Here is a 228,592-nt window from a genome sequence, read left to right as displayed (position 1 = left end):
TTCCTCTTCATCTGTTACGGGTTCTTCCTGCTCTTCCTCTTCATCTGTTTCTTGTTCCTGTCCTCCTTTAGCATCATCAAAAAAATCATCCATCCTGTCACTTATCTTTTCGTTATGGGCGGTTATTCTGCCAAGACGGTTTTCAATGTTTTCTAATCGTTTACTTATCGCTTTTTCCTGAGCTATTTTCTTCTTCTCCTTAGAATCTTGCTTAAAACTTCCTCTACTATTAGCATCCTTTTGTTGTTCTTTGGAGATCGCACCATTTGATGCCTTCATTTGAGGTTCAGCACTTGTAACGACTGGCATTGTACTTAGTAAAGCAGCTGTAGTTAGAGTAGCAAAAACTTTCCTAACATGACGGTTCATATTAAAATTCCTCCCATTAAAAGCTTAGTTTCTTTTTATTTCGGATTAAAATCCATAAAATAAAAGCCCTTTATCAATAACGGGAAAAATGAACTACTTTTAAACCTAATATTGGTCGGAATTTAACATTCTACCGAGATATATTCCACTTGCAGCAGCTTGAGAAAGAGAATGGGTCTCCCCTGAACAATCACCAACTAAATATAACCCCCTCACATCTGTCCCAAAATATATATTTGTGTGTAATTTAGCTTCATAAAACTTTGCATCTATTCCATATAGAAGTGTATCAGGATGAAGCTCCTCTCCAATAAGTCCCTCCAAGGAGTCAAACATTTCTAGCAGACCTCGCCAGTATAAAGAAGGAACTTCCTCTTTTACATTCCCAGGTACAGCATCAAGTGAAGGAACAATCAAATTGGTTTCCAATGAATTAGTTTGTCTATTTGCTTTTAAGTCTTCCAATCGTTGTATCACAATACGCCCTCGGTCTTGATTAATACCACCAATGACTTTTTTCGCATCTTCCATAGCGGAATCGTGATCTTCATAATACCTTGGTATAAATAATGTGAAGTTCAGGTTAGCTCCTGGGCGTTCGCGTTCCCTCGCATTTTGGCCATAAGGCATCACTAAACCATGTTGGTGCTTGCGAATAATCCTCCCTTTAGGATTCATGCAGTAAGTCGTAGCAGAATAGCCTTCCCCATAATAGGTTAACTTCGTTTCAAAAGTATCTTGTAAAAGGTTTCGTAATTGATCCCCCTTCATTTCAACACGTAAACCTAAATCGAGCCTTGTTTCTCCTGCGTCAATGCCTAATGATGCAGCTTGTCCTTCCAACCATTCACTTATCCCAGTACCTATGCCAACACGATTCGATAAAACTATCCCTTTGTTCGTATGGATCTCAAATCCTTCATCTAAGTCCTTTATCTCAGATATATCTGCTTCAAATTGGAAATCCATTGCCCCTTCGATCTCATCAAACAAGGATTGAAAAACGCTTTCAGCCAAGGTTGTACCTAAGTGGCGCACTTCAGTAGATAATACGTTAAAAAGCCAAAACCAGATGCTTTAGAAGCTAATTCCTCATTTTTGTAGTATACTTTTCAACGGCGTCCCCGCTGAAGTCGTTTGTGTAATTAAATTTACCTTCTGATTTCCCAAGTCCAGCAACCCCTGTGTATTTATGGCATCCATTCTTACAGGTACATAAAGCCACATAACCTCTCAACTACCGGTTTCCCTTTATCTATGACAATCACCGATACATCTGGATTCTTACGCTGTATTGTATAAGCTAAAAAAACATTACTAACTCCTGCACCAATAATCGTTAAATCATACATGTCACTCCTCCTCTCGAACCATCTATTCTATGAATAACGAAAAGACGCTTCTATTGTAGAAAAAAAGCGCCTCTTAGGAAATGCCCTCTTATTGTGTAGCCAGAAAACGATCAAGCTCAAGCACCCGATACCCATCCTTTTCATAAAACGAAGTAAGACGAAGAAGGAAACGTGCATCATCATTTGTCATATGGGGCTGGATTTCTTTGAAATAAGCAAGCATACCTGATACTGAGCCCGCAGCAAAACTCGTTCCCGTTTTTCTAACTACCTCCCCGCCAAGGCTAGCACCTTCTATCAGCACTCCCGGAGCCAGAAATTCTACATCACCACTCCGGTTTCCGTTCTCATACAGATGCTCACGATAGGTGTTATATCCCCCGATGGCAATGACTTCACCCAGGCTAGCAGGAAAGCTAATTCGATCGGTCCTTCCATCATTTCCACTAGCTCCAACGAAAACGACTCCTTTACGTTCCCCCCAGCGTATGACCCAAGAAGTAAAAGGGTTCGAGACTTCGGACATACTCAAATTCACAATATCTGCCCCTTTTACTACACTATAAAAAATACCTATAAACGACGTACCAATCCCCGACCCATCTTGACCTAAAGTTTTCACAGGCAATAACTTTGCATTCGGTGCCACAGAGTGAATGATACTTGCAACATGTGTTCCATGACCATGATCATCCATAGCATCTCCATCCCAGTTAAAGAAGTCATATCCCTTTTCAACATGTCCTTCAAGTATGGGATGTGTAGGGTCAATCCCAGTATCAACTATAGCTACAATCGTCTCTTTCGTATCAAACTCAGCTAGTTCTATATAAATAAAAAAACCAGTTAATAGAATGACATAAAACAAAAAGACTTGTTTCATGCAAACCCCTCCATATTTATATATATGAAGAAATCGTTACGTTGATATGTTTAATTTTACAAAATATTTAGAATATTTACCATACCTTAATGTTTTAATTTTCCATGTATGCTCCTTATAGGAATTCTTAAAGTTGAGAGAATGTTTCCGTTAACTTTAATAGAGCGTAAGGCAGGCCTGGAAACCAATCGCTTTCCTATGGGGAACTGGTGAGCCTCCTGCGGGAAAAAGAGGTCTTAAATAAAGGTGGAGGATGGTAACGGCACTACGTATAAAAAAGTGTCCTAACTTCGAGCATTCAGGATTACACCTTCTTAAACCTTATTAAAGAATAGCTTCACCAACTTAAAAAACCAAAAATGTGCTCCCTACAGGAGCACATTTTTGGTTTTATTGACTATTCTTCCAAGCAGTGTAGCTGTGTATGGCAATGCCCTTAAAACCTGGTTGGGGTTCTTCCATAAAGTATGTTCTTACTTTGGCAATTTCTCCTTCTGTGTAATTTAGAGATTTCCCATCAAAAGAAACATAATCAATCTTATATGGATTCAGCTCTACTCCTACTTCAACTTTTGGAGACTTGGCATGCAATACTTCATTTTGTGCTAATGAGGTAATACTGTTTGATCCAAGTGCTGTATTGCGGTACGACATGATCGAGACATAGTCTTGCAAATCGATCATTTCCTTATAGAAATCTGTATCATAATCATCCACTGAACTGTTATCAGTCCAGAATGGCAAAGCGCTGCCGACGATGAAACCGTAGTCTTTAGCATACTTCACGTAAGATTCTGCTGATCTTTTCCATTCATCTACAGCCTGTTGTCTATGATCATCCCACATTTGGAGAGAGTAAGGTTCTACGTCAAAGTGGATCCCAATAAATTGTTGGTTCTGTTCCACTTTTTGATTATACGCATGAATTAGATCGACTCGTTTAAGAGCATCATTTGTATATGCCTCTTGTCCCCACAAAGGACTTCCAATTAGAGCGTGGACCTCAATGCCTTGTTCTGTAGCATATTTAATGAAATATTGATACGTTTTTGTATCCACCTTTGGATAAAAACGCATATAGAGTTGATCTACTTGTTGATTCACCAAGAACTCTACGGTCTCATCAGGTGTGTCTACAAAGGGTTCAGACTTCCACATCCACACGCTTTTCTGAGTATTGTATTCATTTATTGCATCTTGTATGGCTGTAACATACTGAAAATAAGTGTCTGATTTAGACGCTTCAGCATTAAATGTAGAGCTTGTATAATCTCCATCAAAAAATGCTGACCACTGTGCATCTGTAATGAGAAGGTTTACCCCAGTTGAGGACGTCTCAATGACCGACGATTCTTCTGAGGTTGCCAACCCATCGCGTACGGTAAATCCAAGTCGATTTAAATGCTTTTTTAAGGAGCTTTTCAGTTCTTCATCAAGACCTGACAAAGTTGTCATCGGAATCGTTCCTGAACTGCCCTGGATGGAAATTCGTGCTGAAGGAGTTTGGTCGAGTTCAAATATGTTGGAAGTGTCAGATTGAATAAATAAATCAGATCGAGCATCCAACTCTCGAGTCATGGAGTAATAATTATGTGTGGAACCTGCTATATCTTCTACTAACAGAGACGTTGCCTGAAGATATTCTTCACCTGGTAAGTCAATGTTCACTAGCGTGTTGGAGTTTGTTTCATTTAAAAGTAATTCCCAGCAACTCACCTCACAGTAAGTAGTCGTCTGAGTCCCTTCCCCGTCAACCACTTTACTAGGCAGAAGTACAAGGGCAAAAATAAGTGCAAATGCTACTTTCATCATTATTTTCATTGATTTCATGACCTATTCTCCTATATTCCAATGTGATTTTATACCCATTTCTCTATTAATATCGTACGAACTCTAAAAAGGTTAAGCTTTTTTTACTATTTAATAAGATAAAAATACTAGTCATTTCGACACAAACCGATTCTAAGGACACTGATCTTATGTCATAGTCCATCATATACTACCTGACGTTTACTCTTTCCCAAAAGAAGGAACTTAGATCTATACGACAAGCCAGAAAGGATGATGATTTCACATGGAGAAAAAAGTAGAATACTTAACAAATTGGATTAAAGAAAAAGTAGAGGAAGCAGGTGCCAATGGTGCACTTGTTGGAATAAGCGGGGGTATTGACTCTGCAGTTGTGTCTTGTTTAATAAAACGCGCTTTTCCTGATCAATCTTTAGGTGTCATACTACCTATTGATCAAGAAGTGCAAGACCAAGAGGATGCGGTAACTCTTGTAGAGGAAATCGGATTAAATTATATAGGGATTAATTTAACAGATCCCTATCAAACCACACATGCTACTATAAGAGAAAAACTTAAGGAGAAAGGGGATTGGCAAGAAGAACGTTCTCAATTAGGCGGAGCAAATTTACAAGCTCGACTACGTATGAGCACTCTTTATGCTGTGGCCAACCATTATGGATATTTAGTAATAGGTACTGATAATGCCGCAGAAGATTATACTGGCTATTTCACAAAATACGGAGATGGTGGAGTAGATTTAGTCCCCCTCATAAACCTTCGTAAAGAAGAAGTAAGAGAACTTGCTGAGTATTTAGAAGTGCCTGGTTCAATCATTAATAAGAAGCCAAGCGCCGAACTATGGGAAGGACAATCCGATGAAGATGAACTCGGGGTTTCTTACGACTCTATTGACGCCTACCTTCGCGGAGAGTCTATATCTCAAAAAGATAAAGAACGTGTTCAACAACTTCATAAGCAAACTCAGCATAAGAGACAAATACCAGCTGGTCCTGAACCATTTAAAGGAGAGTAATTCATGAAGCAACACCAAACTGCCTTAATCCTTATAGATATGGTAAACAAAATGGACTTTGAAGGTGGAGAGGACTTACTAGAAAATACTTTAAGTATCGTAGAACCTCTTAAGAGTTTAAAAAGACAAGCTAAAGAACAAGGTCTACCAATAATTTATGTAAATGATAACTTCGGATTGTGGCAAGAAAATGTTTCCGACGTGATCGAAGAGTGCAAGGAAGGAAGGGGAGAATCAGTTATTAAACACATCTCCCCGGAAGATGATGATTATTTTATTATTAAACCAAAACATTCTGGTTTCTTCGGAACTCAACTCAGCATCTTACTCAACAAACTAGGGGTAAGTAACCTAATCTTAACAGGTATTGCAGGAGATATATGCGTTCTCTTTACAGCGAATGATGCCTATATGAGAGAGTATAACATCTGGATTCCAAGAGATTGTGTCGCTTCTGAGCAGTGGGAAGATAATCAAAATGCTTTAAGAATTATGGAACGCTCTCTTTCAGCCAACACGACAAAATCGAGCCAATCCAACATTCAAGAAGCATTTCTGCCATAACCATTGCAGGAGATAGATTCGAGCTTTTTATAGAGTAGGAGGAATTGCTATGAGTGAAGCCAAAAGGCGTCCCGTCGTAGCTTTAACAGGAGCAAGCGGGTATATTGGCCAGAATTTATTAAAGAAGTTGACGAAATATGCAGATGTTATTGCTCTTTCAAGGAATGGAGACGATAAACAAGATACAGAGCACATCACTTGGCGTTCATGTGATCTATATTCAATGGCTGATGCGGAGAAAGGGTTAGAAGGGGCAGACTTCGCGGTCTACCTGGTTCATTCTATGCTACCTTCAGCTAAACTCACACAAGGATCTTTCGAAGATATGGATGTTATTCTAGCAGATAATTTCGCTCAAGCAGCTAGGAAGCAAGGTATACATCAAATTGTTTATTTAAGCGGCATTATCCCAGAGTCAGAGCAGTTATCGAGACATTTAAGAAGTCGTTTAGAAGTAGAAGAAATTTTAGGGGCTTATGGGGTTCCTGTCACTACAATTCGAGCTGGTTTAATTGTGGGACCTAAAGGCTCATCCTTCCCCATTCTTAAAAAGCTCGTTAAACGGCTCCCTTTTATGGCTCTACCTAAATGGACAAGAACGAAGACTCATCCCATCGCTCTAAAAGAAGTGTTACACGCTTTGAATAAAAGCATTGGGAATGAACGATTATCAAATAAAGCAATCGATGTTGGCGGACCTGAAATTATGACTTATCAAGACATGATGATTCAAACAGCGGAATCGTTAGGGAAAAAGCCTCGCATTTTTCCTGTTCCATTTATGACGGTCAATTTATCAAGGCTATGGGTCAGCCTTACGACCGGAACGCCAAAAGAAATGGTCTATCCACTTGTAGAAAGTCTTGTTCACCCTATGACCGCCAAGCCTGAGAATATGGATCCTGAAGTCAGCTATGGTCAAATGAGCTTTAAAGACGCTGTCGAAACTGCGATTGAAGATGAGAAACAAGAAGAAAAAAATCAAAAACCATCCAAAAACACTCAGGGAATAAAGATGCCGGTTGTTCAGCATGATGTTCGATCAGTTCAGCGAATTCTATTACCTGAAGGTAAAAACGCAGACTGGGCGGCTCAATATTATGTTCATTGGTTATCTACTATCCTAGATCCTTTCGTCCATACAGAGACAGATCATGAAGACAATACTCAGATATGCCTTCGCTTAAGTCGAACACCTTTATTAGAACTCAGTTATTCACATGAGAGAAGCACATCAGACCGAGCGCTTTTCTATATTACGGGCGGATCTTTCCAAAACACTAAACGAAATGTCCGAGGGCGCCTCGAGTTTCGAAAGATTCCTGAAAAACAAGAATGTATCGTAGCGATACATGATTATATGCCATCACTACCTTGGTTCATTTATAAATATACGCAAGCTAAAGCGCATCTAATCGTCATGTTCTTGTTCCGTAAACACATTGAGAGAATGATTGAACAATCGAGCGTGCCCGATTCAGTTTAACGAAAAAAGCCGTTTACCTTTATGAAGGTAAACGGCTTTTCTTCTTGCTTTTTGACTTCCTTTTTAAAGTTCGTACTACAAAAACCCATTATGCTGTCATTTTCCATTCCTCTAATCAGGAACTTTAAAGCTGCTTAAAAACTTACACAAGCACTTCTTTTTCGATTTGTTTCATACGATAAAAATACCCTTCAAGATTCAGTAATTCTTGATAAGATCCTGACTCTACAATTTCACCTTGATCAAAAACAATAATTTGGTCCATATACTCAAGTCCGGTAAGTCTGTGGCTAATGAGGATAAGAGTATCGTCCTTGGCTTGGTGAAAAACATGCTCGTAAACTGCTTGTTCGGTTACTGCATCAAGCGAAGAAGTTGGCTCATCAAGCAACCACAACCTCTCCTTCTTCAATAGAGCTCTAGCGATTGCTAACCGCTGTTTCTCCCCTCCGGATAAATTGTCACCCTTCTCTAAGATCGTCTGATTCAAATCAAAGTCTTGCATGTGTACTTGCTCAAGGACTTCGTGAAGTTCTTCATCTGTAGCCCTTTCTTTAGCTAATAGAAGATTATCTCGTAGCGAGCCATAGAAGTAGTGATTCTCCTGTTGAACCACATTTGTACGAGCCCAGATATCTTCTTGGCTATAGGCATCTTGTGAAATTTCATCATACAATATGGTCCCGCTTGTAGGGTTGTAAAATTTTAAAAGCAACTGAAACAACGTAGACTTCCCCGAACCACTAGCCCCTATAATCGCAGTCTTTGACCCCGCCGGTATATGAAGATCTACATTTTCAAGAGAAGTCCTTTCTTCTCCAGGAAAAGCAAAAGATACACTTTTCATGGTCAAAGAAAATGGTTTGTTAACAGGCAGACTTTTCGTGGGTTCCACTTTTACCGGTTCATCCTGAACGACTTCATGAAGTCGCTTAGCTGCTCTACGACTATCTTCAAAGTGAGCAGGTACTAATGCCATCGGTACGGCATTTTCGAACACTGTCAAAGAAATCATAATCAGCATAGCTAAGAACACACCGTCTAATTCATTGTTTGAAACTAGATAAGCGCCAAATGCAATGACAAGCCATGATACAAGCAGTGTGACCATACTATTCATTGATTGATGATAAGTAGCCATCTTACCTTCTTTCTCTTGCTCATCAATATAACGAGCGGATGCTTGTTCTAATTCCTTCTTTTTGGTTCCTAGTTGTTGATATAACTTCAAATCCATGAAACCATATAAGAATTCGGTAACTTCACTAGATAAAGACCCTCGTTCTTCTCGCAAACGCGTTTCGATCCTTCTTTGTTTATAAGCAAACCATGCCGGTAATAAGAATCCTGTTACAAAAAGACCGACCAGCAACAAGATTGCAACCGTAACCGAATAAAATACTGTAAAGAAGATCGTAGCAAGAAAAATAAACCCAAGAACGATAGGGGGATAATAAACTCTCAGAAAGAAATTTTGTAACCGATCAATATCTCCGACGATTCTAGATAACAAGTCTCCGGATTTGTACTTCTGGAAAATTGTTGGCGCCAATGGCTCTAACTTCTCATAGAAATTAACACGTAGTTCGCTAAGCATTGTAAACGTTGCTCGGTGTGAATATAAACGTTCTAGATAACGCCCAAAAGCACGGGCAAACCCCATGATTTTTAAAAAAGCAATCATAAGAGAAAGGGTATAGATAGGAGGTAGCAGAGCTGCTTTTGAAATAAGGTATCCACTTGATGCAAACAGCGCAACTGCTGTAATTCCAGCCAAAAAACCAAATAAAACAGATAAATAGATATCCCTCTTCTCAACCATCATATCCTTCATTACCGCTCTAAGTTCATTCATTTCGCCATACCTCCCTGCTGCGTCTTCACCATCGCACGATAGAAAGGATTATTCTCTTCGAGCTCTAAGTGAGTTCCCTTTTGCACAATCTCTCCATGATCCATATATAATATCTGATCTGCATGCTTAATCGTATGGAGGCGGTGGGCAACAGTAATGATGGTTGCGCTTTGGCTGAGTTCTTGAATTGAGGACTGCAAGATTTGTTCTGTTTGCAAATCTAGTCCTGTAGTCGGTTCATCAAATAGGATAATGGAGGGTTGTTTTAAGAAAGCACGAGCTATTGCAACACGTTGTTTTTCTCCACCTGAAAGACCACGACCTCCTTCTCCGACAATTGTATCGTACCCATTTTCTAAGGACTCTACCAGAGGCGCAATTCCCGCTTTTATAGCAGCTTGTTCTACAGATTCCCTCGAAACCTCTCCTTTCTTACCTACTGCAATATTTTCAGCAATCGTACCAGAGAATAGAAAAGGATTCTGAGATATATAACTGACTGTGTCAAACCACTGTTCTTCTTTTAGATCACAACGCGCTAAACCATCTACGTAGACAGAACCTTGTGACAAGGGAAGAAGACCAGCTAATACATGAAGAAGTGTTGTCTTCCCTGAACCACTCTTCCCCACTATAGCTGTTTGGCTGTACGGTGGAATTTCTGCTTGAATTCCATTTAAGGCAAATCCTTCGGCGTCATACGCAAAGTGAACATTTTGCAATTGAATATGAGGAGGAACGTCCATTCGTCCAAGAGAAGTATCTCCCCATTCCACTTCTCGGTCCTCTGTATTTAAAGCCTCGGCGATTTTTTGAGCTGCCCCCATACTTCCCCGCCCAGTGTGGAAAGCCTGACCTAGATTTTTTAGAAACAAATAAAATTCGGGTGCTAATATAAGTACAAAAAAGGCCGTGGAAAACGTTATTGATTGAAATAACACAAGTCTTAAACCAACCTCTAATGCTATTAAGCCGATACTTAACATAGAAATTAGCTCTAACATAAGAGAAGAAACAAACGCGATCTTTAAAACTTCCATAGTTGAATCTCTGAAGTCCAAGCTACTCTTCTCAATTAGTTCTTTTTGCTGACGGGAGCGACCAAATAGTTTCAGAGTCGATAATCCTTGAAGGGTATCAAGGAAACGACCCGAGAAAACAGCCATTTTATCTAATTGTTCTTCAGACTTTTTCTTTGTCATAATACCAATAATGATATAAAAAAGTGGTATAAATGGGGCCGTAATCATCATGATGATCCCTGAATAGATGTGCTCCATGGAAACCACAACAAGAATCATAACGGGTACAATTGATGTCTGAATAACTTGTGGAATGTATTGACTGAAGTAACCGTCAATTTCATCAACAGCATCTAGCACGGTACTGACTTTCTGTCCTGATTGTCCTTCCATAGACGTTTGAAGTGGATTTTTAGAAAACTTATAGACAAGTTGTGATCTGAAATACTCCTTTACTCGGGATGCCATCTTCACACCAGCCCGGCCGTTCCAATAAGTTAATGCCGAACGAGCAACTAAAACGAACAACAAACCAATAAGATCAGGAATAATACTCTCGAAGCTTGCACCCTTAAGGAAAATTTGATCGACAATGGACACAAAGAATAATGCTTGAGCAATAACCGTTATCCCTAACAGAAGAGAAGAAACAATAAGCAAAGATCTGGTAGCCTTTTGTTTCTTAGCATGTTGTTTTAATACATTCATAGTAATTCCGTCTCCTTGCATCTCTCGTTTAGCTCACCATGTGAATCTTTTCACATATCTTCTTTTTGTATTATAAAAGAAATATCCTCTATATGCATGATTTCTGCCTATATTTATTGTAAAAGTAGGATTATTACTCCATTAGTGTTTATTAAGACCTCGTGAACTATTCACCAAACAAAAAAAAGCCATCTAAGTTAATTTACTACACTTTAACTAACTAAAGGGTGCCAGACACCCTTTAGTACTTTATCACATTAAGATGTGAGGTTAGCGATTATAATATCTTCCATTAAGACACAACAACAATCCTAGGCTTGTTATCTTGTTTTTAGTAGGCCATGCGAGAGTTATTTTATATTCTCATCACCCTCAAAAATAAAGAGGTCTTCAATAGCACAGTCAAATACTTGCGCTAATTTATGAGCTAGCACAAGTGAAGGCTTATATTTTCCCTTCTCGAGTGATATTATGGTCTGCCTGGATACTTGAAGCTGTACTGAAAGATATTCTTGTGTAATCTTGTTAGCTGTTCTTTTTTCCCTGATCAAATTTTTCATTCCATCACCTTTACGGTTAACTTTCTTTACGTAAAGTTTACGTGAGAACTTTCCTCTACGTCAAACTTACTTTACCTTTTTCTTCTTATTTATCCCTTCTTATGTAAAAGTAAAAAGGTACATAAAAAATGAGCATTATTTGAATGCCCATTCTTTAAAATCACTTCTATTCATGAACTATTAACCATTAAAATTCCGTGAAAGGTCGTAATCCTAATACGATTTCCCTTGTCCTTTTCAACCTATTGTAAAGCCAATTTTACCGAAGTTTTTCGAGTCTCTTATATATGCAAAAGCTTCTTTATAGTCAGATAGAGCAAACATCTTATCTACTTCTGGCGTTATGCTATGATTGGTAATAAAGGCTAGCATATCTTGAAATTCCTCACGACTCCCCATTGTTGAGCCAAGTAAGTTATATTGGCCGTAGAAGAATTTGCGAATATCTATCTCGACTTTGTCTTCTGTTGTTGCACCAAAAGTGACCACCGTACCGCCTCTCTTAACAACTCCAAGAGACTTCTCAAACGTTGCTTGGCCGATACTTTCAACGACCACATCCACCTGTTCCTCAGCTAATTCTTCTTCCCAATCGGAAAGTGTTGGAATGGCTATGTCGGCTCCTAATTCTTTAGCTGTCTCTAGCTTTTCTTCGCTTCGTGACGTGACGATTACTTTAGCCCCTACTGCATTGGCAAACTTTAAAGCAAACGTTAAAACACCACTCCCAATACCAGGAAGCAGGACCGTGTCTCCTTCTTTGACTTTAGCTCTTGTAAATAAAACACGGTATGCTGTTAATGCTGCAAGCGGAAGAACACCCGCTTCCTCCCAAGATAAATGTTGAGGTTTCTTTTCAATATTCTCTTCTGGAACGACAATATATTCAGCAAATGTACCATCATCAGGTAATCCTAAAATTTCAAAACCTTGAGGCGGGGCATCGCTGTTATGTTTCCACCCTAACCCTGGGTTAATAACAACCTCATCTCCAATGTTCCATCCCGTTACATCTTCACCAAGCTCTTCAACCAAACCGGCCCCGTCAGAACCTAATATAAGTGGAGGCTGTTCGATCTTGTGACGAATCGTTACGGCAAGATCCCGTCGATTCAAGCCTGCTGTTTTAAGTCGCACCTTCACTTTGCCTTTTCCTACTTGTGGCGCATCACACTCTTCATAATGTAATCCATCTAAACCTTCTATTTCTTTATGTATAATCGCTTTCATTAACCGTTCACTCCTTTACGAATATGAATTATCTTCTTAATCATAACAACTTTTCTGATTTCTAGAAAAACATTTCCCTTCATACTTTTCGTAAAACGACAAAATCTATCCCTATACTGGAGGTGACACTATGAGTAAGGATAAAGAAACTAAGAAACCTGACCGTAAAGAGCATCCAGCCTCTCTTCATGAACAATTTATCCAGAAAGCTGAAAAAACGAATCGCAAAACGTTTGACCGTGAAGGATTTTTAGGAAAAGGATATTAACTAAAATAGCAGCTCACCTCTCTTTGAAAGCGTAATACTGTTCAATAATCTGAATGTTTTGTAAAATAGAGGTACTATTCAGAGAGAGGTGACTTTTATGGAAGAAAAAGCTCCCATCTATCTTGGGCACCGCACTTACGTAATTGATGGTTTTGACCTAGGTATGCCTGGGCGCACAGGGATATACGTTATTGATGATAAAGACCTTACCCTCGTAGAAACCGGTCCTTCCCCTTCTGTACCTTACATAAAGAAAGGACTCGCAGATCTTGGATTTAAGCTAACGGATGTTAAGAATATTATCCTGACCCACATTCATCTTGATCATGCTGGTGGTTCTGGTTTATTACTGCAAGAATGTCCGCAGGCCACTGTTTATGTTCATCCAAAAGGGAAACGCCATCTAATTAACCCTTCTAAGTTAATTGCAGGGGCGAAGCAAGTATACGGAGACCAATTCGAGCCTTTATTCGCTCCAATACTACCTATCCCAGAAAATCGTATTGAGGTTGTTAACGAACAAGACGAGCTTCAAATCGGCCCTTCTGCAACTTTAACCTTTTACCATACACCAGGGCATGCAAATCACCACATCTCAATATATGATTCAGAAAGTCAGGGGCTTTTCACTGGAGACGCCTGTGGTATTCGTTACCAACATACCGAAGAGCACGATGTTTCTTTATATTTGCCCTCTACATCACCGAACCAGTTTGATCCCTTTGTCATGCTAGAAACGATTAAAAAATTAAGCCTTCTACCCATAACTCGTATCTACTTTGGTCATTTTAGTATGTCAGACCAACCTAATGAAGTGTTCAAATCGGTGGCAAAATGGTTACCAATTTTTATGGAAGCAGGCCACGAGTCAGCACGTGAAGGGGAGGATCTGACACAATTGAAGAAACGTCTTCACGAGAAAGTCGCAGTTTATCTAGATTCTAATGAAATTCCAAGAGATCATGAAATATATAGTGTTCTCGAGCTTGATTTTGAAGTATCAGCTATGGGAATTGCCGATTATTTAGAAAAGCAAAGGGCTCTGCCCACTCAATGAAAACAGCGGACTAAATCATTTCCTTACCTTAAGCATGAACAGGCATACTAGCCTATTCATGCTTTTTAATTTGCCTATATACAATTTATTCAAAAATAGCGCAGTAAACATGGGAGTAGAAGCTGACATTTAAATTTGTATCTTAACTCTCAGTCCGATCAATAAAATACAGAAGAATGGGACATAGTAAAACAGAAAATTTAAAACATCAGGAGGTTTACTATGCTCAGTATTATTATTGGTCTTATCCTCTTAATGGCTCTAGCATACTTAGGCTGGTCGATTATATGGATCGCCCCTCTTGTGTCAGGAATCGTAGCCTTATTAAGTGGAATGAACATACTCGATGCCTACACAGGAACGTATATGGAAGGCTTTGTTGGGTTTGCAAAGGACTACTTCCCTATCTTCTTATTTGGAGCGATATTTGGGAAACTTATGGAAGATACAGGAGCAGCCCAATCTGTTGCCTATAAGATTTCAAGTGTTATCGGAAAAAAACGTGCCATTTTAGGAATGCTTCTTTCAGCAGCTATCCTAACATATGGTGGCGTAAGTTTATTTGTTGTAGTATTCGCTGTATATCCATTAGCTGTTGCGATGTTCAGGGAAGCCAATGTCTCCCGTAAATTAATACCTTCTACCTTTGTGTTAGGGGCATTTACATTTACGATGACGGCTATCCCAGGGACACCGCAAATTCAAAACATCATCCCTATTAACACCTTTGAGACGGATACAATGGCAGCCCCCATTCTCGGGATTGTTGCCGGATTAATTATGGCGGTAGGTGGGTATGCATACTTAAAATTCCGCCAGAAACAGCTTGATGCAAAAGACGACAAATTCACAGAACCTGAAGGTGACAATCAGGTTAAAGAAATCAACGAAGATGAACTTCCAAATTGGATTTTATCTGTTATCCCGCTTATAGCTGTAGTTGTAACATTAAATGTATTTAAAGAACTCAGTATTTTAGTGGCTCTATTATTCGGGATTATCCTTATCATGCTCTTTAACTTTAAAGACTATAAAGACTTCATCCCTGCTATTAATGGGGGAGCATCCGGATCAGTAATGGCCACTATTAATACAAGTGCTGCCGTCGGATTCGGATCTGTCGTTACAGCTTCTCCAGGATTTGAAACAGTAAAAGAGTTAATCTTTGATATTCCTTTAAGTCCATATTTCTCTGAAGCGTTCGCAGTGCAATTGCTCGCCATGATTACAGGTTCAGCTTCTGGTGGTATGGGAATTGCTCTTGAAGCACTGGGTGAAGAGTATTATGACATTGCGGTTGAACAAGGCCTAAGCCTTGAAGCGTTCCACCGTATCACCTCAGTCGCATCAGGTGCTTCGATCCTGCCACATAACGGAGCGCTGCTAACCTTATTTACCGTTACAGGCTTAACCCACAAAGACTCTTATAAAGATGTCTTCGTGGTCGGTCTCCTCATTCCAATGATCGCGACAATTGCGATTATTTTCTTAGCTATGATGGGGATCAATTAATTCCTAATATATAAACAAGAGCTTGGAATCCAAGCTCTTGTTTTTTGGTGTGTGGGGCCGTTACGGTTATTGAGAGCTCGGGTTGTCTGGGGAACGACTCGCTTTCCCTGGGCGGCCCCGAACGAGGTAGGGACGTTCGAAGTTGGCTATTGACGTGACGGTTTTAGTCGAACTTCCTCTTTCTTTTTAGAGCCGTGGTCTCGTCGACCTCTTTCTCCCGCAGGAGTTTCCCCGTTCCCCATACACCCCCTTGCCATATAAAGTACTAACAACCCGCTGCATGGGCGTTGCTGATTACCCATTGTCGCTTGTTCCCGTATCTCCCAATATGGAAAAGGTGGGCCTGGAAACTGCGAGACTCCCGTGGGCAGAAGAGCCTAGGTGAGACCCCGGAGCCCGGCTTTGCCGGGTGAGGAGGCTCACCAGCTCCCCACAGGAAAGCGAGTGGTTTCCAGGCTCGCCTTACACCACACTAACGTTAACGGAAACATTCTCTCAATTTCGAGCGATCCAAATAAGAGAGGATATAGAGGATATTCATAAATAAAAATGCCCTTAGAGTATTATACTCTAAAGGCATTAGTACTTATTGTACGGTGTAACCGCCATCAATAACAGCAGCTTGACCGGTGATACTTTTGGCTTTTTCACTTACTAAGAAAATCGAGTAATCTGCAATTTCTTGTACCTGAAGTAAACGCTTCTGTGGAACAAGAGGATAAATCACTTCTTCTAATGCTTTTTCTTTATCAATGTTTCTTGTCTTTGCAAGGTCTTCTAACTGATTTTGAACAAGTGGTGTGTCAACATAGCCTGGGCAAATGGCATTGACCGTAATCCCGTGATCTGCGCCTTCTAAAGCCGTAACTTTTGTTAACCCAATGACACCATGTTTTGCACTATTATATCCGGCTTTACCTGCAAAACCAATTAATCCATTAATGGAAGCCATATTTAGTATGCGACCATACCCCTGTTCCTTCATGTGAGGGAACGCGTATTTAATTCCAAAGAAAGGTCCCTTCAACATAATATCCAAGATTAATTCAAATTTCTCACTTGGAAATTCTTCAACTGGAGCTACATGTTGAATTCCAGCATTGTTTACAAGGATATCAATAGAACCAAACTTCTCAACCGTTTTTTCGATTGCGTTCTTAACGTCTTCTTCTTTAGCTACATTGGCGACTACACCTTCAACAGTATGGCCTTGAGATCTTAATTCCTCTACGGATTTATTAAGTGTTTCTTCGTTAATATCATTTAACATAACCTTTGCACCAGCTTTTGCGAACTCCGTCGCAATTTCAAAGCCGATCCCTTGACCAGAGCCAGTAATAAGAGCAGATTTTCCTTCAAGCATTCATGCTTCCTCCTTTAAATGTACTCTAGATTACTTTGCCCAAATTTCTCAATTCAAATAGAACAATCACAAAAAAATGTATTTTAGTGTAGTAAAGGGTGTCAGGCACCCTTTATCTCTTTACCGCACTAAAAAAGAGCAGACGATTGTCTGCTCTTCTTTTATTCCCCTTTAAACAGTTCAGCTACAATTTCATAAGAACGACGACGTGCGTCATGATCGTATATCTGCGAAATCACCATCACTTCATCTGCACCCGTTTTTTCAATAAATGAACCGAGCTGATGTTTGACTGTTTCCTTACTACCTATAATGGAAGAACCTAATTGTTGCTTTAATGCTTGCTTCTCCCACTCCGTCCAAATATCTTCCATTGAATCAACAGGTGGAGGTAGTGGAGACTCATTCTTACGTATTAGATTTAAGAATTGCTGTTGAAGCGTTGTAGCTAATCTCTTTGCTTCTTCATCCGTTTCAGCAGCAATTATATTTACGCCTACCATAGCATGTGGCTCTGCTAAAGAACCTGAGGGTTTGAATGTTCGTTTATATAAATCCAGAGCCGGAACTGTGTCACGAGGAGAGAAATGACTCGCAAAAGCGAATGGCAATCCTTCTTCGCCGGCTAATTGTGCACTGTAGCCACTTGAACCAAGTAACCAAATTGGAATATCTAATCCCTCACCAGGGTATGCACGAACGTGAGGATTAGCTGGTCCACGAGAAGGATCAAAGTAACTTCGGAGCTCTTCTAATTGGTCCGGAAAATCATGAGGACCACTTTGTCCTCCACGTCGCAAAGCATGAGCCGTTAATTGATCTGTACCTGGGGCTCGCCCTAATCCTAAATCAATTCGACCAGGGAATAAAGACTCAAGTGTCCCAAACTGTTCAGCAATGACAAGAGGAGCATGATTTGGAAGCATAACCCCACCTGATCCAACCTTAATTGAGGATGTTTGAGATGCTACATGGCCAATTAAAACTGAAGTCGCAGAGCTTGCAATAAACGGCATATTATGATGTTCTGCAAGCCAGTAACGATTATAACCTAAGCTTTCCGTATGTTGAGCTAAATCTACGGTTCTTTTGAAAGAATCAGCTGGACCACCATCCTCACGTATTGGCGCTAAATCCAATACGGAAAAAGGAATAGACTGCAACCGACTCGTTTGGTTTTGTTCGCTCATTATTTCATCTTCTTTCTTTAAAGTATGATGATGGTAAGCACTTTTCCCTTACCCAGTATGAGACAGTGTAACAAGATTTCTTTCGTGTGCCTAACGACTTGCTCACTTACCTATATGAATCCATTTACAAGGAAGGATGAATGACAGCCCATAAAAAAAGCTTGCATGATAAACTAAAAAGTGTATAATCAAATTTAGACAAAATGACTAAATTGTTCAAATGGTCAGGCGGTGAAAATATGTCCAACGAAAGAAAACAACAAATTATGAAAGCGGCCAATCAATCGTTCGCTACATTTGGGTACAAGGCAACGACTATGGATCACGTAGCTAAAGCGGCCAATGTAGGGAAAGGAACGATTTATAACTTCTTCAAAAACAAAGAGCAACTCTTCCAAGAAATTATATCAAACCTTTTGGCAGAGATGAAAACACAAGCTGAATCAGTTATTGATGATCAGAAACCCCTAAAGGAGAACGTTCATCTAGCTTTATACGAGTTACTTCAGTACCGACGTAGCCATCAGCTTACAATCCAAATGGTACAAGAGGCAAAGGAAATGGGAACAGCTGCGGTTCAAGAAGCACTTGCAAATGTAGAAGGTTTAATTACAGCCTACCTCAGAGAAAAGATTGAGCACGCTATTGAACGAGGCGATATACGTCCCTGCCATCCAGAAATGACAGCCTTTATGATGTTCAAGCTCTATACAGCATTTATTATTGACTGGGAAGAGCGTCATCAACCGCTTGAAAAAGAAGAGATTATGCATTTATTTGATGAATACGTGTTTAAAGGGTTATCACCATCTTGATGATCCTTTTCTTTTTTGTCGCAAAATGACCAAATGAACAATTTAGTCATTTATTATTTAGGAGGAATTTAAATGAATGGTTTTAAACTATGGCTATCTGAGTTAAAGCATATTGGTAGCAATAAGAAAGTACTCATTCCATTTATAGCGGTATTAATGATTCCGCTAATTTATAGCGGCATGTTCTTATGGGCATTTTGGAATCCCTATGGAAACATGGATCAACTTCCGGTTGCCATTGTTAACTCAGATGAAGGTGCAGAATTTAATGAAGAACCTCTGACGGTAGGGAAGGAATTTGTTAAGAATTTAGAGGACAGTGGAGATTTTAAATACGATGTCGTGTCCAAGGAAGAAGGTTATGATGGATTAAGCGACCATGAGTACTACATGCTTGTTGAAATTCCAAAGAACTTTTCCGCTTCTGCTACAACCATCTTAGACGAGAATCCTGAAAAACTTCAGTTAAAATATGTGCCAAATGAAGGGTTTAATTTCCTTTCTGCGCAAATCGGGGAATCAGCAACGGAACAAATGAAAGGTAAGTTAGCGGACGAAATGTCTGAAACATATGCTAATGCTATGTTTGCTCAATTTAATGAATTGAAGACCGGCCTAGCTGATGCTAGTTCAAAAGCAGGTGAATTGAACACCGGAGTAAAGGACCTTGATTCAGGAGCACAAGAATTAAAAGATAAACTCAAAACGTTTACTGATAAGCAGCTCCAGTTCACTGATGGAACAAAAGAATTGCGTCAGGGTGCTGCTCAAGTAGCCACGGGGGCTACAGACCTCAATCAAGGCCTAACTGCTCTCCAGGATGGATATGGTCAAATCATAAATGGGGCGAATGCTTCTAAAAATGGTGCCGTTCAGTTACGAGATGGGCTCTCCCAATCAAAAGATGGTGCTAATCAACTTGAGCAAGGACTAACTCAACTTGTTCAACAATCTGGTGGACTAGAACAATCTACCAAAGACCTTACTGCTTCTTTACAAACTCTTAAGAATGGCGCACAACAAGTAGACCAATCTGCTGCAACCCTCTCTGAAAGAGTGAGCGGATTGAAAGAAGGATTGGCGCCTGTTATTGAACAAATGCCTAAAGAGGAACAGGAAAAAATTCTAGCTCAGCTTGAACAACTAAACCAAGGAGCACAACAACTAGCAGGAGCTACAGGACAATTATCATCCGGTTCACAAAAAATCGTAGACAAAACAGCTGGTCTTCCAAGTCAAATGGCTTCTCTTTCAGAAGCTCACGCAAAACTAAAGCAAGGAGCTACAGCTCTATCAGCTGGCCAGACAGATTTGTTTAACGGTGCTTCTGATCTAGTTCAAGGTGAAGAGAAACTTGTCGCTGGTATCCAAACTTTCAACGATAAATTAGCTAATGCAAACGCTGGTGCTTCTGAATTAGCAACTGGTGCGAACCAGGTCAATCAAGGGGCTAATGAACTCTTTAATGGTTCTTCTCAATTAGCAGACGGATCTCAAAGATTAGCAAAAGGTGCGAACGATCTCTCAAGCGGTACCAATGAATTAACGGCTGGAACAAATGAATTTGAAAGCAACCTTTCTGAAGCGAGCTCAAAAGCACAAGACGTACAAACGAGCATGAAGACAGAAGAAATGCTCGCTAACCCAGTCGGTCTTGATAAAAATAGTGTCAATGAAGTACCTAACTACGGAACTGGTTTCACTCCTTATTTCTTATCGCTTGGTTTATTTGTTGGAGCTTTAATTATTACCATTGTTTATCCCGTGAAAGAACCTTCAGCTGCACCACGGAACGCATTCAGTTGGTTCTTTGCAAAATTCGGAGTTCTAGTAAGTGCAGGTCTGATCCAAGCTGTTATCGCAGCTAGTGTGATCCTTTACGGACTAGGCTTAGAAGTAGCAAGCGTTCCTTACTTCTATCTGTTTAGTATTCTTACGAGCCTTACCTTTATGGCAATGATTCAAGTACTTGTCACGACACTTGGAGATCCAGGACGATTTCTAGCCATATTAATCCTAATCATGCAATTAACAACAAGTGCAGGAACATTCCCACTAGAACTAATCCCAGAACCATTACAAATTTTCAATCCTATCTTACCTATGACGTATTCTGTTGAGGGATTAAAAGCTGTGATATCCGAAGGAGACTATACCCTAATGTGGCAAGATAGTGGTATCTTAGCCATCTTCTTACTCGGATCAGTAACAATAACAATCAGTTACTTTATAGTAGCTATGAGAAGAAAACGACTCACTTCTGTAGAGAAAGCTGCCTAATTTAGCAATAATAGAGGATCACCCTGAAAATGGGTGATCCTTTTTTATTGCTGTAGAGTTGACTGATAATCCTTTAATTTTTGAGTTGTCTCAAGAATTAATTTTTCGATTTTTTTCAAGTCTGGGGACGGCTTTTGCGCTTCTCCTATTAAAGGATAAAGACTCTCTTCTATATTTTTATAATCTTCCGGGTTCTTTTCTTCAACTTGTTCCTCAATTAAATCCCATGCTTCATCGATCTTTTTACCAGCTTCATTGATCGTAATAAGATCCCCATTTCCTTGCATAGCTTTTTGTAACATTTCAATTTCCGCTAACACCTTGTCTATGCCTTCTTCTACTGATACCTCTTGTTCTGTGTCCTCTGCTGAAACTTGATTCATAACAGGCGTGATCAGTACGCTAAAAGCTAGCACCAAACTCGGGATAATCCAATACAACCTCTTCATGACATCGTCTCCTTTTCATAGTCTCGTGGCTTACCTTTTCCACATTTATACTTGTTTATGCAAAAGGGTTACATGAATTCATAATTAGATAGAGGAAAAGTTTAAAACATTCTTCACTTCAAATATCCTCTAAATCACAAGTTATATATACAACAGCAACACAAAAAAAGCCACCGTCTTTTTAGACGGTGGCTATCTACTTATTTAGAACGTTACCTCTTTACCATAATAAGCTGCCTCAAATAGCTCCTTCATTTCTTCTTCGGAAGTTTCACGCGGATTCGTACCCGTACAAGGGTCATCCATTGCGTTCTTAGCCATTTGGTCAACGTGTTTCTTGAATAAGTCTTCAGAAACGCCAAACTCTTTAAGGGTATTTGGTACCCCCATTTCATGATTCAGCTCACGAACCCACTCAATTAGAGAGTCCACTAGCTGCTCTTGTGTATCGCCTTTAAGTTCAAGGCGCTTCGCCATTTTAGCAAAACGATCACCGACTACACTGCGATTAAATTGCATTACATACGTAAGGTAAATACCGTTTGCACAGCCGTGAGGAACTTCAAATGTCGGTCCACTCTTGTGAGCCATGCTGTGAACGTTACCAAGTACAGCATTTGCAAATGCCATACCTGCCATCGCTTGAGCATAATGAACTTTCTCTCTAGATTCTTGATTCCCTTTATAGGAACTAAGCAAATGCTCATCTAGAGTTTCTAGAGCTTCGATAGCTAGAGAATCTGTAAACGTCGTGCGTGGTTTAGCCACATAAGCTTCAATACTATGAGTTACAGCATCCATACCACTATAAGCAATAACTTTTTGTGGCATAGACTCTACCATAACCGGGTCAATGACAGCCAAGTCTGGAGTAAGTTCAAAATCAGCTAAAGGATGCTTCACCCCTGTCTCAGAATCCGTTATAACAGATAAGTTTGAGATCTCAGATGCTGTACCGCTAGTTGTTGGGATTCCAATGAATTTGGCCTTCGTACGAAGTCCTGGAAGATTAAATGGTTGCATAGCATCTTCGAATGAAAGGTTTGGACGTTCATAGAAGATCCACATTGCTTTGGCCGCGTCCATTGGAGAGCCACCACCAATACCGATGATCCAATCTGGTTCAAATTCATTTAATGTACCCAGATGATCCTGGATCAACTGAGTAGAAGGCTCTTCCGTAATGCCTTCAATGACTTTTGTTTCTATATTAGCTTTCGCTAAATGGCTTTGAATTTTATCTAAATTTCCATTCTCTTTAACGGAACCACCGCCAATGACAAGAACGGCTTTTTTACCATCTAAGGATTCTAGTGTCTCTAACGCATCTTCTCCGAAATAAATATCTCTTGGAATAGTAAAACGATTCATTTCTTATAGCCTCCAATACGATCAGATAATGGAGAAATAGCCGTTTTACAATGAACATAAACTAAAATCTAGAGGAATGATCTTTTTTGCTCATGCTACAAAATGAATATATCGCTTACAGAATATACCTTTAGAACTAGATCAGAGCTAATAAGAAAAAAAGAGCATCCAATATGCTGGGTGCTCTTATAACGGATAGGTGAACGTTTCTTGTGTCACCCTACTCACTCGTTCACGATTGACCTCAAATCCAATACCTGCTATATGCCATGGTACCTCTACCTGACCGCCTTGCAATTCGACTTCCGGAATAATCACGTCTTCATGCCAATAACGCTTAGAAGCCGATATATCGCCAGGAATCGTCATGGTTGGCAGGGATGCAAACGCAATATTGTGTGCCCTTGATATGCCAGTTTCAAGCATACCCCCACACCACACACTCACACCAGAAGCTTCACATAAGTCGTTAATGCGTAGTGCTTCAGTTAATCCACCTACACGGCTTATTTTGATATTCATGGTCTTACAGCTTCCTAACTGAATTGCCTGATACGCATCATGATAGCTACCAATACTTTCATCGAGGCATATAGGTGTGTCCATGCGTCTTTGCAGTTCTCTATGCAAATAGAAATCACCAGCTTTAAACGGCTGTTCAATCATAAGAAGGCCTAGGTCATCTAATGACGCAAGGTTCTCTAGGTCCTCTTCATCATAAGCTCCATTTCCATCAAACATAATGGAAATGTCAGATGATAAACGTTTAACCGCTTCTATATCCGCTCTTTCATATCCTTTACGAACCTTCACTTTTATACGTTTGTATCCTTGTTTTTCATAAAAAGGGACAAGGTCATGAAGATTCTCTGACAAACTTACGACAACACCGACAGGGATAGCAGACTTTACTCCCCCAATAAGGGAAGCCAAGGATTGATTCTGTTGCTTAGCATACAAATCCCACAAAGCTCCTTCAAGAGCCGCTTTCGTCATTTGGTGTCCTTGCTCTTTCTCTACTATCTTAGGTAAATCAGAGGGATGGTGAATCACGCTTCCTTTAATCATAGGTAGAAAATGATCTTTCATCATAATCCAAGACGTATCCACCGTTTCAGGTGTATAAAAAGGGGTAGAAAAGGCTACCCCTTCGCCCCAACCAGCCCCGCCATTTGAATCAATCGCTTCTACAAGAATGCCCTCTCGCTGTTCAACCGTACCTGCATGTGTCGTAAAGGGTGTAACAAGATCCATCTTATATCGATGTAGCTTCACAGAAGTTAGGTTCATTGTACATTTCTCCTCTGTTTCAGCCAGTTCGCCAGCTCTCTGCGAAGAAGCTTGTTTGTCGCATTACGAGGCAAGTGATCAACAAAATAAATCTCTTTCGGCTGTTTGTATGAGGCTAAACGTTCTTTCGAGAAAGCTAATATATCTTCCCTAGTAAGCGTCATGCCTTTTCTTACTACAATAAAGGCTACGGGGACACTTCCCCATTTCTCGTCTTTCTTCCCAACAACACCCAGTTCTTTCACTTGGTCGAGTCCGCTTAAAACTCCTTCGATTTCAGCAGGATAGATATTCTCTCCTCCTGATATAATCAAATCCTTACGACGATCAACAACATATAAGAAGCCATCCTCATCCTTATAGCCAAGATCACCAGTACGAAGCCATCCTTGTTGGATCGTTTCTTCATTTGTTTCAGGCCTTCTGTAATAACCTGTCGTTACCATAGGACCTTTCACCACAATTTCTCCTACTTCATGGGCATTTGTTGGTTTACCATCTAATTCGATTGAAAGTTGAGCAGGAAATAAAGGTTTCCCAGCCGATCCAATCTTGTCTAAGGCGTAATCAGGACTAAGCGTAACAATTTGAGAAGCTGTTTCAGTCATGCCATACGTTTGGAAAACAGGGACGGACTTTTTCTTCGCTTTATGTAGTAACGCTTCTGATGCAGGACCGCCCCCTAACAACATGCCTCTAAAATTAGTGGGATAGTGATCTGAACCAAGCCGATCTAAGAGACTATCAAGCATGACGGATACCACAGAAACCGTCGTAACTCCCTTATTCATGATGGCATCATGGACCGCTTCAGTATCAAAAGAAGTGTGTAGATGGACCGGCATGCCATATATCACGCTTTTCATAAGAATGGACAACCCGCCTACATGGAAGAGGGGAAGGGCAGCCAACCATTGGTCTTTTTCTGTAATACCAAGATTTAAAGCCGAGCTAACTGCACTCCACCAGTGGTTACTATAAGAAAGCATAACTCCTTTTGGAGAACCTGTAGTCCCAGACGTATAAAGGATCGTGTATGGGGCCTCCATCTTGACTTCTTCAAGCATCGGGATCGAACTATCTTGACAATCTTTCAACTCTTCAAATGATAAAGATTGGACTTCAGTTTGCTTTTCTATTTCTTCTATTGTGCCCTTATAGGAGTCCTCTCCTATAATATAAGAACAACTTGAGTCTGTTACTTGAAAAACAAGCTCTTCAATCGTTAAACGTGTGTTCAGCATAACCCCAACAGCCCCCAAGTAGGAAAGAGCATGTATCATTTGGACCATTTCAACAGAACTCTTAGCATAAACAGCAATATGCTCTCCCCTTTGAATTCCAATAGAGGATAGGCGAGCTGCCATCTCTTTTGTTCGTTGTTGGAGCTCAGAGAAAGTCAGGGTCTCATCTTCGGTAACAAGAGCTATACGCTCCGGTGTTAAAAAAGCTCTTTGTTCTAACCAATTCGGCATTGTTTGTTCGCTCATCTTTATCACCCTTTCCACCATTAACATCACCAAAAATTATGATTTTCCTTACATAAAATCAATTTTTATCTCAATGTTTGTTGTTATTTTCTATAACAAGTTTGTTACGACAATGTTCCCGTTAGCTCTAGTTGAGAGTAAGGTGGGCCTGGAATATACCGGGGAGAGATAAGATCACCTAATCTCACGCGGGTCCGTTCGCCTCCTAAACTCCAGGGCTTGCTTGGGGACTGCGAGACTTCCGCGGGATAAGGAGCCTAGGGTAGACCCCACAGTGAGCAAAGCGAACGAGGAGGCTTCCCAGCTCCCCGCAGGAAAGCGAGTTGTCCCAAAGCAAGCCCAACCACTCATCAAACATAACGGTCCCTTACTGCTACTATAGCTAATAAAAAAAGGCTGCCTGTGGAGCTCCCCTATAGGAAGGGGAACTCTTCACAGGCACCCTCTAAACATCAATCGGTTTATGGGAAACGTGGGAACTGTTTGAAGTTCGGTTTGCGTTTTTCTTTAAAAGCATCGCGACCTTCTTTTGCTTCCTCTGTAGTGTAATAAAGAAGTGTTGCGTCGCCACCCATTTGCTGAAGACCCGCAAGACCATCTGTATCAGCGTTAAAGGACGCTTTCAGGAAGCGTAGAGCCGTAGGTGATTTCTCAAGCATTTCTTGACACCACTGTACGGTTTCTTCTTCAAGCTTCTCTAAAGGCACTACCGTATTTACCATACCCATATCTTCCGCTTCTTTAGCAGAATATTGACGGCACAAGTACCAAATTTCGCGGGCTTTCTTATGACCAACCATACGAGCTAATAATCCAGCTCCGTACCCAGCATCGAAGCTTCCGACTTTTGGTCCTGTTTGTCCAAAGATTGCGTTGTCTGCCGCAATTGTAAGATCACATACTACGTGAAGAACGTGGCCTCCGCCAATCGCATATCCAGAAACCATCGCTACAACCGGCTTTGGAATAACGCGAATTAAACGTTGTAAGTCTAATACATTAAGACGTGGCACTTCGTCCTCTCCTACATAACCGCCGTGACCGCGAACTTTCTGGTCTCCTCCTGCACAGAATGCATCGTCTCCTGCACCAGCAAGAACAATTACACCGATTTTAGAATCATCACGCGCGTATGAGAACGCATCTAATAATTCTTTAACCGTATGAGGGCGAAAAGCGTTTCGTACTTCTGGACGATTGATCGTAATCTTCGCAATCCCATCGTGTGTTTGATAAAGGATGTCATCATAATGACGTTCATTAATCCATTCTACTGCTGACATATGTATATTCCTCCTTTTAATTATAGCGCTTTCATCTAGTTTCACTTGAAACGATGAATTCATATACTATTTTAGCAAAAGTTTGCGCTTGTTCCACGTGAATTGCATGACCAGTTTGTGGGATATTTTCATGAGTAGCATTCAAAAAGTGATCCTCCATTTGTTTGGCAATGGATGTGAATTTCTCATCCCATTCTCCCGTAACCAGTAAAACAGGCTTCGTAAATGTGGATAAGCGGTCCCACCATGAAGGTTGTACACCTGTCCCCATACCACGTAAAGAAGCAGCTAACCCTTTTGGCGTTTGACTCAAACGCTCTCTACGAATTCTGTTCTGGATATCTTCTGATAAACCTTTCTGGCTTTCAAACATAGGGAGATTCTCCCATTTTTCCACAAAAGCTTCAATTCCATCTTGCTCTAGAGATTCTGCTAACCCTTCATCTTTCGTTTGACGAGCAAGTTGATCTTGGGTGGAGTGAAGTCCAGGACTTGCACTTTCAAGCGTTAAACTTTTCACCATTTCAGGATATGACATTGCAAATGAAAGAGCGGTTCTTCCTCCCATAGAATAGCCTATTATATGGACAGATGACAAGGACATTTGTGCTAGAAGTTCACGAATATCCTTGCAAACAGACTCCATCGTAAAATCTTCTGTAACCTCTGTCTTTCCATGTCCAGGGAGATCTAGTCTAATCCATTGTATTTGTGCTTGATGAGTACTTACTAGTTCGTCCCAAGTGGAGTGAGACCCTGTAAAACCATGCAGAAGCAATACAGGCTCCCCTTCTCCAATTGTATCAATCCAATAATTTCGTCCTTGTACCCCTATAAACATCGCCACTCCTCACCTTTCTAATAAGGCACGTTCAATTTGTTTCCACTTTTGACGATGCCAAGCAGCATTTTCTTCCCGATTTGTTTTTACTTCAATGACCGATAACCCTCTAGCTTCATAAGATCTACTTAAGGAATTCCTCAATTGCTCCCAGGTGCCTACTTCTTCATACTGTCCACCATACATCTCAATCACTTTACTATAGTCAAGGGCTAAAGGTGTTCCAAACAAAGGCTCAAAGTGTTTTTTATGTTCAGCTTGAGGCAAGAAAGAGAATATGCCTCCCCCTTCATTATTGATAACTACAATGCGGAGATCTAAGCCAAACTGCTTCGCGGCGAATAAACCATTAAGATCATGAAAGAACGATAGATCACCTAACACAAGAGTAACCTTCTCACCGTGGGCCGCTGCTCCAAATGCGCTTGAAACAACTCCATCTATGCCATTAGCACCTCGATTAGCTAGTGTTCGAATCGACTTTGGCGTTGTCAGCATGAAAGTATCCAAATCGCGGATAGGCATACTGTTCCCTACAAAAAGAGATCCTTCTTCAGGGAAGCTCTTTAAGATCTCTGAAAAGACATGACCTTCTGATAAGGTCGTTCCTTCATTTTCTATTAGAGTTGCTTTAGCTAGCTGGTTGGCTTCCTGCCATTTCTTCAACCATTCCACATCAAAGAAAGATGACTCAAAGTGGTTAACCCAAGTGTCACAGAAGTGTTTTCCATCAGCAAAAATAAGAGAAGCTGCGTTACCACTTGGTTCTCGGAATCCTTCATATGACTCTACAACATACTGCTCAATTTCAGGGTGGTCCTGAAGCATAAGCCAATATGGCTTTGAAATAGGCATAGCTCCAAATCGGATAATAAAATCAGGAACAAACTGCTCTCTTACAGTCGGACTTTTTAATATTGCATCATAGCTTTCAATGACATGGTCCTTCTCATGTTGACCGGAGCGAACCTGAGATAGGGGGTCTGCTAGAACCGGAAGTTGCAAATATCGAGCTAGCTGAGTAACCGCAACTGGTAAGTCCTGATCGGTTTGAGGCCCACAAACAATCAACCCTTTTTGGTGCTTATCGACCCTTGATTTTATTTCCTCAATAACTTCCGGCTGCACTGTTCTCTCCCCATGATAAGCGTGATGAAACGACTGTTCAGAACTTCCCCCCCACAAATGATCCAGTGAGAAATCAGGAATCAAAGGGGAACGAAAAGGGAAGTTCAGATGAACAGGACCAGGATTATGATCAAGCGACGTGTAAAAAGCTCTGGCTGCCTTGCTGCGTACATACCGTAGCATTTCTTCACTACTCTCAGGTAACGCCATCTCCTCAAACCACTTTACGTACTGGCCAAACATATGAATCTGGTCAATAGCCTGTGGGGCTCCTACATCCCGAAGTTCATGAGGACGGTCCGCCGTTAACACCAACAAAGGAACACGGCTGTAATAGGCCTCAACAATCGCCGGATAATAATTGGCAGCCGCTGTTCCAGATGTACATACAATTGCAACTGGCTTCTGCTGTTCTTTCGCCATACCCAAAGCAAAAAAAGCTGCAGAACGTTCATCTACATGAATCCAATGGTTCACCGCTTCGTGTTCAGCGAATGTCATGGACAACGGTGTGGACCTCGAGCCAGGAGAAAGGACTACATCGGTTAATCCTGTCTGCACGAGCTCATCCACAAAGTTTGCCACATATCTAGTGAGGGTTTCTGTATGTGTCATTCTCTTCCTCCTAAAGCATGAATCATAGGTAAGAATTTAACAGCGGTTTCTTTGTATTCTTCATCTGGGTCAGAGTCTTCTACGACCCCACATCCTGAGAAAAGAATGGCCTGATCTTTTTTTAATAACGCCGAACGTATAGCAACAGCAAATTCACCATTTTGATAACTGTCAAACCAACCTACAGGCGATGCGTACCACCCTCTGTGGAAGGGCTCATAATCTCTTATAAACTGAAGAGAGTCCTCCCTTGGATACCCACCTAGAGCAGGCGTCGGATGGAGCTTCTCAACAACTTCTAATAACGATACACCTTCCTTAAGCGTTCCGCTCACAGGTGTATAAAGATGTTGCAAGTTACGAAGCGGATATAAAACAGGCGAATTTGGTACGTGAACATTTTCACAACAACCTGTTACAGCTTTTTTAATCATTTGAACAACAAAGTCGTGTTCTTGCAAATTCTTCTCATCGTGAATCAGGGCTTCACCTAAAGCTACATCCTCTTTTGGAGTATTGCCCCGTGGCACCGTTCCTGCCAAGCATGTTGATAGCAATTCATTATCTTCAACTTTGACAAGTCGTTCAGGTGTCGCTCCTACGAAACAAGAGTCTCCACTTTCAAATGCAAATATATAACTTTGAGTCTGCTCTTCTTTCAATTGACGGATCACTGAAGAAGCCTTACGATCATCTGAAAATGAGACAATCATTTCTCTGGCCAATACAACTTTTCCTAATCGATTGCTTTTTATATGATCCGTCGCTTTAGCTACAATTTCTTTGAACTCTTCAGGACGAACTTCTTCTTGATTCGTAACCGTCACATCATCATCATGGATGAATGTTCCAGCAAGTAAACTTTGATATTCTTCTGTAACATGACCAAATAGTTCATCCTCGTTATCGTCTGGATGAATCATCATATTAATCGTTAAATAAGTCTCATCTCTCCACTCAGTCAATAAATACATAGGAATCAGGACTTTACTGTTAGGGAAATCTTTCCACGTTCCGTTCTCTTCCTTTAAAGGATCAAACGAAAACCCACCTAAAGCAACAGGACCTGTTCCCGGAATTCTGTATGGGTTGTCAATTATAGCTTCTGCTAGAACATCATTCCACATTTGCCTAGTCGAGAAAAAACGATCTTGCTCAGCCTCAAAAGTATAAGCCGACCCTACACCAACAAGAGTGAACATCGTATCAGCACTTGTCCAATATACACGTTCCCCCTGATAAACCTTTCCTGCCTGGAAAAACCCTAGAGAATCAACTGAATCCAATTTAGTCGTCACACTTATAAGCTGAGGCGTGTCTATATGCTTTCTATTTGAAAGAGCTTTATAAAGCTTTTCATGATAAAACGAAGTTGTTTCAATCAAATGAATGCCCTCCAATCATCAGGGACTTTGTTACTATATATTTTGGCACAACAGTACTATTATATCGAAAAATCATTATAAATCATAAAATCCCATCTTTATTTTATTCCCTTTTTCAACATAGCTCAAGTAAAAAGAAAAGCACAGGCGACTGTTCAGCCCCGTATGCATAAGCAAGATAACGGAAGTTCGCGGAGCGGACTGCAGTTATCTTGCTTATGACACTAGGGGCTAGGAGCCGGAGCTAGATCAAAGAAAAGCACAGGCGACTGTTCAGCCCGTCAAAAGCCAATGAAAGTATCAACAATCATTACCATCCACCAAAAGCACAAATACGGTAGCTCCTAAAGGCTCTTTCCGTATTGACAGTGTCATACAGTTTGCCTAAACTGAAATAGGACTATTATAAAATAGTCATAATTAAGGGGAGAAAAAGATGCAAAGCATGAATAAAAAAGATATACAAACAGCCTTGAATGAACGTAAAGGTTGGCAAGTTTGGTGGCGATTGTTACGACCACATACGTTAACTGCAGCGTTTGTGCCTGTATTCATTGGTACAATGTTGGCAGGACTTGATGGTTCGTTTCATTTAGGTTTATTTCTCGCTATGCTTCTGGCTTCAATCCTCATCCAGGCAGCTACAAACATGTTCAATGAGTATTATGACTATGTTCGTGGTTTAGATACAGAGCAATCTGTCGGAATCGGCGGAGCGATTGTTCGTGATGGCATACCTCCCAAAAAGGTATTAGCACTTGCGCTCAGCTTCTTTGGTGTAGCAATGATTTTAGGTGTTTATATCTGTATCTTAACGACTTGGTGGATTGCTGCAATTGGCATTGCTTCTATGTTATGTGGCTATTTATACACAGGAGGCCCTTATCCAATAGCTTATACACCTTTTGGTGAGATTGTATCCGGATTCTTTATGGGGACAGTCATTATAGGAATTAGTTATTACATTCAAACGAATATGGTAACAGCTCAAGTGATTCTTATTTCCATTCCTGTTGCCATTTTAATCGGCGCAATTCTTCTTGCTAACAACATACGTGATCTAGAAGGAGATCAAGAGAACGGACGTAAAACACTCGCCATTCTCTTCGGACGTAAAGGAGCCATTCGCTTCCTTGCCACGTTGTTTGGATTAGCTTACGTATTAACAATTATTTATATTGCAATGGGCTTACTTCCTTTATGGTCTCTAATCGTATTGATCAGTTTAGCCAAACCCAAAGGAGCTGTTCAAACATTCTCCAAAAACTCTACTCCTTTGGCAATGATGCCAGCTATGAAATATACAGCTCAGACCAATACAATCTTTGGCTTTTTACTTGGCCTTTCGCTATTATTTCAATTTATTATACCCGTATCATGGTAAAGAAAAGCAGGTTAGTGAAACATTTTAAACTACGAAGCACATCTATCACTTTGTATAGATGAGATAGGGAACCCGGTTTTCCACAACACTAAATATCTCCTAACATATGCTCCCCTTTAAGTTGACAGTTTTAACAAAAAACTGTTGTCTTGGAGGGGAGCATTTTTATTACAAGGCAGGATTGTACACATCATAAGAGGAATACACATAGAAGAACGTTATGTTTGATTCTAGAATGAAAAGGAAATAAAAAAGAAAGGAACGATGATATGAATTTAACTGCTAAAAATACATTATTGGGAGCTTTAGGAATTGAAGAGGTAGAGATGAAGAAGGAACGTGTCGTTTTATCTATGCCTGTAGATGAACGCACCCACCAGCCTCTTGGTTTTTTACACGGAGGGGCGAGCGTCGCTCTTGCGGAAACAGCAGCAAGTATTGGTTCTATTCTCCACGTTGATATGGAAGAATATAATGTATTCGGCATTGAAATTAACGCCAACCATATTAAAGCGAAGCGAAGCGGTACTGTTTACGGCATTGCGACTCCAACACACATTGGGAAAAGTACAATGGTGTGGGAAATCAAAGTAGTGGACGAAGAAGATGAACTGATTTGTCTCTCGCGCTGTACCGTCGGTGTTGTTCCAAAGAAGAAATAACCTCTCCTCCTCCCTCATTTGAAAGGAGTATTCATGATGTTAACCGATCAGCAATTACAAGAGCTAAAAAAGCAGCTACACGTTATGAAAGAAGAAGCGGAGAAGGAACATCATAATCATGATGGTTATGTAAATGAAGATGAGGATCAAGGAAACTCTGTAGGGGAATTATCAAATGTCAACAGCCACCCTGGGGACCTTGGCACAGAGAAATTCGAACGAGAAAAAGCATACACACTAAGTGAACATGCGGAAGAACAGCTGGATGAAATTAACGCAGCGCTTGAACGGATGGAAAAAGGAACATATGGTTATTCCGAACATTCCGGGAAACCCATTCCATTTGAGCGACTGCAGGCTATGCCGACCGCTCGATACTTAGTTGAGGAACAAGAAGAATCCTCTTAATGGAATAGGCCTATATGAGGCAAGCTATATAACAACCTGTGTTGTGTAGCTTGCCTTCCTCTTTGTCTACTTCATGTGAAAGGAGCAAAAGAGAATGAACAAAGTCATAAAAGGGATTCTACTCTTCTTACTTATTTACGGGTTATTTAGTATAGCAGGGTTTTTGTTTCCCATCGACCAAGAATGGTATAACAGCTTAGACAAACCTTCCTGGACCCCACCAGGATCTGTAATTGGAATTGTATGGGCTGTACTTTTTGCCTTTATCTCACTATCTATTGTGTTGGCGTGGAGTTCTAAAGGAGAAGAGTCATTCCCCCCCTTGTTTTGGATCGTCCTCATTATTAATTATGTAACGAACCAACTATTTAGCTTTTTCCAGTTCGAGATGAAAGACTTACTACTTGCGACGGTAGATACTTTTTTAGTCGCCGTTACAACCGGCATTCTAATCATTTTAATCCGGAAGTACAATAAGGTTAGCCCATGGCTCCTTGTGCCATACCTCCTTTGGACAACGTTTGCTACGTATTTAGCATTTACTTTTTACAGGTTAAACCCAACCGAAACATTCCTGATGTAGACGACAAAATCCGCGTTACCTTTGTAAACGGTTAACAAATCCATTAAAATGTATGAAGAAGTTATTGATTCTATTTAAACTTCTTGTTTAAATAGAAAAAAGAATCATGTTAGAGTAATACTCTAGGGAGAATGATGGCCCTTGAATAAGGGTATAGATAAGAAAACCCTTGGCCTGAATCTTGACACAAAACGAATACAAAACTCCATTACATTTCACTAGGAAGGGGAACTTCTCATGGCTGATGAAAATATGAGCAAAGATTTAGTTAATGCTGCATTTGAAAAGAAAAATGCAGAAGAAGAACAGCAACAACAAGAAGAGGTTAAAGTAAAAGAAGAAGATAAAGCAACCGAAGGCGACATCATCACCTTCCAAAGAGGCGGCCAACAGTTAGAAGCTGTCGTAACGTCTTCTAAATTAGAAAATTCCGTTGTTTGCGACATGACAATTATGGATGATTTTCATGAGCGTAATTTGGACTTCGAGAAAACCGTTGTCGCTCATACAAACTACAGCATTAAAAAACGCCGCGACGTTTAGGATTCGACTATAAAGAGCATCACACTTCTAAAGTGTGATGCTCTTTTTATCAAATACCGTATTTGATACGGTCCGTTACAGAAAAGGTGGGCTTGAAACTTCGTGTCTCAGCTTCGAGTATTCAAAAACACAAAAAAAGTCCCCTGCATCAATGTGCAGGGGGCTTCTTTATATATCTATTGCTATGCAGCTTTTATTGATTTCGTTTGTTTCTGTTCAAGCCATGGCCTCATTTTAACGAATAATGGAACAAAGAGCATTCCAACGATTATGCCTTTTATGGCGTTAAATGGCATAATAAACGCTGTTACATAGGCCATTTTTGATCCTGCTACTTCAAAGCCCATCAACCATGTGTAGGCTGGTAGGATTACGAGGTAGTTTAATACCGACATGCCTAGCGTCATTACAATTGTACCTGTCACAAGGCCTGATACAACACCTTTCACACTCTTGAAGCGGTGATATAGTAAGGAAACTGGCAAGATAAACATGACTCCGGCTAAGAAGTTAGCACTCGCTCCAATTGGGTCTCCGCTTCCAAGCATGAAGTGAAGGCCATTTTTCATAGCCTCTACAATAATACCGGCTACCGGTGAGAATATTAATGCTGCAAATAAAGCTGGAACATCGCTAAAGTCCACTTTTAGAAAGCCTGGCAAAAATGGAAGCGGAAAGTCCAACAGCATTAATAATAGTGATATGGTGCTCATTAACGAGAGCGTAATGAGCTTGAACAATTTGGATGACTGACCTCTTGGTTTCATCATCGATCTCCTCCTTCATCTTTACTCTCGATTCACATCCCAGATGAAGGTGAGCGAATCATCCACTATAGTGCATTCCATCAAAAAATCCCTCAAGCATATAATTGCTTCAGGGTTGATAAAAGACCATAGAGAAATAAAGGTATCATATATACCTATTTTCGCTCTACATCTTCTCCCATCCAGACTGTAACTGTCGGTCCCGGATTCTCACCAGGTCCACCGATCGGTACAAACGTACCAAGCGGGTCACGGACTTAGAACACCAAGTGGGTCCCTTACCGTCGGTCGGGAATTTCACCCTGCCCCGAAGATGGAATCGTATTTAGTTGAGTACAATTCTCATTATAACTGCTAATTGAAAAATTGAACAGAAAAATGTTTCACAAAATGAACATCCATTCATTTTTTCTCCTTCATACCCCCCAAGCACACATGACCAGCATTATAGTATGGACGATCGCGCATTATGGTGAATATATAATACAGAAAATAAATTTCATAGTATTTCAATATCTGTAATAGCATGAATGTCTACCATGCATTCATACTTATATGTTAACTCTATAACTTTTATTTTCTTATCCGTTGCGTCTACAGCAGTAACCTTTACACTTTCTTCACGCAGTGAGTCTCCAATAAAATAACAAACTCGAACTGGAAGAGAATCGTTTAAAGCTCTTCGTATTAAAAAGTCAATCTCAACAGCCTTATCCTCTGCTATTAATCCTTTCTTCACCCGTTCATCCTCTTTCCAGACTTCTTTCAACATTTCTATATGTTCTGACAACATCAAACTAGTCCACTTAATCGTACCCCGTTTTTTTATATTTCTTTCTTTTTCCACAACTACCCCTCCAACATTTAGAACGTATGTTCCCATTATACACGTACCCCTCTTAAAAGAACACCCGATTATAAATTATTAGATATAGTAAAAAGGCAGTTAAGAGAAAAAAAGCCCCGAATCACGACGAAAGTAATTCGGGGCCTTATTTTCTCTATTCATCTTTTATTAGTCTTCTAACGGATTGAGACTTTCCTGACCTGTCATATTTTCAATCATCGTAACGAGAAGATCAATTTCTTCATCAATGTCCTGAAGACTCGCTGTTTCTACTGGTGAATGCATGTATCGTAAGGGCAAAGATACGAGGCTAATTGGTACACCTTTCCCTGTCAGGCGCATCTTATCAGCATCGGTCCCCGTCATACGAGGAGTGAGTTCATATTGAACGCTCATCCCTTTAGAACGTGCGGCTTCTTCTAGTAAACGATTCATCTTAATATTGATCGGCGCACCTTTGGCTAAAACGGGGCCGCCTTCTAGTTTAATATCTCCGTGCTTGTTCTTATTCACATGTGGGTAATCTGTTGCAAAGGTTACGTCAACAGCAATCGCCATGGTCGGTTCAAGGCCAGCTGCTGCGAAATATGCACCACCCATATTCGTTTCTTCGTTTACAGTGCTCGCTGCATACACACCTACATTAAGATCCTTCTCAGACAGTTTCCTCAATACTTCTGCTACGATAAAAGCGCCTGTACGGTTATCCAAACCGCGCCCTGATATGTACCTATCCATCAAAATCTCTGGTTCACGCTTATACACAGCAAGATCACCAATCTGAACGAACTTCTCCATTTCCTCTTTGGATTTAGCTCCACAGTCAATAAATAAGTCATCAAGGCCAAAATCACCTTTTAACCCACCATGGTGCTGCGCATTTACTCCGATTACGCCCGTAATCGTTCCTCCTTGTCCAAGAACGGTCACTTTCATACCAACAGCCGCTTTTGGATTAATGCCCCCCATTTTGTCAAAATGCAAGAAGCCATGATCATCAACTCGGTTCACGACGAGAGCAATCTCATCACTGTGACCCGCCAATAGAATTTTAAAGTCGGCCTCTGGATTTAATACACCGATGACATTCCCTGCATTGTCTGTACGAATCTCATCCGCATAAGGCTTCACATATTCTATCCACCTCTTTTGAATCTCCATCTCCATACTCGACGGAGACGGAGTTTGTAGCAATTCTAGTAAGAATTTTTGTTCTGATTGTTCCATCCACTATTCCTCCCTATTTGTTTCCTTCATCTTACCAATTTCCTTGCGCTTACACCAATGCTAGGACGCTCTAACCTTTTTATTCTTCCAAAACATATAGAAAGAAGCCCCAAAGATAATCGCATAACCAAGGAAACTTAATGCATCAGGTACTTGATTAAATACCACGATACTAATTACCGCTGAAAATAAAATATTCGTATAGAAAAAGATCGAAATTTCTTTCGCCGGCGCAAATTTATATGCAAGCGTGATTCCGAACTGTCCTACTGTCGCAAAGACACCAGCCAATAATAAATATAAGGTCTGTTCTAGAGACATCGGCTCATAAAATAATGCCACAAATGGCAATAACACGACGGTCGAAAAGAATGAAAAATAGAAAACTATTGTGTAATACTCTTCTTTATCACCTAAAAAACGAAGCACCGTATAGGCAAGAGCTGCAAATATAGCCGATGACACCCCTGCCATATAAGGAATCGTTTCCACTGAGAACTGCGGCTTTATTATAAGTAATGTGCCTAAAAAAGCAATCATAATTGCGACAATCTGAAACTTCCTTGCCTTTTCATTTAGAAAGAGTGCCGAAAAGATAATAAGTAGAAAAGGGCTTAGCTTATTCAACATATCAGCATCTGACAATACAAGATGATCAATAGAATAGAAATAGAGCACCATTCCAAGTGTCCCAAGTGAAGACCTTAAAATTAAGTACTTCTGATTCTCCTTTTTACCAAAGAATCGTTCTTTGTGATATAAAACAAAGCCAAATGCTATAAATGCAGAAACAATGTTACGAAACATCGTCTTTTGTACCGCTGGTAAGTCTCCCGAAAGTTTAACGAACGTAGACATCATCGCAAATCCGAAAGCCGCGCTTAATAATAGTAGTATTCCTTTATTTGTATTGCTCATAGTATTCCTCCAACGTATGTGCTTCTTGATGATTTCAAACGTTCGTATCTTATCCTCAACACGTTCCACTGTCAACTATCTTGCCCCTCACCAAGCCCTTTTCATGCAAATGAACACGGTTTATCCTCTGAACCATTCCACATAGGCTGAAATATTTTAGCCGTAAGGGACCGCTGGCACATCAGATAGCTTGTTTCCCTTCCCTCTAATAATGAAAAGGTGGGCCTGGAAACTGCGAGACTCCCGTGGGGTGAAGAGCCTAGGTGAGACCCCGGAGACCGGCATCGCCGGTTGAGGAGGCTCACCAGCTCCCCACACGAAAGCGAGTGGTTTCCAGGCCCACCTTACTCTCAACTAAAGCTAACGGGAACATTCTCTCAGTTTCGAGTCTCCATAATTACAGACCTTTCTTGAACAAATGAAAACAAACAAGTTTGTTAGACCATAAAAAAGACCAAATCAAGGGATTTGGTCTTTTCCTATTTTAGGATGCTATTGATTGTGATCTTTCTGGTTGTTCGCGTTTCATTTTGTGAGGGACAACATTTAAAAAGAGATTTAACAGAATAGCGGTTAAACTACCTGCTACAATTCCATTATCCGTTAGAATCTGGAGTTGTTCAGGGAGTTTGCCGAACAAGTCAGGGGCGACTGTTACACCTAGTCCCATGCCGACAGCACAAGCGATAATTAATAGGTTTTCCTGCTCCTTTAAATCAACCTGACTTAACATTTTAATTCCATAAGCAATGACCATACCAAACATCGGGATCATCGCTCCTCCTAGAACAGGTTTAGGAATTAATGTAGTTATAGCTCCTATAATAGGGAATAGTCCGATCGCAATTAACATAGCGCCTGCAATGTAAATGACGTTTCTTGATTTTACGCCAGAGAGCTGAACAAGCCCCACATTTTGTGAATACGTAGTATAAGGGAAAGCGTTCATGAAACCACCGAACAGTATCGCTAACCCTTCTGCACGGTATCCTTTTGTAATGTCTTTCTCTGTAATCTTTCTGTTTGTTATGTCACTTAAAGCAAAATAAACTCCTGTGGATTCTACAAGACTCACAATGGCTACTAGAATCATAGTTAAGATTGGAGCCACCTCAAATGTTGGGGCACCAAAATAAAAAGGTGTTGGAATTTTAAATAAAGCAGCATCAGCCAAGGAAGAAGTATCAATTTTGCCCATAAAGACAGCTACAAAACTCCCCACTACCAACCCAATTAAGATTGAGACAGATCTGACAAATCCTGTGAACGCTCTTTGTAGCACAATGATCAAGAGAAGCACACCGAACGCAAGGAGAAGGTTCGAGATACTTCCGAAGTCTTCACTCCCTGCACCCCCAGCTACATTATCCATTGCAACAGGAATTAGTGTAATTCCTATAATTGTCACCACAGACCCCGTTACTACTGAAGGGAAGAAAGACACGAGCTTCCCAAAGACCGGCGCACTCAACAACACGAATAAGCCTGCTGCAATAATTGCCCCATAAATAGCTGTTATCCCCGAGCTGCTCCCAATAGAGATCATTGGGGCTACCGCGGTAAACGTACACCCTAAGACTACTGGTAAGCCTATACCAAAGAACCGATTGCTGACAGCTTGCAGGATGGTCGCTACACCACACATAAGTAAGTCAATCGATACAAGGTAAGCCAGATCTTCTGCATTTAACCCTAAAGAGCTCCCTACAATTAAAGGAACGATGACAGCTCCTGCGTACATAGCCAATACGTGCTGAAGTCCAATCGTTATATTCTTCATGCGTGAACCCCCGTTTCTTTATAAAATGTGACACGTCCATTTTGAAGCGATTGAACCCGAGCTAACGATTCAACTCTTACTCCTTTCGATTGTAAGATCTCTCTCCCTGATTGGAACCCCTTTTCTATTACAATACCAATCCCAGCAACCTGAGCACCTGTCTGTTCAACGATATCTATTAATCCAAGACCTGCTTGCCCATTTGCTAAGAAGTCATCAATAATGAGTACACGATCATCAGGCGATAAAAATTCAGAAGATAAACTGATTTCGCTCCACTCTTCTTTGGTAAAGGAATATACTTTAGAGGTAGCAAGCCCATCTGTAAGCGTTAATGATTTTCTTTTTCTAGCAAAAATCACCTTTACCCCCATAGCTAATCCCGCCGTTACAGATGGAGAAATCCCAGAAGATTCAAGCGTCACAATCTTAGTAATCCCTTCATGTTTAAAACGTTCTCTGAATGCTTCTCCAATTTCCATCATCAAAAGCGGATCTACCTGATGGTTCAAGAATGAATCAACTTTAAGCACTTGATCATTTAAAACTTTACCTTCTTCCTGAATTCTTTGCTTTAACAGTTCCATGATGTATTCTCCTAACACAGACGCACCCTGAATAAAAAAACCTCACAAAAGGCACGAGTATCGCGCCATTTGTGAGGTTTCATTCTACAAGCAGTGAGAAATGGAGCTAGCTTTAAGCTAACTTCCACAAATGTATGCAATACTCATAGTCAGACCATTTACGGTAGTCTGGTAGAAACTTGCGAGCCATATCCTCGCCTTTATATGAGTACGTCCGAAATATTTTGTTGAGGTTAATTATAGGGGAATAATCCAAAGAATTCAACCCACTTTTTACCCTCACACGAATATAATTAATAGAAACTAATAAATTGTTCGTGTTTTCAAGAGGAGTTTTGATTTTGCCATAAAGGGAAGTCTATTAAATATACATCAAGAACTATTCTATTCAATCATCTACTAATCAAACTACATTCAGGAGGCGAATTATTTTGAATATATGTGCAATTAATATTTACGTAAGCGATCTGGACTTCGCCATACAATGGTACAATGAAGTGCTAGATTTAAAGAAATCGAGTGAACATGATAACTATCCTACTTGTATAGACCTATTACACGATCAAAACATTCGGTTAACACTTCACAAAACAGAACGCGACACAGATATTGAGATCTGGAAAGAAGCATCTACCATTATTACGTTTGAAGTTGAAAACATTCGCGCTACCATGAAGGATTTGAAAGAACGTGGTGTGCGCTTTTATAACGAAGAGCCTGTATGGTTCCCGGATGGAGAACGCATTGCGTTTAGTGACCCTTTTGGTAATGTTCATGAGTTAGCTGAAGTGAAGGAAAATGCAAATGAAGAAAAAACGTGTTAAAAGAACCTATTTATATAGGTTCTTTTTTTTATTTCGCGTACCATTCTAATGTTGAACATCTCTTATAAAATAAATAATTTCTGGGCATACTGGTAGAAAAAAGCGGAGGTTTCGTATGAAGGTCCATTTACACCAAGCCATTCAATGGTATTTCAGAACACCAGTCTTCCTTAGGTTGCTTCTGACGGTCGCCTTTTTTATGATTTTCTTCGGAGCTGTCGTCCATTGGGTGGAACCTGATGCCTTCCCAACCGTTTTTGACGGGATTTGGTGGGCAGTCATTACAGGCTCTACCGTAGGGTACGGGGATTACGTTCCATTATCGATCTTCGGCAGAGTAATAGGCATCTTTCTTATAATTGCCGGAGGTGGCCTTGTTACCTTTTATATGGCAACAGTATCTGCATCTACTGTCAAATATGAACGAAACCTCTCAGAGGGAAAAGTAGATTATAGAGGAAGCAATCATATTATTATCGTTGGCTGGAATGAAAGAACGAAACAATTACTCAATATGATTACAGATTATATAGATGAGGAGAATATCGTACTCATTGATAAATCATTAGATCAATTAGGGTATCAGGAATATAAGCTGCATTATGTTAATGGGGATGCTTCTGAAGACAAAACACTGAAGAAAGCACGTATATCCGATGCACGTTGCATGATTATCACGTCAGACCCATCTAAAGAAGAGCACCAGGCCGACCAAATCAGCATTCTTACAACCGTAGCAGCAAGGGGCATGAACCCTGATTTATTTATCATCACTGAGATCTTGTTAAAGAATCAAGTCACCAACGCAAGAAGAGCTGGAGCTGACACGGTCATACGTTCAAATGATTTCATGAGTACATTGTTTTTCCATGAATTATATCGTGAAGCACACATTAAACCATTTGATACACTTGTAGCTCAACTTTCCTCCCAGCAATATAAACAAATAATTGTTCCAGATCAAATGGTAGGAGAAACCTTTAAGTACTGTGCGTTATCCTTTTTAGAACAAGAAGAACTGTTGTTGGGAATGGAACAAAACGGAGAGCTTTTCATTAACCCTCCGTCTCAATCCATTTTAAAAAAGGATGATCACCTTATCGTCCTCTCGAATTTAAGTGAGTAAAATCCGTTCTAGTTCTTCGACAAGCTCTTTCCCAGTATCGATATATTCTTCAGGGAACTCTGCATCAGGGTCTTGAGGTTCAGAGAATTGATCAAAGGATGCACTGAAGTTACCAACGTGCACATTGTCGTCCAGACCTCTTTGGTATTTATGAGACAGTAAATATGGCTCACCAAGCCTTACTGTAACCTCCTTATCGTCTAGCTGACCATTTACAACGGAAAAGGGAACTCTCAAGAACTGATACCCCACCTCATCAGAGATCTTATAATCAAACGAGCCATGGTCATAATCCCAGTTACCACCAATATCGTATCCACGGGGTTTTAGTTTCTGCTCAAGATCAAATAACGAAAAAACTTGCCCTTGTATCTCAGAAGGAATCGGAATCATTTTATCTCCCGCCTTTCTTTTTCCTTAGCTTACCCCAACCCAATCAGCCGATATGCACAGAAGAGATGAATAAAAAACGGCCCCCTATTGAATAGGGGGCCGTTTCACCTTTTCCACAATTTATACAAGGCCTACGTAAGACATAAGAATACCTACTACGGTTGCGATAAATGGAATGAGTAGCCCTACAAAGAATATATCCTTGTATGAATCCTTGTGAGTCATTCCCGTAATGGCAAAGACAGTCAAAAGGGCACCATTATGAGGCAAAATAGACGCCCCAGAAGCTAATGCTGTAACACGGTGTAAAATCTCAGGATTTAACCCCATCTCTAATGCTTGCTGGTAGTATTCTGACCCAAGTGCATTTAATGTGATGTTCATACCACCTGAAGCTGACCCTGTAATCATGGCCAGAACTTGTGTGGACAATGCATCAGAAATGGTAAGACCACCTTTGATATTTAATAAAGCCTCTTTAATAGCTGGAAACGCAGGAGCATTCTTCACTACAGCACCGAACCCAACAGCCGCACCGGTATTTACAACGGCTGTAACCGCTCCTTTAGCGCCATCATTCATAGCACCCGTGAACTTCTTGAAAGCTTTAAAGTTCAGTATAAATGTGAGTACAATTCCGATTAAAAGTGCGCTAAGCATTTCTAAATTCATTACGTTTATAGAGATCACAACAGCTAGAAGGGGTAAGAAAGAAAGGAAAACGTTTGGATCCTTGCCCTCCTCTTCTTCTTTCTTTTCTTCACCACCTGGCTCCGTAAATCCTTCGCCTGCTTTAGTTAACTTATTAGCACGGTAAGACAGATAGAAGTATCCCCCTACAGCCATAATAAGACCTGTTACAATTCCCATAATCGGAGCTGCCATCATAGTCGTATTAAAGAACTGTGTTGGGATATAGTTTTGCACTTGTGCTGTTCCCGGTAATGCCGTCATCGTAAATGTGAAAGCTCCAAGAACAATCGTTCCGGGTATTACTTTACGGCTAATGTTAGCCTCCCTAAATAAATTCAATGCTAAAGGATACATAACAAAAACAACAACGAAAAGACTAACTCCTCCGTATGTAAGAATCGCAGCACCTAAAAGCACCCCTAAAATAGCTCTCTCTTTTCCGACGATCTTAGAGAGAAAAGAAGCTACCGTTCTCGCGCTTCCAGTAACCTCCATCAATTTCCCGAATACAGCACCAAATAGGAACACCGGGAAGAAATCTCTTGCAAATGACGCAAATCCAGACATAAAGTCAGATGTAAAAGCTGTGTAAATATCCATGCCAGAAAGTAATGCGACTATAGCTGCTGCCACAGGAGCGATCCACAAAATGGACCAACCTAAGTACGCCATCACCATTAAGGCAATTAAACCTACAATAATTGCAAACACGCTTTTCGACCTCCTCTTTCATTTTTTGTTAATTTTTTTAGATATAATTCCATAAAAAATCAATACAGAGAATTACCCTATATTACTCCAAGATAATCCTAAATCCTATCAAACCCTTATTTCCAGCGATATGCTTTGATCTCAAAAATTCTTTTTGTTGCTAAAATAAAGAAAATTATGCGTATTTTCATCTTAATCAAAATTTTTGAGTTGATTGTGCAACTAACTTATAATTTCTTTAGATCGTAAAAGGACGATCATTCTAATTGAATTGAAAAATACATTGAATTGGGGAGGAAACAATCATGGTTGAAAACCAAGTAGTATTTATTACAGGAGCTGCACGAGGTATTGGTTACGAAATCGGGGAAACATTTGCTGAAAATGGAGCAAAAGTTGTACTTTCCGATGTAAATGATGAAGGTGTACAAGAAGCAGCAAATTCTCTTACAGAAAAAGGTTTAAACGCGATTGGCGTAAAAGCTGACGTAACAAGTGAAGAAGAAATCGAAGCTGCTATTGATAAGGCTGTTGAAACTTACGGCCGTCTTGACGTTCTTATTAACAACGCAGGGCTTCAACACGTATCTCCAATCGAAGAATTCCCAACAGACAAATTCCGCTTAATGCAAGATATTATGCTTACAGCACCATTTATCGCTACGAAAAAAGCATTTCCAATCATGAAGGAACAAGGATACGGCCGTATTCTTAATATGGCTTCCATCAATGGATTAATTGGCTTTAGTGGTAAAGCTGCATATAACAGTGCTAAACACGGTGTAATTGGCTTATCTAAAGTCTCTGCCCTAGAAGGCGCAGAACACGGCATCACAGTTAACGCCATTGCTCCAGGCTATGTAGACACACCATTAGTAAGAGGTCAAATGGAAGACCTTGCAAAATCACGCGGTGTCGAATTAGAAAAAGTACTAGAAGAAGTGATCTATCCGCTCGTTCCACAAAAACGCCTACTTCAGGTAGAAGAAATTGCAGACTACGCAATGTTCCTATCTAGTGAAAAAGCGAAAAGTGTAACAGGACAAGCGATTGTCATTGACGGCGGGTATACAGCTCAGTAACTCACTGATATATATAGAAAAGGAGGACCCTAATCGGATCCTCCTTTTTTTATAGGCTCCGTTATTGTTTAGTGTTGATTTGTTCCATATAAGGCTCCTTACACTTGAGCCGCTTTTGATGAATCTTGAGGCGGCATCACCTAACTTGAGTCACTCCCTGATAACCTGAGCTGGAATTCGAACGACTTGAGTCAATTTTGCCGAATGTTGAGTCATTTCACCACCTGCTTGAGCCAGTTCCTACTAACTTGAGCCACTTCATCCTCTAGACGAGCCGCTCCCCCCCCCCAACTTGAGTCAATTCCCAGCTACGCGCCCTTCTTTCCAAGACTTGAGCCAATAAGCACCACCCACCCCCTGCACTATTTCCACCAAAAAAAAAAACGAGCACCTCAATCGGTGCTCGTTCACAACTTCATCATTTAATCTTATTTGTTCAAACGTTGTTCTAGTTCTGCTTTTTGAGCTTCAAATCCTGGCTTACCAAGTAAAGCGAACATATTCTTCTTATACGCTTCTACACCAGGCTGGTCAAATGGATTGACCCCTAGAAGGTAGCCACTAATAGCACATGCTTTTTCGAAGAAGTAAACCATATAACCGAATGTATATGCATCTAATTTTGGAACATGAACAATTAGATTTGGAACCTCTCCGTCTGTATGAGCAAGCATAGTTCCCTCATAAGCTTTCTCGTTCACAAAATCAATTGTCTCTCCTGCAAGGTAGTTCAATCCATCCAGGTTCTGCTCGTCTTCTTTAATCGTCACATCACTCTTAGGTTCTTCAACATGAAGAACGGTTTCAAACAAATCACGACGACCATCCTGAACATATTGACCCATTGAGTGAAGATCAGTCGAGAAGTTAGCGGAAGATGGGAAAATTCCTTTTTGATCTTTTCCTTCACTTTCTCCGAATAACTGCTTCCACCACTCAGCAAAGTATTGAAGAGCTGGCTCATAGTTTACAAGCATCTCAATGGTTTTACCTTTACTATATAGAGCATTACGTACTGCTGCATATTGATAAGCCGGGTTCTTCTCAAGATCCTCTTCACTTAACTGTTGTTGAGCAAGCTGAGCGCCTTCCATCATTTCTTGAATGTTAATGCCACTTGCAGCAATAGGAAGAAGTCCAACAGCAGTAAGTACAGAGAAACGGCCACCAACATCATCTGGGATAACGAAACTTTCATAACCCTCTTCCGATGCTAACGTTTTAAGTGCACCTTTTTGCTTATCTGTTGTCGCATAAATACGCTTACGCGCTTCTTCTTTACCGTACTTGTTCTCCAAGAACTCACGGAAAATTCGGAAAGCAATAGCAGGTTCAGTTGTTGTACCACTCTTTGAAATAACGTTTATAGAAACGTCCTTGTCCTTGATTGCGTCAAATAGGTCGTTAACGTATGGAGCACTGATGCTATTCCCTACGAAAAAGACTTGTGGTGTTTCACGCTGATCTTTAGACAGTTCATTATAAAACGAATGGTTTAACATTTCCAACGCCGCACGAGCACCTAGATAGGATCCTCCAATACCGACAACAAGTAAAACATCAGAGTCTGATTTAATCTTTTCTGCCGCCTTTTGAATACGAGAGAACTCTTCTTTGTCATATTGTTCAGGAAGGTCTAACCAACCTAAGAAATCGTTCCCAGCACCTGTTTTATTGTGTAAAGAATGGTGCGCTAGCTTTACAGTTTCTTTTATATTCGTTAATTCATGTTCACCAAAGAATGGTAATGCTTTTTCATAATCAAAACGAATGTGAGTCATTATGTATCCCTCCAACTTATCTTTCTAAACTTCACTTTATCGAAACGCTTACAGCAAATCAAGCGATCTTAAACATGTAAGCGAATACAGACTGTAATTTCCGTTAAAAATCGTTCAAAAGAAATAGAAAGCAGGCTGAGAACAGCCTGCTTCTTGATTCATGCTTATAGAGACATTTCTAAAATCGTTTTTACATCTTCGTCATGAAGTTGTTTAAAGTTGCCGAATGGACCACGCTTCATTGCACGATCTACAATAAGATCTAGCTGATCATTACCAATGTCGTAGTCGGCAAGACGTTCAGGAGCACCTAGAGATGTCCAGAACTCACGTAATTTATCTATACCTTCTAACGCCACGGTACGATCGTCTTTGCCTTCTGGGTCTACTTCAAATACGCGCACAGCTAGTTGCTTAAAGCGATCTACATTATGATCCACGTTATGCTTCATCCAGTTAGGGAAAAGAATCGCAAGTCCTCCTGCGTGCGGAATATCATAAACCGCAGAAACCGCATGCTCAATATTGTGAGTTGCCCAATCGCCACGGTAACCCATTTGTAGCATTCCGTTTAGAGCGATTGTCCCAGCATAAAGGATTGTTTCACGGTGCTCATAAGACTCAAGGTCCTCTAGCATCTTCGGCGCTGTTTCAATAACCGTTTTTAACACTCCCTCAGCCATACGATCTTGTACAGGAGCGTTTGTTGGCTGGTGGAAGTACTGTTCGAAAATGTGACTCATCATATCTACCATACCGTAAATCGTTTGATCGCGTGGAACGGTTAAGGTGTTAGTTGGATCTAAAATAGAGAACTTAGGGTTAGTGAAAGGTGGTGCACCCCAGCCATACTTTTCGTTTGTTTCCCAGTTCGTAATAACAGAACCAGCGTTCATCTCAGAACCTGTTGCTGCTAATGTAAGGACGGTACCAAATTCAATCGCATCTTCAGGTGTCGCTTTACGCGTAACAAGATCCCATGGATCACCGTCGTATTTTGCTCCTGTTGCAATCGTTTTTGTAGCGTCAATTACACTACCGCCTCCAACTGCAAGTAAGAAGTCAATATTATTTTCCTTAGCAAGCTCCACACCTTTTTTAACCGTAGCTAAACGAGGGTTGGGTTCAACGCCAGCCAATTCTGTAATAGTTACATTCATATCATTTAATTTATTAACAACCTGATCATATAAACCATTCTTTTTGATGCTTCCGCCACCATAAACAAGTAGCACATTCTTTGCATCGGAAGGGATTTCCTCTGATAATTTCTCTAACTGATCTTTACCAAAGATTAATTTTGTCGGATTGTGAAATACAAACTGTTCCATGTTGGTAAATTCCCCTTTCAGAATTAAGTCCAGTGTCTATTATGTCCAACATAATATCAAAGATCAAAAAATTAGCTTAGGCAATGCTACAGTTCATCCCCTATCCTTCGTCAAACCTTGAGTTCTTTCTATACATAATATTTTTGTATACTTCATCAAAAACTACAAAAGCTACTACAGAATCATATTCAAATTATGAAGGAGGAATAGATCATGAGTACTCTACAACGTATTGCTTTGTTGTTAGTAATCATTGGAGCTGTAAACTGGGGACTTATTGGATTGTTTCAGTTCGATTTAGTGGCAGCCCTATTTGGAGGCGGCGAACAGAGCGGCGCATTTGCACGTGTGATCTATACACTTGTAGGAATTAGTGGTCTTATTAGCCTGAGCATGCTATTCAAACCAAGTGAAGAAATGGCTGATCGCACTGAACCAGAGACTGAATAATTACTTTGTTTAAAGTCACACAGAATAGTGACGCTGTGTGACAACATAAAAAAGAGGCTGCCCTATAAAGGACAGCCTCTTTTCGTTATTACTTACGGAAAGTATTTTCGCGCTCTTTAGACTGGTTGATCCACTCGTCAAGCTTATCTTTAAGCGTGTTGAAGCCAGCTGGTGTACCTTCTTCTTGTTGAACAGCAGCTTGTTGCTTTTGCTGTTGAGGCTTACGCTGAGGTTGCTTCTCTTGCTTTGGAGCTTCTTGAGTCGCACGGATTGATAAAGAATATTTACCTTTTTCTTCATCGATGTTTAGGATTTTAACATTTACTTTGTCACCAACGTTTAGGTGCTCGTTAATGTCTTTAACGAAACCATGAGTAACCTCAGAAATGTGTACTAAACCTTGTACTTCTTCGTCTAAAGCAACGAATGCACCATATGGTTGAATGCCTGTTACTTTACCTTCCAATACTTGACCTGTTTCGAACTTTGCCATTGCTATACAACTCCCGATCTGTTTATATTCGTTTTATTTTCACGCAATAAATGATTATATCACAAGACCTTAATTTTCGCAAAAGGAAGTCGCACTTAAATCCTATTAAATCCCCTTGTACGAGCTCCCCCTATACAAGGGAATCAACACATGCAATTCATCCCCACACAGTTTTCCTGAATTCAAAAAATATTAAGTATCATGTTTCAAAATGTTGTTACATATAAACATTATTTTCCGAGTTTATGTATGATAAGATAAATGTATCATACTACATTTTGGAAAGGGATTAGGAGGCGTTCTGATGAGTTTAGGTAAACAAATTCGTACCCAACGGGAACAATTAGGCTTGTCTTTAGAAGACTTTGCCTTTCGCGTTCGAACCGGACAACAAACAATGGAAAGAATTGAAAATGACGAACACACCCCTGAATTACAAACGATCCTGAGAATATCCACTGTTCTTGATATGCCTGCATCTGAATTGTTAGAGAGTACAAACACGGCAAACGAATCAGAAATCGATGATGAATTAAACAATTTAATTATGGAAGTCGGCGTGAAACGAACGAAACTGTTTCTTCGCCATGTAAAAGAATTTACAGAAGACGATGTGTTAAAAGTTATGGAGATGCTAAAAGAAATTAAATATAAAAAATAAAAAAATCAGGTTTAACATTAGTTAAAAGCGGTAATATTGAGTAACGTAAGACTTTCTCGTATTCCCCCTGTGAGGCAAAGCGTACTCGGCGCTTTGCTTTTTTTTTGCCTTTTGAATGAAACCTTCCATTTCGCACACCCTAACGTCATGTAAGTTTTTAACCGATTCAAACGTTTAATACATGCATTTAAAAGGAAAAGCCTACTACTACTCATTTCCTTATACAAACTAGTTATGGAGGTTAATGGACAGTGAACGGTTCGTACATCCACGTAGAAGATGAATGGCTAAAGCATAACGGAGTCAATGTCGCCTACCAGCGTTACACTTCCCCTTCCTCTGGCAAAAAACCTGCCCTTGTCTTTGTACACGGTTTTCTATCTTCTAAGTTTTGCTACCGATTTATGATTCCAGAATTACTTGAACACTTTGATGTCTTTTCCTTCGACTATCCACCATTCGGGAATAGTGACAAAAATTGGTCTTACAAATTTTCCTACTCAAACTTTGCACACATCATCATTGAGTTGATGGACCAACACCATATTCAGAAAGCATCTATTGCCGGACATTCAATGGGAGGACAAGTCGCTCTCACATGCAGCCATCTCTTCCCTGAACGAATCGATAAGCTTATCCTGATGGCCCCTTCTACTTATATGAAGAAGTTAGGCTTCTGGTTACAGCACGCCAGTCGATTACCAGTATTCCCTTTTATATTAAAACGGCATCTGTATAAGAAAGGGGTATATCACTCACTCCTTGATTGTGTACACGATCCACACATGATCAACAAGGAGATGATTCAAGGCTATATGAAGCCTTTCTTTCAGGAAGAGATCTTCAGGTGCCTTTCCAAAATGATCCGAGATCGTGAAGGGGACTTGGCATCTCAGCATTTAAGAGAGATCGAAGCAAGTTGTTTGGTCTTTTGGGGGAAAGAAGATAAAGTATTACCGGTGTCACTAGGGCATAGATTGGTAAAAGATTTGCCTTCAGCGGAATTAGAAATATTTGAACAAAGCGGTCATTTACTTCCAGAAGAAGTTCCATCTGTGTTGAATGAAAAGATTAAACAATTCTGTTTACCAACAAAGCAAGCGACCTCCTAAAGGGTCGCTTCTTCTTTTTCTCTCTTTTTTCTCATACGGATTGTTTCGTTTTTACGGAAGTTTTTTGTATCATACTAATAGAAATGGACTTATTTTAGGAGGGAAACGATATGTCATTCAATGAAGTTGTGGATAGACGTAACACGCGCTCTGTTAAATGGGATCTTACAGAGCAACTTTTTAAAGATAAAGAAATCCTGCCAATGTGGGTCGCTGACATGGACTTTCAAACACCCAAACCTGTAGTTGATGCACTTGTGGACCGTGCTAGCCACGGAATATTTGGTTATACAGTGACGGATGATGCAATCCATTCTATTATAAAAAATTGGCTATCTAAAAAACATCATTGGGAAATTAACACGGATTGGCTTTCTTATAGCCCAGGTGTTGTTCCTTCTCTACATACAAGTGTAGAGGCACTAACGGAACCAGGAGATTCAATCTTAATTCAGACACCTGTTTATCCCCCATTCTATGATGTAATAAAAAAACATGATCGAAATATAGTTACGAGTTCACTTCAACTACAGAACGGACGATATGAGATTGACTTCGAGGATTTTGAAGAGAAGATTCAAAACGTGAAGGCTTTTATTCTGTGCAATCCTCATAATCCAGTTGGACGAGTATGGACAAAAGATGAATTACAACGAATGGCTGATCTTTGTGTCAAACACGATGTCCTCATTTTATCTGATGAAATTCACGCTGATCTGGTATATGCTGGGCATAAACATATACCAATTGCTTCTTTATCAGATGAGGTAGCTCATAGAACGACAACGTACTTCTCGCCAACGAAAACCTTTAATATTGCTGGACTTCAAGCTTCCTATATCGTAACGCCTGATCAAGATATGAAGAAGAAGATTGATGCTCAGTTTGGCCTTCAAGGACTTAACATGCTAAACACCATGGGAGTAACAGCGATCGAAGCTTCCTACGAGCATGGAGAAGAATGGCTGAATGAACTAATTGAAGTGTTAGATGCAAATAAAGAATTGCTGATGAAACGAGTTCATGAAGAAACAAATCAGATTCAAATTATTGAGCCTGAGGGAACTTATCTTGTTTGGATGGATTGTCGAGATCTTGGCCTTTCCCATAATGAGTTAAAAGAGTTTATGAGAACAAAAGCTAAAGTCGGCCTCAATGATGGAGCTTCGTTTGGAAAAGAAGGTGAAGGGTTTATGCGTATAAACATCGCTACACCTCCCCAAACCTTGAATGAAGGAATCGACCGAATTGTTCAAGCAGTGAAAAACCAAAACGATACCGATTCGAATTAAATTGCAATCCATGGTATCGTTAAGGGTAGGTCTCATAAGATAATAGCAAGACCCTTTTTAGTTCTAGAAGGTAAGGTGAGAAACATGATTAATCGTAAAAGTAAGCGAGAAATTGAGTTGATGCACGAAGCTGGAAAACTGCTGGCATCTGCACACAGAGAAATCGCTAAAATGATCAAACCTGGTGTGACAACGATGGAGATTGAGAACTTCGTTGATAACTATTTAGCTAAACACGGCGCTACACCAGAACAAAAAGGCTACCAGGGCTATGAGTTTGCCACATGTGCATCCATTAATGACGAGATTTGTCACGGCTTCCCTCGTAAAGAAGCTCTAAAAAATGGTGATATTGTAACAATTGATATGGTCGTGAACTTGAACGGCGCACTTGCTGACTCTGCTTGGACATATACAGTCGGAGATGTTTCAGAAGAAACACAACGTCTTGTAGATGTTACGAAAACAGCCCTTTATAAATCAATTGAGCAGTGTCAGGTCGGTAAACGCTTAGGCGATATTGGTCACGCCATCCAATCTTACGTAGAAGATGAAGGCTATTCAGTTGTACGCGACTTTACTGGACACGGTATTGGGAATTCCATTCACGAAGAACCAAACATTCTTCACTACGGAGAAGCAGGAAAAGGTCAACGCCTCAAAGAAGGCATGGTGATTACTGTTGAACCAATGGTAAACACAGGTACTTGGCACTCTCAGATGGATGAGAATGGATGGACAGCTCGAACTACAGATAAAGGATTATCCGCTCAATTTGAGCATACAATCGCCATCACAAAAGAAGGCCCCCTTGTACTAACAGAACAAGATGTCTAACTAAAAAGGCTGTCTCATTAAGTTGAGGCAGCCTTTTTCTTATGATCGATCTTTACTCTTTCTCCTCCTCTCCCCCATCTTCTGAAGGATCAGATGGAGGATTCTTCTCAGCTGCTTCTTCTAGTTGAATCACACCACATGCAATCCTATCCCCTGCATCACCAGCAGGCTGAGTTAATCCGTCATCCACACCTTCATGGATGACTAATGAGGTCCCTTCATCTTTAAGTAAAGACATTTTCCCATCCATTAGCGTTGCCCCTTGGACTGCAAGTTCTGCATTTACTTTTCCGGATGAATCCGCCTCCACATTGGGCATATCTCCCAAATGAGTTCCCTTTGGATTCATTGCCCCATGTTCTTTATTGTCAGGATTCAAATGATTACCCGCTGATTTAAAGTCAGGACCTTCACATACAGGGTACTCATGAACATGTATGCCATGAAGTCCCGGAGATAGTCCCGTTAACGATAACTTAATAGCTACCGAATCATTTTCTTCTGATAACTTAGCTGTCCCTAAAGCATCTCCAGCTGGATTGTACATTTCTATTTCAATGGATGATCGATTCTGACTAGAGCATCCTGCTACAAATAAAGTAAGCGCGAAAATGACGCTCAGTTTCCTTACTCTCATGTTACCTCTTCCTTTCAAGCATACTTACTATACAGTGTTGACCAGTTCTAATCGTTTTAACCCTCTCCACCCTAGTCTTACTGTTATCATGTCTATTCTGTGAAGTGAATTGAACTCCCTATATGAAAGCGTTAAACTAGAAGAACATGAAGGATTAAAAAAGGAGCAAATTGGATGCGGAAAATGGCTATGGTCTTAATTGGACTTTTGTTATTGAGTATAGGCTTAACAGGATGCGGAAATGAGGAAAGCAAACATGATGGCGGCAATCACGACGTTGTTATGGGAGACATTCAGGAAACCACAGCTAGTAAAGAAGCTTTACCTTCTTTCCTAGATGAAAAACACGAAGACATCAAGACCATTTATCAAGGGGCAGCTCAACATCAAGACTTACTGGAACAAATGCCTTGTTATTGTGGATGCGGAGATAGCGTAGGACATATGAATAACTACGATTGCTTCATTCATGACCAAGATGACCAATCTATCGTATGGGACGATCATGGGACGAAATGTAACGTATGCCTTGAAATCGCAGCTAAAGCGATGATCGAGTATAGTAAGGGAGAGTCTGTTAAAGATATTCGCACCATGATTGATGAGACCTATAAAGAAGGCTATGCGAAGCCAACCCCAACCCCTCCCGTTTCCTAGCTGTGGGACGACGAGACTCCCGCGGGGTAAGGGAATAAAAAATGAGCAGGCCCCCTTTGGGGCCTGCTCATTTTGATGCTAACTATCTTTTCACCTTTACACAAAATCGCTTGTTATTTGCTGTCCTCATGCTCTCTGCCTTGATGATCCTTGGCAGGTGAGTACTCTACAGATTCACCAAATTCGTCCTTAGCTCTCTGCTCTTGCTTTTTATTTACATTTATGATCCATCTCATAACCAATACTGCACCAACAGCAAAGATTAAAAGCGAGATGACAGCTGGGATATATTCTGTTTTATCCTCAGGGAAATACAGAAATTCCATCATGATGCATGCACGTCCTTTATCATGTCATAAGTCCATTCATTACCTACGATGATAACGATTTCCTAATCCAATGGCAATAGATAATCTGTGACAATTCCTTTTCTTAGTTTGATTTGATACGATAAAAGAAAGTGAATTTTTTGAACTAGGAGGGAAGGAAGATGGCCGAATTTGAAGCCGGAACAGTTGTTAAAGCTCATTATAAAACAGGTGTATACGCTGGGGAGGTCGTTGAAGACCGGGGATCGATGTACTTGGTAAAAGTACTAGCTGTGTTAAAGCACCCTCAACAAGGTGACTTACACAATCCTGGAGAAACGGAAAATGTCTTTTTCCACCAGCGAAAAGCCTTAAGCCAATATGAAAAAGCGAATGTATCTAAATCAGCCGTTCACCTATATGAAGGTGAGGTACCAGCATACAAGGATTCACTAAAACAAGCGCTAGATCGCTTAAAGGAAAAACTCAATAAGAAAGATAATGATTTTTCGAAGCTTGCTTTACAACGAGTGGATGAGTTGGAGCACCAGTATTTCTCATAAGTACCCTCTATAAAAAACGGCTCTTTATGAAGAGCCGTTTTCTATTATCCTGGTACTTTTAAATTCTTTTTCTTTTTCTTTGGTTTTCCGTAAATTAAATTTGTAATTTGCGGAGCTCTCTCAAATAGCAACATACCGATGAAAGCGGCAATGACAATGTAAATCCCACTAAATACTTTAATTACACCCGTTGCTAAAGCAGCAATTACTACAGAGAACTCTCCCCTTGAACAAATCGACAAACCAGCCCGAAAAGATACCCTTTTTGAGAGACCATAGAGCCTTCCTCCAATCATACCCACAAGAATTTTGGCCACTAGTGACCATCCAATTAACGTAATGAGCAGACCTACTTTCGGAACTCCATCGCCAAATTCAATTGTCGTTCCAAAATATACAAAGAATAACGGGAGCATCAAATCTTTTACAGGAAGTACCGTCTGTTCAACACGCTCAATCTTACCGATTTCAGCAAGCATCATACCTGCTAGAAAGGCTCCTAATACCTCTGAAAGACCTAGGTATAGAGCAAGTCCTCCATAAGATAGGGAAATTCCGATTAATAGCGCAATTTTAAAGTCCTCATCATCAATCTTCTCAAGCAGCTCTTCAAATCGTTTGAAGAGCGTCTTTCCTAAAATAATAGCCCCTACTGTCAAACCAATGATCTTCCCAACAAGTATGAGTAGGTCCACAGTTTGGAATTCCCCACCACTTGTAACACCCATTAGAACAGCAACAATAACCGGCGCTACTAAATCTTCAAAAATGAGAAGTGCAAGTATAAACTCTGTTTCCGAGTTGGCCATTCGGCTTGTATCATCGAGTAATTTAGCCGTAATGGAGGAGCTTGTCGCATATGTAACGCCCCCAATTAGAAAGGATGTCAGAAGATCCAGTCCGAATCCTAAACAGATTAGTAAAGAGATGCCTAGACTAAAAGCAACGTCTAACAAACCTGCCGGCCAGATCTTCTTAGCGATCCCACCTAACCGTTTGATGTTGAATTCGAGCCCCAGAAGAAAGAACAGCAACACAATCCCAATCTCACTCGCAAAATGTAATATTTCATTACCATGAATGGCGTCTGCAAGGACAATACCTAACAAAATGTATAAAATCACATTTGGAAATTTGATCTTGATACTTAAAAAGCCAAGCCAAAAAATGAGCAAAAGAACGAGCCCGGCTCCAAGCAAAGTGGGCACTTCAACATGCACGGGAATCATCCCTCCCCTTTACACAGAGCTGTAAGTGAAGAAATTTGATCTTTCTTTCCAATGGCCATCAACACATCTCCAGCCTGCAACGTCGTGTACGCTTCAGGTATAGCGATGATATCGTCTCCTTTTACTAATCCAATAATAGTTGCCCCCGTCTTGTTACGGATTTCTGATTCTTCAATTGTTTTTTGAGTTAACGAGGAAGCAGCTTTAATTTCAATCCAATCCATCACAATTTGATTATTAAACATTTTCAGTTTATCTGCATCAACAGGCTGATACGTTGCACCTAGAAGTTGTGCACCAAGTTCCCTTGTTTCATCAGCTGTTAAATCCATTCCAAAATCGGCTTCATCACTATCCGCTTCTTCAAAAAAGTAGAGCTCTCGTTTTCCAGTATGGTGCACAATTAACACAAGTTGACTATCCTCTGCTGTTGTAAGTGATATTTTTTGACCAATACCCGGTAGTTTAGAAATAGATATATTCATTGCCGTAAAGCCCCTTTCCTTCCTTCGCATCATTTCTATGGCGGATGAGAAGTATAAGCATAGTGTATTAGAACCCTTTCTCTTTCGTGATAAAGAGGGCTCACTATTAGTTTTTCCATTTATCCTTTATTGTACCAAGAGATGATTGGAAAACCTAGCCACTATACAACTTCTTATTGAAATCGTTGCCATTTGTTTTGTAACCACTCTTGTGGTACCTTTGAAACGTAAGATTCGAGAAACTAAGGAGGCATGATCCGATGAGTGTACATATTGGTGCAAACAAAGGAGATATAGCAGATAAAATTTTATTACCTGGGGATCCACTTCGCGCGAAGTATATCGCAGAGAACTTTTTAGAAGACGTTACTTGCTACAATGAGGTACGTGGCATGTATGGTTACACAGGTACCTATAAAGGAGAGCGTATCTCTGTACAAGGTACAGGCATGGGTGTTCCATCCATTTCTATTTATGTGAATGAGCTAATCCAAGAATATGATGTTCAGAAATTAATTCGCGTCGGTTCGTGCGGTGCCCTTCAAAAGGATGTAAAAGTACGCGACGTTATTTTAGCATCTACTTCTTCTACAGATTCTCAAATGAACCGTATGACGTTTGGCGGCATTGATTATGCACCTACCGCTGACTTTGGTTTGCTGAAAGCTGCCTACGATGCCGGCGAGAAACAAGGCCTTGAGCTTCGTGTTGGTAACGTCTTCACAAGTGACAGTTTCTACCGTGATAACGCCATGCAATTATTCGATCAACTAGCTAATTACAACGTTTTAGCCGTGGAAATGGAAACGACAGCCCTATATACCCTTGCAGCGAAATATGATCGCCAAGCTCTGTCTGTTCTAACAGTGAGTGATCATATTATTACAGGCGAAGAAACGACTTCAGAAGAGCGTCAAACTACTTTCAATGAAATGATTGAAGTGGCTCTAGAAGCTGCTATCCAGTAATACCTTACAGAACCTGAATCCTAAATGGATTCAGGTTTTTTATTTTATTGGCTCTGTTACATTTTAATGTTGTTATTCCTTATAACAAGCTTGTTCAAGAATAGTGCAGAATTGTTGAAGACTCGAAGCTGAGACACTAGGGTAAGAGTGTGGCCGTTACCTTATGAGGCCTAGGGCGTGCTGTGGGACAACTCGCTTTCCTGCGGGGAGCTGGTAAGCCTCCTCCTTCGCTAACGCTCTGTCCGGGGTCTTACCTAGGCTCCTCACCCCGCGGGAGTCTCGTCGTCCCACAGCACGCCCTTAGCTAATTAGATGAACGGCCCAACAGCTTTAAACAACCGGAGATCCACCTCCTTCTACTGATATGATCACGTTTGTTAACCCAATTAACGCAAAGAAGGGCCGGGGAAAATGCGAGACTCCCGTGGAAAAACGGGCTTCCAAGATCCCGCAGAGAGCGAAGCGAACGAGGAAGCTTGGGAGTTCGTCCACAGGAAAGCGAGTGTTTTCCCCGGCCCTTCTTTCTCTCAACCCAATAAAAAACGTTATCCTTAACCCACGATTAGCGGCAATGAGCTCAGTTTAGAGTCTTCCATATATCGGGGCTTTTACCGTTAAAGGAGAACCACTCTACGAACAATTTATATAGAGAAAGCACACAGAACCTCCTTCTTCTTCATATAGTGTTTGTGTGAAGAAGGAGGGTTTTTTATGTATCGTTATTCATATCCCTTTTGGATAGCCTACGCTCCCCCTGCGTATGGTCCATACCCTATGCCACAATTTCGCCCCACTTACCCAGAAATAGATCCATCAACATTAACTGACTCGGCTAAGGCTTTTCAGTCACTCATGTCTGACGCCCATATTATCATCGAAAAATTCGCCACCTCTCCAAGCTTTTCTCAGAAGGTGATGAAAGCTGCGCAACAGTCTAATAAGGAGAAAGTAAAACAATTAATCCAAGGAACTGGCATTCAACATCCGATAGAAATACGCTATAACCCAGACGGCATTCACCTCACACTAACTGCTCAATCTCAAAGTCAAGACTGCTGCAAAATGGAGCTCGCTTTTCATTGGTAGAAGCGAGTTTCTATTTTTATAATCCCTCCACCTAAGAAAAAAAGTGCCACCCTCCTATAATGGAGAACTGGCACTTCTAATTTTCTCATGTTTTAGACATAACGCTACAATAAACGAGATCTTAGCTTAGAACAGAATACTCAATTGCTTCGAACTTCTTACAAGTTCATGATATAGGTAGCCAATGTACGAGCCATAACACCTGTCGGCCCTTTTGGACCAAGATCGTAAGCTGTCTCAGCCTGTGACGTACCCGCTATATCAAGGTGTACCCATGGCGTGGATTCTGCGAATTCAGCAAGGAAAGACCCAGCCATAATAGCATGACCTTTTCGACCAGGTGAATTATTTAAATCGGCAAGCTCACTTGAACGAACGCGCTGCTTATACATTTCGTTATAAGGAAGCTGCCAAATAAGTTCATCCACTTGTTTAGAAGCACGATCAACCTTTTCATATAAATCGTCGTTATTGGTCATAGCTCCTGTCATTGAGTCTCCGAGCGCTACTACAACTCCGCCTGTAAGGGTTGCTACGTCAATAATTCGATTCGCTTTATGGTGCTTTGCGTACGTAATACCATCAGCTAAAGCTAAACGTCCTTCTGCATCGGTGTTTAAGACTTCGATCGTTTTGCCACTTAATGAAGTAATAACATCATCAGGCTTAAAGGCATTTCCACTAATCATATTGTCTGTAGAAGGGATTACGGCGACAACATTTTGTTTAGGCTTTAATCGACCGACAATTTCCATCGCACCTAATACCGCTGCAGCTCCACCCATATCCCCTTTCATACCTACGATCCCGTCTTTAGGCTTAATGGAGTATCCACCTGTGTCAAACGTAATTCCTTTTCCTACAAGACCTACTACATCTTCCCATTTGTCTTTACCTTGATACTTCAAGACAATCATTTTCGGAGGTTCAGTTGAGCCTTGGTTCACAGCTAAGAGTGCCCCCATACCAAGACGCTCCATATCCTCTTTTTCTAGTATTTCTTTTTCAAATCCATAATCTTCAGCCAACGATACAGCGTACTCAGCAAGATCTGTTGCGGTCAATAAGTTTCCAGGCAACTGAACAAGATGACGTGCTGTGTTAACACCATGGCCAAGGGCATACCCTTTTCCAAGACTCTCTTTTAATCCTGTTTCTTGTTGATCTGATAAAAGCGTCACATTCTCCATTTTCGTAACAGGTTTCTTATTGTTTGTTTTATAATTCTCGAATTGATAAGGAGCCATAACCATAGCTTCAGATAGTACCTCAGCTGCAGTTTCCTCTGAAACTTGGTCTGTCTGAAAACTGTTTAATACAAATGTAGAATTGGACTGGCCGTCGGCTTGTAATTGTTTGAAGAGCCGACCAAACGTTTTCTTAAGTTTCTGGGACGTTAATTCTTTCTTCTTTCCAAGCCCTACAACGTAAATGCGTTTAGCTGTTGTTTGGTTTAACGTATACACTTTAGATATTTCATTATAATCATTGGATAAATCCCCGTCTTTTATGTACTGGTCTAATGCTCCCCCAAGAGCTTCATTTAACTGTCCATACACGGGTTGGTGCTGTTTGTTCTCGTGGTAAAGTCCAAGTATAAGTGCGTCCGTTTCTCTAAATAATGCTGTTGTTGGTTGTATTGTAAACATTCATTCCACCTCCAGTTCCATTATACAAAAAATATCGACTATTGAGTAAATTCTCGTTTATACCATTACCTTGTCTTGTGTACGGTATAACATGCATCCTTTCGTACAAGACTTAAGACAATGAATATGTTATAATATTGAAACATTCAATTTAGAAGATAAGATAATTTTTTCTCTTTTCCACCTTCTTAACAACCTTTTACACAAAATTTACAACCCACTTCACCTGTATTCAACTGCCTACTATAGATTCATGTTAAAATATAAAGTACTAATAGGACTAATACACCAATGTTTCATATGCAGAAAGGAAGGACTACACACATGGAGATCTTCAGCAACTTTCCTCTATGGGCATCGCTATTTGCAATTGTCTTCGCCCAACTCGTTAAAATTCCAATACAATTCATCGCAATGAGAGAATTCAATCCAGGTCTCGCCTTTGCAACTGGAGGAATGCCAAGTAGTCACTCAGCTGCTGTAACAGCCCTAGCAACAGGGATCGGTTTACAAGAAGGCCTTGGCTCTAATATATTTGCATTGTCCTGCGTCTTCGCTATCATTGTGATGTTTGACTCTACAGGGGTTAGACGTCAAGCTGGTGAACAAGCGATCATGTTAAACCAGCTTTTAAAAGACTTTTCTCATTTTGTTGAAGAAGCTCGCCTTTGGAATTCAAAAGCAGAATACCAAAAACGCGAAGAACTGAAAGAATTGTTAGGCCATCAGCCAATAGAAGTCTTTTTTGGAGGACTTACGGGGATTTTACTGACAATCGTCCTACATACTTTGCTTTTCTAAAAAGGTGACTTAAGATCGCTCACTTAAACTTACTATTTCTTATGTACTCTATCGCCCTGATTCTCCACAGGACGATAGAGTTTTTTTAAGAGGCAAACTTAATAGGGCTGCCTTCTTTTGCATCACTTAGCAATCGACATTTCAATATGATAATGACAGAAAAGGGCATAGAGTAATGACTCTATGCCCTTTGTTTGGTTTGATCTGTTAACCCTTTTACCCTTTATAATCTTGTCTAAAAACTTGTAAGGCTTCATTATCGTTTAGCATCGCTAACGTTTCCTCACTCACTTGCCCCTCACCACGTTTAATTACGTACACGTCGACATGCTTTTTGCCCCACTCTTCGTAGACATCTTTTACTGTTTCATAGTAGAGATCAATCTTGTTTCCTTTAATGGCAGAACCTTTATCAGCTACGACCCCAAATCCATACCCAGGTATATAAAGAATAGTCCCTAGCGGGTATACAGTTAAATCAGCCGCAATTGTTGAATACAAGTCACGTTTTACTTTTACACCTGAATAAGTAATCCCATACATAGGATGGGATGCATCTTTACCGGTCGACTCTACTCCAGCTGTGTATCCAGTAGCTAAAACCGTTTCCTTTGGATATTGAGATAAATCAATCGCCTCTTCTAAACTAGTCGGTCCATCAACCTGCTGACTAGAAATATATCTCGTTTTTGCAGCGAAGGAATTTACTTGCTTTTTAGCCAAACTAATATCACGAAAGTGTCCTTGCTCATAATCAGATTGATAATGGAATAACGAGTTCGTTTGATCTTGAATCCAGTTGGATATTTCTTTTGCTGACACATTCGTAATGGTCATAAAAGTTGTACTTAAAGCACCAAAAAATAAGACTACCATCAGTATTCGTTTCATTGTTTTTTTCATTGTTTGTAAACACCTCTCTAGATGTCATCTTTTCCAAACAATTCAGTGATTATTCACAACAAACGAGCTTTCCGGTTTCTTGATAATTGGAGAGTGTTTCCGTTAGCTTTAGTTGAAGGTAAGGTGCAAGGACGAAAACTAGCCATATATGGGGTGTGGTGAGAGAGCACCTACAATAAGCGGTCCGTTCACCTAATTAACACCAGGGCAAGCTTGGGGACTGCGAGACTCCCGCGGGATAAGGAGCCTAGGCAAGACCCCACAGAGAGCGATAGCGAACGAGGAGGCTTGCCAGCTCCCCGCAGGAAAGCGAGTTGTCCCCAAGCTTGCCCTTCCACCACATAAGGTAAAGGACGCACCCTTACCTAAATGCCTCAGTTGTAAATCTTCAAAATTACTCCATAAAAAAACAAACAGGTATTAACCTGTTTGCTTAGAACATTTGATATCCTCTTACGCGTAGCATCCGTATTACAACCCCTGAGCAAATAGCACCTGCTAAGCCAGATGATAGGATGACCATGTCGATCACTTGCAGATTAACAAGATGGCTCATAGCAGTTGAAAGCGATTCATTAAAGGCTGTGAAATAATTAAATGTTGAGATATTATCAACAATAAACACAATAATAATTGGATATAAAAAGGCGATCAGCCATGTTTTTCTTAACAACATATTTACCAGAAACGAAATTCCAAAAAACAACACAAAGAATAACAAAACAGATACAATAGCCTGAAAAATAAACACCGATGCTTCCTCCTGTCTGATCAATCTACTCATTTACCCTATTGACCACGTAGTAAAACGGTTTCTTACCATATTTTATTATGTTCTATGCAGAAAAACAAGCTATATCAGCAGAAAGAAGATCATAAAAAAGCAAGGAAGAAAACTCTTCCTTGCTTTTTACATTCATTTATTTCGTGAAGATGTTAAATTTACCTTTTTTAAGAAGTAATCCAACTCCACCTAATTTAAGAAGGTAACGGTTATCGATAATCTTCTTCATAACAGAAGCTGTCCAACCGAATAGTTTCTTGTCGCCAAATACCACACCGATTGCTTGTCCTTCACCAAGAGAAGCAACTGTACCTTTTAGGTCTGGTTTAAACGTTTCAAGATTGTCTTCTCCGTGCACAATCTTTTTCACGTTACGAGCTGTTGTTTCAGCTTCCTGAATGGCAATCTGAGCTGTTGGAGGATAAGGACGATCATTTTCAGGGTTCATAATTAAAGCACAGTCCCCTACGATGAAGACATCATCATGTCCGTTTGGACGAAGATCGTCACGAACAGGAACACGGCCACGGTTTGTTTCGAATCCAGCTTCTTCAACTAGAGAGTTACCGCGAACGCCAGCTGCCCAAACGACCGTATTCGTTGGGATTTCTTCTTGCTGCTCGTCTTTCTCAACAAGAATTTTATGTTCTTCTACTTGCTTAATCATTGTTCCTACCTTGAATTCAACACCTTTTCCTTCAAGAAGGTTCATTGCGTACTCGACAAGTTCTTCGTCGAATCCAGGAAGAACTGTTGGAGCAGCCTCCACGTTAATAATACGAACTTTTTCACGAGGAATATCGTATTCTTTACATAGTTCAGGTACTTTGTTAGCAATTTCTCCGACAAATTCAATACCTGTGAAACCAGCACCACCAACAACAATGTTAAGCAAATCTTGGCGCTCTTCTTTTTCATTGTTGTATCGAGCAAAATTATACTCGATGTGCTCACGAATTAAACGAGCTGAGTTAATGTTATTAATTGTAAATGCGTGTTCTTTCAAACCTTCGATCCCGAATGTCGCAGCTTCGAAGCCAAGTCCAATTACAAGATAGTCGTAAGTTAATTCGCCATTCTCAAGTTGAACCTTTTTACTTGATGGATCAAGACTTACTACTGTATCTTGAACGAAATTAACACGGTTAAAATTAATCACGTCGCTGATTTTAATGCGTGTACGATCGTGGTGAAGCGTACCTGCAGCATTTTCGTGAAGCCAAGTTGTTTGGTAATGGTAATTATGTTTGTTCACTAACGTAATGTTCGCCTCATTAGAGCCCAACATCTTTTGCAGTTTAGCAGTCGTGATCATTCCGCCATACCCAGCACCAAGTACAACAATGTTTGGTCTGTTCATACATATCACTTCCATTTACATAAATTTTTCAAAATACGCTGTACATCTTTCTAACCCTAATTGTGACTTCCTTCACGAATTACGGCATAAAAAAAGACACCTATGATAATAGAATTGTCATAATTTCGTAAAATATTTTCTAAAAATCATCATAGTCTTTTTTTCTACAATTTTCAACCCTAAAATCACAAATCATCGACATTCAGACATTTCAAATATTTTTCCCCGCGAAAGGATTTTTGATATGATAAGGAGAAGGCAATCATAAGTATGATAAAATAGAATCCGGAATGAAACTCTTAGAATGGGGGAATTTATTGTGTCAGAAAAAGTGTATGACATTACCATCATTGGTGGTGGCCCAGTCGGTCTGTTCACCGCTTTCTACGGTGGAATGAGACAAGCTAGTGTAAAAATTATCGAAAGTCTTCCTCAACTTGGCGGACAACTTTCCGCTCTTTACCCTGAAAAATATATCTACGATGTAGCAGGCTTTCCAAAAGTACGTGCCCAGGAACTAGTGGACAATTTACTTGAACAAGCTAACCAGTTTGACCCTGCTATCGCACTTAATGAAGCCGTACAGGAAGTTGAGAAGCTGGAGGATGAAACCTTTAAACTCACCACAAATAAAGGCATACACTACACAAAAACCATCATTATAACAGCTGGAAATGGTGCCTTCTCACCACGTCGTTTAAAAATCGATAGTTGCGAGCAATTCGAAGAATCAAACTTGTTCTACCATGTAGATAATATGGAACGATTCGCAGGACAAAAAGTTATGGTCTGTGGTGGTGGAGATTCAGCTGTCGATTGGGCGCTTATGCTTGAGCCGATCGCCGAGCAGGTTACACTTGTACACCGCAGAGATAAATTCCGTGCTCACGAGCACAGTGTAGAACAACTTCATAATTCTAGTGTGAACATAATGACTCCATATAATCCAGAAGAATTAATTGGATCTGGCTCGATTGATCAAGTTGTCCTTAAAGAAGCAAAAGGCGAAGGGGTTAAGACCCTTGATATCGATTCCTTACTTGTTAACTACGGGTTTATTTCTTCACTTGGTCCTATTAAAGACTGGAGCTTAGACATCGAGAAAAACAATATTGTTGTAAATTCTCGTATGGAAACAAACATTAAAGGCATTTACGCAGCTGGTGATATTTGTACATATCCTGGTAAAGTCAAACTGATCGCTTCAGGATTTGGTGAAGGTCCAACCGCTGTAAATAATGCTAAAGCATACATGGATCCAAAGGCGAAGGTACAACCAATGCACTCTACAAGCCTTTTCGGTTCCTAAACCTTTTAAGATAGCCTCCTTCCATGAGGCTATCTTTTTATATCTCTGTCTCCATAAATATTTCTCTTCTCAATACGCTTAACGTAAACTTAGCCTGAGAAGAATATATCGTTCTTGATTTCACTATCCTCAAAAGCGAAGCCTTGATTTACCTTCTCAGCAGTTAATAGCTCTACACCTGAGTAATCTTCTGTTTGTCCACATGCATTAAGTATAAGCCCTAAAATACCAAGCACCATCAAAAAGCTTTTACAATACTTCAAGAATGAGCCTCCCATATGGTTTCCTTATAAATTCTTTAACCCATTCTCCAACACTTAAACATACAAAACACACCCTTTAGTACATTACCGAAATGATGCATTAAACGGTGTCTGGCACGCATTATTGCGCTAAAGCACAAAAGGGTGTCAGACACCCTTCATTGCTGCAAAGCATAAAAAACCCGCAAGCCTTTTAAGGCTTGCGGGTTTATAAATGGTATTAACAATCTTTATCTGGTGTACCAGCGTTCGTTGCAGTCTTAAATGATGAGCCACAGCCACAATTAGCGATGGCATTTGGGTTATCAATCGTAAATCCTCCACCCATCATGTTCTGCTTAAAATCAATTGTTGTTCCTTCTACTACAGCCATGTCTTGTTTATTCATTACTACAGGGATGTCATTCGCTTCAAATGTTGTATCTAGTTCTTCGTTAATTTCACTCTCAAAACCCATTGCATAAGATAGACCACTACACCCGCCGCCTTTTACGCCAAAACGAAGGCGAACATTCTGATTCTCTTCATCCTTCATCATTTCCTGGATCTGTTGGCTGGCACTATCGGTAATGTTAATTGTCATACATGTACCTCCTTACGTCTTTCTTACCCTCAGTATACTAACAAATGACATACTCTTCAATTTTTCAAACCAGAATAGGTTAAAAACCTTTTCTTATCATGAGCAAAATGAGGGGGATGGTTCGAACATAGAGATGATCAAAAGAAAACGACGAACAAATGTTTAAATACATGAATTGAAAAGAAAAAGACCTGCAGCATAGTTCTGCAGGTCTTTAAAATAAATTAGAAGTTTAATGTGTCCAATTTCTCGTTTGAGGTCTCTTCATAACCCTTCATGTACTTAATACGACGTTGAAGAGAAGTTTCATTTACTTGTTCATCCGCATGATAAGAAGAACGAACCAATGGTCCTGCCTGACAGTGCTGGAATCCTTTTTCCATAGCAATCTGACGAAGCTCTTCAAACTCGTCTGGATGGTAATATCTTTCTACTTTCAAGTGTTTCTTCGTAGGTTGTAGATACTGACCAATTGTCATGATATCAACGTCATGAGCAAGTAAATCATCCATTGCTTGAATAATTTCTTCTTTTGTTTCACCAAGGCCGACCATAATACTTGACTTTGTTGGCGTGTTTGGCGCTACTTCTTTTACGCGTTGAAGAAGTTCTAGAGAACGATCATACGTAGCTTTAGAACGAACTCTTGGCGTCAAACGGCGAACGGTTTCAATGTTATGGTTGAAGATATCAGGGCCTGCATCCATAAGCATACGAAGGCTGTCATAGTCCCCGGCCATGTCAGATGGTAGTACTTCAACAGTACAACCTGGCTGACGACGGTGAATCGCTTTAACGGTCTCGGCAAATACAAATGCACCGCCATCTTTTAAATCGTCACGCGCAACAGCTGTAACAACGGCGTGCTTAAGGTCCATAAGTTCTACCGACTCTGCAACTTTCTCTGGTTCTTGCATATCAAGTTCATTCGGAAGGCCCGTTTTAACGGCACAGAAACGACAACCACGTGTACATGTATCACCTAGAATCATAAAGGTCGCTGTTTTACGTTCGCTCCAGCACTCGTGAATGTTTGGACATCTTGCCTCTTCACAAACTGTATGTAGGCCGCGCTCACGCATAATTTTCTTTAAGCGATTATAAGATTTGTTTGTCTTGATGTTAATTTTTAGCCATTCCGGCTTACGTACGTGTTCTTCTTTCTTCGCCATGTTTACACATCCTTATACTTATTATTTCAAGCAAAACATTTAACGAGAGTAAGTCCATTCATCTGTCTGGTACCTGGTACGAACAAGTTCTTCTACTTCTTCTCGTTGCTCTTCTGTGAGGTTATATGGTATTAATTCTACATCTAGCCCTTGTTCAAAGCCAGCTTTAAAAGCACTCTTCACTTCTTCCATTGGTACATCACGATCAGCCACCTCATTGATTGCTACCGCTTTCCCACCAAAGGCTTTACGAGCTCTCTCTTTCACACGTTCATTTGGATAGATGAACATATCAAACAACGTCACATCATCCATAGCGATAGGGATTGAACCGTGTTGAAGAATAACACCCTTTTGTCTTGTCTGAGCGCTTCCTGCAACTTTTCGACCTTCAACAATTAATTCATACCAAGAAGGTTCATCAAAACAAACAGCAGATCCCGTTTGTTTGATCTTTCCTTCTGGAATTGAAAATTCCGCGGCAACTCCCAAATTTCTGAATCCTTTTAATAAACCTTCAGAAATAACCCGGTAAGCTTCTGTTACCGTGGGAGGCATGGAATTATGTTTCTCAGAAACAATGACACTATAGGTCAATTCATTATCATGGAGGACAGCTCTGCCACCTGTGGGGCGACGAACAATTTCAAATCCATGTGCCTTAACAGAATTAAGATCAATCTTTCCATCTATCTTTTGAAAATATCCTACTGACACAGCAGCCGGTTCCCATCCATAAAAGCGAATTACAGGAGGGATTTCACCCTTACTATGCCATTTTAAAAGCGCTTCGTCGAGCGCCATATTATAAGCAGGGGAGGCATAACCCGAATCTACATAACACCATTTTTCTTTCATGCCTGAGCCTCTTTTCTATACATAAGAAATCCTTTATCTAGGTAAATGAACAAAGTATATTTTAACAATCTACCTAATACTTGTAAAACCCCCTGCATATTCTATGTATGGAAATAATAGAAAAACGCAGGTAAATTGGCCCGCGCTTTTCTATTGATCGTGAAGTTAGAACAGGGGATTCTCTTCGATGTGTTGATACACATTCTTCACTAATTCTTCTGGAGTTTCGCCTGTAACTCGATCACCGTTAACGAGTGCAAACAGGCTTTGAGCACATAAGCCACAATGGCTAAGGCAACCATATTCTATGACATCAAGTTCAAGATCTTTTTCGAGCTCTTCTTTGGCTTTTTGAGATCCGCTTGCTAAGTTATTAATACAAAATTCGATAATTGGGTTCACAAGATCCACCTCTGCTTTTCTATTATGGTGAATCCCCTCTTCAAAGATACATGCTACCATATTCTAGTCCAAGACGACAACGGACTTAACTCATGGTTTTTCCAGACAGGAAACACCTCCCCATTTGTCTTCTGTTATAAGACAGACAAAAGCTAACACCCTTTTTATCCAGTTGGCTGAATTCCCTTCTCCTCAATTGCTTTGAAAACGACTTTCAATCGAGGGGCACCTTCATCTACGACCTCTCCGTCTATAACGATCAACGGGTAAAAAAATTCTTCATCTAATATGCGTTGTGTAATGTCTCTGTATTCCTCTTCAACATGAGGATTCATAATATCGACATATTGATATTGAAAATGTTCATTAGGATACTTACGTCCAATCGCTGCTTGTAACCATTCAAACGTCTCTTTAGAGCCTGGAGCATTTACGCAACTTGCACAGCGCTCTTCTGCTCCATATACCGTAATTACAACTTCACTCAAATTTATCCACCCCCACAGGAAACTTCTACTACCTTTCATTTTACAAAATGTTTCAATAAATATAAAATTATTTTTGAGATCGACTAATGAATTGTAAAATAAAAATCCGATTGCAAAATCAAGTTTCACAAAGATAAATTCAGTTTGCACAATAGATTTTTTTGCTTACACGCATTATAATGGATGTATAGGAAAGGAGAAGATGGATGATGGAAAATGAAGTACAAGAAGTATTGAATAAACTTCGTCCCTTCTTACTACGTGATGGTGGAGACGTTGAATTAGTCGATGTAGATGAAGGAATTGTTCGCCTTCGTCTAATGGGGGCTTGCGGTAGTTGCCCAAGTTCAACAATCACCCTTAAAGCCGGGATCGAACGTGCACTCGTAGAAGAGGTACCTGGAATTCGCGAAGTAGAACAAGTCTTTTAATTTGTAGCAAGTATTTGGCTATTCACTATATGAAACAGCTTGTAGATCATTCTACAAGCTTTTTTTATGCCTTCCTTTTCGAGCAGGATTATTGAAGACTCGAAGTTTGAGAGAATGTTTCCGTTAACGTTAGTGTTGAGTAAGGTGGTCCGGGAAACTACTCGCTTTCCGCGGGCGAGCTGTCGAGCCTCCTCACTCACTTCGTTCGCTCCGGGGTCTCGTCTACCTCTTTCTCCCGCAGGAGTCTCGCAGTTTCCCGGCCCACCTTTGCCAAATACGAAGGAACGGAAACATGCCATTTAGAAAGAAGTGACCTTTCCTTATCCCATATGCGGGCTGTTCACCTCTTTAAAGCCAGGGCTTGCTCGGGGACTGCGAGACTCCCGCGGGAAAAGGAGCCTAGGGAAGACCCCACAGAGAGCGAAAAGCGAACGAGGAGGCTTCCCAGCTCCCCGCAGGAAAGCGAGTTGTCCCCGAGCAAGACCAAGCACTCATCAAACGTAACGGTCCCTTCCAATTAAAATATATTAGCTTCAAGCGTTCCATATCAGTAAGCTTATATGGATCAAACAAAATACAGTTAAACAATATGACATAAAAAAAGCAGTTCTTCCTGATCGGAAGAACTGCTTTTTATTAAGCATGTTTTTGCTCTTGTACAACTGGAATTTCGTCTTCGCGTCCTGCTTCAGAGCGGGCAATAATGACTGCTGCTGTAGCGTCTCCTGTAACGTTTACCGCTGTACGACACATGTCGATCAGGCGGTCAACGGCAAGGACAAGAGAAATTGCTTCTACAGGAAGTCCAACGGATGTTAGAACCATCGAAAGCATGATGAGCCCTACTCCAGGTGCTCCTGCGGTTCCGATACTTGCAAGTGTTGCTGTTAGAACAACTGTTACAAGGTCGCTAAATGCAAGGTCAACCCCGTACATTTGTGCGATGAACATCGTTGCGACACCTTGCATAATAGCTGTACCGTCCATGTTAATCGTTGCACCGAGTGGTTGCACGAAGCTACTAATTGGTTTTGGCACGTTTAACTTATTTTGCACTGTTTTCATAGAGACAGGCAATGTACCTGAACTACTTGATGTACTAAACGCAACAACCATCGCTGGAGAGAAATTCTTGAAGAATTGAATCGGGTTCATCTTTCCTAATAAAGCAATAGCTGAACCGTAGGTGACAACAAGGTGTATAAATAGTGCAAGTAGTACAACGGCCAAGTATTTCACCATTTTCAACAGAGAATCACTACCTTGTGATCCAATGGCGTCTGCGATTAAAGCGAATGCACCATACGGGGCAAACTTCATAACTAGCTGAACAAGGTACATCAAGACATCATTAGCTTGTTCGACTAATCGGTATAAGTCTTTACCGCGCGTCCCAATGCGTGAAAGTCCAATTCCGATAAAGATAGAAAAGGCTATAACTTGAAGCATATCCCCCTTCACCATGGCATCAAGTGGATTAGAAGGAATAATATTGATAAGCGTATCCACAACTGGTGGAGCCTCACTCGCTTCAAAATCTCCACCTTGAACAGCCGATCCACCAGCGCCTGGTTGGAAGAGCGAACCTAAACCTAAAGCTAGGGTTAGGGCAATCGCTGTTGAAACAAGGAAGAACAGAACCGTTTTAATTCCAATTCTCCCTAGCTTTTTCGGATCACTAATTCCTGAGGTCCCAAGAATTAATGAAACAACTACGATCGGTACAACGAGCATCTTAATCAGGCTCACAAACAATTGCCCGACTGGATACAGAACGTATTTTTGTGCATTATCATAAATGGAAGGGTCCAAGCTATTTAGTAATAGTCCAACTAACACACCTAGTCCCATTCCAAGTAAGATTTTTTTCGTTAATGACATCTCTTTCCTCCCCCTCATGCTGGTATACTATTGTATATATAAACACCATTATAAAAGAGGAAGTTAGGGTAATTCAATAATAGTTCGAAAAATCTAATACAGACATTATTCACCATCCGCATAACTATGCGCCAAATCAATCTTGTTAAACCTAAATTTTTTATTACGCCTTCCTCTAAAACATAGCACCTCTTCTTGTATAAACACTAAGTTCCGCTAAAAAAGGCAAGTAGATTCTTTATCAGAATCTACTTGCCTTTTTTAAACTTTCCTATTATATTGATTTCACACTCGAGTTACTGGTGTCTTAGCCTCATCCTTATTCATCACTTGCTGGATATTTTCAAGGCAAAGTGTCATCATTCTTTTCCTTGTTTCTTCAGATGCAGAGCCAATATGAGGGGTAGCCACAACTTGATCAAAACTTAGAAGTGGGTGGTCGGCTGAAATTGGCTCATTCTGAAATACATCTAAACCCGCTCCTGCTATTACATTCTGCTCGATTGCTTCGTAGAGTGCCCCTTCGTCTACCAGTGCCCCGCGAGAGGCATTAACAAATATAGCTGTATCCTTCATTCTTTCAAACGCATCTTTATTAAACATACCGCGTGTTTCTTCTGTAAGAGGTGTTAAGCAAACCACAAAGTCAGACCGTTCTAAAAGCTCTTCAAACCCTACATAGGTGGCACCTAGTTTTTCTTCAGCTTCAACCTTACGACTGCGATTGTGATAAAGGAGCTCCATTTCAAAGCCAGTCGCTCGTTTAGCAACAGCTTCTCCTATACGCCCCATCCCAATTATGCCGATCGTTTTATGATGAACATCTTGTCCAGCCATCAATAAAGGAGCCCAGTTCTTCCAATCATTATTTTTTACATACCGCTCAGCTTCCATTAAACGCCTTGCCGTAGATAATAGCAATCCGAAAGTTAAATCAGCCGTTGTATCCGTTAAAACATCAGGCGTATTTGTGACAATTACATTTGCATCTTCTGCAGCACCCAGCTCAATGTTGTCATATCCTACGGCTAAGTTCGCAATCACTTTAAGATTCGTTTGTTGTTCAAAGACCTCACTATCAATTTGATCACTAAGCATTGTTACTAATGCATCAGCTTGTTGAGCCTTCTCAAGCAGTACTTCTCTTTCAACCGGCTTTTCTTCTTCTGGCCACATTTCAATCGTATAGTTAGACTCAAATGGTTCAACTACTGATTGAGGTAGTTTTCGTGTGATATAGATCAATGGTTTTGACATCAGGATCCTCCTCTATAGCTATAATTATTGCCCATCATAGCATGAAGTTTCCCTTATTTTGGTTTTACCAATCTAATATTGGAATACTGAGTCTCTTATAGTCAATATGAACAGCATCAAAGAATTCTTTTAGCTGCTTTTCATACTGACCTTGCTGTTGAAGCAGGGATCGATATTCTTGTTCCAGCGTATTTTGTTCCCCCTCTCCAGCTTGTAGAGTCCGCTCTAAGACATCATATAGATGAACTGGGTATACGAGCCGGGCATAAATTAAGCGCCAACTAAAAACGGAAAGAGGTCGATTTCGTTCATATTCATCAAGCATTGTACGAATAGCAGGGTATGCATTAGTGCCGTGACTCAATAATGAATACCGGATCCATTCTGCCAAATCCCGTGCAGGATGATCGTACACCAATGTATGAGGCCAAATAATTTGGGACATCATGGATGGATGTAGGCGCTTTAAAGTAAATGTGCCCTGGTCGTTTTGTTCATATCTCCAATCTTGCTCACTTTCTTGTAAATATTGAATTGCATTTTCAGATATACCCTCAAGATAAGGGAACGTCTCAATAAATAGCCTTCTCATAGAAGAAGACGGTCGCTCATTCCACTGGACTTTATACTGTTCAAACCAAGCGTCCACCTTAGATTCCCAAAGAGATTTCCATTGACCGTACCTAGAAATCTGTTGTGGTTGATAAGGGTAACGATTTCCAATGTCATGAAGGTTCGTAAGCCACTCTCCCTCAGAAACATCTGAAGAAGCCCAGGGGACATGGACCAACATGTAAGATTGATTGTCTTTTTGTGTATATAATGTACCTTCTTTCGTAAAAAGAGGCACCCCAATCTGCACAGCACCTTGATTCCTTATATATTCGCAAATTGTACGTTGTTCATAGACCTCATCATCCTGTCCTTCTTCGTAAGGGATTAAGAAATAGCGCCCATCATTTCCTTCGAAACCATACAACCCATTATCATGAATCTCTTTACCTAAGTACACCTGATATTCTTGTTGAAGTTGGTCTCTCATATAACCTACCACCCTTTTAGTTGCTCTTATCTATATAGATATGTATGATAACGATAAGCATGATTGGTTCTCATGCACGTTTTTCATTTAGTTTCATACTATACGATATAGGTAATAGTATGGATATACTCGATACTTAAGAAATAGGTGATAATCATGGCAAAAGAAAAAATGACAGAGTTAGAACAAAAAGCACGAGAACTGTTAAAAGAACGTGGCGTAACACTAAACGATATCGCAGATCTTGTACACTATCTTCAATCTAAGTATCATGACAACCTTGAGATGGAAGAGTGCTTACACAATGTAAACCGAGTAATTGCAAAGAGAGAAGTACAAAATGCGATCTTAACTGGGATCGAATTAGATATAATGGCTGAGAAGAAAATGCTTCAATCTCCTCTTCAGGAAACGATTGAAACTGATGAAAGTTTATATGGCATTGACGAGGTCATTGCTTTATCAATAGTCAACGTATACGGGTCTATTGGATTCACAAATTACGGATACATTGATAAGCAAAAACCTGGAATCCTGGAGAAGTTAAATGACAAATCTAATGGGTGCCATACTTTCTTAGATGACATCGTGGGTGCTATTGCAGCTGCAGCATCAAGTCGTTTAGCTCACAGTGACGCAAATGCAGAGGCCTAATTTGGCCTCCGCCCCCCTACATAGAATAGGACAAAAAAGGCAGCTTTCCCTAATCGGTAAGCTGCCTTTTTGTATCCATCTGAATTATAAATAAGGAATCCATTGATGTAATGTTGAGATCGTATAAGTTGGTTGCTGGCTGTATTGAGACAACTGTTCTTTTGTCGTAACACCTGTCTGAACATGCAAGGTATCCATCTCGGCGTTCATCCCCGCTAAGATATCCGTGTTGTAGTTGTCCCCCACCATTAACATATCTTCTCTATTTAAACCAATTGCACCCATAGCTTGCTCCATGATAATAGACTCTGGCTTTCCAATAAATGTGGGCTCAACCCCGGTTGATACAGTTACAACAGAAGTGATAGAACCATTACCTGGTAACATGCCTCTCTCAGTCGGGATAGCTACATCTCCGTTTGTTGACAAGAAGGTTGCACCTGCTCGTACATTTAAGCAAGCTTTTGTGAGCTTCTCATAGTTCAACTCGTGATCCAAGCCCACCACAACATAATCACAATTTTCCTCTGCAAGTGTAAGTCCAGCTTCTTCTAAAGCGTGCATCAACCCTTCTTCTCCCATTGCATATACTCTTGCTCCTGGCTTTTGCGCTTTGATATAGGAGGCCGTCGCCATACTTGTTGTATAAATTTGTTCAGGTTGAGCGGGAATATCAAACGTGTTTAATTTGTCTGCCACCTGACTTGGACGACGTGATGAATTATTCGTTACAAACAGATGGGGGATCTCTTTCTCTCGGAGTGTCTTGACGAAGTCAGATGCAGCTTCAACTCGTTCTGTTCCTCTGTACATTGTTCCATCGAGATCGATTAAATAACCTTTATATGTCTTATTCATTGCTGTGTCACCTCTTTAATGATTAGGAGTTTGAAAACGCTGATACAGGGCCCAATTCATGATGTAAATAATAGCGAACATGTTCACTGTAATGAATGATTGCTGGCATACTCTTTTCAAGCGTTTCATGAATCGTGGCCGGTTTAATATTGACATAATCTTGAACAAGAGGCTTCCTTAAAGAAATAAGTGTTTTATAACAGTCTTCATCTTCTTTAGGAATTACTTTCTCGTCGACTAAAATATCAATGATATCATGATAACTTCCCGGATCTCTCATTATAAAACCGTCAATCATCATATTCCCCACATCTATAACCGATTCTATACTCATCTGCGCAAGACGCTCAAGCGCTAATGCTCCCAAATCACCCTCAAAGGTTTGTGTTTCATATACTCTCATTAAGCCATCCAAATGCTTGAGAGTAGCTTCAATTTTACTTCGATCCACAAAATACATAAGTATGTCCTCCTCATTTCTTACTACAAGAACCAAATGATCTTATTTCATGATATCACAAAACGCTAAAATACAAATTTCATTTAAATTATGTTGGTATTTTGCTATGATATAAAAGGAATTTAAAGTATCGGAGGAAATGAAATGGATCGCGAATTAGCTCTAGAACTTGTACGTGTAACCGAAGCCGCAGCAGTGAGCTCAGCTCAATGGATGGGAAGAGGTAAGAAAGATGAAGCAGATGATGCAGCCACTTCCGCCATGAGAAGCATGTTTGATTCCATTACGATGCAAGGTACAGTCGTAATTGGAGAAGGAGAACTAGATGAAGCCCCAATGTTGTATATCGGGGAAGAACTAGGGAATGGACAAGGACCTGCCGTGGACATCGCTGTTGATCCTTTGGAAGGAACGAATATCGTAGCAAAAGGACACAACAACGCTATGGCTGTTATCGCAGCTGCTGATCGCGGTGCCCTTCTTCACGCTCCGGATATGTATATGGAAAAAATTGCAGTCGGAAAAAATGCAAAAGGAAAAATTAGTTTAGATGATCCAATCGAAAAAACGATTGATATTGTGGCAGAAGCTAATAATAAACGTATCCGCGACCTTACTGTCATTATCCAAGAACGTCCAAGACACGAAGAGCTTGTCGAACGTGTTCGTGCCAAAGGTGCTCGCGTTAAACTGTTTGGTGATGGTGATGTAGAAGCATCTATAGCAAGCTGCATACCTCACACTGGTGTTGATATCTTTGTCGGCACAGGTGGAGCGCCAGAAGGTGTTATTTCAGCGGCTGCCGTTAAATGTCTTGATGGCGACATGCAAGCTCGTTTAGTTCCCCAAAATGAAGAAGAAGCAAATCGCTGCATGGAAATGGGTCTAGCAGATCCTCGTCAACTTTTGACACTCGATGATTTGGTGAAGAGTGATGACGCAATCTTCGCTGCTACAGGAGTAACAGAAGGCGAATTGCTACACGGTGTGAAATTCTTAGGCAATGACCTTACAGAGACAGATTCAATTGTTATGCGCGCTAAAACAGGTACGGTTCGTTTCATAAAAGCGAATCACCACTTAGATCGTAAGCCACACTTATTAGTGAACGAATAATAAGACTTGTTAAGAAGGAAGGAGTACAAGCATGAAAGAAGATCGACTTTTTCTTACTGATGAAGAAGAAAGCACTTCTACACGCTTTGTAAGCTTTATGGGAGAGAGCCATCGCTACGACTTGGCTATTACAACCTCTAAGAAATACGAAGACAAGAAAATGGTCATGAATTTACAAAGCAACCATTACGCTCTTTTGAACCAATCGCAAGTAGAGGAAGATGGACACCTTGAGCATGCCTTCAATTTAACAGAAGTGGAAGCAGAAGAACTAAGAGCATTCCTACGTAAAGTTGTATAATGAATGAAACCCCCCTCCTATTGGAACACTACGTAGCAATAGGAGGGGGATTTTTATGTCTGAACAAGACAAAGAGAAATACTCTGACTTTGCAAATGTTGAAGCCATGAGAAATTACGTAACACCAGAGCAAATGCCTGAAGGCCCTTACGGGGCTCCTCGTAATAAAGATAAGCCAGTAGAAAATAAAAGCACACCTTGGAAACCAGGCCAACGGTACTATAGTGCTTTTAACTATGAGAACAAATCGCTTCATAAAGACTTACAACGCTTAGACCCAGCTTCTCATCCAACACACGATCATCCAGACAAAGAAGTAAAACCATCTCAAGAACAATAAATAGAGCAGGGCAAACCGTATTAGGTTTTGCCCTGCTCTCTTAATGTGCTCATATGCTTACTTGTCTGTTTTCTTCAAAACGAAATGAGCGCAACCAAAGTTACAGTATTCGTACATATAATCATCTAGCGTGCTGATCTTAGTATCAAATGTAGATTTAGGATTCTGGTCGTCATAAAAACCTTTCAAACGAAGCTGTCCGTATCCCCAATCCCCAACGATAAAATCATACTTACTTAAAATATCGCTAAATCGTTCCTTAACTGCTTCTTCTTGGAAGCCCTCTTTTTCGTCTAGAACAACCTGATAATTCTTTCCTTGAATTTCTACCACGTCGATCACCTCTTAATAGTGCTTTTAGTGTATCATATTTTGGATATTTTGACTTTTACTTTTCTTGTTTGATCAATATTTTCTAGCATGAACTTTCCATATTGACTAAAGCTATAGGTGAGGGAGAAACAATATCATGCTAGAGGAGGGTTTCCATTGAACTACAAATCATGGATCGCAGCATCTGCTCTTGCAACAACTTTAGTTGTAACGGGCTGTGGTGCTGAAAACACAGACCAGGGCGCAATGGATATGAATAACGATGGGTATGGCACCAATGTAAGTTACGATGATGCCGACCGCAATAAGAACAAGAACTACAATTACCAATCTGTTGAGGATATGAATACCAATAACAATTCATCTCAACGTCTTGGTTATAATCGCTACTCACGCGGAGAAGTTGACAAGCTTGATGAAGTCCGCTACGGGATTATGGACCGAGAAGCTGTAAGTGACTTGATCACTCGTTACATGCTACAAGCTAACGCATTTAAAGATGCGGCTACACTTGTAACAGATTCAGAAGTTCTCGTTGCCTATACGAAAGAAGACGATGTAGATCGAGATCGCGCTGCTGACATTGCGAAGAAAACAGCAATTTCTACCGTCCCTCGTTACTTCGAGGTATATGTGACAGACCAGAAAGACATGTATAAAGACTTAGCATCTTTAAGCAATATGAAAACAAGCGATAAAAACTACCGCAACATGCTTGAATCAACCATTGAAGAAATGCGTAAATCTCCACAGGGAGAAGCTATGTACAATGATGAAACAAAGTCTAAAAAAGACAAACGTGACGTTCAAGACCAAAGCATGAACCAGTAGTTAAACCATTGCTAAGACGGGACTGTTTGCCATAAACAGTCCCTTTTTTTCATACTAGATCAAATGCCTTCTTATTATTAACATTTACCACTTATGTTTCATTTAATGCTTTCACACACTATTGTTATAATCCATCACTCGGAGGTGAAATTATATGAAACGTTTAGTAGCATTTATCATGCTGCTAGCCCTCCTTCCACAACATACATGGGCAGAAGAGAAAACAGATGAAACAGAACAACGTATGAATCTATATAAAACAATGCAATCACTCACTCAAATTCCATGGTACTACCTTGCAGCTGTCGATCAATATGAGCGTAATATTCAAAAAGAGCCCGCATCTGAAGGTGTCATTTCAATTACCATTCCTAAAGAGATGTGGAACGGCGCAACGAATCCAAGTCAAAAAGATATTCTTCCTGTATCAGAAATTGCACTATTTGAAGGCATAGGCCAAGACGGAGATGGAGACCAGTTGGCTGATCGCACCAATGATGCCGATATTCTTGTATCCTTTTCCCAATGGATGAGTGGATTTGGTACATCTAAACAAGATATTAAAATTGCTCTTTGGAATTATTACGAAAGAGATTTATCCGTTCAAACAATCGTTAATACAGCAGAAGTTTTTAAGCAAGAAAAAACAATTGATTTAGATCAACATATATTCCCTGTCCCCCTTCACCATAACTATAGCTATAAAAACACTTGGGGAGACCCGCGTGGATTTGGTGGACGACGAATTCATGAAGGAACCGATATTTTTGCTAATTATGGAGTTCCTGTACGTGCTACATCTTATGGAGTAATTGAGATGAAAGGATGGAACAAGTATGGCGGATGGAGAGTTGGTGTAAGAGACATCCATAATATTTACCATTATTTCGCTCATTTAAACGGATTTGAGAAAAATGTTAACGTAGGGCAAGTGGTGAAACCAGGAGATGTTATCGGATATGTTGGTGCATCTGGTTATGGCCCGCCTGGCACATCAGGAAAATTCCCGCCACACTTGCATTATGGAATGTATAAAGATAACGGTCACTCAGAGTGGTCTTTTGATCCGTATCCTCACTTAAAACTTTGGGAACGACAAACACGTCAAATGAAAAAATAAAAAATCCCTCTCGCGCTATTGCGTAGAGGGATTTTTTAATAATTTTATGATTTAGATGCTTTAACAGCCCGCACAATGCTGGCTATTAAACCACCCCAAATGACAGTAGCTCCAATTACAAACATTACAATCCAACTCATGTTTAGCCAACCTCCTTCTCATCCTTGGAATCTATTGGCATTTCTAATTCGTTATTTGGCCACTTTCTGACCGTCATTAAGGCACCTACGAACATGGCTCCAATGGCAACGACCCATCCGAAGTAGAATAAGAATTCAATTGGGTATCCCTCATAGTTTTCCATAAGTTCAACACGCAGGTTTTGTAATAACATATAACCCAATACGACCGGAGTAATCCAAGCCAGACAAACTCTCCACCAGGCCCCTAACATTATATCTGACAGACTGTTTGCATGAGCCTGAAGATTCTTAAGCTCTTTCGCAAACCAAGCAACAGCTACAACTTCAAACAGACCAGCAAGAGCAACACCGTAACTATTAATGAAGTGGTCTACAGTATCTAAGAAGAAAAGCCCTCCGTTTGAAGCGTAAAGAAGGGAAATGATTGCTGAGAGTCCCCCACCGATTGCAACCGCCGTTACACGGGATAGATTAAACTTCTCTGCCACACCAGCTACATATGTCTCGGTAATGGAAATTAACGAAGACAAACCAGCCAACACTAGAGAAGCAAAGAATAAGAAGCCGAAGACTCCTGATAAGACAGGCATCTCATTAATAATTTGCGGGAAGACCATAAAGGCTAGACCAATTCCCCCATCTACTACATCTGTTACACCCTGATTTGTTTGCAATGCCATAAAGCCAAGAGCAGCAAACACACCAATACCAGCTAATAATTCAAAAGATGAGTTTGCAAAACCTGTGATAAAAGCGTTATTTGTGATGTCAGATTTCTTTGGTAAATAAGAAGAATACGTAATCATAATCGCAAAAGCGATGGATAAACTGAAGAAGATCTGTCCATAAGCAGCAACCCAAACTCCAGGGTCTCCTATTGCATCCCAATTTGGCTGGAAGAATGCTTGAAGACCATCAACTGCTCCGTCAAGCGTCAAAGCACGTACAACTATAATTAAGAATAATACAACAAGCGTTGGGATAAAGATTTTATTCGCTACTTCGATCCCCTTCTTAACACCAATTCCAAGAACTGTTAATGTAATCAACCAGACAATCGCCAGCGGAATAAGAATCTTCATGTTCATTCCACCAACAACCCCAGGCTCTGTAACGTTTAGGAAATCTCCTACAAAGAATGAAGTGGTGTCATCTCCCCAAGCTCCATTTAAAGCATACCCTGCGTAAAGAATCGCCCAGGCAATGATAACAGCATAATAAGTAGAAATAATAAATGAGATCGCAACTTGCCACCAACCAATCCATTCAAAGCCTTTTCGCATTCTGCCAAGTGACTTAGGCGCAGATCCGCGATACTTATGACCGATGGTGTACTCCATAATTAAAAGTGGGATTCCGGCAGTTAGAAGTGCAAATAAATAAGGTAAGAAAAAAGCACCTCCGCCGTTTTCATAAGCTGTCGCCGGGAATCGCCAAATATTCCCCAATCCAATAGCTGAACCCATTGCTGCAAGCAAAAAGCCAACCCGTGTTCCCCATTGAGAACGTTTTTCCATAAATAGCCCTCCCCTTCTCCAGTCTTCTCCTGCGTTACAAGCATATGCTTATGATCCCAGGAGAATGTGTGGTTCTTTTTCTTTTTTCAGACTTTTCTTACTAATAAGCTGTCTTTATTCTAACCAGTCCGCCTCAGCTTGTAAAGCAATATTTAAAATTTTCAGATATTTACAATTAGTCTTTTTCTCCTACGCCTATTTTTCTAAACAAAGTTCCCTAATAGCGGATTTCCATATAAGCTCCCTTACATGGAAGACTTGAAGTTGAGTCATTTTATGTAGATGGAGGCCGTTACGTTTGTTGAGTGGTTGGGATGTCTTGGGAACGACTCGCTTTCCGCGGGCGGCCCCACACGATGTGGGGTCGTTCGACGTTGTCACAGGACGTGACGGTTTTAGTCGAACTTCCTCTATCTTTTAGAGCCTCCTCCCTCACTTCGTTCAGTCCGGGGTCTCGTCGAACTCTTTCTCCCGCAGGAGTCTCCCCGTTCCCAAGACATCCCTGGCTAAAGGTTGAAAGAACGGCCCCTCAGCTTAATTGTGGGAGGAATAAAGCTCTCTACTTGTTGCATGTTTTCGTTCACCTTTATATGGCAAAGGTGGGCCTGGTAACTGCGAGACTCCCGTGGGCAGAAGAGCCAGTCTAGTTCCGGCGTGGAGGACCTAGCGTGATAAGTCATCTTTTTTACAAAGGCTTAACGCCTTTTCCAAAAAGCTGTCTTATCCGTACGGTCCTAGCACCACGCCTGCACTTTTTAATCTAGGTGAGACCCCGGAGCCCGGCTTTGCCGGGTGAGGAGGCTCACCAGCTCCCCACAGGAAAGCGAGTGGTTTCCAGGCCCACCTTACACTCAACTATAGCAAACGAAAACATTCTCTAAACTTCGGATCTTCAACATTCCTTCCCATATATGGATCTAACGCAGGTCTTAGCTGCGCAAAAAATCCCGTTATGTACATTACATAACGGGAATTCACACAACTATGCAGTTTTGGATTCGTTCGCTTTTGAATGATTGCTTTTTGGGTTAATCGCAAATACAACAAGTACTACAATCAACAGGGTAATAATAAGAGAGAGCATTGCACTAGATGTCATGCCATAAACTACATAACCAACAGAAGTGGCCGCAGCGCTGATTAAGGCATAAGGCAACTGTGTCATGACGTGATCAATGTGATTTGATCCTGCACCTGTAGAAGATAGAATTGATGTGTCTGAAATCGGTGAACAGTGATCTCCAAACACACTTCCGGCTAATACGGCTGCTAAAGCAGGTAAGAACATGCTTACGTCTGTGTTTGCTGCGATATTACCTGCAATCGGAAGCATAATTCCAAATGTTCCCCATGATGTTCCTGTCGCGAAGGCCATTCCTCCTGATACTAAGAAAACGAGTAATGGTAAATATGACGGCTGAATGTTTAGAGATTCGAATTGAGCTGCTAGAAACTTACCTGTCTCAAGCTCACCAATAATGGCACCAATCATCCATGCAAATACTAAAATATAAATAGCTGGCATCATTGCTTTAGAACCTTCAAGGCTAACTTTACTGAGCGATGACTTTTCACCTGATTGGGTTACATAAAGAATAAATCCACTAAGTGCGGCAAATAAGCCACCAGCGAATAATGAGCGGTTTACATTTGTATTCTTGAAGATCTCAAGGATGGTAACGTTTCCTTCTGTTCCTTGAATTCCCGTAACCACCATAGCAATGACAGTAGCAGCAATTAATACAATAATAGGAACAATCAAGTGATAGACGCGGCCGTTACGGACATCTTTAAATTCATTATTCAAATCCCCTGGAACGTCTTTCGTCTTGTCAACAAGCTCCCCTTCTAATTCAGCTTTTTGCTCATGTTTCTTCATGGCCCCAATATCAAACTTGCGATAAATGGTTAAGAACACAAGTAAAATAGCTGCGAACACATATAAGTTCATTGGAATCATTTTTACGAAGGCTTCTAAACCACTGAACTGAGTTAATTCATTTGTTGCAATAATGGTTCCAATTGTACCAATAATATAAGCGCCCCAGCTTGAAATAGGTGAAATAACCGTAATTGGTGCTGATGTGGAATCAATCAGGTACGCTAACTTTGCTCTAGAAACTTTATAACGATCTGTTAAAGGGCGAGCTACTTGTCCTATGGCCAGACTATTAAAGTAATCGTCAATGAAAATAATAATACCTAATACAGCTGGCATAGATTGAGCACCCTTACGTGTTTTAACACGTTGAATCGCCCACTCTCCAAATGCACGACTTCCACCGGAAGCGGTCATAAAGGCTGTTGTAATTCCTAACAAGATTAAGAAACTGAGTAAGAATAAGTTCCCTAAATTAAGCGCGCCATCTACATAGAAAATCGTATAGAATTGTGTCCATACTTCAGATAATGTCGCCGTTATTGAAAAATCATGGAGCATAAAAGCACCAAGTAATATTCCTACTCCTAATGAGATAAGCACTCGTCTTGTAACTAAGACTAAGACAAGCATAACAAGTGGTGGTATAAGTGAGTAAATCGTTCCTTCCATCTTTTCGTTCCCTCCGTATCTTAAATAATGGTCTCCTTCGTGTCTCAGGCCTGATGTCTTTTGAAGGAAAGGAACGATGGACATGACGATGCAAGTACTGTCGAGCGCAGATTGGTGTGGTAATCTGGCTTTAAATGCAGAAGAGTAAGAGGAAAATAAAAAACAGCAAATAATGATAGAGAAAATAACCTATCATTACTTGCTGTTTATCGCAAATAATATTGTTATCCTCCATCTCGATCAGTAGCGCATCATGCAATCCAACGTTCGGTTTGCATGACAGTACATTCTCTATTTGGGAATGCACCAGCGTAAGGAAGGGGACCCTTCGTTACACTTCGGCAAGTAGCCCTTTCACCAGTTCTCATTGTTGTCATCCTCAAACTGGGTACTAATGCTAAATGCGCCTCTACCTCATCGATATGATAAGGGTAGATGAAATTCAATTTTTGTGTAAGACAAGTATTATCTTAACAAGATTTTATGGTCCTGGCAAGGGGTTTGTTGGAACTTCAATAGATGGATTCATTCCACCGCCACCACCATTGTAGAAATCCGGTACTTTCCCAATAATCACATTATGTGCAATAGGAACTTCTGTATTCACTGTGATCATTTTTGTAGAAAAAGGGAGAAGAACCTGTAAGTTTACTTCAACTCTCAGATCAATATCGACAACTAACATATTAATGCCGTACTCTTTTTCTTCTTTTATAGCATCTGCTTTTACATTTCCAATGTAAGTGAAATGCACAGGAATCTCCGGTCCTAGGTTTGATAATAATGTATTCCCAGTAGCTTGCCCTAAAGGAATTCGGGCAATGGTTCGTTTGTCTTGTACAATATCAGTATTCGTCTCCTCAGATTTGTCGATATCAACATCATAGGATATACCAGGGTCAGGGTCCTCGCCTTCACCTAATCTTGTTAAGTATTGATTTACGCGAAATAACGTATCGCGGGTAACTTTATTGATCGCTGCTGAGTTGAAGCCAGCAGACACTACATTACCCTGATCATCGTAAGTATACTGGACTAAATCATTCACATTCAGGTCTTCTGCCATCTTCTTACTGACCGTTTCTGCAATAGCTTCTTTCGCAAATTGTTCGGTTCTCGCCTCTGCGATTTCCATAATCTTCGGCTCGATTCCTTTATTTATAATCCATAAGCTTACAAAAGTGCTTATGAGAAAAAACATGAACGTTATAATAAATATCTGTCTGGCTGGAGGTGGTGCCATTGAACCTTTTCTTCTATTTCTCCCCATAATTAAAAACCCCCTCTCCTCAATCTTATGCAAGATGAGGACAGGGTTTGACTGTTTTATTACGTTTTTCCGACCAACGTAGTATCGCATTCCGTAATGACGATATTCAGGGCTTTACTTAGATCTAATTCGTAATATGAGTGAACGGGTTGCCCGTTTTCTTCCAAAATCCTCACCTGAGGGCGATCACTAATGTTTGAATTTTGCTCAGAGACAATTCCCTTCCGTCCGTCACTTAAAATGACGCTCAATCCGTTTGGATACACAGCAACACTTCTCCTGAATGCTTCAACCATATGTAAGTCAAACTTCGTCCCTGCACCTGAATATAGAATCTCAAGACCTTCATGAGGAAGCATAGCCCTTCTGTACACTCTGTTACTTGTAACGGCATCAAACACATCCGCTATCGCTAAGATCTTAGCATAGTAATGTATATCTTGATCACATAAACCTCTTGGATAACCAGACCCATCAAGGCGCTCATGGTGTTGAAAAGCACAGTGTGCTGCCACTAGAGGAACGCTAGGTGCTGAACGAAGCATATTAAAACCAGCTTCAGAGTGCTCTTTAATAAGGTTAAATTCCTCTTCATTTAACCTCCCTGGTTTAAGAAGGACTTCTTTTGGAACCTGTACTTTCCCTACATCGTGCAAAATAGCGCCAAACCCTAGCTCTTCTAGCTTTCTTGAGGGTAGCCCAAGCTCGGTACCTAGCGCTAGTGTATAGATCGTCACATTTAATGAATGTGTAAAGATATAATCATCATAAGCAAACACATCTGAAAGTAAAGAGACGGCTTTATGATGGCTTTGAATATCCGATAATATCTTTCTAACGACTTCATTCATCTTCTCTCCCGTACGATCAAATATAAAGGAATCCTTTATGCTAGAAGAAGATTTTATTTTATTAAATGTTTCCGTAATACGGTCAAGAGCCTGAGTACGAACTGAATCATGAATTGGAAATTCAGTCACAATGTCTTCTGTTGACTCGTCTTCTATATAAACGTATGTAATTCCAAACCCATTTAATCTTTCTATCATTTTTTCTGTTAGCAGAACACCTGAATGGATTAAGACCTTTCCCTTTGCATTATAAATCGGTTTGGCCAATTCATAACCTGGTTCTAGGGAAAGCGTTGATAGTAATCGCATAACACCCCAACCTTACTTATATCAAACTTAACTCCCATACTTAACACAGCTATGTATAGCCGAGAGAATTTGAAACACAAACTCCCTCGCCTTACCATGGTTAAGCGTCTTACCTTACTAATTTTAGCATAGCTTCTTTACCAGTTATTCCTTCTTCCCAACCATACACCTTTGATCCCACCGTAACCTTTTCTAAAGGCGCATCTAATAGATCCTGAATACTTCGTACCCCTACTGCTCTTCCTGCTACAATGTTTCGATCTGCTAATTTCTCATTTAAAAGGTCTACATCTAATGCACCGCACATGATATAACCCTTTTCGTGGGTAACGACTAACAAGTTCGTTTTTGGCAAAACAACAGAAACAGCTGTAAACGGAACTCCCTCAATCCATACAGGCTCCACCGTAACCATCGTGATCCACTCCCTTCTGCTACAATTTATGAAAAAGGCAGAAGAAAGTGCATTATTTATGGCATTTGCTTAAGAGTTTCAAGCAATAGATCACGAAGCAATTCTGGCATGAAATATTCTTTTTTTGGACTATTTGCAATTTCAGGGAGCAAACGACCAAAAGTAAAGGTATCAGCTGTAGCGACAGTGTACGTACGATTTGGATCTATTTGTTCTCCATCAATGGTAACTTTTGTAACGTATTCCTGACCATCTTGAGCTTTTCTGCTTTGCACATCAACCCCATCAAACACCATGCGTCCTATCACTTCACCCCTAAACCCAAATCCTTTGAGCTTTAGCTCCATGAAACGCTTCGCATGAGATTGACGAATGACTTCCATGAGCTGATCTCCTCTAAGTTCCACCTTACAAGGGTTCATGGGATGAGGACATTTTCGGTGGATATCTCTTCTAGTAACAGGGCCTTCAGGAAACCCTTCCAACAATACTCCTGCATTTAACATAGCTACATCAGCACCTGTCCAGTCCTTGAGCGTCCTAACGAACTCTTTCATGACCACAGACGTTTCGAACCATGTTGCATTCTGATTATGGCTTAATTCTGCTACCGTTTCATGCAACATACGGGAAGCTTGCTTAGAATAACTTTCTACAAGCTGCTCTGTCTCCTTATCCTCATCCTGCTTCTCGAGCGAATAGGCGCTAGCAGACTTATGGGTTAGCTTTCGATTGGCCATATCCCACTTAAAGGCAACCTGTCCAACATACATCCCATGCTTACCAGCCGCCGAGAGTAAAGTTCCATTAATATACTCACCATCTTTAAATAAATGGTGAGTATGACCACCTATAATGACATCAACCGAATTATAGCGATTGGCAATTGCTTCGTCATCGTTAATCCCAAGATGGGATAATAACACAATGATATCAGCTTTCTTTTCGATCTCTTCTAATAATTCATCAAGCTTATCAAAAGGGGAAACGACTTCCCACCCCATTTGCTTGTAGAATGTATAGAAAGGTGCAGTAAGTCCGATTACTGCAATCTTTGTTCCATTAGATGTTGTCTGAATAGAATAAGAATCTAACCATGATGGGTTAGGAGAATGTATCGTTGATAGATTTGCACATATTACATCAAATGTTGCTTCATCGTATAGCGTATACAAATCTTCTTGCGTTAAAGTAATCCCTTCGTTATTCCCCAAAGTTACCCAATTATAACCTGCTTTATTTAGTAAATCTATATTAGCTTTTCCCATCATCGCTTCTGAAATTGGATGAAAGCGATCTACGTGATCTCCTACATCCAACAAAAACATATCTTCTTTCATCTTTTCATGATGATGCCGCCGTTCTTTCCAGTGACCTACAATCCGAGGCCAGTTTTCAAAATGGCTATGTAAATCATTTGTGTAGTAAAGATAAATATTTTCCGTCATCTAATCGACTCCTTACCCAATTCCATCCCAAATTAAGCGAACACCGATTAAAATGAGAATAATTCGTAATATCCATTCAACCGTTTTCCCGTTCATTCGTTGATTAACCTTTGCTCCAATCGTACCACCAACCCAAGCACCAGGTATGAAACATAGGGTGTAAAGCCACGGAACATGTCCCAATAAAACATGAGTGCTAGAGCTTGAAATACTTAGGAAGAATATTATAAACATTGAAGTTGCAGTAGCCACATGAGGCGGTAATCCGAATAATAGAATCATGGCGGGTACCATTAATGAACCCCCACCAATGCCGAATAAGCCAGAGAGAGTCCCAACAAAGAAAGCCAGGAAAAAGCCACCCACAATGTGTATTTGATAGTTATACGTTTTCTGATCCAGCGTGAAAGATCGATTAATATGTAGCCACTTATTGGATTTAGGACTTTTAGAACGATCTAATCTCGGCAAAAAGAACAATAAGGATATGACGATCATTATAGCTCCAAACGCAATAGAGAACGTTTTAGTATCCACGAACTGATTAAACCACGACCCAAACACCCCACCTGGCAGACAACCAATCAAAAAAATGAGTCCGGTCTTATAGTCAATTCTCTTACTTTTCCAATACGCAATCGTCGAAGACAACCCAGTAAAAATCATCACAACTACTGAAATACCTACGATTTTCTGAGGAGTTGCCCACTCAAAAGATTCCGAAACAGTGTGTAAAAAAAGCATAGAAGGTACTAAAATGGTTCCCCCACCAATGCCAGCGATGCTGCCAACAAACGCTGTAAAAAAACCTATAATTAACATAATAAGAGCAACCAAAATACACAATTCCTTTCCATATACAATTCCTCAATCTAACATTATCTTACCATCTTTTTCAGTTTAAAAACATGAAGAAAGCCCTGGCTGCCATATAAGCCTTCTTATATGGCAGCGCGAAACTGATAGATTTTTTACGGGTGGGACCGTTACGTTTATTGAGTGCTAGGGGTGTCTGGGGAACGACTCGCTTTCCGAGGGCGAGCTGTCGAGCCTCCTCGTTCGCTAACGCTCACTGTGGGGTCTCGTCGACCTCTTTCTCCCGCAGGAGTCTCCCCGTTCCCCAGCCCCCCCTTGCTATGTGAAGTAAGAACGGCCCCGCTGCTTGAGCGTCCCTGATGGCTATTTGAATCTACATGTGGCATGTTTCCGTATCTCCCGATATGGCAAAGGTGGGCCTGGAAACTGCGAGACTCCCGTGGGCAGAAGAGCCTAGGTGAGACCCCGGAGCCCGGCTTTGCCGGGTGAGGAGGCTCACCAGATCCCCACAAGAAAGCGAGTGGTTTCCAGGCCCACCTTACGCTCATTTACAGCAAACGGAAACATTCTCAACTCTTGTGCATACAAAAAGAGGACGAAATCGGGTGGATTTCGTCCTCTTACTATGCGCTATTCGTTTATAACGAATGCAAATTAACCGATTGAACCTTCCATTTCGAATTTGATCAGACGGTTCATTTCGACTGCATATTCCATTGGAAGTTCTTTCGTGAATGGCTCGATGAAGCCCATTACGATCATTTCTGTAGCTTCTTCTTCAGAAAGTCCGCGGCTCATAAGATAGAACAGCTGCTCCTCAGAAACTTTAGAAACTTTCGCTTCGTGCTCAAGAGAGATGTTTTCGTTCATGATCTCGTTGTATGGGATTGTGTCTGATTTTGATTTGTTATCCATAATCAGCGTGTCACATTCAACGTTAGAACGAGCACCTTCCGCTTTACGACCGAATTGAACGATTCCGCGATACGTTACGTTACCACCTTGTTTAGAGATGGATTTTGAAACGATTGTAGAAGACGTATTCGGTGCTAGGTGGATCATTTTCGCACCAGCATCTTGGTGTTGTCCCTTACCAGCAAGTGCAATAGAAAGAGTCATACCACGTGCGCCTTCGCCTTTAAGAACCACAGAAGGATATTTCATCGTTAGCTTAGAACCTAAGTTACCGTCAATCCATTCCATTGTTGCATTCTCTTCAGCAACCGCACGTTTTGTAACCAAGTTATAAACGTTGTTTGCCCAGTTCTGAATTGTCGTATAACGGCAGTAACCGCCTTTTTTGACATTAATCTCAACAACTGCACTGTGAAGAGAGTTAGTTGTATAAACAGGTGCTGTACAACCTTCTACATAGTGTACAGAAGCGTCTTCGTCAACAATAATTAACGTACGCTCAAACTGACCCATGTTTTCTGAGTTAATACGGAAGTAGGCTTGTAGTGGTGTGTCAACTTTTACGCCTTTTGGTACGTAAATGAAAGAACCACCAGACCATACTGCAGAGTTTAGTGCAGAGAACTTGTTATCTGCAGGCGGGATCACTTTACCAAAGTGCTCACGGAAGAGTTCTTCATCTTCTTTAAGAGCTGTATCCGTGTCTTTGAATATGATTCCTTGTTCTTCTAAGTCTTCTTGCATGTTGTGGTATACAACTTCAGATTCATACTGAGCGGATACACCTGCAAGATATTTTTGTTCTGCTTCAGGGATTCCTAATTTATCAAACGTTTGCTTGATTTCATCAGGTACTTCATCCCAAGAACGCTCAGACTTTTCAGATGGTTTTACGTAATACGTAATCTCATCAAAGTCAAGTTCATTTAAGTCGCCGCCCCATTGTGGCATTGGCATCTTATAGAATTGTTTAAGAGCTTTCAAGCGGAAGTCAAGCATCCACTCTGGCTCATCTTTCTGTCTAGAGATCTCACGTACAATTTCTTCAGTCAGTCCACGCTCTGTGCGGAAAATCGAAACGTCTTTGTCATGAAACCCGTACTTATACTCGCCGACCTCAGGTGCTTTTTTAGCCATCGGTCAAAACCTCCTTTAGGTGGTATATCACAAAAACTTTATTCCTTTTCGTCTACACCTTTTTCCATCGCTTTCCAAGATAATGTTGCACATTTAATACGTGCAGGAAACTTAGAAACGCCTTGTAAAGCTTGAATGTCACCTAATTCTTCTTCCATCTCTTCACTTATTTCTTTCCCTTGCATGATATCAGAGAAAACGTGAGACATTTTCACAGCCTCTTCAACGCTTTTACCTTTAATGGCTTGCGTCATCATAGAAGCTGAAGACATAGAAATAGAGCAACCTTCACCATCAAATTTTGCATCTTGAACAATGCCATCTTCTACTTGCAACTGAAGCTGAATGCGGTCGCCACAAGTAGGGTTATTCATATCTACAGTTAAATGGTCCCCTTCAAGAGCCCCTTTATTACGAGGATTCTTGTAGTGATCCATAATGACTTGTCTGTATAGCTGGTCGAGATTATTAAAAGACATCTCCGAAAAACTCCTTTGTCTTTTTTAATCCATCGACAAATGCATCGATGTCTTCTTCTGTATTGTATACATAAAAGCTGGCGCGAGCCGTAGCTGATACATTTAGCCATTTCATTAATGGTTGAGCACAATGGTGCCCAGCACGTACAGCAATACCTTCTGCATCTAATACAGTAGCAACATCATGTGGGTGAACATCATCTAAGTTAAACGTGATCAGCCCAGCACGATCCTTTGGTCCATAAATGGTAACACCTTCGATCGTTTGCAGTCGATCCATTGCGTATTGAGCTAGACGTTTCTCATGAGCCTCAATTTCATCAAGTCCCACTTCTTCTAAGAAATCAATCGCAGCTCCCATTCCAATAGCGCCTGCAATAATAGGTGTTCCGCCTTCAAATTTCCAAGGTAGCTCTTTCCACGTAGACTCATACAATCCTACGAAATCAATCATCTCACCGCCAAATTCAACAGGTTCCATGTCTTTAAGAAGAGATTTCTTCCCATAAAGCACACCAATGCCTGTTGGGCCTCCCATTTTATGACCAGAAAAGGCGAAGAAATCGCAATTTAAATCTTGCACATCGATACGCATATGCGGTGCACTCTGCGCACCATCCACTAGCATTACTGCACCATTGGCATGTGCAATTTCCCCGATTTCTTTAGTCGGATTGATTGAACCAAGTACATTAGAAACGTGCATCATTGCTACAATTTTTGTTTTGTCCGTAATGGTTTCTTTAGCATCCTCTAAAGATATTGTTCCATCTTCCTGAAGAGGAATGTACTTAAGCGTAGCTCCAGTAGCTTTTGCCGTTTGTTGCCAAGGAATAATATTACTATGATGCTCCATTGGGGTAATGACGATCTCATCACCTTCTTGGAGATTGTTTCGTCCGTAACTATAAGCAACAGTATTAATAGAAGTGGTTGTTCCTCTAGTGAAAATTACTTCTTCTGTGCTGCTTGCATTAATAAAACGACGGACTTTTTCACGTGCACCTTCGTAACCATCTGTAGCTCTCGTACCTAGTGTATGAACACCTCGGTGTACGTTAGAGTTATAGCCTCGATAGTATTCATCCAAAGCCTCAATAACAGATTGAGGCTTTTGGGATGTTGCTGCACTATCAAGATAAACCAATGGATGTCCGTTTACTTCCTGATCTAAAATCGGGAATTGCTTACGAACCTGGTTGATATCCATTAGTATACTTTCCTTTCAATCACATCACGTAATTGATTCTTCACCGCTTCAATTGGAAGTTGGTTCACAACAGGTGCTAAGAAACCGTGAATAACAAGACGTTCTGCTTCATGTTGTGGAATACCGCGACTCATTAGATAGTAAAGCTGCACCGGATCAACGCGACCTACAGAAGCAGCGTGACCTGCTGTTACATCGTCTTCTTCAATAAGAAGAATTGGGTTTGCGTCTCCGCGAGCTTTATCACTTAGCATAAGAACACGTGATTCTTGTTCTGCGTTAGATTTAGAAGCACCATTCTCGATCTTACCAATTCCGTTAAAGATCGAGCTAGCACTTTCCTTCATAACGCCGTGCTGAAGGATATACCCATCTGTGTCTTTACCATAGTGAACAATTTTTGCAGTGAAGTTCTGCTTTTGCTCTCCGCGGCCAACGGTTACCGTCTTCGCATTCGCATGAGCGCCATCACCCATTAAATACGTGACGTTTTCAGATACCGTGTTACCATCGTTCATTTGACCAAGTGCCCACTGAATCTGAGCATCACGTTCAGCTACACCACGACGGTTTACGTAAGTTGTTGTACCTTTTGCAAAGTTATCAACTGCGCCGAAGGAAACTTTAGCATTCCCTTTTGCGATTACTTCTGTAACTATATTTGCAACCGTTTCTTCTGCTTCATTGTCACTGATATAGTTCTCAACATACGTTACAGAACTTCCTTCTTCAGCTACCACAAGAATGTGATTATAAAGCGCCGCTTCATCATCTTCTTGCCAGAAAATAGACTGAATTGGTTCTTCAATGACTACGTTTTTTGGCACATATACAAATACGCCACCGTTCATAAGTGCTGCATGAAGAGCTGTTAGACGATTCTCATCTACCATTACACCATCTGTCATGTAGTACTTTTGAACAAGCTCACTGTGCTCAGATAGCGCAGTGAAGATGTCTGTGAATACGACACCTTTATCTTTTAAATCTTGAGACAGAGAAGAATAAGCAACCGTGTGATTACGTTGAATGACAAGGTTTTGGTCTTGTTTCTCTGTATCAAGGAAACTTTGGATTTTCTGTGGTAATTCTTCTAATGAAGAAATGGTTTGACCTTCTGCTTCATGTTTAAAACGAGAAAAGTTCCATTTGTCAATTTTCGTTTTATCTGGCTTTGGCATTGGGAGCGCATCAGCTTGTTCCAACGCATTTACACGAAGGTCTGTCATCCATTTAGGTTCATTTCGTTTCTCTGAAAATTGGCTGACATATTGTTTATCGAATGGAAGTTGTTGTGTTTCAACAGTCATGATATCCCTCCTAACTGATTACGCTTCTTGGCCTACTGTTTCGTCTTCAATGCCTAATTCTTGCTTAATCCAGTCGTAACCTTCTTCTTCAAGACGTTTAGCTAATTCAGGGCCGCCTGATTTCACTACACGACCTTGCATCATTACGTGTACTTTGTCTGGAGTAATATAATCTAACAGACGCTGATAGTGAGTAATAATTAGGCAACCAAATGCCTCATCACGCATTTTGTTAATTCCTTTTGAAACCACTTTTAGTGCGTCGATATCAAGACCGGAGTCAATCTCATCAAGGATTGCAATCTCTGGCTTAAGCATCATAAGCTGAAGAATCTCGTTACGTTTCTTCTCACCGCCTGAGAAACCTTCGTTTAGGTAACGCTGAGCCATGTTCTTATCCATTTCAAGTTCATCCATATTTCCGTCCATTTCTTTGATGAACTTCATAAGGTTAATTTCATCGCCTTCTTCACGACGAGAGTTGATTGAAGAACGAAGGAAATCTGAGTTTGTTACACCGCTAATTTCACTAGGATACTGCATTGCTAAGAAAAGACCAGCTTGAGCTCGCTCGTCCACTTCCATTTCTAGTACGTCTTTGCCGTCTAGATGAATGCTTCCACCTGTGATCTCGTACTTAGGATGACCCATGATTGCTGATGCAAGCGTAGATTTACCTGTTCCGTTTGGACCCATGACAGCATGGAATTCGCCACCATTTATTGTAAGGTTTACACCCTTTAAGATTTGTTTACCTTCAATTTCTACATGAAGATCTTTAATTTCTAGTGTTGATCCTGCCATTTTGATACCTCCAATATGGTTTCTAACTATCGTAAATTAAGGATACGTAAAATGTATCGATTCTCAATCTATTCTCATTACAATTTTAAATCATTTCGAAAGTAATATCAACTTTTTACCACACGCTATAATAAGTTCTCACTATAAAGGTAGTAGAAACCTATTCAGGAATTCCACCCATAGGTTTGGCCTATAAACTTCCTTATATATATAGTAACAACAAATCGACAGGAAAGAAAACCACCTGCAGCTTACAGATTGAACAAAAAATAAGCAGGCGATAAAAGCTTCGCCTGCTCAATATATAAGTAAAACATTATTAACAATTTTTTATCGATGGATTTGCCGATCAACTTCTGCTACAATTTGCCGACTTGCTTGGTACTCTGCTTCCCTACGTTGTTCTACTTTCAAACGTTGGTCGATTCGGCGACTATACTCTTGATAGCCCATTCCGTGAGACTGGTGCATCGCCTTTTCCATCTCACTCGTGTAGTTTAAGTTCAATTGGTCACTAATAGTGAATCCATCCCTTCAATTGTTTTCCATTTCACTTTACCATAAAGCTTATTCCCATAACAAAAGGCATATAAACTCAATTTGGAGGATGGAATAACAATTTATCGAAGGTGAATGTGATACCTTTTCATACCCTATAATACATCGAATTTGCTTCTGTTTTCTTAATTTTATGCATTATTCAAACATTAATGTAGTTCTTGAATGCTTTCATGAACAAGGGTTACGGCTTGACTCAGCGCCGCACCTCCACCAAAGGCAGCTGCTACGCCACAAGCTTCCATCATCTCTTCTTTTGTAGCCCCATTGTCAAGACATCCCTTTGAATGATAAATCATACAATATTCATCTTGAGCAACGACAGCAATAGCTAAAGCCATCAGCTGCTTATCTTTTTTTGAGATTTGACCTTCTTTAAAACAAGCTTCTGAAAACTCACTGAAATGATGAGCTACATCAGGCATCTCTTTTTGAAATAGTCCCATACCATGTTTGTAAGTGAATAATGCTTTTTCTGTTGAATTTTGTGATTGATGTTGTTGATCCATAAAAAATCCCTCCCAGGATAAAAGTAACTATCACTATTATGAGCGATGATTTTACTTTCTATCCAAGGAGGGACAGGATGACCATAATTATTTCACAGGTACAATAGCACCTTTATATTCTTCTTTAATAAAGCTACGAATCTCTTCAGATTGAAGAACCTCTAAAACCGTTTTTAGCGCTTCACTATCTTTGTTTTCCGTCTTTGTAACAAGAAGGTTCGCGTATGGAGAGTCATCCCCTTCAATAAACAAGGAATCTTCAGTAGGATTTAAACCTGCCTCGATTGCATAATTCGTGTTAATGGCCACTAGAGCATCTTCTTCACGCTCATAGTTTTGCGGAAGAAGGCCTGCATCTACATCCGGGCTGAATTTAAGATTTTTAGGGTTTTCTGCAATATCGTCGATTGTTGCTGATTTCTTTTCAATACCTTCTTCCAACGTGATCAGACCTTGTTTTTCAAATAAAGAAAGGATACGACCATGTTCAGATTCAGAACGACGCATAATGACTTCTGTGCCTTCTGGAATTTCATCTACGTTTGTAATATTTTTAGAATAAACACCCATTGGTTCATTGTGAACGGGTCCAAGGCTTGTGAAGTCATAATCGAACTCTTCTTTTTGCTCTTTCAAATATGGTGTGTGTTGAAAGTAGTTAGCATCAATAGCTCCACTAGCTAAGTCTTTGTTAGGTAAAATGTATTCTTGATAGGTTTCAATTTTAAGTTTAATTCCTTTATCTTTAAGGATTGGTTTAGCTTTCTCCAAGATCTCTGCGTGAGGAGTGCTAGATGCACCAATAACAACTTCCTCTAATTTCTCCTCAGAACTGCTTTCCCCATTCTCATTCCCTGCTTCAGATCCATTGCTGCTTGAGTCCTCCTCTGCTGATCCACATGCCGCTAGTGCGAATATGAATAATGCGCTGAGGAATAGTGTTAAGAATTTTTTCATCATTTAGCTCTCCTTTATCGTTTGTCTAATTTATTTGATATAAAGTCTCCAACGAATTGGAATATGAATACAATAATAACAATTAATATTGTGGCCAAGAATACAACATCAAAGTCCCAGCGCTGGAATCCTTTGAGATAAGCCAGGTCACCAAGACCACCGGCTCCAATCACACCTGCCATAGCTGAGTAGCTAATTAAGTTAATAGAGGTAACCGTAATACCCGAAACCAAAGCTGGCATTGATTCTGGAAGCAAGACTTTAAAGATAATTGTAGAGGTCTTAGCTCCCATAGATTTTGCTGCTTCTATTACACCTTTATCTACTTCTTTAAGAGCAATTTCAACAAGTCGACCATAAAATGGTGCTGCTCCGATAATTAGAGCAGGCAGTGCTGCATTAGGGCCTCTTATTGTCCCCATTAAAAATTCTGTGAATGGGAATAAGAGTAAAATTAGAATAATAAAAGGAATTGCACGGAAGACGTTTACAATCGTTGCCACAATGAAATTCAATGGTTTGTTAGCCCATATATTTTGCTTTGAAGTTAAATATAGTAACAGCCCTAGCAACAACCCTAAGATAAACGTTCCAATTACAGAAAGAGCGGTCATATATAACGTTTCTTCCGTAGCCGTAATCAGATCTTCTACATTTGCGTTTGGAAACAACTTATGAAACATGATCATTCACCTCTACTTGCACGGATGTTTCGGATATATAATCGATTGCCTTCTTGATGTCTTCTTCTGTCCCATCCATGTGAACATAGAGTGTTCCATAAGCGCCTTTACTCGTTTGGGTAATCTTACCTTGTAAAATGTTAAAACTAACAGAAGGAAATTCTCTTGATACTTCACTGATTAAAGCTTGGTTCGTTTTCTCCCCTACGAAATGTAAACGAACAACTTGTCCAGTTTGATACTGAGCTAAGATCGTTTCCACTGCTTCATCTTGGTCTTGATCACCCATTATTTGTTCTACAAATCGCTTCGTTACTTTCTCTTTAGGATGTAGAAAGACATCTAATACATCGCCTTCTTCAACAACTTTACCTTCCTCCATCACCGCTACACGGTGAGAGATTTTGCGGATAACGTGCATTTCATGAGTGATAAGGATGATTGTTAAGTCTAACTGTTCATTGATATCTACCAACAAGTCTAATATTTGATCAGTAGTCTCAGGGTCTAGTGCAGATGTCGCTTCATCGCATAACAGAACTTTTGGTCTGTTAGCAAGCGCTCTTGCTATACCTACGCGTTGCTTTTGTCCACCACTTAGTTGCGATGGATATGCATCTTCTCTGCCACCTAGGCCCACTAACTTAATCAGTTCATCAACACGTTCTTGTCTTTCCTTTTTGGGAGTTCCCGCGATTTCTAAAGGAAACGCTATGTTTTCTCTTACTGTCCGAGACCAAAGGAGGTTAAAATGTTGGAATACCATTCCGATCTCTTGTCTCGCCTTACGCAGACTTCCCGCTTTCAAACTGGCTATATCTTCACCATCTATGACGATTTCTCCACTCGTAGGATCTTCTAATCGGTTAAGCAACCGAATAAATGTACTTTTTCCAGCACCGCTATATCCGATCACTCCATAGATTTCTCCTTTTTCGATGTTCAAATTAACATCATCAACCGCTTGAACTTGTGTGTTCCCAGATTTGAATATTTTCTGTAGATTCTTGATTGAAATCACGGTTGTTCCTCCTTTTCAAAATCCGAAAAAGTTTAAGGATTTCCTTCTCTAACCTTCCCTAAACAAAAAACCTTACTATCCTCTAAGAGGACAGAAAGGTTTATATAAACCGATTCGTCCTCTCATCTGTCTAAGCTATGCTTAGCAGGATTTGGCACCTTTCAAACATAGTTTGATGGTTGCCGGGCTTCAAAGGGCCAGTCCCTCCACCTCTCGTGATAAGAGTAAAATCCTTTATTCAATTAACGCATTAACTCTTTTAAGTCTAGAAAGAATTTTAGCACGCGCCTTAACATTCAGTCAATATAAAACTTTCACTCAATTCTCTCATCTAAAGAAACCTATTAGCAAACAAGATACGGAAATTGGTCTAGATAATAAAAAAAACGTCTCCCAAAGAGAGGGAAACGCATGTACGCATACTCTCTTATCATTCAAAGCTCACGCCTTGCAGGAATTAGCACCGTTCCTAAAAAGGATGGTTGCTGGGTTTCAAAGGGCCAGTCCCTCCACCTCTCCAGATAAGATCTGAAATCGATTTTAAGTTAAATCATATGTTAGCATGGTGATAATAAAGTAGTCAATTCAATTTAATTAAGGAGGCAACGAAGATGCAAGCACCTCACTTTGAACTCCCTGCTATAGATGGCAGCCATTATTATTTGGAACAAGACCTTGGAAAAATCATCGTACTAACCTTTTGGGCTTCTTGGTGTCCCGACTGTTCAAGAGATCTTCCGAAGAAAGAGCATTTCTTTCAATCCTTAAATCGTGAAGACCTCAAAATGCTTACGATAAACGTAGCCGGGAGAGAAGGAAACACTGAAGAAGGTGTGGCATTTGCCAATAAATTTCTTACTCAACCTACCCTAATAGATCGAGGTACTGAGATATTTGACCTTTACCAAGCTACAAGCTTACCAACAACAGTGGTTATCAACAAACAGGGCCAGATTGAAGCCAAATTTGGAGACAAAGCAGATGTAATGGAGATTATGAAAACGATCGGTACGTTATTATAACTAAATTGCAATAGCTTGAATAAGGAGTCTCTTTTGTGGACTCTTTACCTCATCAGACAAAGTTTGATCTTCTCCCTACAATTATTTACATGATTCCCTTAATTATTTCTTGGGAAATCATCATTCGTCACCATTTTCATTCAGAAATAAAGGCTGTCCTATATAGGACAGCCTTATATTACTGATATTGATTCACCTTCTCATAAAGATATGGTACTGATTGAAAAGCATAGATTTTTTCAAGAATCTTGCCTTTTTGAACGATTAGTAGACATGGAACACTCTCTACTTCGTATTGATTCATAAAGTCAGGATGAATGGCCGCGTTCAATTCTTTAAAGTCAGTTCCTTTTAATGTCTCTTCCAATGTCTCAAGCATTTTTCTCGCCAAATGGCAGGTCCCGCAAAAAGGACTATGAATAAAAAGAAAATCAACATCGTTTTCACTCTGATTTAACTGCTCTAAAGGCATGGATAAAGTTTGCAAAGAATACCACCTAACTATATTAAGAAGATAGGATCAACCGATATGCTTCTACTTACCAGAGCTTGGGCTAATTCTGCCTCGGGCGTCGCAGCCACTTCTCTAAATGTACGATCTATATAAATATGTTCAGCGTGGGGAAGTTCGAATGATAGTTGTTTGCGTAACTTATGCCCTGAATGGTCTTCATCCACTAATATAAAGACATCCTTATGATCCAAATCATACTCAAGAATGAGCTGTTCTAGCCTCTCTACCCCTAGCGTTCCATTTGTGCATATGATCTCAACGTCTTCATTAATCACTTTTTGAATTTGTTGTTTATCAGTTTTACCCTCGACGATAATCACTTTTTCAAGTGCACTGATTTCGTTCATCGCAACCACCTGTCTTTTTCCAACGTAAGTGTTTCTTATTACTATATGTGATTTGGTTTAGAAATTCTCACTTCATAATAAAAATAATAATAAATAGGCCATTATTGATTTAAAAATCACACTATAGGGATAAATTTATATAAAGAAATGGCAGTGGAACCCCACTGCCATCTCCCCTAACACCAACCATTTTCATCATCGCAATCTACATACTTATCTACTCGGGAAGGGTTACTTGTCCCTCTCCAAGACTGATTTTGTCGCACTTGCTTGCTGGCATTTGTGACCTTCATACCCGTTCTTGATGCGGAACGGTTTCTCGCTGTAGAAGACTGGCGTTTTTTCTCCATCTTAATTCACCCCTTACACTTAAGGTGTCCTAGGATCGAGCATAGTATAATACCAATATTAGTCTTCAGCGATCATCTCTTGATATTTATCAGCAGTCATCAATTTCTCGATTTCAGATTGATCAGATGGTTCTACAATAATCATCCATGCTTTATCATATGGTGCTTCGTTAACAAATTCCGGGCTGTCATCTAACTCGTCGTTGATTCCAACAACTTTACCAGAAATCGGTGCGTAAAGTTCAGAAACGGTCTTAACAGATTCAACGCTACCAAAAGGCTCATCTGTTTCAATTGTATCTCCTACTTCAGGTAGTTCTACGAATACGATATCGCCTAGCTCCGATTGTGCGTGGTCCGTAATTCCGATACGTACTTTGTCTCCTTCTACTTTCACCCATTCGTGTTCTTCTGAATAATACAACTCTTTTGGTACGCTCATTCAAAACCCTCCATTTTACTTTTACATTCTTAATGTATTAAACACGGCTCAAAGAACCAAGTGTTTTGCTTATCAACGATCTACTTCCAAGTATCTTCAAACGTTTCCTCTTTATAACCAACTGTAACTTGATTTCCATCAGTAACGATCGGCCGCTTAATTAACATACCATCGGAAGCTAACCAAGACCTCATCTCAGCTTCACTAGCATCTTGAAGTTTGTCCTTCATGCCGAGTTCACGATATTTCTTGCCACTCGTATTAAAGAACTTCTTTGGTGGTAAGCCACTCTGTTGGATTAACGTTTTCAGCTGCTCTTCAGATGGAGGATGTTCAACAATATGTACTGTTTCGTAAGAGATGTTTTGATCATCCAACCATTTCTTTGCTTTTTTACACGTACCACATTGTGGGTACCAATAAACCGTTAACGCCATAGAAGGACCTCCTTTTCTCTAATATGTGCCCTCATTTTATCATATTTTTCCGCAGCTTCCTAATTATTAGACACACAAATCTTCAAGGTAACAAACGTTCATATACTCTAATCACGAATGGTCAAAATCGTGGAAGACACGATGCTCAGGAAAGCATACCCATCATAAAACCCTCCCCTATGTTTGTTTATAGGAGAGGGTTTTATTGGTAAATAAATTAAAGAACGTATTTCTCTTCTTGAATGACTTTTGCTGCCACTTCGCGTTTTTTCTTAATAACATTTGTTGGAGTGTGGCGTGTTAGTTTACGAAGTGCTGAGAGCATCATTCGTAGTGAGTCGCCTTCTTCACTCGCAATTAAAGTTTCTTTTGCATGAGCTTCAATTCGGTTAAATGATTCTTGAGTATAGACTTGAGTCATAGCAAGCTTATGCATGTTTTTCTCTTCACCGCTCGACTGGATTGCCTTCTCAGTACGGAGGATAGCAGATTCCATATTGTAGATCTCACCTACGATATCTGCAATATTAACAAGCAGCTCTTGTTCTTTCTCAAGCTTTTCGCCAAATTTCTGAGCAGCTAAACCTGCTGCTAAGAGACCGATTTTCTTGGCGTTCTTAAGCAAGTATTTCTCTTGCTCTAACGTTTCTGTCCCCGGCTCTTCTGGCATCATCATCATAAGCTCTTCCTGAAGCGTTTGAGCTTTTTGAAGAAGAGGCAGTTCACCTTTCATTGCTTTTTTCAAAAGGGTACCCGGAACAATCATGCGGTTGATCTCATTTGTACCTTCGAAAATTCGGTTAATACGGGAGTCACGGTACATTCTTTCGACCTCGTATTCAGCCATAAATCCGTACCCACCGTGGATTTGAACCGCTTCATCCGTAACATAATCGAGTAGCTCTGTGCCAAATACCTTAGTCAATGAACACTCAATCGCGTACTCAGCAATCGCTTCTGCTATTGCTTTTCCGTCTTTTAGTTGTTCGTCACTCAACTTACCCATTCGTTGTTCAAATAAGCCGACTGTACGATAAACAGCACTTTCGTTCGCATAGGTGTTAGCGGCCATCGTTCCAAGCTTTTCTTGAGTTAACGGGAAGCTAGAGATTGGTGTTTTAAACTGCTTTCTCTCATTAGCGTATTTAACAGCTAGTTCAAGCGCACGTTTGGAACTACCTACTCCACCGATGGCCAATTTGTAACGACCAACATTTAAAATATTAAACGCAATCACATGCCCACGACCAATTTCTCCTAAAACATTCTCAACAGGAACTTCGGCATCTTCTAAGATTAGAGTACGGGTACTAGAGCTCTTAATGCCCATCTTCTTCTCTTCAGGACCTGTTGTAACGCCTTTATAATCCCTCTCAACAATAAAGGCTGTGAATTTGTCACCATCAATTTTAGCGTATACAACAAATACATCAGCGAAGGCAGAGTTTGTGATCCACTGCTTCTCTCCATTTAATACATAGTGTGTACCTGCATCATTTAGTTTAGCTGTTGTTTTAGCACCCAACGCATCAGAGCCAGAACCTGGTTCTGTTAATGCGTACGCTGCGATTTTTTCACCTGTAGCTAGAAGAGGCAGATACTTTTGTTTCTGCTCTTCATTACCAAAGAACACGATTGGCAAAGAACCAATCCCTACATGGGCGCCATGAGTGACTGAGAAGCCACCAGCTCTTGAAAATTTCTCTGTAATTAAAGAAGAACTAATTTTATCCAGGTTAAGTCCACCATATTCTTCAGGAACGTCTACACCTAATAAACCAAGCTCTCCAGCTTTCTTAAGTAAGTTAACAGAATGCTCAAATTCATGGTTTTCAAGGTTCTCAATTTTAGGAACAACTTCTCCCAAAACAAAATCCTCTGCTGTTTTAGCAATCATTTTATGCTCATCTGTAAAATCTTCTGGCGTAATAATATCTTCTGCCTGCAAATCTTCAACTAAAAAGCTTCCACCTTTAAATACTCTTTCCTTCGTTTCACTCATCTTGGTTTCCCCCTTTAAATAAGTTCAAAGACTCCGGCAGCACCCATTCCGCCACCGATACACATTGTAACAACACCAAACTGTTCATTTCGACGCTTCATTTCGTGAATCAAACTGAGTGTTAGCTTAGTGCCAGAACACCCTAAAGGGTGACCTAACGCAATAGCACCACCATTAACGTTTACTTTCTCTTCATCGAGACCAAGCTCACGAATGACTTGAATCGATTGGGAGGCAAATGCTTCATTTAATTCAAACAACCCAATGTCTGACTGACTTAATCCAGCAAGCTTAAGAGCTTTCGGGATCGCTTTTACAGGCCCTACACCCATAATTTCAGGCTCAACACCAGCAACAGCGAATGAATGGAATTTGACAAGAGGCTTTAACCCTTGTGCTTCTGCCTTTTCTCGGTCCATAACCAGTACAGAAGCCGCTCCGTCACTCATTTGAGAAGAGTTTCCGGCTGTTACAGAACCTCCTATTGAAAAGGCAGGTCGCAACTTAGCAAGAGCTTCCATACTCGTACCGCTACGTACACCTTCATCAACACTAAAAGTTACTTGCTTCTCGTGCTGCTTGTTATCAGCGCCTACAAATCGTTGCAAAACGTCAACTGGGACAATTTCATCTTCAAACTTTCCTTCTTGAATGGCCCGAGCTGCTCGTTCATGACTTCTAACGGCGAATGCATCTTGTTCCTCTCTTGATATACTGAAGCGCTTTGCAACCTCTTCTGCCGTATACCCCATGCCCATATAATATTCAGGTGCATTTTCGACAAGTTTTACATTAGGCTTTACAACATGCCCCGGGACAGGTACTAGACTCATAGATTCTGCTCCGCCAGCGATGATCGTATCACTATAACCAAGCATGATTCGCTCTGAAGCATAGGCAATTGCTTGAAGACCGCTTGAGCAATAACGATTAATCGTTATACCAGGCACATCATTAGGCAATCCTGCTAAACCTGCTATATTACGAGCCATGTTCGTACCTTGCTCAGCCTCTGGGATGGCACATCCTATAATAACGTCATCGATATTGCCGTCGTATCCTTCTGCACGCTTAAGCGTCTCTTGAATTGTTAGAGCGGCCAGGTCGTCTGGGCGCGTATTCCGAAGCGTTCCTTTATTGGCTTTTCCAACAGGTGTCCTGGCACCTGCAACGATTACAGCTTCCTTCACAGTACTTCCCCCTATCTGTTTAGTTGCGTAGTGGCTTTCCTTTTACTAACATGTGTTGCATCCGCTGCTGAGATTTTGGCTCTCCAACTAAACTTAAAAATGCTTCTCTTTCCAAATCTAATAAATACTGTTCATCAACAAGAGTCCCTTGTGCAACCTTTCCACCAGCAAGCACGTAAGCAAGCTTTTGGGCAATCTTGATATCGTGTTCAGAAGCATATCCACCAAAGCCCATCGTTTTAGCTCCTAGGAGCATCGTTGCATAGCCCGCTTCACCTACTACAGGAATCTTCTCGCGCTTAGGAGCTTTATAGCCAGCTTGTGAGAGACCTAGCACTTTCTGTTTTGCATCGTGAATCAAGTGATCACCGTTCACACTGATTGCATCTAATTGGTTAAGAAAACCTAGTTCCCTAGCTTCCTCTGCGGAGGTTGAAACCTTAGCTGTAGCAATCTTTTGGAAAACATCATTAGTGACTTTTTGTAAATCAAAGTCTACTGACTTTGGAATGCCTTGCAGATGTTTAATGTAAAGTTCTTTATTTCCGCCGCCACCTGGAATCAGGCCTACGCCCGGTTCAACAAGCCCCATATACGTTTCTTGGGATGCTTGAACAGCACTTGCTGGTAGCGTAACTTCTGTACCTCCACCAAGTGTCATGCCAAATGGAGCAGCTACTACTGGTTTATTTGAATACTTAATATTCATCATAGCTTGTTGGAATTGACGCACGACCATTTCAATTTCAATGAAGTTATAATCTTGTGCTTCCATTAAAATCATTCCGAGATTAGCACCTACACAGAAATTCTTCGCTTGGTTCCCAATAACAAGCCCTTTGTAATTATTCTCGACTTCTTCAACAGCATAGTTGATCATTTGAATAATATCTAAGCCGATCGCATTGCTCTGTGAGTGGAATTCAAGAAGCGCAACATCATCTCCTATATCAATAAGGCTGGCACCTTTATTGCTTTTAATGACGCCATGAACTTCTTTATGACGTTTAAGGTGAATTTCTTTATCATTAAATGATTGTTGTTTGTAGTCACCATCATGATAGAAGTAAACGTTTCCATTTTCTTGTTTATAAAATGATGAAAGGCCTTTTGCTAGCATGTCCTCCACCCATTGTGGAACCTCTTCTCCTTCTTCTTTCATTCGAGATACTGATTTTTCAACACCGATTGCATCCCACATCTCAAATGGTCCTAACTCCCAGCCAAATCCCCACTTCATTGCATCATCAATTGAAGGGATGTCGTCAGCGATCTCACCAGCTAATTGAGCAGAGTATATAAGAACAGGTTTAACCACATTCCAGACTAGGTCACCAGCACGGTCTCCTTTAGCTGAAACAAGTGCTTTCAGCTTCCGTTTAGGTCCTTTCTCTTGCTTCACCATTTCTGTTGCCTTTGTCTTTAATTTCTTGCGATCTTCGTACTCCAGGGTTTCAGGGTTCAGCTCAAATATAGCGCTCCCTTTTTCCCCTTTCTTTTTCACAAAAAATCCTTGACCTGCTTTCGCTCCAATCCATCCTTTTTCTTGCATCGTCTTCATAAAAGCAGGGGGATCAAAGACATCCTTTTCTTTTCCCTCTACTTGATCGTACACATTTTTAGCCACATGCAAAAAGGTATCCAACCCTACTACATCAAGGGTTCGGAATGTAGCGCTCTTTGGGCGTCCAATCATAGGGCCTGTTACAGAATCAACTTCTCCTACACTGTATCCACCATTTATCATTTCTCTTACTGTAACCAACAAACCATACGTCCCGATTCTGTTTGCGATAAAGTTTGGCGTATCCTTCGCTTCTACAACCCCTTTACCTAACACGTCTTCTCCAAACGTTTTCATAAATTGTAGAACATTAGTGTCGGTATCCTTTGTTGGAATAACCTCAAGTAATTTTAAGTAACGAGGAGGGTTAAAGAAGTGAGTGCCAAGGAAATGCTTTTTGAAGTCCTCTGACCGCCCTTCTGCCATAGCCTCAACTGAGATTCCCGATGTATTTGAACTTACAATGGCTCCTTGTTTACGATATTGATCTACAGAAGCAAAGACTTTTTGCTTTACCTCTAGATTCTCAACAACAACTTCAATAATCCAGTCCACTTCTCCTAAACGTTCTAGATCATCTTCAAGATTGCCCACCTCAATTAGATCTAAATTGCCTTTACTCGTTAAAGGAGATGGCTTTTGCTTTAAGAGACCTTGCTTACCAGATTGGCTTATTCGGTTTCTAACTTGTCGATCTTCTAATGTAAGCCCAGCACTTGCCTCTTTAGCTGTTACTTCACGAGGTACAATATCGAGCATTAGTGTCGGTATTCCTACGTTTGCCAAGTGAGCAGCAATGCCAGCTCCCATTACACCTGAGCCTAGTACAGCTGCACGCCTGATTGTTCGATTCATTTCAGCTCCCCCTATCATTTGAATGAATACTCATTCATTTTACGGCGAAAAAATAAATAGATCCTCATTCGATCTAATTCTACTTTTACTATAAATTATTTTCAGACATTTCGCAATCCTTTTTACCGACTTATTTCTATCTTTTTACAAAGCTTCGGACCGGCTCAATAAATACCGGTCCCTTCTCTTCTATTTGCCAATGACTCCTTTAACAACGAAAGCTACATTAGCAGGTCGTTCAGCTAACCTTCTCATAAAGTATCCGTACCAATCATCTCCATAAGGGACATAGACTCTCATTCGATAACCTTCAGCCACGAGCTCTTCTTGCCTCTCCGTACGAATCCCATATAACATTTGAAATTCAAATTGGTCTTTAGGAATATTGTATTCCTTTTCAATTTGTTTCGTGTATTCAATCATTTGATCATCATGCGTAGCAACTGCTGTGTAGTTCCCATTTAACATGTGCATTTTAATGATCTTCTTAAAATTTTGATCTACATCTTGCTTAGCAGGAAAAGCAACTTTTGGTGATTCTTTATAAGCTCCTTTAACCAACCGCAAGTTTGGGCTATATGCATTCAGTTCTTCTATATCTTCTACTGTTCTATACAAATAAGCTTGCAGCACTGTTCCAATACCTTCATATTCAGATTTTAATTGTTTAAAGATTTCAAGCGTTTTCTCACAACGCTCATAATCCTCCATATCAATCGTGACAAATACATCATACGTTTTGCCAGCATCTAAAATCTTTCGCATATTCTCAAGTACTAATTCTTCTGAAACATCCAATCCCATTGAAGTCATTTTCAAGGACAACTGAGATTGCAGATTTTGCTCTGATATGACTCTAATCGCTTCTATACACTCTTCAGTTCTTTGTTTCGCTTCTCTTTCATTATCTACAAATTCACCAAGGTGATCGATTGTCACATCCATCCCTTTAGCATTTAATTCCTGAATTACTTTAGCTGTATTCCCCATTGTCTCACCGGCTACAAAGCGACCAGCTCCGAACCTGAGCCCGTATTTTCTAGCCATTTTCGTAAATGCCTTGTTTTTAGAAAGGAATAAAAAGAAATTACGCATGATCTGTTCCATTTGATGACCTCCTACTATTCAACCTTATGAAGCCATTATCCATTATGCCTACTTCCATTTTACCATTCAGTTTTTAAAACGTGTATAATTTTCGCCCAATTCCGACACATCGACGTATATTGAGTCCAGAATTCATGGATAAGACTCCAAAACTGTGGAAATCTAAGCTTGAAAAATATGTCTTATGTAAGGAGGTACCTCTTATGCAACAAAACCAAACCAATGCACAAAATCAAACAAACATTATGCCTCAACCACCAACAATGGTGAGCACCAAAGATCAGCTGTATATTTCAGACATGCTATCTTGGAACTTAATGGCTTCAAAGAAAGCTCACTTTTTTGCAGGATTCTGCCAAAACCCAGAACTAAAAGCAGCACTAGAACAAGCAGGACAGATGCACCAACGTCACTATGAAAAAATGCTGCAACATTTAAATGAAAGCCCAGCTCCAAACCAAAACAACAATCAACCTTTAAACTAGAAAGGAGGATCACTTCATGAATCAACAACAAAGCCAAAAAGTACAAAACCCCGAAACGTCTGTACCTAAGAATGCACAAATGAATGAACGTGACTTTATAAACGATATGTTAGCAACTGAAAAATACATGACCGATGCGTACTGCACAGCTATGAACGAAGCAAGCTGTGACCATCTGTACCAAGACGTATCCACACTTTTCAACGAATCACAAGACTGCCAACGCAACCTATACAACCTAATGTTCAAAAACGGCTGGTACAGCATCGAAGCAGCAGACCAACAAAAAATGCAACAAACCTACCAACAATTTAGTGGGTATACGAATCAACTGCCTTATCAATAAGAAAAGCACAGGCGGGGTGCTTAGGGCCGTACGGATAAGCAAGCTTACGGAAGAGGCGTTAGCCTCTGCAGTAAGATTGCTTATCACGCTAGGCCCTCCCCGCCGGAGCTAGACACTAGAAAAGCACAGGCGACTGTTCAGCCCCGTACGCATAAGCAAGCTGTCGGAAGTCCGCGTAGCGGACTGCAGGCAGATTGCTTATGACGCTAGGGGCTAGGAGCCGGAGCTGGACAAAGAAAAGCACAGGCGACTGTTCAGCCCCGTACGCATAAGCAAGCTGGCGGAAGTTCGCGGAGCGGACTGCAGACAGATTGCTTATCGCGCTAGGCCCTCCCCACCGGAGCTGGACAATAAGAAAAGCACAGGCGAGGTGCTTAGGTGAAATAGGAAGTTCGTCTAAAAACCGGCATAACCTGTGATCAGGCTATCTCAAAAGATCAACTCTTGAGATAGCCCTATTTTTCGTCCTTCATTAAATTAGTTTCCACATAATTCTAAAAATCCTTTATAATAAAGATACGAATTTACATAACAAGAGGTGTTTTTTTGAATATAAAAATGTGGCAACAATTCGCCCAGTTGCAAGCCATCCGAACATTAGGTAGCGGATCGTCCTCTACTCCCTTTTCTGCTTCATCCCTTTTCACTCAATTACTCGAAAGTGAGATGTCTAAGTCATCCGCTATAATGCCTTCTACACAGAAAGTAAGTGGACCACCTCCAATGGCCTCTGCCCCGTATAGCTCTCTCCCAATCAATAATGGGAGCTCTGGTCACTATCAATCATATATCGAGGAAGCATCCCGACAATACGATGTAGACCCTAATCTACTTCACGCTGTGATAAAACAAGAGTCTAACTATAACGCAAATGCAGAGAGTCAAGCTGGCGCGATGGGATTAATGCAGCTCATGCCCTCAACGGCTAGAGGACTTGGGGTTGAAAATGTTTTTGATCCTAAAGAGAATATTGATGGAGGTGCCAAGTATCTCCGACAAATGTTAGATAAATACAATGGGGATACTGAATTAGCTCTGGCTGCTTATAACGCTGGGCCTGGGAACGTAGATAAATATGGAGGGATCCCTCCTTTTAAAGAAACAGAAGCCTATGTACCAAAAGTAATGCAGACTTACTTAAACGCATAATAAAAAGTGTCCTGAAATTTCAGGACACTTTTATTATAGAGTCAACGTTATTTAACTTCTTGTGGTACTTTTAATCCTAGAGCACTTGCAACACGCTCACCGTAATCTGGATCTGCTTTATAAAAGTGCTTGATTTGGCGTAGTTGTATTTCTTCCTTACGCACTTCCTTCATTGAACCAACAATGTTAGAAACAAGACGTTGTTTCTCGTCTTCAGTCATGAGTCTATATAGATTACCTGGCTGAGTGTAATGGTCATCATGATCATAAGGAGTACTATCCGCTAGTCCAGAGACTGGATAAGTAGCTTGCTTTACAGCAGGATCTTCTACTGGGCCGTCATAACTGTTAGGCTCATAGTTTTTGGATCCTCCACCATTATCATCAAATCGCATTGCTCCATCACGTTGGTAATTGTTCACTTCTACTTTAGGGCGATTGACGGGTAGTGTTTCATAGTTTGCTCCTAAGCGATAACGATGAGCATCGGCATATGAGAAAATTCGACCTTGAAGCATTTTATCTGGGGACACATCAATACCAGGAACAAAGTTACCTGGACTAAATGCAGCCTGCTCAATATCTGTGAAATAGTTCTTCGGATTTCGGTTCAGAACCATCTTACCAACTTCAATTAATGGATAATCATCGTGAGGCCACACTTTCGTAACATCAAATGGGTCGATATTATACGTATCTGCATCTTCTAAAGGCATAATTTGTACATACATCGTCCAGGAAGGATAATCTTCTTCTTCAATTGCGGTGAATAGATCTTCCGTTTTGTAATCGGGATTTTCACCTGCAATCTTTACAGCCGTATCTTCATCAAGAGTCTTATACCCCTGATCTGTACGAATATGGTATTTCACCCAAACCGATTCACCCTCTGCATTGGTCCACTTAAATGTATGGCTTCCATAGCCATGCATGTGACGGAAGGTAGCTGGAACGCCGCGATCGGAGTAAAGGATCGTCACTTGGTGAAGAGACTCTGGAGATAGAGACCAGAAATCCCATGCCATATCTGGATCTTTAAGGTTCGTTTGCGGATCACGTTTTTGTGTATGAATGAAATCAGGAAATTTAATCGCATCACGAATAAAGAAAACAGGCGTATTGTTTCCTACAAGGTCATAGTTACCTTCATCTGTATAAAACTTAAGTGAGAAGCCGCGTGGGTCACGCGCTGTATCAGCAGAACCTTTTTCGCCACCTACTGTTGAAAAGCGAGCAAGCATATCTGTTCTTTTACCCACTTCAGATAGGAAATCTGCTTTTGTATATTTAGAGAGATCGTTTGTCACTTCGAAATAACCAAACGCGCCTGCTCCATTAGCGTGTACGACTCGCTCAGGAATACGCTCACGATTGAAGTGAGCAAGCTTTTCGAACAAGTGCACATCCTGAACAATGGTAGGTCCACGATAGCCAGCCGTCATGGAATTTTGGTTATCCCCTACAGGTATGCCGCCTTCAGTCGTTAATGTTTTTCTCTTATTACTCACTATGTAACATCTCCTTTTAATGGATTACCCAAGTTGGTTACCCTATTCCCAACTATAAACATCAGAAAACGTTTTTCGGCCTATTATTTATATTTGTTATCAAAAAAATACTCTTATAAATTAATACCATTCTATAAAAGGTCTTCTTAATATAAAAAAGCGAAACCATATGGCTTCGCTTTTTACTCTTATCTAATTATGAAACAACATCGTATCCTTGTTCTTCAATAGCTGATTCGATTTGTTCTTTGGATACATAAACATCATCATAAGTGACGTCTACTTTATTCGTATCTAAATGTACTTCTACTCCTTGAATACCGTTAAGTTCTTCAACGGCTCCTTTAACTGCTTTTTCGCAATGACCACAAGTCATGCCATGAACGGCTAATGTAATTTGCATGATTCATTCATCCTTTCTCTAGAAATTTAATTTTATATTTTAACTCTCTTCAATCGAAGGGAGTTAGAAACAACACTTACTGAACTAAATGCCATCGCTGCCCCTGCAATCCATGGGGCTAATAAGCCAAGCGCTGCTACTGGAATTCCTGCAGTGTTATAAGCAAGTGCCCAGAACAGATTTTGACGAATATTCTTCATTGTTTGATGGCTGATTCTAATAGCCTTTGGTATAAGGGTCAGTTCTCCACCAAGAATGGTCACATCAGCAGCTTCAATGGCTACGTCAGTACCAGTACCAATAGCAATTCCGATATCTGCAACAGCTAGAGCTGGCGCATCATTAATGCCATCTCCAACCATGGCTACGGATTTACCGCTTTCTTGAAGCTTTCGAACTTCTTCTGCCTTTTGTTCCGGAACCACTTCGGCGATGACGCGGTCGATTCCAACTTGTGAGGCAATCGCTTGGGCTGTCCGTTGGTTATCTCCAGTTAGCATCACAAGTTCAATGCCTTGTTCTTTTAATTCAGCCAAAGCATTAGCTGCTGACTCTTTCACGGTATCTGCTACCGCTATAATCCCACTAGACTTTCCATCTATACTTAGGAGCATGGCCGTTTTCCCGTCGTTTTCAAGATCAACCATCGTCTCCTTGTATGGAGTATATTCCACATTTTCTTCCTCAAATAACTTCCTAGTTCCAATTAATACCCTTTTTCCCTCTACATTGGCTTTGATACCATGCCCGGGAATTGCTTCAAAAGAATCTGCCTTTGGTATATGAACACCTTTATCTTTAACATATTGGACAATTGCTTGAGCTAACGGATGTTCAGAACTGTTTTCAGCAGCAGCTATTAAACGTAACGCTTCCTTATCTCCTTCAAAATCCGTTACGACTGGCTTTCCGTTTGTAATCGTTCCTGTCTTATCAAATACAATCGTTTGAACATGGTGGGTAGATTCTAGATGTTCACCACCCTTAAATAAAATCCCTTGTTCTGCCGCCTTTCCTGTCCCTACCATAATTGAGGTTGGTGTTGCTAATCCTAGAGCACAAGGACAAGCAATAACAAGAACAGCTATAGACGCTTCAAGAGCTACAGGAAGGTTACCTGGATTAACAATTGCAATCCAGATGACAAATGTAATAAGAGCAATGCCTACTACGATTGGTACAAAGTAACTTGAAATAACATCAGCCATACGTTGAATGGGTGCCTTAGACCCTTGCGCTTCTTCAACTACTTTTATAATGCCAGCAAGCGCTGTGTCTTTACCTACTTTCGTCGCTTCTACTGTAATGGTTCCATTCTTATTAATAGTAGAACCTATCACAGCTTCTCCCTCACTCTTTTCAACAGGGATCGACTCGCCTGTAATCATAGATTCATCAATCGATGTATGACCATCTATAACGCTGCCATCTACAGGAATTTTCTCGCCAGGACGTACAAGAATGTGATCCCCCACGACTACCTGCTCAATAGGAAGCTTCACCTCTTCACCATTTCTTATTACAGTTGCTTCTTTTGCCTGTAAATTAAGTAAAGAGGAAATAGCTTGTGTCGTTCTCCCTTTTGCAATGGCTTCAAAATACTTCCCTAAAAGAATAAGTGTAATTAAAACTGCGCTTGTTTCAAAATACAAGTGAGGGGTATCCATTGTCCCTACTGTAGCCTGTATTGCTTCAGCTAGACTATAAAAATAGGCGGCACTTGTTCCAAGAGCAACTAATACATCCATGTTTGCTGTTTTATTCTTAAGGTTCTTATAAGCTCCTTCGTAAAACTGCCAGCCTATAATAAACTGAACAGGTGTTGCCAAGGCAAACTGTACCCAAGGGTTCATGATTAATGACGGAACAGGCAAGCCAAATAGGTGCTCAAACATCGTATATAATAAAGGCAAGGATAAAAGTGCTGATATAATGAGTTTCATTTGCTTTTTCTTCAATTCCTGCTCTTTTTGTGATGATTTTTCATCAGCATCCACACGAGGTTCCGCGTCATAACCAAGTTTTTGTATTTTTGCTATAATCGCATCAATATCTTGCAATCCAGATTGATATTCTACAACACCTGTTTCATTAGCCAGATTCACTGTTGCTGTTTGAATACCATCCATTTTATTGAGTACTTTTTCTATTCTAGATGAGCATGCAGCACAGGTCATTCCGTATATATCTAATTCAACTTTCTCAGTTTGCACGCCATATCCAAGCTTTTCAATCTTAGCCGCAATATCTGAGGTACTCGCTTGGTTTGGGTTGTATTCAATTTGGGCTTTCTCCATCGCAAGATTCACTCTTGCTTCGACGCCATCCATTTTATTCAAGACTTTTTCTATTCGAGTCGAGCATGCAGCACAAGTCATCCCTGTGATTCCGACATTCATTTGTTTCGCTTCGTTACCCATCGAATACCCTCCTTAGGACTTGGAGAACTGTTCCATTACTTTAATAAGTTCTTGAATGGCTTCGTCGCCATCCCCTTTATGAATCGCATCAGCTACACAATGATTTGTGTGCCGTTCCATTAAAGAAAAGCCTACTTTTTTCAAGGCAGCATTAATAGCTGATATTTGCACAAGAACATCGACACAATATCGATCTTCTTCGATCATCTTTTGAATTCCGCGAACTTGCCCTTCAATTCGCTTTAAGCGATTGAGCACCTTTTGTTTTTCTTCATCTGTCCGAGGCATTACAGGCTTTTTCCCACTATCTTCTGGTAACATGGAATGATCCATTCGCTCACTTCCTTATTTTGCTTTATATGTATATTACTATACCCCCGTTATGTATTTTCGTCAACTTCCTTGCATGTAAAAAAGGTTAGCAAATTAAACTTTGCTAACCTTTCATTTCTATAAACTTCGGTATACATATACAGGGTATCTTACTGAGCTACCTTGTCCATGCATGCTGCCATACGCTCTTCAATATCTTTTGCCTGATCATTAAGTTCCGAATCCTCTAAGAATCCAATTAAGGCTGTTGGTTTTGGCATACCGATCTTAGTTTGACCCTCTTGTTCATACACAACTACTTTACAAGGAAGGAAATAACTTGCCAGTGAATTCTTCTCTAAAATGGACTTCGCCTCTCCAGGATTACAAACTTCTAAAATCCGATAGGTGGTATCGAAGTCAAACCCCTTATTCTGCAAAGTGTCTTTCACATTGAAATCCCAAAGTACTCCAAACTTCTCTTCTTTCAACTCAGCCTGAAGCGCCTCTACCGCTTCATCTAATGTTTTAGATGTTTCAACTGTGTAATGGAACATGGTAATGCCTCCTCATTAAATATGATCTACCATTTATATACCCTTATTGGTATAACCTAAACAAGAGATTTTATGCCGTGTTTATTCAACAATAAGGACAAGGCTTTCTGTTCCTTGGTCCTCAAGAAAAGGGCCTTACATTCATATCTCATTGATTTCACCCTAAATTATTGCTACTATTTTCTATAGTTATTAAAACGCTTTCGTATTACATAGTTATTAGGAGGAAACGCATGAATCGTCAACTAAAAGGGGCCCTTTTCGTCTTTGCGATTGGCGTCTTTATGGCTGCATTAGATAATGGCATTATTACTGCCTCACTCACGACTCTCATTTACGCCTTCGATGTAAGTGCAACCTGGGGGGCGTGGACAATTACATTATATACACTAGGCTTAGCCATATCAGTTCCTATTATAGGAAAGTTATCGGATCAGTTTGGCAGAAAGCGCCTGTTTATGATTGAAGTTACACTTTTCGGTATAGGTTCTTTATGTGTGGCTTTAAGCCCTAATTTTGCTCTTTTTCTCGCTTCTAGATTCTTGCAATCTCTAGGGGGTGGGGGGATCTTCATCATTGCAAGCTCTTATGTATTGAACACATTCCCTAAAGACAAGCAGGGGCGAGCACTAGGACTAATCGGTGGGATGAACGGCATCGCGGCCATACTTGGGCCAAACCTGGGCGCGCTTATTTTACAAGCAACCGGGAGCTGGCACTGGTTATTTCTTATTAATATCCCAATCTCAATTCTACTCTTGTTATTCGGGGGGAGATTCATTAAGGAAGAAGAACAAGAGCTTGTTAAAGAAAAAATGGACTGGGCAGGCATTCTATTCCTTACTACAGCCATTCTCTCTCTTATGTACAGCTTAACTTTGTTAGAGGGAGAAGCTTTGCTAACCAGTCTGTTGAAACCAACGTTTTTTACTATCTTTTTATTGTCTGTTGTCTTATTCATTGTCCTATTCCAAGTTGAAAAACGTGTCGGACCCGATCGGGATCCAATTCTTCCATTGAATTTGATTAAAACACCTACCTTCCGCTGGACGTTACTACTTGCTTCATTCTCTGGTATGATTCTCGCTTCCGTGATCTTTATTCCCGGATATATTGAGCAATATTTAAATATTCCTCGGGAACAAGCAGGCTTTTGGTTTACTCCTCTTGCCCTTGCATCAGGATTAGGTGCTGGCGGAGGCGGAACGCTTGTGGATAAGAAAGGACCGATCTATACACTAATCACCGCGAGCTTGTTAGCCATAACCGGTTTCTTACTATTCCCTTTATGGGTCGATTCATTGTGGCAAATGGCTATCGCCAGTTCATTTGTAGGGGCAGGTTTTGGGATGATGCTTGGTGCACCAATTAATGTCCTTGCTACAGAAAACACATCAGAACAAAAAGGAGTAGCACTTGGAACAACCTCCCTATTTCGCCAACTAGGTATGACCATTGCCCCGACGATCTATGCAGGATTTCTAGCCAGGTCACTTACGAATGTCGAAGAAAAAGTCTCAAACAATCTATCAGAAGAAGCCATACCAGCTCATGCAGGAGGATCCCTCTTCTTACCTGAAGGAGAAAGTTTAGAAGATAAAGATTTTGAATCAATTAAGAGCACCTTCAAATTGATCGAGGATGAAAAGTTACGTGAATCCATGCTTTCAAGTCTGCAACAAGTTGTGGGCAGCGGCTATAATGGACTGTTTATCTCATCTTTAATCATTAGTGCACTTGCACTCTTTGGAACCCTACGTTTACGCAGATTACGGAAACATTCATAAGACTATTTTAAGAAGAGGACAATCTAAGATCCTCTTCTTTTTTGTAAATAAAGTAATCAGGACCACACATCTCAGAACATCAAATGCATCAAAAGTAAAGTTAACTTGACGTTAAGTTCATTTTACAATACTATGTACGTACAAACATTTTTTAACAAAGAGGTGGGGTACACTTGGATTATTATCCAAAAATTTTCATTATAATGGGCTCACTCTTCGGAGTAATGGGAGCCTTTTTCATCACCGCGGGGGTTTCAGCTAATAGTACACTGCTCCCTCAAACTTATACGGTTTTATCAATGGCGGTCCTTTCTTATAGCATGAGCTTCCTATATCCACAATTTAAGCAGAAAGACGAACGAATGAAATTAATAAGACAAAAGGCTATGTTTTATTCCTTTACTGCTATGATGGTATACATTAGCCTACTACTCTTAGGTCTCGAATTAAACGTAATTTCCTTAAACGTTGTTGATGCCCTAACTATATTAATCTCATTAAATATATCCACACTGTTTCTGACAATGGTGTTTCTGGCTAAAAAATACTAGTTAAGGGGAGAGATGTATCATGGAATGGTTTTTCCCTACACTTATTGTGGTGGGTATGGTCGTTTCCTATATACTTATTAAAAAGGAAACGGTTAATCATTCATTAACTAGAAAAGGATTTTATCAATTTATAGCACTCATGATTGTTTTATTTATTGTTTCATTTGGCGTAGTCTATGTGAGCAATTAACACTAATAAAGTTGCTGCCTCTGTCTCTTAATGTTGAGTGGTGAATATTATTCCTTCAAATATGCCCCCTTATATGGAAGACTTGAAGTTGAGATATTTAAGCTGGTAAGGACCGTTATGTTAGATGGGTGGTTGGGCTTGCTCGGGGACAACTCGCTTTCCTGCGGGGAGCTGGGAAGCCGGCTAGCCGGCTGAGGAGGCTCACCAGCTCCCCACAGGAAAGCGAGTGGTTTCCAGGCCCGCCTTATGCTCAATTGAAGCTAACGGAAACATTCTCTCAGCTTCGAGTCTTCAACAATCCTGCCCTTTTCTTGAATAACCATTGTTCAAGACCACCTCTATAATTGAATCCATATAAAACAAGCCAAGAGTGAGATCACTCTTGGCTTATTTATCATTCACATGTACGTCGAATGAAAATTTCATTCGACGCGTTAAATCGGAATCATTCTTATTTACAAATCGGAATCGTTACGATACAATTACTAAGGTTTTGTGTAAACAAACCGTCCAAAGGAGAGAATATGAGAATGAAGAAACTGATTACAAGTCTTGCTGTGGCTAGTGTGTTACTCATAGCTTCCGCTTGTTCATCCAATACTAAAAACGACTCTTCCATAGAAGGCCTGACAATCTATACATCCATTTATCCAATAGAATACTTTACAGAAAAAATTGGTGGAAATACAGTTGATGTCGAGTCCATTTATCCACCAGGAGCAGATGCTCATACATTTGAGCCCACTGCTAAAACGATGGCGCAATTAGCTGAGAGCGATGCGTTCTTTTATCTGGGAGCTGGGTTAGAGGGCTTTGCAGAAAGTGCAGCTAAATCTTTAAATAACGAGAATGTTTCACTAGTGGAATTAGGCATTCATGAGTCCTTATTCTCTCATGTCGATAACAAAGAGGAAGGTCATGAAGGTCATAGCCACGGTGACAAAGACCCACACATATGGCTTGATCCGGTTCGCGCCAAGGAAATGGCTAGCTATATTAAAGAAGAATTAATAGAATTAAACCCAGAAGACAAAGAATTATATAAAGAAAACTTCAACAAACTGAGCAAAGATCTTACCGCTTTGCACGAAGATTTCCAAAGTGTAGTAGAAAATGCTGATCACAACAAATTCTTAGTTGCTCACGGAGCGTATGGATACTGGGAAGAACGATACGGTGTTGAACAAATCTCGGTAAATGGCATTTCCCCTAGTAGTGAACCTTCTCAGAAGGATATCGAACGCTTAATTCTAACTGGTAAGAAAGAAAATATAGACTACATGATTTTTGAAAAAAATGTTTCAAACGAGATAGCAACTATTGTTCAACAAGAAATCGGTGCAGAAGCTTTGTCCATTCATAACCTCTCCGTTCGGATGAGGGAGGATATAGATGAAGAGAACGATTACTTTGATTTAATGCGTCAAAACCTAAATGTGCTTAAAACGGTATTAAATCATAACTAAAGGAGGTAGAACTACGTTGACTACACCCGTACTAAGTATCGAGAATGTAAGCTATTCCTACGAACAAAAAGATGTACTAGAGCACATTGATTTTACCATTCAACCTGGAAGCTTTGTGGGGCTTGTGGGACCAAATGGCTCAGGAAAAACCACCTTAATTAAACTCATACTTGGACTGTTACACCAAAAAAGAGGAGATATTCGCTTATTCGGAAAGTCCATAGATAAATTCAAAGAGTGGGACCGAATTGGCTTTGTCTCACAAAAGGCAAACAGCTTTAATAGCGGCTTTCCTGCCACCGTATATGAGGTTGTCTCAATGGGCCTGACATCTAAAGTCGGCTATTTTCGATTCTTTAAGAAGAAACATGAGGAGAAGATTAAAGAAGCCGTTGACTTGGTTGGCATGTCTGATTACATTCACCAAAACATTGGTGACCTATCAGGTGGACAACAACAACGAATATTTATTGCCAGAGCTCTTGTGAGCGAGCCAGAATTTCTAATCCTTGATGAACCGACTGTTGGTGTGGACACAGAAAACGTGCATCGCTTTTATAAGATGCTCCGAGACTTAAATAAAAATAAAGGCATTACGCTATTGCTTGTTACTCATGACATAGGAACCATGACATCCTATGCTAGCGATATCGCCTGTTTGAATAAACAGATTCATTTTCACGGTGATCCTGAATCCTTTAACGATTTAAATGATCAAGATCTATCGAATATTTACGGTCACCCTGTTAATGCTGTGACCCACGACCATTAGTGGAGGAATCATTATGTTATCAAGCTTTTTACAATATGAATTTTTAAGAAATGCTCTTTACACTGGTTTACTTATCGGCTTTATCGGCCCCCTGCTTGGAACATTCGTCGTTGTAAGACGTCTATCTCTAATTGCAGATGCCCTTTCCCACGTAACATTATCTGGAATTGCCTTTGGCCTTATGCTTGATAAGAAATTTGGTGTAGGGATCAGTCCTTTTTACGCTGGTATGAGTTTCTCTGTAATTGGATCAGTATTTATCGAACAACTCCGCCGCGTTTATAAAGCCTATCAAGAATTAGCCATCCCCATTATTCTATCCGGTGGCGTTGGCCTCAGTGTAATTTTCATTTCTATGGCTGATGGATTTAATACGGACTTATTCAATTATTTATTTGGTTCGGTAACAGCTGTTAGTCGACAAGACTTATGGACGATTCTAATTGTCGCTATACTTGTAACATCACTGATTGCCCTATTCTACAAAGAATTGTTTATGCTCTCATTTGATGAGGAACACGCTGTTGTATCTGGAATTCACGCGAGACGCATACACTTCTTGTTTATTGTGTTAACTGCACTTGTCATTGCTGCTTCGATTCGCATCGTTGGAGTGTTGCTTGTATCAGCGCTTATGACACTACCTGTGGCGGCTAGCATTCGAATTGCTCGAGGATTCAAGCAAGCCATTCTTTTATCCATTGTCTTTGGCGAAGTTTCGGTCATTAGTGGTCTTATATTTGGCTATTATTTTGAAATCCCGCCGGGAGGTACGATTGTTTTAACATCTATTCTAATCTTGTTAGTTACGATTCTTGTGAAGCAAGTCATCCAACGCACACGTACAAAGAGGGTGAAAGCGTGAATTTACAACGAGCACTTGAAGAATTAAAAGAAAAAGGTCATAAGTATACAGACAAACGCGAAGATCTGTTACGCTTTTTCTATGAGCAAAACGGCTATCGAACTGCACGCGATGTAAAGATTATGATGGAAGATAAGTACCCTGGTATTAGCTTCGATACGATTTACCGTAATTTACATCTGTTTGTGGATCTTAACTTGTTAGAAGTAACGGAATTAGAAGGTGAGAAACACTTTCGTATGAAGTGTGAGTCAAAACACCATCATCACTTTATTTGTCTTGATTGTGGAAAAACCAAGGAGATTCACACCTGCCCTATGCAGCAGGTATCAGGGGAACTGCAAGATTATGCTATAGAAAATCATAAATTTGAAATCTACGGAAAATGTCCTGCGTGTAAATAAACGTACTGAAGGGGCCACAGTTTCTCCCCCTTCTCTCCAATAAGGGAGTGACCTACGACACAATGTCTGTATACCTCGCAATATTTATAGGAGGGGCTCTTGGAGCCTCAGGTCGATTTATGATTTCCATATGGATTGAAGAGGCATCTGTATTTCCATATGAAACACTCCTTGTCAATTTGATTGGCTGCTTTTTACTTACCTATCTAAGCACTCATCCAACGTTTATGAAAGGTATTCCTTCTTCAATAAAAATCGGAATAACTACAGGAATCATTGGAGCTTTCACTACGTTTTCAACTTTTTCAACAGAAACGGTTCAGCTTTGGATGGATACTTCACAAACACTTGCTATCCTATATGTTGTGTCAAGCCTTGCAGGAGGGTTAGTATTAAGTTGGCTCGGTTTTTTCACGGCTAATAACTGGAAGGGGCATGCGAAATGATGTTTGCCTACGTAGCTATTGGCGGAGGGGTTGGAGCTTTAGCCCGATTCCTTGTGAGCGAAGTTGGGAATCCAAAAGGATCTCTACCTTACGGGACTTGGCTTGCAAATATTCTCGGATCGTTACTATTAGGAGGATTAGTGGTACTAAGAACGAAACATGTTCTTCCAGAATCCATATGGCAATTAGCTGGTGTGGGATTTTGTGGAGCATTTACTACGTTTTCTACTTTTGGTAAAGAGACGATCACCTTGCTTCAAACGAATCAATTCAAGGAAGCAATCATCTATATAGCTTCTAGCCTTTTTTTGAGCATAAGCCTTGTATGGATGACATTTGTTCTATTTATGTAATGTTAAAAAGCGCCCTTTCCTAATAAGCTGTGCTAGGAAAGGGCGCTTTTTTATTGAATGACCCGCTTTATATTGGACTTATTCGTTACATACCCTGAAAATACAGCGCGCTTCTTTTTACCAAATATACTTCTTTGGTCGACAATAATTGCTGGAGTAATCGTGGTTCCTGTAAGTCCAAGTAATTCACTTTCAAGATCATGAGAACGACTAATATCAATCTCATGATAAGGGATTTGATCTCTAGATAAGTACTTTTTTAAGGATTGACTTTCTTCACAACCTGACCGAGTATAAATGTAAATCGCTTTGTTCCCCATGGAATTCCCTCCTTTTTGCCAGTATATGAACCTACCAAAAGCTACATGTGACAAATCGTTTTGCGTGCTAGGTATAGTGGAAACTCCAGTATTGGGTCTCGGTCGCGTTGATCTAGATTATTTACCATTACCATTCCATTTCACTATTGTAGTAAAACGTATTTTTTCCAATTATTCCTTATAAACATAAAAATAAGCCTTTTTTCTTAGATAGAAAAAAGGCTCTCATTACGCGCCGAATCGATGAATGGCTTCTTGTAATGAAGTAACGAAAGATAAATTAAATCGAATTTTTAAATGATGCAAACGTTGTGCTTGTACCGGTTTAATACCTACGATTACGACCTGCTTCCCCATGTAAAGGAGACTAGTGAAGAGGTCTTTCAGGACGTAGATTCCTTCTTGGTGTATTTCACCTACAGCTGTAAAATCAAATAACAAACAGTCAGTTTCATGAGAATGGGCATTTGAAAGGACTTGATCTTTTATCGTTAACAGTTTTTCTTCTGATATATCACCAAACAAAGGTATTAAGGACGTGTCTTCAGAAAGGTGAATGAATGGGGCGGATAATTTATTATTTTCATGAATGGCATCCTCTAATTTTTCCTTTTCCTGTAACAATTCGAAATTCGTTTCATTTAACCGAGTCTGCAGGCGATCTAACATTTTTGAAACGTGCTGATTCTGACCTTCTTTAGGGAAGATCATCAATTCTGCTTGTAAATCATTCGTCCATTTCACATAAAGATCAACCAGTACAACTTGTTTAGAAGCTGTAATCATATTAATCTCTACTTTAGCCTTAGGCTCAGAAGGCACAATCCACTCTTTTACTTTTGTATGACTGCCTTCTTCTATGATTTCCCATAAAGAAGGAGTCAGATGAAACATCTCACTCGCTTCTTGCGTGTATTCAAGAATCGTGTATTTTTTGTTTATGGTTAGACAGGGGGCTGGAAATTGATTGTTAACTTGTCGCATTAATGTCTTCTTCATTCCCCTCTATCCATGCTTCTAACTGGTGTAAGTCTTTCATTACAACCACCTGATCTGATGCAAATGAACTTAAATCATACTCCTTCGCCATTCTCCCCCCTATTAACACCGTGGGTGACCAATCAAGATGAATCAGATGTTCAATAACATCTTTCAAGACAGGTAGGCGGTATGACAAAGCAGCAGATACTCCAATAACATCAGGTTTGTATCGATTCACTTGGGTAAGTGCATGATCTAAAGGCAAATTAGGACCGAGGTATCGTACATCCCATCCATACTCTCTGAACGTAGAAGCTACCATTTTCAAACCTAAATAATGTTGTTCCTCTTCAATCCCAAATAATAGCGCTTTACTAGTGCCTTTTTCAACCTTACGTTTTTCCATGCTGTCCAATTGAGATAAAACAAAATCACATACTGCTGTAGCTAAGTGCTCATCAGCAACTGAAATTTCGTTTCGTTCCCATAGATCTCCTATATGGTACATAGTTGGAGTAAGGAATTGCTCATACAAATGAAGACGATTAGGAGTTGGCCCCATCTGAGACAAATAATGAATGGCATCATCTTCATTTCCTTCAAGAAATAACTTTGCAAGCTTAGAAAAATCGTCCATCTCCTCACCCCTTACTCATTCGTTGCTTTTAAAAATTGAATACCGCTCGTCAAATAATCCTTATACGCATTGCTTTCTTCTTGGTCCTCAAGCTTATCCAAATGTCGGTACAAACGTTCATAATTATCAATAATCAGCTCTGTGCCTACATTACGGCTCGTTAAAACCGTTTGTAGCCACTTCGTATAATCCATAAAAAACTGTTCCTCGCCCATGTTATAAGTTGTAGAGAGGTGGTCTAAATGGTGATAATTATCTTCTGTTGTTCGCTTATGTCCATTTTCACCGAAACGTTCCCATAAGAACGGATAAGCTTCATAAATTTCATGAACGACTTGCTCAACGACCTTCTCCCTCTCTGAAGCCTTCATTCTGCCACCACTTTGAATTTCTTAACTTTTGGGGGAATATTCGCGAGTGCTTTATCCGGATAATTTTTCTCGAGCTCGTGTATTTTTTGAAATTCTTCACTTGTTGCCCACTTCATATAATGAGCCTTAGATTCCCATTCCATATGAACCGTTAATTCACCAGGCTTTTTGTCGTTTTGGAGAAGTTGAAAAGAGCGAAAACCTTCCCATTGATCGACGCTTCTTGAACGGTTTTGGTAGATTTCAATTAATTCATCTGCTTTTTCCTCAGGAACAACTACAGTAGAGTCAACGATATACATCTTATTCTCCTTAAAGCTCAAATTTGTAATTATTATTTTATCATATTTTCGAGATTTATTTAAGAAAGGTGCAAGTTCCTATTATTAGAAGCCGTACTGCTTCCGGTTATTATTATGTATAGAAAAAAAGAAAAACTCTGCAACTCAATGTTGCAGAGTTTTCCCTTTTTTATAAAACCACTTCGTTAAGAACTTGTGTTTCTTCATGTTCCAATAGGTTCTTTGGTACATGCTCATCAATTGGTTTATTCATATGAGCTTGAATCTCATCAGTTTCATCTTGGTTTCCGACTAGATAAATACGTTGCCATTGGCCATCTTTAGCTAACTTGTCTAGCGTCGGAGCAAGGCTCTTATACCAGCGTTGTTGATTCGCACGATATCGATCTTCAAACTTCTCTTTGCCTGGGTTCTTACCTCCTGACCCCATAGAGGCTTGAGCCTGGTGTGGGCCAGTGTGTAGACGCCAGTCTTCTGTATTAAGGTCTAGTTCATAGTACTTCACATCATCTACAGCACCTAGTTCCGCTTCAATAACTTTCACATCATTTTGCTGAACTAGCACAACGCCTGTTTTAGGGAATTCATTGTTCAGTTCTCTTAACTGATCCAATACAGGTGCTTCTTCCCAGAAAAATTCTGTTTTTACTGGCATTTGAATAGGTTGAGCGTGCCAAAGTTGGCCATCCGTTGATGCGAATACAATTAAGCTTTTAGAAAGATTTCGCTCATAATCTGTTACATATGTTTCTAACTGCTCTTTTAGACTGCGGAAATTCTTCAATTCATCTTTATCTCCGCTCTCCTGAAGGTAGTGTTCAAAGTTATTCATTCCATTTTTGAAATGAATCTTCCACTCGCCGCCTTGTTGTTCTCGGTCAGCTAAGTCTGTATTTAAGTACATGGTTAGTACTCGGTGAGGTTTTTCTGTGTAGAAATTCTCTAGTTTCTTTAAGTCTTTTTGTAATGTCATAATTAAACTTCACTCCTTATCGGGCTACTTAAGTTTCTGCGTACTATTTATGTAACCGTAAAGAAGTAAGTTAAAACCTATTAAATTACAAGTTCTTATCATAAACTGGTTAGATTAACTTTGTGGACAGCGGGTAATATACTTAATAAATTGCAAGACATTCCATTCAGGAGGGTAAATCATGTTATACCTACTAGCTATTTTATTGCCACCTATTGCCGTACTATTTGTAGGCAAGCCTTTTCAAGCAATAATTAACCTATTACTAACCATACTTGGCGTTATACCAGGTGCAATACATGCAGTTCTCGTCGTAAAAGACCATAAAGATGATAAGCGGGCGAAAAAATATGGCACTGCTGTATAACCGCAAAAAAGGACTTCCCTTCACGGAAAGTCCTTTTTTTATAGTGTATGATTATTTTCCTAACCATTCGTTTATAAGATCACCGTTTTCATCTACCCATTTCTGAGCACCCTCAGCAGGAGATTCAGCTTCTTTTACCATATTCATTAAGCTACCTAATTGCTCATCATTCATCTTCCATGTATTAATATATTCTGTTACTTCAGGGTAATCTTCTGTGAAACCTTGACGAGACATCCAGCTAATATTCTCTTCATCCCCATAAACGTTCTTCGGGTCTTCTAAGAATTTAACATCATATTCTGCAAATACCCAGTGAGGCTTCCACAGTGTTACAAGGATCGGTTCCTCTTTACGAATAGACTCTCCCAGTTGAGTCGTCATCGCAGGACCAGAAGAAGCGGCAGTAGAATATTCTAAATCATATTCTTTGATAACATCTTCTGTTAAGCCCATAAGACTTGATCCTGCATCAATTCCGTAAATTTTACCATCTTCAAACATCTCTTTATTTTCATTTAGTTCTTCAATACTGTTCACATCTACATAACTAGGTACAGCAAGTCCTAAGATCGTACCATCAAACCAAGTTTGGTCTTTATGGAAATCTACATCGTTTTTGTAATCTTCATAGAATGGCTTATCCGTATGTGGTAACCAAACCTCTAAAGCAAGGTCCAAATCATCTGATTTCAAAGCTTGGTATAAAGGACCTTTCTCCGTCATATTTAAGTTAACTGTGTAGCCTTCATCTTCTAAAATGACTTTCCACATATTTGATACAGCCACGTTCTCTGCCCAGTTATTTAAACCAAGCTCAATTGTTTTATTCGATTCATCAGATCCTTCTTCAGAACCAGAACTATCTCCACACCCGGCCAGAACAAGTAACATTCCGATAAAAAGCGCCGGTAGGATTCTTTTTAATGCTTTCATGCGTCTATTCCCCCAAGTTTAATTTAATAGTTTACTAGATATGTATGCAGTTATTATGTAAGAAACATACATGTTCGTATAACCACAAAACTTATACTAACATGTAACGTAAATATCATGCAAGTTATATCCATTCTCTTCCTTTTCCAGCAGTGTTCTGCATCCATGAGTATGAGCCGTTTTGTTGCGAACTTCAGCCTTTGTGTTTTCACACAGACATTCAAAAAATTTATGCCATAAAAAAACACTTCAGCCCTGATGACTAAAGTGTTATCCTCTCGTTTCTACAGTAAAATCAAAATAAGAAGGCAAATATTTGGTTCTACAATATTCAAGAGGAGACTGATCAATTCCCAGTGTAATTCTTGTCAGATCAACTAAGGGGTCTCCTGCTACTACACCTAAGAAGTCAGCCTCATATGTATTCGCCAGAGAAGCTGATACGTAATCTTTAGAATAACTCGCAATCACCCCTATTTCTTCTAGATGGGAGTGGAAATCAAATACCAATAAGTCCTCATCTGTAAGTGCCTCAACAATGTGTTCTGGAACGAATAATTGTTGAAAGGCAATTGGAATGCCATCAGCTAAACGAAGACGCTCGTACATATATACCGACTGTTCTTCTGTTAAACCTAACATCTTCTTCGCGAAGTCCATTTTCTTACCATGTACAGTTCTTATTAAATGAACACTAAACTCGGAGCCTTTCTCTGTTTGAATAACTCCTGGGTTCTTAACGTGATCGGAAGGTTTCTTCTTAACAGTAGTGGACTTTCCTCGTTTTGTTTCAAGGATTCCTTCCTGGGCTAACTGACTAATTGCTTGACGAATAGTAGAGCGGCTTACTTGATGTTGTTGCATGAGCTGATTCTCTGATGGAATCTTTTCTCCAGGTTTCCAACTTTGGTTTTTAATATTCTCAATAATACTGTGCTTAACTTGAAGATAGTAAGGAACTCGATTCTGTCTCCCGGCCATCCCGCTACCTCCCTTACTAATATAATCGGAAGATCTATTATACCTAAAAAAGGACTTAACCTGAATAGATTAAGTCCTTTTTATCATTGGTTTCTATTAACTTCTTTATACTTTCTCCACAATGTATGCTTTTTTATTTCGGAAGTATTTCTCCCCATCTTCAGAGGAATGCTCAAAGAAGCCTGCGAATTCACCAGTTACCTTGTATTCTCGCTCTGGTTCTGTGAATAGTTGATTCTCATTGGTGGATAGAAGTACAGCATCTGTCGTTGACACAAAACTATCTAACTCCTGTGCAGAATAATTTTCTCCTTGTACTAGTTCACTTAATCGTTTTTCAGCCATGCTTATTCCTCCTTATGTTTATTATTGGTATTCCCATTCCCTCCTAATTGGCAATGATAAACATCCATAGCACATGCTTCCGTTTTCCCTTTTAGTAATGTAGCGTATAATAAAACTAGCAAGTTGAGTAAAGGGAGATGTAGACTGTGGCTATACGATATGCCCTTCTCGGATTGTTGACTAAGGGTCCGCATTCAGGCTATGACTTACATAGCACATTTAAGACACAGCACATTTATTTTTGGAATTCCACACATTCTCAGGTCTACCAAGAATTAAATAAGATGCGTGATGAGGAGCTCGTCACATATGAAACGATTGTCCAGGAAGGAAGCCCAAACAAGAAACTATATTCGATTACCCATAAGGGTGAAAAACGATTAATTGAATGGATGATGGAAGAAGCTGTTAAACCTGCCAAGATAAAAGATGAATTTCTCCTTCGTGCTTCTGCCTTTCAAGCGATCTCTGTAGAAGAAGCCGTCACTCTCTTAGAAAGAATACTAGCGAGAGAAAAAGCTATACTAGCAGGAACGTCTCAATGGCAGCTAGAACATTACGGAGAACAAGATTACCCTAGTTACCTTGAAATTGGCAGCTATTTAACTTCTGAATTTGGGAAAAGATATGCAAAAATGTATGTAGAATGGTGCGAATGGGCCTTAGAATTACTCGAGTCCTATCGCGCTTGATTCATGTCAGAACCTCAGTAATTGAACCATCACTCCTGTCCCTTTACTGGGTTTACTAGTCAATAAAGAAGCGGATGCTTATTTGCATCCGCTTCTTTATTCTTTCAAATGAACTGAAATGGCTTCCCGATATCGTTTATAGTAACCAGGTACATTATTTAAGAGAAGCAGTTCTGTGTATAAATAGCTTTTCATATTGAAATCTTGTAAATTGATATTTGTTAGATCTAATATTTGCTTTAATCGATAGTTCAACGTATTTGGATGGATAAACAATTCTGATGCTGTTTGCTTTCCTTTCCCATTATTGGCCAAATACACCTCAAGGGTTTCCAACAAGTTGGTCTGTCCCTCGGTATCTTTTTTCATTAATACAAGAAGGTCTTCACTGAAATAATCCTCAGAACTATTCTTCTCATAGAGAGTAGCCAAGTATCTGTAAACTCCTAACTTAGCAAATTCTCTTGGCATGGTTTCTGGCCTTGGTTCAATAAAGTTAGCCGTTTCAATGACCTCAAGGGCTTCTAAGAAACTCTTTCTTACATCTATTAACTTCGTATATTCTTTTCCAAGACCAATCATGAAGTAATAAAAAGAGTCACCATCAAGAGACTGTTTCACTTCTTCAATAAACGCTCTCCCTGTATCTGTCGCACTAAACGGGTCACTCGCTCTCCCATGAACAAACATTACAATTTGAAATTCTGTCTTTAAGAACTGAATATCCTGTCGTAAAGGAGAGTGGATCACTAGATCCTTTAACGTTCCTAACAGCTCATTGTGTTGCGGGTCAGTTATGGAGAAGATTAATACCGCACACCTCTCAGGCAACTTTAGCTTCACTTGTTTTGAATCATGTCTGAATTGCGTCTCGCTCCCATACTCATGATGGATAAGTTTCCACAATAATTCATCCTTACGCCCCTCTTTTACATTGACTCGTGAATAAGCATCGTAAATCAGTTTCCCGATATGCGATGTAATTTCCTCTAAAAACACCAGGTCTTCTTCTTTTAATAAAGACGTGGACTCTTGCACCCAAATGTACCCCATCGTGTGACCTAAGTGTTTTGCAGCAATTACAATGCGCTGGTAAAAGCCAAGTTCCTCAATCGGTTCTATGCGAATAGGCTCTGGTTTACTTTCTACTTTTTGGACGATTCCCTCTTTCTTCAAACGATCAATAATAAAAACGGGACATTTCTTAGACAGAATCGTCTTCTGTTGAGTTTGGTCAAATTCTTCAAATGAAGAACTATATGCGATTAATTCAAAGTTTTTACTTTCAACAATGACTGGTTTATCAAGCTTCGAGCTAATAAACTCTGTCGCTTTATGTATATCCTCAGTCTGAAAAATGAGCTCCTTTTGATCCATAGTTCATCCCTTACCTTTCAAAGCGGTGTCGAACAAGAAAACCTAATGTTCATTATAGCGACTTTTCTCACAAAAGGGAAAGGCGATGTTGCAGAGTATTAATAGTCTTTTTAATATTCAGTTTATATTATCTGAAATCATGATGTATGAAAATACTTTAAGAACAGTACATAGGGACATTATGATACAATGGTTCCACTAATGAGACGAGGAGAATTAATATGGAGAAACATTTGGATCATATCGGCGTAGCCGTTCGAAATATAGAAGAAAGTATTCATTTTTATGAAAACGTGTTAGGTGCAACAATGATTGACCGTTATCGCAGTGAAGCAATCGGAGTTGAAAGTGAGATCGCCATTATGGATGTTAACGGATTTCGTACCGAGCTTTTAATGCCAACGAATAATACGACTTCACCTATTGCCCGGTTCATTAAACAAAAAGGAAAAGGCGTTCATCATGTGGCTTATCAAGTAGATGATTTGGATGAGGCTATAAAAGAACTAGAAGAAAATGGCATTCGCATTTTAGAAGGAAGCTTACGCACCAACAAGCATGGTAGACGATTAATTTACGTTAACCCAGCGGATACAGAAGGAACGATTGTGGAGTACTGCGACTATCCAAACCAATAAAGATACACACAAAAAAGCTTCTCACCTAGGTGAGAAGCTTTTTCTTTATTAATACATTTCAGAAATTGTTTTAGCTTGCATGTGGAGAGCGATATAATCTGGTCCACCGGCTTTAGAGTCCGTACCAGACATTTTGAATCCACCGAACGGCTGATAGCCAACAATAGCACCAGTACAGTTACGATTAAAGTAAAGGTTACCCACATGGAAGTCGCGAGCTGCGATTTCTAAGTGCTGGCGGTTATCAGAGATTACCGCTCCTGTTAAGCCGTATTCCGTATTGTTCGCAATCTCGATCGCTTCATCGAAGTCTTTCGCTTTTGTGAAGCAAACAACTGGTCCAAAGATCTCCTCTTGTTGCATACGGGAATTAGGCGCAAGGTCTGCAAAAATCGTTGGCTCAATAAAGTAACCTTTGGAATCATCGCCTTTACCACCTATCATTAGACGCCCTTCTTCTTTTCCTACTTCCATATAGGACATAATCTTGTCATATGCAGACTGGTCTACAACTGGTCCCATATAAACGTTTGATTCTGCTGCGTTCCCTACAGAAAGTTCTTTCGTACGAGCTACAACACGCTCTAGTACTTCATCGTACACATCTTGGTGCACGACAGCACGTGAACCAGAAGAACATTTCTGTCCTGAGAATCCAAACGCTGAAACAATGATGGCCTCTACAGCAGTATCAATGTTGGCTTCCTTGTCAACGACAACAGTGTCCTTACCACCCATTTCAGCAATGACTTGCTTCAGATGGTTTTGACCATTTTGGCGTACAGAGGCTTTCTCCATTATACGAAGGCCAACGTCACGAGAACCTGTGAAGGAGATTAGAGCAGTCTTTGGATGTTCAATCAAATAGTCTCCAACTTCTCCACCGCTTCCTGGTACGAAGTTTAGAACACCTTTAGGAAGTCCTGCTTCTTCTAAAATTTCAACAAATTTCGCCGCGATTACCGGGCTGTTACTTGCTGGCTTCATAACCACTGTGTTTCCTGCTACTAGAGGTGCCACAGTCGTACCAGCCATAATGGCAAGGGCCAGGTTCCATGGCGGAATTACTACCGTTACACCGATTGGCTGATAAACGTAGCGGTTACGTTCGCCTGGACGGCTCTCAACGTGCTTCCCTTTATCAATTTCTAACATTTGGCGAGCATAATATTCTAGAAAGTCAATAGCTTCTGCTGTATCTGCGTCTGCTTCTTTCCAAGGCTTACCTACTTCATAAACGAGATAAGCGGAAAGTTCATGCTTGCGTCGACGCATAATAGCGGAGGCACGAAGTAAAAGTCCTGCACGCGCTTCAGCTGACCATTTTCTCCAAGATTCGAATGAATTAGAAGCAGCTTGCATCGCTTTTTCAGCAAGCTCTTGAGTAGCCTTTGATACACGTCCAACAACTTGTTCTGTATTAGCAGGGTTTGTGGAAACGATGTGATTATCCGTTAAGATGCGTTCTCCGTCCACAAGTAAATGGTGGTCCTGGCCAAGCTGGCCTTTTACCTGCTGCAAAGCATCCTCAAAAGCCTTCTTATTTTCTTTAACTGTGAAATCTGTGAATGGTTCGTGTTTGTACGGTTGTACCATCATTCATTTCCCCTTCCTCTTCGTTATTTAAGCAGTAGCTAATTTATTTACTAAAGAGCCCTTTCACCGCAAAAGCGATGTTCGCCGGGCGCTCTGCTAACCTTCTCATGAAATATCCATACCAGTCTTCTCCATAAGGGAGATAGACCCGAACTTTGTATCCTTCCTGCAGAAGATCAAGCTGCATTTGATTTCTCATGCCATAAAGCATTTGAAATTCAAATTGATCTTTTGGAATATTGTTCTTCTCAACAAAGTCCTTTGTAAACTCAATCATAGCCTCATCATGTGACGCAATCGCTGTGTAATTCCCATTTAACAAGTGCTTGGCAATTAACTTTTTCAAGTTATCATCCACCATTGACTTTTCCGTAAAAGCTACTTTCCCAGATTCCTTGTAAGCACCTTTCACAAGACGCAAGTATGCGTTATAGTCGCTTAATTCCTCAACGTCTTGGTTTGAACGGAATAGATACGATTGAATGACAGTACCAAGATTGTCATAGTCTTTTTTGAAGTATTTATACAACTCCAGCGTCTTCTCTGTTCTAGAAGAATCCTCCATATCGATTGTTACAACCACATCATATTGCTTTGCTGCATCTAATATGCGTGTCATATTTTCATAGACAAGTTCGCGGCTGATATCGAGACCAAGTGAGGTCAACTTCAAACTTAGCTGCGTGTTCAACTGATGGTTATGAATAGCTTGGATCGTACTTATGCATTCTTCGGCACGCTCTCTAGCTTCCGCTTCTGAGTTCACGTATTCACCGAGATGATCCACCGTTACATGCAGCCCCTGACTATTCAACTGTTGGATTAATGGAATGGCCTGGTCAAACGACTCTCCCCCCACAATCTTATCCGCTCCCAGACGCGGCCCCCATTTCTTGGCCATCTTGTCGAGTACTGAACTATTGGATAATAATAAGAAGAAATTCTTACTTAACGCTTCCACGACCACCACACCCCTTCATCGTTGATGTAACGATTTCTTTAGATTAAAGAGATACATTTATTGTGCTAAATGTTTTTCTATTAAGAAAATTATAACTTTTATAGTGACTATACCACAACGTGCCCATGCCACAAACTTCAGCCAAAAATTTTGTGGTTTATACACAACCGCCCCTGAAAGCGCTTTACCACCTATGATGTGTACCCCGATTCACCATAGATAAACATAAGTTTTCGAATTATCCAGACACAACTCCGTGATCCCTTCTCTTTTCAGAAAAGGCAGGATTGTTGAGAGATAATGTTTCCGTTGACGCTAGTGTGGATTAAGGTGGGCCGGGAAACTACTCGCTTTCCGCGGGCGAGCTGTCGAGCCTCCTCACTCACTTTGTTCGCTCCGGGGTCTCGTCTACCTCTTTCTCCCGCAGGAGTCTCGCAGTTCCCCGGCCCACCTTTGCCATATATGAAGGAACGGAAACATGCCATATAGGGAAAAGTGAGCTTTCCTCTATACCCTCTAAGGGGGGCCGTTTAGCCTCTTTATGCCAGGGCTTGCTCGGGGACTGCGAGACTCCCGCGGGGGAAGGAGCCTAGGGGAGACCCCACAGAGAGCGACAGCGAACGAGGAGGCTTCCCAGCTCACCGCAGGAAAGCGAGTTGTCCCCGAGCAAGCCCAAGCACTCATAATTGCAGGCATCCCCCTACATAATAAAATGTCTCAGCTTCAAGTCTTCAACATAAGGCGGCTTATCAGGAAAAGTAGAATATTGGATCATTATTAATAAATTAACTATCTCAAATTAAAGATATTTATGTTACAATCTAATCACGGCGAAAACAGCCGGGTGTGCCATTGATGCATACCTTAATCACATAACGGGTATTAAACAAGCATATGCAAGAAAAATAGCCTATGACTTTATCATACTTTCACATCAAAAGGTGAGGAACATATTCCCTCAATTTTGGGAGAAATATCATTTTGCCCAGTTTCATACCAAGTGGTATACTTGGGAATGCAAGTTGACTTACGTCCACCCTGATTTATATGATGGAAAGTAAGAAAGTAAGGTAACATTCAAATGACCATTAGGAGGTTCATTGCATGATTACACTTTATTTATCTCCAAGTTGTACATCTTGCCGTAAAGCGAAAGCGTGGTTTGAGGAACATAACTTAGAGTACACAGAACGCAACATTTTCTCTGAACCTTTATCTGCAGACGAAGTTAAAGAAATCGTTCGTATGACAGAAGATGGGACGAAAGAAATTATTTCTGAACGTTCAAAGGTATTTAAAGAGTTAGATGTAGATTTAGATGATTTAACAATGCGTGAACTTTATGAGTTAATCGAGCAGAACCCAAGCATTTTGAAGCGTCCGATTATGCTTGATGAGAAGCGTCTGCAAGTTGGCTTTAACGAAGATGAGATTCGCAGTTTCCTCCCACGCAAAGTTCGCACATATCAGCTTGAAGAAGCTTTACAAAATGCTAACTAATTCTCCGGATTGGTACCGCCTTTGTATTAGATAATACCAAAAAGCCCTCTATATTAAATAGAGGGCTTTCCTTATGATTAAAGAACTTTCTGTAAGAAAGACTGCGCTCTTTCAGTTGAAGGAGTATTAAAGAATTGAATAGGTGTTGTTTCTTCTACTACAGCTCCCTGATCAAGGAAGATAATCCGATCGGCTACTTCACGTGCAAAAGCCATTTCATGAGTCACAATAACCATGGTCATCCCCGTGCTCGCGAGTTGCTTCATAACATCCAAAACTTCTTTTACCATTTCTGGGTCGAGCGCTGATGTAGGCTCGTCAAAAAGCATAATCTCTGGATGCATAGCAAGTGCTCTTGCAATAGCAACCCTTTGTTTCTGTCCACCTGATAGTTGATTCGGGTAACTATTTGCTTTATCGGATAACCCCACAGTTTCAAGTAGCTTCATGGCATTCTCTTCAGCCTCTTTTTTGCTCTTTCCATGTGTCTCCATAGGAGCAAAGGTGATATTCTGAAGCACGGTCATATGAGGGAAGAGATGAAAGTGCTGAAACACCATGCCTGTTTTCTCACGTATTTGAGTCACATTTTGTTCATTGAGTTGTGTCCCATCAATATAAACTTGGCCTTCTGTTGGTTGTTCTAATCCATTTAAACAACGGAGAAAAGTTGATTTACCAGACCCAGATGGTCCAATCACTGCAACTACTTCCTTCTTGTTAATCTCTGTTGAAATATTATTTAGAACAGGCATCTTCTTAAATGTTTTAGATAATTGATTTACTTTAATCACTGTAACTCAACCTTCTTTCTACCCTAGACCCGTACATCTCTAGCATCCGAACCATAAGGAAATATAAGATTAATGGGATGGTTAAGGCTCCAATATAGTTGTAGGTATCAGCTGCTACAATTTGTCCTCTGCGCATAATATCTGATACACCAATAACAGAAATAACAGCCGATTCTTTTAGTAACATAATGCCTTCATTCATTAAAGCAGGTAAAATGTGTTTAATAGCTTGTGGCAAAATAATTTTTCGCATTGCCTTGAAATATGGGATATTGAGAGCTTTAGCTGCTTCAAATTGACCTTTATCAACGGATTGAATACCAGCTCTGATGATTTCAGAAATATAGGCAGCAGAGTTCAACGAAAACGCGATTACACCTGCGACGAACGGCTCAATGTTCCAAGGTGTTACTTGCGGAATGACATAATAGATATAGACAAGTTGCAGGATAAGAGGTGTCCCTCGGAAGAATGCTGTATAGGCACCTGCGATTTTCCCTAATGCTTTACTTTTACCAAGTTTCGCAAGAGCCACTCCAATTCCTAGTATGAATCCTATAACTCCAGATAGTAAGACGAATTTTAATGTTATGAGAATCCCCTCTAATATAAAGGGGATTGATGGGATAATCTCTTCCATACCGTTCCACTCCTTGCCTTATTCAGACTTTCCTCCGTTTTCAAACCATTTCTTAATAAGTTCATCCATTTTGCCGCTTTCTTTCATCTTTTCAATTTCTTCATTAAATTCTTCAACTAGCTCACTGTCGTCAGGGAATGCTGCCGCAGAACCCTTAGAAGTGTTTGGATCAAGGATGAACTGAGTTAGCTTTTCATTTTTTTCTAGATAGCCGCTTGTGACACTATCTTCGATAATAGCTGCATCTATACGTCCTGTCTTCAGCTCTTCTACAAGTTGAGGAATTAAGTCACGTTGAATGACTTCAATACCTTCGTATTCTTCTTGAAGTTCTTTGGCTTTACCTTCTTGAATCGAACCAAGCTGTACTCCGATCTTCTTTCCTTGTAGATCACTTAATTCTTCTATTGAAGTATCCTCCATTGAAACTACCGCATTATGCGCTTCGTAATAAATATCTGAGAAATCAACTTGCTTTTCACGTTTCTCATTTGGAGACATTCCTGCAAAGACGAAATCTACTTTGTTACTATTAAGAGCTGCAATCAACCCGCTAAAGTCCATGTTTTCGATCTTCAACTCATAACCCAATTCCTCTGTAATGTGTTTGGCTATATCAATATCGAACCCGACAATTTCATCACTATTAGCTGTATCTATAAATTCAAAAGGTTTATAGTCAGCCGATGTTCCCATAACCAATGTTTTCTTCCCGTCTTCTCCTTCACCATTAGCCGCTTCAGAACTGCCACACGCTGCAAGAACAACCATCGTTGCCATAATTGATAATATAAGTGCAAATTTCTTCATTATTGCCGCCCCCTGTTAATGTATGTTTATTAGATATTATGTATAATAACACATAAAACACGAAGTAAATACCCTTTTTATAAATTTTTATACAAAAAGATGCATCCCTTATACAGAAGAAGATGGGGACTTAATATTTAAAACACTTATAAGAAAACGCTTAACATACTTATATAGAGGCACATTACTGGCTGGAATTAAACTAAAAAGTACTAGTTTTTGTATTGTCTCAGATAATGTTTTACTTGATTTTTATTCACTCCAAATAGCCCCCCCTTAATATGAAAGGCTCAAAACTGTTTGTGAGTTTATTTCACCAAATATGGTATTTTTCCGTTCTCCCTAATTTGGCAAGGTGGGACTGGAAACTGCGAGACTCCCGTGGGCAGAAGAGCCTAGGTGAGCCACAGGAAAGCGAGTGGTTTCCAGGCCCACCTTACACTCAACTAAAGCATACGGAAACATTCTCTAGCCTATATTTTTGGAATTTTCTGTTTCATGATAAAATACAGAAGGAGCTACTAAAGGAGGAACCGAGATGTCGACTTTTTATCAAGAACGATATGATTTTTCACAACCAGAAACAATCGAGTCTGAATTAAATAGACTCGTGCAAGAACCCATCGATTCAGTAGAGAAATTAGAATCATGGATACTTGATCAAGCTCAAGTCTTTGATGCGATTGATGAAGGACTGAGAGGTCACTACATTGATTTTCAATGTCACAGTGATAGCCCTGAAGCGAAACGGGCCATAGAACGGGACCAGGAGAAGATTGAACCACTCCTTAAACGATACCGAGCATTACTAGACCAAAAATTCGTTGACTCCCCTCACAAAAAGGAACTAGATGCTACTACATACGGTCGATTTATAAAGATGAAGGAAAATGCATTGGAATTATTTCGAGAAGAAAACATTGATATTGAAGTCGAAGAAGACCGATTAACGAATCAATACTTTGAGATTACTGGAAGCATCACAGTGAATTGGCACGGGGAAGAAAAAACGCTCAGTCAAATGAGTCCTTATTTACAAGATCCGAATAGAGAAATCAGAAAAGAAGCCTTCACGCATATGAACGAAGCAAGACTACAGCATAAGGATCAACTGCAATCGATTATGGATCAGCTTATTTCACTACGGGAGAAAAAAGCGAAAAATGCAGATTTAAACAATTTTACTGAGTATATGTTTAAAGAATATGAGCGATTTGATTACACGCCTGAAGATTGTAAAGAACTGGCGAGATCGATTCAGGAGCATGTTGTTCCTTTAAAGAATGAATTAATGAATAAAGAAAAGGACCGCCTCAAAGTGGATACGTTGAAGCCTTGGGATTTAAACGCATCACCATCAGGCCAGAATCCTCTTAAACCTTTTAAGACGTCTGAAGAACTCATAAACAAATCTTCTTCGATCTTTACGAAGCTCGATGCGTCATTTGCCCACTTACTATCTGATATGAACCAAAAAGGAACGCTTGACCTCGATACGCGTAAAGGGAAATCCCCAGGTGGATTTTGCGATTTCCTTCCACTATCTAGAGTCTCGTTTATCTTTATGAATGCTGATACCTCTCATGATGATATGATTACGCTTCTACATGAAATGGGACATTGTATCCATAATAGCCGAAGTCAGGATATCCAAATCCCTTCTTACCGTGAAGCTCCGATGGAAAGTGCTGAACTTGCCAGTATGACCATGGAACTTCTGACGATGGATTACTGGAACCACTTCTATGACAATGAGGAAGAATTGCTACGTGCGAAGCGGGAGCAATTGGAAGGTATCATTCACTTCCTCCCTATCGGTATTGTGATTGATCAGTTCCAGCACTGGTTATACGAGAATCCTAACCACACCGCTCAAGAACGTAACGAAAAATTTAAAGAACTGAAACAATCATTCGGAGGCCAGCAAGTAGACTGGTCCGAGAATGAGGAGGTATTAGAGAATAACTGGCTGAAAGTCCTTCATATATTTGAAGTTCCATTCTATTATGTGGAATATGTCATTGCTCAGCTTGGCGCTGTCCAAATGTACAAACAGTACAAAGAGAATCCGACACAAGCACTTGAAAGCTACAAATATGCTCTATCACTTGGAAATACGAAATCACTAAACGAAGTATACAAAGCTGCTGGCATCTCATTTGATTTCTCAGCAGAGATGATTCAAGAGTTAATGGCATTTATCAGTGACGAACTTAAAGCGCTGGAATCCTCACACGCTTAGATAAAAAATAGAAAGCCCATTCCTTTATAAAGGAGTGGGCTTAACTTTACGTTTGAATCGTTGAAATAATTGTTATCGGCATCCCGTTTGGAGCCTGTAACGAATAGATCTTCTCCCCATGTTCTTCAATAGGTCCATGAACCTCTACCCCTTGTTCTTTTGCGAAAGATGCAAATTCATCCGCCTCATCAACTACAATTTGAAGCATAGTTAAAGCATTCATACACTCATTTTTATGCCAAAACTCAAGCCAGCTCCCTCCTGCCTTAAAAATTCCCCCTCGGTAGTCCTCAGTATCACTCCACGAATTCTCCAAGCCTAGTTTATGTTGAAAAAAATCCACCATCTCATCACTTTTCTCCGATACATCCACATACCGAAACCCTAGTACCTTCATACAGGACCCACCCCTTCAGTTATAATAATTACGCTCATTAAAGATTATACTCCCCATTTAAGCTGAATTGTAAAATAGGGATGTTAACTTATCTCTTCTAAGCAAAAGGCTTTGTTAATGTTTATTGTTTATTTTCATTTAATCCATATAAGCCCCCTTATATGGAAGGCTCGAGGTTGCTCAGCTAAAAGGGCCGTTACGTTTATGAGTGCTTGGGCTTGCTCGGGGACAACTCGCTTTCCTGCGGGGAGCTGGGAAGCCTCCTCGTTCGCTTTCGCTCTCTGCGGGGTCTTCCCTAGGCTCCTTATCCCGCGGGAGTCTCGCAGTCCCCGAGCAAGCCCTGGCCATAAAGATATGAACGGCTCCCCAGTTTACATCAGGAGATCTGGCGCCTCTATATATGGCATGTTTTCGTTCACACTTATATGGCAAAGGTGGGACTGGAAACTGCGAGACTCCCGTGGGCAGAAGAGCCTAGGTGAGACCCCGGAAGCCGGCGTGCCGGGTGAGGAGGCTCACCAGCTCCCCACAGGAAAGCGAGTAGTCTCCAGTCCCACCTTACACTCAATTAAAGCAAACGGAAACATTCTCTCAAATTCGAGTCTTCAAGATTACTACCCTCATCTTAAACAAGCTTGTTATAAAGGTTAACAACATTAACCTTTAACAGAGCTAAGTAAAAAAGAACTCCTTCAAAGGTATATCAGCGTCACTCTGTCGAATATACTAGTACGAATAAGTGGACAAGGTGGGACTTTATGAATATCTTTTTTAGTTACATATTACTCGGACTTTCTTTATCTGCACCAATGGGGCCCATCAATGCAGCTCAGCTAGATAAGGGAATTCGATTTGGTTTTTGGCATGCCTGGCTTGTGGGAGTCGGGGGTATGGTCGCCGATGGGGTATTTATGCTGCTTATTTATTTTGGAGTGGCTCAATTCATTGATACGCCTCTTTTAAGGGCATTTTTGTGGTCATTTGGATTTTTTGTTCTTTGTTATACAGGAATCGAAAGTATTATCAAGTCAAAATCTCCTTCAGTTGAACGTCAGGAAACACGAGGAGAAACGCTTGGAAAGTCGTTTCGGACTGGCTTCTTGATGGCGATCTCTAACCCATTAAGCATTTTGTTCTGGCTCGGGATTTACGGTTCTATTTTAGCCCAGACAACAGATCAATATGGACCTTATCAACTACTCATTTATAGCCTTGGTATTTTCCTCGGCATTACCATTTGGGATCTTACGATGGCAGGTCTTGCAACAGGCACCCGTCGACTAGTGAGTTCAGGGGTTCAACGTGTTATTTCCATCATTTCCGGTGTCGTATTAATCGGATTCGGTCTTTACTTCGGAATACAGGCGTTTCGTCTTTTGTTTGGAGTATAGACAGACACCCATTCTCCCTTTTCTTAATAGGATAACCGTGTAAATCCTTAAGGAGAGGTTGTTTATAGAAGTGAATTTATATACAAAGAGCTGGATAGAGAGAAATAATAAAGAACTAGAACCTTGGCAACAAGACGCCTATCATGACTTCTCTTCAATGCTTTTGAACGAGGAATCTCCTTACCCATGCGTCCCAGGCAAACAAGGGTTTGTGGGTGACATGTTACGATTTGGTTTTGTTAAAGACATTACAAGTAAAGAAAGCGCCACTCATATTGCTAATCTGCTGAAAGAATACGGAACCATTTCAAGAGAAACAGGAATGTACGCCTCACTCGTGATTCTCTCTGATTCGAGAGATCTACAACGTAATGAGACTACCATTGAAGAGTACGAAGAGATTTTTTGGACACTTTTAAGCGATGTGCACAAGGTCGACGAAACACCGTGGCCTGAGGGCATTCCCAAAGACCCTCATCACACGGCTTGGGAATTTTGTTTTGATGGAGAACCCTATTTCGCGTTTTGCGCAACTCCTGCTCATACTTTTAGAAAAAGCAGGCATTCTTCTTATTTTTTACTGGCTTTTCAACCGAGGTGGGTTTTTGATCAAATCAACGCCTCTACAACTCTTGGTCAAAAGTTAAAGAAAGTCATTCGAAAGCGTCTTGTAGACTATGACGAAATGGACGCGCACCCGAGTCTGATGTGGTATGGTCAGGAAGAAAACTACGAATGGAAACAATACTTCCTTCGTGATGATGACACCACCCCATCAAAATGCCCGTTTATGAGGATGAAGAACAAGTTAAAAAGTATACGTCATTAGTTACCTTTAACCCCACCTACTTTGGTGAAAAGGGGGATTCGCGGAAACGATGTCCGTTATAGAGAATTTATTTCGTAATTTGCTCAAATGTCCTCTCCCCCTTTCACCGCTAATTACAAATTTCCTTCCCCCTCCTTACTCAGCCCCATGACGTCCTCTTCTTTCTTTCAACCAAGTGGCAGTTGCGATGAACAATAAAAAGAGAAGGCTGACAAAAAAACCTTTCCGGCTAACAGGATCCCATAATGTGCCCGTAATAGCTGCTAATATAAGGACAAAAGAAAATATAAACAAAATTGTATCCTTAACTCCTTTGGCCATTAACTTTCTATACGAAAATAGAATGAAAATCCACGTATACAAAAGCATGAGTCCAGCAGCTGTAGTCACATACTCAAATAACTTATCAGGCAACAGTAATGCAATGATAATAGAGGCAATCACAACAAGCGTAATTAATGTAAAAGCCGGCAGTGGTACATTCCACTTGCTTTCTTTTGCAAACACCTTGGGAGCATCTCCTTCTTCTGCTAGCGTAACGAGCATTGTTGTGACTGCATACAGAGAAGCTACCATCGTTGAAAAGCCGGCTATAATAAGAACTGCATTAAACGCATGAGAAACATACGGCAAATTTAAACGTGCAAGTGATGTTAAAAAAGGACTTTCATCGGCGTTAACAGACGATAAAGGAGTGAGCTTTACGACTAAGAATATGGATAAGACATACAGGGCTGTTAATGAAGCCAACATAATCTTCCCCGATTTTGGTGCCTCTTTTGGATCCTTCATTTCCTTTGCCATTAACCCCATTACTTCAATCCCTCCAAAAGCATAAAAAGCATAGACCAGCGCGATCCATAACCCTGTAAAGCCGTGTGCAAACAAGTCTGTTTTCTCGGACCTATCAATCGACTCACCCATTTCAATCAGACCAAACAAAGCAGCTCCAGCTATGATCACAAACATCAAGATCGCAGCTACTTTCATGACTCCAAATACGTTCTCAACCTTCTCAACCTTCTCTACCCCAAGCAAAATAACGAAAAGACCAAGTCCTGAAAAAACAGCTGAAAAGATCCATAATGGAATAAAGGGAAACCAAAACTGAGCAAAAATCCCAAGAGCCGTTAGCTGACTCCCCATGATAAGCATTTCTGAAGACCAATATACCCAGCCATTACTAAAACCTGCCCAGCTTCCATATGCTTGCTTTGCATATGTACGGAAAGAGCCCTTTTCAGGGTGATGAGCCGTTAACTTTGCCAAGGATTGAAATACAATATAGGTTGCCATACCAGCTAAAAGGTAAGCTACTAAAACGGACCAACCTGCTTTCTGTATACTAATACTTGCACCTAAAAAATACCCTGTACCTATGATACAACCAACACCGATTAGGGACATTTGCCACCAGGTTAAATGCCCTTCCTTAGCTTCTTTGCTCACATTTTCACCCCTTCCTCATACAAGTTTGTTTTAGTTTTAGATAAACAGCTGAGAATATGTGTCTTGGGAATGAAATTAACGATTATGGCAATAGTAAGAAGCAGAATAAATCACATAATGGAAGGGGTAGCACATGGATATTAAGCCTAACTGCTGGAATGAGTACGACGAATTGAAGACAGTTCTCGTTTGTTCTCCTTCTGCATTGGACGTTGCAGACTCCCAAACAGCTACAGATGTGCAATGGGAAAAGCCTGTAGATCAAAAGAAAGCACATGAACATTTTCATAACCTTGTACATGCTATGGAGAGTCACGACATCAGAGTCATTGATTATTCGAGTTATTTATCCCGACAAGACGCACAACTTAGTCAACAACTTATCAATCGCTTCTTTGTTCGTGATCTGGCTTGCGTATTTGGAAACACTATCATTCCTGGTGAACCCGGCACTTCTATGAGACGACCTGAGTACATCCAGTCTCATTTCCTATTCCTTGATTGGTTTGGCCCTGATCGTTTTAAGATACAAGCTAATAACAAGGGCAAGGCTATAGAATATGGAGATCTCATGATATTGAATAAAGACGCCATAATCATTAATACTGGACTTCGCACAAGCTATGAAACGATTCAAGCAATGAAAGACCACATATTCAAAGCCGGCTTTTCTGAAATTGGTGTCATTGATCTTCCAAGAAGACCTGACACTCTTCATTTAGATATGAATAGCAATGTAGCAGCTAGGGATGTATTTCTTGCAAAAAGCTATATGAGGTATTTGCCTATCCAAGTCTTAACCGATAAACATTCTAGTTATCAAATGATGCAGGAATTCCTAAACCGGCACGAATACGATGTCGAGTGGACCAACGATATTAAACATACGGTTGCTGATATTAATTTCCTGAACCTTGATCCGGAAACGATTCTAATAAGCACGAAAGCAAACAAAAAGATTCTCAAAAACCATCCAAAGTTAAAGAAGAAGAAGCTCGTTGAAGTTGAGGTTGATGAACTAGAAAAAGGTGGCGGAGGAATAAGATGTATGACACTGCCATTTGAAAGAAGGTCATAAAAAAGCCAGGCTCTCCTATAAAGAGAACCTGGCTTCTTCTATTCGTTAAGCAGAGGCTTTATTTTCATGCTTCTTCTCTGTTTGATTAATAATAGATGTTCCGACTAGGTCGCCTGTTACGTTAAGTGCAGTCGCACCCATACCGACAAGAACATCAATCGAGGCTAGAACCGCTACAGCTTCCATAGGTAACCCAACTTGGGTGAATACAGTAGCAATCATGACAATACCAGCACCCGGGACACCTGCTGTGCCAATTGATGCAAGCGTACCAACAATGACAATCATTAACATGTCTGTGAATCCGAGCGTCATACCCGTATAGTTTGCTGCAAAGACTGCTGATACAGCAATACGAATCGCTGCACCGTCCATGTTAATGGTTGCTCCAAGCGGAAGGCTAAACCCATACAGACTCTTTGATAAACCCAAACGGTTAGCCGCATTTAACGTAACAGGTAGCGTACCTGAGCTACTCTGCGTCACAAACGCGGTAATCATTGGTGTACGAGCCTGAGAGAAGAATTCTTTTGGACTCATCTTAAATACAACCATTAAGACCGTATAAAGGACGATTTGTACAAGAATAGCAACATACAGAACAAGGACCATATTTCCAAGCGAAAGGATTGTGTCTAATCCTTGGTTTCCAACGGTCTGAGCAATAATCGCAAAGATTCCAATCGGGATATACTGAAGAATCACATTCATAATCTTAAATGTTGCTTCATTCAAACCATTGAATAGCTTATAAACATTCTCTCCAAGTTCTCCATGTTCCTCGGAGTTGCGAAGTGCAGAAATCGCAATACCAAATACAAGTGAAGTAAATATGATACCAAGTAAGTTCATTTCAGAAAATGCTGTTACAATATTTGTTGGGATAATATTTAATAACACGCTAGCTACACCTGGGTGCTCGTTAGCTTCGATCGTCTCATTCGTATCAACAGACAAACCAGAACCAGGGTCAAATAAACTTGCAACAAGCAGTCCGACTGTGATCGCTAGTGCAGACGTTGCTACATAGTAAAGGAACATCTTCCCTCCCATGCGTCCTAAGTTACCTACCCGCGTTTGGTTCACTCCTACAATTAACGTAAAGAATATGAGTGGAATGATGATAAATTTTAATAATCTCATTAACAAGTCGCCTAATGGCGCCAATACAGATGTTTGTTCACCAAAGATCAATCCTACGGTAATACCTACTATAAGTGCTACAGTTATTTTTACAATTAGAGATGCGTTCACATACCCTTTAAATAATCGACTCATAAACTCCCTCCCCTTTCCATTTATAATTATTCCTATCATTTTAATCGGCTTTATCGATTATTAAAATTACTAGAATTCTTCCTAATTGTCAAAGGTTTGTTTTTCCAAGTATATGTTGTTAAATGGTCACAATAACAGCCTTAGTGTAGCAATTCATTTATGAAAGTTAAATCTAAATGCTTAGAATGTATACATCTTGAATTCTAAATTCATTCAAGACAAAAGGCACAAGTTCTCCCATTAGAGAATTGTGCCTTTTCTACAAAAATTTATACCGTTATCCATAATAGCGTGACAGGACGATCGTGCATCCCTATTACTATTTTAATTAGAGCGACCTTCTTTTTTCATTTTCTTTGAATGCCCCTTTTTGAATGGGAACCACCAGTTTAATTCTCCAAGAAGCTTCATTAGGCTCGGAACCAGCAATAGCCGGATAATGGTAGCGTCAATAAATATAGCGATGGCAATTCCAATTCCGATTTGTTTGACCGGCATTACATTTGTGAAAGCAAAAGCTCCAGTAATTACAATCATAATTAGAGCAGCAGAGGTGATGATCTTACTCGTATTTGCAAGGCCCTCTACTGTAGAATAATGATTATCCTTTGTTTCCTGGTAGAACTCATGGATTCTTGAAATGAGAAACACTTCATAGTCCATACTTAAACCGAAAACAAGGCTAAAGACAAGCACAGGAAGAACCAGAGCAATATCCGCTTCCTCAAGACCTAACAGGCCATTTTGGAATAGGAGAACAAGCACGCCGAATGTTGAGGTCAGGCCTATTACATTCATGAAGATCGCCTTAAGGGGGATTAAAATCGACTTGAAGGCGAGCATTAAAATGGTGAACGTAGATCCTAGAATAATCGCTACACTAATACCCACTTTGTCGTAAATTTCATCATAAATTTCCTGATTGAACTTTGGCTGTCCTCCGATTTGAACCTCCACATTCCAATCCTTTTCATTCCACTCCCTCATTAATTGTTGAGCTTTGTCTGTGTCTGCTTCTGTATCTATGACAACAGGTATTAGGAGTTGTTCATCTTGAACGAAACGGTTAATAGCGGGTTCTAGCTGGCTCTGCACCTGTTCTTGCTGCAAAGCCTGGTAGAGTTCATCACTCGTACCTATTTCGCTCACACTAAACAATGTAGAAACGGATTCAACAAGCTCCTCATCAGCAACTTCCTCTTTCAATTGTTGCCAAGCTTCTAACCCTTCTTCACTTAACCAATCTTGATCACTCTTCGCCACGAGATATACTTGACTTTGATCTGGGTTCAGAAACTCCTCTTCAATACTTTCGTAAGCCGCTCTTGATTCATAGCTTTCAGGCAACGATTCTATGGTAGGAATGGACAAGTTCATATTTTGAATTGGTATAATCCCTACGACCAATACCCCTAGTGCAACAAGTGTCAGGACAATTGGACGTTTCATGACCCACCTAGCGAACGTGCGCCAACGCTCTACAGATGATTGACCAACACGGATCACTTTCCACTTGTTAATATTTTCGCCAATCAGAAACAGGATAGCTGGAAGAAGAGTTAAGGCGGTTAAGACAGCAATAGAAACAACCACCATTCCTCCTAAAGCGATCGTTAGGAAAATATCAATTTGAATCACCATCATAGCTCCAAGTCCAATGAACACACACATAGCTGAGAATAGAATAGACCGCCCTGCCGTTAAAATCGTTGTCCGGATTGCCGCAGCCGGCCCATTTGATTCAAGCTCCTCGCGATAACGATTGATGAACAACAAAGCAAAATCAATACTTAGAGCCAACCCAACCATCGGAACGACGTTGAGAAGGAACACAGATAAATTAACACTATCGCCCATTAGCGTAAGAACGCCAAATGCTAAAATGACTGTTACGGCACCGACAATGACCGGAACAATCGAAGCCACAACACTACCAAAAGCGAACAATAATATAACAAGGGCAACCGGAATTCCGATAAGTTCTGCCGTCTTCAAGTCTTCCTGGCTAGCTTTATTAATATCTTCAGAGATCACAGGCGCCCCAGTTACCGACACCCCTGTATAGTCACCTGCGATGGAACGTACTTCCTTAATAACAGCTTTCATATCTTCAGGCTCTTCATCCATATTCAACGACGCATAAGCCACATCTTCCTTAAACATGGATGCATCATCTAACGGTGAAGACACTGATGTAATTGCAGAAACGTCTTTCACTTCATTTAATACGCCAGTAATTGTTCCCTGAAAATCTTCATCCTCATGAGCCTCAAATAGTAATAATATAGAAGACTTCGGAAACCCAAATTGATCATTCAACGTCTCTTCTACATCTTCGTACTCACCAGCAGTACGAAACCCATCCCCCTCAAGCTTTGAAGGAAGATCCAACGCAAAATAACCAAACACAACAACAATAGCTAACCAAAAGAAAAGCAATTTCTTATTTGCTTTCACAATGGCAGAGGCAATCGAATTCATAACACCTGCTCCTTTATACTCGTATGTAAAGTAGTACTTCTTCCCCTATTGTATACTGTTTGTAGGTGATTGAGAATTTTAAAGGGTTATTCATTATACATTCACTCGCACTACCTCCTAAGTCCTTAATGGACAAAAATGAGACACTTTAGTGTGAATGGGGCCATTACAATGTGGGGCTTGGGCATTCTAGGGGACAACTCGCTTTCCTGCGGGAAGAAGAGTTAGACGAGACCCCGGAGGGCACGCTTTTTTGCCCGAGGAGGCTCGACAGCTCGCCCGCGGAAAGGGAGCTGTTTCCCAGACCACCTTCCACCTCACCAAAGCTAAAGGAAACGTCTCTCGATCTATCGCAAACTAAACCATTTCGAATGTTTAATCACCATAATCACTACACTTTTCAACAAGAGCCCATCATAAGTAACTTTATAGTGCACAAACGGGTAGACTATACAATATAAGACTCAAATCGCCATTTTAAGAAAGGAGCTTGTTGCATGACTTCCGTTACTCATACAGACGTCCTTATCATCGGTGCTGGACCAGCTGGGCTAATGGCTGCTAATGCGCTAGAAAATCAAGGCGTGGACTGGATCTGCTTAGAAAAAAGATCTGAACCCTCTACGCTGTCGAAAGCCCTAGGCATCCAAGCACGTACACTTGAAATGTTTGAGCTACTAAATGTTCATAAACCCTTCTTAGAACGGGGGTACCCAGGACCTGGCACGAAGCTGCACCTTGGAGACACTACTCCGTCCACTGAGGAGTTGTATCATATACAGAGTCGCTACCCTTACATTCTAATTATTCCACAAAGTGAAACAGAAGAAATTTTAGAAGAGCAATTGATTCAATCCGGGAAGTCCATAAACAGAGAGCATAACGTCATCGAAGTTTCTCAAACCTCAGAAGGCGTTCATGTTAAAGCGGATAATAATGGGGAAATTCACGAATACAGTGCAAAATACCTCTTAGCCTGCGATGGGTCACACAGTAAAGTTCGAGAATCTTTGAATGTGGAGTTTGAAGGAAAAGACGATGGGTTTACATTTTTCCTTGGGGATGTAGATGTTCCCGAATTTAATGACATTTATATCAATGTATTTCTAAACGATCGCGGAGCGGCCGCTTTCTTCCCTTATAAAGACGGAAGTTATCGCGTTGTAGGCTTGGACCGTTCTAAACAAGGACAGCCGAGACAAGATGACCTGGCCTTAGAGGACCTCCAAGAAAGCTTGGATACCATTTTGCCTGAACCGCTTCAAGTCGAAAACCCAAAATGGCTCACTTACTTTGGAACCGCACACAGACAAGTTGATACCTACCGTAAAGACCGTATCTTTTTCGTAGGCGACGCCGCTCATATTCACAATCCAATTGGAGGGCAAGGGATGAACCTGGGTCTTCAGGATGCAGTAAATCTGGCTTGGAAAATTGATGCCGTCCTAAAAGGGCATGCCACTGACTCATTCCTAAACAGTTACCATCACGAGCGGTATCCTATAGGAAAAGATGTCCTCCGGGAAACCTCAGCAATGCTTAGAATTGTTTTATTAGATGGAACAGTTGGAAAAATTCGAAACTGGGCCGGGAAATGGGCATTAACCCAAAACTGGGTCCAACAAAGAGTAGCCAATCATATGTCTCATGTTTACAACGATTATGACAAAACGGAGCAAAACCGTTCGTTACGGGACCCTTCCCTTCCTAAAAAGGCACTTCAAGCTGGCGACCGAGTGCCGGATTATCTACTCTTCTTTGACGGAACAACTGATGAACGGTTGTATCCTTTCATTCGAAGGCACGGTCATCTATGCCTGATCTACATTGACGATGCTCAGGATGAGGCAGTCATTGATTACGCGTATGATTTTGCTACAAAGGTTAAAGAAAAATACTCTGGTCTTATAACCGTGTACCTTGTAGCCAGAGGAGGAACAGTTTCCTCAGACCCTGACCATGAGCTGCCGATTATTTATGATGTCCATCATGATTTGCAAAAGCATGTTGGTATGAGGAATGGTCATACTCTGCTCATACGGCCAGACGGTCATGTTGCTTTCCATGAAACCACTACAAATTCTGAGAATACATTGGCTAAGATGAAGCGATTCTTTAGTTAGATCGTAAAAACCCTCTCCAATCACAGGAGAGGGTTTTTATATAATCTAATTCAGACCCTTATTACTCCACGAAAGCCCCTCGCAGCATAATAAGACTCTGCTCCGTTATGATAAACAAAAACATGTCCATACCGAAAATCACAAAATAGCGCACCACCCCGGTCTCTTATATCTTCAGGCGTTTGCACCCAGCTTGATGTTTTCTTATCAAAATCACCAAGTTTCTGCAATGTCCGATATTGATCTTCATTCAATATTTCTATTCCCATAGAGGTTGCCAGATCGACTGCGCTTGTTTCAGGCTTATGTTTCTTCCTCGATTCTAGTGCTTCACGGTCATAACACACACTTCTGCGACCTTTAGGACTTTCAGCTGAACAATCAAAGAAAACATATACCCCTCGCTCTTTGTCGTAGTCAACAACATCCGGCTCACCGCCCGTTCTCTCCATCTCATAGAGGGACCATACCTTGTCCTCATAAGTCTCAAGTCTAGTTTGCACTTCAGTCCATTTCAGCCCTTCGTGGCGGCTCATATTGTTCTCGAAACGTTCTTTCAACACCTCGAGCAGTTCTTCTTTTTGTTCTAAAGATAATCCACTGGCCTCAGTCATGTAGCATCCCCCTTTAACTATCTTAGATATGATGCTTGCGTACTTTAGTATCAAACACCAAATTGCCGAATGGAATAAACGCAACAGCAATAGCTGAACTTACCCATATAAATGACCATCTAATTTTAAACGTCACATAGACAATCGTAGCCAAATACATAACAAAAAGCGCACCGTGAAGGGAACCCACATAGGTTACTGCCTCCGGATAGCCTACCACGTACTTAAGCGGCATAGCGATAAATAACAAAACAAGAAGGGATAAACCTTCTAAAAAGCCCATTAACCTAAACTGATTAATTGGGGAGCTAAACATAATCTTCACTCCAATTTTCTCTCTTTTAATCAACATACACATTAGTAAGTTTAACATGGATTCATTTAACCTGCTTTTTAATAAATGACTCAATGGAATGTACGTGAAAAGTTGAGTATTTCGTTTATTGTCTTATAATTACTTATAAAAAAGCACAAGCTCACTAAAAGGGCAGCTTGTGCTTTTACATTAAATTCAATCTATACGTCTGGAAGCTCATCAATGCTATCCCGCAGAAAATTAGAAAAAAAAGCTTTAAGACATAAAAAAACCACCAATTATGTATTGGTGGAGACGGTGGGAGTCGAACCCACGTCCAGAGATATCGTTACAATAGCTTCTACGAGCGTAGTCAGCATATTATATTTCGCATACAATTCGACCTACTGACAGGCTTCCTTGCAGCTAACCTTATTGGTCTCTTCGTTCATCCTAAGGTGGCGAATGAACGCGTAGCCCACTTAAGTTTGAGACCCTTCAATCTACCACATGGGCGATGGCAGGAAGGATCCTCTAGATCAGCTTATGCAGCTGCTAGAGAGAAATTGTTTTCTTTGCCAGTTATTATTGGCATGGCGCTTTACGAGTCGCCAATCGGCCCGCTACTAGAGCACGACCTATCCCTGTCGAATCCGTAACGTCCCCATGTAAATGGTTCCTTTAACGGAAGATGAGCTCAAAAGGCTTCATCATTTATATGCCGTATCGTTTCAACGACAATACTTAGTATAACATAAAATGAGGTTTTAGCAATGGATACGAACTGGTATCTTTTGTAAGTTAATAACCACTGTTTTTGATAGCACGATCAATGTCACGCTTTGCTTGCTTGCGTTTCAAGTCTTCACGCTTATCATATTTCTTTTTACCCTTACCTAGACCAATTAAAACCTTGGCTACACCATTTTTAATGTACATCTTTAAAGGTACAAGCGAGTAACCTTGCTGCTGTGTTTCACCAATTAAACGGTTGATTTCTTTACGATGAAGAAGTAACTTCCGCATTCTCGTTGGTTCATGGTTGAACTGGTTTCCCTGTTCATAAGGAGAGATATGCATATTATGAAGGAACACTTCTCCTTTACTCACACGTGCGAAGCTGTCTTTCATATTCACTCTGCCGGCACGGATTGACTTAATCTCCGTTCCTTTCAGAACAATGCCCGCTTCAAATGTATCTTCTATAAAGAAATCATGACTGGCTTTTCTATTTTGTGCGATTGCATTTCCTTTACCTTTAGGCATAAGCGTATATCCTCCTCAACTTGCGTAAACAATATTGTATCAAAAAAAGACCAGAATTCCAATTATAAAGGGCGCATCAGGCTTTCTAATAGACAAAGAATATGTCCTTGTGAGAATATTACAATTGGAAAATTGAACATCGGAAGTGGGTGACTCATGGAAACAGAACTCGTAACGCTTCGGAAGCTAACAGAAAATGACTATGACGCTTTAAGAAACATGCAGACCGGTTTAGAAGATGACTATGTTGTCCGCATCTTTCACAACCTTCTCGAACGAGAGAACAATGTCATGTATGGACTTTTTGATAAAGATCAAATGATTGCTGTTTCAGGCTTTACATTATTCTCTAGTAAATTCGCCATGCTCGGACGCCTGCGAACGGATATCCGGTATAGAGGTAAAGGATTCGGCACCGAAATCCTTCGCGCTATAATAGAGGAGCTGAGAACGATTCCTTCCATTGAATTCGTCAGCGCAAACACACAACTTCACAACTACTCAGCTCGTAAAGCCTTGACGAAATTAGACTTACCACATGTAACTACCCTGCATCCCTACATTCTAAAAGACCCACATTTTGTGAAGAGCACGCCAGGTAAGGTATGGGATACGGTGAATACAATAGAAGAAAAACGGAACTTCCTTCGATCGCTAAGGGAAAATGCTCTTGGTGCTTTCCCTTATGAAGCCTACTATCCTCTTCCGTTTGATGAATCTTTATTTACAGATGAGTACCTGAAAGATGGAACGTTTTACGTCAATTCAGATCGAACCCGTTTCTTATTCTGTAAGGTGGATCAAAAGGGGAACCTTTACCTCAACTCTAAGTACTTCTGGAATGACCATTTTGAGCAACCGGGTCTATTCGAAACCATTCAACATGAATGGTCTAAGCACGAGGATGTATACGGGGTTTGGATTGACGTTTCGTCTGAAGCGGCTCATACGTTTTCATCTGATGCATTTGAAACACAAGATCCATGGCTCTTATATGGATTCAAGTTATCCTAACGTAAAACAGGTAACTGCGACTTCGCAGTTACCTGTTTTTATTTATTTTCCGCGTTTCTTACTCTTTTTCTTACCGTTTGGGACTCCTTTGTTTTGGTAGAAAGGCTTGTTCCCTTTCTTGCCTTTAGATCCCTTCTTATCACTCTGGCCACGGCCTTCGCCTTGGCGCTTTTGCTTTTTAGGGCCATTAGGCTTATCCGTTCGTTTCGCATGAATCACCTTAGGGCGATCCGGGCGCGTAGAACGATTCTTCTCAGGAGGTTTCATTCCTACGAGCTCAAAGTCAACGACACGTTCATCAAGATCTACTTTTTCAACTCTAACAGTCACTTCATCACCAATGCGGAACACCTTACCAGTACGCTCTCCGATCATCGCGTAAGAACGCTCATCGAAGTGGTAATAGTCATCCGTTAGATAACTTACGTGAACAAGCCCCTCTACTGTATTCGGCAATTCAACAAACAATCCAAATCCAGTTACAGAACTTACGACACCTTCAAATTCTTCTCCAATCTTATCCTGCATGAACTCTGCTTTCTTAAGGTCATCCGTTTCACGTTCAGCATCAACAGAACGACGCTCGCGATCAGAAGAGTGACGAGCAATCTCTGGAATCTCTTCTTTCCAGTGTTTACGTGTTTGTTGATCCAGCTTCCCTTCGATAATGTACGTACGAATTAAACGGTGAACGATTAAGTCCGGGTAACGACGGATAGGCGAGGTGAAGTGGGTATAGAATGGTGTTGATAACCCAAAGTGACCCAGATTGTTCTCATCGTAACGAGCTTGCTGCATAGAGCGAAGCATCAGTTTTGAGATCACCATATCTTCTTGTGTACCTTTTACGGATTCAAGAAGATTTTGAAGTGCCTTTGGATGAACATCATTTGAAACACCCTTAACGTTATAACCAAAGTTCGTAATAAACTCGAAGAAGTGCTGCAGTTTAGACTCATCTGGCTCTTCGTGTACACGGTGAATGAATGGAACATCCATCCAGTGGAAGTGCTCATCAACGGTTTCGTTCGCTGCTAGCATAAACTCTTCAATTAATCGTTCAGCTACAGAACGCTCACGCAGAACAACATCTTCTGCTTTTCCTTCATCGTCGACTAGAACTTTCGCTTCTTTAAAGTCGAAGTCAATGGCACCACGTTCCATACGTTTACTTCGTAAAATCGATGCTAGGTTTTCCATATCTTTAAACATCGGAACAAGTGGCTCATAGCGTTCTTTCAGTTCTTCATCATCATCGACTAAAATACTTTTTACGTCAGCGTATGTCATTCGCTCATCTGTCTTAATCACACTTTGGAAGATCTCATGGTTTACAACTTCACCATTAGAGTCAATTTCCATCTCACAAGAAAGCGTTAAACGATCCACCTGGGGATTTAAAGAACAAATTCCATTTGATAATCGATGAGGAATCATCGGAATCACTCGGTCAACAAGGTACGTACTTGTTCCTCGATCACGCGCTTCTTTATCAATTGGAGAACCCTCTTCTACGTAGTAACTTACATCTGCAATGTGAACTCCTAAATGATAATTCCCGTTATCAAGCTTACGACAAGAAATGGCATCATCTAAGTCTTTTGCATCTGCACCATCAATGGTTACAATTTGTTCATCCCGCAGGTCACGACGATTCTTAATCTCTGACGGATCAATTTCATCAGGCGTATTTGTAGCTTGTTCAATGACTTCTTCAGGAAAGTCTGATTGAATACCGTGTTTATGAATAATTGCTAAAATATCAATTCCCGGATCATTTTTATGACCAAGAATCTGAACGACTTCTCCTTCAGCACTCATTCGACCTTCTGGGTACTTTGTTAAGCGTACAATAACTTTATGTCCATCGACCGCTCCATTGTTAGCTGCCTTTGGAACAAAGATATCATTAGGAATACGCTTGTCATCTGCAATAACGAACCCGAAGTAGCCATTATCATCGTAAGTACCAACAATTTCTTGTGTACTTCTTTCAACGATACGAATGACAATACCTTCTGGACGCTTGCCTTCTTCGCCTCTTGAATCGACTCGTACTAAAACGCGGTCATTATTCATCGCGGATTGAAGGTCAGAATGGTGAATGTATACATCATCCTTGTCATCTTCATCCGGAATTAAAAAGGCAAACCCTTTTGCATGCATCTGAATCTTACCGCGGATCAAATTCATTTTTTCAGGAAGCCCGTAACGATTTTTGCGTGTTCGTACGAGTTCTCCTTCTTCTTCTAATTGGTTCAAAGCTTTCATTAATGTTGTAAAATCTTCTGCACTTCCATGCTCAATTAATTCTTCAATTTCCTGTACGGATAAAGGTTTTGAGTCATGTTCATGGAAGTATTCGAGTACCTGTTTCTTTAACTGGTCACTCATTATATCCACCGTCCTTCTTGAATCCTTATTCTTATTAGTGTTATCTATTATTCCACTGTCCAATCAAGTGATTCTAAGAAGTTGTAAATATCTTCGTGAAGTTGGTCTCGCTCTTGACCTAGCGTAATCGCATGTCCAGACTCTTTATACCATTTAATATCCTTATGATCAGCTTCTACCTGTTCATAAATATAATTGGCGCTATCTGTGTTAATGACCTCGTCTTGCTCAGCCTGAATCACTAACGTCGGCGCGTAAATCGTATCAACTTCATCATGTACTTCTTTAATTAACTTGCCTAGTTGATTGAATGTTTGTGTGGAATCTTCTAGTAACTCGTTCATTTCTTGTTCGATTGTTTCTTCTGATTTCTTCTCTAACTGTTTAAACTCTTTGACGAATTGCTTAAAACTCTTCGTCAGCTGTTCTTCATTATCAAAGAACATTGGAGTACACATCGTTGTAATACCTTTTACTTGATTCGTGTACGTCAATTTAAGACCAAGCACACCACCAAGAGATAACCCAGCGATCGCAATCTCCTCGTAGCCAAGGTCTTTAAGATGTTGGAATCCTTCCTTCGCACTCTTCCACCAGTCTTCTGGAGTCGTTTTCACTAACTCCTCTGGCGGTTGCCCATGACCTTTGTAGATCGGTGCATGAGTGGTGTACCCTTTCTTTTCTAAAAAACGACCAAGCATGCGCACATCCGCAGAGTGGCCTGTAAATCCATGTAGTAACAATACCGCACGATTTCCCGCTTCAAACGTAAATGGTTCTGGTAGTTTGATTTGCATCTTGAATGACAGCTCCTTCTAGCTCATGTTGTATTATGATTAGTTTTACCCGTTGCACTAATTCAACAGAGGAAATAGTTAGTGGGAATGAGAATGATTTCATGGTACCACGAAATAACTCATTTAGCATAAACAAAGTCCATATGCTGGGAAGCCTAGAGGTCAATTCCCTTAAAATTTTCCTTAAAAACCAACTCTCGTAATTAGAATTATGTATGCTTAAGATTCTCGGGTTACATCTTGGAAGTTTTGGTCAATTTGAGCATTGCTTTGGTCACTTTGGGAGCTCTTTCGTCAATTCGGGGGCCTCTTTCGTCAATTCGAGCTCTCCTTTCGTCACTCCGAGAGCCTCTTTCGTCAATTCGAGCTCCCCTTTCGTCACTCCGAGAGCCTCTTTCGTCAATTCGCCCATACCCTTCATCGCTCACCAAAACCCCACTTCGGTCACTCCAAACAACTCTCCCCTCATTGAACAAAAAAAATAAGTAACGGGAGCTCCCGTTACTTATTGATTAAGAATATACCCAAGTAAAAATGTAAGAACAAAGAATAGAACAGCCGTTACAATTGTAGCTTTATGCATAATAGCATCAACACCGCGTGCTTTTTGCTTACCAAATAATTGTTCAGCCCCTCCAGAGATCGCTCCTGAAAGACCAGCGCTTTTACCTGATTGAAGAAGAACTAATACGATCATTGCAATAGCATCAATCGCAAGTAATACCAATGTTACCGTGTACATCTGATCCACCTCCTAAAACGCTCTAATACCTAAGGATAATGTAGCACAAAACCCCTTCAACGGCAACCTTTTATTAACAGATTTGCTTTAGGGGAGTGAAGGGTGCCAGACACCCTTTACTCCCCTAAAGCCCCCCTCTTCCTAGCGTTTTATTCTGATGGAAGTGAATCTCCATTGAAGGTTGTGATTGTTTTTGATATATTTTGATCGATTTTGAAAGTTTTTGATTGCATTTATGAAAGGGCTTCCTTTATATTAATGGTAGGAATTCATTTTACATTAGTTTCGGAGGTCCATATTATGCTTACACCAACACGACACGAAATCATATTAGAACAGCTTGAGCGTTACCAGACGGTTAAAATCCAAGATCTTGTTAACGAAACAGGTGCTTCAGAATCAACCATTCGACGTGATTTAAGCCAACTTGAAAACGCCAACAAACTAAAACGGGTTCACGGTGGTGCTTCTTGTTTACATCAGACAAGTGAAGAGTTAAGCATACGAGAGAAAGCAGCTCAAAATCTAAATGAAAAGGTGGCGATCGCTAAAGAAGCCGCTTCCCTCATACGAGATGGAGATTGCATATTTTTAGACGCCGGAACAACGACATACCAAATGATCCCCTATTTAAAGGGACGTAATCTTACCGTTGTAACGAATGGGGTTACCTTGCTTGAAGAACTAACTGAAAATCAGGTACCCACGTATTTAACTGGCGGTTTTGTAAAACATAAAACGAGAGCATTGATCGGACGAGGCGCTACTCACAGCCTGCAACAATACAGATTTGATAAGTGCTTTCTTGGAGTAAACGGAGTTCATCCTTCTCACGGATATACAACTCCTGACCCAGAAGAAGCACTTGTTAAGCAAACGGTTTTGACTCTTTCACAAGAAGCTTTTGTTCTTGGGGATGCTTCTAAATTAAATGAGTTATCTTTTTCAAGCATTGCTTCCCTACAGAATGCAACTCTGATTACAAATGAGAATGATCCAGAACGATTATCACCTTATCAAGAGAAAACAAACGTAAAGGTTGTGTCATCATGATTTATACAGTCACTTTAAATCCTTCCATTGATTACATCATGCATGTAGATGAATTCAATGAAGGAGATTTAAACCGTGCTAATACGACTTACTACTACCCAGGTGGGAAAGGCATCAATGTATCCCGTGTTTTAAAGCGATTGGATGTATCCAACACCGCACTAGGATTTATTGGCGGGTTCACCGGACAATTCATTCAGAATTTCCTTGAGTCAGAAGAAGTCCAACACCAATTCATTGATACAGATCAAAATACCCGCATTAATGTGAAACTAAAATCAAACGAAGAGTCTGAGATTAATGGTCCAGGACCTTCTATTACTGAAGAGCAACAGCAACAACTATTAAAACAAGTTGAGAAATTAGAAAGAGATGATTACTTAGTTGTAGCAGGAAGCATCCCCAAAACGATACCTGCCGATTTTTACAATAAAATGGCTAAGCGTTGCGGAGAACGGGGAGCTCATTTTATAGCGGATACTTCCGGGAAGGCGTTAGAAGAACTAGTAGGCACCCCTACTTTCTTACTTAAACCAAACCACCATGAATTAGGGGAATTATTTGATACTACAATTGATTCACCATTAAAGGCCATTACCTTTGCTAAGCAACTAGTAACCAAGGGCGCTACCAACGTCATTGTTTCAATGGGCGGAGATGGCGCAATTCTGGTTAATAAAGACCACGCTTACTACGCAAACGTTCCAAAAGGTGAAGTCAAGAATTCCGTCGGAGCGGGTGACTCCGTTGTATCAGGTTTTATAGCTGGTTATGTACAAACAAATAGCCTAACAGAAGCCTTCGCAAATGGTGTGGCTTGCGGAAGTGCAACGGCATTTAGTGACGACTTGGCAACTCGAGATTTTGTAGAAGAGCTTCGAAAAGAGATTAAGATTGAGGATTTAAACTAAGGGGAGGGCATCAACGTGAAAATTACAGACTTGTTAAAACAAGACACAATGATTTTAGAGCTTGAATCTAGCGCTAAAGCGGACGTCATTGATGAGCTAGTTTCCAAACTAGATGAAGCTGGCCGATTAAATGACAAGGAAGAATTCAAACAAGCGATTCTAGCCCGGGAAGAACAGAGTACAACCGGGATTGGCGAAGGCGTAGCCATTCCACACGCGAAAACGGCAGCCGTTAAAGAACCTGCAATTGCATTTGCTCGCTCACAAGAAGGAGCTGACTACGAGTCACTTGACGGACAACCCACACACTTATTCTTTATGATCGCAGCTTCTGAAGGAGCAAATCAAGCTCACTTAGAGACACTTTCTAGTCTTTCATCCCTACTTATGGATACTGAATTTCGTCAAAAGCTTTTAAACGCTGAAACAAGAGATGAAATTGTAGACCTGATCGATGCAAAAGAAAAAGCGAATAGTGACGAAGAAGAAGCTGAACAAGCAGCAAACGAAAACGAAAAACAAGATGCTTCATCAGAAGAAGAGCCTTATGTGATCGCTGTAACGGCTTGCCCTACAGGAATTGCACATACGTACATGGCTGCAGACAAACTTAAAGAAACCGCTAAAGAGATGGGCGTTAAGATTAAAGTCGAGACAAACGGCTCAAGTGGTGTGAAGAACGCATTAACGAAAGAAGATATCGAACGTGCTAGCGGCGTCATTGTTGCTGCTGATATCGAAGTTGAAACAGATCGTTTTAAAGGAAAACCAGTTGTAATGGTCCCAGTAGCAAAAGGGATTCACGAACCAAAAGAACTAATCACGAAAGCAAAAGAAGGAGACGCTCCTGAGTATCAAGGAAGCGGCCAATCCTCAAATGAAGATGGCGAAGGAAGCGGAGAGAAAACGGGTATTTATAAACACTTAATGAACGGTGTCTCCAACATGCTTCCATTCGTAGTCGGTGGCGGTATTTTAATTGCTTTATCCTTCTTATTCGGAATTAACGCTGCTAACCCAGACAGCGATCAATATAACCGTTTTGCTGAAATGTTAAGCATTATTGGTGGCGGGAAAGCCTTTTATCTACTAGTACCCGTACTGGCTGGTTTCATTGCTCAAAGTATTGCCGGTCGTCCCGGACTTGCTCCCGGTATGGTTGGTGGTTTGATTGCAACCACGACAGGTGCCGCTGATGGCGGTTCTGGCTTCTTAGGCGGACTGCTTGCCGGTTTCTTAGCTGGTTATTTAATGTTACTGATTCAAAAAGGGTTAAAAGTATTACCAGACGTATTAGATGGATTAAAGCCCGTCCTTCTTTATCCGGTACTTGGCTTGTTCTTTACAGGTATCATCATGTTACTTGTAAACCCATTCCTTGTATCCATTTATACTGCATTAAGAGATGGATTAGATAGTCTTGGTTCATTTGGTATTGTTGTAGGTTTAATTATTGGTGGTATGATGGCTGTTGATATGGGCGGCCCTGTAAACAAGGCAGCTTATACATTCGGAATTGCTATGCTTGATGCCGGGAACACAATGCCAATCGCAGCTGCAATGGCAGGCGGTATGGTTCCACCATTAGGCCTTGCTTTAGCAACAACATTCTTTAGAAACAAATTTACAGCACAAGAAAGAGAAACAGGTAAAACAGCGTATGCGATGGGTGCTACATTCATTACAGAGGGAGTTATTCCGTTCGCAGCAGCTGACCCTGGACGTGTCATTCCAGCTTCTGTAATTGGTTCAACTATTACAGGTGGACTTGTTTACCTATTCAACTTGAATCTCCTTGCCCCTCACGGCGGAATTATTGTGATTCTGACAGGAGCTGTGAAAACGGGCGGAGAAGCAGGAAATGCTCTCCTGGGTGCCGTTTTATACATCGCCGCAGTATTAATTGGTGCAATTGTTACAGCAATTATCGCTGGTGTCTTGAAAAAACCTGTGCAAAAAGGGTAAAGTAGAGTAATGTGTTCATATAAAAATTTTTAGAAAAAGATCAGGAGGTATCTCAATGGTTGAACAAACTATGACGATTACATCAGAAGATGGCGTCCATGCACGCCCTGCCACTGTTCTAGTCCAGACGGCTGGTCAATATAAAGCTGACGTTAACTTAGAGTACAATGGTAAGTCCGTTAACCTTAAATCCATTATGGGAATTATGTCTTTAGGCATCCCATCTGGTGCTGAAGTAAAAATAACAGCAGAAGGAACGGACGAAGAAGAAGCTTTAAATGGCGTTGCTGACGCAATGAAAAAAGAAAACCTGGGGGAATAATTCATGACGAGCATTAAAGGTATTGCCGCTTCTAATGGTATTGCGATTGCAAAAGCTTACCGCATGGAAGCACCAGATCTTTCTTTTGATAAGAAAGAGATTGAAAGCCCTGAACAAGAAGTGGAACGTTTCCAATCCGCTCTTGCTACATCTAAAAATGAACTAGAGAAAATTAAGGATCATGCCCTTAAAACATTAGGAGAAGAAAAGGCTGAGATCTTCTCTGCTCACCTTCTTGTCCTTAGCGATCCTGAACTAATTCAACCAATTGAAGATAAGATTAAAACAGAAAACGTGAACGCTGAAGCAGCTCTTAATGAGACAGCTAATATGTTCATCGACCTGTTTAAAAATATGGACAACGAATACATGCGCGAACGTGCAGCAGATATTCAGGACGTAACAAAGCGTGTTATGGCACACTTACTAAACGTAACATTCCCTGACCCTGCCCTAATTGATGAAGAAGTTGTCATTATCGCAGAAGATTTAACACCTTCTGATACAGCTCAATTAAACAAGCAGTTCGTTAAAGGTTTCACAACTGACATCGGCGGTCGTACGTCTCACTCTGCCATCATGGCCCGTTCTCTTGAGATCCCTGCTGTTGTAGGAACAAAAGAAGTAACAGCAACGATTAACAAAGATGATATGGTCATTGTTGATGGTATTGCAGGTGAAGTAATCGTTCACCCTACTGATGAACAGATTGAAACGTACAAGCAAAAGCAAGCTCAATACGAAGAAAAGAAACAAGAATGGGCAAAGCTTAAAGATGAACCTACTGTAACAGCAGATAACAAGCACGTTGAACTTGTAGCGAATATCGGTACTCCAGACGATGTCGACGGCGTTATAAACAACGGCGGCGAAGGTGTCGGGCTTTACCGTACTGAGTTCTTATACATGGGCAAAAACCAGCTACCAACAGAAGAAGAACAGTTCGAAGCTTACAAAGCAGTACTTGAAGGCGTAGGATCTGATAAACCTGTTGTTGTACGTACACTTGATATCGGTGGAGACAAAGAGTTAGACTACTTGGATCTTCCTGATGAAATGAACCCATTCCTTGGATTCCGTGCAATCCGTTTATGCCTAGAGCGTGACGATATCTTCCGTACTCAGCTACGCGCCCTTCTTCGTGCGAGCGTATACGGTAACTTAAAAATCATGTTCCCAATGATTGCAACGCTAGGTGAATTCCGCCAAGCGAAAGCGATTCTTCTTGAAGAGAAAGAAAAGCTTCAAAGCGAAGGTACAGAAGTATCTGAAGCAATTGAAGTTGGTATGATGGTTGAGATTCCAGCAACGGCTGTTATCGCGAAACAGTTCGCTAAAGAAGTGGACTTCTTCAGCATTGGTACAAACGACCTGATCCAATACACAATGGCAGCGGACCGTATGAACGAACGCGTTTCATACCTATACCAGCCATACAACCCTGCGATTCTTAACCTAATTAATAACGTGATTGAAGCAGCTCATGCTGAAGGCAAGTGGGCCGGCATGTGTGGTGAAATGGCAGGAGATGAGATTGCGATCCCTATTCTTCTTGGACTAGGATTAGACGAGTTCTCTATGAGCGCAACCTCTATCCTTCCAGCTCGTACACAGATCTTAAGCTTGTCTCAGGAAGAAATGATTTCTTACAAAGAAGAAATTCTTTCTATGGATACAGCTGAAGATGTTGTTGAGTTCGTCAAATCAAAAACTGGACAAAAATAAATCGTTAGATACTAAAAAGGACCCTTTTACAAGGGTCCTTTTCTCTATTTTTCCGAATTTGTAAAATGTATGTAACATGCTTGTTAGAATTGCAATCAATTTGTTGTCGTTCTGTTGTTGGGCTTTTGCAATTAGCTTGGTATAGTAGTCCATAGAGTTAGCTCGTTACTCAAAAAAAAGCGAATTTCAACAGCTCAAGGCTATTGTAATTCCCAGGAGGTTAACAAAATGAAAAAACTATTTCTATCCCTGGCGGCTGTAGCAACGATTTCTTCAACAACGGCAATCACAGCAAGTGCAGAAGAAGTAGTCGTAAAGCGCGGCGACACGTTATGGGGAATCTCTCAGGATTACGATGTGTCCGTTGAACAAATCAAACAACTGAATAACCTAACATCTAACTTAATCTTCCCAAACCAAAACCTAACAGTGACCCGCAGCGAAGACAGCCACGTTGCTCAAAAAACAACGGCACCATCGAACAGCAGTGTTTACACGATTAAACCGGGCGATACACTTTGGGGCATTGGTCAACAATATAATGTAAGTGTGAATGAGTTAAAGCAATGGAATAATTTAAGCTCTAATATGATCTACTCTGGTAATACCCTAAACGTTAACGGAGGAAACGTAGCAACGAAAGAAAAATCAACTGTTGCAAGCACACAACCTTCTCAACCTAAAACACAAGAGAAACAAGTTCAGACACAACAAAAAGAACAGAAGACCATCACAATGGAATCAACAGCCTATACAGCATACTGCACAGGTTGCTCTGGCATCACAAGAACAGGGATTAACCTTATTCAAAACCCAGATATGAAAGTCATCGCAGTTGACCCTAACGTAATTCCACTAGGCACTGAAGTCTATGTAGAAGGATACGGAAGAGCTATTGCTGGTGACACAGGCGGAGCCATCAAAGGAAACAAAATTGACGTCTTCATCCCATCTCGCTCAGAAGCTCTAAACTGGGGCCGCAAAACAGTAGACGTAACAATCTTAAACTAATTCCATATAAAGAAATGATACAAGCCCAAAGCTAAATGTCGCTTTGGGCTTTTTTATATGGACTCTTCACCCAATCTACCTTTTCTTATATGGTTTTGGAGAAAAGATGACTTATATCGCAAGGTCTTCCACGCCGGAACTAGACCTCTTTCTTCCTCAGGATACTCCCCGTTCCCAAGCCCCCTTACTATAGGTTGTAAGAACAACTCTTTAGTTTAAGTGTGGATAGTGAATACCCTTCACTTATTGCATGTTTCCGTTATTCTACATATGGAAAAGGTGGTTCGGGAAATTGCGAGACTCCTGCGGCAGTAGGAGCCCCAGGAAGACCCCACAGAGAGCGTTAGCGAACGAGGAGGCTTCCCAGCTCGCCGCGGAAAGCGAGTGATTCCCCGAACCACCTTACGCTCTATTTGCAACAACGGAAACATTCCCTAAGCTTCATTCACAGAAAAATAGAGAAAAAGATCCTCTAAAAGGGTCCTTTTCTCTATTTTCCCGTCATTGTAAAATCCATGTAATCTCCTTGTTAGAATTGCAATCACATTGTTGTCATTCTGTTGTTGGGCTTTTCCCATGAGCTTGTTATAGTTGGACACAGAGTTAATTCGTTACTCAATAAATTGTGAATTTCAACAGCTAAAGGCTATTGTAATTCCCAGGAGGTCAACAAAATGAAAAAACTATTTCTATCCCTAGCTGCTGTAGCAACGATTTCTACAACAACAGCGATCACAGCAAGCGCAGAAGAAGTAGACGTCAAGAGCGGCGACACATTATGGGGTATCTCTCAGGATTACGATGTGTCCGTTGAACAAATAAAGCAACAAAATAACTTAACATCAAACTTAATCTTCCCGAACCAAAAACTAACAGTGAACCGCAACGGAGACACTCAAGTTGCTCAGACTGCAACAGCTGACAGTGATGTGTATACAATTAAACCTGGCGATACACTTTTCGCCATTGGTGAACAATATAATGTAAGTGTGAATGAATTAAAACAGTGGAATAACTTAAGCTCAAGTACGATTTATTCAGGAGATACCCTGAATGTGAACGGATCAAACGTAGCAACAAAAGAAAAATCAACTGTAGCAAGCACACAACCTGCACAACCTAAAACAGAAGAAAAACAAGTTCAAACACAGCAACAAGAACAAAAGACAATCACAATGGAATCAACAGCCTATACAGCGAACTGCGTTGGGTGCTCAGGTATCACTAAAACAGGCATCAACCTTCTTGAAAACCCAAATCGCAAAGTCATCGCAGTTGACCCGAACGTAATCCCATTAGGCACTGAAGTCTATGTAGAAGGATACGGAAAAGCAGTAGCTGGAGACATCGGCGGAGACATCCAAGGAAACAGAATCGACGTCTTCATCCCATCCCAATCCGAAGCACTAAACTGGGGCCGCAAATCAGTAGACGTAACAATCTTAGACTAACCCCCTTCCTATAAAGAAGCACAAGCCCAAAGCTGATAACAGCTTTGGGCTTTCTATATGCTCTAGTCTCTACATGAAACTTTTCATACTAGTTACCTTATGCCGAAAAATCAATAAGCGGGGGCGTTAGCCAATATATAGCCTGGGGTGTCTGGGGAACGGGGAGACTCCTACGGGAGAAAGAGGTCGACGAGACCCCGCAGGGCGGTTTCCCCGAGGAGGCTCGACAGCTCGCCCGTGGAAAGCGAGTCGTTCCCCAGACACCCCTAGCTCTCTATAACACAACGCCCCCACCCACAAAAAAAAGCGCAAAATCGCCCAAACGATTTTGCACCTTCATCTAAGATTATGCCTTCCTAAGCATAATCGAATCAATTAAATGATCACGATCTTTATGCAGAATAAGATCCGCTCTGTTACGTGTCGGCTGAATATTTTCATGAAGATTCCTTAAGTTAATCCGTCGCCAGATATCTTCTGCCATGGCAATGGCTTCATCATTAGATAAACCGGAGTAATTATGGAAATAAGAACGCTCATCTTGGAAAGCCGTATCTCTGAGCTTCATAAAGCGTTCAGTATACCATTTCAGTAAATCATCTTCATTTGCATCTACATAAATACTAAAGTCAAAGAAATCAGAAACGTATGTACCAGGATCTGCACCTCGCGTTTTGGGAGTTTGCAATACATTTACTCCTTCTACTATGACGATATCCGGCTGGTCTAATACTTGAACTTCATCTGGTAAAATATTATACGTTAAATGTGAATAGACAGGTGCTTCTACGTCAGGTCGACCTGACTTCAAATCTGCCAAAACGTCTATCAATTTCTTTATATCATAACTCTCCGGGAACCCTTTTCGATTCATGATCCCCTTCTCTTCTAATACTTCATTCGGGAATAAAAAGCCATCCGTGGTTAAGATGTCTACACTAGGATGTTCATCCCACTCAGAGAGCAGTTCACGCATAATCCTTGAGATCGTACTCTTTCCGACAGCAACACTACCTGCGACGCCAATAATGAATGGCACCTGTTTCGTTTTTTGGCCCATGAAACGGTCTGTTACCGAGTGAAGCTCATGAGAAGCTTTCGTATATAAATTGAGTAATCTACTTAATGGAAGATAAACATTTGAGACTTCTTCTATATCGAGCTTTTCATTAATTCCTTTTACATTTTCAATTTGTATGGGAGACAGGGTCATCGGTACATTAGCTCGAAGCTTCGCCCATTCGTTTTTTTGGAACATCCAATACGGTGAATAACTACTCATACGGTTTCACATACCTTTGTCTACATTTTAAGAACTATAATATTCATAATTTACCACAGCGCTTCTAATTGTACCACCGTATCGAATTATGTCGAGCTCCCTCTTTCCTCTTTCAGCAAGCCTTAAACCCTTGATGCGAAAGCTTTCTAGTAGTATTAAAAATTATTCTAGAAGATTTGATAGCGCTTTCCTTACTGTAGGATAGTTAAAAGTAAAACTAGAATTAAGTAGTCGTTCTGGAAGGACCTTACTCCCCTTCATTAAAATAATACTCTTCTCTCCAAAAGCAACCTTTAACATCCATTCTGTTAAAGGGAACCAGTATGGCCGACTGATTATAGAAGCGATTGTGCGCCCAAATTCATCCATAGTAACCGGATGAGGAGCAGTTACATTTACGGGGCCTGAGATTGTCCTATCAGCAATAAGATAATCAATAATGCTCACGAGGTCCTCCAAATGAATCCAAGAGACATACTGACTTCCAGAAGCCACCTTCCCCCCTGCCCATAATCGGTAAGGAATGAGCAGCTTAGCCAAGGCTCCCTCACGAGGATGAAGAACAATCCCAATACGAGCTATAACTTTTCGAATGTCTGAATGATTTAAGTGATGAAGAGTGTTCTCCCAAACATCACACACTTCACTCGGAAAACTATTAATCAACGATAGACTTCGGTCTGTAAACTTTTCTTCTTCCGAGTACCCATAATAGCCGATAGCTGAGCCTTGAATAAAGACCTCAGGCTTCTCCTCGAGATGGTTTACAATCTCGATCATCCGCTTTGTTGCGTTTATACGGCTGTTTAGAATTCTCTCTTTCTTCTCGCTTGACCATCGACCTTGATCAATCGGATCCCCTGCTAAGTTAATAACTACATCCACTTTTCGTTCCGACAAATAATCTACTTCATCTTTCTGATCCGTAAGCCATTGTATGTATTCTCTTTGTCCATCTTTTCTTGTGCTCCCACGTGTAAGGATCAACAGTTTATGACCCTGCTGTTCGAAATGATTGACAATATGACTACCAATGAACCCTGTTCCTCCACTAATTAATATGTTCAACCTCTCTCCCTCTTTTCTTTTCCCGTAGTGACTTTTCGTATAAGATTTAAATGAGGTGATCCCATGATAGAGAAAAAACGTTCCCTATTCGGTTTTACGATTTTTATTATATTCATAGTCTTACAAATGGTTCTTACCAATATCCATACTGAGCAATATGTTCAACTATTACTTGTGTTTGCTTACGGAACGCTTATACCTTTGATGCTAGCTCTTGCTAAAACGGAGCATACAAACCTTTACAGCACCTTGCTCAACATACACCCGATTAGCTTTGTGTTGGCGTGTATTAGTTTTTTGTTAGAAAGAGGCTCTTTATCTTTCATCCTATCACTTCCTTGGTTTGGATTCACGGCATTCATTACGATTTACGGACTCGTTTCCTTGTTCAAAACAAAGGCATGGAGATCGATGCAAGAGCTTCTTATACATGCTGGTATGATATATATTGTGATCGGGGGAGGTTGGCTTTCGTTACATAGATTAAATGTAGATATTCTACATTTTCAAGATATCCTTATCTTATTAACATCTATCCACTTTCACTATGCTGCATTTATTACAATTATATCGTTCGGTTTAATGGGAAGGTTCATTAGCTCTAAGCAACCATTAGTGAGAAGAGTTTATAACGGCCTGGGAGGCTTTTTACTTGTAGGTCCGATCTTTGTAGCCATAGGGATTACATTTTCTCCTGTGTCTCCTCTTATTGAATTCTTGTCAGTGGTTGAATTTGTGGTACCCATAGCTCTGTTCGCACTTTTAAGTTTAGTTTTCATCGTGCCAAACGTAAAGAAACCAAAGGCCAAGGTTTCTTTCATTATCGCTTTCTTTTCCCTCTTTATATCTATGAGCTTTGCTTTCCTGTATGGATATGGTCACATAAGTGAAATTTCAGTACTTGATATTCCTCTTATGGTGTTCGTGCATGGATTTGTTAATAGTTTTGGTTTCTCTTTATTTATGATTCTTGGTTTATGGCATGAAAAAATGACATAAAAAATAACCTGTCCCTTAAGAGGCAGGTTATTTTTGTCGTAATCTCTTCAAAAGAGACTATATTAAAGTCATTATTCAACTTCCGTCTAGCATTACATTAGCTTGCTTTTCGGTAAGCGTTACGATTCTTATGCAAATAGTCGTTAAAATAGGAATTTGTTTCCCTGACAATTACTTTATATAGTAGCAATAAAGCAATTAAGTTTGGAATCATCATAAGCGCATTGGCCATATTAGCAAATGCCCATACGAGATCAAGTTTCATCACAGCCCCCATAAAGGTTGCTGAAATGTAAATAAAACGATAAGGGATAATGTAACGAAGACCAAGTAAGTATTCGAAGCACTTCTCTCCGTACATATACCAACCTACAATGGTGGAGAAGCCAAAGAAAATAACAGAGAAAGCTACAATGTACTCTCCGATTGTTCCTAAGGCATGTCCAAAGGCTGCACTCGTTAATGCGCCTCCGTCAAGGTCTGCAGCATGCGCTACACCTGAAATGGCGCCACCAGAAGGATCCCAGAATCCTGTCATAATAAGCACAAGACCCGTCATTGTACAAACAATAATCGTTACAATAAAGGTTCCCGTCATAGCTACTAATGCCTGTTTAACCGGATGATCTGTCTTTGCGTTTCCGGCAATCAGAGCAGCAGTACCAAGGCCTGCTTCATTGGAGAAGATGCCCCGTGAAACCCCGCTTCGAACGGCTTCCATTACCACAACTCCTGCAAAACCACCCGCTGCGGATACAGGACTAAATGCGTAGTTAAAGATCATTTCAAATGCAGGCACAATCGCTTCATAATTCATAATGATTATGAGCATAGATCCGCCTATGTATAGAAAGGCCATAACCGGAACAAAGAATCCAGCAACCGTACTAATTCGCTGAATGCCTCCAAAGATGATCAGACCTGTTAATACAGCCAACACGGCTCCTGTCACCCAACCATTTATATGAAAGCTCTCATCCATTACATCTGATATAGTATTTGATTGAACACTGTTCCCAATACCTAATGCTGCAAAAGCACCAAAGAAAGCAAATGCAATCGCAAGTCCTTTCCATTTCTTCCCGAGACCCTTTTCTACATAATACATAGGACCTCCGGAATATTCTCCGTTCTCATTTTTCACCCGGTACTTCATAGCAAGCAGGGCCTCTGCATATTTTGTTGCCATCCCTAGTAGTCCTACAATCCACATCCAAAAAATAGCTCCAGGGCCTCCAAGCGTTAAAGCGGTAGCTACACCGGCAATATTCCCGTTCCCAATTGTAGCTGACAAAGCCGTCATAAGCGTCTTAAAGTTACTGATATCCCCTTCAGCATTGGATGAAGATTCTGACTTTTCTTCTTTCGTAAAAGCCAGTTTAAATGCATACATTAGCTTCCTAAACTGTAACCCTCTTAACATAATGGTTAGAAATAAACCTGTCCCAAATAAGAGAATTAAGCTAGGCGTTCCCCATAGTACATCGTTGATTTGATTTAATACGTCTAACATCATTTCCCCCCTGCTCTGGATGTATCTTTTTGTGAGTTTTGGGTGTTAACATTATCCCATTATAAACTTTATCACTCATTTTTGAAGAGGTATTTGTGAAATCGTAAAATTTTAAGCGCTTTCAATTGTTGAAAACAACAATTGGATTGAGTAAGCTTTAGGAAATACCACAAATTCTTATAGATTTTCCATATGGATGTGGCTTAAAATGTACCAGGGGATTTGATTTTCAATACCTATATAATTCCTAACATAAGGATAGATACAGAGCTTAAACAGAAAGAAGGTGAGGTTGCCATGGGAACGAATTACGGGAGCCAAGATCCATTTAAAGGGCCCTTTCGCTCATTAGAAGAGCTGGCCGACCGGATTAGCGATCTGTTGCATTGCCCAGTTACGATAGAAGATTCAAATCACCGCATATTGGCTTATAGTACTCATGACGAGAACGTTGACCCAGCCAGGATTGCAACGATTATGAGAAGAAAAGTTCCAGAGAACGTTATTAAAACACTGTGGAAGAACGGAGTCATCCCTCAACTATTTGAAAGCGAAGAGCCTGTTATCATTCCAGCTATTGAAGAAGTTGGTTTAGGGAAACGAGTGGCCATATCCGTTCGAAAAAACAACGAAATTCTTGGGTTTATTTGGGCTCAAGTGCACTGGGATGTAACCGATGAAGATCTCGACCTTTTTAAGAAAGCTGCTAAAGTAGTAAAAAACCAAATGTTGCAACTTCAAATAAAGAAGCGCAAATCAGAAGAAGATCACAAAGAGTTCTTCTGGCAACTACTGACCGAGCACTTGACTGACCTTGAAACGATTCAAAGTCAAGCACGTAAATACCACATTCAATTAGAAGGTTCCTTAGCGATTGTCGTTTTTGAGTTTGAGGAAGATATCCATCAATCTTTAGAAAGGCATATCCACTACTATATCGAAGCTTCAAGACAAGTCAGCATTGTATGTAGCGCCATTGATTCCAATCAATTAATCCTCCTCGTTCGCCCGCATTCAAGCGAAGCGCCGGGGAAGGAGATCAATGATTTTGTTAAAACGTTTGTTGATAAATTACAAGACCGTGTCAATGTAGAGTTCCTAAAAGGAGCGGCAGGTACGTTGTACAAAAACCCTGTCCACATTCAAGACAGCTACAAAGAAGCGTTACACGTCTTATCCATTAAAGACCGTTTTCCTAATGAAGTTGAAGGCATATACAGCTATCAGGAGCTCGGAATCTATCAATTTATTGATTTCTTATACGAAAAGCGCATACGTGATCATTACACCAATCAATATATTGAAACCCTCCGCGAGTATGATCAAAAGCATCGAACAGACCTGCTTGAAACCGTAAGCGAATTTTTGCGATGCGATAGTAACGTCAACGAAGCAGCGAAAGCTCTGCACGTTCACGCCAACACACTGAACTACCGCTTAAAGCGAGTTACGAATCTAACTGGGTTGAATTTTAAAGATCCAAACCAAAAAATTACACTATACCTGGATTTAATGATCGAACGCCTGAAACAATAAGGCCATTGTTGATTTCTACAAAAGATGATTCTGAGTTTTTCTATTTTACACAATGCAATCCGTTCATCCCCCATCTATAATCGGAAGTACAAAATCGATTACAGGCAAAGGGGATGAGGGAATTGTTCATTGGAATTCCAAAAGAGATAAAAAATAACGAAAATCGGGTTGCGATTACACCAGCTGGGGTTTTAAACCTTGTAAACGCAGGTCATCACGTATTTGTTGAAACAACCGCCGGAATTGGAAGCGGTTTCGAAGATCAAGACTACAAAGATGCTGGAGCGACCATTGTAAGCGCAGCAGCTGAAGCGTGGGAGAAAGAAATGGTGATGAAGGTTAAAGAACCACTGCCTTCTGAATACGGCTACTTCCGTGAAGGCTTGATTTTATTTACGTACTTGCACCTTGCAGCAGAACCTGAGTTAGCACAGGCTCTAACTGAAAAAGGCGTCATTTCTCTTGCCTATGAAACGGTTGAAACAAACCGCACACTACCACTCCTAACCCCAATGAGTGAAGTAGCTGGACGTATGTCGGCTCAAATCGGAGCTCAGTTCCTTGAAAAACCAAAAGGCGGTCTTGGGATTCTTCTTAGCGGGGTACCCGGAGTGAAACGCGGAAAGGTTACCATCATCGGCGGCGGTGTTGTAGGTACAAACGCAGCTAAGATCGCGGTTGGACTTGGTGCTGACGTAACGATGATTGATCTTAGCCCTGAGCGTCTGCGCCAGCTTGATGATATCTTTGGAAACGAGATTAACACAATGATGTCAAACCCTCTGAACATCGCTGAAGCTGTTAAAGAATCAGACCTAGTCATCGGAGCTGTTCTAATACCGGGAGCAAAAGCACCTAAACTAGTTACAGAAGATATGGTGAAAGAAATGAAGCAAGGATCTGTCCTAGTTGACGTAGCCATTGACCAGGGTGGTATCATTGAAACAGTGGATCATATTACAACACACGATGACCCAACGTACGTGAAGCACGGGGTTGTGCATTATGCGGTTGCGAACATGCCAGGGGCTGTTCCACGTACTTCTACAATCGCCTTAACAAACGTTACGATTCCATATGCTCTTCAGATTGCGAACAAAGGTGTAGCAAAAGCCATTGAAGATAATCATGCTTTACAAAAAGGCTTAAATACAGCAAATGGACACGTCACTTATGAAGCTGTTGCCAAGGACCTTGGATATTCGTACACACCAGCTCATGAAGCATTAAACGCCGTCTTCTTTTCAAACTAATAAAGTCCATTAACCGGTGCCTTTCTATGAAAGGCACCTTTTCCATGCAGTAACTGCGGATGCCATAAGGAGGCATCCTCTTTTTATGGACTCAACAAAACAACTATATCAACTAAGAAAGGTTAGTGATCCAATGATCAATCCACACAGTTACCGAGACACTTGGGCAGATATTTCACTGGATGCCCTTTCTCACAACGTACATACATTTAAAAGCCACACCAATCCTGCTTGCCGCTTAATGGCTGTTGTGAAAGCGGATGGTTATGGACACGGAGCTGTGGAAGTTGCCCAAACTGCAATCGATGCCGGAGCAGATTGGCTTGGAGTTGCTTTCGTGGACGAAGGGATCGAGCTTAGAAAAGCCGGCATCCATAAACCGATCCTATTATTAGGATATACTCCGCCCCGGTCCATTGAAGCCGCTGTTATTCACGATTTAACGATCACGATCTTTACGCACGACATACTCAACCAAGTCGAAGCCTCAGCAAAACGGATGAATAAGACACCCAAAGTTCATATAAAAATAAACACGGGCATGAATCGAATAGGAGTTTCTACATCAACAGAAGCTATTCAACTTGCAGAGGCTATTCACCAATCTACTCTAGTAGACCTTGAAGGGATCTTTACTCATTTTGCAGAGGCCGATAATGAAGACCCTACATATACATACATGCAGTTTGACCAATTTCAAAGCATTGTCCATGACATTGAAGAAAAAGGGATTGATATTCCGATCAAACATTGCGCAAATAGTGCTACAACGATTGCTCATAGAAAGATGCATTTAAATATGGTTCGAGTGGGAGTTAGCTTATATGGATTCTATCCTTCCCCTCACCTGAAAGAATGGATCGATCTCACCCCGGTTATGACACTTAAAACAAAAGTAGCAGCTGTGAACAAATTAGAAGCCGGTACACCCGTTAGCTATGGGCGCACGTTCAAAACAGAGAGACCATCTTCTGTTGCCACGTTGCCGATCGGATACGCTGATGGACTCTCAAGACTTCTTTCCAATCAAGGAACAATGTCCATTCATCGTCATGTAGTCCCGATTGTCGGAAGTATATGCATGGATCAAACGATGATCGATGTCACCGGCATTGGTAAAGTTTCTCCTGATGATGAAGTAACTGTATTTGGAGATGGAAACAAAAGCGTTCCCACAGCAGATGAAATGGCTGCATTAACGGGCACCATTCACTATGAGATTACGTGTTCAATTGGAAAGCGAGTGCCTCGTATTTACCAAGCTGCTCAGGTGAAAGTTCGATACAATATGTTATAGCCAGCTAATTCATCTCTACATGCTTTCTTTAGGAGATTTTTAAAAAGTGCCAAGCAGAAAGCCCTGAGTTTATTAAACTCAGGGCTTTCTAGTATCTATTATTATTTCGTTTTTATTTCTAATGAGGATAGAGTTTCCTTTAAGCTTGCGTAAACTTCCTGCCAGAATTCATCATTTTCCCTATAAGCTTTTGTTAGGAAAAGAATCATTTCTTTCTGCTTCTCTTCAAAACTTGGATGGTCCTTATCCGGCATATTCTCACGGGCCTCATCAACAACTTCTTGAATTTTCGCAGCGCGGGGTCCCCACACCGCTTCTTCTTCTCCATCTTCATTAATAAAGATAAAGATGGGAATAGAACGAGACGTACCTTTAGTGAGGTATTGATCCATAAGCTCTGGATTCTCATCTCTTTTCAAGAAACGGACATCCATTCGGGATGCTTCTGATAGCTTTAATAGAATAGGGATGTTCATCATAGCATCTCCACACCAGTCTTCTGTCAGAACAATGACCCGAAGCTGTTTTACTTTAAGATCATCAAAAAATTGTTGGTCATCTGGTAATTGGTATGACTGATACACATTCATGAAGTTTTCTTGGTGTTTCTCCATTGCGGTTACATATTCTTGAGGACGAATCCCCTTCTCAAACCATTCTTCTAACTGCACGATCATTTCACCTCATTTAGTCTAATAACTGGTCCACACGATAAACCTCTCCACTTTCGAAACCTTCATCCAGAAGCTTCATCAGACCTCCTGCAACAACGGAAGTTGATCGAAGTTTGCCTTCTTCTTTTAACGCTTTAAACTTTTCCACATCAGCAAAAGCTTCTTCTGAAGAGGAGCGAATATCGGCTTGCATATCTGTATCCATCACGCCAGGGCTAAAGGCCACTGTTCTGTGCTTCGTGCCCCGCTCATTTTGTTCAAACGCAGTTGTTTCTGTAAAGTAATTCAGGCCTGCTTTCGTACCACCATATGTGCTCCAGCCATATACAGGTCGATTAGCGGCTCCAGAGGTGACATTTATGATATCCACATCAATGTTTGCTAACTTCTCCACAACTAAATTAGTTACTAACATGGGGGCAATTAAATTGATGTGAACGTGTTTGACGACCTGATCGGCATCTAGAGACCCTACGCGATCAATCGGTTCAACTACGCCCGCATTGTTTACAACGTAGACTTTCTCAGGAGCTTGATTCTTCACATTTTCTACAATCGAAGAGAACACGGATAGCAACTCCTCTTGAGAGGACAAGTCGCACGCATAATGTGTATACGTCACTCCATTCGCTTCTGCTCGTTTCTCCAAGTTCTTATTACCCGAACGGGACACTCCAATAATATGTGTGCCTCTTTCCATCATCTTTTCGGCAATAGACTCACCGAGCCCTTTTGAAACACCTGTGATTACAGCAATGTTCATCAAGATCCCTCCAAATAGCTATTCCTTTTCTCATTTCAGTATAGCGGACCCCTTAACCCATTCACAAAAGAAACGATCCGTAAACCTGAAATCACGTTTCATCCTCTTCATCGAGCGTCAGTCCATCTACATGTTTGCGGTCTAATTGCTTACGAATCTTTCTGTATTCTTTAGATTTAAAAATAATATCAAAGTCATAATCCTCAGGGTACAACTCTTCTGCTGGGATATGAAGCGCAATCCGCTTATGGTTAATGGTTCGCTTCTCTCCTTTTACTTGAATCACATAGTTTCCCTTTTCATCAGGCCCTTTATAAACGATACCTGTCTCTTCAGTAGCAAGAACCGTAACATTATCCCCCATGTTGTAGCGTGGTATGCTCTCCTCTTTACGGTCTTTTTTCTTGGACGTTTTTCTAGCATAGGCATTCGTTTTAATTTGCTTTTCCATTGTTTTAGCATCTGCGTCCTCACGCATGTCATACTTTTTCTCTTCTTTATAAGAGATCTCGTGAGCTTTCTCAATGATCGCCGGGTGCATGCCAAGTTTGAGAGCAATCTCAAAGGCTTGGCTTTTACCAGTTGTCCCAAGGAGAAGGCGATACGTCGGACGAAGCGTTTCAATGTCAAATTCCATAGAACCATTCAGGAAGCCATTTCGCAATTCCGCAAAATCTTTCATCTCATTGTAATGAGTTGTAGCTAAAAGCATCGCACCTTTGTCATACAATTGATCCAGGATAGCTGTGGCTAGCCCCATCCCTTCCGTCGGATCCGTCCCTGATCCAAGTTCATCAAGCAGCACCAGGGTATGATCGTTTGTCTCCTGCAGGATCTCAATAATGTTCACAAGACGAGAGCTAAATGTACTCAAGTTTTCGGTAATGCTTTGCCCATCACCTATATCGACAAACAATTGCTGAAAAATATGAAGGTTGGTTCCTTCCTGAGCCGGGATGTGTAATCCGGCTTGTGTCATAACCGTTAGGAGTCCTACTGTTTTCAGGGTGACCGTTTTCCCGCCTGTATTTGGACCCGTAATAACAAGGGCATGGTAGTCTTCTCCAAGCGACATAGTGAGCGGAACAGGATCATGAATAAGTGGGTGTGTAGCCTGACACAGTTGAATCTTATAATCCGTATTTAACATGGCAGCTCGCCCCTCGATGCTTATACTATATTTCGCTTTCGCAAAAATGACGTCGTATTGATGCATCGTTTCCATAGCGATGTGAAGGGTTCGTTCTTGGTCCAACACTAGTGCCGTCAAATAGTATAAGATTTGCTCTACTTCCCGCTCTTCAGCTAACTTTGTCATTCCGAGTTCTTCCTGCAACCGCGTGACTTCTTCTGGTTCAATAAAGACAGTAGCTCCAGAAGAAGAAGAATCGAGCACCGTTCCTTTGATTTTATTCCGATAGTTTGCTTTGATTGGAAGGACAAACCGACCATTCTTCTCTGCAACTACATGCTCCTGCATATAGGTTGATAGCTTCTTGGATTTGGCTAAGCGGCCTATCCGATCTTTAATTTCAGCAAGCTGATTCTGCTTCTGTCTTCTGATCTTCAACAATTCTTTAGATGCATAGTCATCCACTTGACCATGGCGAAGGCAACCTTGAATTTCCTGTTCAAGATCACTTAAATCTTCAATGGACTCTGCATATAAAGCAACAGTAGGAGCAGCGTACTTTTTGTCACTCATAAACCGCTTCAACTTCCCGCAATGATCAAGAAACGACTGCAACTGCTGAAACTGATCCGGCCTCAAAAACATTCCTTTTTTAGCCTGGTCAATCATGTGACTCACGTCATCCAAGCTATGAACTGGAACACTGCTGCTAATCTTCAATATCTCCTTCGCTTCGTCCGTTTCCTCAAGCCACCTTTCAATTTGCTTTTGATTAAAAGATGGCGTTAATGAGAGAATCGTTCCCTTCCCTCTTTCCGTAAACGCAAACCGCGCTACCTCATTCAAAATTGTATAAAAATCCAATACCTCAAACGTCTTCTGGTTCAACTTCTATATCCTCCTCAACACGCCAGTTCGCTTTAACACACTAAAGGGTGTCTGGCACGCTTTATTCAAGTAAAGTGTTTTTTAATAAAAAAAGCTGCAATGAATATAATCATTGCAGCTAACTTTCGATTCCATCATTCAATCGAGTGCAGACGTGTACAGAAAATAGAACAGGGCTATGACACATGTGTCATAGCCCTGAGGTACACCTTGCTAGTTATGCTATGATTCATTGTTCTTAACTCCCAAAAAAGTGTATAGAAAAATAAACTTGCCTGATTGCAAGCTTTTTCAAACCTTTTCTGGTCCGTATTAAGTTAACGGTTAGTTAAGAACAACGACCTTCATAAAACATACTCCTTCAAGAGTGATTTCGATTGAATGATTTCTTCGCTTATATAATATAATGTAAACGATTCATACCGTACTGTCAAACCTCCTGACAAAAAGTCTATTTATTCTCCATCTTCAGACATCTCGAAAATCTATTGTCACCAACTTAGGAGTTTGCTATATTACTCGTATTCAACTTCATACAAACACCTTATATATCTATGGAAATAGGGTCCATAAGTCTCTACCTGGCAACCGTAAATTGCCGGACTATAAGGAAAGTCTGCATATAATAGCCGAATGATCTTCATTTGGTTACGTCTACGTACATGCATCCACTTTCTTTGTAGGACAAAGACCGTGGGTGCTTTTTTTATACCCCTCAAGAGGTCTGACGTCATACATCCAAATACGTATAAGGTTTTGAATGAATGGACATCACTGATTTTACAGGAGGATTAAGAATGGACATTTTATTCGGAATAGGTTCGTTAGCAGGAATTATCTTTTTATCTTGGTTGTTAAGCAGCCATAAAACGCTTGTCAAATGGCGTACCGTTGCAGTCGGCCTCGTGCTCGAAGGATTATTTGTGTATTTTATGCTGAAAGTTCCCTTTGGACAAAAAATGCTAGATGTCGCAGCTAAAGGCGTCCAGCATGTAATCGATTTTAGTAGCGAGGGAATTAACTTCGTCTTTGGTGGATTGTTTGGAGAAGGTACAAATATTCAATTTGTGTTTGCGATTAATGTACTAGCTGTCATTATATTTATATCGTCTCTAATCGCTGCACTTTATTATTTACGTATTATCCCATTTATTGTCCGTGGCATCGGATTTATTGTTGGTAAAATATTAGGAACTAGCAAAGTAGAATCCTTTAGTGCTGTAGGAAATACAATGCTTGGGGTTGTAGAAGCTCCCCTTCTTGTTAAACCCTATTTAAGTAAAATGACGCGCTCTGAGACGTTTGCCATTATGGTTGGTGGAACGGCATCGGCCAGTGGGGCAATATTTGTGGCCTATGCAGGGATGGGGATTGATGTGAAATACCTGCTCATATCAATCTTCAGCGTGCCATTTGTATCTCTTACCATTGCTAAAATTTTAGAACCTGAGAGCGAGACGTCTCAGTTAAATGAAGAGATCATCATGGAAAAACCTGAACAAGTAAATGTGTTAGAAGCCATTTCTGATGGAGCCGTGAGCGGCGTGAAGCTCGCCTTAAATATTGGAGGGCTTTTGATTGCATTCATAAGCATCTTGGCATTAGTGAACGGAATACTAGGGATTGTTGACCTTGATCTAGCAACCATCTTTGGCTACGCTCTCTATCCTTTTGCCTTATTAATCGGAATTCCAGTAAGTGATGCTTTCCAGGCTGCTTCCATTATCGGAACCAAGATTGCAGCCAACGAATTAATCGCCTTTAACATGATGCTTGATGGACAAGAGAACATAAAGCCAGAAACGATGGCCATTCTAACGGTAGCTCTATGTAACTTTGCTAACCTGTCTTCAATTGGCCAGTTAATTGTTGGACTTGGGTCTATAGCGCCTTCTAAGAAGAGTCAGGTAGCACAGCTTGGTGTAAAGGCCATTATCGGCGGAACACTAGCGAGCTTTATTACAGCTGTCTTTGTAGGGATGTTCATATAATGAAAAGAAAGCACATGCATTCGTATGCATGTGCTTTCTCAATTTGAGCCCCTATTCGTTTATGGCGTTCCACTTATTAATTAACTGATCTAATTCTTGGCTTAATCGCAGCGTGTATTCGTCATTAAACCCACGTTGTATGGCGCTATCAACCATTTCCTTACGCTTCTTTTCAATTTCCATCCCAATTAACTCAGGGGTTGATAAAATTGCATTCAAGTTGTCCACTCCTAATGAAGGATTGATTAGCTTGTCTACTCTAGGATGTTTAAACTGAATTGCGTGAAAATTCACACTAAAGATTCGTTTTATATACTTATTTAAACTATATTTTAATGCCACTCTCACAAAAAGTAAATAGTCTGATGTCTAATAATGACAAGTGAATGTACATTCACCTCTAAAGCCCTATAACCTCGCACACATTAACGTACGAAAGCGTGCCAGACACCCTTCACTGCAATACAACACTAAAGGGTGTCTGGCACGCTGTAGGTCTTTACACTGCTAAAGCAGGATTGTTTATCGGTTTACTGGGACCCAGTCATCTGGCTTCCAGTTGTCAGGGATAACGATACTGCCTTTATAGAGAAAATAGAAACCCCATTCCCTTAAAAAGAAAGGAACCCTTGTTTCTAAAGATTGATAGGCCGAAGTTTTAGTCGGTGATGCTTCGACATCAAGGTTTATTTGGTTAGCAATCGCCATGGATCGCTTCATATGAAGAGGGTCACTGACTAGGGTGTAATCTTCAAATCCTTGCTCTTGTCCGATAAGCTTAGCATTGATGATATTCCCTTCTGTAATCTTCGAGGTCATATCCACAAATGTGTTCTGCTTAGGAATGCCCATATCTACCGCATAGTCACGAGCTACTTCTGATTCAGCAAAAGGAGCACCATCTCCTTTTCCCCCTGTAAAGATAATATGGTCTACATCTCCCTTTTCATATAGCTTAACTGCATGATTCACACGCTCTCTTAGAACTGGTGATGGCTTATCATGATAAGCTGCTGCCCCAAGTACAATAGCCGCATCTGTGGATTCAAGTCGTTCTTCACCCTCAAATGTCCAAATTGAGTAACCTATGTAGGCAACGTAAAGAAAGCCGATCCAGAATAGTAACATAAATAATCTTTTCAATGTTCGTTCCCCTTCTCACTAGCATTCTAGCACCTTTTTAAGGGTATAACAGGTCTCTTCTATTCTGCAACCGTCCGAAAGTCATGAAGAGGAACTATGATTTAAGATGCAAAAGTCTACTAAAAAAAATATGGGAAATTCATTTATGCATATTGTATATAAATTAATTTTAATGTATATTTATTAATACAATCAATCGAACGTAGTTACGGAGGGAACAAAAATGACATGGACGCATTTACTCGAATCAATACACGACCGCTTAGCTCCAACAATGGCTAAAGACTTCCCAAATCTTCCTGTTGAAAAAGAGGAAGGATGCTATTATTACGGCACTGATGGAAAAGAATATCTCGATTTCTCTTCCGGCATAGCTGTGACAAATGTAGGGCATCGGCACCCTAAAGTCGTTCAAGCGATTAAAGATGGAGCAGATCATCTAACTCACGGGCCATCAGGCGTTATTATGTATGAACCACTTCTTACATTAGCGGATCAATTAGCTGCAATCATGCCCGGAAATCTGGACTGCTTTTTCTTCTCTAATAGCGGGACGGAAGCTGTAGAAGGAGCATTAAAGTTAGCAAAATATACAACTGAACGCCCGTACGTCGTTTCCTTTACAGGAGGTTTTCATGGCAGAACAATGGGGTCACTAGGAGTATCCACCTCTAAAAGTAAATATCGTAAATTCATGCAACCAAATGGGTTAACCTACCAAATACCGTACGCTAATCCAAAGGCATGTCCTGACGGCGAGGATGTTGGTGAATTTTGCGTGAAACAACTAGAAAGAGATTTCCAAACCCTGTTTGAGCACCAGGTAACACCTGAGGAAGTAGCTTGCATAATCCTAGAGCCTGTTTTAGGAGAGGGAGGCTACATTGTCCCTCCAAAAGCATGGCTAGAAAAAATTCGCGAAGTGTGTGACCAACACGGCATTTTGCTTATTTTCGATGAGGTTCAGACTGGATTCGGAAGAACGGGCGAATGGTTTGCCGCCGATACATTTGGTGTTACACCAGATATTATGGCTGTAGCCAAAGCGATGGCTTCAGGACTCCCATTAAGTGCCACAGTCGCCTCTAAAGAACTAATGAAAAAATGGCCCGTTGGTTCCCACGCCACGACCTACGGAGGAAATCCGATTGCCTGTAACGCTGCACTTGCTGTTATAGATGTAATACAAGAAGAGCAGTTGCTAGACAATACGAAAGAAGTCGGGGCCTATGCATACGAAAAACTTCAGACACTAGCCACGAAACACGACGTAATTGGAGACGTTCGAGGGGTCGGTCTGATGCTTGGTCTCGAAATTGTGAATCCTGTGACAGGAGAAGGAGACAGCGAAGGGCTGATGACCATCTTACAATCTGCCTTAGAAAAAGGAGCACTCTTCTACTTCTGCGGCAACAAAACTGAAGTCATCCGAGTAATTCCACCTCTTACTATGACAAAAGCTCAAATTGACGAAGGAATGGCTATATTAGAAGAAGCCCTAACTGAATACGAAGCATCCATCAGCGTATTCTGATCATCTATTACCACATTTCCGTTGTCGACCAACCGGCACTATATGACCACACCCCTGTAGGCCGGAAGCATCGACAAAACTCATAGAAAAACACCGTTCAGCCTCCTTTGCTGAACGGTGTTTTTCTAGTATATAGTAGAGGAATCTTAAATACTCGCAGCTGAGACACCAAAGTTAGAATGGGACCGTTATTCTCGTGAGTGCTGGGGGTGTCTGGGGAACGACACCCTTGCCATGTGAAGTACGAACAGCCCCGCTGCTTGGGCGTTGCGGATGCCTATCTGAATCTACAAGTGGCTTGTTTCCGTCTCCCCCTATTTGGTAGAGTCGGGCCTGGAAACTGCGAGACTCCCGCGGGCAGAAGAGCCTAGTCTAGCTCCAGCGTTGAGGAGGCTCACCAGCTCCCCACAGGAAAGCGAGTGGTTTCCAGGCCCGCCTTACACTCAACTAATGCTAACGGAAACACTCTCATTAAACAAAAAACGAGTGTAACATCCGGCGGATGTCACACTCGCTCTACTCGTTAACGACGGGCAAAGTCTACAAATCGAAACTTGTCTGGTCTGTGCCTTGATTCAGTGTACTGAAAAAGCGTTGCATCATCCAGATAAACGTAGTTTTTAATCACCACTACGTTCGCAAACCCTTCAAGGTCTAATAGCTTGCGATCTTCAGCAGTCGGTTCTTCTACCGTAATTTCTTTCTTCGCAAAGCTAATCGTTAAACCAATCTCTCCTTCAAGATATGCATAAATAGAGTCTTCACAAATCTCTCGGCTTAAGCGAGGAACGCTACCATAATAAAGGTAATCTTTATCTAAAATGATCCTCTCTCCGCTAAATTCTCGCGAACGACTTACATACCAAACTAGGGATTCTTCCTCTAGCTGCATCGCTTCTTGAATATAGGAGGAAGGATGAATGAGGGAAAGTTCATTCACATGAGTTTTGGTCGCTTCGCCCATAGCTTTAGAAACTTCCTTAAAACTAACAAGACCTGAGACTGGGAAATTGAATTTATCAACATCTAAAACAACTGACCCTTTGCCTCGCACTTTCTGAATAAATCCATTTTGCGATAACAGATTCAACGCCTTCCGGATCGTCTCTCTCGAAGTCTGGAAGGTTTCCGCTAACTCATTTTCAGATGGCAAGGTCTGCCCTTCCTTATACACGTTCATCTTAATCGCATCAACAAGTTCTTCATAAATGCCCATAAATTTATTCTGCTTCACATAGCACCACTCATTTATTTCGTTAAATGATACACTACGGACTCGTAAGGACGCAGCTTAATTGTACGGCTTACGTTCTGTGACTCATCATAGTTAGAAAGAATGCGATCGCTCCTGAATTCTTCAAGGTCAATGGATTCCGGCACGTTAAACGTCGTTTCATCACCATAGAAATTATTCACAACAAGCAATTTCTCACCTTCGCCATGACGAGCATAAGCAAATACGCGATCATCCTCAAAGCTTAAGAGTTCGTAGTCTCCTGATGTAATAATATCATATTGCTTGCGAAGCTCAATTAGCTTCTTATAATGATAAAACACAGAATTCTCATCACTTACAGCTGCTTCTGCATTAATTTCCTTGTAATTCTTTGCTACAGGGATCCACGGGGTGTCCGCTGTGAAACCAGCTTGTTCCTCACCATTCCATTGCATCGGTGTTCTGGAATTATCTCGTGACTTCTGAGCAAGTATGGCAAGAATTTCAGTTTCCGTTTTCCCTTGTTCTTTTAGAATCTCATACATATTCAGGGATTCAACATCGCGGTAGTCCTCAATGGTATCAAATTTCGGGTTGGTCATACCAAACTCTTCACCTTGATAAATATAAGGGGTACCTCGCATCATATGAATCGTTGTGGCAAGCATTTTGGCAGACTCGTTGTGATAGACAGTATCGTTTCCGAAACGAGACACAACGCGAGGCTGATCGTGGTTACACCAGAACAACGCGTTCCAGCCTCCGCCTTCTTGCATACCAACTTGCCATTCAGATAAGACTTTCTTCAATTCTTTAAAGTCGAAATTCGCAACGGTCCACTTTTCCCCATTTGGGTAATCTACTTTTAAGTGATGGAAACTAAAGGTCATATCAAGTTCCTGACGGTCAGGACGAGTGTACTTCACACAATTATCAATAGTAGTAGAAGACATCTCGCCGACAGTCATCATTTCATATTTAGAGAATACCTCTTGATTCATTTCATGCATAAATTCATGAACACGCGGTCCGTCCGTATAGAAGCGACGTCCATCTCCCTTATAATCATTCGGGAAGGCCTGGTCTTTAGAAATGAGGTTAATTACATCTAAACGGAAACCATCGACCCCTTTTTGAAGCCAGAAATGCATCATATCATAGACGCTCTTCCGAACAGCTTCATTTTCCCAGTTCAGGTCTGCTTGTGTTACATCGAAAAGGTGCAGGTAGTATTGCTCTGTATCGGCGTCGTATGCCCATGCGTTCCCACCGAACTTCGATTCCCAGTTTGTTGGGGCTTCACCTTCAACCGGGTCTTTCCAGAAGTAATAGTCGCGGTAAGGATTATCTTTAGATTGCTTCGATTGCTGGAACCATTCATGTTCGGTTGACGTGTGATTCACAACGATATCCATAATGATTTTAATACCACGATCGTGAGCTTCTTGTAAAAGACGCTCAAAATCTTGCATCGTTCCGTATTCTTCATGAATATTGAAATAATCGCTAATGTCATAACCGTTATCCTTTTGCGGAGAAGAATAAATAGGAGTTAGCCATATGACATCGACACCTAGGTTTTTCAAGTAGTCCAATTTTTCAATTATACCTTGAATGTCTCCTGTCCCGTTTCCTGTCGTGTCGTTAAAGCTTTTCGGATAAATTTGATAGACAACTGATTGTTTCCACCATGGCTGTGTCATGTGAGCACCTTCCTTATCTTTGATGTGATATCACTAGAAAGACCAATAGCAACCGGGTGTGGTCGGCTGCTAACTGGTTAGTGTTATATTTTTTTTCGTTTTGCCAGTAAATACGTTACTACAAATGGTACGACGATGACAATCGCCATTCCAATAATGAATGAAATCCAGTCCTGGTTTTGGATCGATACAATCCCTGGAACGCCACCAACTCCGATTGAGTTCGCTCGTACACTTTGGATGGTAATATACATACCTGCAATTGCAGAGGATACAAGTGCTGCAATAAACGGGAATTTGTAACGAAGGTTAACCCCAAACAAGGCAGGCTCAGTGATTCCTAACCAAGCTGATACACCTGATGATACGGATAGTCCTTTTAAGTTCTCATTCTTCGAAGCTAACCATACACCAAATGCCGCGGAACCTTGTGAAATGTTAGATAATGCAAGAATTGGCCATAAGAACGTAGACCCTGTGCTACCAATTAATTGAACGTCTACAGCAAGGAACGTGTGGTGCATTCCAGTTACAACGAGTAATGGGTAAAGCGCACCGTAAAGAAGTCCACCAACAGCCGCAAACTGATCAAACGTCCAAACTAATCCGTCTGTAATCGTGTTACCTAGTGCAAACATCAGCGGTCCAATTGCGATAAATGTTAGGAACCCTGTTACAAGTAGGGCAACCGGGCCAACAATAAGCAACTGAATAGAATCTGGAATACGGTTACGTAAGAATACATCGATTTTTGCTAATACATAAGAAGCTAATAGTACCGGAAGGACCTGACCTTGATAACCGATCTTCTCAACTTCCAGACCTAACAGGTTCCAAGTTGGAACTCTTCCTTCTTTAACAGCATTTCCGTAGTCCCAAGCATTTAAAAGCTCTGGGTGAACAAGCATTAAACCAAGTACGATACCAAGTAGCGGATTCCCGCCAAATTTCTTAACTGCTGACCAACCAATCAAACCTGGCAAGAAGACAAAGGCGGTATTTGCAATTAAGTTAATGATACTCGCAAGGTCCGCCCACTGTGTGTGAACTTCAATAAGAGACTGATCATCATAGAAAATTCCCGATTGTGCAAGAATGTTGTGAATACCCATCAGAAGACCAGCTGTTACAATCGCTGGCAAGATTGGAATGAAGATATCTGCTAGCGTTTTAATCGCTTTTTGAAGCGGATTCATTTTTTCAGAAGAAGCTTGTTTTACATCATCTTTACTGGATTCGCCTACGCCTAATCCAACCATTTCTTTATAAACCTTATCCACAGTCCCTTGTCCAATGACAACTTGGAACTGTCCATTCGTTGAGAACGAACCCTTAACCGCTTCCAATTTTTCTAATTCTTCTTGATTGACTTTGCTTTCGTCATACAAAGACAAACGTAAACGAGTCACACAGTGTGTAGCTGCTTGTATATTCTCTTGGCCACCTACGTGCTCGATAATCTGTTGAGCTTGCTTTTTTAAGTTCATAGTGATCCCCTCTCCCACTATAATTTGTTCATCTATAAAAACGCTTTCTTAATAACTTGTATATACATGATAGCGCATCCAAGCAGATTTGTATATACATCTGCTTATTTTCAGAATTTTTTTATTTTAGAAACAAATACGTAAGTTTACGTTTAAGAGAACGGGTGTAAAGTATTAAAAAGGAGATGATTGCATGAAACATTTAGTGTTTTACGATGCGCAATGTCCATTTTGTTATCATGTGAAGCTTGTGCTAAGAAAATTAGACTGGTTCAAAAAAGTGGATTGGATATCGGTTCAGGAGGTTGACCAAAACCCAGATCAGTATCCGTACTTACAATATCGGGATATTTATGATGAAATCCATATGCTGACCTCTTCAGGTAGTTTAAAAGAAGGCTATTACGCCATTCGCCGTTTACTTGCTGCTCTACCCTTAACTGTTCCAATTAGCCTGCTTCTTTATATTCCATTCGCAGACCGTCTCGGCTCTCCACTCTATAAATGGTTTTCACGCCACCGCTACCAGTGGTTCGGTCAATATGACGAACCCCGTTATGCTTAAATTGGTTTGCTTTTATGTAACTTAGTAGAATGGAGGGCGAGGAAGATCAAAATGGTCCTCTCCCTCCAACATTTTCAGTACTTTTTATACCAATTTTTTCTATGCAAACAGAGGATCGCCCCGTTTTTTATCGAATATGTAAAAAGAATCCATAAAAATGGTTCACATGACTTGATGAATAAGGAGGAATAAAAAGATGGATTATAAACATATTACGATAGCGGGCGGTGGCGTGTTAGGAAGCCAAATTGCTTTTCAGTCCGCTTTTTTCGGGTTTGAGGTTACGGTATACGATATTACTGAAGAAGCATTAGAGGAAGCAGATAAGCGGTTTAAAACGTACAAAGGAATTTATCAAAAGGATATGAAAGCTACTAATGAACAAGTAGACAATACATATAAACGAATAAGCATGTCAACAGACCTTGCTGAAGCAGTGAAGAATGCTGATTTAGTTGTGGAGGCGATCCCTGAAGTAGTCTCGATTAAAGAAGAATTTTACACCAAGTTGGGTCAGGTAGCACCTGAGAAAACGGTATTCGCATCGAATTCTTCAACTTTTTTACCTAGTCAATTCGCGCAATTTACAGGTCGTCCTGAGAAATTCTTAGCGCTTCACTTTGCTAATGAAATTTGGAAAAATAACATCGGAGAAGTAATGAAGCATGAAGGCACAGAAGAAAAGCATTTCAACGATCTACTAGAGTTCGCTGGCGCAATCGGTATGGTACCCATTCCGATCTATAAAGAACAACCAGGATACATCCTGAATTCCCTATTAGTCCCTTTACTATCTGCCGCACAGAGCTTACTCATCAAAGGAGTATCAGACCCTGAAACCATTGATAAAACATGGGTCATTTCAACAGGAGCCCCAGTAGGCCCATTTGCTTTCTTAGACATCATCGGACTTCATACACCGTATAATCTTCAGAAAGCAAAAGGTGATGCTGGGGATGAAGAAGCAGCTAAAATTGCAGAGTATTTAAAGACAGAGTTCATTGATAAAGGGCACACGGGTAAGCTTGCAGGAAAAGGGTTTTATGAATATCCCAACCCTCGTTATCTAGAGAAAGATTTCTTAAAGTAAGAGGAAAAACAAGAGAGAAGTGAGAAATCAAGCGAAGATTACTTTAGCAGGAAGAGACCGTTACCTTTGATGAGTGCTTGGGATTGCTCGGGGACAACTCGCTTTCCTGCGGGGAGCTGGGAAGCCTCCTCGATCGCTACGCTCTCTGTGGGGTCTTCCCTAGGCTCCTTACCCCGCGGGAGTCTCGCAGTCCCCGAGCAATCCCTTGCATAAAGGAGCTGAACGGTCACGAAGATGGTATCTTGAGAACTCTTTTCTTCCTAGGTGGTATGTTTTCGTTCTACCTATATGGAAAAGGAGGGCCTGGAAACTGCGAGACTCCCGTGGGCAGAAGAGCCTAGGTGAGACCCCGGAGGACGGCTTGCCGTCTGAGGAGGCTCACCAGCTCCCCACAGGAAAGCGAGTTGTTTCCAGGCCCTCCTTACACTCAATTTAAGCAAACGGAAACATTCTCTCAACTTGGAGTTTCCGTAATCCTGACCTATTCTTGAATTATTGACAACATCAACCTTTATAAAAGCCTAGGCATAAGAAAAAGAGAGAAGAATAAAGGATGAATGACGACAACCCCCGGTGGCACAATACTTTTATAGAATGTTATAATGACACGTATAACAATAAAAGAATACCTGGAGGCTTTATGCTTACATTTGAAGAAAAACTAGAGATTATAGAATCTTTTCCCGAATTAACGCGAAACGACGTATCCCTTGGACGCGTGAATTTCCACTATGAAGAAAGCGTAATGGACAAGAAAAACGTTGTCTATCACCTGCATCCTAATGGAAATGGCTTTGTATTCGGTTATTATATTGATGGTGTCGAGACAGATGACCGCGGAATGGTGAACATTCGTGACTTCTCGAGAGAAGACATCAAGGCAATTGTTCGCGATGCTATTGACTCTCTATCCCAGCCTGATCAAGAAACGTGGGTAAACGAAGAAGGCCATACATTAGCGCTTGTCTTCGATTTTGACCTATGGAATATCTATGCTGGCGATATGCTCGACGGTACGTTCCCAACCTATGCAGCAGCAACAGACTACCTTGAACAAGAAGGCTTTAAGCGTCAATAGAACCTTTACCAAAAACAAACGGTGCGTGCTTCTCTTTATCTAGAAAAGAGAAGCACGCACCGTTTTTTATTTAGAAATCCATTCAGTAATAAGTTCAGTTGTTTTATCAAGTTGTTGTTCCTCTGTAATTGTTGCCTTCCGATCCCCTTCTTGAAATCCATAGCTTCCAAACTGTCCGTGGTTCGCTCCATCTAGCTCTATATATTGTTGATCTTCGGGAGCATAAGCTTTCCCCTCTTCATACTTCTTACGGTTAATTACTCCGTCTTTCCCACCTGTTATGGATAAGAATGACAAACTCATTTCACTAAGGTCCCCCACTTCATCTGGGTAAGCAGCTAATAAGAAAACGCCATCTAAAACCTCTCCATTCTTGGCAGCATATCTAGCTGCCATAGCACCGCCTAGCGAATGTCCTCCAATAACATAGGAGCGATTAGCATCTTGTTGAATCACTCCATTCGCCTTATCTTGTGCCAGTACGGCCAGGTTCAGGGGCATTTTAAGAATATAGGTTGGATACCCCTCTTCGGCTAGTTGATGAGCAAGAGGTGCATAGCTCTTTGGCTCGACTAAACCTCCTGGATAGAAGAGGATGGTTGTGTCTTTTGTTTGTGCTGGTATAAAAGATATCCATTCACTTTTATCCTTCATCTCAATTCCTTCATCTGTAGTCAGTGCTTGAAGAGCCCTCTCGCTCGGTTCATACGGTTGTAAGTAAACGTAGCCTGTTATTCCAATTGCCACCAATAACACCCCGACAACCAGAAGAACCTTTTGCCACCATTTCCACTTTCTCATCCCTTCACCTACTCTGTGATGTTTTATATCTAGCTTATCACACCACTTACTAACCGTTGTTAATCGAGACATTATAGATTAAAATAACATTAAAAGTGTAAAATGTTACTTTGAGGGGTGATGTAATGAATCAAGCTAAGATTATTGTGGGATCCACGTTCCTTGTCTCCCTATTTCTATATGGGGTAGAACAAGGGATAGGTGTTCCTTACATTGTTAAAACAGCATGTAAGCTCGTTTTATTTATCGGACTTCCTTTACTCTTTTATCGGTATTCCTCTCCTCCTCATCTAACAGGAAGAAAAGAACCTTGGAAATATCCATTAGTATGTGCAACTGTATCTTTTTTCGCAATCCTTATTGCTTACTGGCTTACAAATGATAGGATTAACTTCACTGAAATTAGATCTTATATCGAAATGGATCTTGGTATAACACCTGTCACCTTTTATGCTGTGGGAGTTTACATTATAGTCGGAAATTCTTGGGTAGAAGAATGGTTCTTCAGAGGATTTATCTTTCAAAACCTTTTATCTCGCGGAAAGAAACGCCTTGGTTATATGTATTCTTCTAGTCTTTTTGCTTTGTACCATCTTGCTAGTATCCAAGGATGGTTCTCGATTCCTCTAACGATCCTCATCTTGTTTGGGTTACTCACTATCGGTCTGGTCTTCTGCTTCTTAACAGAGCGAACGGGCACGTACAAAGGTTCATGGCTAGTCCATATAATTGCTGATATAGCTATTATTATGGTCGCTTTACATGCCTTTGGTTGGTATTAGTACACGTAAACGATAAACACCATATACCAAAACCTTATGAATGCCTTTCCACATTGTCACTTTTATGTGCTAGAGTGTATAGGAAATCTAAATAAATTGGAGTCGATTACTATGAAACCTATAAAAGCCGGATTAATTGGATATGGTTTATCAGGGCAAGTTTTTCACGCCCCTTTCCTTCAATCTATGCCGGAATTTGAACTTACAACCGTGTCTACCTCTAAACAGGAAAAAGCAGAACAAGACCTTGGGCATGCCCACATTACACCTACGCCTGATGCTCTAATACAAAATAACGATATTGAGCTTATTATCATTACGGCTCCAAATGAGTATCACTTCCCTCTTGCAAAGGCAGCGCTTGAAGCGGGAAAACATGTGGTTATAGAGAAACCTTTCGTCGTTCATAGCGAGGAAGGCAAGGAATTACTACAGATTGCTGAGGCAAATAATCGAGTGCTTAGCCCTTTCCATAATAGACGATGGGATAATGATTTCCTCACTGTGAAGAAATTGATTGAAGGCAATGCTCTCGGAGACGTTACGAGCTACGAAGCTCACTTTGACCGCTATCGTCCACATGTACGCGACAGATGGAGAGAGAAAGATGTACCTGGTGCCGGTATTTTGTATGACTTAGGCGCTCACCTAATTGATCAAGCTCTTCATCTATTTGGTTCACCAAAACAAGTCCAAGGAATGGCTAGAGCTCAACGTGAAGGTGCACAGGTGGATGATTACTTTCACGTGTTATTAGACTATAATCCATTACAAGTTATTCTCCACTCTAGTTCTCTGGTAAGAGCAACAGGACCCAAATTTCAAGTGCATGGTACAAAAGGAAGCTTTATTAAATATGGGACAGATCCTCAAGAAAATCAGCTTAAAGAGGGCATGTTACCGAATCAGTTCGGATGGGGTGTTGATTCTGAAGAGAATTACGGTATATTAACAAATGACGAACACCCAGATGGAATCCGTGTCCCAACAGAAAAAGGAAGCTATGAATCCTACTATGAGCAGTTAGCTGCAGCGATCAGGAGCGGAAATCAGGTACCGGTAAGTGGACAAGAGGGGCTTAACGTTATCCAGGTCATCGAGAATATCTTGCATTCTTCCTAATTCTAGTGTTGTTTCATAACCGATTGGCTGATGCACTTTGAAAGACAATGCTTTTTACTCCGTGATAAACTAATCATGTTCTTAAATTGAAATTCTCAAATAAATAGGAACACATCAAGGAGGCAAAATCATGAGTGATCGTAAATATATATTTGATTCCTACCAGTTACCTTCAGGCGTAACCTTAAAAAATCGAGTACTATTAGCACCGATGACCAACTTTTTATCAAATGATGATGGAAGTGTATCTGATAAAGAACTTGAATATTATAAACGTCGTTCTGGAGGCGTTGGCGCAGTCATTACCGCGTGTGCAAACGTGAACGAATATGGCAAGGGATTTGATGGTGAGATTGGTGCACACCGTGACGATTTAATTCCAAGCCTTCACAAATTAGCCGATGCTATTCACGCAAAAGGCTCTAAAGCGATCCTACAAATTTTTCATGGAGGCCGTATGTGCCCTCCACACCTTATTCCAAATGAAGATGTGGTCAGTGCAAGTGCGGTAGCTGCTCTTCGTCCAAATTCTCCGACACCAAGAGAAATGACAGAAGAAGAAATTCAACAAACCATTGCTGACTTCGGCGCAGCGACACGTCGCGCGATTGAAGCTGGCTTTGACGGCGTAGAAATTCATGGAGCGAATACGTATCTCTTACAACAATTCTTCTCTCCTCACTCTAACCGACGTGACGATCAGTGGGGCGGTTCAGTAGAAGATCGCATGAACTTCCCTCTTGCAGTAGTTGAATCTGTAAAATCAGCCGTCACTGAACATGCTAAAGATCAGTTCGTAGTTGGCTATCGTCTTTCTCCAGAAGAGCGTGAAGAACCTGGAATTACGATGGACGACACGCTACAACTTGTAGATGTCTTGGCTAAACAAAACCTGGATTACCTTCATATTTCTCTATCTAGCTTTAACCAAGGTTCTATGCGCGATGAGAACGATACACGTCCTCGTATCGACTTAATCCAAGAACGAGTTGGCAGCATTGTTCCTGTAATGGGTGTCGGTAGCCTCCATACAGCAGACGATGTAGAAGGAGCCCTTGCAAAAGTTCCAATGATTTCGCTAGGCCGCGAAATGCTCATGGAACCAGATTGGGTTGAAAAGGTTGCTAAAGGTGAAGAAGACCAAATTCGTACAGCGATGAAATTGAATCAACAAGAAGAACTAGCCATACCAGAGCCAATGTGGACTAAAATCTTAAACGTACCAAACTGGTTCCCTAAAGAAGAAGAATAACTTATAAAATACAAAGAGCTGTCCCCACTCAGGAGACAGCTCTTTTCAAATGATATTCACTTTAATACTATATCGTCATAAAGCGTGCCAGACACCCTTCCCCTCTCTACAGCACTGAAGGGTGTCTGGCACGCTCTATTCCTTTACAGTGTTACTGTGTGTCTGACACCCTTTAGTCTTTTATCACTCTATCGTATAAAGCAGAAAAACCCCCTTCATTCGGCCGAATGAAGGGGGTTTGTTTAGAACCTATTATTTGTTTAGGTTGTAGAATGCGTTTTTACCAGCGTATACTGCTGTACCAGCTAGTACGTCTTCGATGCGAAGAAGTTGGTTGTACTTCGCTACGCGGTCTGTACGAGACGGAGCACCTGTCTTGATTTGACCAGCGTTTGTCGCAACAGCGATGTCAGCGATTGTAGAGTCTTCTGTTTCACCAGAACGGTGAGAGATAACTGCTGTGTAACCAGCTTCTTTCGCCATTTCGATTGCTTGGAATGTCTCTGTAAGTGTACCGATTTGGTTCACTTTGATTAGGATTGAGTTTGCAATGCCTTCAGAGATTCCGCGGCTTAGTTTGTTTGTGTTTGTAACGAATAGGTCGTCACCAACAAGTTGAACACGGTCGCCGATACGCTCTGTAAGAAGTTTCGTACCTTCCCAGTCGTTTTCGTCTAGGCCGTCTTCAATTGAGATGATTGGGTACTTGTTAACAAGCTCTTCGTACCAGTCAACCATTTCCTTAGACGTACGAGTTACGCCTTCACCTTTAAGGTTGTACTTGCCATCTTCATAAATTTCAGAAGATGCAACGTCCATTGCAAGTTGAACTTCTTCGCCTGGCTTGTAACCAGCTTCTTCGATTGCTTCGATGATTGTAGATAGTGCTTCTTCGTTAGAACCTAAGTCAGGAGCAAATCCACCTTCATCACCTACACCAGTGTTGTAACCTTTGTTCTTAAGAACTTTCTTAAGAGAGTGGAAGATTTCAGCGCCCATGCGTAGAGCTTCTTTGAATGTTGGAGCGCCAACAGGCATAACCATGAACTCTTGAATGTCCACGTTGTTATCTGCGTGCTCACCACCGTTAAGGATGTTCATCATTGGTGTTGGAAGTTTCTTCGCGTTGAATCCACCAAGGTATTGGTATAAAGGAATACCAAGGTAGTCAGCTGCAGCGCGAGCTACTGCCATTGATACACCAAGAATAGCGTTCGCACCAAGGTTACCTTTGTTTTCAGTACCGTCAAGTTCGATCATTAGTTCATCAATGATTACTTGGCGAGTTGCATCGAAACCAAGAAGTTCTGGAGCGATTTTTTCGTTAACGTTTTGAACAGCTTGAGATACACCTTTACCAAGGTAGCGCTCTTTGTCACCGTCACGTAGTTCTACTGCTTCGTATTCACCAGTAGATGCACCACTTGGAACAAGTGCAGTACCGAAAGCACCAGATTCCGTATATACTTCTACTTCAATTGTTGGGTTACCACGGGAGTCTAAGACTTCGCGTGCGTATACGTCCGTAATATATGGCATGGTTATTTCTCTCCTTTTTATTGATCAGATTTTTTAATTAACGTTTCGCCTGTCATTTCTTTAGGCTGATCGACTTGTAATAAGTCTAATAATGTCGGGGATAAGTCACCTAAGATTCCGCCTTCACGAAGCTCAAGGCCATCTTTAGTTACGATTACAGGTACATCATTTGTTGTGTGAGCTGTCATCGCTTTACCTTCAGAATTCGTAACTTCGTCAGCGTTACCGTGGTCAGCTGTAATGATCGCATGTCCACCTTTTTCAGTGATCTTATCAATGATCTTACCTAAACATTCGTCCACTGTTTCGATCGCTTTAATAGTAGGCTCTAGCATACCACTGTGACCGACCATGTCAGGGTTTGCGAAGTTTAAGATAATTGCATTGTGCTTATCTGCATCAAGCTCTTGCAGAAGAGCATCTGTTACTTCATAAGCACTCATTTCAGGTTGTTCATCATACGTTGCAACTTTAGGAGAATCGATAAGGATTCGCTCTTCCCCGTCGAATTCTTCCTCACGTCCACCGCTCATGAAGAACGTAACGTGTGGATATTTCTCCGTCTCTGCAATGCGAAGCTGCTTCATATTGTTCTGTGCTAATACTTCCCCTACTGTGTTATCCAGGTTAACAGGGTTGTATGCAACGAAACCGTCGACTGTTTCGCTGAACTTCGTAAGCATAACAAAATGAGTGTTCTGCGGTGCTTTGTCACCACGTTCAAATTCACGGAAGTCTTCGTTTGCGAAGGTACGTGAAATTTGGATTGCGCGGTCTGGACGGAAGTTATAGAAAATAATCGCGTCTTCATCTTCAACAGTTGCACGAGGGTTACCCGCATCGTCTGTCATAACAGATGGAAGAACGAATTCGTCATAGATATCATTCGCGTAAGAATCATCTACTAACTCAATTGGATCCTGGTACGTTGGACCTTCACCGTAAACCATTGCGCGGTAGGCTTTCTCCACGCGATCCCAGCGTTTGTCGCGGTCCATGGAATAGTAGCGGCCGGATAGAGTCGCGATCTCACCGACACCTAGTTCATCCATTTTGTTCTGCAGGGCTTCAATATATTGTTTTGCAGATTTCTGACCTACGTCACGACCGTCAAGGAAACCGTGAACATAGACTTTCTCTACACCGCGATTCTTCGCCATTTCAAGTAGCGCATATAAATGCTCAATATGGCTGTGAATACCACCATCGGATAGAAGTCCGAATAGGTGTAGAGCTTTATCATTCTTTTTCGCATGTTCCATTGCCTCGATGAAGCGCTCGTTCTCGAAGAAGTCGCCTTCACGAATGGACATATTTACACGAGTTAGGCTTTGGTAAACAACACGACCTGCACCAATATTTAAGTGACCTACTTCAGAGTTCCCCATTTGACCTTCAGGAAGGCCAACCGCTTCACCTTTAGCTGTAAGCGTTGTATGTGGGTACTGTTCCCAAAGACGATCAAAGTTTGGTGTGTTCGCTTGTTTTACAGCATTACCGTATTCCTCGTCACGCATGCCGTAACCATCTAAGATGATTAGAGCTGCTAGGTTTTGATTACTCATGTTTACCTGCCTCCACTAGAGATAAGAAAGAATCAGGTTGTAAGCTTGCGCCACCTACTAGTGCACCATCAATATCAGACTGAGACATAAGCTCGTCAACGTTAGCTGGTTTTACGCTACCGCCGTATTGGATACGAATCGCTTCTGCTGGCTCACTGCCCGCGAATTCGTTAACGACTTTACGGATAGAAGCACACATTGCGTTTGCATCTTCAGCTGTAGCTGTTTTACCAGTGCCGATCGCCCAAATAGGCTCATAAGCAATGATGACATCTTTAACTTGTTCATTTGTAAGGTCTTTAAGAGCAGCTTTTACTTGTGTCTCTACTACAGATTCAGCTTCGCCGTTTTCACGTTGCTCATCTGTTTCACCTACACAAACAATTGGTACTAGGTTGTGTTTGAATGCAGCGTGTGTCTTTTTGTTTACTGTTTCGTCTGTTTCAGCAAACATTTCACGACGCTCAGAGTGACCAAGAACAACGTACGTTACGCCAAGGTCTTTAAGCATTTCAGGACTAACTTCGCCTGTGAATGCTCCACTCTCTTCAAAGTGCATGTTCTGCGCACCAATCTTAAGATCTGTGCCTTCTGCTTGTTGAACAAGCGTTGGAAGATAAGGGAAAGGTGCTACAACAACAGATTCAACTTGATCGTAAGAAGGGACTTGACCTTTTACATCGTCAACGAACTGTGTAGCCTCGCCCATTAGCTTGTTCATTTTCCAGTTACCTGCAATGACTTGTTTACGCATACTGTCACCTCACCTATTATTTATCGTTTAATGCGACTACGCCTGGAAGTTCTTTACCTTCCATAAACTCTAATGATGCACCGCCACCTGTAGAGATGTGGTCCATTTGATCTGCATAACCGAACTTCTCAACAGCAGCAGCAGAGTCACCGCCACCGATTACAGAATAACCTTCTGTTTGTCCAAGAGCTTCTGCAACGCCTTTTGTACCTTTAGCGAATGTTTCAAGCTCGAACACACCCATTGGGCCGTTCCAGATCACTAGCTTAGAGTTCTTCACGATATCAGCGTATAATTCAATCGTTTTTGGACCGATGTCCATTGCTTCCCAATCAGCTGGGATGCTATCGATATTAACCACTTGTGTGTTTGCATCATTAGAGAAGTCATCGCCAACGATTACATCTTGTGGCATATAGAAATTAACGCCTTTTTCTTTAGCTTTCTCCATATATTGCTTCGCAAGATCGATCTTATCTTCTTCAAGAAGAGATTGACCAATTTCGTAGCCTTGTGCTTTCACGAATGTGTAAGCAAGACCACCGCCGATAATTAAATTATCAACTTTGTCAAGTAGATGATCGATCACGCCGATTTTGTCCTTAACTTTTGCACCACCGATAATAGCAGTGAAAGGACGCTCAGGGTCTTTTAACGCATTACCAAGGACACGTAATTCTTTTTCCATTAAGAAGCCAGCTACTGCTGGAAGGTGTTGAGCAATTCCTTCTGTTGAAGCGTGCGCACGGTGAGCTGCACCGAATGCATCATTCACATAAAGGTCTGCTAAATTAGCGAATTCCTTCGCAAGTTCTGCGTCGTTCTTTTCCTCACCCGGATAGAAACGAACATTTTCAAGAAGAAGTACATCGCTGTTTTCCATTTCAGAAATGGCTTTGTCCACTTCACTTCCGTAAGCTTCATCCGTTTTCGTAACGGTTTGACCAAGTAAGTCACTTAGACGTTTCGCTACTGGATCAAGGCGAAGTTCATCAACGGCTTCCCCTTTTGGACGACCAAGGTGGCTTGCTAAGATTACTTTTGCACCTTGTTCAGTTAAATGCTGGATTGTTGGTAACGCTGCACGGATGCGCGTGTCGTCAGTTACTTCACCATCTTGCATAGGTACGTTGAAATCAACGCGGCAGAATACTTTCTGGCCTTTTACTTCTACATCTTGGATGGTTTTTTTCTCATTCACGTTCACGGGATGAGGACCTCCTTTAAAATTTTCCTTGGAATGTGTCTAGCTCCCCTGTATGTACGTTTCCTTATTTTCAAGAAGACAAACGTGTTACAAGGGTTTGATTTAAGATCATAAAAAGAGTCAAATGGTAAAAATGTGGTGGGCTTCCATTCTTTTCATGGTTCTATCAAACAAACATCGCAAAGGAGGAGGTTGCTCTCCTCCTGCTCTTTGCGATGGACACTCATAATTTATACGGTTAACAGGAGTTGTTTTCCTGCTTATTTACGAAATCTTAAAGACCTTTTTTAGCAAGGTATACAGCTAAGTCTACACAACGGTGAGAGTAGCCGCTCTCGTTATCGTACCAAGAAACAACTTTAACCATGTTCTTCTCGATGCTTAGAGTTGAAGCAGCATCAATTGTAGAAGAAGCTGGGTTACCATTGTAGTCGCTAGAAACTAGCTCTTCTTCGCTGTAACCAAGAATACCTTTAAGCTCACCTTCAGCTGCTTCTTTAAGCGCTTGGTTTACTTCTTCTGCTGTAGCGTCTGTGTCTAGCTCAGCAACAAGGTCAACTAGAGATACGTTAGGTGTAGGAACACGCATAGCCATACCAGTTAGTTTACCTTCCATTTCAGGCATTACTTTCGCTACTGCTTGTGCAGCACCTGTAGTTGTTGGGATGATGTTCTCACCAGCAGCACGCGCACGACGGTAGTCCTTGTGTGGAAGGTCAAGGATTTGTTGGTCGTTCGTGTAAGAGTGAATTGTAGTCATCATACCGCGCTTAAGACCGAATTTGTCGTTAAGAACTTTAGCGTATGGTGCTAAGCAGTTTGTAGTACAAGATGCGTTAGAGATTACGTGGTGGCTAGCTGGGTCGTAAGAATCTTCGTTAACACCCATAACTACTGTAAGGTCTTCGCCTTTAGCAGGTGCAGAGATGATAACTTTTTTCGCGCCAGCATCGATGTGTTTTTTAGCATCGTCACGCTGAGTGAAGCGACCAGTAGATTCGATTACGATATCTACACCAAGATCTCCCCAACCAAGGTTAGCAGGGTCACGTTCAGAAAGAACTGTGATCTCTTTACCACCGATTACAAGGTTAGATCCGTTAACTGTTACTTTTTCATCAAGCTGACCGTGTACAGAGTCATACTGAAGAAGGTGAGCTAGCATGTTAGCGTCCGTTAAGTCGTTAATCGCTACTACTTCTACCTCGTCGTTTTTAAGAGACGCGCGGAATACATTACGTCCGATACGTCCGAAACCGTTAATACCAATTCTGATTGCCATGAAAAATTCCTCCTTAAGGTATATAGGTGTTTATATTCTATCTAAAGGGAAGATCCCTTTATTAGCTCTTTCGCTGCACTCTCATCGGTAATGAGTACATTGGATTGCCCCAGGTTAAAATAGGAAGAAATCGCTTTTGCTTTCGATTTGCCACCTGCGACAGCAATAACACAATTAGTATGTTGTAAATCTTCTAATTGAATTCCTACTGTTCGCACTTTGTGAACAATACTACCTTCTTCATTAAAATAATAACCAAAAGCCTCCCCTACAGCCTTACCCTCTTGAATGGTGTCTATAACTTCTTGTGGAGTTTTTCGTCGTTCTGCCATTGTAGTGGCATCACCAATACCATGGACAACAACACCAGCTCCACGAATAATGGTTAGCACCTCTTTAATAGAAGGTTCTTCAATAATGGTCTGATAGGATTCTTCGCTAAGCGGATCTGGTACATAGAGAAGTCGATACGTTCCATTTGCTTTCTTCGCCATTTCAGCACAAATGGTGTTCGCCTGATTCTCCATCTGTTCACCAAGCCCACCGCGGGCCGGGACAAATAAGCAGTTCCCTGCTTGTTCAAGCGGAGTCATCATCTCAGCCACAGCTGCAATGGTTCCTCCACCGGTTACAGCCACTGTGTCATCACTACGAAGGATTCCCTTCATATAACGGACACAGGCCTTACCCATTTCTTGTTTCACCCATGAGAGTTCATCGCTATCCCCAGGTACGATGACTACGTGATCGAGTTGTAAACGTTGCTTCACTTGTTGCTCCAAATCTTTAAAGCCCCTTAATTCATTCATGAAGGCCTCTAGCTGAACGATTACATTCTTGCCAGTATTCGTCACATGCATCCCTTTAGTCGTCACTTCAATTAATCCTTGTTCATGTAAAAGATCAATTTCTGTTCTAACGGTACGTTCTGCAATGTTTAAATGATCAGCAAGACTTCTTCGTCCAATCGGTTCCATTAGCTGAATCAATGTCAGGGTTTCATACCTTCGTTGCATAATTGATAGCAAATCGGGGAATAGTTTACTCTGTAAGTCAATTAGTGCCCTCATGGAAAAGCTCCTTTGCTGTATGTAAGCTGCAGCGGGAGCTTTTTCGTCCCGCCTTGACGTATTCTGTCCCGCTTGGGCCAAAAAAATACCTCAACGGCTAGCTTACATTTATATTGTATCAGTCCCCATAACCCCTTGCAACAGACTTACTAGCCCTTTTTCTTTTGTAAACGGTTACTTAAAGAAAAAAGATCGATTTTCCCATAATCGACCTCTTCACCGTCTATTTCCACTACTGGGATCATGAGACCATATCGTTCAATTAACTCATCTTCTTCATATATATCCTTTTCCCGGATTACAATATCGTAATCATGATAGAGTGTTTCAATTAATTCTTTAGCCTCATCACATAAAGGACATTCCTTCTTCGTGTACAGAATAATTTCTGTTGCCATATGTGGCTACCCCCTCTTCCTTCGTTTCGTAGATGATGGTATGTAAAGTGCTTCCCGGTATTTTGCCACGGTTCTTCTGGAAATGTAAATACCAAATTGATCATAAAATAATTGGCTTAACTTTTGATCCGAGTAAGGTTTGTCCTTATTTTCAGTATGTATGGTTTCCTTTAACAAGTGTTTAATCGCTTCAGTGGAGGTTTCTTGACCATTCCTCGTCTTCAGCCCTTGTTGAAAGAAATCCTTCAAAGGAATAATTCCTTTAGGTGACTGTACATACTTATGACGTACCGCACGGCTTATGGTTGATACGTGAACTCCAATTGCTTCAGCAACCTCTCTCATTCTGAGGGACTGCTTCTGGTGAGCGCCTCCTTCAAAAAAAGGAACTTGCCTTTTAACAATCTCCTCCATTATGGCTTTCATATTTTGTTTCCGTTGTTCGATTGCCATTTGAAGCCATTTTGCATGTTGGTATTTCTCCTCCAAATACGCTGATGCTTCTTGATGGTGATGAGATAAGGCATACATGTCCTCATCTACGACAATCTTTGGCGCATTCCATGGCGAGAGCTTCACAACCCACTCTCCATTCTTCTTAAACACCTCCGCATCCGGAACAATATAATCCTCTTGTACAGACGAATACTGAATACCTGGCCTGGGGTGACACGTTTGGATTGTTTCAATGGCACGCTGTGCCTCTTCGGCTGTGATGTTGTACTCATCTTGAATGGACTCAATATCTTGTTCAGCAACCCAGTTAATATGGTCATAAACAAGCTGGGTCATATACATGGGATGTTCTTCTCGTTTTAACTGAATCGCTATACACTCTTGTAACGTTCTTGCTCCAACACCAGCAGGATGTAAGGATTGAATAATCGATAACGCCTCTTCCGTTTCCGCTAGCGATGCGGCGCACACTTCACTCCATTCCTCAATCGTTGTCTCCAAATAACCATGATCATTTAATGAATCTACTCCATACTGAACGACATGGCGGAGGGATGAAGGGACCCTACTTTCTATTAGCTGCTCTTGTAAATGGTCACGGAAGGACTTCTCTTTAGATGATTGAACGGTTTGACTCGCCCCAGCTTGCCCTCCCTTTGGAAGAGCCGAAGATACACTAAGCTCTATAAGAGGATTTACTTCTGCTTGATCTTGAAGAAAACGAATCAAATCTTGTCCATTATAGGCCAACATCTCAATCGCTTGGCTTAACCTTTGCGTCATCCTCCACGTTAACCGCTGCTCCTGACTTAATTGATGCTTCAAACAGACCCTCTCCCCAGAAAACGTTTACAAACAATTATACCAAACTTTTTATAATAGAAGGAAGTCACGAAAAGTATCCAACATAAGAAATGACAGCACATAAAAAAAGAGCCTTAAAATGGCTCACCAACCTTAAGACTCTTCATAGTAAAAACTACTTATCTTCTTCCTTTTCATCTGGATCTTCTTCTAAATTATGTTTCGCTTCATCTTCAGCGATCATCTTCTTACGTTTACGATCTAACATATCTTCCTTCTGCTCAGGTGTTAAGTGACGTCCTTGATCAAATCGATTGAACATAATCTTTTCCACCTTCCTGTGTTGCTAGATTAGTTTACAGTAGTCTATTTCCTTTAAAAGGAATAAACTAAACCTCGCAGTGAGCATAGGCTCTGTGGCAAGACGAGCAAGAATCAGACATTACCCTTGAATAATCTAGTGCGAGAGAAGGTTTCCGTTAGCTTTAGATTAGCGTAAGGTGGGCCGGGAAACTACTCGCTTTCCGCGGGCGAGCTGTCGAGCCTCCTCGGGGAAACCACCCTGCGGGGTCTCGTCGACCTCTTTCTCCCGCAGGAGTCTCGCAGTTTCCCGGCCCCCTTTACCAAATACGAAGGAACGGAAACCTGCCATATTTGGAAGAAGATCAAGCTTGCGCGCATTTTTATGTGGTCCGTTCCTCCACTTAATGTCAGGGCTTGCTGGGGAACTGCGAGACTCCCGCGGGAAAAGGAGCCTAGGGGAGACCCCACAGAGAGCGATAGCGAACGAGGAGGCTTCCCAGCTCCCCGCAGGAAAGCGAGTTGTTCCCCAGCAAGCCCAAGCACTTTTTGTCATAACGGACCATCCCAATTTCATCTCAGCTTCAACCCCACATAAGAAGGGCGCATTCGAAAGTTAAGTAAAAACGCCTTACCCAGTAAGGGTAAGGCGTTTTATACGAGCGCGCTCGAGAGGATTCGAACCCCCGACAGACGTAGGACCGGAACCTACCGCTCTATCCTGCTGAGCTACGAGCGCATGCTAGTTATAATAAGGACAACTTCCATTATACGGTTCAAATTATTAAAATTCAAGACCCATTTCACTGAGTATGAGCACTCGTGCTTTTGGAAATGCTAGCTTCGAGGTGATGCTCTGTGTCTGTAGCTATTGGCGTTTGGGTATGCTTAATTTTTTCGTTTATTATAATAGGTGGACTTGGGTTGTTTCGTTATCCAATCCCAAGCTTACAACAAGATTCCTATGAACCTCCTTCTCACTCACCCGGGCTTCGTAAGACCTATTATTCTCTTAGGTGTTATGGCTTTCTTCCGTATACACATGTAAAAGTCGGAAGGGTGAAAATTGACCTCGCTTTGTTAGATGTAAAAGTAGCTATTCTTTTTTACAAACCTGAAGATCTCCTACACCCTGTAAAGAAGCGACGCTTAAAGAAAAGGTCTAAATTTTTAATTCGAAATGGGTGGAACGTGTGGGAGGTAAGGGAGAAGGATTTGTCGAAGAATATTCATCAGGCGATCTGGCAAATTAGAGCACTTAGAAAATAACAATTTCAAAACGTTTAGCTTTCTTGAAATGGGGAAAAATTGATTGTATGTGCAACCGGATCATCATATATATATATAAGGTAAGAAAGGTCTTTTACATAGTTAGTAAGAAAACATCAATCCTTTCGTTTGACCTTTTTTGACCTTGCGTGTATGATAAAATTAATTCGGTACTTACTTAGTGTTAGAACACGATTTAAAGGAGGAGAATTTCATGAATTTAATCCCTACAGTTATTGAACAAACGAACCGCGGTGAACGTGCGTATGATATCTATTCACGCCTTCTGAAAGACCGCATTATTATGCTTGGAAGCGCTATTGATGACAACGTAGCAAACTCAATCGTAGCACAAATGCTATTCCTTCAAGCAGAAGATCCAGAGAAGGATATCTCTCTATACATCAACTCTCCAGGTGGTTCCATTACAGCTGGTATGGCGATTTATGACACGATGCAGTTCATTAAGCCAAATGTAGCAACAATCTGTACAGGTATGGCAGCATCTATGGGTGCTTTCCTTCTAGCTGCTGGTGAGCCAGGCAAACGTTCTGCTCTTCCAAACAGTGAAGTTATGATTCACCAACCACTTGGCGGAACTCAAGGTCAAGCATCTGACATTGAAATCCACGCAAAACGCATTATCAAAATGCGTGAGAAACTAAACCAAATTCTTTCTGAGCGCACAGGTCAAGACCTATCTGTAATTGAACGCGACACGGACCGTGACAACTTCATGACAGCTCAAGAAGCAAAAGAATACGGCCTGATCGACAACGTTTTCGAACGTAGCCAAGGTTAATTCAACTATTTGAAAACCGCTCTGATTACAATCAGAGCGGTTTTTTATGCAAAAACTTTAACTTTCGCAGAATCCCACAGCCAAATAAATAGCGCTGTACTTACGACATAAACGTACCACAGAGGAGTAACAAATGGAGCTTGATACTCATTCAATACTGGGTTCACCATGAGATGGATAAGGAATGAGCCTCCCAAAAAAGCAACAAAGTATTTCAAGCTATAATCCCGATTGCCGATCTTCCTCTGCAAATAAATAAGAATAGGAAGTGCAAATATAAAATAGAGGGCAAAAAACACGGCAAAGACTAGGAATATAGCAAAGATCAGCCCTTTTGAAACATCAGCCTTAAAACTGAGCTCTACGATCATATAAAAAAATGTTATCGACACGGCCGCAAGCGTAATAATAACCAGGTTCCGCTTATTCATTCAATCACCTCTTTAACTTCACTCACTCAATTTCCCTCTCAACCTTAGATAAAAACTCTCCTTTTCTTTCCTAGTTTAAGCAAGAGACATTTAGATCAGGAGGTGTCCGTTACCATATGGAGGTTAGGGCAGGCTTGGGGACTACTCGCTTTCCTGCGGGGAGCTGGGAAGCCTCCTCAATCGCTACGCGCTTTCCGGGGTCTCCCCTAGGCTCCTTATCCCGCGGGAGTCTCGCAGTCCCCAAGCCTACCCTGATATTAAATGGTGAAACGGACTGCTATAGTGCTGTAAGCGATCCCCCTTGCATGCATAATGGCACGCTTCCGTCTCCTCCCAATTCGGCAAAGGTGGGCCGGGAAACTGCGAGACTCCTGCGGGAGAAAGAGGTCGACGAGACCCCGCACTGAACGCAGTGAGGGAGGAGGCTCGACAGCTCGCCCGCGGAAAGCGAGTAGTTTCCCGGCCCACCTTACTCAACACTAACGTTAACGGAAACATCCTCTCAACTTCGACTTTTGAACAAACCTATTATGAAAGATAACCAAATAAAAAGAAGGCTAGCATCATAGCTAGCCTTCTCCTCATTAATAATGACCCAACAATCCTTTATTCATCGCCAAGCGTTCACAACTTCGATAAACGATGACGCCAATAATGGCGTAAAATATCCCATTCCCAACTAACCAAGAGTAATCGACCCACGTAAAGTCTCCAAGGGTATAACCATGAATCATAACGTGACGCATCATATCCACTCCCTTTACAAAAGGAGCAAAAACAAGGTAAGGGGCGACGGACAGTGGGACAAATGCAAATGCCATTAGAATAAATTGCAAGATTTGCAAGAACGCATCGACTTGTTTAAAGATGACGGATATTCCAGCAATAATAAAGCTAACGCCAATCATACTAATAATGGTGAGTAAGAGAATGGGTATGATCGCTCCTATATTTAAATGCAACCATTCTCCTGTCGTTACCATTGAAGCAAAGATGAGTACAACCATAATGCTTAGATGAATGGCTACCATTCCAAACACACGAGCTAAAAGAATGCGCCATGCTGAAACGGGTGACATATACAACTGTTCCAACGTTCCTCGCATTGCTTCCATCGTAATGGCTCCACCAGTAGATTGAAGCGTCATCATCGCAAAGTACCAAAATACATAGTTAACGATAATGTATTGGGTGTTTGAAGAAGCTTCAGCAGGATCACCCACTACCTGAATCCCAAAGAATAGGGCCAGAAAAATAATATAGAATGTGGCTAATAAGCTTAATGTATTGGGTAAGTAACGCTTCATTTCTATAAATTCTTTCTTTGTATTCACTCGTAAAACTTGCAGGAAGGCACTCATGATACAGCCTCCTCTTTTACAAGTCTTCTAAATACTTGCTCAAAATTCACTTGGGTTCGATTAATTGTTTCAATACCCGTTTGATTAAGACTAAGTATATTCATAATTTGATAGATCGCTTCTTCATGTTCTAGACTAACTTCTAAGGTGAGGTCATGGAGGTTATAAATCGGGAACTGATGTTGGAGTTTGGTGAGTTGTTCTTCGGTGAGCGTTTCTTTTAATTGAATTTCATAGGCACTTGTTTCAAAAAGTTTTAAGAGATGCTGAACATTTTCATCGGCAATAACCTTTCCACTATTTATAATGACCGTTCGTTTACAAAGGTCTTGCACCACGGCCATATCATGAGTACTAATGATAATTGTTTTTCCTTCGCGCTCTGCAATATGCTTTAACAAGGAACGAACTTCGTAACTCGTTTCTACATCTAAGCCAAGAGTTGGCTCATCAAGTAAAATCACGTCTGTATTTGCCATTAAGGCAACAGCTATCGCCAACTTTTGCTGCATACCACGTGAGAGGTTATTCACAATCTCTTTGCGTTTGTCTTCTAAGCGAAAAAGCTCTAGGAGTTGGTCAATTCGCTCTTTCGACTCTTTCTTCCTCATTCCACGATTACCTGAAAAATACTCAAGATTCTCTTCTACAGACAAACGCCAATATACATTTCGGTTTCCTTCTAACACCGCACTAATATGACGTAAAGCCTTGTTCCGTTCTTTTACACTGTCATAACCGTTTATTTTAATCGAACCTTGATCAGGCACGAGTAGTCCGCAAATACTTTTTATCGTGGTCGTTTTACCTGCTCCGTTAGGTCCTAGTAGACCTACAATCTCCCCTTTACGGACTGAGAATGAAATACCATCCACAGCTATAAATTCTTCTTTAGATTTTCGTTTTTTATACCCTTTTCGAATGCCATCTACTTCAATAATCGTTTCCATATAATCCTCCCTTTTCCCTTATCTACAACTTATTATACAAATAACATCCATTTCCTTCCTCCTACCTGAGAAGATATTTGCCTCAGCCTCAAGTCGGAACTTATCATCATGTTCCAAACTTCGTCGATATAAGCATGACCCTGCATACCATCACCACATAAAAAACTCGAGAATCGATTCCATATCGATTCTCGAGCTTTGTTGTTCATTTCTTCACAATTAAGACAAAAAATAAGTATCCACTACTGGCTAGTCACAAACTCAACTAGCTTATCAATAGCGCTGTCTTGATCTGTTCCTTCTGCCTGAAGTGTAATCGTTTCTCCTGGTCCAACGGCCACACTCATCAGTCCCATGATGCTCTTAGCATTCACCCGTTTCCCTTCTTTCTCTAAAAAGATATCGGACGAAAAACGATTGGCTTCCTGAACGAACAAGGCAGCTGGTCTTGCTTGTAATCCGGTACTTAATTCTACTGTTACAGACCGCTCGATCAATCCCATTCCCCTCTCTGTGTTATCTATTTAAATTGTATTACCATAATTTCGAAAGCGCTATCACAAAATTGTAAAAAAAACGCTTCCGATAAGAAGCGTCGAAATTTTAAGATTATTATATCATGAACATCATAAAAAAGGAATGGATATCTATTATTTAACCGCAAGTTCCCCCTTGCGAAGCTTATCAGCAAATTCGTCTATTTTACGCAGGCGATGGTTTACACCAGACTTACTAATAGTAGGCGACATAAGCTCCCCAAGTTCTTTCAGAGTAACATCCTGATGCTGCACACGAAGTACGGCTAGTTCTTGTAATTTATCTGGCAGTGCTTCCAATCCAACTGTATTTTGAATAAGTTTAATATTCTCAACCTGGCGGAAGGCAGCTCCAATTGTTTTATTCAGATTAGCCGTTTCACAGTTGACGAGTCGATTTACGGAGTTTCGCATATCACGCATAATGCGGACATCTTCAAATTTCAATAAGGCCTGGTGACCTCCAATGATATTGAGGAATTCTGTAATCTTCTCGGCTTCTTTCAAATAGCAGATATACCCTTTTCTTCTCTCAATTGCTCTGGCATGAAGGTCAAACTGATTCATAAGTTCACACAGGGATTCGTTGTGATCTTCATAGAAGGTAAAGATCTCCATGTGATAAGAAGACGTTTCTGGATTATTTACAGACCCACCTGCTAAGAAGGCTCCTCGTAAATAAGCACGCATACAGCATGATTTTTGCTGATACTTCTTTGATATCGTTCGAATTAGAGTGAAAGGCTCTTCTAGAATCTCTAAATCCTGCAATAAATCACGAACCTTTTCTTTCATCCGAACAATATAAACGTTGTTTTTCTTTAAACGCATTTTCTTACGAACCAATAGCTCTACTGGTAGTTGGTATAGGTTTTTGACTAACGTATAAATTCGACGGGCAATTGCTGCATTTTCCGTTTGAACATCTAGAATGTAGTTCCGATTGGAAAACGAGATGGAGCCATTCATACGGATTAACGCCGCTAATTCTGCTTCCATGCAGCACGGTTCCACTTCGATGCCGGTCAATTCTTTTTTGGTTTCAGAAGCAAATGACAACCCTCTCACCTCCTCTTCACCTAGTGATTATTAAAGGACATGCTTAATCAAGCATAGAATATAACAACTTGGCGACTTTTGTTGTATCGTGACGTAGTGACGTTTGATTTGGATCAATAATATCACCTTCTATAACGTTAATGCCCATTTCACGTAACCGATCTTGATCATTGATAACAGGTGATGCATGCTCAACTGCATACATTTTTCGAACCTCATCATCAATAATTTGATTATGGACAACAATCGAATGAAGGCATCCTTCGCCTATATGATCTTGAATCGCTTGGACGTGATCAGATGCAGTGTAGTCAGTTGTTTCTCCATGTTGAGTCATTACGTTGCATACATAGACAACTTCACCTTGCGTCTCACGTAAAGCATCTCCGATTTGAGAGACGATCATATTGGGTAAGGTACTTGTATATAAACTCCCTGGAGCAATGACAACTAAGTCTGCTTCCTTAACCGCCTTAACAGCTTCAGGAAGAGGTTGCACTGGCTCAGGGCTTAGAAAAACTCGTTTGATTTTCTTTCCTGATGCAGGAATCTTGGATTCGCCTGAAACAACAGATCCATCCATCATTTCAGCATGAAGGAACATATTTTGGTTTGCAATAGGAAAAATATTTCCTTTTACATTTAAGACACGAGAAATTTCTTTAATGCCGTGAAAGAAATCACCAGTGATGGAATTCATAGCAGCTAAAAGTAAATTTCCCATGGAATGCCCAGATAACCCGTTGCCATTCCGGAACCGATGCTGGAAAAGATCCAACAGCATCGGCTCAGCATCAGATAAGGCGGCAATAACATTACGGATGTCACCTGGGGCCGGCATCGACAATTCCTCACGCAAACGTCCAGAGCTTCCCCCATCATCAGCAACAGTAACGATGGCTGACAGGTCTATAGGGAAAGACTTTAAGCCTCGTAATAAAACCGGCATCCCTGTCCCTCCTCCAAGTACAACTACTCGAGGTAAAGGTTTTTTAGGCATCGTCTATTTTCCCTTTCTTTTATCGACATCTCGATGAGTAACATGAGCCACATAATCGCGGGAGAAGTGGTTTGCAATGTGTTCTGCGATGGCTACAGATCGATGTTGCCCTCCAGTACATCCAATCGCAATCACCAACTGACTCTTCCCTTCCCGCTTATATTGAGGCAGCATGTACCCTAACAAGTCGAACAACTTCTCTAAAAATTGATTGGTTTCTGTCCATTTGAATACGTATTTTGACACTTCATCATCTAACCCTGTTAATGGTCGCATCTGTTCCACATAATGTGGGTTCGGTAAGAAACGAACATCAAAGACAAGGTCCGCATCAATAGGCAATCCGTATTTAAAACCAAAAGAAACAACTTGCACAGAGAACACTTGCTGGGTTTTCTCAGCGTAAGATTCCAAAATGCGCTCTCGTAGTTCACGAGGCTTTAATGTAGTGGTATCAATTATTTGTTGCGCACGACCACGAAGTTCATCAAGCATTAGACGTTCTTGCTGAATGCCTTCCATTGGTAATCCATCCGGTGCTAAAGGATGGGAGCGGCGGGTTTCCTTATAACGTGAAACAAGTGATTGGTTCTCAGCATCAAGGAAAAGGATGTGTTCATTTAATCCATCTTCTTTTGACAATCGATCTAGCGCTTCGAAAAGCGTATCGAAAAACTCTCTACCTCGTAAATCCATAACAAGGGCGACTTTTTGTATATTATTCTTAGGATCCTTCATTAATTCTAAGAACTTTGGAAGTAGCGCAGGTGGCAAATTATCCACACAGAAGAAGCCCAAATCTTCAAAGCTTTGAACTGCGACTGTTTTTCCGGCACCAGACATTCCTGTGATAATTACGAGTTGGGTTTCTTGTGTTTGATCTACCATGTTTCCATCTCTCCCTTTTTATGGATTCATTGGATCAAGCGTAACGTCTAATAACTTGAAATCAAGTGTATACGTAAAGGTGCCATATAATATTGAGTTATGGTTTAATATATGTCGAAGGTAATGTTGATCACCTTCAGCCATAGGCTTTTGAAGAACTTCTGCAACAGGAACCCATTCAAGTTCCCCTTCAGGACTTTCTGCCTTTAACGTCCCTGAATAATCTTCACTATAAAAAGTGAACATCATCCATTCGTGAGCTACCTCTTCTCCGTCTTTCATAATGAAGGTAAATACACTACGAAGTTGCGGATCTTTAAGCGTTAACCCTGTTTCTTCTTTGTATTCACGTGCTGCCGTTTCTTTAATATGTTCTCCCTGCTCCATCTTCCCACCAGGAACCACATACCAACCCCGGCGTGGCTTCTGAAGCATTAACACTTCATCGTTCTTACGTAAAACTGTATTTGTAACTCGCTGCACACTATTCACCTCATTTAAAAAATGCGAGAGGCATTCTCCTTATTATTATACTACGGTTGCGTAAGTTAGAAAAGCATATCGAAAAGCGCAGGCGGGGTGGTCAGGTTAATTGGAAGCTCGACTAAAACCGCCACGTCCTGTGGCAACGTCGAACGACCCCACATCGTGTGGGGCCGGATAAGCAAGCTACTGTAAGTCTGCACAGCAGACTGGAGGTAGATTGCTTATCGCGCTAGGCCCTCCCCGCCGGAGCTAGACATATCGAAAAGCGCAGGGGGCTCGCCCAGGGGCGTACGGATAAGCAAAATGCCGGAAGTGGCGATAGCCACTGCAGGTAGTTTGCTTATCTCGCTAGCCCCTAGCCCCCGGAGCTAGACATATCGAAAAGCGCAGGCGACTGCTTAGCCCCGTACGCATATGCAAAATGCCATAAGTTCGCGCAGCGGACTGGAGGCAGGTTGCTTATGACGCTAGGGGCTAGGAGCCGGAGCTAGACACCAAAAAGCAGGCGAAACTACATTTAGACAAAAAAAGGGGCACAGGCGAGTTTGCCTGTGCCAAATATATTTATTAAAAGGGGGTCAATTAGTTAATTATATTATACCCCATAATTGTTTCATGCGTGTTACAGCACAATTAAAATGCTATTACGTTTCGTTACGTTTAGTAACAGGCATCTTTACAATTGCGGCTGAACCTTGCATGGAACACTTATGCTTCGCCGATTTCCTCTAACAAGTTCTCGATGTAGTGTTGAGCTGATTGAGCTGCAATACTACCATCCCCTGTAGCGGTAACGATTTGACGAAGTTCCTTTTCACGAATATCTCCGGCTGCGAAGATTCCTGGCACTTTCGTTTCCATTTTTTCATTTGTTTCGATATAGCCGTTTTCGTTCGTAATGCCAATGGATTCAAATGGTTTACTTAGAGGAATCATACCGATATAGATAAACACACCATCAATTGGTTTGTCGTACTCTTCGCCCGTCTTGTTATTTATAAGAGAAACGCTTCCTACTTTACCATTTTCATCGTTAATTTTCGTTACCTCAGTATCCCAAATAAAATCGATCTTTTCATTGTCATAGGCACGTTGTTGCAGAATTTGCTGTGCACGTAAGGAGTCACGACGGTGAACAATGGTTACTTTGCTTGCAAAACGAGTTAAATAAACTCCTTCTTCAACAGCAGAGTCACCACCACCAACAACAACTAGTTCTTTGTTTTTGAAGAATGCACCGTCACATACGGCACAGTAAGATACACCACGGCCGCCAAGTTCAGATTCACCAGGCACACCTAATGCTTTATATTGAGCTCCTGTTCCAATAATAATGGAACGAGCTTTATATTCTTTATTTCCAGCTCTAACGGTTTTGTATTCTTTACCGTCAATGATCTCTTTAATATCTCCGTATGCATATTCTGCACCGAATTTTTTAGCGTGATCAAACATTTTATTTGAAAGATCCGGACCTAAAATGTGTTCATACCCAGGGTAGTTCTCCACTTCTTCGGTATTCGCCATTTGTCCGCCTGGAATTCCGCGTTCAATCATAAGTGTATTTAAGTTTGCACGAGAAGTGTAAACAGCTGCTGTCATACCTGCCGGGCCAGCACCTGCGATGATTACATCGTAGATCATTTCTTCGCTCACTTCGCTCAACCCCTTTTCAATTCTCTTTTGCTGTAATCTCATGGTATAAAATCTGTCCAATTGCGTCTATTGATATGCTCATGAGGGTATTTTATCCTTGTTGCCACGGTCCGCCTTGTTCTGCTAGATTTGGGTGTCTGGTGCATCCTTCTTCCCATAAGCTTAATGCTTTAGAAGGCTCTCCGGTATGGTAAGCAGCTATGCTAAACCATTTATAATAAGATAAGTGCCCTTTTAGCTTACCTTTTTCCAACCGGCAAAAACGATCATACGCTGCAGCATACTCCCCCACTTGGGTTAAAGTAGCTGCTACACGTAGTTTTTGTTGCTCTCCTATAGGATACACATTTCGAAGTTTTTGTATGTGCCCCTGACTTTGTTGAGCCTTTCCTTGATGGAAATAAAACACAGCCAGATTACACATCGAATGAAGAGAAAATGGTTCTCGCTCATGCCACTGTTCCTCTAGCTCTATTGCTTCTTGCTCTTCACCCGCGAAAAAGAGACATACGGCGTAATCATGCTTTGCCGAAACAAAATTAGGAAAGAGACGAATCATTTCCTCTAAAATGGGTAGCGCTTCCTTCCATTGTTGTCGTTCCATATAATAAAAAGCCGACTCCTGGTGCATCATTAATTCATCTTCTTCTTCAAATGCCCAATCGTCGTCCTCATCCTCTTCTTCTTCTATATCCAGCACAGAGACTAATTGCTCTGCTTCTTCTTTAAAATCACCTTCAGGCGCTTTATTCAAGTACTCTTTAGCGTACTTCTTAGCGTCCTGAAATAACCCTAAGTGAGCATAATTATTCGAAATAAGATAATAACAATCGACATATTCATGGCCAAAATCTGCTAATACATTCATTAAAATCTGGTTCGCTGTATGGTAATCACCCGTCTCTGTATGCACCACAGAAAGCTGGCACTGATAAACCGGTTGCTTTGGTGATAATTCAACCGCTCTTCGTAACCATTTTGACGCTTTTTCAAATTCACGCTTTCTGAAAGCACGAACACCTTTGTTGAAGTAAAACTCCCCTTCAGGTGTGAACGGAATGATATTATCAACAACAGCTCCTCCAGTATTGTTGTTTGAAGTATGCATGTAGGTCCTCCTATCTTCGAACCGTAACATTCCTTTAGCAGTATACCACATTTGTAAAGGGGATTATAGGAGTGATTCCGTTTTTATCCATACGCCTTACTTTTTGCTATTTCTTCCTTCTAAGGCTTCAAGTACTTGATCGAATGGAACGCCTCTTTCAGTAAGGAGCATAAGGGTATGGAACAACAAGTCTGCCGTTTCCCACGTCAACTCCTCAGCGTCATTATTTTTCGCTGCAATAATAACTTCGCCTGCTTCTTCGCCTACTTTTTTCAGAATCCGATCCACACCTTCTTGGAATAACTGAGATGTATATGAACCTTCTGGTAGAGTAGCTAAACGTTCAGCCAATGTGCTTTGTAAATCATCCAGAATTTGATAACGGTTGCTTTTAGATTCTGCATCTTTCCCATACACCGTTTCTGAAAAGCAAGAATAGTCCCCTTTATGACAAGCAGGTCCTTTTGGAATCACCTGCAGTAATACAGCATCTTGATCACAGTCATACTTCATCGTTTCGATGGATTGAGTATTCCCGGACGTGGCCCCTTTATGCCATAATTCTTGACGAGAACGGCTGTAAAGGTGCGTCTCCCCAGATTCCACAGACTTTTTAACAGCTTCTTCATTCATGTAAGCAAGTGTCAGAACTTCTTTACTGCGTGCATCTTGTATAATGGCTGGAACAAGCCCTTTTTCATCAAATTGTATCGCGTCTACATTCATCTCACATGCACCCCGTTTTCTTTTAGTTCACCTTTTACGCTCTGTACGGACGTTTCTTTATAGTGGAAGATTGAAGCTGCTAGTGCCGCATCTGCGTCTGCTTCCTTGAAAACATCCACGAAATGCTGAGCATTGCCAGCTCCTCCTGAAGCAATGACAGGCACATCGACAACTTGTTGAACGGCTTTAAGTAGATTAATATCAAAGCCTGTTTTCTCACCATCTTGGTCCATACTGGTTAACAGGATTTCACCTGCTCCTCTCTCCACAACATGCTTAGCCCAGTCGCACACTTCCCATTCTGTAGCATTACGACCTCCGTGTGTATACACACGCCAAGAGCCGATCGATTCATCGTATCGCGCATCTATTGCCACCACAATACATTGCGCACCAAAAAAGTCCGATCCCTCAGTAATCAATTCCGGTTTCCGAACGGCTGCTGAATTTAAAGATACTTTATCAGCCCCTGCCCGTAATAGTGCGCGCATGTCCTCAAGAGAACCAATGCCCCCTCCGACTGTAAATGGGATAGCAAGCGTACCCGCCACTTCACGAACGACTTCGATCATGGTTTTACGTCCTTCATGGGATGCTGAGATATCTAAAAAAACAAGCTCATCAGCACCTTGCTCATCATAAACCGTAGCCAGCTCGACTGGATCACCTGCATCGCGGATCTGAACAAACTGAATCCCCTTTACAACGCGGCCATCCTTCACATCTAAACAGGGAATAATACGTTTAGTGAGCATTATTGATTCACCTCAGTTAGTGCTTCTCTAAGGGGAAGTTCTTTTGTATAGATGGCTTTTCCGACAATGGCACCACCTACATTTTGATCACTATATTTCTTCAAGCTTATAAGATCTTCGATATTACGAACACCACCAGAGGCGATCACTTCTTTTCCTGTTTGTTTTGCCAGCTCGACAATCTGGTCTGTGCTTGGACCGCTCATCATGCCGTCTTTTGAGATATCCGTATAAATAAACGTCTCAACACCCGCTTCAGCGAAGTATTGCCCCACTTCAATGGCTGTTTGGTCCGATTTCGTTAACCAACCATCAGTCGCCACGTATCCATCACGCGCATCTAAGCCTATTGCAATCTTGCTCCCGTACTCTGCTACTAATTCTTTCGTTAATTCTGGGTTCGAAATAGCCAGGCTTCCAATAATAACGCGGTCTACACCACGGTCTAAATAGTATGCTGCATCTTCTTTGTTTCTGATGCCGCCTCCCATTTGAACCTTTACAGACAACTCATCAACAACGCGAAGGATATGCTCTGCATTTATACGCTTTCCTTCTTTCGCGCCATCTAGGTCCACCATATGGATCCATTCAGCCCCTTGATCCAGAAAGCCTTTTGCTACATCAAACGGAGAATCACCGTAGATCGTTTCTTTATCGAAATCTCCTTGTTCAAGACGTACGCATTTCCCGTTTTTCATATCGATTGCTGGATATATTGTAAATTGACTCATAATTCGACTCCTCCCTTACTGACCAGGTCACAAAAGTTTCGTAAAATCGTCATGCCCGTCTCCCCACTTTTCTCCGGGTGAAACTGTGCCCCAAAGACATTCGCTCTACCAACGACTGCTGGCACTTCTGTTTCATACTGAGCACTTGCGATGATGTCCTCACGCTGCTTGGCTTGTACATAATAAGAATGAACAAAATAAACATAACCATCTTCTATATTTTGAAGAATAGGAGAATTAGGGTGGTGCTGATCAAGGTGGTTCCAGCCCATATGAGGAACCTTAAATCGGTTTCCGTCTGAATCAGCTCCTTTAAAACGAACCACACTTCCTGGTAATAATCCTAACCCTTCTGTCATGCCACCTTCGTCACTCTCATCAAACAAGAGTTGCATCCCTAAGCATATACCAAGTAATGGCATCCCATCGCCTACTTTAGAAAGAACAAAATCTTTCATACCTGTTTCCTCTAAAGATTTCATTGCGTCAGGGAAAGCTCCTACACCTGGAAGGATTAGCCCCTCGCATTCGGCGAGTTGTTCCGGATCGTTTGTTAAACAATATGGAACGTCCAAGCGTTCGAGCGCTTTCGATACGCTAAATAAATTCCCCATACCGTAATCAATAATACCGATCATCTACAAACTCCCCTTTGTCGACATAATGCCCTGAATACGAGGATCGATTTGCGTGGCTTCATCAAGTGCACGGGCTGTCGCTTTAAACATCGCTTCAATAATATGATGCGTGTTTGTCCCGTGATGGACAACGATATGTAAATTCATACGAGCTTCGAGTGCAAGCTTCCAGAAGAACTCATGAACATTCTCTGTATCGAACGTGCCCACTTTAGAAGCCGGCAAATCCGCTTTCCATTCAAGATGTGGACGATCACTAAGATCAACAGCTACCGTTACGAGCGTTTCGTCCATAGGAAGTGAAAAGGATCCATAACGTTTGATACCTGCCTTATCTAATAATGCTTCTCGAAGTGCACGACCTAGACAGATACCGATATCCTCCGTCAAATGGTGATCATCTACCTCCACATCACCTTTTCCTTCAACGGTTAGGTCGAAGAAGCCGTGCTTTTTAAATAATTCAAGCATATGGGTGAGAAAAGGGACCTGTGTATCGACCGTCCCTTTTCCCGTCCCATCAATGGCTAAAGCTAGCGATATGTTCGTTTCCCCTGTTTCTCGTTCGATTCGACTTACTCGTTCTTCTTTCATTCCTCACCTGACTCCTTTCTCATTTCCACTGCACGAGCGTGGGCTTCTAAGCCTTCTAATCTTGCAAAGCGAGCAATTTTATCCGCATGTTTATCATAAGACGCCTTACTGTAATAAATCACACTTGATTTCTTCACAAAGTCATCTACATTTAGCGGGCTACTAAAGCGGGCCGTTCCGCTTGTTGGCAATACGTGATTGGGACCAGCAAAATAGTCTCCAATTGGTTCTGAACTATATCTCCCTAAAAAGATAGCACCTGCATGCTTGATTTTACCTAATAGCATAAACGGCTCTTTCGTCTGAACTTCTAAGTGTTCTGGTGCTAATTCATTTACTACGTCGATCGCTTGGGACAAGTTATCGCACACGACTATTCCACCATAGTCGTTAACACTTGCTTCAGCAATTCGTTTACGCGGAAGATCCTCAAGCTGGTGTTGCACTTCACTTGCAACTCTTTCGGCGAGTTCTTGTGATGATGTCACTAAAACACTTGAAGACCTGGCATCGTGCTCTGCTTGTGATAGTAAATCCGCCGCAATTTCTCTTGGATATGCTGTGTCATCAGCTAACACGACAATTTCACTTGGGCCCGCAATCATATCAATATCGACATCGCCAAAAACCTCTCGTTTCGCAAGGGCTACGTAGACATTTCCTGGACCTACAATTTTATCAACAGGTAGAATCGACTCTGTTCCATACGCAAGCGCTGCAACTGCTTGCGCGCCTCCTGCTTTATAGATCTCCTTGACCCCTGCAATCTCTGCAGCAACAAGTACACCCGCTGGTAATGTCCCTTCTTCAGATGGAGGAGATACCATGACGATCCGTTCCACACCGGCTACAATGGCTGGCATCACATTCATAAATACTGATGATGGATAAGCAGCTGTACCTCCTGGAACATAAACGCCAACTGCATCAAGGGGTGTAATTTTTTGACCTAACATGGTTCCGTCTTGGTCCGTATCAAACCACGAATTTCGAACTTGTTTTTGGTGGAACGAACGAATATTTGCGCACGCTTCTTCCAAAATAGCTACATCATTTAGGTCAAGTTGACTTCTTGCTTCTGCAAATTCTTCTTCCGTTACAGCTAACCTTTCCAAGTCAGCCCCGTCCAGTTGTTTTGTATAAGAGAGCACGGCTTCATCCTGCCTCTCTTTAACATCTGAAATGATGGATTGAACAGTAGATCTCTGAGCTTCTGTCCCCCCATCTACCGTTCTTTTAAATGCATCAATTTCTTCAGGTGTGATGATCTTCATGGATTCGCCCTCCTTAGACGTACTCACTTAAGGCTTCAATGAGCGGGTCAAGTTGTTCATTTTTGATCCGATAACTTACTGGGTTCACGATAAAACGAGACGTAATATCTGCAATCTTTTCATACTCTACGAGGCCATTTTCACGTAGCGTTTGGCCTGAAGATACGATATCCACAATGCGATCTGTTAATCCAATAAGCGGGGCAAGTTCAATCGATCCATTTAGTGGGATAATCTCAATTTGCTCACCCTGCTCACGGAAGTACTCCGAGGCAACACGAGGATATTTCGTTGCAATCTTCGGCGCAATCTTGCTAAGTGGTTTGTCTGGTAAACCAGCTACCGCCAAATAACAGCCGCTTATTTTTAAGTCTAGCACTTCGTAAACGTCACGATCTTGCTCTAACAATACATCTTTGCCTGCAATACCACAGTCAGCAGCACCATATTCAACGTAAGTTACCACATCCATAGGCTTTGCCATCATAAGACGCACTTTATATTCAGGAAAATCTAAGATTAACTTTCTGGAATCCTCTACGTCTGTAAAATCATAGCCAACTTTCTGAAGAAGTTCAGCCGCTTCCTCAAAGATTCTTCCCTTAGGCATCGCAATGGTTAACCAATTATTCAACAGAAGCGCCCCCTTCCGTCAAGTCAATCACTTGTTTGTAACTGTTTTGTCCTTCTTCGTAATACGCTTTGTTTTGCAAAATGACCTGCTCTCCTTCGGCGCGAAGTTCTTGTGCCACCTGTAAACCTTGATCAAATGTATGTGGCTCGTACATGACAAGAACGGGCCCTACTTGATCCGCATGTTGTTCCATGGCTTCGACTAAACGATCTACTCGAATCGCAAACCCTGTAGCGGAAGCTGTAGATTGGAAAGATGGAAGCAACTGATCATAGCGACCTCCATTACAGAGAAGCGAACCTAAGTGAGGAGCATACCCCTCAAACAAAATCCCTGTATAATAACTCATATGGCTAATGAGGTTGAGGTCAAATGATACGTACTCACTCACGCCGTATGATTCTAGAAGGTTCTGTAGCTGTTTCAGTTCTCTCGTCGCACGGTGACAGGCACCATTGGTTGTAATCTCTTCGGCAGTTGCTAACACATCTTTCTGTCCTCTAAGAGAAAGCAATTGCTTCATTCGAGCCTTATTCTCCCCAGACAGTTCCACTTGTTCTAATGCTTTTCGGAAACCAACATAATTCTTTCTATATAAATAACGCAGAAACTCTTCTTGCGTTTCTTCTTCATCTCCAAAGACTTCTTTTAAGAGGCCTTTAACGTACCCAATATGTCCTACCGTTAACTGAAACTCATTAAGCCCGGCAGCTTTTAGTGTTTCAATCTGTAAAGCAATAACCTCAGCATCAGCGTAAATCGAGTTTTCACCGATATATTCAACACCAACTTGTTCAAATTGAGCAGGTTTCCCGCCTTCGATTTGTTGAGCACGAAATACAGGACCATCATAGCTTAAACGAAGCGGGTAGCCTTGTTCCTTTAATTGTGAAGCGGCTACACGAGCAATCGGCGAAGTAAGATCTGGTCGAAGAACTAACGTATGCCCTTGTTGATCTAACAGCTTAAACAACTGTGTTTCTTCGATCGCACTAGCCTCTCCAACTGTTTCTAAGTATTCCATCATTGGGGTGTCTAGGAATTGATATCCCCACGATTCTATTTTATTTGAAACTGCTTCACGAGCTTTGCGTTTTTGTTGATAGAAAAAAGGAAGCGTGTCGCGCATTCCTAGTGGTTTTTCGAACATAAGACGATTTGCCAAAACAATGTACCCCTCTCTATTTCCGTTGATTTGAGTAAAATAATCAAAATCCTTTAGCGTGCTAATACGATAACATGATAAAGAAAGAACGTCAACGAATCAACTTTTCACTCCTATATTCTATCTTCCCCAAATGTATAGAGAGCAAAGCTAATATTAAGGAAGAACCGGCCGAAAAAGAATTAGATATACAATTAAAAGAGGCGAAACCCTGTTGGATTTCGCCTCTTTCTCTTACAAAACAGCTTCTTCTTCTGTTACATAATCAATCTCAAACCCTAAATCTTTAATCATTTGATGATCTTCAGTACTATCCTGACCATCAGTTGTCAAATAGTCACCAACAAAGATAGAATTAGCTGGATATAGACTAAGCGGTTGTAAACTACGTAAGTTCACTTCCCGGCCACCCGATACGCGAATTTCTTTAGTTGGATTAATAAAACGGAATAAGCTTAATACTTTTAAACAGTACGTTGGTGAGAGTTCATCGGTCCCCTCAAGAGCCGTTCCATCAATCGCGTGCAGGAAATTCACAGGAATGGAGTCCGCGTCCAATGCTTTTAAGGCACGCGCCATATCCACGACATCTTCTTTTGTTTCCTTCATCCCGACAATGACACCCGAACAAGGAGATATTCCAGCTTCTTTAGCATGGTTAACAGTTCCCACTCGATCTTCATACGTATGACTGGTTGTAATGGCTTCATGATGATTTTCTGAAGTATTCACATTGTGGTTATACCGATCGACGCCTGCTTCTTTCAGTTCCTTTGCTTGCTCTGGCTTTAAGATACCAAGACATGCACAAACTTTAAGGTCATACCTTTGCTTAATCTCTCTTACTGCTGAGGTCACAATATTCAACTCTCTTGAGGTAGGTCCACGACCGCTTGCTACGATGCAATATGTACCAGAGTTTAAGCGATGTGCTTGTTCAGCACCTTTCATAATCGTTTCCTGATCCATCATACGATATTTCTGTATAGGCGCTTTAGAATCTATGGATTGGGCACAATAGCCACAGTTTTCAGGGCAAAATCCTGATTTCGTGTTAATAATCATGTTGAGTTTTACTTTGTTCCCATAATAGTGCTTCCTTACTTGGTAAGCACTATGAAGCAAATCCAGCAACTCTTCATCGGGGCAATCAAGGACAGCCAAAGCTTCTGTGTCTCTCAGTTCTTGTCCTTCTAACACTTGGACCGCTAACTCTCTCCACATCGCGCTTCCCCCCCTATTGTTTAATTAAGCTACCGATTTACGTCTTTCTCGCCTAAACTGGCTGTTCGCTAGCACACTTCGCTCAAGACGCATCCCTAAGAAACCAGCCACAACACTTAATGCTATATCTTTTGGCAACGGAACCATCATCCATCCCCAAGCCATTGTGTAGGTAAACCCTTCTGGCGCATCAAACCATAGAACATAAGCTGCATACATCCAGTTCGTACCGAAGATATAATTGAAAGCCATCCCTGTCAGGGCAGCAGCTATATACATCGGTAGCGTACGCTTCATCTCTACCATTTTCCCTACAATATAAGCAACAAGAATATAAGATATAATAAAACCAAACGTAGGGCCCATCAGCATCCCTGCCCCACCTTTAAATTGTGCAAATATAGGCGTTCCTGCTAATCCAAGCAACATGTATACAAGCATTGAAAAAGCTCCGAGACGACTTCCAAGAACAAGACCCGCCAGGATTGCGAAGAATGTCTGAAGCGTAATCGGCACCCCTCCGATTACCATAAATGGAGCAATACTTGTGATGTTAGCCCCCACAGCCATCATAGCCACAAATAAACTCCCCATTGTAATGTCTAAAGCTGTCCACTTCTTCTTTACCATCTTTATTGCCTCCCTTTTCGTTAACTAACTATCATTAACGGTTAACATTTAAAAATAGAGTATCATAGATTGGGAGAAAATTCATTATAAAATTTATGTTCTTTCTTGAAGCACTTTGTTTGTTCAGAAATAGGGTAGTATTGTTGAAGACTCGGATCTGATAGAATGTTTCCGTTAACTTTAAACGAGCGTAAGGTGGGCCTGGAAACCACTCGCTTTCCTGTGGGGAGCTGGTGAGCCTCCTCACCCGGCAAAGCCGGGCTCCGGGGTCTCACCTAGGCTCTTCTGCCCACGGGAGTCTCGCAGTTTCCAGGCCCACCTTTTCCATGTTGAGAGCTACGGAAACAAGCCACATGTAGATTCAATTAGGTATCAGCAAAACCAACCAGCTAGGTCTTTTGTCAAGACAATAGCCTGAAGTGTCTTGGGCAAACGGGAAACTTCTCCGGGATAAAGAGGTCTAGTTCTTGCGTAGAGGACCTAGCGAGATAAGTCGTCTTTTCTCCAAAGTCATAATTCCTTTAGGACAGTTGTACCCTCTCATAAAGCATTCTTCCGTTTCTTCTACATATGGCAAGGTGGTTCGGGAAATTGCGAGACTCCTGCGGCAGTAGGAGCCTAGGGGAGACCCCGCAGAGAGCGTATGCGAACGAGGAGGCTTCCCAGCTCGCCGCGGAAAGCGAGTGATTTCCCGAACCACCCTCCCCCTCTCATTTAAGCAAACGGAAGTCATTTTCTTATGGCAAATGTAGAAAAGCAACCACTTCCAGACAAAAAAGCCTATGAGCACCGTCGTGAAGACCGTACTCATAGGCTTTGTGTTTTTACATGCTTCGGCGCTGATTAATCATATACAAGAACAGCTGCAGCGATTCGGGCATGGAATCTTGATCATAGCGTTGTAAGAGAAACCCTGATTTGGATCCAAACCGATCGGCGGCTTCGAGTGGGATTGCGTCTTTTTTCATTTCGACTACACTTAATTGCTCTGGATCTAACACTGTAATGGAGTCCATAAATTTGTCAGTAGTTGCCTGCCAAAGGAGTCGGTTTTGTTCATACATGTAGAATGTTAGACCTCCACCTTTTCTCCCTACAGCTTCCATATAATAAGCCAAGGCACCATTTGGTTTTTTCACAAAATAACGTCCCTTAAGTCCGCCTTTTTTCTCAATCTTATACTTTAATTGATCCCTTGTATCGAAATACGAAAACCATCTAGGAGCAAATGGATGAGCGCTTAGGACGGCTGCAATTCCAGTTGCGATCTTCCAGTACCACGGTCCATCCTCTTTCAAATAAGAGTAAAGATCCCCGTGCAAATCATACAAGCGTCCTGTATGTTCATAGGTCACTTCTGTACTTAGGTACATTTTCATTGGCCATCCTTCAGTAGATAACGGATTTACCATTTCAGGCTGTTGTTCAGCTAGCTTCGAGAAACGAAAATCCCGTGCTGCACTGCTCATCATCGCTATCCCAATGAAGAAAAAAGGTAATGCAATAATAAAGAAATTCAAAAAGTTAAATGAAAAAAGGAAAGGGGATAAGAACACAAGAAGTGTAATCCCCAAATAGATACTCCCTAATCTCACTTGCCGCTTCGCATCATTTCGCAACAGTTCTTGCATGTTTTGCATATCCTCACCCATTTCAACTATTCTACTTATACTTACGAATAGATGAGGGGGAAGGTTTCACTTTATTGAGCAGGAACTGGTGTAACGGCTTCTTCTAATAGCTCAATAAGTTCATAAATGTAGATGTCGATCTGTTCGTCGGTCCAATTGAATCTTCTTGCCATATAAGCAATAACAGATTCTTTGTGTTTATGAACCCAATGGATATCGAAGAATAGTGCACCTGTACGGCGAATGAAGAAGTCGACTGGCTTAGCTGTTAGCTCATACTCAATTCCATACTTCAGCATCGCGAATACAAGCGGATCTAAACCTTCACGTTCGGCTTCATCTTTATTATTTTGATAGAACTCAAAGACTTTACCAACGTTAGCACCATACAGCTGTACAAGTCCACGTGCTTGTTCTTCCGTTAAACCGTAAGCAATGCCTTCACCTGTCTTACGTTCCTTGAATTTTTGGAAGCCTTTTGCTCCTCCAACTTCACCACCAGATACCGGAAGTTCTTTCGTCTGGCTTTTCGGATAGTTTTTACCGTTTTCTTCTTTAAGGTGATCTGCTACAAGGTCAATCACATTCTCAGCCATCTTACGGTAACCAGTCAGCTTACCGCCAGCAATCGAAATCAACCCAGAATCAGATTCAAAGATCTCATCCTTTCGAGAGATTTCAGAAGGGTCTTTTCCTTCTTCGTGAATTAGTGGACGTAAACCTGCCCAGCTTGATTCTACATCATTTGCTGTAATAGATAGAGTTGGGAACATGTAATCAATCGCACTTAAGATATAATCACGATCATCAACCGTCATTTTAGGATGAGATATTTCACCCTCGTATACCGTATCGGTTGTTCCCACATATGTTTTACCATCTCGCGGAATAGCAAAGACCATACGATCGTCAGGTGTATCAAAATAGATTGCCTGTTGAAGAGGGAATGTTTGTTGATCAAATACAAGGTGTACCCCTTTAGTTAGCTGTAGGGTTTTCCCTTTCTTAGATCCATCTTTCTCACGAAGCGTATCTACCCAAGGTCCACCAGCATTGATAATTTTCTTCGCATATAAGTGACGACGTTCACCACTTAACTGGTCTTCCACTTCAACACCTGTTACTTTGCCTTCTTCATAAAGGAAATCTACCACTTTTGTATAGTTAAGAGCATGGGCTCCTTTTTGAACAGCCTTTTTCATAACTTCAAGCGTTAGACGCGCATCATCTGTACGGTACTCAACGTAGTACCCACCGCCTTTAAGGCCATTACGTTTTACAAGCGGTTCTCGTTTTAGCGTTTCTTTAGCTGAAAGCATTTTGCGTCGCTCGCTCTTCTTAACACCAGCTAAGTAATCATAGACACGCAGACCTACATTTGTAGAAAGAGGTCCGAAGTTCCCGCCTTTATGGAATGGCAGTAGCATCCACTCAGGTGTCGTAACGTGAGGTCCATTTTGATAAACGATGTCACGCTCTTTCCCTACCTCTGCTACCATAGCCACTTGGAATTGTTTTAAATAACGTAGACCACCGTGAACGAGTTTCGTTGAACGACTCGATGTACCAGCAGCAAAGTCTTGCATTTCTAGAACACCTGTTGTTAACCCTCTCGTAGCAGAATCAAGCGCAATCCCCGCACCTGTAATCCCACCACCGATCACTAACACATCAAGGGTTTCTTTCTCCATCTCATTATAGATTTCATTACGTTGTAAACTAGAAAATGTCTTCATTTCATATTCGCTCCTTTTTTCCCAATACTCCGATTCAGTTGCCTACAACTATGGTATACCCAAGAATCACCGCTCGTACGCTAGAGAATTTTAAGCAATGTGCCGCATCAAAAGCGGAAGGGCCCGGGTATCCCCGACTTGCTTAAGCATGAAC

At 41.0% G+C, this 228,592-nt stretch carries 226 protein-coding genes, 1 tRNA gene, 1 other RNA gene, 1 pseudogene and 6 riboswitches; of the genes and pseudogenes, 78 read left to right on the top strand and 151 right to left on the bottom strand.

Annotated elements, in window-relative coordinates; translation table 11 throughout:
• From N780_RS09205 to N780_RS09190, 4 genes and pseudogenes are all read right to left on the bottom strand, one after another.
• Positions 1 to 369, bottom strand: a 369-nt coding sequence (locus N780_RS09205) for a hypothetical protein (RefSeq protein ID WP_036782775.1), incomplete at its 3' end; no start/stop codon positions are given.
• 105 nt (positions 370 to 474) lie between these two features.
• Positions 475 to 1,721: pseudogene (locus N780_RS09200) on the bottom strand (NAD(FAD)-utilizing dehydrogenase).
• A gap of 88 nt (positions 1,722 to 1,809) precedes the next feature.
• Positions 1,810 to 2,604 carry a S8 family peptidase gene (locus tag N780_RS09195; protein ID WP_036782772.1) on the bottom strand — a complete coding sequence of 265 codons (795 nt, stop codon included), beginning with the start codon at positions 2,602 to 2,604 and terminating at the stop codon, positions 1,810 to 1,812.
• Between the two features lie 390 nt (positions 2,605 to 2,994).
• Complete coding sequence (locus tag N780_RS09190; RefSeq protein ID WP_036782769.1) at positions 2,995 to 4,434, bottom strand: poly-gamma-glutamate hydrolase family protein; 1,440 nt, start codon at positions 4,432 to 4,434, stop codon at positions 2,995 to 2,997.
• Positions 4,435 to 4,678: 244 nt separating this feature from the next.
• Here N780_RS09190 and nadE point away from each other — a divergent pair, with 244 nt between their 5' ends.
• The 3 genes from nadE to N780_RS09175 are packed head-to-tail and all read left to right on the top strand — an operon-like array spanning position 4,679 to position 7,478.
• Positions 4,679 to 5,428, top strand: a complete 750-nt coding sequence (gene nadE, locus N780_RS09185; protein ID WP_036782766.1) for an NAD(+) synthase — start codon at positions 4,679 to 4,681, stop codon at positions 5,426 to 5,428.
• Between the two features lie 3 nt (positions 5,429 to 5,431).
• Positions 5,432 to 5,992 carry a cysteine hydrolase family protein gene (locus N780_RS09180; RefSeq protein WP_036782763.1) on the top strand — a complete coding sequence of 187 codons (561 nt, stop codon included), beginning with the start codon at positions 5,432 to 5,434 and terminating at the stop codon, positions 5,990 to 5,992.
• 49 nt (positions 5,993 to 6,041) lie between these two features.
• The gene (locus N780_RS09175; protein ID WP_036782760.1) at positions 6,042 to 7,478 is read left to right on the top strand and encodes an NAD(P)H-binding protein; all 1,437 of its coding nucleotides are present in this window, start codon (positions 6,042 to 6,044) and stop codon (positions 7,476 to 7,478) included.
• Between the two features lie 142 nt (positions 7,479 to 7,620).
• On the opposite strand, the gene cydC is transcribed toward N780_RS09175, so the two are convergent.
• From cydC to N780_RS09155, 4 genes are all read right to left on the bottom strand, one after another.
• Positions 7,621 to 9,333: a thiol reductant ABC exporter subunit CydC gene (gene cydC, locus N780_RS09170; protein ID WP_036782757.1), complete on the bottom strand. Its 1,713-nt coding sequence runs from the start codon at positions 9,331 to 9,333 to the stop codon at positions 7,621 to 7,623.
• The gene (cydD, locus tag N780_RS09165; protein ID WP_036782755.1) at positions 9,330 to 11,063 is read right to left on the bottom strand and encodes a thiol reductant ABC exporter subunit CydD; all 1,734 of its coding nucleotides are present in this window, start codon (positions 11,061 to 11,063) and stop codon (positions 9,330 to 9,332) included. Before cydD ends, cydC begins: the two co-directional genes overlap by 4 nt.
• 350 nt (positions 11,064 to 11,413) lie before the next feature.
• Complete coding sequence (locus N780_RS09160; protein ID WP_036782751.1) at positions 11,414 to 11,623, bottom strand: helix-turn-helix transcriptional regulator; 210 nt, start codon at positions 11,621 to 11,623, stop codon at positions 11,414 to 11,416.
• 237 nt (positions 11,624 to 11,860) lie between these two features.
• Positions 11,861 to 12,853 carry a zinc-binding dehydrogenase gene (locus N780_RS09155; RefSeq protein WP_036782748.1) on the bottom strand — a complete coding sequence of 331 codons (993 nt, stop codon included), beginning with the start codon at positions 12,851 to 12,853 and terminating at the stop codon, positions 11,861 to 11,863.
• A gap of 130 nt (positions 12,854 to 12,983) precedes the next feature.
• Here N780_RS09155 and N780_RS19785 point away from each other — a divergent pair, with 130 nt between their 5' ends.
• From N780_RS19785 to N780_RS09145, 3 genes are all read left to right on the top strand, one after another.
• A complete protein-coding gene (locus N780_RS19785; RefSeq protein WP_156969121.1) occupies positions 12,984 to 13,121 on the top strand; it encodes a hypothetical protein in 138 nt (45 codons plus the stop codon).
• A 97-nt stretch (positions 13,122 to 13,218) separates the two neighbouring features.
• Complete coding sequence (locus N780_RS09150) at positions 13,219 to 14,178, top strand: MBL fold metallo-hydrolase (RefSeq protein WP_036782745.1); 960 nt, start codon at positions 13,219 to 13,221, stop codon at positions 14,176 to 14,178.
• Positions 14,179 to 14,400: 222 nt separating this feature from the next.
• Positions 14,401 to 15,690 carry a GntP family permease gene (locus N780_RS09145; protein WP_036782742.1) on the top strand — a complete coding sequence of 430 codons (1,290 nt, stop codon included), beginning with the start codon at positions 14,401 to 14,403 and terminating at the stop codon, positions 15,688 to 15,690.
• 586 nt (positions 15,691 to 16,276) lie between these two features.
• Here N780_RS09145 and N780_RS09140 read toward each other — a convergent pair.
• Together N780_RS09140 and N780_RS09135 are read right to left on the bottom strand one after the other, a co-directional pair.
• Entirely contained in the window at positions 16,277 to 17,053 is a 777-nt protein-coding gene (locus N780_RS09140; RefSeq protein WP_036782739.1) for a 3-hydroxybutyrate dehydrogenase, read from the bottom strand.
• A 161-nt stretch (positions 17,054 to 17,214) separates the two neighbouring features.
• Positions 17,215 to 18,243, bottom strand: coding sequence for an LLM class flavin-dependent oxidoreductase (locus N780_RS09135; RefSeq protein ID WP_036782736.1), 1,029 nt, complete (start codon positions 18,241 to 18,243; stop codon positions 17,215 to 17,217).
• Between the two features lie 239 nt (positions 18,244 to 18,482).
• Between N780_RS09135 and N780_RS09130 the strand changes: the two genes are divergently transcribed.
• The gene (locus tag N780_RS09130; protein ID WP_036782733.1) at positions 18,483 to 19,058 is read left to right on the top strand and encodes a TetR/AcrR family transcriptional regulator; all 576 of its coding nucleotides are present in this window, start codon (positions 18,483 to 18,485) and stop codon (positions 19,056 to 19,058) included.
• Positions 19,059 to 19,130: 72 nt separating this feature from the next.
• Positions 19,131 to 21,338: a YhgE/Pip domain-containing protein gene (locus tag N780_RS09125; RefSeq protein ID WP_036782731.1), complete on the top strand. Its 2,208-nt coding sequence runs from the start codon at positions 19,131 to 19,133 to the stop codon at positions 21,336 to 21,338.
• A gap of 44 nt (positions 21,339 to 21,382) precedes the next feature.
• Here the strand turns inward: N780_RS09125 and N780_RS09120 are convergent, their stop codons facing one another.
• From N780_RS09120 to N780_RS09085, 8 genes are all read right to left on the bottom strand, one after another.
• Complete coding sequence (locus tag N780_RS09120; protein ID WP_052114969.1) at positions 21,383 to 21,787, bottom strand: hypothetical protein; 405 nt, start codon at positions 21,785 to 21,787, stop codon at positions 21,383 to 21,385.
• 204 nt (positions 21,788 to 21,991) lie between these two features.
• Positions 21,992 to 23,158 carry an iron-containing alcohol dehydrogenase gene (locus N780_RS09115; protein WP_036782727.1) on the bottom strand — a complete coding sequence of 389 codons (1,167 nt, stop codon included), beginning with the start codon at positions 23,156 to 23,158 and terminating at the stop codon, positions 21,992 to 21,994.
• A 186-nt stretch (positions 23,159 to 23,344) separates the two neighbouring features.
• Positions 23,345 to 24,448 (bottom strand): o-succinylbenzoate synthase, encoded by a 1,104-nt coding sequence (menC, locus tag N780_RS09110; RefSeq protein WP_036782723.1) that lies wholly within the window; start codon positions 24,446 to 24,448, stop codon positions 23,345 to 23,347.
• Entirely contained in the window at positions 24,445 to 25,938 is a 1,494-nt protein-coding gene (locus N780_RS09105) for an o-succinylbenzoate--CoA ligase (RefSeq protein ID WP_036782721.1), read from the bottom strand. Before N780_RS09105 ends, menC begins: the two co-directional genes overlap by 4 nt.
• A gap of 461 nt (positions 25,939 to 26,399) precedes the next feature.
• Positions 26,400 to 27,221 carry a 1,4-dihydroxy-2-naphthoyl-CoA synthase gene (gene menB, locus N780_RS09100; protein WP_036782719.1) on the bottom strand — a complete coding sequence of 274 codons (822 nt, stop codon included), beginning with the start codon at positions 27,219 to 27,221 and terminating at the stop codon, positions 26,400 to 26,402.
• A gap of 31 nt (positions 27,222 to 27,252) precedes the next feature.
• On the bottom strand, positions 27,253 to 28,062 hold the full coding sequence (gene menH / locus N780_RS09095; protein ID WP_036782716.1) for a 2-succinyl-6-hydroxy-2,4-cyclohexadiene-1-carboxylate synthase: 810 nt from the start codon (positions 28,060 to 28,062) through the stop codon (positions 27,253 to 27,255).
• A gap of 9 nt (positions 28,063 to 28,071) precedes the next feature.
• A complete protein-coding gene (menD, locus tag N780_RS09090; RefSeq protein WP_036782713.1) occupies positions 28,072 to 29,805 on the bottom strand; it encodes a 2-succinyl-5-enolpyruvyl-6-hydroxy-3-cyclohexene-1-carboxylic-acid synthase in 1,734 nt (577 codons plus the stop codon).
• Positions 29,802 to 31,190, bottom strand: a complete 1,389-nt coding sequence (locus N780_RS09085) for an isochorismate synthase (protein WP_036782710.1) — start codon at positions 31,188 to 31,190, stop codon at positions 29,802 to 29,804. Before N780_RS09085 ends, menD begins: the two co-directional genes overlap by 4 nt.
• 436 nt (positions 31,191 to 31,626) lie before the next feature.
• Here N780_RS09085 and N780_RS09080 point away from each other — a divergent pair, with 436 nt between their 5' ends.
• The 5 genes from N780_RS09080 to N780_RS09060 all read left to right on the top strand — a co-directional run bounded on the left by N780_RS09080 (position 31,627) and on the right by N780_RS09060 (position 34,770).
• A complete protein-coding gene (locus tag N780_RS09080; RefSeq protein ID WP_084599471.1) occupies positions 31,627 to 32,574 on the top strand; it encodes a 1,4-dihydroxy-2-naphthoate polyprenyltransferase in 948 nt (315 codons plus the stop codon).
• A gap of 269 nt (positions 32,575 to 32,843) precedes the next feature.
• The gene (locus tag N780_RS09075; RefSeq protein WP_036782707.1) at positions 32,844 to 33,236 is read left to right on the top strand and encodes a hotdog fold thioesterase; all 393 of its coding nucleotides are present in this window, start codon (positions 32,844 to 32,846) and stop codon (positions 33,234 to 33,236) included.
• Positions 33,237 to 33,272: 36 nt separating this feature from the next.
• Positions 33,273 to 33,644, top strand: a complete 372-nt coding sequence (locus N780_RS09070) for a TraR/DksA C4-type zinc finger protein (protein ID WP_036782704.1) — start codon at positions 33,273 to 33,275, stop codon at positions 33,642 to 33,644.
• A gap of 94 nt (positions 33,645 to 33,738) precedes the next feature.
• The gene (locus N780_RS09065) at positions 33,739 to 34,227 is read left to right on the top strand and encodes a TspO/MBR family protein (RefSeq protein WP_036782701.1); all 489 of its coding nucleotides are present in this window, start codon (positions 33,739 to 33,741) and stop codon (positions 34,225 to 34,227) included.
• 237 nt (positions 34,228 to 34,464) lie between these two features.
• On the top strand, positions 34,465 to 34,770 hold the full coding sequence (locus tag N780_RS09060) for a YkvS family protein (RefSeq protein WP_052114968.1): 306 nt from the start codon (positions 34,465 to 34,467) through the stop codon (positions 34,768 to 34,770).
• 182 nt (positions 34,771 to 34,952) lie between these two features.
• Here the strand turns inward: N780_RS09060 and N780_RS09055 are convergent, their stop codons facing one another.
• The 6 genes from N780_RS09055 to N780_RS09030 all read right to left on the bottom strand — a co-directional run bounded on the left by N780_RS09055 (position 34,953) and on the right by N780_RS09030 (position 40,896).
• Entirely contained in the window at positions 34,953 to 35,540 is a 588-nt protein-coding gene (locus N780_RS09055; RefSeq protein ID WP_052114967.1) for an ECF transporter S component, read from the bottom strand.
• Positions 35,541 to 35,703: 163 nt separating this feature from the next.
• Positions 35,704 to 35,856, bottom strand: a riboswitch (FMN riboswitch).
• 180 nt (positions 35,857 to 36,036) lie between these two features.
• Positions 36,037 to 36,420 carry a YolD-like family protein gene (locus tag N780_RS19495; protein WP_084599469.1) on the bottom strand — a complete coding sequence of 128 codons (384 nt, stop codon included), beginning with the start codon at positions 36,418 to 36,420 and terminating at the stop codon, positions 36,037 to 36,039.
• A gap of 132 nt (positions 36,421 to 36,552) precedes the next feature.
• Entirely contained in the window at positions 36,553 to 37,611 is a 1,059-nt protein-coding gene (locus N780_RS09045) for a M20/M25/M40 family metallo-hydrolase (protein WP_036782698.1), read from the bottom strand.
• Positions 37,612 to 37,671: 60 nt separating this feature from the next.
• Positions 37,672 to 38,529: a DMT family transporter gene (locus tag N780_RS09040; protein ID WP_036782695.1), complete on the bottom strand. Its 858-nt coding sequence runs from the start codon at positions 38,527 to 38,529 to the stop codon at positions 37,672 to 37,674.
• A 484-nt stretch (positions 38,530 to 39,013) separates the two neighbouring features.
• Positions 39,014 to 40,309 carry a nucleobase:cation symporter-2 family protein gene (locus N780_RS09035; RefSeq protein WP_036782691.1) on the bottom strand — a complete coding sequence of 432 codons (1,296 nt, stop codon included), beginning with the start codon at positions 40,307 to 40,309 and terminating at the stop codon, positions 39,014 to 39,016.
• The gene (locus N780_RS09030; RefSeq protein WP_036782688.1) at positions 40,306 to 40,896 is read right to left on the bottom strand and encodes a xanthine phosphoribosyltransferase; all 591 of its coding nucleotides are present in this window, start codon (positions 40,894 to 40,896) and stop codon (positions 40,306 to 40,308) included. Before N780_RS09030 ends, N780_RS09035 begins: the two co-directional genes overlap by 4 nt.
• A 126-nt stretch (positions 40,897 to 41,022) precedes the next feature.
• A riboswitch (purine riboswitch) is annotated at positions 41,023 to 41,124 on the bottom strand.
• A gap of 203 nt (positions 41,125 to 41,327) precedes the next feature.
• Between N780_RS09030 and N780_RS09025 the strand changes: the two genes are divergently transcribed.
• Entirely contained in the window at positions 41,328 to 41,720 is a 393-nt protein-coding gene (locus N780_RS09025; RefSeq protein WP_036782685.1) for a VOC family protein, read from the top strand.
• Between the two features lie 115 nt (positions 41,721 to 41,835).
• A complete protein-coding gene (locus tag N780_RS09020) occupies positions 41,836 to 42,846 on the top strand; it encodes a potassium channel family protein (protein ID WP_036782682.1) in 1,011 nt (336 codons plus the stop codon).
• Here the strand turns inward: N780_RS09020 and N780_RS09015 are convergent.
• Positions 42,835 to 43,239, bottom strand: coding sequence for a YugN-like family protein (locus tag N780_RS09015; protein WP_036782679.1), 405 nt, complete (start codon positions 43,237 to 43,239; stop codon positions 42,835 to 42,837). The two genes, N780_RS09020 and N780_RS09015, sit on opposite strands and share 12 nt — an antisense overlap.
• A gap of 120 nt (positions 43,240 to 43,359) precedes the next feature.
• Positions 43,360 to 44,643, bottom strand: coding sequence for a GntP family permease (locus N780_RS09010; RefSeq protein WP_036782675.1), 1,284 nt, complete (start codon positions 44,641 to 44,643; stop codon positions 43,360 to 43,362).
• Positions 44,644 to 44,948: 305 nt separating this feature from the next.
• Between N780_RS09010 and N780_RS09005 the strand changes: the two genes are divergently transcribed.
• Entirely contained in the window at positions 44,949 to 45,725 is a 777-nt protein-coding gene (locus N780_RS09005; RefSeq protein ID WP_036782673.1) for a 3-hydroxybutyrate dehydrogenase, read from the top strand.
• A 428-nt stretch (positions 45,726 to 46,153) separates the two neighbouring features.
• Here the strand turns inward: N780_RS09005 and N780_RS09000 are convergent, their stop codons facing one another.
• Together N780_RS09000 and N780_RS08995 are read right to left on the bottom strand one after the other, a co-directional pair.
• The gene (locus N780_RS09000; protein WP_036782671.1) at positions 46,154 to 47,506 is read right to left on the bottom strand and encodes a glucose-6-phosphate isomerase; all 1,353 of its coding nucleotides are present in this window, start codon (positions 47,504 to 47,506) and stop codon (positions 46,154 to 46,156) included.
• Between the two features lie 164 nt (positions 47,507 to 47,670).
• On the bottom strand, positions 47,671 to 48,837 hold the full coding sequence (locus N780_RS08995) for an iron-containing alcohol dehydrogenase (RefSeq protein ID WP_036782669.1): 1,167 nt from the start codon (positions 48,835 to 48,837) through the stop codon (positions 47,671 to 47,673).
• A 213-nt stretch (positions 48,838 to 49,050) separates the two neighbouring features.
• On the opposite strand from N780_RS08995, the gene N780_RS08990 reads away from it, so the two are divergent.
• The gene (locus tag N780_RS08990; protein WP_036782665.1) at positions 49,051 to 49,287 is read left to right on the top strand and encodes a DUF378 domain-containing protein; all 237 of its coding nucleotides are present in this window, start codon (positions 49,051 to 49,053) and stop codon (positions 49,285 to 49,287) included.
• 88 nt (positions 49,288 to 49,375) lie between these two features.
• On the opposite strand, the gene yugI is transcribed toward N780_RS08990, so the two are convergent.
• Positions 49,376 to 49,780 (bottom strand): S1 domain-containing post-transcriptional regulator GSP13, encoded by a 405-nt coding sequence (yugI, locus tag N780_RS08985; RefSeq protein WP_036782662.1) that lies wholly within the window; start codon positions 49,778 to 49,780, stop codon positions 49,376 to 49,378.
• A 304-nt stretch (positions 49,781 to 50,084) separates the two neighbouring features.
• Between yugI and N780_RS08980 the strand changes: the two genes are divergently transcribed.
• The 4 genes from N780_RS08980 to map all read left to right on the top strand — a co-directional run bounded on the left by N780_RS08980 (position 50,085) and on the right by map (position 53,682).
• Positions 50,085 to 50,441, top strand: coding sequence for a helix-turn-helix domain-containing protein (locus N780_RS08980; protein ID WP_036782659.1), 357 nt, complete (start codon positions 50,085 to 50,087; stop codon positions 50,439 to 50,441).
• A 251-nt stretch (positions 50,442 to 50,692) separates the two neighbouring features.
• Positions 50,693 to 51,553, top strand: a complete 861-nt coding sequence (locus tag N780_RS08975) for an alpha/beta fold hydrolase (protein WP_052114966.1) — start codon at positions 50,693 to 50,695, stop codon at positions 51,551 to 51,553.
• Positions 51,554 to 51,663: 110 nt separating this feature from the next.
• Positions 51,664 to 52,845, top strand: coding sequence for a MalY/PatB family protein (locus N780_RS08970; protein ID WP_036782656.1), 1,182 nt, complete (start codon positions 51,664 to 51,666; stop codon positions 52,843 to 52,845).
• Between the two features lie 84 nt (positions 52,846 to 52,929).
• On the top strand, positions 52,930 to 53,682 hold the full coding sequence (map, locus tag N780_RS08965; RefSeq protein ID WP_036782654.1) for a type I methionyl aminopeptidase: 753 nt from the start codon (positions 52,930 to 52,932) through the stop codon (positions 53,680 to 53,682).
• 52 nt (positions 53,683 to 53,734) lie between these two features.
• On the opposite strand, the gene N780_RS08960 is transcribed toward map, so the two are convergent.
• Positions 53,735 to 54,319, bottom strand: coding sequence for a superoxide dismutase family protein (locus tag N780_RS08960; protein ID WP_036782651.1), 585 nt, complete (start codon positions 54,317 to 54,319; stop codon positions 53,735 to 53,737).
• Positions 54,320 to 54,493: 174 nt separating this feature from the next.
• Between N780_RS08960 and N780_RS08955 the strand changes: the two genes are divergently transcribed.
• The gene (locus N780_RS08955; protein ID WP_036782648.1) at positions 54,494 to 54,976 is read left to right on the top strand and encodes a PCYCGC motif-containing (lipo)protein; all 483 of its coding nucleotides are present in this window, start codon (positions 54,494 to 54,496) and stop codon (positions 54,974 to 54,976) included.
• 113 nt (positions 54,977 to 55,089) lie between these two features.
• Here the strand turns inward: N780_RS08955 and N780_RS08950 are convergent, their stop codons facing one another.
• Complete coding sequence (locus N780_RS08950) at positions 55,090 to 55,305, bottom strand: hypothetical protein (protein ID WP_036782645.1); 216 nt, start codon at positions 55,303 to 55,305, stop codon at positions 55,090 to 55,092.
• 161 nt (positions 55,306 to 55,466) lie between these two features.
• Between N780_RS08950 and kapB the strand changes: the two genes are divergently transcribed.
• Positions 55,467 to 55,847, top strand: a complete 381-nt coding sequence (kapB, locus tag N780_RS08945; RefSeq protein ID WP_036782642.1) for a kinase-associated lipoprotein KapB — start codon at positions 55,467 to 55,469, stop codon at positions 55,845 to 55,847.
• 44 nt (positions 55,848 to 55,891) lie between these two features.
• Here kapB and N780_RS08940 read toward each other — a convergent pair whose 3' ends face one another.
• Both N780_RS08940 and N780_RS08935 read right to left on the bottom strand, forming a co-directional pair.
• On the bottom strand, positions 55,892 to 57,076 hold the full coding sequence (locus N780_RS08940; RefSeq protein ID WP_052114965.1) for a cation:proton antiporter: 1,185 nt from the start codon (positions 57,074 to 57,076) through the stop codon (positions 55,892 to 55,894).
• A complete protein-coding gene (locus N780_RS08935) occupies positions 57,073 to 57,561 on the bottom strand; it encodes a cation:proton antiporter regulatory subunit (RefSeq protein ID WP_036782639.1) in 489 nt (162 codons plus the stop codon). Before N780_RS08935 ends, N780_RS08940 begins: the two co-directional genes overlap by 4 nt.
• Positions 57,562 to 57,821: 260 nt before the next feature.
• Between N780_RS08935 and deoD the strand changes: the two genes are divergently transcribed.
• Both deoD and N780_RS08925 read left to right on the top strand, forming a co-directional pair.
• Positions 57,822 to 58,529 (top strand): purine-nucleoside phosphorylase, encoded by a 708-nt coding sequence (gene deoD, locus N780_RS08930; RefSeq protein WP_036782636.1) that lies wholly within the window; start codon positions 57,822 to 57,824, stop codon positions 58,527 to 58,529.
• A gap of 711 nt (positions 58,530 to 59,240) precedes the next feature.
• Positions 59,241 to 59,615 (top strand): YuzC family spore coat inner layer protein, encoded by a 375-nt coding sequence (locus N780_RS08925; RefSeq protein ID WP_052114964.1) that lies wholly within the window; start codon positions 59,241 to 59,243, stop codon positions 59,613 to 59,615.
• A 158-nt stretch (positions 59,616 to 59,773) separates the two neighbouring features.
• Here the strand turns inward: N780_RS08925 and N780_RS08920 are convergent, their stop codons facing one another.
• On the bottom strand, positions 59,774 to 61,264 hold the full coding sequence (locus tag N780_RS08920) for a leucyl aminopeptidase (RefSeq protein WP_036782634.1): 1,491 nt from the start codon (positions 61,262 to 61,264) through the stop codon (positions 59,774 to 59,776).
• 324 nt (positions 61,265 to 61,588) lie between these two features.
• Here N780_RS08920 and N780_RS08915 point away from each other — a divergent pair, with 324 nt between their 5' ends.
• Entirely contained in the window at positions 61,589 to 62,065 is a 477-nt protein-coding gene (locus N780_RS08915) for a divergent PAP2 family protein (protein ID WP_036782630.1), read from the top strand.
• 216 nt (positions 62,066 to 62,281) lie between these two features.
• Here the strand turns inward: N780_RS08915 and spsC are convergent, their stop codons facing one another.
• The 3 genes from spsC to N780_RS08900 all read right to left on the bottom strand — a co-directional run bounded on the left by spsC (position 62,282) and on the right by N780_RS08900 (position 65,112).
• Positions 62,282 to 62,968 (bottom strand): stationary phase survival protein SpsC, encoded by a 687-nt coding sequence (gene spsC / locus N780_RS08910; protein ID WP_036782627.1) that lies wholly within the window; start codon positions 62,966 to 62,968, stop codon positions 62,282 to 62,284.
• Positions 62,969 to 63,401: 433 nt separating this feature from the next.
• Positions 63,402 to 63,719 (bottom strand): YuiB family protein, encoded by a 318-nt coding sequence (locus N780_RS08905; RefSeq protein ID WP_036782622.1) that lies wholly within the window; start codon positions 63,717 to 63,719, stop codon positions 63,402 to 63,404.
• A 169-nt stretch (positions 63,720 to 63,888) separates the two neighbouring features.
• Positions 63,889 to 65,112: an NAD(P)/FAD-dependent oxidoreductase gene (locus tag N780_RS08900; RefSeq protein ID WP_036782619.1), complete on the bottom strand. Its 1,224-nt coding sequence runs from the start codon at positions 65,110 to 65,112 to the stop codon at positions 63,889 to 63,891.
• Between the two features lie 319 nt (positions 65,113 to 65,431).
• On the opposite strand from N780_RS08900, the gene N780_RS08895 reads away from it, so the two are divergent.
• Positions 65,432 to 66,421 (top strand): NAD(P)/FAD-dependent oxidoreductase, encoded by a 990-nt coding sequence (locus N780_RS08895; protein ID WP_232299509.1) that lies wholly within the window; start codon positions 65,432 to 65,434, stop codon positions 66,419 to 66,421.
• Between the two features lie 89 nt (positions 66,422 to 66,510).
• On the opposite strand, the gene N780_RS19780 is transcribed toward N780_RS08895, so the two are convergent.
• The 6 genes from N780_RS19780 to N780_RS08870 form a co-directional block, all read right to left on the bottom strand.
• Positions 66,511 to 66,684, bottom strand: a complete 174-nt coding sequence (locus N780_RS19780) for a hypothetical protein (protein ID WP_156969119.1) — start codon at positions 66,682 to 66,684, stop codon at positions 66,511 to 66,513.
• Positions 66,685 to 66,904: 220 nt separating this feature from the next.
• Positions 66,905 to 67,267: a HesB/IscA family protein gene (locus N780_RS08890; protein WP_036782613.1), complete on the bottom strand. Its 363-nt coding sequence runs from the start codon at positions 67,265 to 67,267 to the stop codon at positions 66,905 to 66,907.
• Positions 67,268 to 67,491: 224 nt separating this feature from the next.
• Positions 67,492 to 68,439: a lipoyl synthase gene (lipA, locus tag N780_RS08885; RefSeq protein ID WP_036782610.1), complete on the bottom strand. Its 948-nt coding sequence runs from the start codon at positions 68,437 to 68,439 to the stop codon at positions 67,492 to 67,494.
• Between the two features lie 39 nt (positions 68,440 to 68,478).
• Positions 68,479 to 69,297 carry a lipoate--protein ligase family protein gene (locus tag N780_RS08880; RefSeq protein ID WP_036782607.1) on the bottom strand — a complete coding sequence of 273 codons (819 nt, stop codon included), beginning with the start codon at positions 69,295 to 69,297 and terminating at the stop codon, positions 68,479 to 68,481.
• Between the two features lie 165 nt (positions 69,298 to 69,462).
• Positions 69,463 to 69,759, bottom strand: a complete 297-nt coding sequence (locus tag N780_RS08875; protein WP_052114962.1) for a YuzB family protein — start codon at positions 69,757 to 69,759, stop codon at positions 69,463 to 69,465.
• 104 nt (positions 69,760 to 69,863) lie between these two features.
• Positions 69,864 to 70,187: a YuzD family protein gene (locus N780_RS08870; RefSeq protein WP_438942503.1), complete on the bottom strand. Its 324-nt coding sequence runs from the start codon at positions 70,185 to 70,187 to the stop codon at positions 69,864 to 69,866.
• A gap of 209 nt (positions 70,188 to 70,396) precedes the next feature.
• Between N780_RS08870 and N780_RS08865 the strand changes: the two genes are divergently transcribed.
• Positions 70,397 to 70,618 (top strand): NifU family protein, encoded by a 222-nt coding sequence (locus tag N780_RS08865; RefSeq protein WP_036782805.1) that lies wholly within the window; start codon positions 70,397 to 70,399, stop codon positions 70,616 to 70,618.
• Positions 70,619 to 71,254: 636 nt separating this feature from the next.
• Here N780_RS08865 and N780_RS08855 read toward each other — a convergent pair.
• From N780_RS08855 to yutH, 3 genes are all read right to left on the bottom strand, one after another.
• Complete coding sequence (locus tag N780_RS08855) at positions 71,255 to 72,499, bottom strand: dicarboxylate/amino acid:cation symporter (RefSeq protein WP_036782601.1); 1,245 nt, start codon at positions 72,497 to 72,499, stop codon at positions 71,255 to 71,257.
• A 285-nt stretch (positions 72,500 to 72,784) separates the two neighbouring features.
• A complete protein-coding gene (locus N780_RS08850) occupies positions 72,785 to 73,756 on the bottom strand; it encodes a 2-hydroxyacid dehydrogenase (RefSeq protein WP_036782599.1) in 972 nt (323 codons plus the stop codon).
• Between the two features lie 64 nt (positions 73,757 to 73,820).
• Complete coding sequence (gene yutH / locus N780_RS08845; RefSeq protein WP_036782596.1) at positions 73,821 to 74,798, bottom strand: spore coat putative kinase YutH; 978 nt, start codon at positions 74,796 to 74,798, stop codon at positions 73,821 to 73,823.
• 156 nt (positions 74,799 to 74,954) lie between these two features.
• Here yutH and N780_RS08840 point away from each other — a divergent pair, with 156 nt between their 5' ends.
• Complete coding sequence (locus N780_RS08840) at positions 74,955 to 75,452, top strand: phosphatidylglycerophosphatase A family protein (protein ID WP_036782593.1); 498 nt, start codon at positions 74,955 to 74,957, stop codon at positions 75,450 to 75,452.
• Positions 75,453 to 75,536: 84 nt separating this feature from the next.
• Here the strand turns inward: N780_RS08840 and nucF are convergent, their stop codons facing one another.
• Together nucF and N780_RS08830 are read right to left on the bottom strand one after the other, a co-directional pair.
• Positions 75,537 to 76,310 carry a 5' nucleotidase NucF gene (gene nucF, locus N780_RS08835; RefSeq protein WP_036782589.1) on the bottom strand — a complete coding sequence of 258 codons (774 nt, stop codon included), beginning with the start codon at positions 76,308 to 76,310 and terminating at the stop codon, positions 75,537 to 75,539.
• Between the two features lie 22 nt (positions 76,311 to 76,332).
• A complete protein-coding gene (locus tag N780_RS08830) occupies positions 76,333 to 76,770 on the bottom strand; it encodes a DUF86 domain-containing protein (protein ID WP_036782587.1) in 438 nt (145 codons plus the stop codon).
• 144 nt (positions 76,771 to 76,914) lie between these two features.
• On the opposite strand from N780_RS08830, the gene glpX reads away from it, so the two are divergent.
• Genes glpX through N780_RS08815 form a run of 3 tightly spaced genes read left to right on the top strand, consistent with a single transcriptional unit; the run spans position 76,915 to position 78,527 of the window.
• Positions 76,915 to 77,886 (top strand): class II fructose-bisphosphatase, encoded by a 972-nt coding sequence (gene glpX / locus N780_RS08825; RefSeq protein ID WP_036782585.1) that lies wholly within the window; start codon positions 76,915 to 76,917, stop codon positions 77,884 to 77,886.
• Between the two features lie 31 nt (positions 77,887 to 77,917).
• On the top strand, positions 77,918 to 78,187 hold the full coding sequence (locus N780_RS08820) for a DUF3055 domain-containing protein (RefSeq protein WP_036782582.1): 270 nt from the start codon (positions 77,918 to 77,920) through the stop codon (positions 78,185 to 78,187).
• A gap of 55 nt (positions 78,188 to 78,242) precedes the next feature.
• Positions 78,243 to 78,527: a hypothetical protein gene (locus N780_RS08815; RefSeq protein WP_036782579.1), complete on the top strand. Its 285-nt coding sequence runs from the start codon at positions 78,243 to 78,245 to the stop codon at positions 78,525 to 78,527.
• A gap of 57 nt (positions 78,528 to 78,584) precedes the next feature.
• Here the strand turns inward: N780_RS08815 and N780_RS08810 are convergent, their stop codons facing one another.
• Positions 78,585 to 78,860 carry a YutD family protein gene (locus N780_RS08810; protein ID WP_036782576.1) on the bottom strand — a complete coding sequence of 92 codons (276 nt, stop codon included), beginning with the start codon at positions 78,858 to 78,860 and terminating at the stop codon, positions 78,585 to 78,587.
• A 156-nt stretch (positions 78,861 to 79,016) separates the two neighbouring features.
• On the opposite strand from N780_RS08810, the gene N780_RS19205 reads away from it, so the two are divergent.
• Both N780_RS19205 and N780_RS08800 read left to right on the top strand, forming a co-directional pair.
• Positions 79,017 to 79,691, top strand: coding sequence for a YhcN/YlaJ family sporulation lipoprotein (locus tag N780_RS19205; protein ID WP_052114961.1), 675 nt, complete (start codon positions 79,017 to 79,019; stop codon positions 79,689 to 79,691).
• A 154-nt stretch (positions 79,692 to 79,845) separates the two neighbouring features.
• Entirely contained in the window at positions 79,846 to 80,811 is a 966-nt protein-coding gene (locus N780_RS08800; RefSeq protein WP_036782573.1) for a M23 family metallopeptidase, read from the top strand.
• Positions 80,812 to 80,855: 44 nt separating this feature from the next.
• Here N780_RS08800 and N780_RS19775 read toward each other — a convergent pair whose 3' ends face one another.
• From N780_RS19775 to N780_RS08720, 18 genes are all read right to left on the bottom strand, one after another.
• The gene (locus N780_RS19775) at positions 80,856 to 80,951 is read right to left on the bottom strand and encodes a MetS family NSS transporter small subunit (RefSeq protein WP_156969118.1); all 96 of its coding nucleotides are present in this window, start codon (positions 80,949 to 80,951) and stop codon (positions 80,856 to 80,858) included.
• 2 nt (positions 80,952 to 80,953) lie between these two features.
• Positions 80,954 to 82,471, bottom strand: a complete 1,518-nt coding sequence (locus tag N780_RS08795) for a sodium-dependent transporter (RefSeq protein WP_036782570.1) — start codon at positions 82,469 to 82,471, stop codon at positions 80,954 to 80,956.
• A 982-nt stretch (positions 82,472 to 83,453) separates the two neighbouring features.
• Complete coding sequence (locus N780_RS08790; RefSeq protein WP_036782566.1) at positions 83,454 to 85,022, bottom strand: Na+/H+ antiporter NhaC family protein; 1,569 nt, start codon at positions 85,020 to 85,022, stop codon at positions 83,454 to 83,456.
• A gap of 236 nt (positions 85,023 to 85,258) precedes the next feature.
• A riboswitch (Lysine riboswitch) is annotated at positions 85,259 to 85,442 on the bottom strand.
• 61 nt (positions 85,443 to 85,503) lie between these two features.
• Positions 85,504 to 86,292 carry a sporulation protein YunB gene (yunB, locus tag N780_RS08785; RefSeq protein ID WP_036782563.1) on the bottom strand — a complete coding sequence of 263 codons (789 nt, stop codon included), beginning with the start codon at positions 86,290 to 86,292 and terminating at the stop codon, positions 85,504 to 85,506.
• Between the two features lie 59 nt (positions 86,293 to 86,351).
• Positions 86,352 to 87,452: an HD-GYP domain-containing protein gene (locus N780_RS08780; protein ID WP_036782560.1), complete on the bottom strand. Its 1,101-nt coding sequence runs from the start codon at positions 87,450 to 87,452 to the stop codon at positions 86,352 to 86,354.
• 109 nt (positions 87,453 to 87,561) lie between these two features.
• Complete coding sequence (locus N780_RS08775) at positions 87,562 to 87,867, bottom strand: YunC family protein (protein ID WP_036782558.1); 306 nt, start codon at positions 87,865 to 87,867, stop codon at positions 87,562 to 87,564.
• Between the two features lie 56 nt (positions 87,868 to 87,923).
• A complete protein-coding gene (locus tag N780_RS08770; RefSeq protein ID WP_036782555.1) occupies positions 87,924 to 89,315 on the bottom strand; it encodes a bifunctional metallophosphatase/5'-nucleotidase in 1,392 nt (463 codons plus the stop codon).
• A gap of 12 nt (positions 89,316 to 89,327) precedes the next feature.
• Complete coding sequence (locus tag N780_RS08765) at positions 89,328 to 90,137, bottom strand: sulfite exporter TauE/SafE family protein (protein WP_036782800.1); 810 nt, start codon at positions 90,135 to 90,137, stop codon at positions 89,328 to 89,330.
• Between the two features lie 648 nt (positions 90,138 to 90,785).
• On the bottom strand, positions 90,786 to 92,183 hold the full coding sequence (sufB, locus tag N780_RS08760) for a Fe-S cluster assembly protein SufB (protein ID WP_036782551.1): 1,398 nt from the start codon (positions 92,181 to 92,183) through the stop codon (positions 90,786 to 90,788).
• A 38-nt stretch (positions 92,184 to 92,221) separates the two neighbouring features.
• Complete coding sequence (sufU, locus tag N780_RS08755; RefSeq protein WP_036782548.1) at positions 92,222 to 92,662, bottom strand: Fe-S cluster assembly sulfur transfer protein SufU; 441 nt, start codon at positions 92,660 to 92,662, stop codon at positions 92,222 to 92,224.
• Positions 92,652 to 93,872 carry a cysteine desulfurase gene (locus N780_RS08750; RefSeq protein WP_036782546.1) on the bottom strand — a complete coding sequence of 407 codons (1,221 nt, stop codon included), beginning with the start codon at positions 93,870 to 93,872 and terminating at the stop codon, positions 92,652 to 92,654. The genes sufU and N780_RS08750 overlap by 11 nt, the downstream gene beginning before the upstream one ends.
• The gene (sufD, locus tag N780_RS08745) at positions 93,872 to 95,182 is read right to left on the bottom strand and encodes a Fe-S cluster assembly protein SufD (protein WP_036782544.1); all 1,311 of its coding nucleotides are present in this window, start codon (positions 95,180 to 95,182) and stop codon (positions 93,872 to 93,874) included. Before sufD ends, N780_RS08750 begins: the two co-directional genes overlap by 1 nt.
• Before the next feature lie 18 nt (positions 95,183 to 95,200).
• Positions 95,201 to 95,986, bottom strand: coding sequence for a Fe-S cluster assembly ATPase SufC (gene sufC, locus N780_RS08740; RefSeq protein ID WP_036782542.1), 786 nt, complete (start codon positions 95,984 to 95,986; stop codon positions 95,201 to 95,203).
• Positions 95,987 to 96,316: 330 nt separating this feature from the next.
• Complete coding sequence (locus N780_RS19770) at positions 96,317 to 96,457, bottom strand: YuzK family famiily protein (protein WP_188652317.1); 141 nt, start codon at positions 96,455 to 96,457, stop codon at positions 96,317 to 96,319.
• Positions 96,458 to 96,693: 236 nt separating this feature from the next.
• Entirely contained in the window at positions 96,694 to 97,053 is a 360-nt protein-coding gene (locus tag N780_RS08735; protein ID WP_036782539.1) for a carboxymuconolactone decarboxylase family protein, read from the bottom strand.
• Between the two features lie 87 nt (positions 97,054 to 97,140).
• Positions 97,141 to 98,010 (bottom strand): MetQ/NlpA family ABC transporter substrate-binding protein, encoded by an 870-nt coding sequence (locus N780_RS08730; protein WP_036782536.1) that lies wholly within the window; start codon positions 98,008 to 98,010, stop codon positions 97,141 to 97,143.
• 14 nt (positions 98,011 to 98,024) lie between these two features.
• Positions 98,025 to 98,693, bottom strand: a complete 669-nt coding sequence (locus N780_RS08725; RefSeq protein ID WP_036782533.1) for a methionine ABC transporter permease — start codon at positions 98,691 to 98,693, stop codon at positions 98,025 to 98,027.
• Positions 98,683 to 99,714 (bottom strand): methionine ABC transporter ATP-binding protein, encoded by a 1,032-nt coding sequence (locus N780_RS08720; RefSeq protein WP_036782530.1) that lies wholly within the window; start codon positions 99,712 to 99,714, stop codon positions 98,683 to 98,685. Before N780_RS08720 ends, N780_RS08725 begins: the two co-directional genes overlap by 11 nt.
• 119 nt (positions 99,715 to 99,833) lie before the next feature.
• Positions 99,834 to 99,939, bottom strand: a riboswitch (SAM riboswitch).
• Between the two features lie 199 nt (positions 99,940 to 100,138).
• A riboswitch (SAM riboswitch) is annotated at positions 100,139 to 100,242 on the bottom strand.
• Positions 100,243 to 100,325: 83 nt separating this feature from the next.
• Between N780_RS08720 and N780_RS08710 the strand changes: the two genes are divergently transcribed.
• Positions 100,326 to 100,736 (top strand): TlpA family protein disulfide reductase, encoded by a 411-nt coding sequence (locus N780_RS08710; protein WP_036782524.1) that lies wholly within the window; start codon positions 100,326 to 100,328, stop codon positions 100,734 to 100,736.
• 178 nt (positions 100,737 to 100,914) lie between these two features.
• Here the strand turns inward: N780_RS08710 and N780_RS08705 are convergent, their stop codons facing one another.
• From N780_RS08705 to N780_RS08670, 9 genes are all read right to left on the bottom strand, one after another.
• Positions 100,915 to 101,223 carry a thioredoxin family protein gene (locus N780_RS08705; RefSeq protein WP_232299508.1) on the bottom strand — a complete coding sequence of 103 codons (309 nt, stop codon included), beginning with the start codon at positions 101,221 to 101,223 and terminating at the stop codon, positions 100,915 to 100,917.
• Positions 101,224 to 101,237: 14 nt separating this feature from the next.
• Positions 101,238 to 101,597, bottom strand: a complete 360-nt coding sequence (locus tag N780_RS08700) for a ribonuclease M5 (RefSeq protein ID WP_036782521.1) — start codon at positions 101,595 to 101,597, stop codon at positions 101,238 to 101,240.
• 176 nt (positions 101,598 to 101,773) lie between these two features.
• Positions 101,774 to 101,947, bottom strand: a complete 174-nt coding sequence (locus N780_RS19765; RefSeq protein ID WP_156969115.1) for a DUF2553 family protein — start codon at positions 101,945 to 101,947, stop codon at positions 101,774 to 101,776.
• Between the two features lie 58 nt (positions 101,948 to 102,005).
• Positions 102,006 to 102,389 carry a glycine cleavage system protein GcvH gene (gene gcvH / locus N780_RS08695; RefSeq protein ID WP_036782518.1) on the bottom strand — a complete coding sequence of 128 codons (384 nt, stop codon included), beginning with the start codon at positions 102,387 to 102,389 and terminating at the stop codon, positions 102,006 to 102,008.
• An 80-nt stretch (positions 102,390 to 102,469) separates the two neighbouring features.
• Positions 102,470 to 102,826: an arsenate reductase family protein gene (locus N780_RS08690; protein WP_036782517.1), complete on the bottom strand. Its 357-nt coding sequence runs from the start codon at positions 102,824 to 102,826 to the stop codon at positions 102,470 to 102,472.
• Between the two features lie 217 nt (positions 102,827 to 103,043).
• Positions 103,044 to 104,828: an acyl-CoA dehydrogenase FadE gene (locus N780_RS08685; protein ID WP_036782514.1), complete on the bottom strand. Its 1,785-nt coding sequence runs from the start codon at positions 104,826 to 104,828 to the stop codon at positions 103,044 to 103,046.
• Positions 104,829 to 104,842: 14 nt separating this feature from the next.
• Positions 104,843 to 106,018, bottom strand: coding sequence for an acetyl-CoA C-acetyltransferase (locus N780_RS08680; protein WP_036782512.1), 1,176 nt, complete (start codon positions 106,016 to 106,018; stop codon positions 104,843 to 104,845).
• A 19-nt stretch (positions 106,019 to 106,037) separates the two neighbouring features.
• Positions 106,038 to 108,437 carry a 3-hydroxyacyl-CoA dehydrogenase/enoyl-CoA hydratase family protein gene (locus tag N780_RS08675; protein WP_036782509.1) on the bottom strand — a complete coding sequence of 800 codons (2,400 nt, stop codon included), beginning with the start codon at positions 108,435 to 108,437 and terminating at the stop codon, positions 106,038 to 106,040.
• 189 nt (positions 108,438 to 108,626) lie between these two features.
• Entirely contained in the window at positions 108,627 to 109,544 is a 918-nt protein-coding gene (locus N780_RS08670; RefSeq protein ID WP_036782506.1) for a proline dehydrogenase family protein, read from the bottom strand.
• A gap of 203 nt (positions 109,545 to 109,747) precedes the next feature.
• Between N780_RS08670 and N780_RS08665 the strand changes: the two genes are divergently transcribed.
• The 3 genes from N780_RS08665 (at position 109,748) to N780_RS20255 (ending at position 111,524) form a co-directional block, all read left to right on the top strand.
• Entirely contained in the window at positions 109,748 to 110,029 is a 282-nt protein-coding gene (locus tag N780_RS08665; protein ID WP_036782503.1) for a hypothetical protein, read from the top strand.
• A 16-nt stretch (positions 110,030 to 110,045) separates the two neighbouring features.
• Positions 110,046 to 110,375, top strand: coding sequence for a spore coat protein (locus N780_RS08660; protein ID WP_036782499.1), 330 nt, complete (start codon positions 110,046 to 110,048; stop codon positions 110,373 to 110,375).
• 546 nt (positions 110,376 to 110,921) lie between these two features.
• A complete protein-coding gene (locus N780_RS20255) occupies positions 110,922 to 111,524 on the top strand; it encodes a lytic transglycosylase domain-containing protein (protein WP_036782496.1) in 603 nt (200 codons plus the stop codon).
• A 47-nt stretch (positions 111,525 to 111,571) separates the two neighbouring features.
• On the opposite strand, the gene N780_RS08650 is transcribed toward N780_RS20255, so the two are convergent.
• From N780_RS08650 to N780_RS08630, 5 genes are all read right to left on the bottom strand, one after another.
• Complete coding sequence (locus N780_RS08650; protein ID WP_156969114.1) at positions 111,572 to 113,035, bottom strand: catalase; 1,464 nt, start codon at positions 113,033 to 113,035, stop codon at positions 111,572 to 111,574.
• 193 nt (positions 113,036 to 113,228) lie between these two features.
• Positions 113,229 to 113,435 (bottom strand): copper chaperone CopZ, encoded by a 207-nt coding sequence (gene copZ, locus N780_RS08645; RefSeq protein WP_036782491.1) that lies wholly within the window; start codon positions 113,433 to 113,435, stop codon positions 113,229 to 113,231.
• A gap of 32 nt (positions 113,436 to 113,467) precedes the next feature.
• Positions 113,468 to 115,855 carry a heavy metal translocating P-type ATPase gene (locus N780_RS08640; protein WP_036782488.1) on the bottom strand — a complete coding sequence of 796 codons (2,388 nt, stop codon included), beginning with the start codon at positions 115,853 to 115,855 and terminating at the stop codon, positions 113,468 to 113,470.
• Positions 115,856 to 115,867: 12 nt separating this feature from the next.
• Positions 115,868 to 116,188 carry a metal-sensing transcriptional repressor gene (locus tag N780_RS08635; protein ID WP_036782486.1) on the bottom strand — a complete coding sequence of 107 codons (321 nt, stop codon included), beginning with the start codon at positions 116,186 to 116,188 and terminating at the stop codon, positions 115,868 to 115,870.
• A gap of 149 nt (positions 116,189 to 116,337) precedes the next feature.
• Entirely contained in the window at positions 116,338 to 116,724 is a 387-nt protein-coding gene (locus N780_RS08630; RefSeq protein WP_036782484.1) for a DUF302 domain-containing protein, read from the bottom strand.
• A 233-nt stretch (positions 116,725 to 116,957) separates the two neighbouring features.
• On the opposite strand from N780_RS08630, the gene N780_RS08625 reads away from it, so the two are divergent.
• The 9 genes from N780_RS08625 (at position 116,958) to crcB (N780_RS08590) (ending at position 123,558) form a co-directional block, all read left to right on the top strand.
• On the top strand, positions 116,958 to 118,511 hold the full coding sequence (locus N780_RS08625) for an MFS transporter (protein ID WP_036782481.1): 1,554 nt from the start codon (positions 116,958 to 116,960) through the stop codon (positions 118,509 to 118,511).
• A 173-nt stretch (positions 118,512 to 118,684) separates the two neighbouring features.
• A complete protein-coding gene (locus N780_RS08620; protein ID WP_036782478.1) occupies positions 118,685 to 119,062 on the top strand; it encodes a hypothetical protein in 378 nt (125 codons plus the stop codon).
• Positions 119,063 to 119,081: 19 nt separating this feature from the next.
• On the top strand, positions 119,082 to 119,252 hold the full coding sequence (locus N780_RS19760; protein WP_156969113.1) for a hypothetical protein: 171 nt from the start codon (positions 119,082 to 119,084) through the stop codon (positions 119,250 to 119,252).
• Between the two features lie 530 nt (positions 119,253 to 119,782).
• Positions 119,783 to 120,718: a metal ABC transporter solute-binding protein, Zn/Mn family gene (locus N780_RS08615; protein ID WP_036782475.1), complete on the top strand. Its 936-nt coding sequence runs from the start codon at positions 119,783 to 119,785 to the stop codon at positions 120,716 to 120,718.
• A 16-nt stretch (positions 120,719 to 120,734) separates the two neighbouring features.
• The gene (locus N780_RS08610) at positions 120,735 to 121,490 is read left to right on the top strand and encodes a metal ABC transporter ATP-binding protein (protein ID WP_036782472.1); all 756 of its coding nucleotides are present in this window, start codon (positions 120,735 to 120,737) and stop codon (positions 121,488 to 121,490) included.
• Positions 121,491 to 121,503: 13 nt separating this feature from the next.
• The gene (locus tag N780_RS08605; protein WP_036782469.1) at positions 121,504 to 122,355 is read left to right on the top strand and encodes a metal ABC transporter permease; all 852 of its coding nucleotides are present in this window, start codon (positions 121,504 to 121,506) and stop codon (positions 122,353 to 122,355) included.
• On the top strand, positions 122,352 to 122,759 hold the full coding sequence (locus N780_RS08600; RefSeq protein ID WP_036782466.1) for a Fur family transcriptional regulator: 408 nt from the start codon (positions 122,352 to 122,354) through the stop codon (positions 122,757 to 122,759). Before N780_RS08605 ends, N780_RS08600 begins: the two co-directional genes overlap by 4 nt.
• A 62-nt stretch (positions 122,760 to 122,821) precedes the next feature.
• On the top strand, positions 122,822 to 123,205 hold the full coding sequence (crcB, locus tag N780_RS08595) for a fluoride efflux transporter CrcB (RefSeq protein ID WP_036782463.1): 384 nt from the start codon (positions 122,822 to 122,824) through the stop codon (positions 123,203 to 123,205).
• Positions 123,202 to 123,558 carry a fluoride efflux transporter CrcB gene (crcB, locus tag N780_RS08590; RefSeq protein WP_052114959.1) on the top strand — a complete coding sequence of 119 codons (357 nt, stop codon included), beginning with the start codon at positions 123,202 to 123,204 and terminating at the stop codon, positions 123,556 to 123,558. The genes crcB (N780_RS08595) and crcB (N780_RS08590) overlap by 4 nt, the downstream gene beginning before the upstream one ends.
• Positions 123,559 to 123,608: 50 nt before the next feature.
• On the opposite strand, the gene N780_RS08585 is transcribed toward crcB (N780_RS08590), so the two are convergent.
• The 6 genes from N780_RS08585 to N780_RS08560 all read right to left on the bottom strand — a co-directional run bounded on the left by N780_RS08585 (position 123,609) and on the right by N780_RS08560 (position 127,142).
• On the bottom strand, positions 123,609 to 123,878 hold the full coding sequence (locus N780_RS08585; RefSeq protein WP_036782459.1) for a glutaredoxin family protein: 270 nt from the start codon (positions 123,876 to 123,878) through the stop codon (positions 123,609 to 123,611).
• A 228-nt stretch (positions 123,879 to 124,106) separates the two neighbouring features.
• Positions 124,107 to 124,877 (bottom strand): STAS domain-containing protein, encoded by a 771-nt coding sequence (locus tag N780_RS08580; RefSeq protein ID WP_052114958.1) that lies wholly within the window; start codon positions 124,875 to 124,877, stop codon positions 124,107 to 124,109.
• Positions 124,849 to 125,496 (bottom strand): cobalamin B12-binding domain-containing protein, encoded by a 648-nt coding sequence (locus N780_RS08575; RefSeq protein ID WP_036782456.1) that lies wholly within the window; start codon positions 125,494 to 125,496, stop codon positions 124,849 to 124,851. The genes N780_RS08580 and N780_RS08575 overlap by 29 nt, the downstream gene beginning before the upstream one ends.
• An 11-nt stretch (positions 125,497 to 125,507) precedes the next feature.
• A complete protein-coding gene (locus N780_RS08570; RefSeq protein WP_036782453.1) occupies positions 125,508 to 125,867 on the bottom strand; it encodes a hypothetical protein in 360 nt (119 codons plus the stop codon).
• Positions 125,864 to 126,169 carry an antibiotic biosynthesis monooxygenase family protein gene (locus tag N780_RS08565; protein WP_036782451.1) on the bottom strand — a complete coding sequence of 102 codons (306 nt, stop codon included), beginning with the start codon at positions 126,167 to 126,169 and terminating at the stop codon, positions 125,864 to 125,866. Before N780_RS08565 ends, N780_RS08570 begins: the two co-directional genes overlap by 4 nt.
• 169 nt (positions 126,170 to 126,338) lie before the next feature.
• Complete coding sequence (locus N780_RS08560) at positions 126,339 to 127,142, bottom strand: VLRF1 family aeRF1-type release factor (protein WP_036782448.1); 804 nt, start codon at positions 127,140 to 127,142, stop codon at positions 126,339 to 126,341.
• Between the two features lie 181 nt (positions 127,143 to 127,323).
• Between N780_RS08560 and N780_RS08555 the strand changes: the two genes are divergently transcribed.
• Positions 127,324 to 127,509, top strand: a complete 186-nt coding sequence (locus N780_RS08555) for a YqaE/Pmp3 family membrane protein (RefSeq protein ID WP_036782445.1) — start codon at positions 127,324 to 127,326, stop codon at positions 127,507 to 127,509.
• Between the two features lie 51 nt (positions 127,510 to 127,560).
• Here N780_RS08555 and N780_RS08550 read toward each other — a convergent pair whose 3' ends face one another.
• The 3 genes from N780_RS08550 to N780_RS08540 all read right to left on the bottom strand — a co-directional run bounded on the left by N780_RS08550 (position 127,561) and on the right by N780_RS08540 (position 129,771).
• On the bottom strand, positions 127,561 to 128,445 hold the full coding sequence (locus N780_RS08550) for a glycine betaine ABC transporter substrate-binding protein (protein WP_036782443.1): 885 nt from the start codon (positions 128,443 to 128,445) through the stop codon (positions 127,561 to 127,563).
• Between the two features lie 270 nt (positions 128,446 to 128,715).
• Entirely contained in the window at positions 128,716 to 129,426 is a 711-nt protein-coding gene (locus N780_RS08545; protein WP_036782440.1) for a GntR family transcriptional regulator, read from the bottom strand.
• Between the two features lie 105 nt (positions 129,427 to 129,531).
• Complete coding sequence (locus tag N780_RS08540) at positions 129,532 to 129,771, bottom strand: hypothetical protein (protein WP_036782437.1); 240 nt, start codon at positions 129,769 to 129,771, stop codon at positions 129,532 to 129,534.
• 146 nt (positions 129,772 to 129,917) lie between these two features.
• Here N780_RS08540 and N780_RS08535 point away from each other — a divergent pair, with 146 nt between their 5' ends.
• A complete protein-coding gene (locus tag N780_RS08535; protein ID WP_036782435.1) occupies positions 129,918 to 130,463 on the top strand; it encodes a PadR family transcriptional regulator in 546 nt (181 codons plus the stop codon).
• 96 nt (positions 130,464 to 130,559) lie between these two features.
• Here the strand turns inward: N780_RS08535 and N780_RS08530 are convergent, their stop codons facing one another.
• The gene (locus tag N780_RS08530) at positions 130,560 to 131,840 is read right to left on the bottom strand and encodes a PucR family transcriptional regulator (RefSeq protein WP_036782433.1); all 1,281 of its coding nucleotides are present in this window, start codon (positions 131,838 to 131,840) and stop codon (positions 130,560 to 130,562) included.
• A 221-nt stretch (positions 131,841 to 132,061) separates the two neighbouring features.
• Here N780_RS08530 and N780_RS08525 point away from each other — a divergent pair, with 221 nt between their 5' ends.
• The gene (locus N780_RS08525; RefSeq protein WP_036782431.1) at positions 132,062 to 132,478 is read left to right on the top strand and encodes a VOC family protein; all 417 of its coding nucleotides are present in this window, start codon (positions 132,062 to 132,064) and stop codon (positions 132,476 to 132,478) included.
• Positions 132,479 to 132,526: 48 nt separating this feature from the next.
• Here N780_RS08525 and pruA read toward each other — a convergent pair whose 3' ends face one another.
• Entirely contained in the window at positions 132,527 to 134,074 is a 1,548-nt protein-coding gene (gene pruA / locus N780_RS08520) for an L-glutamate gamma-semialdehyde dehydrogenase (RefSeq protein WP_036782429.1), read from the bottom strand.
• 43 nt (positions 134,075 to 134,117) lie between these two features.
• Complete coding sequence (locus N780_RS08515) at positions 134,118 to 135,035, bottom strand: proline dehydrogenase family protein (protein ID WP_036782426.1); 918 nt, start codon at positions 135,033 to 135,035, stop codon at positions 134,118 to 134,120.
• 1,104 nt (positions 135,036 to 136,139) lie between these two features.
• On the opposite strand from N780_RS08515, the gene spxA reads away from it, so the two are divergent.
• The gene (spxA, locus tag N780_RS08505; protein ID WP_036782420.1) at positions 136,140 to 136,535 is read left to right on the top strand and encodes a transcriptional regulator SpxA; all 396 of its coding nucleotides are present in this window, start codon (positions 136,140 to 136,142) and stop codon (positions 136,533 to 136,535) included.
• A 77-nt stretch (positions 136,536 to 136,612) separates the two neighbouring features.
• Here the strand turns inward: spxA and N780_RS08500 are convergent, their stop codons facing one another.
• From N780_RS08500 to N780_RS08490, 3 genes are read right to left on the bottom strand one after another with little or no spacing between them, the layout of a single operon-like run.
• Positions 136,613 to 137,329, bottom strand: coding sequence for an amino acid ABC transporter ATP-binding protein (locus tag N780_RS08500; RefSeq protein ID WP_036782417.1), 717 nt, complete (start codon positions 137,327 to 137,329; stop codon positions 136,613 to 136,615).
• Positions 137,322 to 137,969, bottom strand: coding sequence for an amino acid ABC transporter permease (locus N780_RS08495; protein WP_036782414.1), 648 nt, complete (start codon positions 137,967 to 137,969; stop codon positions 137,322 to 137,324). The genes N780_RS08500 and N780_RS08495 overlap by 8 nt, the downstream gene beginning before the upstream one ends.
• 18 nt (positions 137,970 to 137,987) lie before the next feature.
• A complete protein-coding gene (locus N780_RS08490) occupies positions 137,988 to 138,779 on the bottom strand; it encodes a transporter substrate-binding domain-containing protein (RefSeq protein WP_036782411.1) in 792 nt (263 codons plus the stop codon).
• Positions 138,780 to 139,317: 538 nt separating this feature from the next.
• On the opposite strand from N780_RS08490, the gene N780_RS08485 reads away from it, so the two are divergent.
• Positions 139,318 to 141,021, top strand: a complete 1,704-nt coding sequence (locus N780_RS08485) for a M3 family oligoendopeptidase (protein WP_036782408.1) — start codon at positions 139,318 to 139,320, stop codon at positions 141,019 to 141,021.
• A gap of 46 nt (positions 141,022 to 141,067) precedes the next feature.
• On the opposite strand, the gene N780_RS08480 is transcribed toward N780_RS08485, so the two are convergent.
• The gene (locus N780_RS08480; RefSeq protein WP_036782405.1) at positions 141,068 to 141,418 is read right to left on the bottom strand and encodes a VOC family protein; all 351 of its coding nucleotides are present in this window, start codon (positions 141,416 to 141,418) and stop codon (positions 141,068 to 141,070) included.
• 758 nt (positions 141,419 to 142,176) lie between these two features.
• Here N780_RS08480 and N780_RS08470 point away from each other — a divergent pair.
• Entirely contained in the window at positions 142,177 to 142,809 is a 633-nt protein-coding gene (locus N780_RS08470; protein WP_036782399.1) for a LysE family translocator, read from the top strand.
• Positions 142,810 to 142,879: 70 nt separating this feature from the next.
• On the top strand, positions 142,880 to 143,638 hold the full coding sequence (locus N780_RS08465) for a YqcI/YcgG family protein (RefSeq protein ID WP_036782397.1): 759 nt from the start codon (positions 142,880 to 142,882) through the stop codon (positions 143,636 to 143,638).
• 135 nt (positions 143,639 to 143,773) lie between these two features.
• Here N780_RS08465 and N780_RS08460 read toward each other — a convergent pair whose 3' ends face one another.
• Positions 143,774 to 145,087 carry an amino acid permease gene (locus N780_RS08460; protein WP_036782394.1) on the bottom strand — a complete coding sequence of 438 codons (1,314 nt, stop codon included), beginning with the start codon at positions 145,085 to 145,087 and terminating at the stop codon, positions 143,774 to 143,776.
• A gap of 133 nt (positions 145,088 to 145,220) precedes the next feature.
• On the opposite strand from N780_RS08460, the gene N780_RS08455 reads away from it, so the two are divergent.
• Entirely contained in the window at positions 145,221 to 146,165 is a 945-nt protein-coding gene (locus N780_RS08455) for an arginine deiminase family protein (protein ID WP_036782391.1), read from the top strand.
• Positions 146,166 to 146,210: 45 nt separating this feature from the next.
• Here N780_RS08455 and N780_RS08450 read toward each other — a convergent pair whose 3' ends face one another.
• Positions 146,211 to 147,443, bottom strand: coding sequence for a dicarboxylate/amino acid:cation symporter (locus tag N780_RS08450; protein WP_036782388.1), 1,233 nt, complete (start codon positions 147,441 to 147,443; stop codon positions 146,211 to 146,213).
• 324 nt (positions 147,444 to 147,767) lie between these two features.
• A complete protein-coding gene (locus N780_RS08445; RefSeq protein WP_036782386.1) occupies positions 147,768 to 149,924 on the bottom strand; it encodes an MMPL family transporter in 2,157 nt (718 codons plus the stop codon).
• Between the two features lie 497 nt (positions 149,925 to 150,421).
• On the opposite strand from N780_RS08445, the gene N780_RS08440 reads away from it, so the two are divergent.
• Positions 150,422 to 152,047 carry an FAD-dependent monooxygenase gene (locus tag N780_RS08440; protein WP_036782383.1) on the top strand — a complete coding sequence of 542 codons (1,626 nt, stop codon included), beginning with the start codon at positions 150,422 to 150,424 and terminating at the stop codon, positions 152,045 to 152,047.
• 50 nt (positions 152,048 to 152,097) lie between these two features.
• On the opposite strand, the gene N780_RS08435 is transcribed toward N780_RS08440, so the two are convergent.
• The 4 genes from N780_RS08435 to smpB form a co-directional block, all read right to left on the bottom strand.
• Entirely contained in the window at positions 152,098 to 152,661 is a 564-nt protein-coding gene (locus N780_RS08435) for a DUF4256 domain-containing protein (protein WP_036782380.1), read from the bottom strand.
• Positions 152,662 to 152,683: 22 nt separating this feature from the next.
• A complete protein-coding gene (locus tag N780_RS08430) occupies positions 152,684 to 152,977 on the bottom strand; it encodes a DUF3817 domain-containing protein (protein WP_036782377.1) in 294 nt (97 codons plus the stop codon).
• A 286-nt stretch (positions 152,978 to 153,263) separates the two neighbouring features.
• Positions 153,264 to 153,622: a transfer-messenger RNA gene (gene ssrA / locus N780_RS19490) on the bottom strand.
• 135 nt (positions 153,623 to 153,757) lie between these two features.
• Positions 153,758 to 154,222 carry an SsrA-binding protein SmpB gene (gene smpB / locus N780_RS08425; RefSeq protein ID WP_036782375.1) on the bottom strand — a complete coding sequence of 155 codons (465 nt, stop codon included), beginning with the start codon at positions 154,220 to 154,222 and terminating at the stop codon, positions 153,758 to 153,760.
• A gap of 156 nt (positions 154,223 to 154,378) precedes the next feature.
• On the opposite strand from smpB, the gene N780_RS08420 reads away from it, so the two are divergent.
• A complete protein-coding gene (locus tag N780_RS08420; protein ID WP_036782373.1) occupies positions 154,379 to 155,236 on the top strand; it encodes a GNAT family N-acetyltransferase in 858 nt (285 codons plus the stop codon).
• A 42-nt stretch (positions 155,237 to 155,278) separates the two neighbouring features.
• Here N780_RS08420 and rnr read toward each other — a convergent pair whose 3' ends face one another.
• The 3 genes from rnr to secG form a co-directional block, all read right to left on the bottom strand.
• The gene (gene rnr / locus N780_RS08415; protein WP_036782371.1) at positions 155,279 to 157,630 is read right to left on the bottom strand and encodes a ribonuclease R; all 2,352 of its coding nucleotides are present in this window, start codon (positions 157,628 to 157,630) and stop codon (positions 155,279 to 155,281) included.
• 47 nt (positions 157,631 to 157,677) lie between these two features.
• Positions 157,678 to 158,427, bottom strand: a complete 750-nt coding sequence (locus N780_RS08410; RefSeq protein WP_036782368.1) for an alpha/beta hydrolase — start codon at positions 158,425 to 158,427, stop codon at positions 157,678 to 157,680.
• Positions 158,428 to 158,932: 505 nt separating this feature from the next.
• Positions 158,933 to 159,169 (bottom strand): preprotein translocase subunit SecG, encoded by a 237-nt coding sequence (secG, locus tag N780_RS08405; protein WP_036782365.1) that lies wholly within the window; start codon positions 159,167 to 159,169, stop codon positions 158,933 to 158,935.
• Between the two features lie 300 nt (positions 159,170 to 159,469).
• Here secG and N780_RS08400 point away from each other — a divergent pair, with 300 nt between their 5' ends.
• From N780_RS08400 to N780_RS08370, 7 genes are all read left to right on the top strand, one after another.
• Positions 159,470 to 160,222: a DeoR/GlpR family DNA-binding transcription regulator gene (locus N780_RS08400; protein ID WP_036782362.1), complete on the top strand. Its 753-nt coding sequence runs from the start codon at positions 159,470 to 159,472 to the stop codon at positions 160,220 to 160,222.
• The gene (pfkB, locus tag N780_RS08395; RefSeq protein ID WP_036782359.1) at positions 160,219 to 161,133 is read left to right on the top strand and encodes a 1-phosphofructokinase; all 915 of its coding nucleotides are present in this window, start codon (positions 160,219 to 160,221) and stop codon (positions 161,131 to 161,133) included. The genes N780_RS08400 and pfkB overlap by 4 nt, the downstream gene beginning before the upstream one ends.
• A 15-nt stretch (positions 161,134 to 161,148) precedes the next feature.
• Positions 161,149 to 163,098, top strand: coding sequence for a PTS fructose transporter subunit IIABC (locus N780_RS08390; protein WP_036782356.1), 1,950 nt, complete (start codon positions 161,149 to 161,151; stop codon positions 163,096 to 163,098).
• 55 nt (positions 163,099 to 163,153) lie between these two features.
• Positions 163,154 to 163,420, top strand: a complete 267-nt coding sequence (locus N780_RS08385) for a phosphocarrier protein HPr (RefSeq protein WP_036782354.1) — start codon at positions 163,154 to 163,156, stop codon at positions 163,418 to 163,420.
• A gap of 3 nt (positions 163,421 to 163,423) precedes the next feature.
• Positions 163,424 to 165,145, top strand: coding sequence for a phosphoenolpyruvate--protein phosphotransferase (gene ptsP, locus N780_RS08380; RefSeq protein ID WP_036782351.1), 1,722 nt, complete (start codon positions 163,424 to 163,426; stop codon positions 165,143 to 165,145).
• A 228-nt stretch (positions 165,146 to 165,373) separates the two neighbouring features.
• Positions 165,374 to 166,156, top strand: coding sequence for a LysM peptidoglycan-binding and 3D domain-containing protein (locus N780_RS08375; protein ID WP_036782349.1), 783 nt, complete (start codon positions 165,374 to 165,376; stop codon positions 166,154 to 166,156).
• A gap of 674 nt (positions 166,157 to 166,830) precedes the next feature.
• Positions 166,831 to 167,607 carry a LysM peptidoglycan-binding and 3D domain-containing protein gene (locus N780_RS08370; RefSeq protein WP_036782345.1) on the top strand — a complete coding sequence of 259 codons (777 nt, stop codon included), beginning with the start codon at positions 166,831 to 166,833 and terminating at the stop codon, positions 167,605 to 167,607.
• A gap of 346 nt (positions 167,608 to 167,953) precedes the next feature.
• Here N780_RS08370 and coaA read toward each other — a convergent pair whose 3' ends face one another.
• Both coaA and N780_RS08360 read right to left on the bottom strand, forming a co-directional pair.
• The gene (coaA, locus tag N780_RS08365) at positions 167,954 to 168,889 is read right to left on the bottom strand and encodes a type I pantothenate kinase (RefSeq protein WP_036782344.1); all 936 of its coding nucleotides are present in this window, start codon (positions 168,887 to 168,889) and stop codon (positions 167,954 to 167,956) included.
• 162 nt (positions 168,890 to 169,051) lie between these two features.
• Positions 169,052 to 169,957, bottom strand: a complete 906-nt coding sequence (locus tag N780_RS08360) for a TIGR01777 family oxidoreductase (protein ID WP_036782342.1) — start codon at positions 169,955 to 169,957, stop codon at positions 169,052 to 169,054.
• Between the two features lie 63 nt (positions 169,958 to 170,020).
• On the opposite strand from N780_RS08360, the gene N780_RS08355 reads away from it, so the two are divergent.
• Positions 170,021 to 170,956, top strand: a complete 936-nt coding sequence (locus N780_RS08355) for a YndJ family protein (protein ID WP_036782340.1) — start codon at positions 170,021 to 170,023, stop codon at positions 170,954 to 170,956.
• Between the two features lie 97 nt (positions 170,957 to 171,053).
• On the opposite strand, the gene N780_RS08350 is transcribed toward N780_RS08355, so the two are convergent.
• Positions 171,054 to 172,469: an alanine/glycine:cation symporter family protein gene (locus N780_RS08350; protein ID WP_036782338.1), complete on the bottom strand. Its 1,416-nt coding sequence runs from the start codon at positions 172,467 to 172,469 to the stop codon at positions 171,054 to 171,056.
• 297 nt (positions 172,470 to 172,766) lie between these two features.
• Between N780_RS08350 and N780_RS08345 the strand changes: the two genes are divergently transcribed.
• From N780_RS08345 to alr, 3 genes are all read left to right on the top strand, one after another.
• A complete protein-coding gene (locus tag N780_RS08345) occupies positions 172,767 to 174,005 on the top strand; it encodes a PucR family transcriptional regulator (protein WP_036782789.1) in 1,239 nt (412 codons plus the stop codon).
• A 122-nt stretch (positions 174,006 to 174,127) separates the two neighbouring features.
• Positions 174,128 to 175,258: an alanine dehydrogenase gene (ald, locus tag N780_RS08340; RefSeq protein ID WP_036782336.1), complete on the top strand. Its 1,131-nt coding sequence runs from the start codon at positions 174,128 to 174,130 to the stop codon at positions 175,256 to 175,258.
• An 85-nt stretch (positions 175,259 to 175,343) separates the two neighbouring features.
• Complete coding sequence (gene alr, locus N780_RS08335; RefSeq protein WP_232299507.1) at positions 175,344 to 176,555, top strand: alanine racemase; 1,212 nt, start codon at positions 175,344 to 175,346, stop codon at positions 176,553 to 176,555.
• 101 nt (positions 176,556 to 176,656) lie between these two features.
• Here the strand turns inward: alr and N780_RS08330 are convergent, their stop codons facing one another.
• The 3 genes from N780_RS08330 to N780_RS08320 form a co-directional block, all read right to left on the bottom strand.
• Positions 176,657 to 177,232: a thioredoxin family protein gene (locus N780_RS08330; RefSeq protein ID WP_332307807.1), complete on the bottom strand. Its 576-nt coding sequence runs from the start codon at positions 177,230 to 177,232 to the stop codon at positions 176,657 to 176,659.
• 10 nt (positions 177,233 to 177,242) lie between these two features.
• Positions 177,243 to 177,992: a (S)-benzoin forming benzil reductase gene (locus N780_RS08325; RefSeq protein ID WP_036782332.1), complete on the bottom strand. Its 750-nt coding sequence runs from the start codon at positions 177,990 to 177,992 to the stop codon at positions 177,243 to 177,245.
• 91 nt (positions 177,993 to 178,083) lie between these two features.
• Entirely contained in the window at positions 178,084 to 180,012 is a 1,929-nt protein-coding gene (locus N780_RS08320; RefSeq protein ID WP_036782330.1) for an endonuclease MutS2, read from the bottom strand.
• 524 nt (positions 180,013 to 180,536) lie between these two features.
• Positions 180,537 to 180,638: riboswitch (purine riboswitch) on the top strand.
• 171 nt (positions 180,639 to 180,809) lie between these two features.
• Between N780_RS08320 and N780_RS08315 the strand changes: the two genes are divergently transcribed.
• On the top strand, positions 180,810 to 182,003 hold the full coding sequence (locus tag N780_RS08315) for a NupC/NupG family nucleoside CNT transporter (RefSeq protein WP_036782328.1): 1,194 nt from the start codon (positions 180,810 to 180,812) through the stop codon (positions 182,001 to 182,003).
• A gap of 51 nt (positions 182,004 to 182,054) precedes the next feature.
• Here N780_RS08315 and N780_RS19485 read toward each other — a convergent pair whose 3' ends face one another.
• Both N780_RS19485 and N780_RS08310 read right to left on the bottom strand, forming a co-directional pair.
• Complete coding sequence (locus N780_RS19485) at positions 182,055 to 182,222, bottom strand: aspartyl-phosphate phosphatase Spo0E family protein (RefSeq protein WP_084599462.1); 168 nt, start codon at positions 182,220 to 182,222, stop codon at positions 182,055 to 182,057.
• 303 nt (positions 182,223 to 182,525) lie between these two features.
• Positions 182,526 to 183,146 carry a YdcF family protein gene (locus N780_RS08310; protein WP_052114957.1) on the bottom strand — a complete coding sequence of 207 codons (621 nt, stop codon included), beginning with the start codon at positions 183,144 to 183,146 and terminating at the stop codon, positions 182,526 to 182,528.
• A gap of 223 nt (positions 183,147 to 183,369) precedes the next feature.
• Between N780_RS08310 and N780_RS08305 the strand changes: the two genes are divergently transcribed.
• Positions 183,370 to 184,680 (top strand): aspartate aminotransferase family protein, encoded by a 1,311-nt coding sequence (locus N780_RS08305; protein WP_036782327.1) that lies wholly within the window; start codon positions 183,370 to 183,372, stop codon positions 184,678 to 184,680.
• A 523-nt stretch (positions 184,681 to 185,203) separates the two neighbouring features.
• Here N780_RS08305 and treR read toward each other — a convergent pair.
• The 3 genes from treR to treP all read right to left on the bottom strand — a co-directional run bounded on the left by treR (position 185,204) and on the right by treP (position 189,086).
• Positions 185,204 to 185,896 (bottom strand): trehalose operon repressor, encoded by a 693-nt coding sequence (gene treR, locus N780_RS08300; protein WP_052114971.1) that lies wholly within the window; start codon positions 185,894 to 185,896, stop codon positions 185,204 to 185,206.
• A 32-nt stretch (positions 185,897 to 185,928) separates the two neighbouring features.
• Positions 185,929 to 187,599, bottom strand: a complete 1,671-nt coding sequence (gene treC, locus N780_RS08295) for an alpha,alpha-phosphotrehalase (RefSeq protein WP_036782323.1) — start codon at positions 187,597 to 187,599, stop codon at positions 185,929 to 185,931.
• Between the two features lie 83 nt (positions 187,600 to 187,682).
• Positions 187,683 to 189,086 carry a PTS system trehalose-specific EIIBC component gene (gene treP, locus N780_RS08290; RefSeq protein WP_036782321.1) on the bottom strand — a complete coding sequence of 468 codons (1,404 nt, stop codon included), beginning with the start codon at positions 189,084 to 189,086 and terminating at the stop codon, positions 187,683 to 187,685.
• A 193-nt stretch (positions 189,087 to 189,279) separates the two neighbouring features.
• Here treP and N780_RS08285 point away from each other — a divergent pair, with 193 nt between their 5' ends.
• From N780_RS08285 to N780_RS08270, 3 genes are all read left to right on the top strand, one after another.
• A complete protein-coding gene (locus N780_RS08285) occupies positions 189,280 to 189,651 on the top strand; it encodes a thiol-disulfide oxidoreductase DCC family protein (protein WP_036782319.1) in 372 nt (123 codons plus the stop codon).
• Positions 189,652 to 189,847: 196 nt separating this feature from the next.
• Positions 189,848 to 190,741 (top strand): 3-hydroxyacyl-CoA dehydrogenase, encoded by an 894-nt coding sequence (locus N780_RS08280; protein ID WP_036782317.1) that lies wholly within the window; start codon positions 189,848 to 189,850, stop codon positions 190,739 to 190,741.
• Positions 190,742 to 191,381: 640 nt separating this feature from the next.
• Entirely contained in the window at positions 191,382 to 191,819 is a 438-nt protein-coding gene (locus tag N780_RS08270) for a hypothetical protein (protein ID WP_036782313.1), read from the top strand.
• Between the two features lie 66 nt (positions 191,820 to 191,885).
• On the opposite strand, the gene N780_RS08265 is transcribed toward N780_RS08270, so the two are convergent.
• Positions 191,886 to 192,620: an alpha/beta hydrolase gene (locus N780_RS08265; protein ID WP_036782311.1), complete on the bottom strand. Its 735-nt coding sequence runs from the start codon at positions 192,618 to 192,620 to the stop codon at positions 191,886 to 191,888.
• A gap of 125 nt (positions 192,621 to 192,745) precedes the next feature.
• Here N780_RS08265 and N780_RS08260 point away from each other — a divergent pair, with 125 nt between their 5' ends.
• From N780_RS08260 to N780_RS08250, 3 genes are all read left to right on the top strand, one after another.
• Positions 192,746 to 193,402: a CPBP family intramembrane glutamic endopeptidase gene (locus N780_RS08260; protein WP_036782309.1), complete on the top strand. Its 657-nt coding sequence runs from the start codon at positions 192,746 to 192,748 to the stop codon at positions 193,400 to 193,402.
• A 111-nt stretch (positions 193,403 to 193,513) separates the two neighbouring features.
• The gene (locus tag N780_RS08255; protein ID WP_036782308.1) at positions 193,514 to 194,524 is read left to right on the top strand and encodes an oxidoreductase; all 1,011 of its coding nucleotides are present in this window, start codon (positions 193,514 to 193,516) and stop codon (positions 194,522 to 194,524) included.
• A 130-nt stretch (positions 194,525 to 194,654) separates the two neighbouring features.
• Positions 194,655 to 195,776: an NADH-dependent flavin oxidoreductase gene (locus tag N780_RS08250; protein WP_036782307.1), complete on the top strand. Its 1,122-nt coding sequence runs from the start codon at positions 194,655 to 194,657 to the stop codon at positions 195,774 to 195,776.
• A gap of 252 nt (positions 195,777 to 196,028) precedes the next feature.
• Here the strand turns inward: N780_RS08250 and eno are convergent, their stop codons facing one another.
• The 10 genes from eno to N780_RS08200 form a co-directional block, all read right to left on the bottom strand.
• Positions 196,029 to 197,315, bottom strand: a complete 1,287-nt coding sequence (eno, locus tag N780_RS08245) for a phosphopyruvate hydratase (RefSeq protein ID WP_036782306.1) — start codon at positions 197,313 to 197,315, stop codon at positions 196,029 to 196,031.
• Between the two features lie 17 nt (positions 197,316 to 197,332).
• Entirely contained in the window at positions 197,333 to 198,880 is a 1,548-nt protein-coding gene (gpmI, locus tag N780_RS08240) for a 2,3-bisphosphoglycerate-independent phosphoglycerate mutase (protein WP_036782304.1), read from the bottom strand.
• Positions 198,873 to 199,634 (bottom strand): triose-phosphate isomerase, encoded by a 762-nt coding sequence (gene tpiA / locus N780_RS08235; RefSeq protein ID WP_036782302.1) that lies wholly within the window; start codon positions 199,632 to 199,634, stop codon positions 198,873 to 198,875. Before tpiA ends, gpmI begins: the two co-directional genes overlap by 8 nt.
• Positions 199,635 to 199,650: 16 nt before the next feature.
• Entirely contained in the window at positions 199,651 to 200,835 is a 1,185-nt protein-coding gene (locus N780_RS08230) for a phosphoglycerate kinase (protein WP_036782782.1), read from the bottom strand.
• A gap of 280 nt (positions 200,836 to 201,115) precedes the next feature.
• Positions 201,116 to 202,123, bottom strand: coding sequence for a type I glyceraldehyde-3-phosphate dehydrogenase (gap, locus tag N780_RS08225; protein ID WP_036782300.1), 1,008 nt, complete (start codon positions 202,121 to 202,123; stop codon positions 201,116 to 201,118).
• Positions 202,124 to 202,164: 41 nt separating this feature from the next.
• Positions 202,165 to 203,193 (bottom strand): sugar-binding transcriptional regulator, encoded by a 1,029-nt coding sequence (locus N780_RS08220; RefSeq protein WP_036782299.1) that lies wholly within the window; start codon positions 203,191 to 203,193, stop codon positions 202,165 to 202,167.
• Positions 203,194 to 203,342: 149 nt separating this feature from the next.
• Complete coding sequence (locus tag N780_RS08215) at positions 203,343 to 203,591, bottom strand: glutaredoxin family protein (protein ID WP_036782297.1); 249 nt, start codon at positions 203,589 to 203,591, stop codon at positions 203,343 to 203,345.
• 6 nt (positions 203,592 to 203,597) lie between these two features.
• Positions 203,598 to 204,872, bottom strand: coding sequence for an RNA polymerase factor sigma-54 (gene rpoN / locus N780_RS08210; RefSeq protein ID WP_036782294.1), 1,275 nt, complete (start codon positions 204,870 to 204,872; stop codon positions 203,598 to 203,600).
• A gap of 154 nt (positions 204,873 to 205,026) precedes the next feature.
• Positions 205,027 to 205,173, bottom strand: a complete 147-nt coding sequence (locus N780_RS19755; RefSeq protein WP_156969112.1) for a hypothetical protein — start codon at positions 205,171 to 205,173, stop codon at positions 205,027 to 205,029.
• 641 nt (positions 205,174 to 205,814) lie between these two features.
• Positions 205,815 to 205,890, bottom strand: a tRNA-Arg gene (locus N780_RS08200).
• 119 nt (positions 205,891 to 206,009) lie between these two features.
• Here N780_RS08200 and N780_RS08195 point away from each other — a divergent pair.
• Positions 206,010 to 206,420 carry a hypothetical protein gene (locus N780_RS08195; protein WP_156969111.1) on the top strand — a complete coding sequence of 137 codons (411 nt, stop codon included), beginning with the start codon at positions 206,010 to 206,012 and terminating at the stop codon, positions 206,418 to 206,420.
• Between the two features lie 214 nt (positions 206,421 to 206,634).
• Entirely contained in the window at positions 206,635 to 207,222 is a 588-nt protein-coding gene (clpP, locus tag N780_RS08190; RefSeq protein ID WP_036782288.1) for an ATP-dependent Clp endopeptidase proteolytic subunit ClpP, read from the top strand.
• A gap of 44 nt (positions 207,223 to 207,266) precedes the next feature.
• On the opposite strand, the gene N780_RS08185 is transcribed toward clpP, so the two are convergent.
• The 22 genes from N780_RS08185 to N780_RS08075 form a co-directional block, all read right to left on the bottom strand.
• Positions 207,267 to 207,653, bottom strand: coding sequence for a UPF0715 family protein (locus N780_RS08185; protein ID WP_036782286.1), 387 nt, complete (start codon positions 207,651 to 207,653; stop codon positions 207,267 to 207,269).
• A gap of 584 nt (positions 207,654 to 208,237) precedes the next feature.
• Positions 208,238 to 209,014, bottom strand: coding sequence for an ABC transporter permease (locus N780_RS08175; protein ID WP_036782282.1), 777 nt, complete (start codon positions 209,012 to 209,014; stop codon positions 208,238 to 208,240).
• Positions 209,011 to 209,964: an ABC transporter ATP-binding protein gene (locus N780_RS08170; RefSeq protein ID WP_036782280.1), complete on the bottom strand. Its 954-nt coding sequence runs from the start codon at positions 209,962 to 209,964 to the stop codon at positions 209,011 to 209,013. Before N780_RS08170 ends, N780_RS08175 begins: the two co-directional genes overlap by 4 nt.
• A 242-nt stretch (positions 209,965 to 210,206) precedes the next feature.
• A complete protein-coding gene (locus N780_RS08165; RefSeq protein ID WP_036782278.1) occupies positions 210,207 to 210,461 on the bottom strand; it encodes an HPr family phosphocarrier protein in 255 nt (84 codons plus the stop codon).
• Between the two features lie 153 nt (positions 210,462 to 210,614).
• On the bottom strand, positions 210,615 to 211,559 hold the full coding sequence (whiA, locus tag N780_RS08160; RefSeq protein ID WP_036782276.1) for a DNA-binding protein WhiA: 945 nt from the start codon (positions 211,557 to 211,559) through the stop codon (positions 210,615 to 210,617).
• A 43-nt stretch (positions 211,560 to 211,602) separates the two neighbouring features.
• A complete protein-coding gene (gene mgfK / locus N780_RS08155) occupies positions 211,603 to 212,559 on the bottom strand; it encodes a gluconeogenesis morphogenetic factor MgfK (protein WP_036782274.1) in 957 nt (318 codons plus the stop codon).
• 3 nt (positions 212,560 to 212,562) lie between these two features.
• Positions 212,563 to 213,447 carry an RNase adapter RapZ gene (rapZ, locus tag N780_RS08150; protein ID WP_036782272.1) on the bottom strand — a complete coding sequence of 295 codons (885 nt, stop codon included), beginning with the start codon at positions 213,445 to 213,447 and terminating at the stop codon, positions 212,563 to 212,565.
• An 18-nt stretch (positions 213,448 to 213,465) separates the two neighbouring features.
• The gene (locus N780_RS08145; RefSeq protein WP_036782270.1) at positions 213,466 to 213,930 is read right to left on the bottom strand and encodes an 8-oxo-dGTP diphosphatase; all 465 of its coding nucleotides are present in this window, start codon (positions 213,928 to 213,930) and stop codon (positions 213,466 to 213,468) included.
• 711 nt (positions 213,931 to 214,641) lie between these two features.
• Entirely contained in the window at positions 214,642 to 215,589 is a 948-nt protein-coding gene (gene trxB / locus N780_RS08140) for a thioredoxin-disulfide reductase (RefSeq protein ID WP_036782268.1), read from the bottom strand.
• 91 nt (positions 215,590 to 215,680) lie between these two features.
• A complete protein-coding gene (locus tag N780_RS08135) occupies positions 215,681 to 216,697 on the bottom strand; it encodes a tetratricopeptide repeat protein (RefSeq protein WP_036782265.1) in 1,017 nt (338 codons plus the stop codon).
• Between the two features lie 96 nt (positions 216,698 to 216,793).
• A complete protein-coding gene (hisIE, locus tag N780_RS08130; RefSeq protein WP_036782263.1) occupies positions 216,794 to 217,423 on the bottom strand; it encodes a bifunctional phosphoribosyl-AMP cyclohydrolase/phosphoribosyl-ATP diphosphatase HisIE in 630 nt (209 codons plus the stop codon).
• On the bottom strand, positions 217,420 to 218,178 hold the full coding sequence (gene hisF, locus N780_RS08125) for an imidazole glycerol phosphate synthase subunit HisF (RefSeq protein WP_036782261.1): 759 nt from the start codon (positions 218,176 to 218,178) through the stop codon (positions 217,420 to 217,422). Before hisF ends, hisIE begins: the two co-directional genes overlap by 4 nt.
• Positions 218,178 to 218,912: a 1-(5-phosphoribosyl)-5-[(5-phosphoribosylamino)methylideneamino]imidazole-4-carboxamide isomerase gene (gene hisA, locus N780_RS08120; protein WP_036782258.1), complete on the bottom strand. Its 735-nt coding sequence runs from the start codon at positions 218,910 to 218,912 to the stop codon at positions 218,178 to 218,180. The genes hisF and hisA overlap by 1 nt, the downstream gene beginning before the upstream one ends.
• Positions 218,909 to 219,550, bottom strand: a complete 642-nt coding sequence (gene hisH / locus N780_RS08115) for an imidazole glycerol phosphate synthase subunit HisH (RefSeq protein WP_036782257.1) — start codon at positions 219,548 to 219,550, stop codon at positions 218,909 to 218,911. Before hisH ends, hisA begins: the two co-directional genes overlap by 4 nt.
• Positions 219,551 to 220,144 carry an imidazoleglycerol-phosphate dehydratase HisB gene (gene hisB, locus N780_RS08110; protein ID WP_036782255.1) on the bottom strand — a complete coding sequence of 198 codons (594 nt, stop codon included), beginning with the start codon at positions 220,142 to 220,144 and terminating at the stop codon, positions 219,551 to 219,553.
• On the bottom strand, positions 220,141 to 221,418 hold the full coding sequence (hisD, locus tag N780_RS08105; protein ID WP_036782252.1) for a histidinol dehydrogenase: 1,278 nt from the start codon (positions 221,416 to 221,418) through the stop codon (positions 220,141 to 220,143). The genes hisB and hisD overlap by 4 nt, the downstream gene beginning before the upstream one ends.
• Positions 221,419 to 221,431: 13 nt before the next feature.
• Positions 221,432 to 222,052 carry an ATP phosphoribosyltransferase gene (gene hisG / locus N780_RS08100; protein WP_036782251.1) on the bottom strand — a complete coding sequence of 207 codons (621 nt, stop codon included), beginning with the start codon at positions 222,050 to 222,052 and terminating at the stop codon, positions 221,432 to 221,434.
• Positions 222,045 to 223,217, bottom strand: coding sequence for an ATP phosphoribosyltransferase regulatory subunit (locus tag N780_RS08095; RefSeq protein ID WP_156969110.1), 1,173 nt, complete (start codon positions 223,215 to 223,217; stop codon positions 222,045 to 222,047). The genes hisG and N780_RS08095 overlap by 8 nt, the downstream gene beginning before the upstream one ends.
• Before the next feature lie 234 nt (positions 223,218 to 223,451).
• Positions 223,452 to 224,441, bottom strand: a complete 990-nt coding sequence (gene bioB / locus N780_RS08090; RefSeq protein ID WP_036782249.1) for a biotin synthase BioB — start codon at positions 224,439 to 224,441, stop codon at positions 223,452 to 223,454.
• A 24-nt stretch (positions 224,442 to 224,465) separates the two neighbouring features.
• Positions 224,466 to 225,071 (bottom strand): biotin transporter BioY, encoded by a 606-nt coding sequence (locus N780_RS08085; RefSeq protein WP_036782248.1) that lies wholly within the window; start codon positions 225,069 to 225,071, stop codon positions 224,466 to 224,468.
• A gap of 824 nt (positions 225,072 to 225,895) precedes the next feature.
• Complete coding sequence (locus N780_RS08080; protein WP_036782247.1) at positions 225,896 to 226,702, bottom strand: hypothetical protein; 807 nt, start codon at positions 226,700 to 226,702, stop codon at positions 225,896 to 225,898.
• A 71-nt stretch (positions 226,703 to 226,773) separates the two neighbouring features.
• Positions 226,774 to 228,438 carry a glycerol-3-phosphate dehydrogenase/oxidase gene (locus tag N780_RS08075; RefSeq protein WP_036782245.1) on the bottom strand — a complete coding sequence of 555 codons (1,665 nt, stop codon included), beginning with the start codon at positions 228,436 to 228,438 and terminating at the stop codon, positions 226,774 to 226,776.
• Positions 228,439 to 228,592: the final 154 nt, after the last annotated feature.

This window comes from Pontibacillus chungwhensis BH030062, from assembly GCF_000770675.1.
Taxonomy (GTDB): Bacteria; Bacillota; Bacilli; order Bacillales; family BH030062; genus Pontibacillus; species Pontibacillus chungwhensis.
The sequence above is the reverse complement of the archived record's forward strand: the minus strand, read 5'-3'. Positions and strand labels throughout refer to the sequence as shown.

Coding starts and splice junctions, on each gene's coding strand:
- N780_RS09195 (WP_036782772.1), bottom strand. CDS start 2,604: ATGAAACAAGTCTTTTTGTTTTATGTCATTCTATTAACTGGTTTTTTT.
- N780_RS09190 (WP_036782769.1), bottom strand. CDS start 4,434: ATGAAATCAATGAAAATAATGATGAAAGTAGCATTTGCACTTATTTTT.
- nadE (WP_036782766.1), top strand. CDS start 4,679: ATGGAGAAAAAAGTAGAATACTTAACAAATTGGATTAAAGAAAAAGTA.
- N780_RS09180 (WP_036782763.1), top strand. CDS start 5,432: ATGAAGCAACACCAAACTGCCTTAATCCTTATAGATATGGTAAACAAA.
- N780_RS09175 (WP_036782760.1), top strand. CDS start 6,042: ATGAGTGAAGCCAAAAGGCGTCCCGTCGTAGCTTTAACAGGAGCAAGC.
- cydC (WP_036782757.1), bottom strand. CDS start 9,333: ATGAATGAACTTAGAGCGGTAATGAAGGATATGATGGTTGAGAAGAGG.
- cydD (WP_036782755.1), bottom strand. CDS start 11,063: ATGAATGTATTAAAACAACATGCTAAGAAACAAAAGGCTACCAGATCT.
- N780_RS09160 (WP_036782751.1), bottom strand. CDS start 11,623: ATGAAAAATTTGATCAGGGAAAAAAGAACAGCTAACAAGATTACACAA.
- N780_RS09155 (WP_036782748.1), bottom strand. CDS start 12,853: ATGAAAGCGATTATACATAAAGAAATAGAAGGTTTAGATGGATTACAT.
- N780_RS19785 (WP_156969121.1), top strand. CDS start 12,984: ATGAGTAAGGATAAAGAAACTAAGAAACCTGACCGTAAAGAGCATCCA.
- N780_RS09150 (WP_036782745.1), top strand. CDS start 13,219: ATGGAAGAAAAAGCTCCCATCTATCTTGGGCACCGCACTTACGTAATT.
- N780_RS09145 (WP_036782742.1), top strand. CDS start 14,401: ATGCTCAGTATTATTATTGGTCTTATCCTCTTAATGGCTCTAGCATAC.
- N780_RS09140 (WP_036782739.1), bottom strand. CDS start 17,053: ATGCTTGAAGGAAAATCTGCTCTTATTACTGGCTCTGGTCAAGGGATC.
- N780_RS09135 (WP_036782736.1), bottom strand. CDS start 18,243: ATGAGCGAACAAAACCAAACGAGTCGGTTGCAGTCTATTCCTTTTTCC.
- N780_RS09130 (WP_036782733.1), top strand. CDS start 18,483: ATGTCCAACGAAAGAAAACAACAAATTATGAAAGCGGCCAATCAATCG.
- N780_RS09125 (WP_036782731.1), top strand. CDS start 19,131: ATGAATGGTTTTAAACTATGGCTATCTGAGTTAAAGCATATTGGTAGC.
- N780_RS09120 (WP_052114969.1), bottom strand. CDS start 21,787: ATGAAGAGGTTGTATTGGATTATCCCGAGTTTGGTGCTAGCTTTTAGC.
- N780_RS09115 (WP_036782727.1), bottom strand. CDS start 23,158: ATGAATCGTTTTACTATTCCAAGAGATATTTATTTCGGAGAAGATGCG.
- menC (WP_036782723.1), bottom strand. CDS start 24,448: ATGAACCTAACTTCTGTGAAGCTACATCGATATAAGATGGATCTTGTT.
- N780_RS09105 (WP_036782721.1), bottom strand. CDS start 25,938: ATGAGCGAACAAACAATGCCGAATTGGTTAGAACAAAGAGCTTTTTTA.
- menB (WP_036782719.1), bottom strand. CDS start 27,221: ATGTCAGCAGTAGAATGGATTAATGAACGTCATTATGATGACATCCTT.
- menH (WP_036782716.1), bottom strand. CDS start 28,062: ATGTTTATAGGGGTACAAGGACGAAATTATTGGATTGATACAATTGGA.
- menD (WP_036782713.1), bottom strand. CDS start 29,805: ATGACACATACAGAAACCCTCACTAGATATGTGGCAAACTTTGTGGAT.
- N780_RS09080 (WP_084599471.1), top strand. CDS start 31,627: ATGCAAAGCATGAATAAAAAAGATATACAAACAGCCTTGAATGAACGT.
- N780_RS09075 (WP_036782707.1), top strand. CDS start 32,844: ATGAATTTAACTGCTAAAAATACATTATTGGGAGCTTTAGGAATTGAA.
- N780_RS09070 (WP_036782704.1), top strand. CDS start 33,273: ATGTTAACCGATCAGCAATTACAAGAGCTAAAAAAGCAGCTACACGTT.
- N780_RS09065 (WP_036782701.1), top strand. CDS start 33,739: ATGAACAAAGTCATAAAAGGGATTCTACTCTTCTTACTTATTTACGGG.
- N780_RS09060 (WP_052114968.1), top strand. CDS start 34,465: ATGGCTGATGAAAATATGAGCAAAGATTTAGTTAATGCTGCATTTGAA.
- N780_RS09055 (WP_052114967.1), bottom strand. CDS start 35,540: ATGATGAAACCAAGAGGTCAGTCATCCAAATTGTTCAAGCTCATTACG.
- N780_RS19495 (WP_084599469.1), bottom strand. CDS start 36,420: ATGGGAACATACGTTCTAAATGTTGGAGGGGTAGTTGTGGAAAAAGAA.
- N780_RS09045 (WP_036782698.1), bottom strand. CDS start 37,611: ATGGAACAATCAGAACAAAAATTCTTACTAGAATTGCTACAAACTCCG.
- N780_RS09040 (WP_036782695.1), bottom strand. CDS start 38,529: ATGAGCAATACAAATAAAGGAATACTACTATTATTAAGCGCGGCTTTC.
- N780_RS09035 (WP_036782691.1), bottom strand. CDS start 40,309: ATGAAGAATATAACGATTGGACTTCAGCACGTATTGGCTATGTACGCA.
- N780_RS09030 (WP_036782688.1), bottom strand. CDS start 40,896: ATGGAACTGTTAAAGCAAAGAATTCAGGAAGAAGGTAAAGTTTTAAAT.
- N780_RS09020 (WP_036782682.1), top strand. CDS start 41,836: ATGAAGGTCCATTTACACCAAGCCATTCAATGGTATTTCAGAACACCA.
- N780_RS09015 (WP_036782679.1), bottom strand. CDS start 43,239: ATGATTCCGATTCCTTCTGAGATACAAGGGCAAGTTTTTTCGTTATTT.
- N780_RS09005 (WP_036782673.1), top strand. CDS start 44,949: ATGGTTGAAAACCAAGTAGTATTTATTACAGGAGCTGCACGAGGTATT.
- N780_RS09000 (WP_036782671.1), bottom strand. CDS start 47,506: ATGACTCACATTCGTTTTGATTATGAAAAAGCATTACCATTCTTTGGT.
- N780_RS08995 (WP_036782669.1), bottom strand. CDS start 48,837: ATGGAACAGTTTGTATTTCACAATCCGACAAAATTAATCTTTGGTAAA.
- N780_RS08990 (WP_036782665.1), top strand. CDS start 49,051: ATGAGTACTCTACAACGTATTGCTTTGTTGTTAGTAATCATTGGAGCT.
- yugI (WP_036782662.1), bottom strand. CDS start 49,780: ATGGCAAAGTTCGAAACAGGTCAAGTATTGGAAGGTAAAGTAACAGGC.
- N780_RS08980 (WP_036782659.1), top strand. CDS start 50,085: ATGAGTTTAGGTAAACAAATTCGTACCCAACGGGAACAATTAGGCTTG.
- N780_RS08970 (WP_036782656.1), top strand. CDS start 51,664: ATGTCATTCAATGAAGTTGTGGATAGACGTAACACGCGCTCTGTTAAA.
- map (WP_036782654.1), top strand. CDS start 52,930: ATGATTAATCGTAAAAGTAAGCGAGAAATTGAGTTGATGCACGAAGCT.
- N780_RS08960 (WP_036782651.1), bottom strand. CDS start 54,319: ATGAGAGTAAGGAAACTGAGCGTCATTTTCGCGCTTACTTTATTTGTA.
- N780_RS08955 (WP_036782648.1), top strand. CDS start 54,494: ATGCGGAAAATGGCTATGGTCTTAATTGGACTTTTGTTATTGAGTATA.
- N780_RS08950 (WP_036782645.1), bottom strand. CDS start 55,305: ATGATGGAATTTCTGTATTTCCCTGAGGATAAAACAGAATATATCCCA.
- kapB (WP_036782642.1), top strand. CDS start 55,467: ATGGCCGAATTTGAAGCCGGAACAGTTGTTAAAGCTCATTATAAAACA.
- N780_RS08940 (WP_052114965.1), bottom strand. CDS start 57,076: ATGATTCCCGTGCATGTTGAAGTGCCCACTTTGCTTGGAGCCGGGCTC.
- N780_RS08935 (WP_036782639.1), bottom strand. CDS start 57,561: ATGAATATATCTATTTCTAAACTACCGGGTATTGGTCAAAAAATATCA.
- deoD (WP_036782636.1), top strand. CDS start 57,822: ATGAGTGTACATATTGGTGCAAACAAAGGAGATATAGCAGATAAAATT.
- N780_RS08925 (WP_052114964.1), top strand. CDS start 59,241: ATGTATCGTTATTCATATCCCTTTTGGATAGCCTACGCTCCCCCTGCG.
- N780_RS08920 (WP_036782634.1), bottom strand. CDS start 61,264: ATGTTTACAATACAACCAACAACAGCATTATTTAGAGAAACGGACGCA.
- N780_RS08915 (WP_036782630.1), top strand. CDS start 61,589: ATGGAGATCTTCAGCAACTTTCCTCTATGGGCATCGCTATTTGCAATT.
- spsC (WP_036782627.1), bottom strand. CDS start 62,968: ATGAAAAAAACAATGAAACGAATACTGATGGTAGTCTTATTTTTTGGT.
- N780_RS08900 (WP_036782619.1), bottom strand. CDS start 65,112: ATGAACAGACCAAACATTGTTGTACTTGGTGCTGGGTATGGCGGAATG.
- N780_RS08890 (WP_036782613.1), bottom strand. CDS start 67,267: ATGACAATTAACATTACCGATAGTGCCAGCCAACAGATCCAGGAAATG.
- lipA (WP_036782610.1), bottom strand. CDS start 68,439: ATGGCGAAGAAAGAAGAACACGTACGTAAGCCGGAATGGCTAAAAATT.
- N780_RS08880 (WP_036782607.1), bottom strand. CDS start 69,297: ATGAAAGAAAAATGGTGTTATGTAGATTCGGGTTATGCCTCCCCTGCT.
- N780_RS08875 (WP_052114962.1), bottom strand. CDS start 69,759: ATGGTAGCATGTATCTTTGAAGAGGGGATTCACCATAATAGAAAAGCA.
- N780_RS08865 (WP_036782805.1), top strand. CDS start 70,397: ATGGAAAATGAAGTACAAGAAGTATTGAATAAACTTCGTCCCTTCTTA.
- N780_RS08855 (WP_036782601.1), bottom strand. CDS start 72,499: ATGTCATTAACGAAAAAAATCTTACTTGGAATGGGACTAGGTGTGTTA.
- N780_RS08850 (WP_036782599.1), bottom strand. CDS start 73,756: ATGTCAAAACCATTGATCTATATCACACGAAAACTACCTCAATCAGTA.
- yutH (WP_036782596.1), bottom strand. CDS start 74,798: ATGAGAGACCAACTTCAACAAGAATATCAGGTGTACTTAGGTAAAGAG.
- N780_RS08840 (WP_036782593.1), top strand. CDS start 74,955: ATGGCAAAAGAAAAAATGACAGAGTTAGAACAAAAAGCACGAGAACTG.
- nucF (WP_036782589.1), bottom strand. CDS start 76,310: ATGAATAAGACATATAAAGGTTATTTAATCGATCTCGATGGAACAATG.
- N780_RS08830 (WP_036782587.1), bottom strand. CDS start 76,770: ATGTATTTTGTGGATCGAAGTAAAATTGAAGCTACTCTCAAGCATTTG.
- glpX (WP_036782585.1), top strand. CDS start 76,915: ATGGATCGCGAATTAGCTCTAGAACTTGTACGTGTAACCGAAGCCGCA.
- N780_RS08820 (WP_036782582.1), top strand. CDS start 77,918: ATGAAAGAAGATCGACTTTTTCTTACTGATGAAGAAGAAAGCACTTCT.
- N780_RS08815 (WP_036782579.1), top strand. CDS start 78,243: ATGTCTGAACAAGACAAAGAGAAATACTCTGACTTTGCAAATGTTGAA.
- N780_RS08800 (WP_036782573.1), top strand. CDS start 79,846: ATGAAACGTTTAGTAGCATTTATCATGCTGCTAGCCCTCCTTCCACAA.
- N780_RS19775 (WP_156969118.1), bottom strand. CDS start 80,951: ATGAGTTGGATTGTAATGTTTGTAATTGGAGCTACTGTCATTTGGGGT.
- N780_RS08795 (WP_036782570.1), bottom strand. CDS start 82,471: ATGGAAAAACGTTCTCAATGGGGAACACGGGTTGGCTTTTTGCTTGCA.
- N780_RS08790 (WP_036782566.1), bottom strand. CDS start 85,022: ATGGAAGGAACGATTTACTCACTTATACCACCACTTGTTATGCTTGTC.
- yunB (WP_036782563.1), bottom strand. CDS start 86,292: ATGGGGAGAAATAGAAGAAAAGGTTCAATGGCACCACCTCCAGCCAGA.
- N780_RS08780 (WP_036782560.1), bottom strand. CDS start 87,452: ATGCGATTACTATCAACGCTTTCCCTAGAACCAGGTTATGAATTGGCC.
- N780_RS08775 (WP_036782558.1), bottom strand. CDS start 87,867: ATGGTTACGGTGGAGCCTGTATGGATTGAGGGAGTTCCGTTTACAGCT.
- N780_RS08770 (WP_036782555.1), bottom strand. CDS start 89,315: ATGACGGAAAATATTTATCTTTACTACACAAATGATTTACATAGCCAT.
- N780_RS08765 (WP_036782800.1), bottom strand. CDS start 90,137: ATGTTAATTATAGGTTTTTTTACAGCGTTTGTTGGCAGCATCGCTGGC.
- sufB (WP_036782551.1), bottom strand. CDS start 92,183: ATGGCTAAAAAAGCACCTGAGGTCGGCGAGTATAAGTACGGGTTTCAT.
- sufU (WP_036782548.1), bottom strand. CDS start 92,662: ATGTCTTTTAATAATCTCGACCAGCTATACAGACAAGTCATTATGGAT.
- N780_RS08750 (WP_036782546.1), bottom strand. CDS start 93,872: ATGGATATCAACCAGGTTCGTAAGCAATTCCCGATTTTAGATCAGGAA.
- sufD (WP_036782544.1), bottom strand. CDS start 95,182: ATGACTGTTGAAACACAACAACTTCCATTCGATAAACAATATGTCAGC.
- sufC (WP_036782542.1), bottom strand. CDS start 95,986: ATGGCAGGATCAACACTAGAAATTAAAGATCTTCATGTAGAAATTGAA.
- N780_RS19770 (WP_188652317.1), bottom strand. CDS start 96,457: ATGCACCAGTCTCACGGAATGGGCTATCAAGAGTATAGTCGCCGAATC.
- N780_RS08735 (WP_036782539.1), bottom strand. CDS start 97,053: ATGGATCAACAACATCAATCACAAAATTCAACAGAAAAAGCATTATTC.
- N780_RS08730 (WP_036782536.1), bottom strand. CDS start 98,010: ATGAAAAAATTCTTAACACTATTCCTCAGCGCATTATTCATATTCGCA.
- N780_RS08725 (WP_036782533.1), bottom strand. CDS start 98,693: ATGTTTCATAAGTTGTTTCCAAACGCAAATGTAGAAGATCTGATTACG.
- N780_RS08710 (WP_036782524.1), top strand. CDS start 100,326: ATGCAAGCACCTCACTTTGAACTCCCTGCTATAGATGGCAGCCATTAT.
- N780_RS08700 (WP_036782521.1), bottom strand. CDS start 101,597: ATGAACGAAATCAGTGCACTTGAAAAAGTGATTATCGTCGAGGGTAAA.
- N780_RS19765 (WP_156969115.1), bottom strand. CDS start 101,947: ATGGAGAAAAAACGCCAGTCTTCTACAGCGAGAAACCGTTCCGCATCA.
- gcvH (WP_036782518.1), bottom strand. CDS start 102,389: ATGAGCGTACCAAAAGAGTTGTATTATTCAGAAGAACACGAATGGGTG.
- N780_RS08690 (WP_036782517.1), bottom strand. CDS start 102,826: ATGGCGTTAACGGTTTATTGGTACCCACAATGTGGTACGTGTAAAAAA.
- N780_RS08685 (WP_036782514.1), bottom strand. CDS start 104,828: ATGAGTGAAACGAAGGAAAGAGTATTTAAAGGTGGAAGCTTTTTAGTT.
- N780_RS08675 (WP_036782509.1), bottom strand. CDS start 108,437: ATGAATCGAACAATCAGGCGTGCAGCTGTACTAGGCTCAGGTGTAATG.
- N780_RS08670 (WP_036782506.1), bottom strand. CDS start 109,544: ATGGAACAGATCATGCGTAATTTCTTTTTATTCCTTTCTAAAAACAAG.
- N780_RS08665 (WP_036782503.1), top strand. CDS start 109,748: ATGCAACAAAACCAAACCAATGCACAAAATCAAACAAACATTATGCCT.
- N780_RS08660 (WP_036782499.1), top strand. CDS start 110,046: ATGAATCAACAACAAAGCCAAAAAGTACAAAACCCCGAAACGTCTGTA.
- copZ (WP_036782491.1), bottom strand. CDS start 113,435: ATGCAAATTACATTAGCCGTTCATGGCATGACTTGTGGTCATTGCGAA.
- N780_RS08640 (WP_036782488.1), bottom strand. CDS start 115,855: ATGGGTAACGAAGCGAAACAAATGAATGTCGGAATCACAGGGATGACT.
- N780_RS08635 (WP_036782486.1), bottom strand. CDS start 116,188: ATGGATCATTCCATGTTACCAGAAGATAGTGGGAAAAAGCCTGTAATG.
- N780_RS08630 (WP_036782484.1), bottom strand. CDS start 116,724: ATGTTCCATTACACAGTTGAAACATCTAAAACATTAGATGAAGCGGTA.
- N780_RS08625 (WP_036782481.1), top strand. CDS start 116,958: ATGAATCGTCAACTAAAAGGGGCCCTTTTCGTCTTTGCGATTGGCGTC.
- N780_RS19760 (WP_156969113.1), top strand. CDS start 119,082: ATGGAATGGTTTTTCCCTACACTTATTGTGGTGGGTATGGTCGTTTCC.
- N780_RS08615 (WP_036782475.1), top strand. CDS start 119,783: ATGAAGAAACTGATTACAAGTCTTGCTGTGGCTAGTGTGTTACTCATA.
- N780_RS08605 (WP_036782469.1), top strand. CDS start 121,504: ATGTTATCAAGCTTTTTACAATATGAATTTTTAAGAAATGCTCTTTAC.
- crcB (WP_036782463.1), top strand. CDS start 122,822: ATGTCTGTATACCTCGCAATATTTATAGGAGGGGCTCTTGGAGCCTCA.
- crcB (WP_052114959.1), top strand. CDS start 123,202: ATGATGTTTGCCTACGTAGCTATTGGCGGAGGGGTTGGAGCTTTAGCC.
- N780_RS08585 (WP_036782459.1), bottom strand. CDS start 123,878: ATGGGGAACAAAGCGATTTACATTTATACTCGGTCAGGTTGTGAAGAA.
- N780_RS08580 (WP_052114958.1), bottom strand. CDS start 124,877: ATGAAGAAGACATTAATGCGACAAGTTAACAATCAATTTCCAGCCCCC.
- N780_RS08575 (WP_036782456.1), bottom strand. CDS start 125,496: ATGGACGATTTTTCTAAGCTTGCAAAGTTATTTCTTGAAGGAAATGAA.
- N780_RS08570 (WP_036782453.1), bottom strand. CDS start 125,867: ATGAAGGCTTCAGAGAGGGAGAAGGTCGTTGAGCAAGTCGTTCATGAA.
- N780_RS08565 (WP_036782451.1), bottom strand. CDS start 126,169: ATGTATATCGTTGACTCTACTGTAGTTGTTCCTGAGGAAAAAGCAGAT.
- N780_RS08560 (WP_036782448.1), bottom strand. CDS start 127,142: ATGACATTACAAAAAGACTTAAAGAAACTAGAGAATTTCTACACAGAA.
- N780_RS08555 (WP_036782445.1), top strand. CDS start 127,324: ATGTTATACCTACTAGCTATTTTATTGCCACCTATTGCCGTACTATTT.
- N780_RS08550 (WP_036782443.1), bottom strand. CDS start 128,445: ATGAAAGCATTAAAAAGAATCCTACCGGCGCTTTTTATCGGAATGTTA.
- N780_RS08545 (WP_036782440.1), bottom strand. CDS start 129,426: ATGGCCGGGAGACAGAATCGAGTTCCTTACTATCTTCAAGTTAAGCAC.
- N780_RS08540 (WP_036782437.1), bottom strand. CDS start 129,771: ATGGCTGAAAAACGATTAAGTGAACTAGTACAAGGAGAAAATTATTCT.
- N780_RS08530 (WP_036782433.1), bottom strand. CDS start 131,840: ATGGATCAAAAGGAGCTCATTTTTCAGACTGAGGATATACATAAAGCG.
- N780_RS08525 (WP_036782431.1), top strand. CDS start 132,062: ATGGAGAAACATTTGGATCATATCGGCGTAGCCGTTCGAAATATAGAA.
- pruA (WP_036782429.1), bottom strand. CDS start 134,074: ATGGTACAACCGTACAAACACGAACCATTCACAGATTTCACAGTTAAA.
- spxA (WP_036782420.1), top strand. CDS start 136,140: ATGATTACACTTTATTTATCTCCAAGTTGTACATCTTGCCGTAAAGCG.
- N780_RS08495 (WP_036782414.1), bottom strand. CDS start 137,969: ATGGAAGAGATTATCCCATCAATCCCCTTTATATTAGAGGGGATTCTC.
- N780_RS08490 (WP_036782411.1), bottom strand. CDS start 138,779: ATGAAGAAATTTGCACTTATATTATCAATTATGGCAACGATGGTTGTT.
- N780_RS08485 (WP_036782408.1), top strand. CDS start 139,318: ATGTCGACTTTTTATCAAGAACGATATGATTTTTCACAACCAGAAACA.
- N780_RS08480 (WP_036782405.1), bottom strand. CDS start 141,418: ATGAAGGTACTAGGGTTTCGGTATGTGGATGTATCGGAGAAAAGTGAT.
- N780_RS08470 (WP_036782399.1), top strand. CDS start 142,177: ATGAATATCTTTTTTAGTTACATATTACTCGGACTTTCTTTATCTGCA.
- N780_RS08455 (WP_036782391.1), top strand. CDS start 145,221: ATGGATATTAAGCCTAACTGCTGGAATGAGTACGACGAATTGAAGACA.
- N780_RS08450 (WP_036782388.1), bottom strand. CDS start 147,443: ATGAGTCGATTATTTAAAGGGTATGTGAACGCATCTCTAATTGTAAAA.
- N780_RS08445 (WP_036782386.1), bottom strand. CDS start 149,924: ATGAATTCGATTGCCTCTGCCATTGTGAAAGCAAATAAGAAATTGCTT.
- N780_RS08440 (WP_036782383.1), top strand. CDS start 150,422: ATGACTTCCGTTACTCATACAGACGTCCTTATCATCGGTGCTGGACCA.
- N780_RS08435 (WP_036782380.1), bottom strand. CDS start 152,661: ATGACTGAGGCCAGTGGATTATCTTTAGAACAAAAAGAAGAACTGCTC.
- N780_RS08430 (WP_036782377.1), bottom strand. CDS start 152,977: ATGTTTAGCTCCCCAATTAATCAGTTTAGGTTAATGGGCTTTTTAGAA.
- smpB (WP_036782375.1), bottom strand. CDS start 154,222: ATGCCTAAAGGTAAAGGAAATGCAATCGCACAAAATAGAAAAGCCAGT.
- N780_RS08420 (WP_036782373.1), top strand. CDS start 154,379: ATGGAAACAGAACTCGTAACGCTTCGGAAGCTAACAGAAAATGACTAT.
- rnr (WP_036782371.1), bottom strand. CDS start 157,630: ATGAGTGACCAGTTAAAGAAACAGGTACTCGAATACTTCCATGAACAT.
- N780_RS08410 (WP_036782368.1), bottom strand. CDS start 158,427: ATGCAAATCAAACTACCAGAACCATTTACGTTTGAAGCGGGAAATCGT.
- secG (WP_036782365.1), bottom strand. CDS start 159,169: ATGTACACGGTAACATTGGTATTACTTGCGATTGATGCTATTGCAATG.
- N780_RS08400 (WP_036782362.1), top strand. CDS start 159,470: ATGCTTACACCAACACGACACGAAATCATATTAGAACAGCTTGAGCGT.
- pfkB (WP_036782359.1), top strand. CDS start 160,219: ATGATTTATACAGTCACTTTAAATCCTTCCATTGATTACATCATGCAT.
- N780_RS08385 (WP_036782354.1), top strand. CDS start 163,154: ATGGTTGAACAAACTATGACGATTACATCAGAAGATGGCGTCCATGCA.
- ptsP (WP_036782351.1), top strand. CDS start 163,424: ATGACGAGCATTAAAGGTATTGCCGCTTCTAATGGTATTGCGATTGCA.
- N780_RS08375 (WP_036782349.1), top strand. CDS start 165,374: ATGAAAAAACTATTTCTATCCCTGGCGGCTGTAGCAACGATTTCTTCA.
- N780_RS08370 (WP_036782345.1), top strand. CDS start 166,831: ATGAAAAAACTATTTCTATCCCTAGCTGCTGTAGCAACGATTTCTACA.
- coaA (WP_036782344.1), bottom strand. CDS start 168,889: ATGAGTAGTTATTCACCGTATTGGATGTTCCAAAAAAACGAATGGGCG.
- N780_RS08355 (WP_036782340.1), top strand. CDS start 170,021: ATGATAGAGAAAAAACGTTCCCTATTCGGTTTTACGATTTTTATTATA.
- N780_RS08350 (WP_036782338.1), bottom strand. CDS start 172,469: ATGTTAGACGTATTAAATCAAATCAACGATGTACTATGGGGAACGCCT.
- N780_RS08345 (WP_036782789.1), top strand. CDS start 172,767: ATGGGAACGAATTACGGGAGCCAAGATCCATTTAAAGGGCCCTTTCGC.
- alr (WP_232299507.1), top strand. CDS start 175,344: ATGGACTCAACAAAACAACTATATCAACTAAGAAAGGTTAGTGATCCA.
- N780_RS08330 (WP_332307807.1), bottom strand. CDS start 177,232: ATGATCGTGCAGTTAGAAGAATGGTTTGAGAAGGGGATTCGTCCTCAA.
- N780_RS08325 (WP_036782332.1), bottom strand. CDS start 177,992: ATGAACATTGCTGTAATCACAGGTGTTTCAAAAGGGCTCGGTGAGTCT.
- N780_RS08315 (WP_036782328.1), top strand. CDS start 180,810: ATGGACATTTTATTCGGAATAGGTTCGTTAGCAGGAATTATCTTTTTA.
- N780_RS08305 (WP_036782327.1), top strand. CDS start 183,370: ATGACATGGACGCATTTACTCGAATCAATACACGACCGCTTAGCTCCA.
- treR (WP_052114971.1), bottom strand. CDS start 185,896: ATGGGCATTTATGAAGAACTTGTTGATGCGATTAAGATGAACGTGTAT.
- treC (WP_036782323.1), bottom strand. CDS start 187,599: ATGACACAGCCATGGTGGAAACAATCAGTTGTCTATCAAATTTATCCG.
- treP (WP_036782321.1), bottom strand. CDS start 189,086: ATGAACTTAAAAAAGCAAGCTCAACAGATTATCGAGCACGTAGGTGGC.
- N780_RS08285 (WP_036782319.1), top strand. CDS start 189,280: ATGAAACATTTAGTGTTTTACGATGCGCAATGTCCATTTTGTTATCAT.
- N780_RS08280 (WP_036782317.1), top strand. CDS start 189,848: ATGGATTATAAACATATTACGATAGCGGGCGGTGGCGTGTTAGGAAGC.
- N780_RS08270 (WP_036782313.1), top strand. CDS start 191,382: ATGCTTACATTTGAAGAAAAACTAGAGATTATAGAATCTTTTCCCGAA.
- N780_RS08265 (WP_036782311.1), bottom strand. CDS start 192,620: ATGAGAAAGTGGAAATGGTGGCAAAAGGTTCTTCTGGTTGTCGGGGTG.
- N780_RS08260 (WP_036782309.1), top strand. CDS start 192,746: ATGAATCAAGCTAAGATTATTGTGGGATCCACGTTCCTTGTCTCCCTA.
- N780_RS08255 (WP_036782308.1), top strand. CDS start 193,514: ATGAAACCTATAAAAGCCGGATTAATTGGATATGGTTTATCAGGGCAA.
- N780_RS08250 (WP_036782307.1), top strand. CDS start 194,655: ATGAGTGATCGTAAATATATATTTGATTCCTACCAGTTACCTTCAGGC.
- eno (WP_036782306.1), bottom strand. CDS start 197,315: ATGCCATATATTACGGACGTATACGCACGCGAAGTCTTAGACTCCCGT.
- gpmI (WP_036782304.1), bottom strand. CDS start 198,880: ATGAGTAATCAAAACCTAGCAGCTCTAATCATCTTAGATGGTTACGGC.
- tpiA (WP_036782302.1), bottom strand. CDS start 199,634: ATGCGTAAACAAGTCATTGCAGGTAACTGGAAAATGAACAAGCTAATG.
- gap (WP_036782300.1), bottom strand. CDS start 202,123: ATGGCAATCAGAATTGGTATTAACGGTTTCGGACGTATCGGACGTAAT.
- N780_RS08220 (WP_036782299.1), bottom strand. CDS start 203,193: ATGAGGGCACTAATTGACTTACAGAGTAAACTATTCCCCGATTTGCTA.
- N780_RS08215 (WP_036782297.1), bottom strand. CDS start 203,591: ATGGCAACAGAAATTATTCTGTACACGAAGAAGGAATGTCCTTTATGT.
- N780_RS19755 (WP_156969112.1), bottom strand. CDS start 205,173: ATGTTCAATCGATTTGATCAAGGACGTCACTTAACACCTGAGCAGAAG.
- clpP (WP_036782288.1), top strand. CDS start 206,635: ATGAATTTAATCCCTACAGTTATTGAACAAACGAACCGCGGTGAACGT.
- N780_RS08185 (WP_036782286.1), bottom strand. CDS start 207,653: ATGAATAAGCGGAACCTGGTTATTATTACGCTTGCGGCCGTGTCGATA.
- N780_RS08175 (WP_036782282.1), bottom strand. CDS start 209,014: ATGAGTGCCTTCCTGCAAGTTTTACGAGTGAATACAAAGAAAGAATTT.
- N780_RS08170 (WP_036782280.1), bottom strand. CDS start 209,964: ATGGAAACGATTATTGAAGTAGATGGCATTCGAAAAGGGTATAAAAAA.
- mgfK (WP_036782274.1), bottom strand. CDS start 212,559: ATGCCTAAAAAACCTTTACCTCGAGTAGTTGTACTTGGAGGAGGGACA.
- rapZ (WP_036782272.1), bottom strand. CDS start 213,447: ATGGTAGATCAAACACAAGAAACCCAACTCGTAATTATCACAGGAATG.
- N780_RS08135 (WP_036782265.1), bottom strand. CDS start 216,697: ATGCATACTTCAAACAACAATACTGGAGGAGCTGTTGTTGATAATATC.
- hisIE (WP_036782263.1), bottom strand. CDS start 217,423: ATGAATGTAGACGCGATACAATTTGATGAAAAAGGGCTTGTTCCAGCC.
- hisF (WP_036782261.1), bottom strand. CDS start 218,178: ATGCTCACTAAACGTATTATTCCCTGTTTAGATGTGAAGGATGGCCGC.
- hisA (WP_036782258.1), bottom strand. CDS start 218,912: ATGAGTCAATTTACAATATATCCAGCAATCGATATGAAAAACGGGAAA.
- hisH (WP_036782257.1), bottom strand. CDS start 219,550: ATGATCGGTATTATTGATTACGGTATGGGGAATTTATTTAGCGTATCG.
- hisB (WP_036782255.1), bottom strand. CDS start 220,144: ATGAAAGAAGAACGAGTAAGTCGAATCGAACGAGAAACAGGGGAAACG.
- hisD (WP_036782252.1), bottom strand. CDS start 221,418: ATGAAGATCATCACACCTGAAGAAATTGATGCATTTAAAAGAACGGTA.
- bioB (WP_036782249.1), bottom strand. CDS start 224,441: ATGTGGAGAGAGTTAGCGGTCCAAGTGTTAGAAGGACAAGAACTGAGA.
- N780_RS08085 (WP_036782248.1), bottom strand. CDS start 225,071: ATGGTAAAGAAGAAGTGGACAGCTTTAGACATTACAATGGGGAGTTTA.
- N780_RS08080 (WP_036782247.1), bottom strand. CDS start 226,702: ATGCAAGAACTGTTGCGAAATGATGCGAAGCGGCAAGTGAGATTAGGG.
- N780_RS08075 (WP_036782245.1), bottom strand. CDS start 228,438: ATGAAGACATTTTCTAGTTTACAACGTAATGAAATCTATAATGAGATG.